This is a genomic window from Cellvibrio sp. BR (genome assembly GCF_000263355.1).
In the GTDB taxonomy this organism is placed as follows: Bacteria; Pseudomonadota; Gammaproteobacteria; order Pseudomonadales; family Cellvibrionaceae; genus Cellvibrio.
The window spans coordinates 346,029-576,714 of record NZ_JH668200.1 but is presented as its reverse complement, the minus strand read 5'-3'; the positions used below and the strand labels follow the sequence as shown (position 1 = coordinate 576,714).

General features: G+C 50.0%; 200 protein-coding genes and 1 pseudogene. 110 read left to right on the top strand and 91 right to left on the bottom strand.

Features of this window, described 5'->3' with window-relative positions:
• Nucleotides 1-34: 34 nt before the first annotated feature.
• Nucleotides 35-772, top strand: a complete 738-nt coding sequence (locus O59_RS02395; RefSeq protein ID WP_007639140.1) for a hypothetical protein — start codon at nt 35-37, stop codon at nt 770-772.
• 79 nt (nt 773-851) lie between these two features.
• Here the strand turns inward: O59_RS02395 and O59_RS02390 are convergent, their stop codons facing one another.
• The 7 genes from O59_RS02390 to leuA all read right to left on the bottom strand — a co-directional run bounded on the left by O59_RS02390 (nt 852) and on the right by leuA (nt 10,066).
• Nucleotides 852-1,925, bottom strand: coding sequence for an efflux RND transporter periplasmic adaptor subunit (locus O59_RS02390; RefSeq protein WP_007639139.1), 1,074 nt, complete (start codon nt 1,923-1,925; stop codon nt 852-854).
• A gap of 67 nt (nt 1,926-1,992) precedes the next feature.
• A complete protein-coding gene (locus O59_RS02385) occupies nt 1,993-3,258 on the bottom strand; it encodes an ABC transporter permease (RefSeq protein WP_007639138.1) in 1,266 nt (421 codons plus the stop codon).
• A gap of 10 nt (nt 3,259-3,268) precedes the next feature.
• Complete coding sequence (locus tag O59_RS02380; RefSeq protein ID WP_007639137.1) at nt 3,269-4,507, bottom strand: ABC transporter permease; 1,239 nt, start codon at nt 4,505-4,507, stop codon at nt 3,269-3,271.
• A 5-nt stretch (nt 4,508-4,512) separates the two neighbouring features.
• Nucleotides 4,513-5,238 carry an ABC transporter ATP-binding protein gene (locus tag O59_RS02375; protein WP_007639136.1) on the bottom strand — a complete coding sequence of 242 codons (726 nt, stop codon included), beginning with the start codon at nt 5,236-5,238 and terminating at the stop codon, nt 4,513-4,515.
• 197 nt (nt 5,239-5,435) lie between these two features.
• Nucleotides 5,436-6,698: an ABC transporter permease gene (locus O59_RS02370; RefSeq protein WP_007639130.1), complete on the bottom strand. Its 1,263-nt coding sequence runs from the start codon at nt 6,696-6,698 to the stop codon at nt 5,436-5,438.
• Nucleotides 6,699-6,712: 14 nt separating this feature from the next.
• Nucleotides 6,713-7,963 carry an ABC transporter permease gene (locus O59_RS02365; RefSeq protein WP_007639128.1) on the bottom strand — a complete coding sequence of 417 codons (1,251 nt, stop codon included), beginning with the start codon at nt 7,961-7,963 and terminating at the stop codon, nt 6,713-6,715.
• 435 nt (nt 7,964-8,398) lie between these two features.
• Nucleotides 8,399-10,066: a 2-isopropylmalate synthase gene (gene leuA / locus O59_RS02360; protein WP_007639125.1), complete on the bottom strand. Its 1,668-nt coding sequence runs from the start codon at nt 10,064-10,066 to the stop codon at nt 8,399-8,401.
• 297 nt (nt 10,067-10,363) lie between these two features.
• On the opposite strand from leuA, the gene O59_RS02355 reads away from it, so the two are divergent.
• Nucleotides 10,364-10,828 carry an Lrp/AsnC family transcriptional regulator gene (locus tag O59_RS02355; RefSeq protein ID WP_040391367.1) on the top strand — a complete coding sequence of 155 codons (465 nt, stop codon included), beginning with the start codon at nt 10,364-10,366 and terminating at the stop codon, nt 10,826-10,828.
• A gap of 58 nt (nt 10,829-10,886) precedes the next feature.
• Here O59_RS02355 and O59_RS02350 read toward each other — a convergent pair whose 3' ends face one another.
• From O59_RS02350 to O59_RS02320, 7 genes are all read right to left on the bottom strand, one after another.
• On the bottom strand, nt 10,887-12,515 hold the full coding sequence (locus O59_RS02350; protein ID WP_232283022.1) for a glycoside hydrolase 43 family protein: 1,629 nt from the start codon (nt 12,513-12,515) through the stop codon (nt 10,887-10,889).
• Between the two features lie 387 nt (nt 12,516-12,902).
• The gene (locus O59_RS20825; RefSeq protein ID WP_007639120.1) at nt 12,903-14,231 is read right to left on the bottom strand and encodes a CAP domain-containing protein; all 1,329 of its coding nucleotides are present in this window, start codon (nt 14,229-14,231) and stop codon (nt 12,903-12,905) included.
• A gap of 115 nt (nt 14,232-14,346) precedes the next feature.
• Complete coding sequence (locus O59_RS02340) at nt 14,347-14,793, bottom strand: nuclear transport factor 2 family protein (protein WP_007639118.1); 447 nt, start codon at nt 14,791-14,793, stop codon at nt 14,347-14,349.
• A 5-nt stretch (nt 14,794-14,798) separates the two neighbouring features.
• Nucleotides 14,799-15,239, bottom strand: coding sequence for a cyanase (cynS, locus tag O59_RS02335; protein WP_040391059.1), 441 nt, complete (start codon nt 15,237-15,239; stop codon nt 14,799-14,801).
• Between the two features lie 10 nt (nt 15,240-15,249).
• Nucleotides 15,250-16,134, bottom strand: a complete 885-nt coding sequence (locus tag O59_RS02330; RefSeq protein WP_007639114.1) for an ABC transporter ATP-binding protein — start codon at nt 16,132-16,134, stop codon at nt 15,250-15,252.
• A gap of 4 nt (nt 16,135-16,138) precedes the next feature.
• Entirely contained in the window at nt 16,139-16,966 is an 828-nt protein-coding gene (gene ntrB, locus O59_RS02325) for a nitrate ABC transporter permease (RefSeq protein ID WP_007639112.1), read from the bottom strand.
• A 2-nt stretch (nt 16,967-16,968) separates the two neighbouring features.
• Complete coding sequence (locus tag O59_RS02320; protein WP_007639111.1) at nt 16,969-18,408, bottom strand: CmpA/NrtA family ABC transporter substrate-binding protein; 1,440 nt, start codon at nt 18,406-18,408, stop codon at nt 16,969-16,971.
• A gap of 290 nt (nt 18,409-18,698) precedes the next feature.
• On the opposite strand from O59_RS02320, the gene O59_RS02315 reads away from it, so the two are divergent.
• On the top strand, nt 18,699-20,261 hold the full coding sequence (locus tag O59_RS02315) for a sigma-54-dependent Fis family transcriptional regulator (RefSeq protein WP_007639110.1): 1,563 nt from the start codon (nt 18,699-18,701) through the stop codon (nt 20,259-20,261).
• Between the two features lie 34 nt (nt 20,262-20,295).
• On the opposite strand, the gene O59_RS21770 is transcribed toward O59_RS02315, so the two are convergent.
• The 5 genes from O59_RS21770 to dnaA all read right to left on the bottom strand — a co-directional run bounded on the left by O59_RS21770 (nt 20,296) and on the right by dnaA (nt 27,051).
• Entirely contained in the window at nt 20,296-20,457 is a 162-nt protein-coding gene (locus O59_RS21770; protein ID WP_007639109.1) for a hypothetical protein, read from the bottom strand.
• Between the two features lie 186 nt (nt 20,458-20,643).
• Complete coding sequence (gyrB, locus tag O59_RS02310; RefSeq protein ID WP_040391058.1) at nt 20,644-23,064, bottom strand: DNA topoisomerase (ATP-hydrolyzing) subunit B; 2,421 nt, start codon at nt 23,062-23,064, stop codon at nt 20,644-20,646.
• Between the two features lie 50 nt (nt 23,065-23,114).
• Nucleotides 23,115-24,239: a DNA replication/repair protein RecF gene (recF, locus tag O59_RS02305; RefSeq protein ID WP_007639107.1), complete on the bottom strand. Its 1,125-nt coding sequence runs from the start codon at nt 24,237-24,239 to the stop codon at nt 23,115-23,117.
• Nucleotides 24,240-24,275: 36 nt separating this feature from the next.
• On the bottom strand, nt 24,276-25,379 hold the full coding sequence (gene dnaN, locus O59_RS02300) for a DNA polymerase III subunit beta (RefSeq protein WP_007639106.1): 1,104 nt from the start codon (nt 25,377-25,379) through the stop codon (nt 24,276-24,278).
• Between the two features lie 88 nt (nt 25,380-25,467).
• Nucleotides 25,468-27,051 (bottom strand): chromosomal replication initiator protein DnaA, encoded by a 1,584-nt coding sequence (dnaA, locus tag O59_RS02295; RefSeq protein WP_007639100.1) that lies wholly within the window; start codon nt 27,049-27,051, stop codon nt 25,468-25,470.
• Between the two features lie 494 nt (nt 27,052-27,545).
• On the opposite strand from dnaA, the gene rpmH reads away from it, so the two are divergent.
• From rpmH to mnmE, 5 genes are all read left to right on the top strand, one after another.
• Complete coding sequence (rpmH, locus tag O59_RS21275; RefSeq protein ID WP_081489620.1) at nt 27,546-27,683, top strand: 50S ribosomal protein L34; 138 nt, start codon at nt 27,546-27,548, stop codon at nt 27,681-27,683.
• Nucleotides 27,684-27,789: 106 nt separating this feature from the next.
• On the top strand, nt 27,790-28,284 hold the full coding sequence (rnpA, locus tag O59_RS02290; protein WP_007639095.1) for a ribonuclease P protein component: 495 nt from the start codon (nt 27,790-27,792) through the stop codon (nt 28,282-28,284).
• Nucleotides 28,262-28,564 carry a membrane protein insertion efficiency factor YidD gene (yidD, locus tag O59_RS21270; protein WP_369727931.1) on the top strand — a complete coding sequence of 101 codons (303 nt, stop codon included), beginning with the start codon at nt 28,262-28,264 and terminating at the stop codon, nt 28,562-28,564. The genes rnpA and yidD overlap by 23 nt, the downstream gene beginning before the upstream one ends.
• 1 nt (nt 28,565) lies before the next feature.
• A complete protein-coding gene (gene yidC, locus O59_RS02285) occupies nt 28,566-30,227 on the top strand; it encodes a membrane protein insertase YidC (protein ID WP_007639093.1) in 1,662 nt (553 codons plus the stop codon).
• A gap of 8 nt (nt 30,228-30,235) precedes the next feature.
• Nucleotides 30,236-31,597 carry a tRNA uridine-5-carboxymethylaminomethyl(34) synthesis GTPase MnmE gene (gene mnmE, locus O59_RS02280; RefSeq protein ID WP_007639091.1) on the top strand — a complete coding sequence of 454 codons (1,362 nt, stop codon included), beginning with the start codon at nt 30,236-30,238 and terminating at the stop codon, nt 31,595-31,597.
• Between the two features lie 23 nt (nt 31,598-31,620).
• Here mnmE and O59_RS02275 read toward each other — a convergent pair whose 3' ends face one another.
• Nucleotides 31,621-31,812 carry a DUF6435 family protein gene (locus tag O59_RS02275; RefSeq protein ID WP_040391055.1) on the bottom strand — a complete coding sequence of 64 codons (192 nt, stop codon included), beginning with the start codon at nt 31,810-31,812 and terminating at the stop codon, nt 31,621-31,623.
• An 826-nt stretch (nt 31,813-32,638) separates the two neighbouring features.
• Here O59_RS02275 and mnmG point away from each other — a divergent pair.
• The 23 genes from mnmG (at nt 32,639) to O59_RS02160 (ending at nt 58,142) form a co-directional block, all read left to right on the top strand.
• On the top strand, nt 32,639-34,549 hold the full coding sequence (gene mnmG / locus O59_RS02270) for a tRNA uridine-5-carboxymethylaminomethyl(34) synthesis enzyme MnmG (RefSeq protein ID WP_007639080.1): 1,911 nt from the start codon (nt 32,639-32,641) through the stop codon (nt 34,547-34,549).
• A gap of 70 nt (nt 34,550-34,619) precedes the next feature.
• On the top strand, nt 34,620-35,279 hold the full coding sequence (gene rsmG / locus O59_RS02265) for a 16S rRNA (guanine(527)-N(7))-methyltransferase RsmG (protein ID WP_007639079.1): 660 nt from the start codon (nt 34,620-34,622) through the stop codon (nt 35,277-35,279).
• Nucleotides 35,280-35,315: 36 nt separating this feature from the next.
• Entirely contained in the window at nt 35,316-36,116 is an 801-nt protein-coding gene (locus tag O59_RS02260) for a ParA family protein (RefSeq protein WP_007639078.1), read from the top strand.
• 26 nt (nt 36,117-36,142) lie between these two features.
• A complete protein-coding gene (locus O59_RS02255; protein WP_007639077.1) occupies nt 36,143-37,054 on the top strand; it encodes a ParB/RepB/Spo0J family partition protein in 912 nt (303 codons plus the stop codon).
• A 295-nt stretch (nt 37,055-37,349) separates the two neighbouring features.
• Nucleotides 37,350-37,748 (top strand): ATP synthase subunit I, encoded by a 399-nt coding sequence (locus O59_RS02250; protein WP_157152437.1) that lies wholly within the window; start codon nt 37,350-37,352, stop codon nt 37,746-37,748.
• Nucleotides 37,749-37,787: 39 nt separating this feature from the next.
• Nucleotides 37,788-38,696, top strand: a complete 909-nt coding sequence (gene atpB / locus O59_RS02245; protein WP_007639074.1) for a F0F1 ATP synthase subunit A — start codon at nt 37,788-37,790, stop codon at nt 38,694-38,696.
• Between the two features lie 74 nt (nt 38,697-38,770).
• Nucleotides 38,771-39,007, top strand: a complete 237-nt coding sequence (atpE, locus tag O59_RS02240; RefSeq protein ID WP_007639073.1) for a F0F1 ATP synthase subunit C — start codon at nt 38,771-38,773, stop codon at nt 39,005-39,007.
• Nucleotides 39,008-39,055: 48 nt separating this feature from the next.
• A complete protein-coding gene (locus O59_RS02235) occupies nt 39,056-39,526 on the top strand; it encodes a F0F1 ATP synthase subunit B (protein WP_040391052.1) in 471 nt (156 codons plus the stop codon).
• Between the two features lie 11 nt (nt 39,527-39,537).
• A complete protein-coding gene (locus tag O59_RS02230; RefSeq protein ID WP_007639068.1) occupies nt 39,538-40,074 on the top strand; it encodes a F0F1 ATP synthase subunit delta in 537 nt (178 codons plus the stop codon).
• A gap of 23 nt (nt 40,075-40,097) precedes the next feature.
• Nucleotides 40,098-41,642 (top strand): F0F1 ATP synthase subunit alpha, encoded by a 1,545-nt coding sequence (gene atpA / locus O59_RS02225; protein ID WP_007639064.1) that lies wholly within the window; start codon nt 40,098-40,100, stop codon nt 41,640-41,642.
• A gap of 74 nt (nt 41,643-41,716) precedes the next feature.
• On the top strand, nt 41,717-42,580 hold the full coding sequence (atpG, locus tag O59_RS02220) for a F0F1 ATP synthase subunit gamma (RefSeq protein WP_007639062.1): 864 nt from the start codon (nt 41,717-41,719) through the stop codon (nt 42,578-42,580).
• 104 nt (nt 42,581-42,684) lie between these two features.
• Complete coding sequence (gene atpD, locus O59_RS02215; RefSeq protein ID WP_007639060.1) at nt 42,685-44,064, top strand: F0F1 ATP synthase subunit beta; 1,380 nt, start codon at nt 42,685-42,687, stop codon at nt 44,062-44,064.
• A 78-nt stretch (nt 44,065-44,142) separates the two neighbouring features.
• Nucleotides 44,143-44,568 carry a F0F1 ATP synthase subunit epsilon gene (locus tag O59_RS02210; protein WP_007639058.1) on the top strand — a complete coding sequence of 142 codons (426 nt, stop codon included), beginning with the start codon at nt 44,143-44,145 and terminating at the stop codon, nt 44,566-44,568.
• 105 nt (nt 44,569-44,673) lie between these two features.
• Nucleotides 44,674-46,032 (top strand): bifunctional UDP-N-acetylglucosamine diphosphorylase/glucosamine-1-phosphate N-acetyltransferase GlmU, encoded by a 1,359-nt coding sequence (gene glmU / locus O59_RS02205; RefSeq protein ID WP_007639056.1) that lies wholly within the window; start codon nt 44,674-44,676, stop codon nt 46,030-46,032.
• A gap of 78 nt (nt 46,033-46,110) precedes the next feature.
• A complete protein-coding gene (locus tag O59_RS02200; protein ID WP_040391050.1) occupies nt 46,111-47,526 on the top strand; it encodes an ATP-binding protein in 1,416 nt (471 codons plus the stop codon).
• Nucleotides 47,527-47,556: 30 nt separating this feature from the next.
• The gene (locus O59_RS02195; protein ID WP_007639054.1) at nt 47,557-48,240 is read left to right on the top strand and encodes a response regulator; all 684 of its coding nucleotides are present in this window, start codon (nt 47,557-47,559) and stop codon (nt 48,238-48,240) included.
• A 129-nt stretch (nt 48,241-48,369) separates the two neighbouring features.
• Nucleotides 48,370-48,873, top strand: coding sequence for a hypothetical protein (locus O59_RS02190; protein ID WP_007639053.1), 504 nt, complete (start codon nt 48,370-48,372; stop codon nt 48,871-48,873).
• A gap of 88 nt (nt 48,874-48,961) precedes the next feature.
• Entirely contained in the window at nt 48,962-49,984 is a 1,023-nt protein-coding gene (locus tag O59_RS02185) for a DUF4405 domain-containing protein (protein WP_007639052.1), read from the top strand.
• A gap of 188 nt (nt 49,985-50,172) precedes the next feature.
• Nucleotides 50,173-52,221 carry a glycoside hydrolase family 9 protein gene (locus tag O59_RS02180; RefSeq protein ID WP_007639051.1) on the top strand — a complete coding sequence of 683 codons (2,049 nt, stop codon included), beginning with the start codon at nt 50,173-50,175 and terminating at the stop codon, nt 52,219-52,221.
• A 197-nt stretch (nt 52,222-52,418) separates the two neighbouring features.
• Complete coding sequence (locus O59_RS02175; RefSeq protein WP_157152436.1) at nt 52,419-53,066, top strand: hypothetical protein; 648 nt, start codon at nt 52,419-52,421, stop codon at nt 53,064-53,066.
• A 65-nt stretch (nt 53,067-53,131) separates the two neighbouring features.
• A complete protein-coding gene (locus O59_RS02170; protein ID WP_007639049.1) occupies nt 53,132-53,899 on the top strand; it encodes a DeoR/GlpR family DNA-binding transcription regulator in 768 nt (255 codons plus the stop codon).
• Between the two features lie 37 nt (nt 53,900-53,936).
• A complete protein-coding gene (glmS, locus tag O59_RS02165; RefSeq protein WP_007639048.1) occupies nt 53,937-55,769 on the top strand; it encodes a glutamine--fructose-6-phosphate transaminase (isomerizing) in 1,833 nt (610 codons plus the stop codon).
• A 402-nt stretch (nt 55,770-56,171) separates the two neighbouring features.
• Entirely contained in the window at nt 56,172-58,142 is a 1,971-nt protein-coding gene (locus O59_RS02160) for a glycoside hydrolase family 11 protein (RefSeq protein WP_007639046.1), read from the top strand.
• A 71-nt stretch (nt 58,143-58,213) separates the two neighbouring features.
• On the opposite strand, the gene O59_RS02155 is transcribed toward O59_RS02160, so the two are convergent.
• Nucleotides 58,214-58,756, bottom strand: coding sequence for a hypothetical protein (locus O59_RS02155; protein WP_007639045.1), 543 nt, complete (start codon nt 58,754-58,756; stop codon nt 58,214-58,216).
• A gap of 173 nt (nt 58,757-58,929) precedes the next feature.
• Here O59_RS02155 and O59_RS02150 point away from each other — a divergent pair, with 173 nt between their 5' ends.
• Both O59_RS02150 and chrA read left to right on the top strand, forming a co-directional pair.
• Nucleotides 58,930-59,703: a sulfite exporter TauE/SafE family protein gene (locus tag O59_RS02150; protein ID WP_040391047.1), complete on the top strand. Its 774-nt coding sequence runs from the start codon at nt 58,930-58,932 to the stop codon at nt 59,701-59,703.
• Nucleotides 59,704-59,753: 50 nt separating this feature from the next.
• Entirely contained in the window at nt 59,754-61,100 is a 1,347-nt protein-coding gene (chrA, locus tag O59_RS02145) for a chromate efflux transporter (protein WP_007639043.1), read from the top strand.
• A 16-nt stretch (nt 61,101-61,116) separates the two neighbouring features.
• Here chrA and O59_RS02140 read toward each other — a convergent pair whose 3' ends face one another.
• Entirely contained in the window at nt 61,117-62,451 is a 1,335-nt protein-coding gene (locus tag O59_RS02140; protein WP_007639042.1) for a multidrug effflux MFS transporter, read from the bottom strand.
• 180 nt (nt 62,452-62,631) lie between these two features.
• Here O59_RS02140 and O59_RS02135 point away from each other — a divergent pair, with 180 nt between their 5' ends.
• Genes O59_RS02135 through O59_RS02125 form a run of 3 tightly spaced genes read left to right on the top strand, consistent with a single transcriptional unit; the run spans nt 62,632 to nt 66,324 of the window.
• Nucleotides 62,632-64,479, top strand: a complete 1,848-nt coding sequence (locus O59_RS02135) for a serine hydrolase (protein ID WP_007639041.1) — start codon at nt 62,632-62,634, stop codon at nt 64,477-64,479.
• Between the two features lie 4 nt (nt 64,480-64,483).
• On the top strand, nt 64,484-65,578 hold the full coding sequence (locus O59_RS02130) for a sensor histidine kinase (RefSeq protein WP_007639039.1): 1,095 nt from the start codon (nt 64,484-64,486) through the stop codon (nt 65,576-65,578).
• On the top strand, nt 65,575-66,324 hold the full coding sequence (locus tag O59_RS02125; RefSeq protein ID WP_007639038.1) for a LytTR family DNA-binding domain-containing protein: 750 nt from the start codon (nt 65,575-65,577) through the stop codon (nt 66,322-66,324). Before O59_RS02130 ends, O59_RS02125 begins: the two co-directional genes overlap by 4 nt.
• 4 nt (nt 66,325-66,328) lie before the next feature.
• Here the strand turns inward: O59_RS02125 and O59_RS02120 are convergent, their stop codons facing one another.
• Nucleotides 66,329-67,261, bottom strand: coding sequence for a LysR family transcriptional regulator (locus tag O59_RS02120; RefSeq protein WP_040391043.1), 933 nt, complete (start codon nt 67,259-67,261; stop codon nt 66,329-66,331).
• 116 nt (nt 67,262-67,377) lie between these two features.
• Here O59_RS02120 and O59_RS02115 point away from each other — a divergent pair, with 116 nt between their 5' ends.
• Nucleotides 67,378-67,812: a PACE efflux transporter gene (locus O59_RS02115; RefSeq protein ID WP_007639036.1), complete on the top strand. Its 435-nt coding sequence runs from the start codon at nt 67,378-67,380 to the stop codon at nt 67,810-67,812.
• A gap of 252 nt (nt 67,813-68,064) precedes the next feature.
• Here O59_RS02115 and O59_RS02110 read toward each other — a convergent pair whose 3' ends face one another.
• On the bottom strand, nt 68,065-69,036 hold the full coding sequence (locus O59_RS02110) for an NAD(P)-dependent alcohol dehydrogenase (protein WP_007639035.1): 972 nt from the start codon (nt 69,034-69,036) through the stop codon (nt 68,065-68,067).
• A gap of 74 nt (nt 69,037-69,110) precedes the next feature.
• Entirely contained in the window at nt 69,111-70,265 is a 1,155-nt protein-coding gene (locus O59_RS02105; protein WP_007639034.1) for a PA0069 family radical SAM protein, read from the bottom strand.
• A 174-nt stretch (nt 70,266-70,439) separates the two neighbouring features.
• Here O59_RS02105 and O59_RS02100 point away from each other — a divergent pair, with 174 nt between their 5' ends.
• The 3 genes from O59_RS02100 (at nt 70,440) to O59_RS02090 (ending at nt 73,836) form a co-directional block, all read left to right on the top strand.
• Nucleotides 70,440-71,861 (top strand): lipoprotein, encoded by a 1,422-nt coding sequence (locus tag O59_RS02100; protein WP_007639032.1) that lies wholly within the window; start codon nt 70,440-70,442, stop codon nt 71,859-71,861.
• An 84-nt stretch (nt 71,862-71,945) separates the two neighbouring features.
• The gene (locus O59_RS20820) at nt 71,946-72,752 is read left to right on the top strand and encodes a hypothetical protein (RefSeq protein ID WP_007639029.1); all 807 of its coding nucleotides are present in this window, start codon (nt 71,946-71,948) and stop codon (nt 72,750-72,752) included.
• Entirely contained in the window at nt 72,709-73,836 is a 1,128-nt protein-coding gene (locus O59_RS02090) for a hypothetical protein (protein ID WP_198284735.1), read from the top strand. The genes O59_RS20820 and O59_RS02090 overlap by 44 nt, the downstream gene beginning before the upstream one ends.
• Before the next feature lie 54 nt (nt 73,837-73,890).
• On the opposite strand, the gene O59_RS02085 is transcribed toward O59_RS02090, so the two are convergent.
• Genes O59_RS02085 through O59_RS02070 form a run of 4 tightly spaced genes read right to left on the bottom strand, consistent with a single transcriptional unit; the run spans nt 73,891 to nt 77,118 of the window.
• Nucleotides 73,891-75,123: an alginate export family protein gene (locus O59_RS02085; protein WP_007639027.1), complete on the bottom strand. Its 1,233-nt coding sequence runs from the start codon at nt 75,121-75,123 to the stop codon at nt 73,891-73,893.
• An 18-nt stretch (nt 75,124-75,141) separates the two neighbouring features.
• Complete coding sequence (locus tag O59_RS02080; RefSeq protein ID WP_007639026.1) at nt 75,142-75,795, bottom strand: leucine-rich repeat domain-containing protein; 654 nt, start codon at nt 75,793-75,795, stop codon at nt 75,142-75,144.
• Between the two features lie 34 nt (nt 75,796-75,829).
• Nucleotides 75,830-76,567, bottom strand: coding sequence for an anti-sigma factor domain-containing protein (locus O59_RS20815; RefSeq protein ID WP_007639025.1), 738 nt, complete (start codon nt 76,565-76,567; stop codon nt 75,830-75,832).
• Nucleotides 76,534-77,118, bottom strand: coding sequence for an RNA polymerase sigma factor (locus tag O59_RS02070; RefSeq protein WP_007639024.1), 585 nt, complete (start codon nt 77,116-77,118; stop codon nt 76,534-76,536). Before O59_RS02070 ends, O59_RS20815 begins: the two co-directional genes overlap by 34 nt.
• A 331-nt stretch (nt 77,119-77,449) precedes the next feature.
• Between O59_RS02070 and O59_RS02065 the strand changes: the two genes are divergently transcribed.
• Both O59_RS02065 and O59_RS02060 read left to right on the top strand, forming a co-directional pair.
• Nucleotides 77,450-78,646, top strand: a complete 1,197-nt coding sequence (locus O59_RS02065; RefSeq protein ID WP_007639022.1) for a carbohydrate-binding protein — start codon at nt 77,450-77,452, stop codon at nt 78,644-78,646.
• A 72-nt stretch (nt 78,647-78,718) separates the two neighbouring features.
• A complete protein-coding gene (locus tag O59_RS02060) occupies nt 78,719-79,822 on the top strand; it encodes a family 16 glycosylhydrolase (protein WP_007639021.1) in 1,104 nt (367 codons plus the stop codon).
• On the opposite strand, the gene O59_RS02055 is transcribed toward O59_RS02060, so the two are convergent.
• The 5 genes and pseudogenes from O59_RS02055 to O59_RS02035 form a co-directional block, all read right to left on the bottom strand.
• A complete protein-coding gene (locus tag O59_RS02055; RefSeq protein ID WP_007639020.1) occupies nt 79,778-80,473 on the bottom strand; it encodes an SDR family oxidoreductase in 696 nt (231 codons plus the stop codon). The two genes, O59_RS02060 and O59_RS02055, sit on opposite strands and share 45 nt — an antisense overlap.
• A 70-nt stretch (nt 80,474-80,543) precedes the next feature.
• The gene (lpxL, locus tag O59_RS02050) at nt 80,544-81,500 is read right to left on the bottom strand and encodes an LpxL/LpxP family Kdo(2)-lipid IV(A) lauroyl/palmitoleoyl acyltransferase (protein WP_157152435.1); all 957 of its coding nucleotides are present in this window, start codon (nt 81,498-81,500) and stop codon (nt 80,544-80,546) included.
• 75 nt (nt 81,501-81,575) lie between these two features.
• Nucleotides 81,576-82,742 (bottom strand): AraC family transcriptional regulator, encoded by a 1,167-nt coding sequence (locus tag O59_RS02045; RefSeq protein ID WP_007639016.1) that lies wholly within the window; start codon nt 82,740-82,742, stop codon nt 81,576-81,578.
• 45 nt (nt 82,743-82,787) lie between these two features.
• Complete coding sequence (locus O59_RS02040; RefSeq protein ID WP_007639014.1) at nt 82,788-84,119, bottom strand: hypothetical protein; 1,332 nt, start codon at nt 84,117-84,119, stop codon at nt 82,788-82,790.
• 40 nt (nt 84,120-84,159) lie between these two features.
• A pseudogene (locus tag O59_RS02035) lies at nt 84,160-84,487 on the bottom strand (YnfA family protein).
• A gap of 125 nt (nt 84,488-84,612) precedes the next feature.
• Between O59_RS02035 and modA the strand changes: the two are divergent.
• The 3 genes from modA to modC are packed head-to-tail and all read left to right on the top strand — an operon-like array spanning nt 84,613 to nt 87,137.
• Entirely contained in the window at nt 84,613-85,392 is a 780-nt protein-coding gene (gene modA, locus O59_RS02030; RefSeq protein ID WP_040391038.1) for a molybdate ABC transporter substrate-binding protein, read from the top strand.
• On the top strand, nt 85,382-86,062 hold the full coding sequence (gene modB, locus O59_RS02025) for a molybdate ABC transporter permease subunit (RefSeq protein WP_007639011.1): 681 nt from the start codon (nt 85,382-85,384) through the stop codon (nt 86,060-86,062). Before modA ends, modB begins: the two co-directional genes overlap by 11 nt.
• A 1-nt stretch (nt 86,063) precedes the next feature.
• Nucleotides 86,064-87,137: a molybdenum ABC transporter ATP-binding protein gene (gene modC, locus O59_RS02020; protein ID WP_007639010.1), complete on the top strand. Its 1,074-nt coding sequence runs from the start codon at nt 86,064-86,066 to the stop codon at nt 87,135-87,137.
• A gap of 24 nt (nt 87,138-87,161) precedes the next feature.
• Here the strand turns inward: modC and O59_RS02015 are convergent, their stop codons facing one another.
• The gene (locus O59_RS02015) at nt 87,162-88,247 is read right to left on the bottom strand and encodes an ArsO family NAD(P)H-dependent flavin-containing monooxygenase (protein WP_007639008.1); all 1,086 of its coding nucleotides are present in this window, start codon (nt 88,245-88,247) and stop codon (nt 87,162-87,164) included.
• Nucleotides 88,248-88,347: 100 nt separating this feature from the next.
• Between O59_RS02015 and O59_RS02010 the strand changes: the two genes are divergently transcribed.
• The 5 genes from O59_RS02010 to O59_RS01990 all read left to right on the top strand — a co-directional run bounded on the left by O59_RS02010 (nt 88,348) and on the right by O59_RS01990 (nt 92,850).
• Nucleotides 88,348-88,692 carry a metalloregulator ArsR/SmtB family transcription factor gene (locus O59_RS02010; RefSeq protein ID WP_007639007.1) on the top strand — a complete coding sequence of 115 codons (345 nt, stop codon included), beginning with the start codon at nt 88,348-88,350 and terminating at the stop codon, nt 88,690-88,692.
• Nucleotides 88,693-88,731: 39 nt separating this feature from the next.
• Entirely contained in the window at nt 88,732-89,739 is a 1,008-nt protein-coding gene (locus tag O59_RS02005; RefSeq protein WP_007639006.1) for an ArsJ-associated glyceraldehyde-3-phosphate dehydrogenase, read from the top strand.
• A gap of 78 nt (nt 89,740-89,817) precedes the next feature.
• Nucleotides 89,818-91,038, top strand: a complete 1,221-nt coding sequence (gene arsJ / locus O59_RS02000) for an organoarsenical effux MFS transporter ArsJ (RefSeq protein WP_007639005.1) — start codon at nt 89,818-89,820, stop codon at nt 91,036-91,038.
• A gap of 31 nt (nt 91,039-91,069) precedes the next feature.
• Nucleotides 91,070-91,525, top strand: coding sequence for a potassium channel family protein (locus tag O59_RS01995; protein ID WP_007639004.1), 456 nt, complete (start codon nt 91,070-91,072; stop codon nt 91,523-91,525).
• Nucleotides 91,526-91,575: 50 nt separating this feature from the next.
• Entirely contained in the window at nt 91,576-92,850 is a 1,275-nt protein-coding gene (locus O59_RS01990) for a hypothetical protein (RefSeq protein WP_007638998.1), read from the top strand.
• Nucleotides 92,851-93,214: 364 nt separating this feature from the next.
• Here O59_RS01990 and O59_RS20810 read toward each other — a convergent pair whose 3' ends face one another.
• From O59_RS20810 to O59_RS01965, 5 genes are all read right to left on the bottom strand, one after another.
• Nucleotides 93,215-93,598: a GreA/GreB family elongation factor gene (locus O59_RS20810; protein ID WP_050976927.1), complete on the bottom strand. Its 384-nt coding sequence runs from the start codon at nt 93,596-93,598 to the stop codon at nt 93,215-93,217.
• Between the two features lie 289 nt (nt 93,599-93,887).
• Nucleotides 93,888-97,157: a hypothetical protein gene (locus O59_RS01980; protein ID WP_007638991.1), complete on the bottom strand. Its 3,270-nt coding sequence runs from the start codon at nt 97,155-97,157 to the stop codon at nt 93,888-93,890.
• A gap of 56 nt (nt 97,158-97,213) precedes the next feature.
• Complete coding sequence (locus tag O59_RS01975; protein ID WP_007638990.1) at nt 97,214-97,885, bottom strand: RES family NAD+ phosphorylase; 672 nt, start codon at nt 97,883-97,885, stop codon at nt 97,214-97,216.
• On the bottom strand, nt 97,885-98,295 hold the full coding sequence (locus tag O59_RS01970) for an MbcA/ParS/Xre antitoxin family protein (RefSeq protein WP_007638989.1): 411 nt from the start codon (nt 98,293-98,295) through the stop codon (nt 97,885-97,887). The genes O59_RS01975 and O59_RS01970 overlap by 1 nt, the downstream gene beginning before the upstream one ends.
• Before the next feature lie 92 nt (nt 98,296-98,387).
• Nucleotides 98,388-100,907 carry a cation-translocating P-type ATPase gene (locus O59_RS01965; protein WP_040391037.1) on the bottom strand — a complete coding sequence of 840 codons (2,520 nt, stop codon included), beginning with the start codon at nt 100,905-100,907 and terminating at the stop codon, nt 98,388-98,390.
• A 50-nt stretch (nt 100,908-100,957) separates the two neighbouring features.
• On the opposite strand from O59_RS01965, the gene O59_RS01960 reads away from it, so the two are divergent.
• From O59_RS01960 to O59_RS01935, 6 genes are all read left to right on the top strand, one after another.
• Nucleotides 100,958-101,425, top strand: coding sequence for a hypothetical protein (locus O59_RS01960; RefSeq protein WP_007638986.1), 468 nt, complete (start codon nt 100,958-100,960; stop codon nt 101,423-101,425).
• An 80-nt stretch (nt 101,426-101,505) separates the two neighbouring features.
• Entirely contained in the window at nt 101,506-102,768 is a 1,263-nt protein-coding gene (locus tag O59_RS01955) for a TolC family protein (RefSeq protein ID WP_007638985.1), read from the top strand.
• Complete coding sequence (locus tag O59_RS01950) at nt 102,765-104,018, top strand: efflux RND transporter periplasmic adaptor subunit (protein WP_007638984.1); 1,254 nt, start codon at nt 102,765-102,767, stop codon at nt 104,016-104,018. The genes O59_RS01955 and O59_RS01950 overlap by 4 nt, the downstream gene beginning before the upstream one ends.
• 11 nt (nt 104,019-104,029) lie before the next feature.
• On the top strand, nt 104,030-107,170 hold the full coding sequence (locus tag O59_RS01945) for an efflux RND transporter permease subunit (RefSeq protein ID WP_007638983.1): 3,141 nt from the start codon (nt 104,030-104,032) through the stop codon (nt 107,168-107,170).
• An 84-nt stretch (nt 107,171-107,254) separates the two neighbouring features.
• Nucleotides 107,255-108,379, top strand: a complete 1,125-nt coding sequence (locus tag O59_RS01940; RefSeq protein ID WP_007638982.1) for an N-acetylmuramidase family protein — start codon at nt 107,255-107,257, stop codon at nt 108,377-108,379.
• Nucleotides 108,380-108,988 (top strand): hypothetical protein, encoded by a 609-nt coding sequence (locus tag O59_RS01935; RefSeq protein ID WP_007638980.1) that lies wholly within the window; start codon nt 108,380-108,382, stop codon nt 108,986-108,988.
• 87 nt (nt 108,989-109,075) lie between these two features.
• On the opposite strand, the gene O59_RS21265 is transcribed toward O59_RS01935, so the two are convergent.
• On the bottom strand, nt 109,076-111,628 hold the full coding sequence (locus O59_RS21265) for an EAL domain-containing protein (RefSeq protein ID WP_007638978.1): 2,553 nt from the start codon (nt 111,626-111,628) through the stop codon (nt 109,076-109,078).
• A gap of 257 nt (nt 111,629-111,885) precedes the next feature.
• On the opposite strand from O59_RS21265, the gene O59_RS01925 reads away from it, so the two are divergent.
• Nucleotides 111,886-112,506, top strand: a complete 621-nt coding sequence (locus O59_RS01925) for a cation transporter (RefSeq protein ID WP_007638973.1) — start codon at nt 111,886-111,888, stop codon at nt 112,504-112,506.
• Between the two features lie 309 nt (nt 112,507-112,815).
• Nucleotides 112,816-114,216 (top strand): glycoside hydrolase family 5 protein, encoded by a 1,401-nt coding sequence (locus O59_RS01920; protein WP_050976926.1) that lies wholly within the window; start codon nt 112,816-112,818, stop codon nt 114,214-114,216.
• Between the two features lie 205 nt (nt 114,217-114,421).
• On the opposite strand, the gene O59_RS01915 is transcribed toward O59_RS01920, so the two are convergent.
• Together O59_RS01915 and O59_RS01910 are read right to left on the bottom strand one after the other, a co-directional pair.
• The gene (locus O59_RS01915; RefSeq protein ID WP_007638971.1) at nt 114,422-115,504 is read right to left on the bottom strand and encodes an SGNH/GDSL hydrolase family protein; all 1,083 of its coding nucleotides are present in this window, start codon (nt 115,502-115,504) and stop codon (nt 114,422-114,424) included.
• 131 nt (nt 115,505-115,635) lie between these two features.
• A complete protein-coding gene (locus tag O59_RS01910) occupies nt 115,636-117,054 on the bottom strand; it encodes an alpha-amylase family protein (RefSeq protein WP_007638970.1) in 1,419 nt (472 codons plus the stop codon).
• 485 nt (nt 117,055-117,539) lie between these two features.
• Between O59_RS01910 and O59_RS01905 the strand changes: the two genes are divergently transcribed.
• Nucleotides 117,540-118,217, top strand: coding sequence for a YkgJ family cysteine cluster protein (locus O59_RS01905; protein ID WP_040391035.1), 678 nt, complete (start codon nt 117,540-117,542; stop codon nt 118,215-118,217).
• Between the two features lie 138 nt (nt 118,218-118,355).
• On the opposite strand, the gene O59_RS01900 is transcribed toward O59_RS01905, so the two are convergent.
• Entirely contained in the window at nt 118,356-119,867 is a 1,512-nt protein-coding gene (locus tag O59_RS01900; RefSeq protein WP_007638967.1) for a methyl-accepting chemotaxis protein, read from the bottom strand.
• Nucleotides 119,868-120,208: 341 nt separating this feature from the next.
• On the opposite strand from O59_RS01900, the gene O59_RS01895 reads away from it, so the two are divergent.
• From O59_RS01895 to O59_RS01885, 3 genes are all read left to right on the top strand, one after another.
• Complete coding sequence (locus tag O59_RS01895; RefSeq protein ID WP_040391034.1) at nt 120,209-120,610, top strand: hypothetical protein; 402 nt, start codon at nt 120,209-120,211, stop codon at nt 120,608-120,610.
• Between the two features lie 96 nt (nt 120,611-120,706).
• A complete protein-coding gene (locus O59_RS01890) occupies nt 120,707-120,979 on the top strand; it encodes a hypothetical protein (RefSeq protein WP_007638963.1) in 273 nt (90 codons plus the stop codon).
• A gap of 77 nt (nt 120,980-121,056) precedes the next feature.
• Complete coding sequence (locus O59_RS01885) at nt 121,057-121,383, top strand: Imm50 family immunity protein (RefSeq protein WP_040391032.1); 327 nt, start codon at nt 121,057-121,059, stop codon at nt 121,381-121,383.
• A 135-nt stretch (nt 121,384-121,518) separates the two neighbouring features.
• Here the strand turns inward: O59_RS01885 and O59_RS01880 are convergent, their stop codons facing one another.
• The 8 genes from O59_RS01880 to O59_RS01845 all read right to left on the bottom strand — a co-directional run bounded on the left by O59_RS01880 (nt 121,519) and on the right by O59_RS01845 (nt 137,018).
• Nucleotides 121,519-123,276, bottom strand: a complete 1,758-nt coding sequence (locus O59_RS01880) for a pectate lyase (RefSeq protein ID WP_007638960.1) — start codon at nt 123,274-123,276, stop codon at nt 121,519-121,521.
• A 297-nt stretch (nt 123,277-123,573) separates the two neighbouring features.
• Complete coding sequence (locus O59_RS01875) at nt 123,574-127,254, bottom strand: thrombospondin type 3 repeat-containing protein (protein ID WP_007638957.1); 3,681 nt, start codon at nt 127,252-127,254, stop codon at nt 123,574-123,576.
• Between the two features lie 171 nt (nt 127,255-127,425).
• Nucleotides 127,426-127,980 carry a gluconate 2-dehydrogenase subunit 3 family protein gene (locus tag O59_RS01870; RefSeq protein ID WP_007638955.1) on the bottom strand — a complete coding sequence of 185 codons (555 nt, stop codon included), beginning with the start codon at nt 127,978-127,980 and terminating at the stop codon, nt 127,426-127,428.
• A complete protein-coding gene (locus O59_RS01865; RefSeq protein WP_007638953.1) occupies nt 127,977-129,665 on the bottom strand; it encodes a GMC oxidoreductase in 1,689 nt (562 codons plus the stop codon). Before O59_RS01865 ends, O59_RS01870 begins: the two co-directional genes overlap by 4 nt.
• 20 nt (nt 129,666-129,685) lie before the next feature.
• A complete protein-coding gene (locus tag O59_RS01860) occupies nt 129,686-130,594 on the bottom strand; it encodes a hydroxypyruvate isomerase family protein (RefSeq protein ID WP_007638951.1) in 909 nt (302 codons plus the stop codon).
• 137 nt (nt 130,595-130,731) lie between these two features.
• Nucleotides 130,732-133,665: an EAL domain-containing protein gene (locus tag O59_RS21910; RefSeq protein WP_007638950.1), complete on the bottom strand. Its 2,934-nt coding sequence runs from the start codon at nt 133,663-133,665 to the stop codon at nt 130,732-130,734.
• Nucleotides 133,666-133,769: 104 nt separating this feature from the next.
• Complete coding sequence (locus O59_RS01850; RefSeq protein WP_007638949.1) at nt 133,770-134,855, bottom strand: PepSY domain-containing protein; 1,086 nt, start codon at nt 134,853-134,855, stop codon at nt 133,770-133,772.
• Nucleotides 134,856-134,915: 60 nt separating this feature from the next.
• Nucleotides 134,916-137,018 (bottom strand): TonB-dependent receptor, encoded by a 2,103-nt coding sequence (locus tag O59_RS01845; RefSeq protein ID WP_007638948.1) that lies wholly within the window; start codon nt 137,016-137,018, stop codon nt 134,916-134,918.
• A 171-nt stretch (nt 137,019-137,189) separates the two neighbouring features.
• Between O59_RS01845 and O59_RS01840 the strand changes: the two genes are divergently transcribed.
• Complete coding sequence (locus O59_RS01840) at nt 137,190-137,693, top strand: methylated-DNA--[protein]-cysteine S-methyltransferase (protein WP_007638947.1); 504 nt, start codon at nt 137,190-137,192, stop codon at nt 137,691-137,693.
• 140 nt (nt 137,694-137,833) lie between these two features.
• Here the strand turns inward: O59_RS01840 and O59_RS01835 are convergent, their stop codons facing one another.
• From O59_RS01835 to O59_RS01820, 4 genes are all read right to left on the bottom strand, one after another.
• Entirely contained in the window at nt 137,834-138,688 is an 855-nt protein-coding gene (locus O59_RS01835; RefSeq protein WP_007638946.1) for a DUF4824 family protein, read from the bottom strand.
• Entirely contained in the window at nt 138,685-139,785 is a 1,101-nt protein-coding gene (locus O59_RS01830) for a DUF2157 domain-containing protein (protein WP_040391031.1), read from the bottom strand. The genes O59_RS01835 and O59_RS01830 overlap by 4 nt, the downstream gene beginning before the upstream one ends.
• Before the next feature lie 240 nt (nt 139,786-140,025).
• Nucleotides 140,026-140,835 (bottom strand): Cof-type HAD-IIB family hydrolase, encoded by an 810-nt coding sequence (locus O59_RS01825; protein ID WP_040391030.1) that lies wholly within the window; start codon nt 140,833-140,835, stop codon nt 140,026-140,028.
• 95 nt (nt 140,836-140,930) lie between these two features.
• Entirely contained in the window at nt 140,931-142,412 is a 1,482-nt protein-coding gene (locus tag O59_RS01820) for a tryptophan halogenase family protein (RefSeq protein WP_040391028.1), read from the bottom strand.
• Between the two features lie 259 nt (nt 142,413-142,671).
• Here O59_RS01820 and O59_RS22270 point away from each other — a divergent pair, with 259 nt between their 5' ends.
• From O59_RS22270 to O59_RS01810, 3 genes are all read left to right on the top strand, one after another.
• Nucleotides 142,672-142,824, top strand: coding sequence for a helix-turn-helix transcriptional regulator (locus O59_RS22270; protein WP_081489616.1), 153 nt, complete (start codon nt 142,672-142,674; stop codon nt 142,822-142,824).
• A 330-nt stretch (nt 142,825-143,154) separates the two neighbouring features.
• Complete coding sequence (locus O59_RS01815) at nt 143,155-143,937, top strand: lysozyme (protein ID WP_304411999.1); 783 nt, start codon at nt 143,155-143,157, stop codon at nt 143,935-143,937.
• A gap of 5 nt (nt 143,938-143,942) precedes the next feature.
• Nucleotides 143,943-144,410, top strand: coding sequence for a lysozyme inhibitor LprI family protein (locus O59_RS01810; RefSeq protein ID WP_007638936.1), 468 nt, complete (start codon nt 143,943-143,945; stop codon nt 144,408-144,410).
• Nucleotides 144,411-144,602: 192 nt separating this feature from the next.
• On the opposite strand, the gene O59_RS01805 is transcribed toward O59_RS01810, so the two are convergent.
• Together O59_RS01805 and O59_RS01800 are read right to left on the bottom strand one after the other, a co-directional pair.
• Nucleotides 144,603-146,591: a DUF2075 domain-containing protein gene (locus O59_RS01805; protein WP_007638935.1), complete on the bottom strand. Its 1,989-nt coding sequence runs from the start codon at nt 146,589-146,591 to the stop codon at nt 144,603-144,605.
• Nucleotides 146,584-146,814 carry a helix-turn-helix domain-containing protein gene (locus tag O59_RS01800; protein ID WP_007638934.1) on the bottom strand — a complete coding sequence of 77 codons (231 nt, stop codon included), beginning with the start codon at nt 146,812-146,814 and terminating at the stop codon, nt 146,584-146,586. Before O59_RS01800 ends, O59_RS01805 begins: the two co-directional genes overlap by 8 nt.
• 96 nt (nt 146,815-146,910) lie before the next feature.
• On the opposite strand from O59_RS01800, the gene O59_RS01795 reads away from it, so the two are divergent.
• The 5 genes from O59_RS01795 (at nt 146,911) to O59_RS01780 (ending at nt 149,661) form a co-directional block, all read left to right on the top strand.
• Entirely contained in the window at nt 146,911-147,120 is a 210-nt protein-coding gene (locus tag O59_RS01795) for a hypothetical protein (RefSeq protein WP_007638933.1), read from the top strand.
• Between the two features lie 600 nt (nt 147,121-147,720).
• A complete protein-coding gene (locus tag O59_RS01790) occupies nt 147,721-147,951 on the top strand; it encodes a helix-turn-helix transcriptional regulator (RefSeq protein ID WP_007638925.1) in 231 nt (76 codons plus the stop codon).
• Nucleotides 147,952-148,027: 76 nt separating this feature from the next.
• Nucleotides 148,028-148,180: a hypothetical protein gene (locus O59_RS21650; RefSeq protein WP_007638923.1), complete on the top strand. Its 153-nt coding sequence runs from the start codon at nt 148,028-148,030 to the stop codon at nt 148,178-148,180.
• The gene (locus O59_RS21645) at nt 148,170-148,640 is read left to right on the top strand and encodes a hypothetical protein (protein ID WP_040391027.1); all 471 of its coding nucleotides are present in this window, start codon (nt 148,170-148,172) and stop codon (nt 148,638-148,640) included. Before O59_RS21650 ends, O59_RS21645 begins: the two co-directional genes overlap by 11 nt.
• Nucleotides 148,621-149,661 (top strand): YhcG family protein, encoded by a 1,041-nt coding sequence (locus tag O59_RS01780; RefSeq protein ID WP_007638921.1) that lies wholly within the window; start codon nt 148,621-148,623, stop codon nt 149,659-149,661. The genes O59_RS21645 and O59_RS01780 overlap by 20 nt, the downstream gene beginning before the upstream one ends.
• 88 nt (nt 149,662-149,749) lie before the next feature.
• Here the strand turns inward: O59_RS01780 and O59_RS01775 are convergent, their stop codons facing one another.
• The 5 genes from O59_RS01775 to O59_RS01755 all read right to left on the bottom strand — a co-directional run bounded on the left by O59_RS01775 (nt 149,750) and on the right by O59_RS01755 (nt 152,978).
• A complete protein-coding gene (locus O59_RS01775) occupies nt 149,750-150,367 on the bottom strand; it encodes a PEP-CTERM sorting domain-containing protein (RefSeq protein WP_007638914.1) in 618 nt (205 codons plus the stop codon).
• 146 nt (nt 150,368-150,513) lie between these two features.
• On the bottom strand, nt 150,514-151,419 hold the full coding sequence (locus tag O59_RS01770; RefSeq protein ID WP_007638912.1) for an NAD(P)/FAD-dependent oxidoreductase: 906 nt from the start codon (nt 151,417-151,419) through the stop codon (nt 150,514-150,516).
• A 3-nt stretch (nt 151,420-151,422) separates the two neighbouring features.
• Complete coding sequence (locus O59_RS01765) at nt 151,423-151,893, bottom strand: Rrf2 family transcriptional regulator (protein WP_040391026.1); 471 nt, start codon at nt 151,891-151,893, stop codon at nt 151,423-151,425.
• A 128-nt stretch (nt 151,894-152,021) separates the two neighbouring features.
• Entirely contained in the window at nt 152,022-152,558 is a 537-nt protein-coding gene (locus O59_RS01760; protein WP_007638905.1) for an SRPBCC family protein, read from the bottom strand.
• Nucleotides 152,559-152,627: 69 nt separating this feature from the next.
• Nucleotides 152,628-152,978, bottom strand: coding sequence for a helix-turn-helix transcriptional regulator (locus O59_RS01755; protein WP_007638904.1), 351 nt, complete (start codon nt 152,976-152,978; stop codon nt 152,628-152,630).
• A 201-nt stretch (nt 152,979-153,179) separates the two neighbouring features.
• Between O59_RS01755 and O59_RS01750 the strand changes: the two genes are divergently transcribed.
• The 5 genes from O59_RS01750 to O59_RS01730 all read left to right on the top strand — a co-directional run bounded on the left by O59_RS01750 (nt 153,180) and on the right by O59_RS01730 (nt 159,914).
• Nucleotides 153,180-154,196, top strand: a complete 1,017-nt coding sequence (locus O59_RS01750; RefSeq protein ID WP_232283021.1) for an alpha/beta hydrolase — start codon at nt 153,180-153,182, stop codon at nt 154,194-154,196.
• A 388-nt stretch (nt 154,197-154,584) separates the two neighbouring features.
• A complete protein-coding gene (gene recQ / locus O59_RS01745; protein WP_007638898.1) occupies nt 154,585-156,390 on the top strand; it encodes a DNA helicase RecQ in 1,806 nt (601 codons plus the stop codon).
• Between the two features lie 18 nt (nt 156,391-156,408).
• A complete protein-coding gene (locus O59_RS01740) occupies nt 156,409-157,446 on the top strand; it encodes a metal-dependent hydrolase (protein ID WP_007638897.1) in 1,038 nt (345 codons plus the stop codon).
• 59 nt (nt 157,447-157,505) lie between these two features.
• The gene (locus O59_RS01735) at nt 157,506-159,143 is read left to right on the top strand and encodes a histidine kinase N-terminal 7TM domain-containing protein (RefSeq protein ID WP_007638896.1); all 1,638 of its coding nucleotides are present in this window, start codon (nt 157,506-157,508) and stop codon (nt 159,141-159,143) included.
• A 75-nt stretch (nt 159,144-159,218) separates the two neighbouring features.
• Nucleotides 159,219-159,914 carry a hypothetical protein gene (locus O59_RS01730; protein ID WP_040391024.1) on the top strand — a complete coding sequence of 232 codons (696 nt, stop codon included), beginning with the start codon at nt 159,219-159,221 and terminating at the stop codon, nt 159,912-159,914.
• 77 nt (nt 159,915-159,991) lie between these two features.
• Here the strand turns inward: O59_RS01730 and O59_RS01725 are convergent, their stop codons facing one another.
• Together O59_RS01725 and O59_RS01720 are read right to left on the bottom strand one after the other, a co-directional pair.
• The gene (locus O59_RS01725) at nt 159,992-160,852 is read right to left on the bottom strand and encodes a PA4780 family RIO1-like protein kinase (RefSeq protein WP_007638893.1); all 861 of its coding nucleotides are present in this window, start codon (nt 160,850-160,852) and stop codon (nt 159,992-159,994) included.
• Between the two features lie 161 nt (nt 160,853-161,013).
• On the bottom strand, nt 161,014-162,987 hold the full coding sequence (locus O59_RS01720) for a S9 family peptidase (protein WP_007638888.1): 1,974 nt from the start codon (nt 162,985-162,987) through the stop codon (nt 161,014-161,016).
• A 307-nt stretch (nt 162,988-163,294) separates the two neighbouring features.
• On the opposite strand from O59_RS01720, the gene O59_RS01715 reads away from it, so the two are divergent.
• The 8 genes from O59_RS01715 to O59_RS01680 all read left to right on the top strand — a co-directional run bounded on the left by O59_RS01715 (nt 163,295) and on the right by O59_RS01680 (nt 171,129).
• Nucleotides 163,295-163,603: a PepSY domain-containing protein gene (locus O59_RS01715; RefSeq protein ID WP_007638887.1), complete on the top strand. Its 309-nt coding sequence runs from the start codon at nt 163,295-163,297 to the stop codon at nt 163,601-163,603.
• Between the two features lie 34 nt (nt 163,604-163,637).
• Nucleotides 163,638-163,946 (top strand): PepSY domain-containing protein, encoded by a 309-nt coding sequence (locus O59_RS01710; protein WP_007638886.1) that lies wholly within the window; start codon nt 163,638-163,640, stop codon nt 163,944-163,946.
• Entirely contained in the window at nt 163,946-164,614 is a 669-nt protein-coding gene (locus O59_RS01705; protein WP_007638885.1) for a response regulator transcription factor, read from the top strand. The genes O59_RS01710 and O59_RS01705 overlap by 1 nt, the downstream gene beginning before the upstream one ends.
• Nucleotides 164,611-165,969, top strand: coding sequence for a sensor histidine kinase (locus O59_RS01700; RefSeq protein ID WP_007638884.1), 1,359 nt, complete (start codon nt 164,611-164,613; stop codon nt 165,967-165,969). The genes O59_RS01705 and O59_RS01700 overlap by 4 nt, the downstream gene beginning before the upstream one ends.
• Before the next feature lie 54 nt (nt 165,970-166,023).
• The gene (locus tag O59_RS01695; protein ID WP_007638882.1) at nt 166,024-167,838 is read left to right on the top strand and encodes an ABC transporter ATP-binding protein/permease; all 1,815 of its coding nucleotides are present in this window, start codon (nt 166,024-166,026) and stop codon (nt 167,836-167,838) included.
• A 292-nt stretch (nt 167,839-168,130) separates the two neighbouring features.
• Nucleotides 168,131-170,329, top strand: coding sequence for an ATP-binding protein (locus tag O59_RS01690; protein WP_007638874.1), 2,199 nt, complete (start codon nt 168,131-168,133; stop codon nt 170,327-170,329).
• Entirely contained in the window at nt 170,307-170,669 is a 363-nt protein-coding gene (locus tag O59_RS01685) for a response regulator (RefSeq protein WP_040391023.1), read from the top strand. Before O59_RS01690 ends, O59_RS01685 begins: the two co-directional genes overlap by 23 nt.
• Nucleotides 170,670-170,679: 10 nt before the next feature.
• Nucleotides 170,680-171,129 carry a chemotaxis protein CheX gene (locus O59_RS01680; RefSeq protein ID WP_007638872.1) on the top strand — a complete coding sequence of 150 codons (450 nt, stop codon included), beginning with the start codon at nt 170,680-170,682 and terminating at the stop codon, nt 171,127-171,129.
• A gap of 17 nt (nt 171,130-171,146) precedes the next feature.
• Here O59_RS01680 and O59_RS01675 read toward each other — a convergent pair whose 3' ends face one another.
• The 4 genes from O59_RS01675 to O59_RS01660 all read right to left on the bottom strand — a co-directional run bounded on the left by O59_RS01675 (nt 171,147) and on the right by O59_RS01660 (nt 174,090).
• A complete protein-coding gene (locus O59_RS01675; RefSeq protein ID WP_007638869.1) occupies nt 171,147-171,971 on the bottom strand; it encodes an MBL fold metallo-hydrolase in 825 nt (274 codons plus the stop codon).
• A gap of 137 nt (nt 171,972-172,108) precedes the next feature.
• Nucleotides 172,109-172,333, bottom strand: a complete 225-nt coding sequence (locus O59_RS01670) for a VF530 family DNA-binding protein (RefSeq protein ID WP_040391328.1) — start codon at nt 172,331-172,333, stop codon at nt 172,109-172,111.
• A 9-nt stretch (nt 172,334-172,342) separates the two neighbouring features.
• Nucleotides 172,343-173,542, bottom strand: coding sequence for a Bcr/CflA family multidrug efflux MFS transporter (locus O59_RS01665; RefSeq protein WP_007638865.1), 1,200 nt, complete (start codon nt 173,540-173,542; stop codon nt 172,343-172,345).
• Nucleotides 173,543-173,661: 119 nt separating this feature from the next.
• Nucleotides 173,662-174,090, bottom strand: coding sequence for a hypothetical protein (locus tag O59_RS01660; RefSeq protein WP_007638862.1), 429 nt, complete (start codon nt 174,088-174,090; stop codon nt 173,662-173,664).
• Between the two features lie 262 nt (nt 174,091-174,352).
• Here O59_RS01660 and O59_RS01655 point away from each other — a divergent pair, with 262 nt between their 5' ends.
• Nucleotides 174,353-174,562, top strand: a complete 210-nt coding sequence (locus O59_RS01655; protein WP_007638858.1) for a cold-shock protein — start codon at nt 174,353-174,355, stop codon at nt 174,560-174,562.
• A 201-nt stretch (nt 174,563-174,763) separates the two neighbouring features.
• Complete coding sequence (locus tag O59_RS01650; RefSeq protein WP_007638857.1) at nt 174,764-176,524, top strand: ABC transporter transmembrane domain-containing protein; 1,761 nt, start codon at nt 174,764-174,766, stop codon at nt 176,522-176,524.
• Nucleotides 176,525-176,638: 114 nt separating this feature from the next.
• Here the strand turns inward: O59_RS01650 and O59_RS01645 are convergent, their stop codons facing one another.
• From O59_RS01645 to O59_RS01625, 5 genes are all read right to left on the bottom strand, one after another.
• A complete protein-coding gene (locus O59_RS01645; RefSeq protein ID WP_007638856.1) occupies nt 176,639-177,832 on the bottom strand; it encodes a lytic polysaccharide monooxygenase in 1,194 nt (397 codons plus the stop codon).
• A gap of 329 nt (nt 177,833-178,161) precedes the next feature.
• Nucleotides 178,162-179,445 carry a phosphate regulon sensor histidine kinase PhoR gene (phoR, locus tag O59_RS01640; RefSeq protein WP_007638854.1) on the bottom strand — a complete coding sequence of 428 codons (1,284 nt, stop codon included), beginning with the start codon at nt 179,443-179,445 and terminating at the stop codon, nt 178,162-178,164.
• 147 nt (nt 179,446-179,592) lie between these two features.
• Nucleotides 179,593-180,291 (bottom strand): phosphate regulon transcriptional regulator PhoB, encoded by a 699-nt coding sequence (gene phoB, locus O59_RS01635; RefSeq protein WP_007638853.1) that lies wholly within the window; start codon nt 180,289-180,291, stop codon nt 179,593-179,595.
• A 130-nt stretch (nt 180,292-180,421) separates the two neighbouring features.
• Nucleotides 180,422-181,288: a 4-hydroxybenzoate octaprenyltransferase gene (gene ubiA / locus O59_RS01630; RefSeq protein ID WP_040391326.1), complete on the bottom strand. Its 867-nt coding sequence runs from the start codon at nt 181,286-181,288 to the stop codon at nt 180,422-180,424.
• Between the two features lie 164 nt (nt 181,289-181,452).
• The gene (locus O59_RS01625; RefSeq protein WP_007638851.1) at nt 181,453-182,043 is read right to left on the bottom strand and encodes a chorismate lyase; all 591 of its coding nucleotides are present in this window, start codon (nt 182,041-182,043) and stop codon (nt 181,453-181,455) included.
• Between the two features lie 141 nt (nt 182,044-182,184).
• Between O59_RS01625 and O59_RS01620 the strand changes: the two genes are divergently transcribed.
• Together O59_RS01620 and O59_RS01615 are read left to right on the top strand one after the other, a co-directional pair.
• Nucleotides 182,185-182,460, top strand: a complete 276-nt coding sequence (locus tag O59_RS01620; protein ID WP_007638849.1) for an HU family DNA-binding protein — start codon at nt 182,185-182,187, stop codon at nt 182,458-182,460.
• Between the two features lie 84 nt (nt 182,461-182,544).
• A complete protein-coding gene (locus O59_RS01615) occupies nt 182,545-183,846 on the top strand; it encodes a dicarboxylate/amino acid:cation symporter (RefSeq protein WP_007638840.1) in 1,302 nt (433 codons plus the stop codon).
• Here the strand turns inward: O59_RS01615 and O59_RS01610 are convergent.
• Both O59_RS01610 and O59_RS01605 read right to left on the bottom strand, forming a co-directional pair.
• Nucleotides 183,843-184,547, bottom strand: coding sequence for a hypothetical protein (locus tag O59_RS01610; RefSeq protein ID WP_007638838.1), 705 nt, complete (start codon nt 184,545-184,547; stop codon nt 183,843-183,845). The genes O59_RS01615 and O59_RS01610 overlap by 4 nt on opposite strands.
• Nucleotides 184,548-184,719: 172 nt before the next feature.
• On the bottom strand, nt 184,720-185,391 hold the full coding sequence (locus tag O59_RS01605) for a hypothetical protein (protein WP_050976925.1): 672 nt from the start codon (nt 185,389-185,391) through the stop codon (nt 184,720-184,722).
• A 217-nt stretch (nt 185,392-185,608) separates the two neighbouring features.
• Between O59_RS01605 and hisB the strand changes: the two genes are divergently transcribed.
• The 4 genes from hisB (at nt 185,609) to hisF (ending at nt 188,519) form a co-directional block, all read left to right on the top strand.
• Nucleotides 185,609-186,238, top strand: coding sequence for an imidazoleglycerol-phosphate dehydratase HisB (gene hisB / locus O59_RS01600; protein ID WP_050976955.1), 630 nt, complete (start codon nt 185,609-185,611; stop codon nt 186,236-186,238).
• A 3-nt stretch (nt 186,239-186,241) separates the two neighbouring features.
• Nucleotides 186,242-186,910, top strand: coding sequence for an imidazole glycerol phosphate synthase subunit HisH (gene hisH, locus O59_RS01595; RefSeq protein WP_007638835.1), 669 nt, complete (start codon nt 186,242-186,244; stop codon nt 186,908-186,910).
• Nucleotides 186,911-186,999: 89 nt separating this feature from the next.
• Nucleotides 187,000-187,731 carry a 1-(5-phosphoribosyl)-5-[(5-phosphoribosylamino)methylideneamino]imidazole-4-carboxamide isomerase gene (gene hisA / locus O59_RS01590; RefSeq protein ID WP_007638834.1) on the top strand — a complete coding sequence of 244 codons (732 nt, stop codon included), beginning with the start codon at nt 187,000-187,002 and terminating at the stop codon, nt 187,729-187,731.
• Nucleotides 187,732-187,745: 14 nt separating this feature from the next.
• Nucleotides 187,746-188,519, top strand: coding sequence for an imidazole glycerol phosphate synthase subunit HisF (gene hisF, locus O59_RS01585; protein WP_007638833.1), 774 nt, complete (start codon nt 187,746-187,748; stop codon nt 188,517-188,519).
• A gap of 82 nt (nt 188,520-188,601) precedes the next feature.
• Here hisF and O59_RS01580 read toward each other — a convergent pair whose 3' ends face one another.
• The 5 genes from O59_RS01580 to gpmI form a co-directional block, all read right to left on the bottom strand.
• Nucleotides 188,602-188,826 (bottom strand): DUF6316 family protein, encoded by a 225-nt coding sequence (locus tag O59_RS01580; protein ID WP_040391022.1) that lies wholly within the window; start codon nt 188,824-188,826, stop codon nt 188,602-188,604.
• 168 nt (nt 188,827-188,994) lie between these two features.
• Complete coding sequence (locus O59_RS01575; protein ID WP_040391021.1) at nt 188,995-189,879, bottom strand: divergent polysaccharide deacetylase family protein; 885 nt, start codon at nt 189,877-189,879, stop codon at nt 188,995-188,997.
• Nucleotides 189,880-189,884: 5 nt separating this feature from the next.
• Complete coding sequence (locus tag O59_RS01570) at nt 189,885-191,297, bottom strand: S41 family peptidase (protein WP_007638829.1); 1,413 nt, start codon at nt 191,295-191,297, stop codon at nt 189,885-189,887.
• A 140-nt stretch (nt 191,298-191,437) separates the two neighbouring features.
• On the bottom strand, nt 191,438-192,619 hold the full coding sequence (locus O59_RS01565; protein WP_232283020.1) for a murein hydrolase activator EnvC: 1,182 nt from the start codon (nt 192,617-192,619) through the stop codon (nt 191,438-191,440).
• A 70-nt stretch (nt 192,620-192,689) separates the two neighbouring features.
• Nucleotides 192,690-194,234 carry a 2,3-bisphosphoglycerate-independent phosphoglycerate mutase gene (gene gpmI / locus O59_RS01560; protein ID WP_007638824.1) on the bottom strand — a complete coding sequence of 515 codons (1,545 nt, stop codon included), beginning with the start codon at nt 194,232-194,234 and terminating at the stop codon, nt 192,690-192,692.
• A gap of 358 nt (nt 194,235-194,592) precedes the next feature.
• On the opposite strand from gpmI, the gene O59_RS01555 reads away from it, so the two are divergent.
• From O59_RS01555 to O59_RS01540, 4 genes are all read left to right on the top strand, one after another.
• Nucleotides 194,593-195,006 carry a rhodanese-like domain-containing protein gene (locus O59_RS01555; protein WP_007638822.1) on the top strand — a complete coding sequence of 138 codons (414 nt, stop codon included), beginning with the start codon at nt 194,593-194,595 and terminating at the stop codon, nt 195,004-195,006.
• Nucleotides 195,007-195,055: 49 nt separating this feature from the next.
• Complete coding sequence (grxC, locus tag O59_RS01550) at nt 195,056-195,313, top strand: glutaredoxin 3 (RefSeq protein ID WP_040391020.1); 258 nt, start codon at nt 195,056-195,058, stop codon at nt 195,311-195,313.
• Nucleotides 195,314-195,370: 57 nt separating this feature from the next.
• On the top strand, nt 195,371-195,889 hold the full coding sequence (gene secB, locus O59_RS01545; RefSeq protein WP_007638819.1) for a protein-export chaperone SecB: 519 nt from the start codon (nt 195,371-195,373) through the stop codon (nt 195,887-195,889).
• A gap of 189 nt (nt 195,890-196,078) precedes the next feature.
• Nucleotides 196,079-197,584, top strand: a complete 1,506-nt coding sequence (locus O59_RS01540) for a Ppx/GppA phosphatase family protein (protein WP_007638816.1) — start codon at nt 196,079-196,081, stop codon at nt 197,582-197,584.
• A gap of 28 nt (nt 197,585-197,612) precedes the next feature.
• On the opposite strand, the gene O59_RS01535 is transcribed toward O59_RS01540, so the two are convergent.
• Nucleotides 197,613-199,316 (bottom strand): family 43 glycosylhydrolase, encoded by a 1,704-nt coding sequence (locus O59_RS01535; protein WP_007638815.1) that lies wholly within the window; start codon nt 199,314-199,316, stop codon nt 197,613-197,615.
• On the opposite strand from O59_RS01535, the gene O59_RS22160 reads away from it, so the two are divergent.
• Nucleotides 199,315-199,449, top strand: coding sequence for a hypothetical protein (locus tag O59_RS22160; RefSeq protein ID WP_255321693.1), 135 nt, complete (start codon nt 199,315-199,317; stop codon nt 199,447-199,449). The genes O59_RS01535 and O59_RS22160 overlap by 2 nt on opposite strands.
• Here the strand turns inward: O59_RS22160 and O59_RS01530 are convergent.
• Nucleotides 199,446-200,465: a LacI family DNA-binding transcriptional regulator gene (locus O59_RS01530; protein WP_007638808.1), complete on the bottom strand. Its 1,020-nt coding sequence runs from the start codon at nt 200,463-200,465 to the stop codon at nt 199,446-199,448. The genes O59_RS22160 and O59_RS01530 overlap by 4 nt on opposite strands.
• Before the next feature lie 147 nt (nt 200,466-200,612).
• On the opposite strand from O59_RS01530, the gene O59_RS01525 reads away from it, so the two are divergent.
• From O59_RS01525 to O59_RS01510, 4 genes are all read left to right on the top strand, one after another.
• The gene (locus O59_RS01525) at nt 200,613-202,277 is read left to right on the top strand and encodes a carboxylesterase/lipase family protein (RefSeq protein WP_050976924.1); all 1,665 of its coding nucleotides are present in this window, start codon (nt 200,613-200,615) and stop codon (nt 202,275-202,277) included.
• A 120-nt stretch (nt 202,278-202,397) separates the two neighbouring features.
• Entirely contained in the window at nt 202,398-203,033 is a 636-nt protein-coding gene (locus O59_RS01520) for a putative glycoside hydrolase (RefSeq protein WP_007638804.1), read from the top strand.
• Between the two features lie 230 nt (nt 203,034-203,263).
• On the top strand, nt 203,264-203,791 hold the full coding sequence (locus tag O59_RS01515; RefSeq protein ID WP_007638802.1) for a sigma-70 family RNA polymerase sigma factor: 528 nt from the start codon (nt 203,264-203,266) through the stop codon (nt 203,789-203,791).
• Between the two features lie 24 nt (nt 203,792-203,815).
• Nucleotides 203,816-204,838 (top strand): FecR domain-containing protein, encoded by a 1,023-nt coding sequence (locus tag O59_RS01510; RefSeq protein WP_007638800.1) that lies wholly within the window; start codon nt 203,816-203,818, stop codon nt 204,836-204,838.
• Here O59_RS01510 and O59_RS20805 read toward each other — a convergent pair.
• The gene (locus tag O59_RS20805; RefSeq protein WP_050976923.1) at nt 204,835-205,770 is read right to left on the bottom strand and encodes a hypothetical protein; all 936 of its coding nucleotides are present in this window, start codon (nt 205,768-205,770) and stop codon (nt 204,835-204,837) included. The two genes, O59_RS01510 and O59_RS20805, sit on opposite strands and share 4 nt — an antisense overlap.
• Nucleotides 205,771-206,039: 269 nt before the next feature.
• Here O59_RS20805 and O59_RS01500 point away from each other — a divergent pair, with 269 nt between their 5' ends.
• The 6 genes from O59_RS01500 to O59_RS01475 all read left to right on the top strand — a co-directional run bounded on the left by O59_RS01500 (nt 206,040) and on the right by O59_RS01475 (nt 221,090).
• Nucleotides 206,040-208,595, top strand: coding sequence for a family 49 glycosyl hydrolase (locus O59_RS01500; protein ID WP_007638796.1), 2,556 nt, complete (start codon nt 206,040-206,042; stop codon nt 208,593-208,595).
• A gap of 208 nt (nt 208,596-208,803) precedes the next feature.
• A complete protein-coding gene (locus O59_RS01495) occupies nt 208,804-211,029 on the top strand; it encodes a family 49 glycosyl hydrolase (protein ID WP_157152433.1) in 2,226 nt (741 codons plus the stop codon).
• An 81-nt stretch (nt 211,030-211,110) separates the two neighbouring features.
• Entirely contained in the window at nt 211,111-213,690 is a 2,580-nt protein-coding gene (locus tag O59_RS01490; protein WP_007638789.1) for a hypothetical protein, read from the top strand.
• A gap of 113 nt (nt 213,691-213,803) precedes the next feature.
• Nucleotides 213,804-216,851, top strand: a complete 3,048-nt coding sequence (locus O59_RS01485) for a TonB-dependent receptor (RefSeq protein ID WP_007638787.1) — start codon at nt 213,804-213,806, stop codon at nt 216,849-216,851.
• A 257-nt stretch (nt 216,852-217,108) separates the two neighbouring features.
• Complete coding sequence (locus O59_RS01480; RefSeq protein ID WP_040391019.1) at nt 217,109-219,916, top strand: TonB-dependent receptor; 2,808 nt, start codon at nt 217,109-217,111, stop codon at nt 219,914-219,916.
• 61 nt (nt 219,917-219,977) lie between these two features.
• Nucleotides 219,978-221,090: a SusF/SusE family outer membrane protein gene (locus tag O59_RS01475; protein WP_040391018.1), complete on the top strand. Its 1,113-nt coding sequence runs from the start codon at nt 219,978-219,980 to the stop codon at nt 221,088-221,090.
• Between the two features lie 104 nt (nt 221,091-221,194).
• Here the strand turns inward: O59_RS01475 and O59_RS01470 are convergent, their stop codons facing one another.
• The 7 genes from O59_RS01470 to O59_RS01440 form a co-directional block, all read right to left on the bottom strand.
• Nucleotides 221,195-221,779, bottom strand: coding sequence for a YceI family protein (locus O59_RS01470; protein WP_007638776.1), 585 nt, complete (start codon nt 221,777-221,779; stop codon nt 221,195-221,197).
• A gap of 74 nt (nt 221,780-221,853) precedes the next feature.
• A complete protein-coding gene (locus tag O59_RS01465; protein WP_007638774.1) occupies nt 221,854-222,402 on the bottom strand; it encodes a cytochrome b in 549 nt (182 codons plus the stop codon).
• 246 nt (nt 222,403-222,648) lie between these two features.
• On the bottom strand, nt 222,649-223,038 hold the full coding sequence (locus O59_RS01460) for an acyl-CoA thioesterase (protein WP_007638773.1): 390 nt from the start codon (nt 223,036-223,038) through the stop codon (nt 222,649-222,651).
• 109 nt (nt 223,039-223,147) lie between these two features.
• Nucleotides 223,148-225,301: a hypothetical protein gene (locus O59_RS01455; protein ID WP_040391017.1), complete on the bottom strand. Its 2,154-nt coding sequence runs from the start codon at nt 225,299-225,301 to the stop codon at nt 223,148-223,150.
• Between the two features lie 129 nt (nt 225,302-225,430).
• A complete protein-coding gene (locus O59_RS01450) occupies nt 225,431-226,804 on the bottom strand; it encodes a TRAP transporter large permease subunit (RefSeq protein WP_007638770.1) in 1,374 nt (457 codons plus the stop codon).
• Nucleotides 226,798-227,367, bottom strand: a complete 570-nt coding sequence (locus tag O59_RS01445; protein WP_007638768.1) for a TRAP transporter small permease subunit — start codon at nt 227,365-227,367, stop codon at nt 226,798-226,800. The genes O59_RS01450 and O59_RS01445 overlap by 7 nt, the downstream gene beginning before the upstream one ends.
• A gap of 122 nt (nt 227,368-227,489) precedes the next feature.
• Nucleotides 227,490-228,761 (bottom strand): M48 family metalloprotease, encoded by a 1,272-nt coding sequence (locus tag O59_RS01440; RefSeq protein WP_007638767.1) that lies wholly within the window; start codon nt 228,759-228,761, stop codon nt 227,490-227,492.
• Between the two features lie 77 nt (nt 228,762-228,838).
• On the opposite strand from O59_RS01440, the gene O59_RS01435 reads away from it, so the two are divergent.
• The 3 genes from O59_RS01435 (at nt 228,839) to O59_RS20800 (ending at nt 230,660) form a co-directional block, all read left to right on the top strand.
• Nucleotides 228,839-229,327: a DUF4265 domain-containing protein gene (locus O59_RS01435; RefSeq protein WP_007638766.1), complete on the top strand. Its 489-nt coding sequence runs from the start codon at nt 228,839-228,841 to the stop codon at nt 229,325-229,327.
• A gap of 26 nt (nt 229,328-229,353) precedes the next feature.
• On the top strand, nt 229,354-230,130 hold the full coding sequence (gene yaaA, locus O59_RS01430; protein WP_007638765.1) for a peroxide stress protein YaaA: 777 nt from the start codon (nt 229,354-229,356) through the stop codon (nt 230,128-230,130).
• Between the two features lie 152 nt (nt 230,131-230,282).
• Nucleotides 230,283-230,660 carry a TfoX/Sxy family protein gene (locus O59_RS20800; protein ID WP_007638764.1) on the top strand — a complete coding sequence of 126 codons (378 nt, stop codon included), beginning with the start codon at nt 230,283-230,285 and terminating at the stop codon, nt 230,658-230,660.
• The last annotated feature ends 26 nt before the right edge of the window (nt 230,661-230,686 follow it).

The following is a 230,686-nucleotide window of genomic DNA, read 5'->3' as shown; positions in this document are numbered from 1 at the left end:
TTCCATAGAAGATAACCTTAAAAGGAGCGACCCTATGCAACTCACTGGCTATATTCCCGCCGTCATTTTATTACTAAGTACCGGTTTACTCAGCGCCTGTGGGAGCGACATAAAACTACCACCGGTAGACCCCAATTCAAAAGCCTTGAGCATCGACTTTAACGATACCAATACCGATTGGAAATCGGGTTTTGCGGATTACCCTTTGGGTCAGGAAACGTTTTATGAGCTTGATGCAGGCTCTACCACCCTGCCCGCCAGTTTGGCGACAAACCGCAAGGGTTATAAGTTGAGTGGCAATAATCACAGTGATGATTTATTTATGTTCATCACCAAAAAATTCGAAGGGCTTGAGCCTAATACTCGCTATGAATTTCAATTCAAAGTCCGTTTTGGCACCAACGCGCAAAAAAATTGCATGGGTGTGGGCGGTGCGCCGGGTGAAAGTGTGTGGATAAAGGCAGGTGCGAGTAAAACCGAACCACTGGCCGTAAATAACGGTGCTGGTGATTTGTTAATGAATATCGACAAAGGCAACCAAGCCGTGGGTGGCAGCGATGCCATAGTGCTGGGAGATTTTGCCAACAGCCGCGAGTGTGGTGACAGCAACACCGACTATATGCGCAAAACCTTGCGCAGCGAACCAGGCGCCTTTTCCGGTGTAACCGCAGAGGATGGCAGCGTTTGGATTTTACTCGGCACCGATTCAGGCTTTGAGTCAACCACGACCATTTATTTTATGACCCTGGATGTGATTGCTACCAAGCGCTAAGTGGTAATAGGGTTTCATAAAAAATCCCGATCAGAAAATCTGCTCGGGATTTTTTATGGATATTGATCTATGAACAGAGTTAGCGATGTTTGATCTTATCGCCTTCTTTTAAGCCTTCCAGAATTTCAATGTTAATACCGTCGGAGATGCCGGTTTTAACTTCGCGTTTCTCAAATTTTTGCGGGCCGGTTTCGATTTCAACAAATTGGGCTTTCTCTTCCACAATTAAATTGCCTTCGTTGATTGCCAATATGCCTTCTTTTTTCTCCAATACAATATCGGCATTCGCACTGTAGTTGGAGCGCAGGAATAATTTTTCACTCAGTTTTACGGCGGCGCGGATTTGGAATTTAATCGTGCCCTGGTCGGTTACACCCTTGGGTGAAATATATTCCAATACGGCGGTGAAGGGTTCGCCTTCAAGCGCACCGACATCCAGAACCAACTCCATGCCTTCGCGGATTTTGCCCACTTCAGATTCATCCACCATGCCTTCAAAAATCATGTCGTTCATGTCAGCAAGAGTGGCAATAGTAGTACCCGCACCGAAGGAGCTGGTCTCTACAATAAATGCACCTTCTTTAAAGGGCAGATCCAGAATCATACCGGTGACGGTAGCGGGAATCATGTTGGAAACCTTATCGGATTTTTTAGTGGCACCGGATTTCATCAGCAGCAAATTATTTTCCGCGGCGGTCACTGCCTCACGCTGCAAATCATAGTTCAACATGAATTTGTTAAATTCAGAGGTAGAAATTAATTTATCCGCAAATAGTTTTTTCTGCCGTTGAAATTCGTCAGTAGCATTTTGTAAATTGATTTTTGCTGTTTCTAATTGCGATTCAGCTTGGTTCAACATCACCATATTGGGTGCCAGAGTAATTTTGGCAATGATATCGCCTTTGTTTACATTCTGACCGGCAACCACATACAACTTTTCTACGACACCGGAAACCTGGGATTTAATTTCCACTTCGCGCCGCGGAATCACCTTACCCACTGCCACCGTCTTTTTCACAATCGTGGTTTTAAATACTTCGTCCGATTGATAAACCACAGGTTTTTCCTGGGATTTGTTGTAGAGGAATACTGCAGTGCCAATAAACACTACCGCGATTAAACCTAATACGGCAAACCAGATAAACTTTTTCATGACGTCCTTCTTGCGATTGCTAAAAAATGGTGGATGTAAAATTAATTAAAACAGTGTGGTGAATAACTTACTCGTCTTGCAGCGCGACAATCGGATTCACAGTTGCTGCTTTTGCGGCAGGCATCAGTGAAGCCAGGAACCCTGAAAAAATTAATACTGCTACGGCGCTCAGGGCGGTATTAAAATCCACCTCCGGGTTGCGGAACATGCCGGCACTACCGCCATTGGCTTCCATCAGCATACTGATACCTTCCAATAAAAGTACGCCCATTACCAAGCCGAAATACCCGGCAATGGCGGTGATAAAAACTGACTCTTGTACAATCATGCCAATAATGGATGCCGGTGTTGCGCCGAGTGCTTTGCGCAAACCAATTTCACGGGTGCGCTCTTTCACTACAATCAACATAATATTACCCACACCAATTGCACCGGCCATAATGGTGCCAATCGCTACAATCCAACTGAACACATTAATACCAGTGAACAAACCGTAAATTTTGTCGAATTCATTTTGCAAATTAAAACTGCCCAATACACCCATATCATTTGGATCAACTTTATTGCGCGCGTACAAATATTTTTTTACATCCGCTTCTGCGACAGCGGCATGTATACCTGCTGGAGGAATTACCACAAAACTGCCCACCCAATCCGCTTGGTTAAAGGCGTAGCGCAGCGTGTCATTGGGAATATAAACCTTTTCTTCTTCAGCACTGTTGGGATTAGTCGAGCTGGATTTATAAACGCCCACTACCTGAAAACTAATACCCGCCAAGGTAATATCCGCACCAACTGCATTTTCCCCCTGCTTAAACAAAATCTCTTTTACGCGAGTGCCGATGATTGCCACCTTGCGGCGCTTGTTATCATCTATTTCATTGATATAACGGCCTTCCACAATTTTTTGTTGGTGGATATTCGCCATGCCCGCATGGGTACCTTGAATGGGAAAGCTGCCATTATTTTTTTTGTATACCGTGTAGGCTGGTGAGCCATCCCAAATTCCCACGCTATTTTGCGCATAAATTCTGTCTACACTAGGCACATTATTTTTAATCGCTTCGACGTCATCTACTTTCAAACGGATTTGCCGGCCAACCGGTAAACCTTGATAAGCCAGTTGTGTTGGGCTTTGCGACCAGATCCACACTGCATTGGGAATTTCTTTAAAATCTTCCACCACCCCATTTTCCAAGGCTTTACCGGCGCCGAGCAAAACAGTGAGCATAAAAATGCCCCAGAACACACCAAATGCCGTAAGTGTGGTACGCATTTTATGCTGATTAAGGGTGAGGAAAATTTCCTGCCACTTTTCGGTATCTATTAACATAAAGTGGCCCTTAATCAGCGCGCATGGCTTCAATAGGTGCGATACGTGCTGCTTTTAAAGCAGGGACTAAACCTGCTAAGGCACCAACCAACACCAATAAAATAATGGCGGTAATCGCCACCTGAAAATTCACTTCCGGGTTTTGGAAGAAAGGTAAATTTGCCCCCGCTGAACGCAAACCAAAAGACACTAATTCCAATAGACCCACACCCAAAACCAAACCTGCATAACCGGCGATTGCCGTTACCAAAATCGATTCCATTAACAAGGTAGTGACAATGCCAAAAGGTGTTGCGCCCAGCGCTTTGCGAATACCAATTTCACGGGTGCGCTCCTTCACGGTAATAATCATGATATTGCTCACCCCGACTATACCGGCCATTAATGTTCCCAATCCGACAAACCAAATGAATGCATTAATTGCCAAAAATAATCCGTTCACCATTTTTGCCGGCTCAGCCATATTGAACGAACGGATTGCACGTTTGTCTTCCGGTGAAACCTGATGGCGTTGCCTTAATAATTGCATGACACTTTCTTCAAATTTAAAACCGTCAACCCCTGCTTGGGGGCGCAACCAAATGGAGCCAATTTTATCGCTGGTACCAAACAGTTTTTGAAAAGTAGTTTGTGGTATGTACACCCGCTCAGAATCCTGCCCGCGATTACCCTTGTCGTAAAACACTCCCACCACTTTCATCACTACACCGTTAACGCGAATATCTTTACCCACCGGGTCTATATCTTTACCAAATAATCTTTCGCTCACCACGGTGCCAATGACCGCAATTTTGCGCATCTGTTGATCGTCGAGCGGGTTAATTTTTCGACCAAAATTAAATGGCACCGATTCTTTTATTTTGAAAAAATCATCGGGCACACCGTGCACTCCAAAAGAACCATTTTTCTTTTCATAAATGATTGAGATTCCACCGCGCTGGCTCTCCGCTGCAGCAATACGTACTCCGGGGATTTTTTGTTGAATCGCCGCAATATCTTCCGTTGTTAACTCAATTTGACGTCCGACGCCCCTGCCGTTGTGGGCGATCGACGTTGTGCCGGTATAGACCACAATAAAATCCAGCACGTCAGAACCAAAACCATCGTAAACACCGTTCTGCATTCCACGCCCGGCACCGAGCAATAGAATCAACATGAAAATACCCCAGAACACCCCAAAGGCAGTCAACAGGGTGCGCAATTTATTCTGGCGCAGGGTGTAGAGGATTTCTTGTAAGCCATCAAACATGGTGTTTACCCTAGAATCTCTTCTTCATCCTGATCATCCGCCGTTATTAGTGGCGCATGATGGTGTTTGCCCGAAACAATCAAACCGTCTTTTAAAATAATCTGCCGTTGAGTTTGATCAGCAATATCCTGTTCGTGGGTAACAATCACAATGGTATTGCCCAACTGATGAACTTCTTTTATCAGCGCCATTACTTCCTGGGTCGTTTGGCTATCCAATGCACCAGTGGGTTCATCGGCGAGAATCACTTTAGGTTTAGTCACCAAGGCACGGGCAATCGCCACGCGCTGTTTTTGCCCACCGGATAGTTCATTAGGCATATGGGTAGCGCGATTACTCAAGCCCACCATTTCCAAATATTGTGCCGCACGGTAGTTCCGCTCTTTGCGGCTGACACCCTGGTAATAAAGTGGCAGCGCAACATTTTCTGTAGCATTTTTAAACGGCAATAAATTGAACGATTGAAATACAAAACCCAACAATTCATTGCGCAGTTTTGCCGCTGTTTTTTCTTTGAGGTTTTTGATTTCACGGCCGGCGAGAAAATAATCGCCCTGATCGTGGCTATCCAAAATGCCGAGAATATTCAGCAGCGTCGATTTACCGGAACCGGAGGAACCCATAATCGAAACCAATTCACCTTCACGGATATGCAGGTCGATGCCCTTTAATACATGCAGCGGTTGCTCGCCGGAGTGATAGTACTTATGGATGTTATGGAGTTTGATCATGTTAAATTCCTTGGCGGTTTGCTCGTTGGCTGCGCAGGCAGCTTATTCACTTTTCAAGGGCTAGCCGTATTTTTTAACCGCGCTTAACACTTTTATGACCAGTGTCAGCTAAGCGCGATTGTGAAGTGTCACCATTAGTGACTTATTGTTAACTTTGATGCATTAGCAGCAGCTTTGGATTCACTGCACTAACAATTTTATTCATCTTGCAAAGCAGTAATGGGATTCACACTCGCCGCATTACGTGCTGGTAATAAGGCTGCCACCACGCCGGTAATCACCAGCACCGCAAGCGCCATGATTGCAATTTGAATATCAATAAACGGTGACGCAAAAATGCCATCGCCCTGCCCCAAGCCAACCAGCAAAGCGCGAATACCTTCCAATAAAAATACTCCCGCAACCAAACCGGTGTAACCGGCAAGTACGGTAATCACCAGCGATTCATGCACAATCATCAAGCTTATGTTCAAGGGCGTTGCCCCCATGGCTTTGCGCAACCCAATTTCGCGCGTGCGCTCTTTTACCACCACCAACATAATATTGCCGACACCAATTACCCCGGCGATGATGGTGCCAATCGCCACCATCCAACTAAAGCCGATTACTCCGGTTACCAAACCACGATTTTGCTGATAGACCTGCTCCATATTAAAACCGCCGATCACACCGGAATCATCCGGGTGAATGCGATTGCGTTGGTAGAGCAATTGTTTGACATCGCGTTCGGCATCAAAGGCGCTGTAACCTTGTGCCGGAGTAAAAAATAACATTTGAAATGCGTCGACTTGATTAAACGCGTAGCGCAGCGTTTGATTGGGTAAAATTATTTTACTGTTAGCTTGCTGCGCACCATCTCCCGGTTCGGTGGATTTATAAATTCCCACCACCACAAATTGCACACCGTTTACTTTAATCGCCTCACCAATAGGGTTAGTACCATCTTTAAATAAAACTTCCTGCACGCGGGTGCCTATTACCGCCACCTTGCGTTTCTCGCGCTCGTCCAGCGCGTTAATGTAGCGACCTTCCGTCACTTTCAAAAATTCAAACGGCTCCCAACCGGGGTGGCTGCCATTAACCGAAAACGAACCGCTCTCTTTGCCATAAACCACATACTGCGCGGCACCCCAGGCGCCGAGATTATTCTTTCCATCCACCATTTCTACGCTGGCAATTTTTTGGCGAATGGCTTCTACATCGGCTTCGGTAAATTTCACACTGCGGCCTTTACCCAGGCCTTCAAAGGCGAGCTGGGTAGTATTGGATGGCCAAAAAATTACTACATTTTTTGCATCGCCAAAAATGCCTTCAATTTTGCTGCCAAAGCCCGTGCCAAAACCGAGCAGAATAACCAACATAAAAATTCCCCAAAAAACACCAAAGGCCGTTAAGCCAGTGCGCAGTTTTTGTTTTTTGAGGCTGTTGATAATTTCTTGCCATTTATCCCAATCAAACATATTTTGCTCCTTCCCTACTCGGCTTTCATTGCTTCAACCGGCATGATGCGCGCAGCGCGCAATGCGGGCATTAATCCGGCAAAAACCCCGGAGAGAATCAGCAATAACAATGCGCTAATGGCGATACCCAAATCGATTTCCGGTTGTTGAAAAAAAGGCAGTTCTACTTTTAATGCGGTTAATAGTGCCGAGACGCCTTCCAAAATTCCCACGCCCAATACCAAACCGCTGTAACCCGCCACGCTGGTCACCAATACCGATTCAAACAACAGGCTCCCCACAATGGAACTGGGTTTAGCGCCCAGTGCTTTGCGAATACCAATTTCGCGGGTGCGCTCTTTCACCGTGATAATCATGATATTGCTTACCCCCACAATGCCCGCGAGCAAAGTGCCAATGCCCACCAACCAGATAAACATATTCAAGCCGGTAAACATGGCGTTGATGTCTTCCGCTTCGCGCGCTTTGTTGCTCACTTCAATTGCACGCACATCGTCGGGGGCAATTTTGTGGCGCTGTTTTAACAGCGCGAGAATATCTTCTTCCAGTTTGATGCCATCGACACCGGGTTTGGGTCGCACAGTAATTAACGCTACTTCTTGACCACCGCCAAAGGATTTTTTAAATGCGGTCACCGGCATATACAACCGTTCCGACATTCGCCCCTGATTGCCCTTGTCGTAAAACAAACCAATCACTTTGAAAGAAATGCCGTTAATTAGTATTTCTTTGCCCATGGCTTCGGCGTGGGTGGTAAATAATCGTTCGCTCACGCGTGTACCTATTACCACCACTTTGCGGTTGTCATCTTGATCCAACGGATTCAAACGGCGGCCATCATCAAAGCGCACTTTTTCTTTGATATTAAAATATTGATCAGCCACACCCAGCACCCCAAAGCTGCCGGACTTATTGCCGTACATCACTGAAATATCAGAATTAATAAAAGAGCCGAGCGGATTTTCGCTGGAGAGATAACCCACACCGGGAATTTGTTGGCGAATTGCTGCCATATCACTGTCGGTCAACGCAATTTGACGGCCAACCGGTAGACCCAAATAAGGTACAGAGGTGGTACTGGGGAAAATCCAAATCGAATCGGAAACGTCGTTGCTCCAACCATCGGCGAACGCGTTTTGCATACCGCGCCCGGAGCCGAGCAACAGGATCAACATTAAAATGCCCCAAAACACACCGAAGGCGGTAAGCGCAGTACGGAGTTTATTTTGGCGCAGGGTAAATAGAATTTCTTGCAAGCTGTCCATGGCGATTTCCTAATCGTGCGGTAGCAGTAGCTGGATAAGTGCTTTGACGCACCCATCTCCTTTTTGGATTCACTTCCCACTGTTTTTATTAATAAGGCGCCCAAATTAACACAGACTGGTGTACTTGGATATTTGTTCAACCCGCGTGCTTAGCACTTTCATCTATAAAAATGCAGTTGCAAATTGACAAAAAAGAGCCCCTGCAGCAGCACCTGCCGGGAACCCAATAACCAGCCGCGCCCCGGGGTGCTGCACACGGCTGGCTATCAAGTGCGGAGAGAAAACCAAATTCAGGTTGGGGGATAGAATTTGGTTGACTCGATAGTTGGATGATGATTGAACTGATTTGGATTCAAAAAGAGTGAATAAAAAAGCGCAGCCCCTTTGAGTTATCTTAGGAAGCTGCGCTTTTTAGATTGGATAAAACGGTATTACTTAGCTAATTGCCCCACTGCGATTCACACCATTAATCAACGCTTTTATAGCCGAGGTAATAATGTTGCGATCTTGCCCTACACCGTAAACCGGTTTGCCATTTTTCACTTTGATTTCCACGTAAGTCACCGCGGCCACATCAGAACCTTCACCGACGGAATGTTCGGAATAATCAATCACGCTCACTTCCGCATCGATAAATTGACTGATTGCGTGGGCGGCGGCATCGATGGGGCCGTTACCGCTGCCGCTGATTTGCACGGTTTTGTCCTGATGTTGGGCGTGGATGACTATATCAACCTGATGCGTGTCATCCTGCTCACTAAACTTACTCGATTGATAAGTGATAGGCGAATTTACCGCAAAATATTCGTCGTTAAAAATCCGTGCGATGTCAGTCGCTTTAACTTCTTTCCCGGTGCTGTCGCTAACTTTTTGTACCACACCGCTAAATTCAATTTGCAAACGACGCGGCAATTGCAAACCGGCTTCCTGTTGCAACAGGAAACTCACACCGCCTTTACCGGACTGCGCGTTTACCCGCACTACCGCATCGTAACTGCGATTCAAATCGGCCGGGTCAATTGGCAAATAAGGTACCTCCCAGAGTGCGTCTTTTTTCTGCACTGCAAAACCTTTTTTGATCGCGTCCTGATGCGAACCAGAAAAAGCGGTAAATACCAATTCGCCGGCATAGGGGTGACGCGGATGCACCGGCAATTGCGTGCACTCTTCATGCAATTTACGCACGCGATCTATGTCAGAAAAATCCAACCCTGGGCTAACACCCTGCGAATACAAATTCATCGCCAAGGTAACCAAACACACATTACCGGTGCGCTCGCCGTTGCCAAACAAACAACCTTCAACACGATCTGCACCCGCCATCACTGCCAATTCTGCCGCAGCCACTGCGGTGCCACGATCATTGTGCGGATGCACGCTGATAACAATAGAATCGCGGCGATTGATATTACGGTGAATCCACTCGATTTGATCGGCATAGGTATTCGGTGTGTTCATCTCCACCGTTGCGGGCAAATTCAAAATCAATTTCTTTTGCGGGGATGGATTCCAAATTTCTACCACCGCATCGCACACGTCTTTTACCAATTCGATTTCAGTCGATGAAAACACTTCCGGCGAGTATTGGAAAGTCCAATCCACTTCCGGTGCTTTCGCGGTTAATTCTTTGCACCATTTAGTACCTTGAATCGCGATATTTTTTACACCTGCTTCATCGGTGTTGTACACAATTTTACGGAACGCTGGTGCGAGTGGATTGTACATATGCAAAATCGCACGCTTGGCGCCGCGCAAACTTTCCACGGTTTTTTCGATCAAGTCGTAACGCGCTTGCACCAATACTTCGATGGTAACGTCATCGGGAATTAAATTTTCTTCGATCAATTGGCGAGTGAAGTTGTAATCAATTTCGCTGGCCGAAGGAAAACCGATTTCGATTTCTTTAAAACCAATCGCGACCAATTCTTTGAACATACGCATTTTGGTGGCAACGGACATAGGGTCGATCAGTGCTTGATTGCCATCGCGCAGGTCAGTGCTCATCCAAATGGGCGGTTTTTCAATGTGATTATTCGGCCATTGGCGGTCGGGCAAGGAAACACCGACAAAACGCTGGTATTTGCTGGATGGATTGGCAAGCATGGTTGACTCCGTGATGTCGCAAAAAGGTATATCGTAAAAAATAGAGGTTGATGGAAAGCCCGGTCCGGTCACAACAGCTGGGGATAACAGCGCTGGATTCCTGGAAGTGCGGTCACACAGGTAGGAACCCCATTCCGGCGCGGGTAGCGCACGGCTTTTATCAACATGTGCCCAGTATAGGCAGATGAGCTTGGCAGATGATTGCGAAGCTTGTGTTAATATCAATAATTGAACAATATTATTGCTATAAAATTCAATTTATTGAAATTTAATTTCCATCATATGGAGTTTATCGCTATGGAACTCGACCGTTACGACCGTTTGATCCTTGAGGCGCTGCAACAAAATGGGCGCATTTCCAACCAAGAATTGGCAGACAGTATCAGCCTGTCGCCCTCCCCTTGCCTGCGCCGCGTGCGCGCACTTGAGGAAGCGGGGCTGATCGATGGTTATGTCGCGCTACTCAATGCACGCAAACTCGGGCTGACATTGGTGTCATTCATCCAGATCAGCATGGATAAACACACCCCGGACAGGTTTGATTCCTTTGAAAAAACGGTAGAAGCCTACCCCGAAGTGTTGGAATGCCACTTGATCACCGGGCAGTCGGCGGATTACCTGTTAAAGGTCATAGTGAAGGATATGGATGCTTATCAACAATTCCTGCTGCAAAAACTCACCCGCATCGAAGGGGTGAGCGGGGTGCATTCGTCGTTTGTGCTGAAATCGCCCATTGATAAAACGGCGTTGCCAGTGGGATGAACACTTGAGGTTTTGATGTGTTTGAAAAAAGCATCCATCCACACTTATAAAACGGCAATTACTCCAAACGCATAAAATCAAAATCTACACTGCCGCCGGTTTGCTCTGTGGCGAAGTTAAACAGGGCAAACCTATAGCCCATAAAATGATCCAGTGAATATTTCATCTGCAGGGTGTTGCCGATAGGTTTCCACTCAATGCCGTCAAGGCTGTAAGCGAAAGTTGCCGTGTCTTTCAAGTCGCGGAAATCCGTATAGGTTTTTAAATGAATTTTTGATTCAGTGAGCGGAACTCGTTCAATCACATCCCACTGATCTTTTTCACCGCTCGCCATCACAATGAATAAACCTTCTTTGGTTTTTTCAACGCCTATAAATCCATAGGCAGATTGCAAAGCACCAATACCAGCGTAATCGCCTGATTTCATGTTGCTGGCATCAATGAATGTATGCGCAGTTGAAACAGGGCCAAACGTGCGTTGGGTTAGGGTATTTTGCGTTTCAACAAAACTTTTATCCAAACGCAAATTGGTTAAACGTAAAAATCCTTTGCGATCGGTAAGCGACCAGCCTTCGGCAACTGGATTGTGATTCCATTGCCACGCCATTTTGAGCGGCTGATTGGCAGCATAATAAAATTCATCCGATTCAATAATATTATTGAATCCTTGATGTGTAACTTGAATCGGTAACTCATCAGGCACCTTGCCGTTTACACCAAATATCGGCCAACCGTCTTTCCAATGCACAGGAACCAAATAAGGAATTCGCCCTACTGCACCACGGTCACGAAATAAAAATGCATACCATTTTCCATCGGGTGTATCAATTAATCCACCTTGGGCGATGCCCTTGTCCGTTAATGCGACCCTGCCTTCATAGCTTCCCAGCAAAGTATCCGAGCGATAAATTAATTGTGTACGCATTTTATTCGCGGGCCAGGAAATTAAATTTAAGTAATATTTTCCGTTTACTTTTAACATCTGCGAACCTTCGGAAGGAACCCAGAATTTATCGCCTGCAACACGTGACGCTTTTGGGATCAATACACGATTAACGCCGTCTTTTTTTATTGCCGTAGCATCAGCGGTTAGCTCGACGATAAAAATATCGTCATTGCCATAAATCATAAATACACGGCCATCATCAAAAAATAATGATGAATCATGAAACAAGGCATCGATTTCGACTCGTTGCCAATCGCCAGTTTCAATATTGTCCGTTGAAAAAATATAGGTTTTTTTGGTGGTATTGGAAAAACTACTGACGTAATAACGCCCATTGTGATAACGCAAGCTACTCGCCCAAGTTCCTTCACCATAGGCTTCTTTGCCATTATTCAAACTGGATTTTTCATCGCTTGATAAAATTGGATAGGCATAACGCACCATTTCCCAATTTACCAAATCCTTTGATTTCATAATCGGCAAACCGGGATTCATATGCATGGTGGTGCTACTCATATAATAAGTGTCGCCCACGCGCATCACAGCTGGGTCAGGCACATCTGCCCAGATCACAGGATTATGAGCAAACGGTTTTTTGATCTCCGCCGTTTGGCAGCCCATCAACACACTCAACACCAATAGCAAACCCGTGAGTATAAAAACGGCAGGCAAAACCTTCCGCTTGGGCAGTGAGCTGTGAAACTCCATAGAGTCGTTTTGGAAATGAGTGAGTTCTTGCACCTTGCTGATCCTTTCTTTTGTTTGGTTTATGTGACGAATCGGTGGTCTATCCTCAGTGATTTCCTGCTACTAAGCAATTCATCACAAGGTCTTTACTCATTCTTTACTTTTCGCTTAAAACTTGTTCAAAATGCACATATAAACCATCATAAGTGCAAATCGCACATTGTTTAATGATAGGGGTTCACCATGTCAGCACTTGCACAAAAAATACCAAAAGAAATTACCGCGTAATTGTGTGAAGTTAGCGCTAAGGAAGTAGCTTTTAAACAACGGGATAAAGCCGACGTATTTCGATTTACGCGTGACGCATTTATGGTAAATGGGGAATTACCCTTACTAGCGGGATAAGTTCTATCCCGCAGTAGAATTCATGATTTTAAAGTTTTAGGGAATAACAACACTAAGATCATTTCCCGACTTAACCACATCCAGTTTTTGGTTTTGATTGGCTACCTGCACCGAATAATAAACTGGTGCTCCTAATGCATCGCCGGTGATACTCAATTCATAATTGCCATTGGTAAGTGGGATTGAATAGGCGCCGGAATTAAATACGGGATAGGATTTTCCATTGGTGGTAATCGTTATACCACTTAACCCTTCACCCACATCATAAAATTCGTTGTTATTTTTATCGTCGTAAATAACACCCGTTAAAAAATAGCTTGAACCGGAACGCGCAAAGTTTTGCGTGAGCATGGACGATAAATAATTGCGCCCATCCTGCATAAAATAACCTTGCAGTTGTCCAACACCCAACTCACGGAAATTGGCGTTAAGAATATTCACGCGATGCACCGGTGATTTAAATAATCCTTCGTGTTGTGAAATCGCGTAGCTGGTTAAATTGATTGTACTTCCAGTCGTTCCGCCCCAGGCGATATTTTCCCCACTCGTCCAATTGCCGGTAAATGTATAACCTGCTGCCTGCATCCGTTCATGGGGTGTTGAATTATTTTCACCTGTATGGGAAAAAATATCGGCATCCAACATCCATTGCGAATGTACGCGTGAAGATTCAATCAACAACAAATTATGGGCAAGCGGTGGTTTGGGTGTGTTGGTAATTTGAGTGCCGGTGATGCCATCGTTTAAACCGATTCCCAGACGGGTCGCTTCCAAATCAGGATTAGCGCGAGCGCGATTTATTAACTCAACGACTAATACCTCCTGCGCAGTTGGCTGTTTGGCTAAATCAATTGTACTCGGTGTTGCACTGACTTCACTGCTCGCAATACTTTCCTGATTTCCGTTGAGTGCGGTCACCACAAAATAATAGGTTTCGCCGTTGCGCAGGTTGGTAATAATACGCGGCGACGTTGCATCATCTACCCGGGTTCCATCAGCAAAACTGGCAATATTGTTAATCAGAATATTGGTTTCGGATGCGTAGTAAATTCGATAGCCAGTTGCACCGGCAACGGCGTTCCAGGTTAGCGTGACCGACGCGGTGCCAGGGATGGCAGAAATATTTTGTGGCGCAGCGAGTGAACTATTTGAGGAATTAGCCCCGCTGCTCAGCGCGGAAGAAATGCTACTTGCGCTAGTGCTGGATACAGGGTTAGCGGAAGATGGGCTCGCGGGCGCCGATGGATTTGAGTTTCCGGATGAACCCCCACCTCCGCCACCACAGGACACTAAACCACCACCGCACACTAAAAGGCAGAGTGCAAAAATGGAAAGGGATCTTCTAAAAAATAATGTAGTGTTCATAGCGCTTTAACCAATCTTGCCAATAACAGTTTTGATACTAGCAAGATTGGTTAGCACCAACCGAGACTCCAACCACAAGTCAAGGTTTGCACCGATGGTACATAACAACCTTTGGTTATAAGATCTTTCTTTCCTCTGCACTAATCTTCACATCGTTAATACTCGCAAAACGTCGCTGCATTAATCCATTTTCAGCGAACTCCCAATTTTCATTACCATAAGAACGAAACCATTGCCCTTCGGCATCGTGCCATTCATATTCAAAACGCACCGCAATGCGATTTTCAGTGAATGCCCACAATTCTTTTTTCAGGCGATAATCCAGCTCTTTGTTCCACTTCGCTTGCAAGAATTTAACGATAGATTCACGCCCGGAAAAAAATTGATCGCGGTTACGCCACTCACTGTCCGGCGTGTAAGCCATAGCAACACGTTCGGGGTCGCGGCTATTCCAGGCATCTTCTGCCGCTTGTACTTTTTTTAGCGCCGTTTCTGCCGTGAAGGGAGGAAACGGCGGCCGGGGTACAACGGCTGTTAAATCCACAGCGGATTGCACATTCATAATGATTACCAGGCTTTGTAGGGCAGGAATTTGCCATTGAGATTGATGATCACCCGATCACCTTTCGGATTTTCTTCTTTGCCAATTTCCATGGAAAAATCAATCGCACTCATAATGCCGTCACCAAATTTCTCGTGAATGATTTCTTTAATCGTTGGGCCATATACGCCGATCATTTCATACAAACGATAAATCAACGGATCTTGCGGAACATTCGGTTCCCAACTTTTACTGGGGCATTGCATCAATGCAATTTTGGCAGCTTCCGGTAAATCGAACACTTTGCACAGCGCTTCCGCTTTATCCGCCGGCGCGCTGTTCATACCCAAACAGACCGAGGTGGTCCACACCGGCGACATGCCAATGCTCTCTGCAACACCTTCCCACGTCAGGTTCATTTTTTGTTTTGCGATAACAATGGCTTCTACAACGTCTTGCTTTTTCATAGTGGTTTCCTCAGGCATTAACAAGTTGCTTAACAGGTGTCGATTGCTCGACTGATGGCTGGTCTAGCGGGTTTACACTGATTGGGAATTCGTCACTCGCAGAATTTTTAGTAAATATTTTTGAGCGCTTCACTAAAAACTCCACCAGATGATTGCGAATGGTGTAATAACCGGGGTGATGAATTATTTCGGCGCGTTTACGCGGCTTGGGCAAATCCACCACCACCGATTCTGCAATCACCGCGCCCGGCCCATTGCTCATTAATAAAATTCGATCCGATAATAAAATGGCTTCATCGATATCGTGGGTAATCATAAAAACCGTTTGGCGAGTTTCGCTGCAGATATTCACTAGCTCGTCTTGAATCACGCCGCGAGTTAATGCATCCAGGGCGCCAAAGGGTTCGTCGAGTAATAATAATTTTGGTTGGGTAGCAAAGGCGCGAGCGATGGAAACTCGCTGGCGCATACCGCCGGATAATTGCGCGGGTTTGCGCTGTTCAACTCCTTGTAAACCCACCATCGCTAAATAGCGCAGACTGTGAGTGCGAACTACTTCTTTACTCCATTGTGGCCAGCGAGCGCGCACACCAAACATCACATTGTCGAGCGCACTTAACCAAGGCAATAGCGAATAATTTTGAAACACCACCCCGCGCTCCAAACTCGGGCCGCTGACTTCACGGCCATCCATAATTACTACGCCTTCAGTGGGCACATCCAAACCGGCGAGGGTATTCATGATGGTCGATTTGCCGCAGCCCGAATGGCCAATAATGCAAACGAACTCGCCTTTCTCAATCGTAAAATTGGCTTGCTCAAATACCGTGAGTGTTTCTTGCTTTGATACAAAACGTTTCGCCAGTTGTTGAACTTGTAAAAAAGATTGGCTCATTCCACTACTCCTCGTATTGGACCAATTTGGTAGCGGCAGTGAGTGCCATATCCAACAACATGCCCACCAGGCCAATCATCAGGATGGAAAAAATCACACTGGTTAAATCCAGGTTATTCCATTCATTCCACACGTAGTAACCAATCCCGGTGCCACCAACCAACATTTCGGCAGCGACAATGACCAACCAGGCGATGCCGATAGAAATGCGCATGCCGGTTAAAATAGTCGGCGCCGCTGCCGGTAAAATAACGGTGAACGCCGTGCGTAACGGTGATAGCTCATGAGTGCGTGCAACATTGATCCAATCTTCACGTACATTCGCTACACCAAATGCGGTGTTCAATAACATCGGCCAAATGGAGCAAATAAAAATCACAAAAATTGCCGAGGTTTCTGAATCCTTAATAATGAACAGCGCAAGTGGCATCCACGCCAGTGGTGAGATGGGGCGCAACACTTGGATATAAGGATTTAATGCGCGGTACATGAGCGGCGACATGCCGATTAAAAATCCCACTGGCAATGCAATAATTGTTGCGAGAAAAAATCCGCTCAGTACGCGATATAGCGAATAGCCGAGTTGAATACCTATGCCTTTATCGTTGGGGCCCGCATCGTAAAAAGGATTGCGCAGTTCTTCCCACGCACGCACTAACACTGCCGAGGGTGGCGGCACGCGCGCTTCTTGTTCCGCACCGCCCATGAGCAATTCATATTCCGATTGCGCTTCACTGGCCGCTGGTGCTTGTGAGGAAAACTCCCACAGGCCCAGCACCAACACCAGAAAACTCAGCGACACCAGCAGCGCACGCAGGTTAAGTGAACTCATATTTAACCCCTGCGAATTGGAAAACTATTGATGTATTCATCGGGCTTGGTGTAATCAAATTCTTTGCCCATGATGAAATAGTTTTTGTTGGTGCTGGTGGGAACGGCATAACCCAACTCTTTCATAACCTTTTCACAATCGGTTGCGAGATAAACCTGACGCGCGATGGTCTGGTAGTCCACCGCGCCTTTGATATAACCCCAGCGCTTCATTTGGCTGAGAATCCATACCGCCATGGAGTGCCAGGGGAAAGGATCAAAGTCGATGCGGTCGGGCACATTTTTCACCTCGCCCAAACCATCGGCGTAGCGGCCCAGCAGCACCTGTTCAATAACCTGCACGGGTTGGTTGAGATAATTGGCGGGGGCAATCGCAGCGGCAATTTCCTTTCGATTTTCTGCCTTTGAGGAATAGTGCGTCGCTTCCACAATCGACTTGAGCAGCGCGCCATAGGTGTTGGGATTGGTCAGCGCAAATTCCTGGCTGCAGGCAAAAGCACAACAGGGGTGGCCATCCCAAATATCTTTGGTGAGGGTGTGGATAAAACCGACTTTTTCCCATACCGCCCGCTGGTTAAAAGGGTCAGGCGAGAGGTAACCATCGAGGTTACCGGCGCGCAAGTTCGCGACCATTTCCGGCGGCGGTACTACGCGGATCTGCACATCCTGATCCGGATCTAAACCGTGTTCGGCAAGGTAATAGCGCAGCAAAAAATTGTGCATGGAAAATTCAAAAGGCACGCCAAATTTAAACCCCTTCCACTGCTTGGGATCGCGTTTATCCTTGTGATCTACATGCAACACAATCGCCTGACCGTTGATATTTTCCACCGCCGGCATAATGAAATTTTTGGCGGTTGAGCCGATACCCAAACTCATCGCCAGCGGCATGGGCGTCAACATATGCGAGGCATCGTATTCACCGGCGAGGGATTTATCGCGCGCCACGGCCCAGCCCGCGGTTTTAATGACCTCCACCTCCAAGCCGTGTTTGGCGTAAAAGCCCATGGGCTGCGCCATGATGATCGGCGTTGCACAGGTGATAGGCACAAAACCAACATTGAGTTTTTTCTTTTCCAGCGGACCGCCCGCTTCTTGCGCCGCCGCTTTAATCGCCGCCATGGGCAGTACCGAGGAGAGTGCGGCGGCGAGGGTGCCGCCACCTACCGCACGAATAAAACGACGGCGGCCATGATCATCCTGATTAAACACCGCGCGCACTATGGCGTTTTCAATAACACGATCCATCACCGCTTCGCTGGAACCTAAATTCCCATCCGCCGATATGGAATCCACCCGGGCGTATTGCTCTGCCTGTTGTTCCAAAGCCTGTGAATAGGCACGGTTATCTGCCCCCAAGCGACAGGTATCGCAATGGCAACCACGCTGGTGAATCAATGAGGTTTCGCTGCTGTATGCATCACCCAAACTTTTATCGCTCATAACGCCCCCTTTGTATGCATGCACGCACCAACACTTGGCGACGCGCTGAATCAATGAAAAATCCGGAACTTGCGTTGACTTGCTACAAGGCTTATTGCGAGCCCCGTGCCAACCTCTTAATTTTTCGTAATTAACTGATTTTTAAGGGGATTTTTTATTATTACGGGTAACGATAACAACGAAAAATCGTGACTCACGAAATTTCGTTCAGCTTGGCACGATTTTTCGTTGTATTAGCTGGTGTGTATTCACTCAACCACCACCTACCGCATCCAGCAAGGGGATCCTCTGTGAGCAACCTGCCCTGCCCAGTCCATCACTCCGCCGCGCAGCATCAATCCACTCCTGCTATGTCGGCGATTACTCAGGTATTCCAACAATTTGAACAGCAAAACCAACTGATCCTGAATGCGGCGGGTGAAGGTATTTATGGTGTGGACGCGCAGGGGCGCGCCACCTTCGTCAACCCGGCGGCGGAGCGGATTCTAGGCTGGAAGGCGGAGGAACTGATTGGTAACAATATTCACTTGGCGATTCATCATAGCCATAACGATGGCTCGGATTACTGCGTGCAGGACTGCCCGATTTTTGCGGCGTTTCACGATGGCACGGTGCGGCGTGTGGATGATGAAGTGTTTTGGTGTCGCGACGGCCATCCGGTACCGGTGGAGTACACCAGTACGCCGATTTTTGATCAGGGTAAACGGGTGGGTGCAGTGGTTATTTTTCGCGATGTATCGGAGCGTAAAAGCGCGCAGGCAAAATTGCATTCCACCATGGAAGAGCTGCGTTTGGCGCTGGAACAAGTTGGCCAGCTGAAACACAAACTGGAACTTGAAAATGCCTATCTGCAACAGGAAATCAGCGAGGGTTTTAGCTCCCATCATATTGTGGGTAAAAGCCCCGCCGTGCAGCAGATCAATCACCAGATTCAGTTGGTCGCACCCACGGTAGCCACGGTCTTGATTACCGGAGAATCAGGCACGGGCAAGGAATTGATCGCGCGCGCTATTCACCGTGCCAGTGAGCGCAATCAGCGCCCGTTGATTCGGGTTAATTGTGCAGCTATTCCACCGGAATTATTTGAAAGCGAATTTTTTGGCCATGTGCGCGGTGCATTTTCCGGCGCCGTGAGCGCGCGTATGGGCCGCTTTGAAGTTGCCGATGGCGGCACACTATTTCTTGATGAGGTCGGCGAATTACCACTGGCGTTACAGGGAAAATTATTGCGCGTATTGCAGGACGGTGAATTCGAACGGGTGGGCGAATCCATCACCCGCAAGGTGGATGTACGGGTAATAACGGCCACTAATCGCGATTTAAAACAGCGTGTTGAACAGGGTTTATTCCGCGAGGATTTGTATTTTCGCCTGAATGTTTTTCCCATCCGCTCGGCACCGCTGCGCGAACGATTGGAGGATATACCGCTGCTGGTCGCGCATTTTTTACAGGCCACCTGCCAGCGGTTTCACAAAACAGCGCTTAAAATTTCCCTCGCCCAAATCCAGCGCCTGCAGGCCTATCACTGGCCAGGTAATATCCGCGAGTTGGAAAACCGCATCGAACGGCAGGTAATTCTCAGCCAGGGCGATAAATTAGTACTGGATGACCTCCCGCAATACCAACAAGCCAGCCAACTGCCACTTCAATCAGAGAGCGAGACACTGACCGAACAGGATTGTCGCCAGATGCAATACCAGGCAACGCTGGATGCGTTAGTGCGCACAGGCGGGAAAATTTATGGCGTGGATGGTGCGGCGCAATTACTGGGTATCAAACCCACTACCCTTGCCTCGCGCTTGAAAAAATTAGGGATAAACCGGCAACAGCTATTGGCTGCGTACCCGCAATAAAAAAGGGGCTAATTAGCCCCTTTTTTAATTCGTTTTAGCCATGTTTTTTATGCGCACGGCGGTCGCCCTGGCGGCGATCCCTGGGGATGTCCTGCGGGATGCCTTTATGCTGTTGGCGACGATCATGGCTCTGACGTTCTTCCAGAGCATCTTCAATTTGCGTTAGCAGTACCTTAGGTGTCTTTACTTCTGTCATCGTTAAATCCGTCTCACTAAGCAGTTAATTCAAGGTTGGATCGCTGTTATTACGACTTCTGTATTATTGTAGACCAGCTTGAAATTCATTTTTGGGATTATAGAAGTTTTCTTATTTCATTTTTTAATAAGAAAAGCCGAATCCTTGCGAATTCGGTCCTCTAATAAACTTAAAATGTTATACTGGTTATATATCCAGATTAGCCACAGCCAATGCGTTGGTTTCGATAAACTCACGGCGTGGTTCCACGTTATCACCCATCAGGCAGGTGAAGATCTGGTCAGCGGCAATCGCGTCCTGGATGGTCACACGCAGCATGCGACGGGTTTCCGGGTTCATGGTGGTATCCCACAATTGCTCCGGGTTCATCTCACCCAGACCTTTATAGCGCTGGATGTTGTAGCCTTTGCGTGACTCTTTCATCAGCCATTCCAGGCCTTCAGCAAACTTGAACAGCGGTTGTTTACGCTCACCACGCTGGATATAAGCGCCCTCTTCGATCAGGCTCTCCAGTTTTTCACCCAGTGAAACAATAGACGCATATTCACCTGAGGCAAAGAAGTCGTGGTTAAACGGATAAGGAGTAGCTATACCATGGGCAGTGATTTCTACCTGTGGCATAAACAGGTGGCGCTCGGTATCTTCACGCACGGTGATGATATAGCGCTGGCTGCCGGCACGGGCATCGATACTGAAATGGGCGGCCATTTGGTCGCACCACTGCTGCATATGGCCTTGGTCAGCCAGATGTTCAGGGCGAACAGAGGGTAAGTAGATCATCTTTTCCAGCACATCGGCGGGGTAGAGGCGCGACAGTCGATCGATAGTCGCCATCACTTTGCGGTATTCATACACCAACTTCTCCAAGGCTTCCCCGGCAATCGGTGGCGCGCTTGGGTTGACGTAGAGACTCGCATCTTCCAGTGCAGCCTGAGTCAGGAACTCGGTCATCGCTGCTTCATCTTTCAGATACTGTTCTTGCTTGCCTTTGGCGATTTTGTACAGTGGTGGTTGGGCGATATAGATATGACCACGCTCGATTAACTCGCGCATTTGGCGGAAGAAGAAGGTCAATAACAGGGTGCGGATGTGCGAACCGTCCACGTCAGCATCCGTCATGATAATGATGCTGTGGTAGCGCAGTTTTTCCGGGTTGTAATCGTCTTTACCAATACCACAACCGAGCGCGGTAATCAGAGTGCCTACTTCCGCACTGGATAACATCTTGTCAAAACGGGCTTTTTCCACGTTAAGGATCTTACCCTTGAGTGGCAGGATTGCTTGAGTCTTACGCGCGCGGCCTTGTTTAGCTGAACCGCCTGCAGAGTCACCCTCTACTAGGTAGAGTTCGGAAAGCGCTGGATCTTTTTCCTGGCAATCTGCCAGCTTGCCGGGCAGACCGGCGATATCGAGTGCGCCTTTGCGGCGGGTCATCTCACGGGCTTTACGCGCGGCTTCACGGGCGCGCGCAGCATCGATCATCTTGCCCACAATGGACTTGGCTTCTTGCGGGTTTTCCAGCAGGTAAGCGCCGAAGTGCTCGTTCATCTCTTGTTCTACAGCAGTTTTCACTTCTGAGGAGACGAGTTTGTCTTTGGTTTGACTGGAGAATTTAGGATCGGGCACTTTTACCGAGATAATCGCAGTCAGGCCTTCACGAGCATCATCACCGGTAGTGGCCACTTTAGCGTTTTTGGCAATGCCTTCTTTCTCGATATAGGTATTCAAACCACGGGTAAGCGCGGCACGGAAACCCGCTAAGTGAGTACCACCGTCGCGCTGCGGGATATTATTGGTGTAGCAGAACAGGTTTTCCTGGAAAGAATCGTTCCACTGCAGCGCCACTTCTACGCCAATACCATCGTCACGTTTAAGTGAAACGAAGTGCACCATCTTATTAATGGTGGTTTTGTTCTTATTCAGATGGTCTACAAACGCACGCAAACCACCTTCGTATTGGTAGATCTCTTCCTTACCGCTGCGCTCGTCTTTCAGCACAATGCGCACACCTGAGTTCAGGAATGAGAGCTCGCGCAGGCGTTTGGCCAGCAATTCAAAGTGGAATTCGATATTGGTAAAAGTTTCAGCGGAAGGTTTAAAGTGAATTTCAGTGCCAGTAGTCGCTGAATCACCCACTACTTTCAATGCTTCATCGGGTACACCATGGCGATAAATCTGCTCATGGATTTTACCGCCACGGCGAATAGTCAGCTTTAACCATTCAGAGAGAGCGTTAACTACCGATACACCCACACCATGTAAACCACCAGAAACCTTATAGGTGTTGTCGTCAAATTTACCGCCCGCATGGAGCACGGTCATAATTACTTCGGCAGCAGAGACCCCCTCTTCATGCATTTCGGTAGGGATACCGCGACCATTGTCAGAGACAGAGACAGTTTCGTCAGGGTGAATAATGACACGTACTTCATCACAGTGACCGGCAAGCGCCTCATCGATAGAGTTATCCACGACTTCAAACACCATATGATGCAAGCCTGAACCATCATCAGTGTCACCAATGTACATCCCTGGGCGCTTACGCACCGCATCCAGGCCCTTGAGGACCTTAATACTGGACGAGTCGTAAACATTCTCTTCTGACATAGCATTTCTCCGCTTTTTTGTTCAGTAGCGATCAGCAACAGGCTGATGACTTATTCATTCAATCCAGAAACCAGAACTTCACTGATTTCTTTTACCCTTCCCTGTTCCACGTGGAACATTTTAGGGATTAGGTTTTCTATATCACGCCAACTGGATAAAAGTGCTTCCTGTTCAACACCAGTGATAAAAATCTGGGTTTGCATCGCATGAAGCCAATGCACCAACAGTTTGCGATGTTTTTCATCCAACTCAGCCGGTAAATCATCCACGAGATAAATAGACTTACGCCCTGTCATACGGCTAAACACATAACCTTGGGCGATCTTTAATGCACAGACCAGTAACTTTTGTTGGCCACGAGATAGCAATTCAGCTGCGTCTTGACCATTCACCGTTATTTTTAAATCTGCCCTGTGGCTTCCCATCTGGGTATAACCCAGACGTTGATCCCGTTCAAAACCCTCGGCGAGTATGTCTCTATAGTCTCGCTCTTTATCCCAGCCGCGATAATAACTGAGCTTGATGCCCTCCACCTTAACAAACTCCCGCAGCAGCTCGGAAAGGTTAGAGTCAAACTCCGCCATGCAGGCAGTACGTAACTCATGTATTTTTTCAGTGAGAATCACTAATTCCTGATCCCAACTGGCTAATTCAAAGCGGTCTATTCTATCACGCCGCAACAGGCTATTGCGGTGTTTGAGGCAACGTTGAATAGCCTTCCATGCAGGGTAGAATTGAGGTTCCACGTGGAACACCAACCAATCGATAAACTGCCGACGAACCTTGGGGCTGCCTTCCAATAATAAAAAAGTATCGGAATTAATAACTTGAACAGGCAGATAAGCCGCAAGGTCAGCTGCAGAGGAAACAATCACCCCATTGGCTTTGAAGCTAGCTTCACCATCCATTGAGCGGGTAATACCAATGGGTACCTCTGAATGGTCATCGGTATGTACACGACCAAACACGGTAAAAGCTTGTTGTTGATGGCGGATTAGCGGTTTGTGTTTATGGCTACGGAAGGATCGACCTAAAGCCAAAAGGTTTATAGCTTCCAGAATACTGGTTTTACCCGAGCCGTTTTCACCAAAGATGAGATTCACCTGCGCCGAGGGAAGGATATCAACCCCTTCAAGATTGCGCAGGTTTTGAATAAAAAGACGTTTGAGGGTCATATGACCGGCAGGAATGGCTTATACCAATGGCCTCTCTTAGAGGCGCATTGGCATAACAACATAGAGAGAGTCGCTGTTTTCCGGCTCTTCCAGCAATGCACTGGAGTTAGCATCCGACAGAGTAATTTTCACATTTTCATTACTGATCACATTGGTCACATCTTGCAAGTAGCTCACATTGAAGCCTACTTCCAGAGAATCACCGGTGTAATCCACAGTCACTTGCTCTTCTGCTTCTTCCTGCTCGGGGTTATTGGCGACTATGGTCAAGCTGCCATCAGACAATAGCAAACGCACACCACGGTATTTTTCATTGGATAAAATCGCGGTGCGAGCAAAGGCTTGTTTCAATTCCAGGCGCGAACCTATCACCACTTTGTTACCACCGCGCGGCAATACGCGCTCATATTCGGGGAATTTGCCATCCACCAGTTTAGAGGTGAAGGTATAGTCCATCGAGGTCACACGGATATGATTGGCGCTGAGTACGACTTCAACTTGGGCAGAAGAGTCATCGAGCAATCGGGATAATTCCAGTACGCCTTTGCGCGGCAAAATAGCCTGCACAACTTCATTGGCATTAACCGCTACTGCACGTGTACACATGGCCATACGATGACCATCTGTAGCGACAACACGCAGTTGATCCTGACGTACTTCCCACAACATACCATTCAAGTAGTAGCGAACATCTTGCTGGGCCATGGCAAATGCAGTGCGTTCGATCAAGCGTTTTACTTCTTGTTGTGCACAGCTGAAACGCAGATTACCGGGTGCATCTTCCACATTCGGGAAATCACCAGCTGGCAAGGTCGACAAGGTGAAACGGCTACGGCCGGATTTCACCAGAATACGGTTATCTTCCAGGGTAAATTCGATATTGCTGCCATCCGGCAAGGAACGACAAATATCTACTAGCTTGCGCGCCGGTACGGTGATCTCACCGGATTGGCCTGCTTGCTCTAGGGTGATGCGGCCTACAATTTCCACTTCCAAATCCGTACCGGTCAACGACAATTGATCGCCATTTAATTGAATCAATACGTTCGACAATACCGGCAGCGTTTGACGACGCTCCACCACACCAGCTACCAGTTGTAAGGGTTTCAGCAAGGCTTCGCGAGATACGGCAAATTTCATGTGATGGTCTCTTTGGTAATCTTCCGGGACTTATTTAGGTTTTATCTCAGTGTGCAACAAAGAACGTAATTATCTTTTAACTATAAAATCAGGTAGTTAGAGAGCGTAACAAGTTTTTCATATCCTCGCGGATATCTGCTGTCTCTTCCTGCAATTCTTTAATTTTTCGACAAGCGTGCAAAACAGTTGTGTGGTCGCGACCACCAAAGGCTTCGCCTATTTCCGGCAAACTGTGGTTGGTCAACTCTTTCGCTAAGGCCATAGCCACCTGACGCGGACGCGCCACTGAACGACTGCGACGCTTGGAAATCATATCGTTCATTTTGATTTTGTAGTATTCACATACAACCCGCTGGATATTGTCGATACCGACTTGTTTATCCTGCAGGGCTAACAGATCTTTCAGGGCTTCACGCACCAGCTCAACATCAATTGCCCGACCGGTAAAATTGGCGCTGGCAATCACCCGCTTGAGTGCACCTTCCAAATCACGGACATTGGCACGGATACGTTGAGCGATAAAGAACGCCGCTTCATGGGGCAGGTCTATATTCACCTGCTCCGCCTTTTTCATCAAAATGGCAACCCGGGTTTCCAGTTCGGGTGGCTCTACTGCCACGGTTAAACCCCAACCGAAGCGCGACTTGAGCCGCTCCTCAAGACCATTAATTTCTTTGGGGAAGCGGTCACAGGTGAGGATAATCTGACGACCACCTTCGAGCAATGAATTAAAGGTGTGAAAGAATTCTTCTTGTGAACGCTCTTTACCAGCGAAAAATTGGATGTCATCAATTAACAGCGCATCCATGGAACGATAGTAGCGTTTGAAATCATTGATCGCATTCAGTTGCAGCGCTTTAACCATATCAGCCACAAAACGTTCGGAATGCAGGTAAACCACTTTAGCGTTGGGGTTCTTGGCAACCATGGCATTGCCCACGGCTTGCATCAAGTGAGTTTTCCCCAAGCCCACACCACCATAAATAAACAAAGGGTTGTAAGCGCCGCCTGGGTTTTCTGCCACTTGTCGTGCGGCGGCCAGACCCAACTGGTTGGACTTGCCTTCCACAAAGGTCGCAAAAGTTGAACCGGCATTTAAATAATTACTGTGTTTAAGCCCACCCTCTACTTCTATATCGGCTGCAGCGCGGCCAAGGGTATCGCGGCTGGGAATATCAACTTGCGGCTCTTCGACAACAACCGCCGCGTTAACTTCATAATCACTACTTTTAGCAACAAAGTTTGCAGATTTTGGCGAAGATGAATAGGTAGAAACTGCTCGAGGTTCATCATTAGCCGGAACAAAAGATAAATTATCAGTCACCGATGACCCTTGGGTGACAAATGCCGCAGACGCGGCGGCTGGAGTCTGGCGCTCAAAACGATTGCTCGCCACGGGTGGCGCCTGAAATCCGGCGGCAGGACGCGGAGCAACACCAACCGCTACTTGTAGATTGGCATCCTGATGGTAGTGCCCGGCCAGCTCGCGAATACGGTTAAGAAATTTATCTGCAACCCAATCGCAAATAAAACGATTGGGCGCTAACAAGCGCAACTCGGAAGGTGCTGCTGATTCATCAATCTGCAGTGGCCGAATCCAGGTATTGAATTGCTGCGATGGCAACTCATCCTGCAAGCTGGCGGCACATAGTTTCCAAATCGACTGCAGCAAAACAAAAACTCCCGAAACGCGACAAGCGTTAGTTGATTATTAAAAGAGAGGTAAACGGCAACAAGACGGCCAGTAGCTTCCACAGGGGAAACCCGCCGAACAATGACAAACCCAAGTGATAAATGAAACGGCTGGCGAACAATTTATACAAGGGGTAGCAAGTCTACTCTCGCCCCCTGAAGTTATCCACAGTAAAAGCCAAAATAAATTCAATAGATTGAAACTTAGCCATTAAAATTCAACCAGTTACACAACAAAAAGAAAGCGAGGGGAAATCATTTAAAATCCTTTAAAACCACAAAAACTGTGGATAAACCTGTGTACAAACCATGAATAAAATGAGGACAACGAGGTACAAGGTGTATATAAGAAGAATTGGTGGCTTTTGTAGATTATTTGCACAAAATTATTTGCTTTAGCGATTGGCTTTCATTAAAATCCCGCCTCTTTTCGCACACCGTGTGAATTAACTCAGGATTTTTAACAGGTTTATCATGAAAAGAACTTTCCAACCCAGCAATCTGAAGCGTGTTCGCAATCACGGTTTCCGTGCTCGTATGGCTACTAAAAGTGGTCGTGCTGTTTTAGCTCGTCGTCGCGCCAAAGGCCGTGCTGAGCTGACTCGCGTTTAATTACGCCGCTTTTTGGTTCACTAGCAGTTTGTTGAAATTCGTTATTGGCAGATGTGGGATAAAGGTAGTCGATGACGGTCATTCCTAGACTATTTTTAGCGCATATATGCCAGCCGAAATAGAATTTCAACAGCCTGCTAGCTCGAATCACTCCCGAGACAACTTCTGTTTTGGTAAATCCCTTCGTTTACTTTGCGCCGCTGATTTTAAACCCGTTTTTGATAATGCCCCGCTGCGTGCCTCCCACCAGAATTTTCTGATTCTTGCCCGTTTCAACCAGCTACCCAACGGCCGACTCGGCTTGGTGATGGCGAAAAAACATATTCGCCATGCAGTGGAACGCAATCGCATCAAGCGCTTGGTACGTGAAAACTTTCGCCTGCAACAACAGGCGTTTGTTGGTGTGGATATGATAGTCCTGTCGCGCAATGGCTTGGATAAATTGTCGAATAGCGAATTTACCCAACAACTTAATCAACAATGGCAGCGAATTTTCAAAAAAATGCGCCATCATCGGTTAACATCGCAAGCGCAAACTTCACCGGCAACGAAGGTGGAGCCACAGCAGGTAAACGCAGATGTTAAAACGATTGATCACTAAGCTAAATCAGGGTCTGGTATACATAGCCGTGAAGCTACTCCACGGCTATCGCTACTTGCTTAGCCCCTGGATCGGTAATCAATGCCGGTTTTACCCGAGCTGCTCCCATTACTCGGAAGAGGCAATAATCAAGCACGGATTTTTAACAGGGACTTATCTAACCCTGCGTCGCCTACTAAAATGCCACCCCTGGCATGCAGGCGGCCTGGATCCGGTGCCCGAGGTTAACAAAACCTGTTGTTCTTCTACCCATTCACACACTACTGATGGCAGTCATTAAGATGGATTGGCAAAAAAACCTATTAATAGCGGCAATTCTCGCTACTTTATTGATGTTGGTTATCCGCTGGAACGAATTCCAGGAACAGCTTCCTGCACCGGTAGCCGTTGCATCACAAAATTCTTCTCCTGCGGCAACACCAACAGGTGCCGTACCTTCAGCGACCAGCGAAATCCCTGTCGCTGCAGGTGATGTGAGTGAGGCTAAAAAAGTTGAGTTGGCGACAGCGAAACTCATCAGCGTAAAAACCGACAGCTTTGATCTGGTGATTAACCCCTTGGGTGGCGATATCACACAACTGGCCCTGCCACGCCATTTTTTGAAACTGGATACACCGGACCAACCTTTTGTCCTGCTCGACAATCGTGACAACCATACCTATCTGGCACAAAGCGGTTTGATCGGCCTGAACGGTACCGATACTGCCCAAGGTCGCCCACTGTTTAGCTCTGAACAGCAAGAATACCAACTGGCAGAAGGGCAAGATCAACTACAAGTTGATTTGGTGTTACAACAAGGCGAGGTAAAAATCACCAAGCGCTTTACCTTTACCCGCGGTGATTATTTGATCAAAGTGGATTATCTGATCGATAACCAAAGCACCAATACCTGGTCAGCCCAGCTCTACGGTCAAATCAAGCGCGACAGTCAAAACTTTGTCAAAGTCAGCGCGCTGGAAATGAACCCCTACCTGGGCGCGGCTATCACCACTGCCGATGAGAAATACAAAAAAGTCACCTTTGACGATATGACCGAAAAAGAAGAGAAGGTCAGTGTTCAAGGTGGTTGGGTCGCTATGGTGCAACATTATTTTGTCAGCGCGTGGATTCCGGATGCCACCAGTACCAATAGCTACCATTTGCGTAAATTGGGTAATACCGATCTTTATTTGATGGGTTTCACCGGCAAAGTTAACGAAGTCGCACCAGGTAGCCAAGGTGTTATCAGTGCCAACTTCTATGCCGGCCCCAAAGATACTGAACGTTTGGAGCAAATCTCCCCTTACCTCGACCTGACCGTAGACTACGGCTGGCTGTGGTGGGTAGCAAAACCGCTGTTTTGGGTATTGAAGTTTATCCACAACCTGGTAGGTAACTGGGGCTTGGCAATTATCGGCCTGACTCTCTGTGTCAAACTGCTGTTCTTCAAACTTTCTGCAACCAGCTATAAATCTATGGCGAAAATGCGTAAGTTAGCGCCGAAAATGGCAGAAATGAAAGAGCGCTATGGCGATGACCGCCAGAAGTTCTCGCAAGAAATGATGAAAATGTACAAAACCGAAAAGGTGAATCCCTTTGGTGGCTGTCTGCCACTGCTAATCCAAATGCCGGTATTTCTTGCACTTTATTATGTATTGATGGAATCGGTGGAGCTACGCCACTCACCCTTCTTCGGCTGGATTCTGGATCTGTCAGTAAAAGACCCGTACTTTGTACTGCCGATTATTTACGGCATCACCATGTACTTTATGCAGAAACTGAACCCGCAACCGACTGACCCCATGCAGGCGCGCATTATGCAAATGTTGCCCTTGGTATTTACCTTTATGTTCCTCTGGTTCCCGGCCGGTCTCGTACTTTACTGGGTGACTAACAATAGCCTGTCAATTTTGCAGCAGTACATCATCACCAAACAAATCGACGCAGAACCTTCTCACAAGTAAGCCGCACTATGATCATTTCCGACACCATCGCCGCCATAGCCACCGCCACTGGCCGTGGTGGTGTCGGCATAGTCCGCGTCTCCGGCCCAAAAGCCAAACAAGTCGCCGAACAACTTCTCACTGTTTCGCTCCAGCCGCGCCACGCCCATTATTGCGATTTCACCAGCCACCAAGGTGAGGTACTCGATCAGGGCATAGCGTTATTTTTCCCCGGCCCCAACTCCTTTACCGGTGAAGATGTACTTGAACTTCAGGGTCATGGCGGCCCGGTAATTCTGGATTTACTGCTACGCGAAATCACCCAGTTGGGTATCCGCCTCGCACGCCCCGGAGAGTTTTCCGAACGCGCCTTTTTAAATGACAAACTCGACCTCGCACAAGCCGAAGCTATTGCCGATTTAATCGACGCCACTACTGAACAGGCGGCGCGCAACGCCCTGCACTCACTGCAAGGTGCCTTCTCCAAACGCATCAACGAGTTGGTGGAAGCACTGATTCACTTGCGGATTTACGTGGAGGCTTCAATCGACTTCCCCGAAGAAGAAATCGACTTTTTAAGCGATGGCAAGGTGGCACGGGATCTGGAAGGCATCATCGGCAAATTAGCCAGTGTATTTAAAGAGGCAAAACAAGGTGCGTTAGTGCGCGATGGTATGCGTGTGGTTATCGCCGGTCGCCCCAACGCGGGTAAATCCAGCCTGCTCAATGCGCTTAGCGGACGTGAATCCGCCATTGTCACCAGTATTGAAGGCACCACCCGCGATGTGCTGCGCGAGCATATCCATATTGATGGCATGCCACTGCATATCATCGACACTGCAGGCTTGCGCGAAAGTCCGGATGAGGTCGAACAAATAGGCATCCAGCGCGCCTGGCAGGAAATCCAACAGGCCGATCGAGTCCTGTTATTGATCGACAGCCGTGAAACCACGCTGACCAATCCCCATCAGATCTGGCCGGAATTTGTCGATCAACTGCCAGATCCGAGCAAAATAACCTTGGTGCGCAACAAAATTGATTTGAGTGGTGAAGCCGCTGGCTTATTTGAAACTGATGCTGCTGCTTATATAGGTATTAGCGCTGCCACGGGTGCAGGTGTAGATTCACTGAAACACCATTTGAAAAATATTATGGGTTTTAGCGACAGCGGCGAAAGTGGTTTTACTGCCCGCCGCCGCCATTTAGATGCTTTGGCGCGCGCTGAGAATTTTCTCGCCTCGGGCAAAGCCCAATTACAAGGCTACGCTGCCGGTGAACTGCTCGCGGAAGATCTGCGTCAGGCACAAAATGCGCTGGGAGAAATCACTGGTGAATTTACCCCTGATGACCTCTTGGGGCGCATTTTTAGCAGTTTTTGTATCGGCAAATAACTCATCACCCTCTATCCCCCTTCTCAAGAGGCGCTTGAATTAAGCGCCTCTTTCTCCAGCAATTCTATTTTTACTGCTACAGCTTCCGCCTCTTCTGTTAATTCAGAGTAGCGACGTATATCGCCATTGCGCTGGGCTTGCATAGCTGCCTCCAATAAAACCAGATATTGCTTCCTAAGGGTCTTGAGTGGATTGGGCTTCAAAAAACCAAACATGGCTACTCCGCATCGGTGATAGGTTTGGGATAGTGTCCTGACTTGTACCTTAAAAGCCGATACCGGGATCACTGGTGCAACAATAATAAAAACTGACTAAAAGCCGCAAACCTTCCAGTAAAAGACACCTTTATTCAAGCTTATCATCATGTTTTTCCACACGCTTACACAGCTTATCCACAGTTGAATCGAGTTTTATCGTCTAAATGTTTGTTTTTAATACTATTTCGATTACTCAAACAAGCCTGTGTGTACAAACCTGTGAGTCATGGCGACAAAAGCTGGGCAGGTTTTTGGGGATAAGTGGTAATTTTCCGGATGAGTGTATAACCAAGGCTTTTATATCCAGCTTTCGAGCAGCTTAGAACCAGCTTGCGCGATGTTTTTCCAGTCCCTTATCATTCAATTAACCTATTGAAAAACAATAACTATTTTGCCTTATCCACAGAAATATCGCGCTACATATATAACTACATCTTTTAAATACCTAAATAACAATACATATATTCATTTCATAAAATATTTTCCTTTGTTGTAACGCGAGCTGTTTTTTTGAATAAGTATCTGCTCGGATGAAGTTCAGAGTTTTCTCTGAGACACGCCGGACTTTTTCCTACAGGCGAAGCGTCCATGGGGGCTTGTCTTCCACATCCCTGTCTTAGAGGAAACTCCAAATTTTCTCTTCAACTAACGTGGTGCTAAAAAAGCATTGATTAATCCCTGTACAAGTTTTGTGCAAACCGCTGACAAGCCCTATAATGTCGCCCCTTTTGTCCCTCGCCTGTCTAAGGTATTAGTACGCAGCCCGGCTGCAAGGTAGTAAGCGATGATTTTCCCGGATCGTTTTGATGTAATTGTGATCGGCGGCGGCCATGCCGGTACTGAAGCCTGTCTGGCGGCAGCGCGCATGGGCTGTAAAACCTTATTGCTCTCGCACAACATCGAAACCCTCGGCCAAATGTCTTGTAACCCAGCGATTGGCGGGATTGGCAAAAGCCATCTGGTAAAAGAAATTGATGCCATGGGTGGTGCTATGGCACTCGCAACCGACAAAGGTGGTATTCAATTCCGCGTACTTAATGCGCGCAAAGGCCCCGCTGTGCGCGCAACTCGCGCTCAGGCCGACCGAATCCTCTACAAAGCCGCGATCCGTGAAACCTTGGAAAACCAGGAGAACCTGTGGATTTTCCAGCAAGCTGCGGATGACTTGATCGTGGAAAACGATCAAGTGCGCGGTGTGGTTACGCAGATGGGCCTGAAATTTATGGCCAACCAGGTTGTGTTAACTGCCGGTACTTTCCTCGGTGGTTTGATTCATATTGGTATGCAAAATTATTCCGGCGGTCGCGCCGGTGATCCGCCGTCGATTGCACTGTCAAAACGCCTGCGCGAATTGCCGCTACGCGTGGATCGTTTAAAAACCGGTACGCCGCCGCGCGTTGATGCAAGAACGGTCAATTTGAGTGTCCTGGAAAAACAATACGGCGATGAACCGCGTCCGGTGATGTCGGTGATGGGCAACCGCGCCATGCAACCGCGTCAAATTTGTTGTTACATAACCCACACCAATGAAAAAACCCACGATGTGATTCGTCGCAACCTCGATCGCTCACCCATGTATTCGGGTGTGATTGAAGGCATCGGCCCGCGCTACTGCCCGTCGATCGAAGATAAAATTCACCGCTTCGCGGATAAGGATTCGCACCAGGTATTTATCGAGCCGGAAGGTTTGACTACCCACGAGCTTTACCCGAACGGAATTTCCACCAGCTTGCCGTTTGATGTGCAGTTGGAAATCGTGCGCTCGATGAAAGGTTTTGAGAACGCACATATCCTGCGTCCGGGTTACGCGATTGAATACGATTATTTTAATCCACAAGATTTGCAGCACAGTCTGGAAACCAAAGTGATCGGCGGTTTATTTTTCGCTGGCCAGATCAACGGCACCACCGGTTACGAAGAAGCGGGTGCGCAAGGTCTACTCGCCGGAATAAACGCGGCGCTGCGCGCGCAAGAAAAAGCGGCATGGTGCCCGACCCGCGATCAAGCTTATGTTGGTGTATTGGTTGACGACTTGATTACCCTCGGTACCAAAGAACCCTACCGTATGTTTACTAGCCGCGCCGAATATCGGTTATTGCTGCGTGAAGACAATGCCGATTTGCGCCTCACCGAAAAAGCACGCGAATTTGGTTTGATCGGCGATGCCCAGTGGAAAATTTTCTGCGATAAGCGCGAGCAGATTGCACTTGAACAAGAGCGTCTGCGTTCCACCTGGATTCAAGCTGGCTCCGCTGAAGCAGAAGTAGTTGAGCAAAAAATCCAAACTAAATTAACGCGCGAATACAGTTTGATGGATTTGCTGCGTCGCCCGGAATTGAGCTACAGCGATATCGCCTCACTCAAGGGTGAAGCTATCGCCAATGAAGCGGCGGCCGAACAAGTTGAGATTGAAGCAAAATATTCCGGCTACATTGAACGTCAGCAAGAAGATGTGGATCGTTTGCGCGCCTATGAAAATACCATTATCCCCGATGACTTTGATTATTCAGTGGTAGATGGTTTGTCCAATGAGGTCAAACAAAAATTGACCGCTGCGCGGCCGCAAACCCTGGCGCGAGCGGCGCGCATTTCCGGTATTACCCCGGCAGCGATTTCGCTGGTGCTGATTTATTTGAAAAAACGCGGTGTGTTAAAACGCCTGCAGGAAGATGCACCTGAACAACAGGCGTCTTAATTTTTAAAAATTGATGGGTATTGCTTGCGCTCCATCAATCCTACAAAACAAATTTTTTAAAGAGTGACGAGTGACTGATTTAAACGCTGAATTACGCGCGCAATTGTTGCGCGGCGCTATTGAAATGTCGGTGGCGCTCAACGAAACACAAATTGAAAAATTATTGGCCTACGTACGCGAATTTGAAAAGTGGAACAAAGCCTATAATCTTTCAGCGGTGCGCGATATTCGTCAAATGGTGGCGCGTCATTTGTTGGATAGTTTAAGTGTAGTTCCTTGGTTTACCGCCAATAAAAAATTTTCCGCTGCGCGGGTAATTGATGTTGGCACCGGTGGCGGCCTGCCGGGAATTCCATTGGCGATTATGTTTCCGGAACAACAATTTACCCTGCTCGATAGCAATGGTAAAAAAACCCGCTTTTTATTCCATGTAAAAACCTTGCTTGGTTTAAGCAATGTCAGTGTGGAAAATCGCCGCGTGGAAGAATTTAAACCCGAGCAAAAATTCGATGTGGTGATTAGTCGCGCCTTTGCCAGTTTGCAAGATATGACCGATGGTTGCACACACCTGCTAGCCGATAAGGGATTTTTTTTGGCGATGAAAGGCCTGTTTCCACAAGATGAGTTGGCGCCCATCGCCGATAAAATTGCATTAATCGAAAGTGTCAAACTGTTGGTTGCTGAAACAGATGGCGAACGCCATTTGTTAGTATTGCAACCGCAACAATAAAAATTGCCAACCACGCTGTGGTTATAGGATTTTCACTTGACCAAGATATACGCCATTGCCAATCAAAAAGGTGGAGTTGGTAAAACGACCACCTGTGTGAATTTAGCTGCATCACTGGTAGCAACCAAAAAGCGTGTCTTGCTGGTGGATCTCGACCCACAGGGCAATGCCACTATGGGCAGTGGTGTCAATAAAAACGAAGTGGAATTATCCATTTACGATGTACTGACCGAGCGCGAGTCGATTAATAACTGTTTGGTTTTATCCGAGAGCGGTAAGTATCAGGTGTTACCTGCCAACGGCGATTTAACGGCGGCCGAAGTAGAAATGTTAGCGCTCGACAACAAAGAGCGCCGTTTGCAAAATGCATTGAACCAGGTGCGTGAACAATTTGATTACATACTGATCGACTGCCCGCCTTCGCTCAATATGCTTACCCTCAACGCCTTGACCGCCTGCGACGGCGTCATTATTGCCATGCAATGTGAATACTATGCGCTGGAAGGTTTGTCCGCGCTGGTGGGCACCATCAATCAAATTCAAAAACTGCTCAACCCGAATTTAAAAATCGAAGGTTTGCTGCGCACCATGTATGATCCGCGCAATAGTTTGACCAACGATGTATCGGCGCAGTTGCAGCAGCATTTTGGCGATCGTTTGTATCGCACTTGCATTCCACGCAATGTGCGTTTGGCGGAGGCGCCCAGTTTTGGTATGCCAGTATTGGCGTTTGATCGTCAGTCCAAAGGCGCAATTGCGTATTTGGCATTGGCGGGTGAAATTTTGCGGCGCAATGAAAGTAGCGAAAAAACGGCTGCTGCCGCAGAAACTATTTAATAAAATTTTTAACAAGGCGAAAGCAGATGTCGACTAAACGCAAAGGATTAGGAAAAGGTTTGGATGCACTTTTGAGTGCAGGTTTGGGTGTTACCTCACCCGCGCCGGAAATGCCACTTGATCCTGCCGATGTGGATAGCAAACTCGATTACCGCGACGGCAAACTTGCCCATTTACCGGTTGAATTAATTCAGCGCGGTAAATATCAACCGCGCCGCGATATGCACACCGAAGCTCTGGAAGAGTTGGCGGAATCAATTAAAGCCCAGGGTGTGATGCAGCCGATTGTGGTGCGTCCGATTGGTGAAGGTCGCTACGAAATTATCGCCGGTGAGCGTCGCTGGCGTGCGACCCAGATCGCCGGTTTGGATAAAATCCCTGCGGTAATTCGCGATGTGCCCGATGAAGCCGCGATTGCTATGGCGTTGATCGAAAACATCCAGCGCGAAAATCTCAATCCGATCGAAGAAGCGGTTGCGCTGAAACGTTTGCAAGATGAGTTTGAATTGACCCACGCGGAAGTTGCGCAAGCGGTGGGTAAATCGCGCACCACCATCACCAACTTGTTACGTCTGATTGCGTTGAGTGAAGAGGTCAAAACCCTGCTTGAACATGGCGACCTGGAAATGGGCCATGCGCGTGCACTGCTGACACTTGATGATGAAACCCAACGAGCTATTGCACGCCAAATTGTGGCTAAAGGTTTATCGGTACGGCAGACGGAAGCGTTGGTACGTTTGCATCAGGAGGGGAAAAACCCTGACAAAGTAAAACCGGAAGTAGTGGTATCGGCCGATATTCGCCGATTGCAAGATCAGCTTTCAGACACTTTGGGCGCGGGAGTAGAGATCCAACACGGTGCCAAAGGCAAAGGTAAGCTGGTGATTAGCTATAACTCGCTTGACGAATTGGATGGAATTCTCGGGCATATTAAATAAATTCAGTTTTTTACCCGTCGTGTCGGCACCTGTCGCCAAGGTGCCCTTTCCCAATATCTAGTTATGAATTCCAATCTGAAACACTACTTGCAGTTATCGATAAATCGATCAGTAAATTTACAACAAATTTACTAGTCAGTTTTTACCTTTGGTGCTAGCACGAAGGTTGCTGCTGGGGTGCTTAATCACTATAATGCGCCACGTTTGGGCGCACGAAGCATCGATTTGTTACTAATGGTAATAAACGATTCTTTGTGACAGAATGCCGCCGCAAAAAACGGAGGGCTATAAAACCATGTCGCGTTATCTCAAAGGGCGTGACGCTGCTCTTCGAACAATAGCAATCCAGCTGGTGGTTAGTGTGATGATCGGCTTGGCTGGTCTGGCGATCAATAATCCAATCGCGATCGCTTTGTTCACTGGTGGAATTATTTGTGTGATAGCCAATTTATGGCTGGCACTAGTGGCGTTTCGTCCCCCATTGGGCGCGCCAACCCAAAAAATCCTGGCGGCTTTTTACGTCGGTGAGTTGGGAAAGTTTGTTATCACAGCCTTATTATTTTTGCTCGCGTTCAAGCAGATTGCGTTGCTAAAACACGCTCCTTACGCCGCAACTATGATTCTGGCTTATGTGTTGGTTCAGGCAATTGCCTGGCTATATCCACTAGTTCGCAGCGCCGCTGGCCGCAGTTAGTGTGAACCGATTTCAACTTTGGTCATTTGGAACTTAACGATGTCATCCGCCGAACACGCAGAAGCAATCACGTCCTCAGAATATATCAAACACCACCTTACCAATCTGACCTATGGCAAATTGCCTGACGGTACCTGGGGTTTTGCCCACAGTGGTGATGAAGCAGCACAAATGGGTTTCTGGGCAGTCAATGTCGATACCATGGGTTGGTCTCTGGTACTTGGCATTGTATTTTTCCTGTTGTTTCGCAGTGTGGCGAAAAAAGCGACTAGCGATGTACCAAGTGGTTTCCAAAACGGTATAGAAGCGGTTGTTGAGTTTGTTGATAACAGCGTAAAAGGCATGTTTCCTTATAAAAGCGCTGTTGTTGGTCCCTTGGCGTTAACTATTCTGGTGTGGGTATTCTTTATGAATGCCATGGACTTGATTGCGATCGACTTACTGCCAAAAACTGCAGAGTTGTTTGGTGTTCATGTATTAGGCGCAGATCCTCATTCGGTATTCTTCAAGGTTGTACCATCAACTGATCCCAACATTACTTTGGGTATGGCCGCTACCGTCTTCCTCCTGATTCTTTTCTTCAGTATTCGTGAAAAAGGCATTTTAGGTTTTGCTAAAGAGCTGACTTTACACCCTTTCAGCAGCAGTAACTTTATTGTGCAAACCCTGCTGATTCCGGTAAATCTGGTGCTCGAATTATCTAACCTTATTGCTAAGCCAATATCGCTCGGTCTGCGTTTGTTTGGCAACCTTTACGCCGGTGAAGTAATTTTTATCCTGATTGCAATTATGATCGGCGTAAATTTGGTTCTGGGTGTATTTGGTATGTCACTGCAGATTGTCTGGGCATTGTTCCACATCCTGATCATCGCCTTGCAAGCCTTTATCTTTATGGTACTAACCATTGTATATATGAGCATGGCGTTCCAAACGGATGAGCAACACTAGTTTTAATATTTATTGTTTTTTTGGTTTTTGTTTTTCGTTTTTTATTTTTATCAACTTAAGTAGGAGAAAACACTGTGACTGAAGCAACAGCTTTGATTTATTTGGCAGGTGCACTGGTAATCGGTTTGGGCGCAATCGGCGCTGCAATCGGTGTAGCACTCTTGGGTGGCAAATTTTTGGAAGGCGCTGCACGTCAACCAGAATTACTGCCAATGTTGCGTACCCAGTTCTTCGTAGTGATGGGTCTGGTGGATGCGGTTCCAATGATTGGTGTTGGTATCGGCATGTACATTTTGTTTGCTGTTGTTTAAGTACTGCTCGCCAACAACATTTAATCCCTTTAACAAAGGCATTCAACTGTGAACCTTAATGCAACTTTCATCGGTCAGATAGTGGCGTTTGCCATTTTCATTTACCTGACACAACGCTTTGTGTGGCCACCCATTGTTGCGGCAATGGCAGAGCGCACCAAGCGTATCGCTGATGGGCTCCAGGCTGCAGATAAAGCCGAAAAAGATCTCGAATTGGCCAAAAAGAAAGTGGTTGAGCAACTGACTTCTGCCAAGAAAGAAGCTGCTGCCATTATCGATCAAGCTAACAAGCGCGCTATCGAAGTTGTTGAAGAAGCAAAAGAGAAAGCGCGCGTAGAAGCTGAGCGTATCAAGGCCTCTGCCCAAGCGGAAATTGAACAGGCAACAGCACGCGCGAAAGAAGAATTGCGCAGCAAAGTAGTTGTTCTTGCTCTGGCGGGTGCGGAAAAAATTCTTGAATCTTCTATCGATCAAAATGCTCACAACGAGTTGGTTAATAAACTCGCTGCAGAGCTCTAAGAGAGGTAGACATGGCTGAACTAACCACCTTGGCTAGGCCTTACGCCAAAGCAGCATTTGAATACGCCATCGCTGCGAATAAATTGCAGTCATGGTTTGAAGCTCTGGAAGTTTCAGCCGCCGTTGCAGAACAGGATCAGGTTAAAAAAGCCTTGGCTGTTTCTGGTCTTTCTGCGGCGCAAAAAGCTTCCGTTTTTGTACAAGTGTGTGGTGATCACCTGGATCAGAATCAACAGAATTTCATCCACACCCTTGCGAGCAATAAACGTTTGGCACTCTTGCCGTTTGTGAAAGAGCTGTTTGCCAAAATGAAAGCCCAGCAAGAAAAAACCATCGATGTTGAGGTAACCGCAGCGTTTGAGTTGCCGGTTGACTTGATAAACAAATTGGCTCAAGCACTGAGTGCCAAATTGGATCGTAAAGTCAGTGTTCAGGGTTCGGTAGATAAGAGCCTGCTGGGTGGTGTTGTTATCCACACCGGCGACATGGTGATTGACGGTTCAGTCCGTGGGCGCTTGGCTAAACTCGCCGAAGCAATGAAATCCTAATCTTTGGGGTTGAGGAACAGAGCATGCAGCAACTGAATCCTTCTGAAATCAGTGAAATCATCAAGCAGCGTATTGCTGGTCTTGAGTTTTCAACAGAAGCTCAAAACGAAGGTACTGTCGTTTCCGTAACTGACGGTATTATTCGCATTCATGGTCTCGCCGATGTTATGTACGGTGAGATGATCGAATTTGAAGGCGGAATTTACGGGATGGCACTGAACCTAGAGCGCGACTCTGTTGGTGCAGTAATTCTCGGCGATTACCGCGGTGTGGCCGAAGGCCAGAAATGTAAGTGTACCGGTCGTATTCTGGAAGTGCCTGTTGGTCCGGAACTGCTGGGTCGCGTAGTAGACGCGCTGGGCAATCCCATCGACGGTAAAGGTCCGCTGAACACCAAAATGACTGATGCGGTTGAAAAAATTGCACCGGGCGTAATTTGGCGTAAGTCAGTTGACCAACCAGTACAAATCGGTTTGAAAGCGATCGATGCCATGGTGCCTATCGGCCGCGGCCAGCGCGAGCTGATCATCGGTGACCGTCAAATCGGTAAAACCGCCATTGCGGTTGATGCGATCATCAACCAAAAAGGTTCTGGTATTAAGTGTATTTATGTGGCGATTGGCCAAAAAGCCTCTTCGGTAGCCAGCGTAGTACGCAAGCTGGAAGAGAACGGCGCGATGGATCACACCATTGTGATTGCAGCGACTGCTTCTGACCCAGCGTCCATGCAATTCCTGGCCGCATTTGCCGGCTGTACCATGGGTGAATACTTCCGTGATCGCGGTCAAGACGCACTGATCATTTATGATGACTTGACCAAGCAAGCTTGGGCTTACCGTCAAATCTCCCTGTTGTTACGTCGTCCACCGGGCCGTGAAGCCTATCCTGGCGACGTGTTCTATCTGCACTCCCGTCTGCTCGAGCGCGCCTCTCGTGTAAGCGAAGCTTATGTTGAGAAATTCACCAAGGGTGAAGTGACAGGCAAAACCGGTTCCTTGACTGCATTGCCGATCATCGAAACTCAAGCGGGTGACGTGTCTGCATTCGTTCCAACCAACGTGATCTCTATTACCGACGGACAGATTTTCCTTGAATCGTCCATGTTCAACTCGGGCATTCGCCCGGCGATGAACGCCGGTATTTCGGTATCGCGTGTGGGTGGTGCGGCACAAACTAAAGTGGTTAAGAAGCTCTCTGGTGGTATCCGTACCGCGTTGGCACAATACCGCGAATTGGCTGCCTTCTCGCAATTTGCTTCTGATTTGGACGAAGCGACCAAATCACAATTGGAACACGGTCAACGTGTGACTGAATTGATGAAGCAAAAGCAATTTGCGCCGATGAGTGTTGGCCAAATGGCTTTGGTACTTTACGCGGCTAACGAAGGTCATCTCAAAGATATCGACGTGAGCAAGGTGCTTGATTTTGAAGCGGCACTCTTGTCGTTTGCTAGCTCGGAATACGCTGACACCATGGCGCAGATTGATGCCACCGGTGATTGGAATGGCGAGCTCGAAGGCAAATTCAAAGAGCTGATCACCAAGCTGAAAGCAAGCCGCACCTGGTAATTTGGCGGCCATAAAATCGATTCCTATCGGTTTTATGGCTCAGCGTCTTAGGCCGTTAACCTGAGTTCGAGAGTATGGCAAGCACTAAAGAAATTCGGACGCAAATTTCGAGCGTCAAAAGCACGCAGAAAATTACCAGCGCGATGGAAATGGTCGCCGCCAGTAAAATGCGTCGTGCGCAAGAGCGTATGCAGTTGGGCAAGCCTTACGCCAACCGTATTCGCGAAGTAGTCGGGCATTTGGCTAACGCTAATCCCGAATACAAACACCTGTTTATGAAAGAGCGCGAAGTCAAACGCGTGGGTTACATTCTGGTGTCCAGTGATCGTGGTCTCTGTGGTGGCTTAAACACTAACCTGTTTAAAGCAGCCATCCGTGATATGAAAGGCTGGAACGATCAGAAAATCGCTATTGATCTGTGTCTTGTCGGCGCCAAAGCGGCACAATTTTTCAGAAGTTTCGGTGGCAATGTTGTTGCTTCCACCCGTGATATCGGCGAAGCCCCGACGGTTTCCGATCTGATCGGTAGTGTGAAGGTGATGCTCGATGCTTTTGAACAAGGCAAGATCGACAAGCTGTATATGGTGAGTAACGATTTCGTGAATACCATGACCCAGTCGCCTAAAGTTCGCCAATTGTTGCCTTTGGTTGCCGAAGAAAATACCAAGTTGAAACATCACTGGGATTATATCTACGAGCCAGATGCCGAGTTCCTGTTAAAGGGTTTGTTGACTCGTTTTATCGAATCACAAGTTTATCAAGCAGTGGTTGAGAACGCCGCCTGTGAACAAGCCGCGCGTATGATTGCAATGAAAAGCGCAACCGACAACGCCGGTGAATTGATTGATAGCTTGAAACTGATTTACAACAAAGCGCGTCAAGCAGCGATTACCCAGGAACTGTCTGAAATTGTGGGTGGTGCGGCAGCGGTTCAATAAGCTGCCCCGTCCAGACAGGCTAACGATTTTTTGTATTTAAACCTTCAGCCCCTTGAGTTTTATCAAAAGGGATCTGGAATTTCTGGAACAAAGAGGAACCGGAAATGAGTAGCGGACGTATCGTTCAGATTATCGGCGCCGTTATCGATGTGGAATTCCCACGCGATGCAGTGCCTAAAGTTTATGATGCACTGGTTATCACCGATGGCAACCTGACCCTCGAAGTGCAACAGCAATTAGGCGACGGCGTCGTGCGCACTATTGCTCTTGGTTCCTCCGAAGGTTTGCGTCGCGGTTTGGTTGTTACCAATACCAACGAACCGATCAAAGTACCCGTAGGTAAAGAAACCCTCGGTCGTATTATGGATGTTCTGGGTAATCCTATCGACGAGTGCGGCCCTATCGGCGAACAAGAGCGTATGCAAATTCACCGCGCTGCGCCCAAGTACGAAGAACTGGCTGCTTCTGAAGAGTTGCTCGAAACTGGTATCAAAGTAATCGACTTGGTGTGCCCTTTCGCCAAAGGCGGTAAGGTCGGTCTGTTCGGTGGTGCCGGTGTAGGTAAAACCGTAAACATGATGGAACTCATCAACAACATCGCTAAAGAACACAGCGGTTTGTCGGTGTTTGCCGGTGTAGGTGAGCGTACCCGTGAAGGGAACGACTTCTACCACGAGATGAAAGACTCTAACGTAGTCGACAAAGTAGCCATGGTATACGGCCAGATGAACGAGCCGCCCGGCAACCGTTTGCGCGTAGCCTTGACTGGTTTGACCATGGCGGAAAAATTCCGCGATGAAGGTAAAGACGTTCTGTTGTTCGTCGACAATATCTACCGCTACACCCTGGCCGGTACCGAAGTATCTGCACTGCTCGGCCGTATGCCGTCAGCGGTAGGTTACCAGCCAACATTGGCGGAAGAGATGGGCGTTCTGCAAGAGCGTATTACCTCTACCAAAATTGGCTCGATCACCTCTGTACAAGCAGTATACGTACCTGCGGATGACTTGACCGACCCGTCGCCAGCAACCACCTTTGCGCACTTGGATTCAACGGTAGTACTGAGCCGTGATATTGCTGCAAAAGGTATTTACCCGGCGATCGACCCATTGGATTCCACTTCACGTCAGTTGGACCCAATGATCATTGGTCAGGATCACTACAACGTGGCGCGCGGTGTACAAACCGTATTGCAACGTTACAAAGAGCTGAAAGATATTATTGCGATTCTGGGTATGGATGAATTGTCAGAAGAAGACAAACAAACCGTATCCCGTGCACGTAAAATCGAGCGCTTCCTGTCACAACCTTTCCACGTAGCAGAAGTATTTACCGGTTCACCAGGCAAATACGTTCCACTGAAAGAAACCATTCGTGGTTTCAAAGGTTTGTTGGCAGGTGATTACGACCACTTGCCAGAACAAGCTTTCTACATGGTTGGTTCTATTGACGAAGCTGTAGAAAAAGCAGGCAAACTCAAGTAATCCCTCACCCCGCGCCCGGCGCGGGGTTTGTGTGCTGTTCTGTTTAAGTGCAGTTTATTCAAGTGAAGAGACACTAGTATGGCCATGACTATTCAATGCGATATCGTCAGTGCTGAGCGTGAAATTTTCTCCGGTATTGTGGAGATGGTAATTGCCACCGGTACTCTGGGTGACATAGGTATTGCCTATGGCCACGCGCCCTTGTTGACCGGTATCAATCCTGGCCCAGTGCGTCTTATTAAACAAGGCGGCGCCGAAGAAGTGTTTTTTGTATCCGGCGGCTATTTGGAGGTTCAGCCCTATCATGTAACTGTGCTGGCAGACACTGCTTTGCGCGCCGATGATATGGATGAAGCTGCCGCTCTGGAAGCACAACAATTGGCACAACATCAGCTGTCGGAACAATCCAAAGAGATTGACTTCCAACGTGCTGCCGCCCAATTGGCAGAAGCTGCTGCTCAATTGCGCACCTTGCAAGCGATCAAAAGAAAAGCAGGCAAGTAAGCAGTTGATGAGTTTTACAAAAAGGCGACTTTCGAGTCGCCTTTTTTATTAGAATCTTTCCCTCCCTACAGACTCGATTGGTTATTCACGCTAAAGGACTCCACCATGCTCGATATTCTCGTTCTCGCTGCCGGTAAAGGTACCCGCATGCGCTCCAATTTACCCAAAGTGTTGCACCCGATTGGCGGCAAAGCCTTGGTGCAACATGTGGTTGATACCGCGCGTCAGGTGGGCGGCGAGCAAATTCTGATTATCGTTGGCCACGGTGCGGAAAAAGTCGAAGAAAAAATGGCAGCGCCCGATGTGAAATTTGTCCTGCAAGCCCAGCAACTCGGCACTGGCCACGCGGTACAACAAGCACTGCCCCACCTTAGAAATGATGCAACCGTATTAATCCTCTACGGCGATGTGCCGCTGACACGCGCGGAAACCCTGCAAAAATTAATCGCCGGTGTGGACGAAACCCAAATGGGTTTGCTCACCGTGAATATGCAAGATCCAACCGGCTACGGTCGAATTGTGCGCGATAATTCCGGCGCAGTGATTGCGATTGTCGAGCACAAAGATGCGAGCGACGCGCAGAAAAAAATCGCCGAGATCAATACCGGCATCATGGCCGTCAAAGCAGTGCATTTACAAAAATGGTTACCGCAATTAAAAAACAATAATGCCCAGGGCGAGTTTTATCTGACTGACATTATTGCGATGGCCAAAGCCGATGGTGTTGCGATCCATGTTGAGCAACCCAACGCCGTTGAAGAAGTTGAGGGTATTAACAATCGTCAGCAACAAGCGGCGCTTGAACGTTTTTATCAACAACAAAAAGCGAATGAATTAATGGTGGCGGGTGTCACCTTACTCGATCCATCGCGCATTGATATTCGCGGCAACCTAACCGCAGGCCGCGATGTGGTTATCGATGTGAATTGTGTATTTGAAGGCGATGTTGTCTTGGGTGATGGTGTAGTCATTGAGCCCAACTGCGTGATTATCAATAGCAAAATTGGTGCTGGAACCCATATCAAAGCCTTCAGCCATATTGAAGAAGCGGTGATGGCAGCCAACTGCGATATCGGCCCTTACGCGCGTTTGCGCCCGGGCACTGATCTGGCCGATGAAGTTAAAATTGGCAACTTTGTCGAGACTAAAAAAGCCGTGATCGCCAAGGGCAGTAAAGTGAATCACCTGAGTTATATTGGCGATGCCAAGGTCGGCAGTAAGGTGAATGTGGGTGCTGGAACTATCACCTGTAATTACGACGGCGTGAATAAATTTAAAACCGAAATTGGCGACAACGCGTTTATCGGTTCCAATTCGGCATTGGTCGCACCGGTAAAAATTGGCGCAGATGCTACCGTAGGTGCAGGGTCAATTATCACCAAAGATGTTGAAGCTGCAGAACTGGCAATTGCACGCAGCAAGCAGCGCAATATTCAGGGTTGGGAACGTCCAACAAAAAAATAAATCAAAAGATGAAAAATGAAACGAGGCCAAGTGCCTCGTTTTTTATGGAATCTATCTCGTGTTTTTATGGAGAGCCGCATGCACATGAGAGTAAGTACCAAACTTTGGCTGGCATTTGTCGGCACCATAGCGCTATGTGTATTGGCGCTTTATCTGTTGCTGCATAACAGTTTGCGCCAAGGATTTTTGGATTACACCTCAAAGCAATCTGTGCAACGGTTAGAAATATTGCGCAGTGCACTTTCAAATGTTTATCGCGAAGAAGGTTCCTTTGATGCATTTGAGGCCAATCCATCGCGCTGGCTCAATTTAAAAGAAATTATTTTTGCAGAAAGCGATTCCCTGTTTGATGGCCTGCCGCCAGCGCAACGCGCTGGGGAAAATGCGCCACGCGCCTATTACCGTGAGTTTGTCAGCAGTATCAGTTTGCATGACGCGGATAAAAAATTATTGCTGGGTGTTAACAAACCCAACCAAACATTGGATTGGATTCCAGTGACCAATGCAAACCAGCTGGTTGGTTTTATCGGCTTTGTAAAACCCACTGTTGTGAGTAGGCAGCAAGACCAAAATTTTATCCAGCACCAGTTTAAAATCTTCAGCATTATCAGTTTATTTGTGTTGGTGATTGCGACGATTGTTGCAACCTTACTGGCGCGACGAATCAGCCAGCCGTTGACTACCCTCGCTCAAAAAGCCCATGCATTGGCGTCTGGCGATTATTCGCAAACAATTCCGGTTGCTAGCCAGGATGAAATCGGCCAACTCTGCAATAGTTTTAATCAGCTCAGTGAAGCGCTGGCGGCAAACCAACAATCGCGTGCACTTTGGGTTGCCGATATTTCCCATGAAATGCGCACACCGCTCTCCGTATTGAAAGTACAAATTGAAGCCATGCAAGATGGTATTAGACCTGCCAATCATGAAAATCTGGCGTTGCTGTATGACAAGGTTTTGGGCTTGAGCAATTTGATCGATGATTTATTTGAACTGTCGTTGTCTGGCGTGGGCGCACTTAGCTACAACAAAAAAACTATTTCTTTCGCACCTTTGGTCAAAACCTGCGTTAAACATTTTCAAGTGAAAGCGCAAGCGGTGGATTTAACGTTAAAAGACAATATCGATGTAACTCAGGACTACTCAATAGTCGCTGATAGCGACCGACTGCAACAGTTATTCAGCAACTTGTTGGAAAACTCCATACGCTACACCGATGCGGGCGGTGAGATCCAAGTGGACATCAGCACCAGCGATACGAAAGTTTTCATCACTATTGATGACAGTGCGCCCGGCGTGGCACCTGAGCAATATGACAAAATTTTTGAGCGACTTTTCCGGTTGGAAAATTCACGCAGTCGCGCAACGGGCGGCGCGGGCTTGGGATTGGCGATTTGTAGAAATATCGTCAATGCACACCAAGGCAAAATAACAGCGGGCACCTCGGTTTTGGGTGGATTGCAAATTTGCATCGAGTTACCCAAAGCACAACAATAAATATCCATCGCGTTTATTAAGGACATAAAGATGCAACCATCACCACTGATTTGTTTGGTTGAAGATGAAATCGATTTGGCAAAGTTAATGGCGGAATACCTCAACGCCAGCAACTTCCAGACGATTGTATTTAATCGCGGCGATGAAGCGCATCGCTGGTTGCAGCAAAACGAACCGGCATTAATTTTGTTGGATTTGATGTTGCCCGGTATGGATGGTTTGGAAATTTGTAAGCATCAGCGCCAACACTCGGCGGTGCCCATTATTATGATGACCGCCAAAGTTGAAGAAATTGACCGGTTATTAGGGCTTGAATTGGGTGCGGACGATTATGTGTGCAAACCATTTAGTGCACGTGAAGTAGTAGCGCGTGTTAAAGCGGTATTGCGCCGCAGCTTTCACACGCCACAAGAATCTGCTGCAACAGCGCCAGTTGTTATTGATGAGCAGAGCATGAGCCTGCGAGTTTTCAATCAAGTTGTTGAATTGACAAACGTGGAATTTCAATTATTTTCCCTGCTCTATTCCCAACCCGGCAGAATCTTTTCCCGCCAATATATCCTCGACAATATCTATCAGGACTACCGCGTAGTGGGTGATCGCACGGTAGATGGACATATCAAAAAATTGCGCAAAAAACTCAACGATGCCAACGATCAGGTTGAGTTGATCCGCTCAGTTTATGGCGCTGGATACAAATACGAAGCACCTTAGCCGGGCAAACCAGCGCACTGTTCCCCCCCCCCCGCAAAAGACACAATTCATTCACAATTCACGCATTTTGCTTCCTCATTTGAGGTCTAGATTGGCACCTGTAGACCACAACCACAGAGGAACAATGTCATGAAAAAGTTAATTATCGCCGGTTTGATTGTTGGCAGTATCGCCTGTGCAACGTTTGTTTTCGCAAAAGACTGGAGCGGCGCGGCCAACTGGAATAGCAATAGCGGTTGGACATCTGGCCATCAGCGTTTTGTAGCGGAATTAAATCTGGATACTGAACGTGCCGAAAAGATGTCGGCTATCCTCGACTCATACCGCGAAATACCCAAGCTGTACTTCACCAACCAAAGCGACAAAATTCCGGAATTTCTTGCGCAAAAAGAAGCGGAATTAGCCGCGCTCTTAACGCCGGAAGAATTGGCGCAATTCAAACAGTCATTTGCTGAATGGGCCAAAACTAAAAAATTCGGCTTTATGTCGTTTTCATATAGCCAACCACAATCACACCAGCAAGCTCCCACATCACCCCTGCCTGAAACCTTGCGGCAGGAAATCCGCAAGACCTTTGATAATGAATTGCTGCAACTGCGCCAGCAATTGCAGCAACAAACATTAAACGCGTGATCCAATAAAGCGCTCAAGGAAAAACCGTCATAGCAATGACGACTATGACGGGATCCAGAGCTTCAACAATAATACTCGTGAGAAAAAAATGAATTTGCGCACTATTTCTACCATTACCCTATCGGTCGCCTTTGCCGTATTGCTGATTACTGGCGTACTTTTGTACGCAACACCTTACAATTATTTTGTCGGCTCACTGCATATCTGGGGCGCGGTGCTATTTCTGGTTTGCATTGTGTTGCACATTAAACACAATGCAAAAACCTACAAAAACCATATGCAAAAGCGGCCAGGTAAATGGTCAATGGGTTTGGCGATTGCAGGCATAATCCCGTTGGTGATGGGGCTGACTTTTAATTTGCCGCCGGTCTCATCGGTTGCGACCTTTGGTTACAACCTGAAAAAATCTGCTGAGCAGGATAAACGCGAATACACACTCATCGATTTAAGTGCGGATGCCAATTCGCCAAAGTTGCATGTGTTTTTTAAAGCCGGCATTGAGTATCACTCTGCACCGCAAGAGTTGTTTTTAAGTTTGACTTACACCAGCACGCCGCAAATTGTGGTGTGGATGGAAACGCTGGAAGGCAAATATATCGATACGCTGTACATCACTGGCAAAACTTCCGATTCCAGTTATCGTTCAAAAGATCCGGCGATTGATGTGGTGCGCCGCCCGGAGGCCTTGCCCTACTGGAGCCATAAACGCGGCATTCAATCGGTTGATGGACTTTACACCCCTGACCAACACAATTCGGATTTGGACGGCATCGCCGCTGCAACACCGAAGGTGGATTATCAAGTCACTTTGTCGGCACCGCGTATGGGGCGCTACAAATTGATGGTTGAGGTTAATCGCACCTATGATTTTAATGACTACTACAGCAAAACCCGTTTTCCGGACGATGCGATTTATTCGGGTACAGGCTCTTCGGGACAACCTTCCCTGATTTATGAAGCGATTATCGATTCGCAACAACCGGGGCAGCATTTATTTAATCTGGTTGGCCACGGCCATCATTCCGGTAGGGATGGTTCGCTCTATACCGAATTGGATAATGTCACCACCGCCAAACAGATTCTGGAATTTATCGTGGCGAATGTGGAATAAGAACAATCAAATAGTGTGTGGACGACGACAAAAAACGAGGCCAAGTGCCTCGTTTTTTATGAGTCAAAACGCTGTGGATTAGATCAATTAGAGAAACGTAAAGATTTACCAAGACGCCAACAAATTGATGAGTGTAACCGGTTAAGAGATTAATATCGCACCAAATCAATAATAAACACGAGCGATATATGAAAACTCCCAAAGTATTACTTACCTTTTTATTAAGTGGATTAATGACTGCCTGTGGTGGTGGCGGCGGAGGCGGTGGATCAACCCCGGCATCCACGCCTGCCTCCTCGGTCGCACCTGCCAGCAGTGTTGCACCCTCGTCTGTTGCGGTTTCTTCCCTCCCTGCCTCATCAACCCCAATCGCCAGTTCAGTTACATCGAGCGCCGCCAGTTCGGTTGCCAGCGGTGCACCGGCGATTAGCGCCTTTATCGTGGTCGATCAATTCGGTTATCTGCCCGATGCGAAAAAAATCGCGGTTATTCGCGACCCACAAACTGGCTACGATGCCGCCCTCAGCTTTACCCCTGGCGCAACTTATCAATTGCTGAATCTGGATACGAACGCGGTGGTATTGAGTGGTGCCGCCGTTTCGTGGAAATCCGGTGCTACTTTTGAGGCGGCAGGCGATAAAGCCTGGTGGTTTGATTTTTCCAGCGTAACCACACCCGGTAATTACGCAGTGGTTGATGTTGAAAGAAACGTACGCTCACCCGGTTTTAAAATCGCGGCCGATATATACCAGCCGGTGCTCAAACACGCCATGCGCAGCTTCTTTTACCAGCGCGCCGGTTTTGCCAAACAAGAACCTTTTGCCGAAGCCGCTTGGGTAGATGGCGCCAGCCATATAGGTACCGGTCAGGATAAAAACGCGCGCCTGTTTAGCGACAAAAATAACGCCGCGACTGAAAAAGACTTATCCGGCGGTTGGTACGACGCGGGCGATTACAACAAATATACCAATTGGCACGCCTATTATCTGGTCGCTCTGCTCCATGCCTATGCGGAAAATCCCACAGTCTGGGGCGACGATTACAACATCCCTGAGTCCGGTAACGGCATCCCCGATATTATCGACGAGATTGTATGGGGCTTCGATTGGCTCAAGAAAATGCAGAATAACGATGGCTCTGTATTGTCGATTCTCGGCCTTGCGCATGCCAGTCCGCCCTCTGCCGCCACTGGCCCCAGTTACTACGGCCCGGCGAGTACTTCTGCCACCCTCACCAGCGCCGGTGCGTTTGCATTGGGCAGTAAGATTCTGGCAACTCTGGGCAACGCTGATTTGACTACTTACGCAGCTGACCTGAAAACCCGCGCCGAAAATGCCTGGACTTGGTCGGTTGCCAACCCGAATGTTGTTTTCCGCAATAACGAGGGTGCATCGGCGGGTTTGGGCGCGGGTCAACAAGAAGTTGATGATGCAGGTCGTGCGACGAAAAAACGCACGGCGGCAATTTACCTATTTGCTGCGACAGGTTCATCAACCTACCGCGACCATGTAGATGCCAATGCGACGAATGCAACCAGTTGGGTGGATGTGTGGAGTGAACCCGAGTTAACCGCCTGGCTTTATTACGCCAGTTTGCCCGATGCAACCAGTAATATCGCCACCACCATAAAAAGCCAGTATCAAACGGCACTCAATGCCAACCATAACTGGCCAGCTGTACGTAATGCGGATGATCCCTATCGCGCCTTTATTGGCACCAGCAACTTTACTTGGGGCAGCAATCGCACTATCTCGCGCAAAGGGCTGACCTTTCATAACTTGATCGATTACAACATTAGTGGGACAGACGTTGCGGAGGTGCGCAACGCTGCGCTTGGTTATCTCAATTACATCCACGGTGTTAACCCGCAAGCGATGGTCTACCTGTCCAACATGTACAGCCTGAGTGTGCACAGTTCGGTTAACGAGTTTTACCACTCCTGGTTTACCGATGGCAGCGCACTCTGGGATCGTGTTGGAACCTCTACTTACGGCCCGGCGCCCGGTTTTCTGGTTGGCGGCCCCAACCCCTCTTACGACTGGGATGGCAACTGCACCTCAAATAGCCCGAATAGCGGTTGTGGTGCCGCCGCGCCCAATCCACCCAAAGGCCAACCGGCGATGAAAGCCTATCTGGACTTCAACACCAGTTGGCCACTCAATTCATGGCAGATAACCGAGAACCATAACGACTATCAGGTCGCTTATATCCGCTTGTTGTCCAAGTTTGTGGATTAACACTGAGTCGAAAAGAGCCGGCTCGGGTGGCGAGCCGGTACATCTTGGCAAGGGGATCTTTGTCTGCTCAGACGCGATGCTTGAAATCGGATTTTTGTGAGGTTGAATCCAAAACGGTTGAAGTTACGTCTAGGTTGCGAACGCCTTAACTTCGGACATGGACAAATCCTATGCAAAACTTTCGTTTTAAGATCTTCATGACTAGTCTCGCTATCGCAAGTGCTTTTAGTCCCGCGATAGCCAGTGCCACGGAGGGCACCCGGCATATAACAATGCAGCAGGATGTCACTCATGCCAGACTAATTCGCTTAAACCTACCAGCGGGCGATGTGTTGGTCACAGGTATCTCGGGCAACGTAATAACAACGGAGGTTTCGGCAAGTTGCAAGGATGGGCCGAATGAAAAGCGCCTAGCGTGTTATGAATTACTTGCGAAATTGGAATGGAAGCAAAAAATTGGCAACACATCCACATTTACCCTGTCACCCACAGGCATCAATAACTACGACCATTCAACGCTAAAAATTAAAATTGGCGTTCCAATGGATAAAAAACTTGAGGCCAATCTCAGCGTCGGTTTACTCAGTATTATCGACACCAGCGGTTGTTTAACAGCCGATGTTAATGCTGGTGAAATCCATATTGCCGTAAGCGAATCGCAATTGGCGTCGGCGAAAATTGGTGCCAATGTGGGCGATGTGGAGATGACCACCGCGGAGGGTGAAAGAATTGCAGGAAAACGCTCCTTACTGGTGGGCGCGAGCTTGAATTGGAAACACGGAACCGGCGATTGTCATACCGAAGCTGGCGTTGTAGCAGGTAAAGTGAGTTTGGTCCTTAAATAAACCTTGCCAATAAGTTTCGAAAGGCTAGAATAACTTTCATATCGAAACTTATTGGTCAGCTAAAAATGACAAAACGTAACACCCAGCAGCGCCGTCGGGCGATCATTGATCTGCTCAACAGCAGTGGCGAGGTCAGTGTTGAAGCCTTGGCGGAGCAGTTTGCAACCTCGGAAGTCACCATTCGCAAGGATTTAGCTGCCTTGGAATCCAATGGTTTACTGTTACGTCGTTACGGTGGCGCAGTGCCGGTGCCGCAAGAATTGATGAGCGATCCAATCGAAAAAGTTTCGGTTCGTAAGCAATCCATCGCCAAAGCCGCCGCGCAACTGATCCGCGACCACAACCGCATCCTCCTCGATAGCGGTAGTTCCACCACCTCCGCCCTCCTGCCCGAGTTATCCCACAAGCAGGGGCTGGTGGTGATGACCAACTCCCTCAGTATCGCCAATGCCCTGCGCGAACTGGAAAACGAACCCACCATTTTGATGACCGGCGGCACCTGGGATCCAAAATCCGAAGGTTTCCAGGGCCAACTCGCCGAGCAGATTTTGCGCTCTTACAACTTCGACCAATTTTTTATCGGCGCTGACGGTTTGGATCTGGAGCGCGGCACAACCACCTTCAATGAACTTTACAGCCTTAGCCGGGTGATGGCCGAAGTCGCGCGCGAAGTAATTGTGATGGCCGAGTCTGACAAGATCGGGCGCAAAATCCACAATCTGGAATTGCCCTGGTCGGTGATAAAAGTATTGGTGACTGACGATGGTATTGACGCAAAAGACAAACAGAAAATTGAACAACAGGGTGTGCAAGTGATTTGCGCATCGGCATAAATTATTTTTACTACTACTAAAGCTTAAGGAGTTAATTATGTGTGGAATTGTCGGCGCAGTAGCGCAACGTGATGTAGTGGATATTCTGGTGGAAGGATTGCGTCGCCTTGAGTATCGCGGTTATGACTCCGCCGGTGTGGCCGTGGTAAACAGCAGTGGCGAATTACAGCGCCTGCGTCGTCTGGGAAAAGTAAAAGAATTATCCGATGCGGTACACAGCAGCCCAACACCGGGCGGTACTGGTATCGCGCACACCCGTTGGGCCACACACGGCGAACCGAGTGAGCGCAACGCGCACCCACACGTTTCCAAAGAACACATCGCCGTAGTGCACAACGGCATTATTGAAAACCACGCTTCGCTGCGCAGTTTGTTGCAAGAAGAAGGTTATGTTTTTACGTCCGATACCGATACCGAAGTGATCGCGCACTTGGTGCAAAAAGAATTAAAAAATTCCGAGAGTTTATTAGCCGCGGTGCAAAAAACCGTAAAACAATTGCATGGCGCCTATGGCACGGTTTTGATGGACAAAAACGACGCATCGCGTTTAGTGGTTGCCCGCTCCGGAAGCCCCTTAGTGATTGGTTTAGGCATCGGTGAAAACTTTATCGCGTCCGATCAACTAGCACTCTTGCCGGTGACTCGCCGCTTTATCTTTTTGGAGGAAGGCGATGTAGCGGAAATCACCCGCACCACGATTAAGATTTTTGATAAAGACGGCCAAGCGGTAGAGCGTCAAATTCACGAATCAACCGCCAGTTACGATGCCGGCGATAAAGGCCAATACCGTCACTTTATGCTCAAGGAAATTTACGAACAGCCTAACGCCGTGATGAATACACTCGAAGGTCGTTTGAGTAATGAATCAGTAATGGATGAAACCTTTGGCAACGGCGCGGCTGAATTATTTAAAAAAGTAAAACACATTCAAATCGTCGCCTGCGGCACCAGCTATCACTCGGCGATGGTTGCACGCTATTGGTTGGAAACTTTTTCCGGTATTTCTTGTAATGTCGAAATCGCCAGCGAATTTCGCTACCGTAAATCCTTTGTACAACCTAACAGCATGGTTGTCACCATCAGCCAGTCCGGTGAAACCGCAGACACGCTTGCCGCTTTGCGCTTGGCAAAAGAACTCGGTTATTTAGGCAGCTTGAGTATTTGCAACGTGGCCGGTTCATCACTGGTACGCGAATCGGATTTAGCGTTTATGACGCGTGCCGGTGCCGAAATTGGTGTGGCATCCACTAAAGCTTTCACCACCCAATTGGTTGGCTTGGCGATGCTGGTATTAGCCATTGGCAAATACAACGGCCTCTCTGCCGAACAACAAAAAGAAATGGTCAGCGCGTTAAAAAATCTCCCTGCAAAATTGGAAGAGTCATTAGCGCTCGCCCCAAAAATTGAAGCCCTCGCCGAAGAGTTTGCCGATAAACATCACGCGCTCTTTTTAGGCCGTGGCGATCAATATCCCATCGCAATGGAAGGCGCGCTAAAATTAAAAGAAATTTCCTACATTCATGCCGAAGCCTACGCGGCTGGCGAATTAAAACACGGCCCATTGGCATTGATCGACGCCCATATGCCAATCATCGTGGTAGCACCCAATAACGACTTGTTGGAAAAATTAAAATCCAACGTGGAAGAAGTGCGCGCACGCGGCGGCATCTTGTATGTGTTTGCGGATGAAGATGCAAAATTTGAATCCGATGCCACCATGCGTGTCATCAACGTACCGCATATCCATCCTTGGCTAGCACCGATTCTTTATACATTGCCGCTGCAATTATTAAGTTATTACGTGGCGATTATTAAGGGAACCGATGTGGATCAGCCGAGGAATTTGGCGAAGTCGGTAACCGTAGAATAAAAATTTTGTCGGGAAGTATCCCTGTGTTACTTCCCGACAATAAATAAACCCAATACAAAACCTCCACATCTATTTACACGTAAAAACTTTTTCATATTTTTTGATAAAAAAATCCGCATTCAATTTCATTAAAAAATAATAAAAAATTTCGTTTTAAGATGAGCGCGGCGACAAAAAAAATCTGAATAGGGTTACATCGACAATCTACATAAGGTTTATTTGACAATAACATCTTGCAGTCGTATACAAGTGCACTTCGGAATCACCTCGTCAATCTAAACAATAACAACAAGGCAGTATGACGACCGAAAAAATGCCTGTTCACAAGGAGCAGGGTCGGTCCTCAACGCCCTCGATCTTTTTAGTGGTATTGGTTGAGCGGCATTATTCTGGAGTTTAATAATGAAATTTCCTCTCATCGGTAAAAGCACCTTGGCGGCGCTTTTCTGCAGCGCTCTATTGGGTGTAAACAACACCCAGGCACAAACCCTGACCAATAATGCGACGGGCACCCACAACGGTTTTTACTACACCTTTTGGAAGGATTCCGGCGATGCGTCCATGGGTTTGCAAGCGGGTGGCCGTTATACGTCCCAGTGGTCCAATGGCACCAATAACTGGGTGGGTGGCAAAGGCTGGAACCCGGGTGGCCCCAAAGTGGTGAACTACTCGGGTAGTTACAATGTGGATAATTCGCAAAATTCTTACCTGGCACTTTACGGTTGGACGCGCAGCCCCCTGATCGAATATTACGTGATTGAAAGTTACGGTTCTTACAACCCGGCGAGCTGTTCGGGTGGCACAGATTACGGCAGCTTTCAAAGTGATGGCGCTACCTACAATGTGCGTCGCTGCCAGCGGGTACAGCAACCGTCTATCGACGGTACACAAACCTTTTATCAATACTTCAGTGTGCGCAGCCCGAAAAAAGGCTTTGGCCAAATCTCCGGTACCATCACTACTGCTAACCATTTTAATTTTTGGGCGAGTAAAGGCCTGAATTTAGGCAATCACGACTACATGGTGCTCGCGACCGAGGGTTATCAAAGTCGCGGCAGTTCCGACATTACCGTGAGTGAAGGCACGGGCGGTACTACCAGCAGTTCTGTTCCGTCTAACGGTAGCGGCAGCTCCAGCTCGGTCAGTGCCAATACCGAAGGTGTGCTGGTGCGCGCACGGGGTGTTGCCGGTGGCGAGCATATTAATTTGCGTATTGGCGGCAGCACTGTGGCGAGTTGGAATCTCACCACCAGCTTCCAGGATCTGAATTACACCGGCACTGCCTCAGGTGATATCCAGGTGCAGTTTGATAACGACGGCGGCAGCCGCGATGTGGTGGTGGATTACATCCGCGTCAACGGCGAAACCCGGCAGGCGGAAGATATGAGTTACAACACCGCCTTTTATACCAATGGTTCCTGTGGCGGCGGTGGCAACTCGGAATTGATGCACTGCAACGGCGCGATTGGTTTTGGTTACACCTACGATTGTTTCAGCGGCAACTGCAGCGGTGGCAGTACGGGCGGCGGCACTAACAGCAGCGTCGCCAGTAGTGCGGGCAGCACAGCCAGTTGCGCCGGTTATGTCGGCATTACGTTTGATGACGGCCCCGGCGCCAACACCACTACTCTGGTTAACATGCTCAAACAAAATAATCTCACGCCAGTGACCTGGTTTGTGCAGGGCAATTATGTAGCGGCCAATAGCAACCTGATGTCGCAACTGCTGAGCGTGGGTGAGGTACAAAACCACAGCTATACCCATCCACACCTGATCAATCTGGGCTATCAGCAAATTTATGACGAGCTGAACCGCACCAATCAGGCCATCCAAAATGCGGGCGCACCCAAACCCACCCTATTCCGTCCGCCTTACGGGGAAGTGAATGCCAACGTCAATCAGGCTGCCCAAGCGCTCGGGTTGCGGGTGATTACCTGGAATGTGGATTCACAGGATTGGAACGGCGCCAGTGCAACAGCCATCGCCAATGCCGCCAACCAATTGCAAAATGGTCAGGTGATCCTGATGCACGATGCCAACTACAACAATACCAACGCCGCTATCGCGCAAATTGCGTCCAACTTACGCGCCAAGGGTTTATGCCCCGGCCGCATTGACGCCGCCACCGGTCGCGCCGTTGCACCTGCCGGTGCAGTAGCGAGCAGCAGTCGTAGCAGTAGCAGCACACCCATTGTTGCCAGCAGTAGTAGTGTCGCCACTGGCAACGCCTGCCAGTGCAATTGGTGGGGCACGCGCTACCCTTTGTGCACTAACACCGCCAGTGGTTGGGGTTGGGAGAACAACACTAGCTGCATCACCACCAGCACTTGTAATAGCCAGGGTGCTGGCGGTGGGGGAGTGGTTTGTAATTAATATTGAGCAGTAGTTTTTAAAGGGAAAAGGCCAAAAGAGAATTTCTTTTTTGGCCTTTTTTAGTGTTGCAGTTAAGGATTCATTCTTTTCAGGCTATTGCCATTCCATTTCCAGTTCATGGTTTGATACTGCTCTGCGCTATCCTTAATAGTGGCGCCGAGAGTTTTGGTTTTTGAATTTATATCGAACTTGGGATAATTCCCGACAAAAATATATTTTTGCTGTGTTGGATCAAAAACCCAATAATCCAGATAAAGATTTGGTGTACCGAAAGAAGTGGTAACCGCCAAATCGGGATTGCTATCAAAATTAATGTCTGGAAATAATACATACCCAATATCGCCAGCCAGAATGCTAATGTCTGGGCTAACTACTAGTGTCTGATTTCCATGCGACGACACTACTGTCAATGCCTTAATTAGCTTTTCATCGCTCCCCAGATCTTCTGTAACTATTTTAATTTTCACCAGACCATGTGCGTTTTGATGAATGCATTCCTTCAAATCCTCATACGAAAACCCACATTCTGTTGTTGGTGCTGGGTCACTAATATGGTGTTGGGCGTTGCAGGCATTAAAAATAAATACCAATCCTAAGATAATAATTTTTTGCATTCCTAGCCTCTTATATGAAGATCAATTTCTACAGATTAAAACAATATCTAATCATAATTAAGATTATCTCACCAGATTCTGTCTGGTTACTGCGTCAGCATTATATCTTTACGAGTTAATTTCACCTGATCTGTTTTATTATAGTTGCACCTGTATATCATTGGATTCTCCCCATGAACGACCTAACCCTCCTGCAACTTTCATTAGTCCTGCTGATTTTCGTGTGGAGCGGTTTTGTGCGCACCGGTTTGGGCTTTGGCGGGGCGATGATGTCCTTGCCGTTGTTGCTGTTGGTGGATAACCGGCCGCTGGTGTATTTGCCGATTATTGCGGTGCACTTGTTAATTTTTTCTACGCTCACCGTGTGGCAGAACAATCGCAAGCGCGCCTTGGCGGAGGAAAAAAAGCCCTCCACGGTGGATTGGGTTTATCTGAAAAAATCGCTGAAGATTATGATTATCCCCAAGCTTATTGGGGTGGCCGGGTTGTTAACCATTCCGGCGCAGATTATGAGTGCGATTATTTTTGTCATTATCTCGGTCTATTCCATCACTTATATTTTGAATAAACCCTTTAAAAGTTCGCATCCGGTGAGTGATGGAATTTTTCTATCGCTCGGTGCTTATATTAGTGGTACGTCTTTGATTGGTGCACCATTGATTATGACGGTGTACATGGTGCATGTGGCGCGGGAAAAATTGCGCGATACCTTGTTTGTGCTCTGGTTTATTTTGGTGAGCATCAAAATGGTGGCGTTTCTTATTGCCGGGGTGGATCTGCAATTGCAGGCGCATTTGTGGTTATTGCCGGCGACTGCCATTGGACACTATTTTGGCTTGAAGTTTCACCAGCGGTTAGTCAGTGCGGATCCGGTTGTATTTTATCGCGTGATAGGCACGGCCTTGTTGTTGGTCAGTGGTGCAGGTTTGGTGTCGGTTTATTGGTAAGATTCGGGTTATAAAATTCGTCCAACATTTGTTTTCGGTGTTTATTCAACATGACTGATTCCCATGAGAAAAATAGCTTACCTGCCCCAGTCAGTTTTTGGTCGGCGTTTTTATTTTGGCTGAAACTGGGCTTTATCAGTTTTGGTGGCCCGGCCGGGCAAATTGCGATTATGCATCAGGAGTTGGTAGAGCGGCGGCGCTGGATCAGTGAAAAACGTTTTTTACATGCACTCAATTACTGCATGTTATTGCCCGGCCCCGAGGCGCAGCAGTTAGCGACTTATTTGGGTTGGTTAATGCACCGCACCTGGGGTGGTTTAGTGGCGGGTTTGTTATTTATTTTGCCGTCGCTGGTGTTATTGATTGTGTTGTCCTGGGTGTATATCGCCTATGGCGATGTGGCTTGGGTGGCGGGGATTTTTTACGGCATCAAACCGGCGGTAACCGCGATTGTGTTTCAGGCGGCTTATCGCATTGGCAAACGCGTATTAAATAATCATTGGTTGTGGGCGATTGCGGCGCTGGCGTTTATTGCGATTTTTGCATTGAAAATTCCCTTCCCTTACATAGTGATCGGCGCCGGAGTTTTGGGTTACATAGGTGGGCGCTGGCGACCCAATTTATTTCAATCCGTCGGTCACAATACTGCACAAAAAAATTACGGCCCTGCCCTGATTGATGACCATACGCCCACGCCTGCGCATGCATTATTTCGCTGGTCGCGTTTGACCGGCATTGTGCTTGTGGGTGCAGCGCTCTGGTTAATTCCTATGGCACTGCTCTGGTCAGTTTATGGATGGCAGCACCAGTTCACCCAAATGGCCTGGTTTTTTACCAAAGCGGCGCTGCTCACCTTTGGTGGTGCCTATGCGGTGTTGCCCTATGTGTACCAAGGTGCGGTGACCCATTATTCCTGGCTCACGCCCACTCAAATGATTGATGGTTTGGCGCTGGGTGAAACCACGCCCGGGCCGTTAATTATGGTGGTGGCTTTTGTCGCGTTTGTGGGTGCCTATGTGCAGCAGGCCTTGGGTGCTGATTTGCAATTTGTAGCGGGCGCAACGGCCGCTATTATCGTTACCTGGTTTACGTTTTTGCCGTCGTTTATTTTTATTTTTGCGGGGGCTCCGCTGATTGAAACCACCCATCAAAATATAAAATTCACCGCACCGCTGACGGCCATTACTGCAGCAGTGGTTGGGGTGATTGTTAACCTGGCATTATTTTTCGCCTATCACATTATCTGGCCAGAGGGTTTTAGCGGCGAGCTGGATTGGCTATCGGCCGTGATTGCGCTGCTGGCGGCGGTGGCATTGTTTCGTTTTAATATCAGCGTGATGAGGGTGATCGGTGCCTGTGCGCTGATTGGTCTGCTGGTACACACCCTGATGTTATAAATCAGGGTGTATTTTTTTAATCGGTGTGTTTCGCAGAATATCTTTTACTGCCGCCATCGGCCCAGAGTGTTGCCAGCAAACCCAGTGTCGGCACAATAATAAAACCCAGGGTTACGGGCATGACAGATTGGTTGTAAGCCTGACCTATGTAAGTGCCCAAACCCATGGAAATAAGCGATGAGCTAGCGCCTATCACCGCCGCCGCTATGCCGGCCACATGCCCCATGGGTTCCATAGCAATCGCATTTAAATTGCCAAACACCAAACCAAAACTAAAAAATAAAATGCTGGCGTAAATCACAAACATCCACAGTGCGGGTGTTATAAAAAACTGCAGTAATAAAAATAAAACTGAGCTGGCGATAATCACATATATCGCGCGGCGGCTAATAAAGTGCATGCCCAGGCGCTCGACAAAACGCGAATTAAAAAAGGATGCAAAACCCAGCACCAATGCCAAACCGCCAAAATACACGGTAAACAGTTTTCCGGTGCCGTAGAGCTCCTGCAGAATTTGTTGCGACGAATTGATGTAACCCAAAAAGCAGCCAAAAAATAAACCCATCGCCAGAGTGTAACCAGCGGTGAGGCGATTGCTGATCACGGTTTTAAAACCATCGCTAATTGCGTTAACACTGAACGCAATGCGTTTTTCACGCGGCAGGGTTTCTTCCAAACGGAAAAAAATTAACGCGATGACCCCCGCTGCAAAAATCAGGTAAAACACAAAAATCGCGCGCCAGTCGGCGACCAACATAATGGCCTGCCCGATGCTCGGCGCCAGTGCGGGTACGGTGATAAAAATCATCATCACCACCGACATAATTTTTGCCATTTGGCGCCCGGCAAATTTGTCGCGCACAATGGAAATGGCGCAAATGTAAGGGCCGGAAACCCCCAACCCCTGCACAAAACGGCCGAGCAGTAATGCGGTTAAATCCTGCGCAAAAATGCACAGCACTGTGCCGAGCAAAAATAAACCTAAGCCCGCATAGAGAATTTTTTTGCGCCCCAAGGCATCGGACAATGGCCCGCTTACCAATTGCCCCAGCGCCAAACCGGCAAATAACAGACTGATTAACAACTGCGCCTGATTGGGGTGCGCCATAACAATGTCGGCGCGAATCATATCGAAGGCGGGCAAGACCGCATCAATCGCGAGTGCCGTCATGGACATCATCAGCGCGACCAACACAATAAATTCACCGGTAGGTGACGGCGCGGGTAGATGTGTGGCTTGCTGGCTGGGGGAGTGAGTGACGGGTTCGGTGGAATTCATGGGGAAATCAGTCGCTTTAGATAAAAATGGAAATAAATAAGAAAAATATGACTGCTGGCGCAGCTTGGGCATCTTACTACTCCTGACTTGCTACCGCACCGCTTATCCTTCCTCTACCCCGCTCGGCACCTTTTGCCCTTTGGTCTTGGAGCAAAAGCGAAAATAGCTCCACCAATCAAAAGGAGGGATTTTATGAAACACACCCCGGTCATCCGTTGTTTAGCGTTATGTTGTTATCTCAGCTGTCTTTTTATGAGCAGCTTTCAATCGGCGCTGGCGCAACCAACCGCAGGTGATGATAAGCCTGCACCGCAAAATCTTGCGGAGCTGCAAGCGGCGGTGGAAAAAATTCGTGTCGATACCCAGACGCCTGCCATAGGTATCGCACTGGTAACCCGCGATGGTCCGCAATGGGTTGCCGGGTTGGGCTTGGCGTCGTTGGAGCAACAAACACCTGCCGATGAAAACACCCTGTTCCGTATAGGCTCCATTAGCAAAATGTTTGTGGCTATCGCGGTGCTCAAATTGGTGGAGGAAGGTCGACTGAATTTGGATGACAAACTGCAGGATCTTGCGCCGGATATCGCCTTTGAAAATCCCTGGGAGCAGACGCACCCGGTGCGCCTGGTGCACCTGCTGGAACACACCACCGGCTGGGATGATATGAGCCTCGCGGAATACGCCTACGCCGCTGCATCCGACGCTATGAGTTTAAAAGCGGGGCTGGATTATCGCCCGGCCTCCCGCACATCGCGCTGGGTTCCCGGCACACGTATGGCCTATTGCAATATCGGGCCCGCCGTTGCCGCTTATATTGTGGAAAAAGTTACCGGCAAAAAATTTGAAGAATATATTCAGGAGCAGGTGTTTGCTCCGCTGCAAATGGATTCCACCAGTTTCTATTATTCAAAGATTTATGAAGAGCGCGGCGCCAGCCTCTATGTGAATGGCAAACCGCAAGATTACTGGAATATCATCACCCGCCCAGCGGGTTCGGTAAATTCTTCGGCGAGCGACATGGCGAATTTTTTACAGCTGCTGATTAAGCGCGGCGAGTTCGCCCAACAGCAAATAATATCGCCCGCCTCTATTACACGCATGGAAGTAGCACAAACTACGCTGGGTTCGGCGGCGGGTATTACCTCGGGTTATGGTTTGCACAACTACACCAGCGGTCACGAAAATTATCAGCTCACATTTCGCGGTCACAACGGCGGCATGCCCGGCGCCTTGGCAGAACTGGCCTATGTGCCTGAATTAAACGCCGGCTATGTGTTTATGATTAATACCAGCAATCACCAAGCGATGAGCGATATTTCAAAACTGCTGCGCGAATTTTTATTGCAAGACAGAAGCCCGCCGAATGTTTCTCCGGTGCCGCTGCCTGAATCTTTTGCTGGTTTATCCGGTTATTATCTGCCGATCAATTACCGCAGCGAATTCGCACGCATGTTTAGCGATATTCAGGGCGTGATGAAATTTACCACGAGCGAATATACGTTTAAGCGAGAGCCTTTGTTGGGTGGCTGGAAAAGTAGTGACTACGCTCGTACCAGTGACGACAAGGTGTTAATTGATGTCTGGACTGGTTTGCCCAGTATCGCGATTGTGCAAGACCCATTGGCAGGGCAAGTGGTGCAAGTCAGCAGTGATTTATTTAAACCGATTTCAGCGCTGCGCGCTTACGGTGTATTGGCAATAAATAGTTTGCTCCTGCTGGTGAGCGCGCTAAGTCTGCTGTGTTTTCCGGTGTGGGCATTGCGCCGCCGGATTAAACATTTGCCAATGGATGCCAGTGTAAGGGTGCGCGGCTGGCCGTTAATGACCAGTGTCATTTTGTTCGCGGTGATTTTAGTACCGTCCGTGGGTGGCTCCATGGAAACTCTGGGGCGTATGTCAGTTGTTTCGCTGACGATAACGCTCGGCAGTATTCTCTATGCACTCGCGGCGCTGGTATCGCTGCTGGTGCTATGGCGATCTTACGGTCAGGTACACAGCCGGTGGATTTATGGTTACGCCTGCCTGCATACCGGTTTGCATTTGTATATGCTGGGCCAACTCGCCGTTTACGGTCTTATCGGTATAAGAACCTGGGTCTGATTTGATGAGTTTTTATTTTTTTCCGCGCGATAAATTATTTTGGATTTATCACTGCTCAGTATTAACCGTACTGAGCCTGTTGCAACTTGTCGGATTTATTCTCTGGCGCGAGCAAGTATGGTTCAACATTGTGGGTGGCTTGCTCTGGTTGCCGTTGTTCACCCTGGCGGTGCTCTGTTACCGAAAACTGTATAAAAAGTTTAATTGGCAATCGTTAAGCATCCTTAAAACAATTCCGTTAGTCATGGGCTATGGTGCCGTTTCGGGATTCGCCGTGGCGATTGTTATGTTGGGTATATTGATCCCCCTATTTTGGGACCCACTGGTTAATGCACTGTCATCGGTGGATGCAACGCAAAACATGCGGCACCACATCGCCAACATGGTGGTGAGCAACGGGTTTATCACCCAGTTGGTTATTTGCGCCTGGATCTCCATGTATATCAGTGTCACCAGCAACAAACGTATCAAAGAGACAGAGCTAATAAACCTGCGCCTGCAGAACAGTCTGCGCGAGGCGCAATTGAGCAGCCTCGCCAACCAACTCAATCCGCATTTTTTATTTAATGCGATGAATAATATTCGTTTTCTGATTCACGAAAATCCTGAGCGCGCTGACCGCATGATTACCGAACTGTCGCAAATGCTGCGCTACTCATTGGAAACCAGCAAAAAAGATAAAGTATTGTTGAGCGAAGAAATTGCAATGATTGAACGCTACATCGACATTGTAAAAATCCAGCTTGAGGAGCGGCTGCAATTTTCCATGGCAATTGCACAGGAGCTGTACCAATATCCGGTGCCGCCAATGATGTTTCAAATGCTGGTGGAAAATGCCATCAAACATGGCTTGGATAATTTACGCCAAGGCGGCCGCTTGCGTATTACCGGCAACGAAGAAACAAATCACATTCGCTTTGATATAACCAACGATATTGCCGCTAGCAATAATAATTTTCCGCCGGGCACAGGCATCGGACTGGTTAACATCGAGCAGCGGCTAAAACTGCTTTATGGTGATCAAGCGTCGCTTAACCTTGCCAGCAGCGCCAGCGAATTCAGTGTGCTTGTGCGCATCCCCAAAGAGGCCCAGCTATGAAAGCGATTGTGGTAGAGGACTCGCGTTTGGCGCGTGAAGGTTTGATTAATATGTTGCGCAGTTTTGCTGAGCTACAAGTGGTTGGTGAAGCGGATCATCCTGCCAGCGCGTTGAAGTTAATTCAGGAACTAAAACCCGAGGTTATTTTTCTCGATATTCATATGCCCGGCGAAAGCGGTTTTGATCTGTTGGAAAAACTCGACTATATGCCGCGCATAATTTTTACTACCGCTTATTCGGAATATGCCATCCGCTCGTTTGATTATCACGCGGTGGATTACCTGCTAAAACCTATTAGTCAGGAGCGCCTTGCACTTGCCATTCATAAACTGACTGCCGGTGTTAATTATGACAATGGCAATTACGACAGTAGCAATCACCAAAGTGTCGGCAATGACAGCAAACCACCGCTGGATATCAACAGCCAGATTTTTATCAAGGATGGAGAAAAATGCCATTTGGTCGCGCTGAGTTCCATTCGCTATTTTGAAAGCTGCAAAAACTACGTGCGGTTATTTTTTAATGAACACAATGCCTTTATTAAAAAATCACTTAACCAAGTTGAAGAGCGCTTGCCCACAAAATATTTTTTCCGCGTCAATCGCCAATACATTGTTAATTTACAAGCAATCGCTTCGATTGAAGAAAGTATTGGCGATGGCTATGAAATTACCATGGACGACGGCAAACAAATCGAGATCTCCCGCCGCAACGCCCAGGAATTAAAAGAGTTGCTCAGTTTTTAATAGGTCAGTGATTGCCGGATTGGCGCTTGCGATATTGCTCCGCCATCAAACTCACAAACCGCTGCGCGCCCAAACCTAGTGGTCGCTCCCGCGACCAGACCAGATCAATCCACAGCTCCTCGCCATTGGTGAAGTTTTCAATGGGCAATTCCACCAGCATGCGGCCATTGAGATAGGGTTGCACACAAGCGCGTGGCAGCCAGGCCCATCCCAGTTCCGCCAGTACCAGCTGTAGCGCTACTTCGGGCTGATCGACCCGCCAGTAATGTTCGGATGCGATACAGAATTTATCGCTGGCGGATGGCTTATCGGCCTGGCTGCGGCTACCCACCATCACCTGCCGCACCGGGCGCAATTGATTGTCGTTGATGGTGCCTGCGGCAGAAACTTCCTGTAGCAGGGGATGGGTGCGGGCGATAACCGCGACCAGCGTTTCGCGGCCCACTTCCTGAAAGTTTTCGCGCCCATCGGCCGCCGGGCGCTCAAACACCAGCGCGAGTTGCGCGCTGCCCGTGTGCAGTAATTGCAGCGCGTCGGTCTGTGGGGCGGTGATGATCTGGGTCTCCAGCAGCGGATATTCTTGCGCGAGTATTCGCAGCGGTTCAACCCAGGGCGTGGCCTGCAACTCCGGTGCAATCACCAGCGTCAAGCGCGCCTCCAAACCCTGACTTAATTCCAGCGCCTGGGTATTCAGCTGCTGCAACTGGCTGATCAACAAGCGCGCTTGCGGTTCCAATGCGCGCGCCAGCGCCGTAGGTTTGGGTTCACGCCCGCGGCGATCAAACAACTCCAGCGCCAGCTCCGCCTCCAAATTCGCAATCGCCATACTTACCGCCGAAGGTACTCGCCCCAACTGACGCGCGGCGGCAGAGAAAGAACCGCTATCCAGCACGGCCAAAAACACGCTGATCGTCTCGGAATTAAATGCCCCATTCATCGCCATTACGCCTTTATCTGTCAGTAAAACTGATAGTAGCTAACTTTTTCTATCATCACAAAGCATAGAAACTAGCTGCGTTGTGTTGAGTAACAGATAACAACCTAGAGGTAGATATGCAGGGCATAAAACGGCGAGTGGTTTACGTCGGCTTGTACGAATTGGTGGCGATTATGCTTTCAGCCCTATTGCTGGAGTGGATAACCGGTGCTGGCGCCGCGCACTCGGTGGGTATTGCAGTGGCGGCCTCGGCCGTGGCGATGGTGTGGAACCTGGTGTTTAACTACGGCTTTGAACGCTGGGAACAGCGGCGCGCAAACCACGGCCGCAGTATTGGCATACGCCTGCTACATGCGCTGGGCTTTGAAGGTGGCTTGGTGATTTTTCTTGTCCCGATCATCGCACTCTGGCTGGACGTCAGTTTGCTGGAAGCGCTGCTCATGGACTTGGGTTTATTAGCGTTTTTCCTGGTATACACCTTTGTCTTTAACTGGGTGTTTGATGGGGTATTTGGTTTGCCGGTTCGCCAGCAGACCAACTGTTGTGCCTAGGGTATCGTGTCGGCACATACTGATTTTTAAACATCGGCAATAAACGGCGACTAGTTCGCTCGAAAAATAATTCCCGCCAGGCGCGATAAACAGTGCTGCGACAAATACCATTTCACCACCCAGTGCCCAATCCGAGCACTTACTTAAGACACCCCATGAAGGTGGCCCCGGTGTCGTTGCACTGCCGCAGTTGATGTTTACCTTTCCCCAAGGGCGTGATTAATTCAGCCCTTGACGCCTGCCCTGTGGTTATCAGCCGATGTTGATAACCACACTGCCCTGTTTATGACCGCCATCCACATAGGCATGGGCCTCGGCAATCTGCGCCAATGGGTAAGTGCGATCAATCACCGGTTGCAAGATACCCGCATCGGCCAGCGCCGCCAGTTCTGCCAGATCGCTGGCGCGTTCGGCGCAGGGCCCGGCGATCACCCGTTCGCGCTCCCAGAGTGGTAAATAGAGCGATTGCAACATTTGCGGCAGGGTCGCACTGACTGCGAGCAACCTGCCACCGGGTGCCAGTGCACGGCAACTTTCGGCCCAGGGCGCATTGCCCTGGGTATCCATAATCACGTCATAGCGCTCGCCACTGCGGGTGAAGTCTTCGCGCTGGTAATCCACTACCTCGTCCGCACCCAAGCGGCGTACCAGGTCGCGTTTGCTGTCGCTGCAGACCGCCGTGATGCGCGCGCCGTAGTGGCGGGCGAGCTGCAGGGCGGCGCAACCCACTGCGCCACTGGCACCATTAATCAGGATGCTTTCACCCGCCTGCAGCTGGCCGCGGCGCAAAAAATCCAGGGTGGTGGTGCCACCAAACACCAGGGTCGCAGCCTGGTTAAAATCCAGCTGCACCGGTTTATGGGCGATGGCGCCATTGGCATCCAAACAGACATATTCGGCATGGGCGCCCATGGTCAGACCGGTGAGGGCGATAATCGCATCACCTGAGTTAAAACGACTGACCTCACTGCCTACCGCCACCACAGTACCCGCCAGATCAACGCCAAGAATGGGTCGGCGCGGCGCGCGCATACCAAATACCAGCAGCGAGATCAGTCCAAACCCGAGTGGCATCCGCAGGCTGCGCAGGCGCACATCGGCGGAATTGACACAGCTGGCGTGGACTTTCACCAAGAGTTGGTTGGCCTTGGGCCGGGGCTGTTCCACCTCGGCCAACTGTACAACGCCGGGGGCACCATAGCGGGTATAAACGGCGGCTTTCATTGCATATTCCAGGTAGAGGCTATGGCGCGAGTATAGGTCGCCGGACTGGCGCTAAATGTAACTAACTGTAGGCGCTAGCCAAATATATCCAACTGCCCGGTACCGGTTTTGGCGGCAGGCGGAATGCTCAGCGGTTTGCGAAACTGGCTGCAATCCAGCTGCACAAAACGCCCGCTTTTGTTCAGGCCATAGCGTTTGAGTGCCTTGGCAAAACGCTGGCGGATCATATCTGCCCACAGCCCTTCGCCGCGCATACGGGTGGCGAAGTTGGCGTCGTAATCCTTGCCGCCGCGCATATCGCGAATGCGATTCATCACCCGCTGCGCCCGTTCGGGGAAGTGGGTTTGCAGCCATTGCTGGAACAGCGGGTTTACCTCCCAGGGTAGGCGTAGCACGGTGTAGCCAGCGGCGGTTGCGCCCGCACTGGCTGCCGCTTGCATCACCTTTTCCAGCTCCTGTTCAGTGATAAACGGAATCACCGGCGCCACACTCACCAGTACCGGAATGCCCGCCTGCGCCAGTTTTTCAATGGTTTGTAAACGCCGTGTGGGCGATGCGGCGCGCGGTTCAAGGGTGCGCGCAATGTGGTGATCAAGCGTAGTGATGGTGACCGCGGCGGCAATCAGGTTGTTGTCGGCCATAGGTTTGAGCAAATCCAGATCCCGCTCAATCAGTGCTGATTTGGTGATTATCCCCACCGGATGCCGGCATTCATCTAATACCTCCAGACACTGGCGGGTGATGCGCAACGCCCGTTCCACCGGCTGATATGCATCGGTATTAATGCCCAGCGCAATCGGGCTGGCCTGATACTGGTGATGGGCGAGTTCGCGGCGCAGCAATTCCGGCGCGTTGGTTTTGGCGTAGAGCCGGGTCTCAAAATCCAGCCCCGGCGACAGCCCTAAATAGGCGTGGGTGGGGCGCGCAAAACAGTAGACACAACCGTGTTCGCAGCCGCGATAGGGGTTAAGCGACACACTAAACGGCAAATCCGGCGACTGGTTGCGGCTGAGAATCGTCTTGGCGAGTTCGGCTGTGACACTGGTGTTGAGCGCGGGGTTGATATCGGTATCGTCGCTGTAAGCGGCCCAGCCGTCATCGACGGTTTCAATCAGTTGGGTTTCAAAGCGCCCCGCCATATTGCTCACCGCGCCCCGCCCTTTAATCGCCTGCAAGGGTTTTTCGATCCAGGGGGCGGGGTCGCTAAACTCCGGATAATCGTTGGTCATGGCCGCACCTCAAATACTGTATAAATAAACAGTAATCTTGAGCGCGAATTGGCGCTTTGGCAAGCCTTGGCGATTCGTTAGTCGCCTTTGATTTAACAAAAATGATTTCCCCTGCAACCTTTTCAAGCATTGCCCGTAAGTTCCTCCGACAACCAAATCCCAGGAGGAATTACCATGAACCCGCTTACTCGCACATCTTATCGCGCCTTGTTAATCGCGCTTTCCTGCACTGCCCTACTCAGCGCCTGTGGTGGCGGAGGCGGTAGCGGTGGAGGTGGTGGCTATTCATCCACGCCCGGCAGCACGGCCTACTCCAGTGTGGTCGCCAGTTCCATCGCACCCAGTAGTACACCGGCCAGTTCGGTCGCGCCCAGCAGTACGCCTTTATCCAGCGAACCTGCATCCAGTGCGCCGGCTTCAAGCTCGGTAGTATCCAGTTCAGCGTCATCCAGCTCGGTGGCACCGGCATTGGTACCGCCCGTGGTATTAATCGATAGCCAGCTCAATAGTGCCGATGGCGATTATTTTGTCGCAAGCGGTGAGGTGTTGGTGGGCATGCCCGAGGATTCCGGCAACACCAGTTTTGTCGCGCAGCTACAAAATCGCACTGGTTTTAGCCTCTACACCTTTGCCAATGACACCGCCGGCGTGTCCAACTGCAGCGGTACTTGCCTGGCCAATTGGCCGCCACTGTTAGCCAACCCGGGCGATCAAGCCAGCGCACCCTATTCGATTATTGAGCGCAGCATGGGCACCGCGGGCCCGGCATTGCAGTGGGCCTACCAAGGCCAACCCTTGTACTTTTTTATTGGTGATACCAATGCGGGTGAAACCACTGGCAAAGCCATCCCCAACTGGTTGCTTGCACGGCCAATGCCTACCCGGATTGTTGCCAACGCCACCCTCGGTAGTCATCTTGCGGCAGCGGGCAGTGTGAAATTGGCAGTGCCGGTTGACGGCGTTGAACAAACCAGCACCGCCGAGCGCAACGGGTTTACGCTCTATACCTTCGATAATGACACCGCTGGTGTCAGCAATTGTTCCGGTACCTGCCTCACCAATTGGCCAGCGTTAATGGCTCACGCCGGTGCCGTTGCCACCGCACCCTACAGTTTGGTGCAGCGCGCCAGCGGCGAAATGCAGTGGGCACTGAACGGCATGCCGCTCTACTTTTTTGCGGGCGATACCCAAGCCGGTCAAACCAATGGTGAAGCAATCGGCAATAACTGGTTTGTGGCGCGCACGCCTCCCGTTGCAGTGAATAATCACCCCACCAAAAACCGCTTGCTGGTTGCTCACGGCAATATCATCACTGCAGCTGGTGCGGCAGATAATTCCCGCCTCGATTTCACCCTCTACACCTTTGACGACGATACCCCCGGTGTCACTACCTGCTTTGGCGCTTGCCTCGCTGCCTGGCCTGCACTTTATGCACCGGCGGATGCACAAGCCTTTGGCGATTTCACCGTGATCACGCGCGATGAAACTTCCAAACAATGGGCTTACAAGGGTTTACCGCTCTACTTCTTTGTCGGCGATAACGCACCCGGTGATGTCACCGGCGAATACACCGATTGGACTATCGCGCGGCCATAAAAAATCGGGCACTGCAAATTTTGCAGTGCCCGTTTTGCTTTTTAGGCTACGACGCAATTAATAAAAAGAGGAGCAGACAAGATCATGAAATTATTATTTTTTGCACTGGCAATCGCGGTGTTAACCGCCTGCGGCGCTGGTTCCGGGGAAGGGTTAAATGAACAGGGGCTGCCCAGCACCAGTAGCAGCGGAAGTAGCAGTAGCGCAGCTGATGATGGGGTTACGCTGGCACAATTACAGCAAACCATTTTTGGTGCGATTTGCACCAACTGCCATACCGGCGCTAATGCCCCGCGCGGTTTGCGTTTGGATTCGGAGGAAAATTCCTACGCATTTTTAGTCAATCGCAGCGCTGATGAAATCCCCACCCTGATGCGTGTTAATCCCGGCAACCCAGATGACAGTTATTTAGTAAAAAAATTGGAAGGTGCTGCCGATATTGTTGGCGCGCGTATGCCACTGGGTGGGCCCTTTTTATCGCAAACACAAATTGATCAAGTGCGCAGCTGGATCGCCAATGGCGCCCCGCGGGTTGGCAGCGGTGCCGCCACTACCAAAGTAGCGCGCGCCAGTACCCAAAAAACCAATAACCAAATCACCGTGGAATTACTGTTTAGCCGTGCGCTGCAATTTGAATCCATTGCGCCGGAGAGCATTTCTATTTTTTATCACACGCTGAGCGAACGTCAGGCGGTGGAAGATTTTTCGCTGCTGCTTAACGATCAAACACTTTATCTAACCCTTAACAATATTCCTGCACAGGCGCTTCAGGTGGAAGTAATTATTCACGACCGCGAATTGCAGCAACTGCTCGATCACCAGTATCAAGTCGTCGATGGTGATGCCGATGAAATTCAGGGTGGAGGTTATCGCTATGTTTATGCACTGTAAAAAAATTATCGCTGCAGGTGCCGCGCTGTTGTTGTGCCTGTTGGCAAATACAGCCGCTGCAGAACCCTATCTGGCGGTGAAAAATAATGTGCAATGTTCCGCCTGCCATACCAACCCGGCGGGTGGTGGTGCACGCACAACCTATGGCGCCTGGTATGGTACGCATCAGCTACCGCAAACGGCGGGCAGCCTGAATTTATTTGATGCGGGAAAGTTGGGTGAAACACTGCGTATCGGCGCAGACCTGCGCACTAACTATTACCAATCAGATCGCGATGAAGGTGAAGACGCGCGCGGTTTTGAAACCCAATCCGGCCAGCTCTATGTGGTATTGCAACCCAAAGACTCGCGCTTTGCTCTCTACATCGATGAACAAATTGCTCCCGGCGGTGCGTTGAATCGCGAAGCATTTATTCTCACCAAATTAAACGGCCAGCACTTTTTAAAAGCGGGCCGCATTATGTTGCCCTATGGAATTCGATTGGAGGACGACAGCGCTTTTATCCGTCAGGCCAGCGGTTTCAATTTTGATACCGGCGATAACGGTGTGGAACTGGGTTTGCAGTACACCAAAACCCTGTTTAATTTTGCCATTAGCAATGGCAGCAGCGGGCTCAACAATGACGATAAAAATTTGCAGTTTTTATCGCGTGCGGAATACCTGGGTAGCAATTGGCGGATTGGTGCAACCGCGTTATATAACGATGCCGAAGCCGGTGCGCGCACCCAAGCGAATGTGTTTGGTGGATTTGTCTGGCAAGGTTTTGTGTTTCTCGCCGAGGCAGATTTAATTAAAGACGAATCTATTGAAAACATTCCCGGCGAATATCAACAGCAGCGTGTGGGTTTGCTGGAAGTGAACCGCGAAATCAGCAAGGGTTATAACGTCAAACTCACCACCGAGTTTTTAGATCCGGACACCAATATCGATGAAAACCACCGCGTGCGGCACTCATTGTTATTGGAGTACACACCCTTTGCCAACTTGCAAATTCGCGGCGGCCTGCGCCAAGGCGATGACATTCCCCAGCGCGCTACAGGGAATTATCTGGATATGTTTGCGCAGTTGCATTTTTATTATTGATGGAAATAGTTAGAGCTGGATTCCTGCGCACGCAGGTATCCAGTTTTAAACTAATTACAAATTAAACGCGTAATCCAAATAGACTTTGCGCACTGAACCTGAACCAGTTTCAGGTTCAAAATTGGCGAGGCGCAGTGAAATGCTGTGTTTGCGGTTGGGTTTGTAGACAAAATCCAAATCCAATTCGCGGCCGATGTTATTGCCCGCCACATCATCTTTAAAAAAGTGATAGGAGGTTTCTACCCGCAGGGGTGAGGCGCGCCATAATAAGCCGAGTGAAAAATTGCGCACGCCGCTATTGGGCGTGTTGCCTATTTCATCGGCCCAGCCTTCAAAATCGTGATTGGAACCCAACGGGGTAATAAACGCCGCGCCATTATTTGCACCGAGAATTTCGTAACGCGTGCTCAATTCCCAGCTGTTAAACCCGAAGCCGAGATCGAGCAAATAATAAGGCAAGTTTTCCGCATTGAGTTCAAAGCGATTTTGTTGCGCGGCTTCAATTTGCACGCGGTATTTTATGCGGCGGGCTTTGTAGTTAAGGTTGTAGCTCACACCAACCGTATTATTGGATGCGCTGGGCATGTCCCGGTTGTCGATGCGGTAGGCATAACCTACCACGCGGGTGTAGTCCCACTCATTCCATTCGAGCCGGGTGAGATGGCTATGGTGTTGGTGATCGCCAAAAAACGCGCTGTCTGGTGAGCTATTGCCGTTGCCGTTGCCGTTGCCGTTGCCGTTGCCGTAATCGTGTTCGGGTTGCGAATTTTTTCCATCAGCATCCTCACCAAAAATGCGGTTGGCATTGGCGATATAGCTGTAGGTAAAGTTTGAATTGCTGGCGAGTTTAAATTTGCCCAGTAGTGCATCAAAGGTTTGTTCGTTTTGCCAAAAACCATTGCCGCCAATAAAACGTTGGTTGTCAAAATTAATACGCTGGCGACCGAGATGAATTGCGGCAGCGTCCAGGTTTAGTGATAAAAAAACCTGATTAAGATCGATGCCATCGGGGTCGGGAATTAAGGGCTGGTTATTAAAGCGCGCACCGTCGCTGTGATCATTTTTAAAGGCGGTGCTGACCGCGTCCACTTCCACCATTGAATGGAAAATATCACTCCACTCTGATGCCACCGAACCACGCAATAATAGGGATGCTGCTTGGCCGGAATTGTCAGCATCGACATGGGCGTAACGCGCGCGGCTGCCCCACTCCCATTCATGTTCACCGCTTGCCACTGCACAGGGCGCTACACTGATTGCCAGTAAACTTGCTGCTAATAATCTCACGCTGTTACCTGCCTTTTATTATTGCCAGTCTTCCGCATTGCCATCGTGTAAAAACGTCACGCCAGTGAGTTTATCCATTTCTTCATAGAGTGGGTCGGGCATGGGGTTTTGTCGTGCGTCCATATATTTCAGTGCAGGCAAGTGATAAATATCCACATGCTCTACTGCATTATTAAACATGTAAATTTTTTCCAGCGCGGGTAAATCCCGATAGGTGAACTGCAGCAATTTATTGTCGTTAATTTTTAGCAGTTTGAGTGTGGGTAGCGCGTTTAAGTCCAGCGCTGTCATTTTATTGCCAAAAATATATAACTCTTCCAGCGCTGGTAATTCGCCCAGGGTTACTTGGGTAATTTTATTTTTAGCGAGGTTGATATGGCGCAGCAGCGGCAATTTTTCCAGCGTTGCATCGGTCAGCTGGTTGTTGTAGAGCGATAATTTTTGCAGCTGGGTAAATTGTTCGATGCCAGCAAGTGAGGTGATTTTTTTGGAGTGGCATTCAATCGCAGTAATATCGGCAAGGTTTTGCCAATTTTTTTTTGCCGCCAATGCCGCGACGCAATTTTTAAAGTTGGCGTCTGTTAACGGCAAATCCAGCGCGTGACTACACGCGCTGGAGAAGGTGAATAACAAAGCTAACAATAGTTTCCGGGTCATGCGTTTTTTAGACATAGCAGCGCGCCGCAGGCAGGGAAGATAGGGCGCATTATATGGCCTTATCCACCTGCGCGAGGAGAACACAGACACCTTTTGCCAGCACGATTTCACTCGGCTCATCCAGCGGTGAACCGCCTACATCCTCTTCCGTCAGAATCAGGTGCGAGGCGTCTTTAATCAAACGCCAATGGGCGACGGATAAGGGCAGCTGTTGGATATCGGTTTGCGCAAATACCCCGAGCGGCCGGATTTGCCCATCGCGTTTGGAAATCGCCCAGAGTTGCAGGTTTTTATCCTCCGCAATTTCCACGGCCTCCCATTTCAACCACAGCTGCGCGCCGCCGGTGGCGGTGAGTACGGTCAGCTGCGCCGCGCCCGTTTCATTAGTCAGCACCGCGACATAATCGGCATTGGGTTGCTGCATGAATTGTTGCAGCGGGTCGCGGGCGATTAACAGCCAGAGGCATACCGCGAGCATGACACTCGCAAAACCGGAGATACTCGGCCAGAGCCAGCTAAAACGCGGTGCTGTGCGCACCGGTGTTGGCTGCTGTAAGCGCGCTTCAATAGCGCGCCAGACTTCCGGTTCGGGGGTGATGCCCGTCTCGTGATCGCTCAGGCTCATGAGTTCTTCTTCCCAAAAGCTGACGTGGGTTTGCAAGGCGCTATCGTCGCGCAGGCGCGCTTCAAACTGCTGACGTTCAGCCCCGCGTAACACCCCCGAGACATAATCAAACGCGAGCAGTTTGTCGTCTAACGGTGAGTGTGGTGTTTTGCTTCCAGACATAGTTTTAACCTTTCGGCGCCGCGATGGAGCCAGGATTTAACGGTGTTGCTATTGGTGGCGAACTGTTCCGCAATCTGCTCGCGGGTATAGCCATACAAATAGGCTAGCTCAATACTGTGTTTGATCTTGTCGCCCAGGGTGGTCAGGCACTGGTGCAGGTGAAAGCGCAATTGACCCGCTGCGGCACTGGTTTCCGGTTCATCGCCACCGGGCAGTTCGTTCAAATCCTCATGCCAGTGATCCAGTTTGCGGTTGATACGCACTTCCTTATCCAGCCGATCCAGGGCCCGGTAGCGCACGATACTGGCCATCCAGGTCAGTGGTCGCGCGAGCTGCGGCCGGTAACTGGAAGCGTTGTTCCAAATTTGCAAAAACGCCTCCTGTAATACCTCATTGCCCAGTTCCCGCGACTGCAAAATGCGTTGGGCGACGGCGTTCAAATAGGGGCTGACCCGCTCAAACAACTGCTTGAGCGCGGCCTGGTCGCGCAGGGCGCAGCGGGCGATGAGGTTGATGAGCTCCTCGTCCTGATGTGGGGTGGTGTCAGTCATGCGGGATTGCATCCTCAATTATTGTGCTTAATCCCAACTACGGGTTTGCGGCGGAAAAGTTGCAGCTAACTTAATACAATTTATCGTCATACCTGCGAACGCAGGTATCCAGCTCCCCTGCAAACTACCTTATGGATCCCCCGCGTGCGTGGGCATGACCTTAAATACTTATCACCACTTCAGGTTTTCTGCGCAAACTGATGCACGGGAGTGCCTTTTTTTAGCAAAGATGAGGCTGTGGTAGGTCGGGTGAAAGTTTACTGCCACGTCGGTTACTCACCCTCAGCGTTACTCATTATGCCTCTAATAATTAACGATAAAGGTACTCGCTATGTTCAATATCAATCGCTATACCGGCGTGCTCTTTGCGCTCGCCACCCTGATCGGCGTTAGCATTACCAGCGCCGCCACTGCCAAGCCTTACAAGGCGGCGGAAATCTACTCCAAGCAAACCTACAAATACGGCCGCTATGAGATGCGCATGCGCGTCGCCAAAGGCAGCGGGGTATTGTCTACTTTTTTCACCTACAAAAACGGTTCCGAGCAGCCGGGCACTTTTTGGGAAGAGATCGATATCGAGATCTTCGGCAAAAACAACGCTACCCAGTGGCAGAGCAATGTGATTATTGGCACCAATCGCCCCACCACCAAAACCGAAGGGGTACACACCATGCCCTATTCGCTGGGCGATGGTTACAACACCTATGTGCTGGAGTGGACCCCCAGTTACATCGCCTGGTTTGTCAACGGCACCCAAGTGCGCCGCATCAACGGCGGCCAGTTTGTGACCAGCCTGACCAGCCCGCAAGACCTGCGTTTTAACCTTTGGGCGGCCAATATTGCCGAGTGGGTCGGCCCCTGGAACGACAGTATTTTGCCGGTGTACCAGTTTGTGAATTACATCGAATACAAACCCTGGAATGCCTCTACCAACAGTTTTGGCACAGGTTGGCGCGACGACTTCAACAGTTTCGATACCAACCGCTGGAACAAAGCCAACTGGACTTTTGGCGAAAACCTGGCGGATTTTGACCCCAATAACGTCGTCGTTAAAAACGGCATTTTGGTATTGGCCCTGACCCGCGAAGGCCAGACCGGTTATACCGGTACACCGCCGGCCGATGGCGGCACTGGCGGTGGAAGTGGCAGCAGTAGCAGCGCCCCCGCTACCTCTATCACTATTCAGGCGGAAAACTTTAACGAAGTCGGCGGCAGTGTGACTGTATCGGGCGGCACCGTGGGTTATATCGATGCCGGTGAATGGTTCAAATACAACAATGTGAATATCCCGCAAACCGGGACTTACAAGGTTGAATACCGTGTCGCCTCGGCGCTCACCACCGCGCAGTTCACGCTGGATCGCAACGGCGTAGGCTTAGGCACCATTAGCGTGCCCAATACCGGCGGTTGGGGTACTTATCAAACCATCTCCCACAATATTTACCTGACCGCCGGGGTACAGAGTTTGGCGATTTACGCCAACAGCGGTGGGTTTAATATCGATTGGCTCAAGCTTACTAAAATCTAGGTTTTCTCCCCTCGGGGTTGGCGTGCCGCTGCTGGTTGCCAACCCCTTTTTTGTCTTGATGAGGATTGTGTTATGCGTCGTTTCTTCCGGGTATTGCTGGTCGCCAGTGTGGTGATGATGGCGAACCTTGCCAGCGCCAAAGCGTACAAAGGTGCGGAAATCTACTCCAATGACAGCGTTTTGTATGGCCGTTTTGAAATACGTATGCAGGTGGCGAAGGGGAGCGGGATTTTATCCACCTTCTTTACCTACAAAAATGGCTCGGAAGTGGGTAATACCTTTTGGGAGGAAATCGACATTGAGGTCTTTGGCAAAAACAACGCCACCGAGTGGCAGAGCAATATTATTCTGGGCAGCTCGCGCCCCACGCTTCATGTTGAGCAGGTGCACAGCCTGACGCAATCGCTGGGCGATGCCTATCACACCTATGTGCTGGAGTGGACGCCGGATTATGTCGCCTGGTTTCTGGACGGGGTGGAAGTGCGCCGCATTACTGGCACCAGCACCGTGACCAGCCTGACCAATGCGCAAAGCCTGCGTTTTAACCTCTGGTCGTCGGAATCGGCGGAGTGGGTTGGCCCCTGGGACCCCAGCATTCTGCCGGTATACCAATTTATTAATTACATCGATTACCAAGCCTACAACGCCACCACCAAAACCTTTGAAGGCGGTTGGCGCGACGACTTTAACAGCTTTGATAGCAGCCGCTGGGGCAAGGCGAACTGGAGTTTTGATACCAACCGGGTGGATTTTGCACCGGAAAATGTGGTGGTGAAAGACGGCATTCTGGTGCTGGCGATGACCACCGACGCGGCGCTGGGTTTCAGCGGTACACCGCCAGCGGATAACCATGTGGTCAGCAGCTCCAGTGCACCTGCCAGCAGTAGTTCCGTTGCAAGCAGCAGTCTTGCCCAGAGCAGTGTGGCGCAAAGCAGCAGTTCGGAAACGAGTGCCGTACAGAGCAGCGAAGCTGCCAGTTCAACGGCGCTGTCATCGTCATCGGTTGCCGCAATCAGTTCGGCTGCCGCCAGTTCCAACGCGGCGACGGGCAGTAATTCTGGTAGTGGAGGCGGCGGTGCGATGCATGGCCTGTGGTTGGCCATGCTCGCCGGGTTGTTGCTGCTGCGGTTATTAATCCAGATAGGCCGGGCGCGGCGCATTCATATTGCGCTTTAAGTTCAGCGTCATTTCATCCGCTAATACTTCCTCTTCACCCGCCTCCAAACCCTCGAAGGTGCGCTGCACTATCAGCGCCGCGGGGGTTTTGGGCGCATCAATTTTGGCCGTCATGTCGGTATCCACATAACCCATATGCAGCGCCATCACCTGGGTATTCTGCCCGCGCAATTCCAGGCGCAAGCTGTTGGTCAGCGCCCAGGCGGCCGATTTACTCGCCGAATAAGGTGAAAACTCCACCGGCGCGTACCAACTCACCAGCGACAACACATTGATAATCGCCCCGCCGCCATGACCGGCGAGCAGCGGCGCAAAGGCTTTGCACAGGCGCAGGGGGCCGTAAAAATTGGTGTCAAAGTGCTCGGCGCAACTGGCCTCGCTGTTATTGGCGAGAAAGCTGCCAAAACGGGCGACACCGGCATTGTTGATCAACAGGGTGACATCGGGGCATTGTGCGGCGATGCGCGCGACATCATCGTCGCTCGTGACATCCAGCTTGAGTTTGATGACCCCGTCGAGTGGGATAGAGTGCGGGTCGCGGGCGGTGGCGTACACCTTGCGGGCACCGCGCGCCAGGGCGGCGCGGGCAAATTCCAATCCAATACCGCGATTGGCTCCGGTGATTAATACAACTGCATCTTTGATGTTCATCGTCTAATTCCTTAACGTTGGTTTGATGGTAACCGGCTCGATTGTAGCGGGCTTGACTGCGCCCGCCGCCTTAGAGTTTAGGGCGCGAGCCGCGCTTTTTCTTGGGTGGATAAAAACTGGCTTCGCCCTCGGGGCGGGTTTTGAAGCGGCGATGTACCCACAGGTACTGCTCCGGCGCCTGACGAATTGCCTGTTCCAAAATTAGGTTGATACGTGTGGCGTCCGCAATATCGTCGCCACTGGGATAATTTTCCAATGCTGGCTGAATTTCCAACCGATAGCGACCACCGGGTTCACGGAAACAAAAAAATGGAATCACCGCGCACCCGGAAAGTTTGGCAATACGCGATGTCGCCACCACTGTCGCGGCCGGTACCCCGAAAAATGGCACAAATACACTGTGGTTGCGGCCATAGTCCTGATCCGGCGCATACCAAACAATCCGCCCTTGACGCAGGCTCTTGATTAACTGGCGGGTGTCATCGCGATTGATGGCCGAGCCATTTACCCGCGAGCGCGCCTTGGCTATGGCGTAGGCCATCAAGGGGTTAGGGTCGGCGCGATAGAGCACATCGGCATCTATGTGGTAGGCCATAATGCGGCCGCTGATATCAATGGTGGTCAAGTGACTGCCGCACAACAGCACGCCCTTGCCTTGCGCCTGTGCCTCGGCAATGTGCTCCAACCCGCTAATCTCATAACGATTGCGCATTTTGTCCGCCTGGCCCCAGAGCCCAATCGCGGTCTCGGTAATACTCAGCCCGGTAGCCACCAACGTACCGCGCACCATTTTGGCTTGTGCTGCTGCATCCAGCTCTGGAAAACAAAGTGCAATATTGATTTCCGCATAGCGTCGGCGCGACTTGGCCAGGTAGTAAAACAATAGCCCCAAGCCACGGCCAATAAACTGGTTCGCCTGAACCGGCAACTGGGCAATTAGCCAGAAAAAGCCCAACACCAACCAGGTTGGCCAGAAGCGTGGCAGCAAAAAACGGCGGTTCAAGGGGGGCAACTGTGACTTGTCCAAGTGGTATTTCTCTCTTGCGATGGGGTGCGGCGGCCGATTATAACAACCTCAACCTGCAGCGTCCCCTGCAGGTGATTATTCGGCGCCCTCTGCCGGAGCTTGGGGCACTCCTCCCTGCTTGCGAAATTCCGCCGCAGAGACTCCGGTATAGCGTTTAAAAAAGCGATGGAAAGACGACTTACTGTTAAAACCCGACTCGAGCAAAATATCCAGAATATTCAAATGAGCAAACGCTGGATCAAGCAGCATTTGTTTAGCGCGCTCTACCCGATAACCATTCACAAATTCAAAAAAATTGGTGTTGAATTCACTATTGATAATGCTCGATACCTCGCGGTAGTGAATGCCCACCTGCCGCGCAAAATCTTCAATGGTTAAATTCTGGGTTAAATAAAGTTCTTGTGTTTCCATGGTGGTGCGAATACGCGCAATCGCCTCCGGCGAGGGTGCCGCAATCACTTGTGGCTCTTTGGTGCCGGGCGATTCCCGTGTCAGCAGCAACTCGTGGGCGTAGAGCAAGCTATATACAAAAAGTGCGTTCACCAACAAAAAGGTAATGTAATTATCGAAGATGCCAAAACTATCGGCGATCGCAAAACTCACGCTCTGCCCGAGTAGATGCACGATGAGTGACCACAACCAATTGAGCGCAAAACCCAAAGTGAGCAACAACAACCAATAAGGCCCCTGCAAACTCAGACTCGAATAAAATTCTTTCAGTTGTTGTTTGTAGCGATAAATTTCCAGCACGGCGGCAAAGGCATAAGCGACCGGTAAAAACTTCAGGTAATGCCATAAATAATTGGCAAGCTGGGCAGAAAATTCATTGTGTGCATTAGGCAAAAAACGCAAACGGTCGCTATCCAACTCGCCCCACAATACCAAGCCCACTACCGCCACTAAATTCAATAAATGCAGTGCATCTTTTGCGCGCAGTGAAAAATTCGCCCGCGTAATTGCCACCACATACAAATACAAAAACACACTTTTACCCACCAAGGTTGTCACCAACCCGAGCGCCAGCGTTATTTTGGCCAGCTCACTGTGCGAGTGAATATAGTCATTCCACAACACCATATTGCACAGCGCACTGGCACCCACGCACACAAAAAACCCCGACAACAACTGCGACGCCACCGCTTTTTGTTTGGACAGCAGCCACTGGAAAATCACCAGCAGCACACACACCGCCAGGGTGAGTACGAGGATTAAATCGTGAATATTAAAAATCGGTGTTTTCATAAGCTCTTTAATGCTTCTTAATGTGGTGATACTGAAACAGCAGGATCAATAAAAATAAACCTGCTGTCTGTGGGCACTATTATTACCCAAACCGTTAACAGTAACTGATCGCTGCTGCTGGTCAATCGCAAACGGCTTACTGGGGTATGGACTGAGCAAGCGGGTTGCAGTTGGTGAGCTGTTGTTCATTTGTTCAACACTAAATAATAACCCGCGCCGAAATGCTTCCAAATTTTTACTGCGAGCAGCATAGTTTCCATAGTCAGGCGAAGCGATACCCACCAGAATTTGGCCAACCGGGTTATAGGGGTTGAATAAATAATGTACTTTATTTTTTGGCACAGATTCTTGTCGTAATTGTTGGGTGTACTCGGTGAAAGCTACTTCAAATTCATTAACAGGGACATCCAAATTGTCCAATGCCGATTTTACCCTGGCTGCTAACTGATTTACCGTATCCTGCTTTTTATGCGTTAGGTTAATCACCAACTTCTCGGAAACTTTGGTTAGCCGTTGGTCAAATTGAGCTTGATAAACTGTATGTCCATATTTCCATTCACCTATCAAGCAGCGATACATGGACAGCTCATCGTCAGTAAAGGGTTGGTGCATGCTGGCGTCTAGGGGCATTTTTCCATCGTGAAGTAAAAAATAATTAGTCCATAAAAAATTATTTTTAATTGCTACCGAAGCAATCATTTTTCCAATCAGGGTATCGCTATCTTTTAAAACACCGCGCCAAAACCGCAGGTCGCGATCCAATAACTTGCTTAAATACCCATTATCATTTGGGGTGATGTTGGCAAATGCGCTAATAAAAATGATGCGCTGTGCCTTCATCACCTCGGCATATTTTGGCAATGGCAAACGAATATCCAATGCAGATAATTCCAGCCAACCACTATGCGCAATTAATTGCCGGTAGCGATCATTAACCCAGGGTTGATTGTTCTGCCATTCATCAATAAGTGTTTTATTTTTTTCAATGGCATTAATGCAATCCTGCGTAACCTCGCTGCACAGATTAACCAGTTCAGCAAACTCCGCGGGTAAATTTTCCTGAACAAGGTAACTCGCTTGAGGGAACTCCAAGTTCTCCTCCGATGAAGACGAGATAACCTGCTGTGACCATTCAACCCGTTCAAGTCCAATTGCTTTAGGGTCTTCAGTTTCAGCGACATCAAACCCCAATAAAAACAAATAGCCGTTGTCAGCAACCGCCGCGCGATTGTTCCATGCCTGTTCAAACTCCACCACCGTTGCAGAAGGTGGTTTATCGCGTAAGTTAATTATCACTACAGCGACGACATAGACGATTAGCAGTGAAAAAATAACCACTAAAAATTTGGCTAATATGTTTAGCGATTTTCCTAGCATGATTGTCCCATATTAATAGTCATGAACTACAAACTTGCCATTACTGCCCGCGCCAGCCCCACACAATAATCGCCATGCCCACCAAGGCGACACTGGCCCCCCGCCCAATCGTAAACCGAGAGTTTTACTCCATCCACATAACGCAGCCACAGCAGCGCGGTTGCCACATAAACACCGCCATAAGCGGCATAGACCCGGCCACTGGCAGCGGGGTGCAAGCTGAGCAACCACACAAACAGTGCGAGGCTCGCGGCGGCGGGAATTAACAATAAAATCGAACCGCCTTTGCGCAGCCACAGGTAAGGCAAAAAGCAGCCGATAATTTCCGCGAGCGCAGTGGCGACAAATAACAGCGAGGTTTTGAGCATGGAGAAGCGCCTTGTTGGCAAGCCGGGGGTGGGATGTTAAAGCAGTTGGGCGCATTTAATAAGTTGCTGTGCGTCCATGCAGGCTAATAAACTCACTTCATTCACCTTTCTATGGAACGCCGTTTATGTCCCGAGTGCGATTGTTGTTAGTGTTGCTGCTGGCCTGGGCACCGCTTGCCCAAGCCGAAAAAGTCACCATCGCCGCCGCCGCTGATTTGAAATTTGCGCTGGATGAACTCCTGGTCGAGTTCAAACAAACTCATCCCAAGGATGAGGTTGAAGTGATTTATGGCTCCTCTGGTAAGTTTTATACTCAGATCCAACAAGGTGCACCCTTTGATGTGTATTTCTCCGCCGACATCGAATTCCCGCGGCGCCTGGCAAAAGCCGGTTTTGCGGCGTCCGAGGTCAAGCCTCATGCCTTTGGCCGTATTGTGCTCTGGAGTGCTACCCAAGATGCCAGCCAAATGAATCTCGCCAGCCTGACCGATCCCGCCATTAAACGCATCGCCATCGCCAACCCCAAGGTCGCGCCCTACGGCATGCGTGCGGTGGAAGCCCTGAAGCAGAGCGGCTTGTGGGACAAGGTGGAACCCAAACTGGTGTACGGCGAAAACATCGCCCACACCGCGCAATTTGTGCAAAGCGGTAACGCGCAGGTAGGCATTATCGCCCTCGCGCTGGCGCTCAACCCGGAGCTGGCGCGCAAGGGCGGTTACTGGCTGATTCCCGACGAACTACACGCGCCGTTGGAGCAGGGTTTTATCATCACCAAACGCGCAGAAAAGAATGAGCTGGCGCAACAGTTTGCGGATTACATGGAAAGCAAACCCGCGCGCGACGTGATGACCCGCTATGGGTTTGTATTGCCGAACGCGCCAGCTGGAGAAGTAGATGCTCACTGACGGCGACCTGCAAGCCCTGTGGCTCACGGTGCGGCTCGCCGCCATAGTCACGTTTATCCTGCTGTTAATCGGCACGCCCATCGCCTGGTGGTTGGCGCGCACCAAATGTTGGTGGAAGGGGCCAATCGGCGCGATTGTCGCCTTGCCGCTGGTATTACCGCCCTCGGTATTGGGCTTTTATTTGCTGTTGGCGATGGGCCCCAGCGGGCCGGTGGGGCAGTTGACCGAAGCGCTCAATATCGCGCCCCTGGCCTTTACCTTTTGGGGGCTGGTGTTGGCCTCGGTGTTTTATTCCCTGCCATTTATGGTGCAGCCGCTGCAAACCGCGTTTGAGGCAATTGGCGAGCGCCCGCTGGAAGTGGCGGCGACTTTACGTGCATCGCCGTTCGATGCCTTTTTTACTGTCGCTGTGCCCTTGGCGAAACCGGGTTTTATCACTGCCTCCATCCTCACCTTTGCCCATACCGTTGGCGAATTTGGGGTAGTGCTGATGATTGGCGGCAATATTCCCGGCGTGACGCGCGTGGCCTCAGTGCAGATTTACGACTACGTGGAAGCGCTAAATTACAGCCAAGCGCACCGGCTGGCGCTGGTGCTGCTGGTGTTTTCCTTTGTGGTATTGCTGGCGATTTATGCGGGTCGCCGTTTCCGCCCTGTAAGAGGCGTGTGAGATGAGTGACCTGGACATTCAAGCGCGCTTTCAACTCGCATGGCCGGGCTTTGCGCTGGATGTGGATCTGGAATTGCCCGGGCGCGGCGTTACCGCATTGTTTGGCGTATCCGGCTCCGGTAAAACCACATTGTTGCGCTGTATCGCCGGGCTGGAGCGCGCGCCGCAGGGCCGGTTGGTGGTGGATGGCGACATCTGGCAAAGCGACCAACAATGGCTGCCGACCCACAAGCGCCCGCTGGGTTATGTGTTTCAGGAGGCGAGCCTTTTTAGTCATCTCTCGGTGCAAGACAACCTTCACTATGGCTTGCGGCGCAGTCGCCGTTCCAGTCACACCAGTCTGGACCAGGCCATCGAACTACTGGGTATCGGCCACCTGTTAACCCGCAACCCGGATTTACTTTCCGGCGGCGAACGCCAGCGGGTCGCCATCGCCCGCGCCCTGGCGGTCAGCCCCCGTTTGCTGCTGATGGATGAACCCCTCGCCGCGCTCGACCTGCAGCGCAAACGCGAAATTTTCCCCTACCTTGAGCGCCTGCACCGCGAGTTGGACATGCCGGTGCTCTACGTCACCCATTCGCCCGAAGAGCTGACGCGGCTGGCGGATCATTTGGTGGTGATGGAAAACGGTCGCGCCATCGCCAGCGGTAATTTGGGCGAAACCCTTTCACGGCTCGATTTGCCGATCCAATTAGGTGAAGACGCGGGGGTGATTATCGAGGCGACTATCGGCGCTGTGGATAACGAATGGCACCTGGCGCGGGTGGATTTTGCCGGTGGCAGCCTCTGGGCAAAAGATCAGGGTCTAGCGCCAGGCACCTCAGTGCGGGTACGGGTACTCGCGCGCGACGTCAGCTTGGCGGCACAGCAAACTGCCAGCAGTATCCAAAACCAAATGCCCGGCCAGATCGATGCCATAGGCGAGGATGAACACCCCGGTTTGGCACTGGTGCGCGTGCGTATCGGCGACACCATCTTGCTCGCCCGCCTGACCAAACGCGCCATAGCGACACTCGATGTCGACCCGGGTAAAACCTTTTGGGTGCAGATAAAATCGGTCGCGCTGTTGCAGTGAGTGCTGCTCACTCATTGTCGTCACTCAAGCGCTGTCCAAATACTGGATTATCTCCTCGGCTGTAGCGCGGGCACTGCGCCCGACACCAATCAAGGTGGCGGAGGCCAAACCTGTCCACTCGCCATAGCCTAACAGCCACAGGCGCGGTTCCTGCAATGAGCGAGTGCCTGCAAGGTCTACTTTTCCATCGGGATTAATCACGCCCAGTGATTGCAAGTGCGCGAGCGCCGGGCGGAATCCCGTACACCAGATCACCGCATCAACGGCGGACCCAGTGCCATCGGCCCAGACGACACCATTGGCGGTAAAGCGGGTAAACGGTCGAACCGCGTGTAATGCACCCCGCTCCCGCGCCTCTTTCACCGGCGGCACCATTACCACATCGCCCAAACCACCCACTGGCTGCTCTATTTCCCGCCCTTCCTGAGCTGCCTTCCAGCGATCAGTGGCGCGCTGGAAGAGCACCCGCCCGTCCACATCATCGGGCAAAAAAATCGGCTCGCTGGTTGTGACCCAGGTACAGTCAGCGACGCGCGATACCTCGGCGAGAATTTGCGCGCCCGAATTCCCTCCGCCCACCACCAGCACTTTCTGCCCCGCAAAAGGCGCGGGCGATTGGTAGTGTGCCGAGTGAAGTTGCGCTCCCTGAAACAGATCAGCGCCGGGGTAAGCGGGAATAAACGGATTGCGCCAGGTACCGGTCGCGCTGATAACAACCCGGGCGCGCCACTGCTGGCGCTCGCTCACCACCTCCAGCCGGTCGCCAAGGTTATTAACGGCGGATACCCACACCGGGCGCTGCACCGGAAATTCATAACGACTTTCATAGTGGCGCAGGTAATCCACCACCTGATCGCGGCTGGGGTAAGTCTCGCCAGTGGGCGGCATTTGCCAACCCGAGAGTGAACTCCAGGTCGATGGCGAAAACAGTCGCAGGCTGTCCCAGCCATGAAGCCAAGCCCCACCGGGCGTTTGCTCGGCATCCAGCATCACAAAGGAATACTTGCTGCGGCGCAGATAATAAGCGACCGACAAAGCCGCCTGCCCGCCGCCGATGATGACTATGTCCGTTGAATCTGTGTCGGTTGAATCCATGACCGGTGTATCCATGCTGCCGCTCCGATAAAAGTTGATTCAGTAAATATTCTGCTTGCCAATATATATGCACAACCATATATTCGTACAACCATATATACGGCTAGTTTGATCTATGTCTGAATTTACTCCCGATTCCCTGTGTAAAACCCTCGCTGATCCAACCCGCGCGCGCATTGCGTTGCTGGTCGCACGCGAAAAAGAGCTGTGTGTCTGCGAACTCACCTGCGCGCTCGATGAAATCCAACCCAAAATTTCCCGCCATTTGGCACTGTTGCGTGAATCCGGTTTATTGGCGGATCGTCGCCAAGGTCAGTGGGTGTATTACCGTTTGCACCCGGAATTGCCAGATTGGGTAGCAACAATTTTAAGCACCATGCTCGCTGCTAATCAGGAGTGGCTGCAGAAAAATCATCAGCGGTTGTGTGCAATGGAAGATCGGCCGAACCGCTGCTGTTAAACAATCATCATCAAAATAAATATTTTTGCGAGAAAGAACATGAAAAAAATCAAAATCGGCATCAATGGTTTCGGTCGCATTGGTCGTTTGGCATTGCGCGCGAGTTGGCATTGGCCGGAGTTTGAATTTGTACAAATTAATGATCCGGCAGGCGATGCCGCTACTTTTGCGCATTTATTAAAATTCGATTCGGTGCAAGGCCAATGGACGCCAGAAACGGGTGCGGATGAGAATGCCATTTATATTGATGGCAAACCCATCAAATTTACGCGCAATAAAACCATCGCCGAAACCGATTGGCGCGGTTGCGATCTGGTTATTGAAGCCAGCGGCAAAATGCGTGAAGTAAAGTTACTGCAAGCTTATTTGGATCAAGGTGTAAAACGTGTAGTGGTGAGTGCACCGGTCAAAGAGCCGGGTGTATTAAATATAGTGATGGGGGTGAATCATGATTTGTTTGATCCCGCTACACATCGCATAGTCACCGCTGCGTCTTGCACCACTAACTGTTTGGCACCGGTGGTAAAAGTGATTCATGAACAACTCGGGATTAAACACGGCGCCATCACCACCATTCACGATCTAACCAATACCCAATCCATTTTGGATCAGCCGCATAAAGATCTGCGCCGCGCGCGTGCATCCCATTCCAATTTAATTCCCACCAGTACCGGTTCCGCGACTGCCATTGCGGAAATATTTCCGGAGCTGCGCGGTAAATTAAATGGTCATGCGGTGCGGGTGCCACTCGCTACCGGATCGCTGACTGACTGTGTATTTGAAGTGGAGCGCAATACTTCAGTTGATGAAGTGAACGCACTGTTAAAAACGGCGAGTGAAACCTATTTAAAAGATATTTTGGGTTATGAAACACGCCCGCTGGTATCCAGCGATTTTTGTGGCAACCCGCTGTCATCGATTGTGGATGCGCTCTCCACGATGGTGGTGAATGACACACTGGTGAAAATTTATGCCTGGTATGACAACGAGTGGGGTTATGCCAATCGCACGGCGGAGTTGGCAAAATTGGTTGGTTTGGAAAATTAACTTTATCGTTTGCAATGAGATCGCGTGTTGGGCATCGCTGCGCTCAGCACCAACCTACAGAGCACCTTGTGAGCTAGCATGAATCAATCATCGGCCATAAAACAATACGCGCTTGTCACCGGCAATTACTGGGCGTTTACGCTTACCGATGGCGCGCTGCGCATGTTGGTGGTGTTGCACTTTCATCAACTCGGTTACAGCCCGCTGCAAATTGCGGCGCTGTTTTTGTTTTATGAAATTTTTGGTGTAGTCACTAATTTAGTGGGTGGTTATTTAGGCGCGCGTATTGGTTTGAATCGCACAATGAATATTGGTTTGGCGTTGCAGGTGATGGCGCTGGCGTTACTCGCGGTGCCCAGTCAGTGGCTAACGGTGCCCTTGGTGATGGGCGCGCAGGCGCTGTCGGGCATTGCGAAAGATCTCAATAAAATGAGCGCTAAAAGTGCGATCAAACAATTGGTGCCGGGCGATCAGCAGGGTGCGTTATTTAAATGGATCGCACTGCTTACCGGATCTAAAAACGCCCTGAAAGGTGTAGGTTTTTTTCTGGGTGGCGCACTCTTGGCCGCGGTGGGTTTTAACACAGCGGTCAGTTTAATGGCAGCTGTGCTGGCATTGGTTTGGTTAATGAGTGTCATTTTGCTGCAACAGGATCTAGGCAAAGCGAAAAACAAACCGAAATTTAATGAGCTTTTTTCCAAAAGTCGCGCGATCAATATTTTATCCGCCGCGCGGTTGTTTTTATTTGGCGCACGGGATGTTTGGTTTGTGGTTGCCCTGCCGGTTTTTTTAAGTAGTCAATTGCAATGGGATTTTTGGCAGACCGGCGGTTTTCTTGCCAGCTGGGTGATAGGCTACGGCATAGTGCAATCCATCGCGCCAATGGTGTTGCGCACGAAAACTGGCGCTGCACCCGGTGGCGGTGCTGCATTGCTCTGGGCGATTTTACTGGCATTGGTCACTGCACTTTTGGCATTGGCACTGACCAATGCCGAGCTGATGAATATGCCTGTTGCGACAGTGTTAATCAGCGGTTTGATTCTGTTTGGCATTGTGTTTGCGATTAACTCATCGCTGCACTCCTATTTAATTGTCAGCTACGCTAAAGACGATGGCGTTTCGCTCGATGTCGGTTTTTACTACATGGCCAATGCGCTCGGGCGCTTGCTGGGAACCCTGCTCTCGGGTTGGGTTTATCAAGCCGCAGGATTAACCGCTTGTCTGTGGGTCTCTGCTGCTTTTTTATTGCTGGTGAGCTGCATCTCGGTATTTTTACCCAAAAACCACCATCACCACTAACTGCCTAGGGGCGGTACAAAAAAGGTTAGCTATGTTGCTCTCGATTCTATTGATACTGCTATTAGTGGTGATTTGTGTGCTTATTCATTTTGAAGCACTCAATTTATTAACCAATGCAATTCCCAAAATAAAAGCGTCGCCGCGCCTGAGTATTCTGCTCGGTATTTTGGGTTGTTTTGGCGCGCACTTATTGGAGATAACAATTTTTGCGGGTGGATTTTATTTTTTTATCCAGCAGGAAACACTCGGCAGTTTGCTGGGTGGCGATATTCAAGGCCACGGTCTGTTTGGTACACCCAGCACCGGGTTTATCGATAGCCTGTATTTTTCACTGACCTGTTACACCTCGCTGGGTTTTGGCGATTTGGCGCCCACGGGATGGCTGCGTTTTTTGGCAGGGGTTGAAGCGCTCACCGGTTTGTTGCTGATTGCCTGGACCGCTTCATTTATGTATTTGGAAATGCAAAAACATTGGAAAGTGAAGTAGTTTAAAAAGCGTTTTCTATTTCTGGTGCGGATTAATCAGTGAGATAAATCATGAGCGATAAAAAAACCTGCAGCACCAATTGTGAATCCGCCGCCGAGTTATTAAATCGCGCTTGTTATTGTAAAACCCTGAAGCGCGATGAGCTGCTGGCGAGCTTGCAAGCGCAAGCATTGCCGACTGAAGTGCTGCAACATCACCAACAATTATTTTCCCACACCGCCGTGTTTATCTCCCCCGCGCAATGGCAGCAGCTGCAATTGCTAGTGCAGACAATTATGCGCGTGACTGCCTTGCGTGCGTATCAACAAGCGGTATTAAGCCATGCACCTGCTATCGCACAAAAGCCCACACCTGTCTCTGGTGTATTTATGGGTTTTGATTTCCATTTGAATGAGACCGGGCCGCAGATTATTGAAATCAATACCAACGCTGGTGGTGGTTTTTTAAATGCGGTATTACTCAGTGCACAAACCGCCTGCTGCAATGCGGCGGGAAAATACCCGCAACTTTTACAACCGCAAGTGGAAGCGGAATTTGTGGCCATGTTTAAACGCGAGTGGCAATTAGCGCGCGGCGATCAAGCATTGCGCTCTATCGCGCTGGTGGATGAAAACCCCAGTGCACAATTTTTGTATCCGGAATTTTTGTTAGCGCAAGCGGTGTTTGAACGCGCAGGCATTAAAACCCTGATTGTCGACCCGCAACAATTAACATGGGTTGATGGCGAATTGTTTTATCAACAACAAGTGATTGATCTGGTTTACAACCGCCTTACCGATTTTTTACTCGCACAGCCAAGCAACCTGGTTTTGCGCAACGCCTATGAGCACAATGCCACAGTGCTTACCCCCAATCCCCATCACCACGCGCTCTATGCTGACAAACGCAATTTAGTCTTGCTCAGCGATGAAACAATACTCAACGAATTCGGTGCAGACCCTGAGGATATAAAAACCCTGCTCGCGGGAATTCCCCGCACCCAATTAGTCAGCGCCGATAATGCTGAACACTTGTGGCAGGAACGCAAACACTTGTTTTTTAAACCAGCGACCGGGTATGGCAGCAAAGCGGCTTATCGAGGCGACAAAATTACCAAACGCGTATGGGAGGAAATTTTGCAGGGCGATTATGTTGCGCAATTGCAGGTGCCGCCCAGCGAGCGTGGCATTCTGGTGGACGAAGAAAAAACCGCATTAAAAATGGATATTCGCGCCTATGTGTATGAAGGAAAAATCCAATTGCTCGCCGCGCGTTTATATCAGGGTCAAACCACCAATTTCCGCACCCAAGGCGGCGGTTTTGCACCGGTGTTTGTAGCGGGATAAAGGCGTTATCAATGGTGAGAAAGGCGCACTCAGTAGCGAGTGCGCAAAATGGCTGCACGGGTTTAGCTGTAGTCTTAACTAGCGTTACAACGACAGACTAAAATCATTAACTACTCAGTATAGATTTGTTGGCACGCTTATCTTTTTTATCGCGTCGTTTATCTTTCAATGATTTTTGCGGTTCTTTTTTTACTTTCTCTTTTGACATGCTGTGTACTCCTGATCAGTAGTACTTCTGCGCCTATTGCCGCTGAATTATTTGCAGAAGATTGCGCTTAGCTATTTCGCTGAAGCATTACTTACAGCGAGCGGCAGTGTGCAACATGCATAAGTAATTACCCCTCTCGTTGCTGATAAAAAACTATTAATATTCAATACGAATAACGCGGAATATCGCCATTCGACCGAATATTTTTATATCAATCACATCACCCGGCCTGCGGCCAATCAGTTGTCGCCCCAAAGGTGAGAAACAGGAGATAAAACCCTTCTCAGGATTACTGTCCCGTGGATTAGTTAACACCAGTGTGATGATTTCTTTTTCCTGCACATCAAACACTGTGACTTTATGCCCGATAGCAATCCGCCGCGTGTGTGCGCCCATGCCCGCAGCACTTTGTTCCAGCGTGGTAAACAGCGTTAATAATTCGACCGCGTTTAAATTCATGCTCCAAGGGAGATGCAAATAGTGTTGACGAGCACAATCGCTCAGCCGTTTTTTCAAACGATTGAAGTATTGGGTGGACAATTTATTTCTCCAGCACAATAAAATAACAACTCAAAACATAAAAAATGTTTTAAGTGAATTTAATCAAATGGAAATAGAAAAACAGACGAGCGCAATAACCGCTCGATTAGAGGGGAAAGGCGAGAGAAACTCTTTTAAGGATGAAACGCAGTAAAGAAAACATAATTTCAGTAACAAAAATAAATTCGACAAGGCCAATCATAGCCCCGATAAAATTTAAGTCAACCAAGACGTGTGATAATCCAGTGTTTCCAGCTTAATTGTCGCCACAGCGTGGCGACAATCTGATTTATTTCTCACCAATGTGTGTATCGGGCTCCTGATTTTCATCGCTGTAATCAGAGATAATTCTTTCGGCTTGGCGTTCGTAGCTATCCGCTATTCCTTTGAGGATTACTGAAAAGCGATAGTAACCTTCATTTTCAGCAGATTCGGCTTTTTGGTGAAATTGTTCTGCTAATTCTTTTTCTGGTTTCCCGGTTGGGTCCACCATGTGGGCACCTCGCGAGTTTAAAGCGCCCGTGGCGTAACCGTTGCGCATTTCTTCCATTTCTTTACTATTTAGCTCGCTTGCTATGTCACGATGAATCCACAGACCAGATTCATCCTTTGGCGCATTTATAAGAACGTTACCAATAGTCATCATAGCCACTTCAAAATGGCCAGATCTTCGACATTCCTCTTTAACTTTGATAATCCAGTTCTTGAACAGCTTAGGATTAAAGTTACCGTCTTTAGTTGTACCCGGTGGGGTATGCCATTGATAGAGTAAATCCCAAGCATTTTTAGCAATTGCCCTTTTATCCTCGGATATTTCTCCACTATTGAAATCATCATTTTTTGAGCGATAAACAAGTTGAATTAATTCGCAGAAAAAATTGGGGTCACCGGCAAGTTTGTATTCAAGTAAAGTAGGTTTTGCTCCACTATAACCGTCCAGTAATGGTAAATAAGCCCATTCAACTCGAAATAAATCTGTTTCATCAATTGATGGGTCTAGCTGTAAGTGTTTTATTAGCTCAATAATATTATATTGAGATAAAGTGTTTTCTGGCTCATTTGAATTAATAGCAGCCATTAATGCGCGAATACAAACATTGTTACTTATCGGCTTTTTTTCATAAACCAATTTGCTAATGCAATTTAGGGCAGTGCGTGGCCGCCCGTATTGAATCAATTTTTCGACGGCATAATCTAGACCATCATTTGTGTCGTAACTATTAGCAGATGTTCTGATCCAATATTCGTTTTCAGCACCTTGTAACCACTTGTGCGCTCTTTGCCATGCGTTTTTCTCAAATGGTAGATATGACAGGAACTCACTCAGCTGTTCTTTTGTCCAATCAGCTTTAGAAAGATTGTCTGCCCATTCCCAACCATGAATATAGCGGCGTCGCCATAAATATGAAGCTATAAATTTATTATATTTTTGCTCATCTAAGCCAAGATAAGTAGGTAATAATTTTTTATCTATATCATTATCGGCAATGAATCCTAATGCGCTCCCAACTGATTCAGGCGATGAGACAACGCCGATGAAATCAATGACTCCTTTCAGACCTAGTTCAGACAGCAAATTTTTTATTGCCTGCTGCCGTTTTTCATCCAGTTTTTCTCTCTGAACATCCCAGTTACCTTTTTCTTCATAAAGGTCGTAGTCTCCACTCGAAAATAGATATTGGTATAGATTTAGTGGATCGCTTGGCTGTACCTTTTTAGCAATGTCTTCAATTTGCACTAGTGATTTATCGGAGAGAGCCCAATCAGCATCAGAAAACTTTCTATGTTTTTTAGTGAATAAAGTTAACTTATCCCAAAGCAAGCGTTTATTTCTATCTGATTCTTTTTGTATTTCATCTGAAGACAGAAATTTAATAAAAGTATCAAAAGCTAGCTGAGGAAGATGGCCCAAGTGATTTATTAACTCTAATAAATAATCAAAGTTTCCTTGAGCCTCTTTAACAATAAGATCTGCATGAAAAGAAGCTTGTTCCCAATAATCTTTGCGAGATATGGCCGTTTCCACAGTATCTATAATTATTTTTCGCCACTTAGGCTTGTGAGATCCTGTAGATGTTTGATGTTGACCTGGCAACAACTTCAACAACAATTTCCATCCGACATTAGGTGTTTCCGACACAATTGTTTGTACTGCAACTTTTCGTTTCTCTATGTTTGCTAAGGTTTGAGGTAGCCAAGGCAGTAAAATAGTAACAATCGAGTTGGCTGGTCTATTTGACCATCTGCCACCTGGATCGCGGGCAGCCAATTCAGCGAGAATGCAGCACACCCTTACAAGGTATTGCTCTTCCCAAGCTAAACCTTCCAATGCCCATAGGAGGCCTGTCATATAGTTACTGCCTGTGAGGCCGTTACCTTCTTGAGCAAAAATTGAATCGAACACGCAGGGTGTTTGCAAAAGGGCGTTATCAATCTGCCTCAGAAATTCGGTTGGTGCCGCTTCTGCCAAATCAGGAAGAAAATTATTAATGGATGCCCATTGTTGCCATGGAGCTTCACTAAGTAGTTCTCTCACTATCAACAATGCGGTAGTCTCTACGTTACCTAAAGAGCATTTTGTAAATTGTTTCGATTGATTTCCAATTAAAGCAAGACCTTCCGCAATGCCTTGACGAATAACGCCAGAATATTTGAAGACCTTTCCATAAGCGTTTGCAGCATAACGCTGGTCTTCGGGTAACTCAAAAGCGGGATTTTGTTCCTTTAAAACTTCGATAGCGATGGTTTTAAATTTTTCTATATCAGCATCCAGAATTTGAGAACCTAAGATTCCCAACAGCTCCTCTTTTTGGGTAACAGTCCAAATGCCATTTTTCAACTTTAAAGGAGAATTTGGTTGATGAAGAATATCTCGTGCTTTTGATAGCCAGTCTTCATAGCTGATGTTGAGTAGGCTGGATAATTTATTCGTATCGTTTGGATTGCTCTCGTCCCAAGACCCTAGCAGGCATACCAATGCAAGATTCATTGCCTCTGGATGAGCTTTCCACGCAACTCCTAACCTTGGTACAGATTTTTGTTGACTAGTTTTTAGTTGAGAAATTGTTGCTTCGATTGCTGTTAGGCACATTTTCGCAGTGTAATGATCGGGATTGAAGTTTTCTTTTAATTGCTGGTAGGGATGTATATAGTTCCGAAAATTTCTTAGTTCATGATTAAAATTCTTTACATCTAGTCTTATATATCCAAGCTCATGAGAAACATCTATGAATTGAGCTAAAGACCAATCTGCAAAAGGTTTTACTTTATTATTTTCTTTATTTTTTGGTGCAATAGCTGATTTATTAAACTGTGAAGGATGCTTTTGAGCTATTCCCAGTAATAGTCCTTCTAGTAATGAGCCACATAGCATGATGGCTGCCAAAGGAGAGTTATCAATACATTTCTTAGCTTCAACGTATCTACTCTTCAGAACAACTTGAAGATTTGAATCTATTAATTCGCTTGGGAAGCTTATTATTTCGCTCAATTGTTCGTCATCGAAAGTCTGCGTGATTGGCAGACTAGTAATAACTGTATTGTTCTCTTTGTCCGTCATATCAAATCTCGTTATTCAAAGGAAACGAAAGAATAATTCATGTACTTTTTTATAAGCTAAAAAATAGTTTCCACCGCCAAAACATGGCTTATCGAATCCCCATCCCAATAAAACTGATAATGCCCCGCTTGAATCGCTGGTGGTGTTAAGGCTTTTGGTCGTAAAGCAGCAATACATTCACCACCGGCATGGCGAACCGATTGATACAGGATTCCCATTTCGTTTTGCGCTTTTAGTTGTCGGCCTATGGCTTGGGCATAAACAAAACTGTCAGGGTTGTGTACTTGCGGATCAGCGCGAACATCTACCAATGGTGTATGCACTTCGCAGCTGTAGCAGCGCATGGTGAGCATTTGCGGTGGCTCATTAGTCGCTTGTAAAAATCGTGTGCGGCTGAAGCGCGATTCGGCAAGCGCCGTTTCCAAATTCAAACCGGCGTAGTAGATGCCGAAGCGGCCATCGGTAAAACGACTGGGAATTCCGGTGTGGGTGAAGGCGGCCATAATCGCGGTGGTGCCTGGGCCGGTCACGCGGTCTTCGGGGGCGACCAAAGCAATGTTGCCTGTTTGGTCTTGCAGGCGATCATTGGTCAGGCTTTCGAGTGCATAGGCCGCTTCCAGCTCAGTGGGATCGAGCAGGTTTTCAAACAGGGCGATGGGCGGGAAGTGACTGGGTATCAGGCGATAGCTATTGCTGTGAACTTCCTTGTAGTGCATGGCTGCTGTCATCAAACATAAACCTCACCGCGCCAGCCATCCAGATAGCGGCGGACATCCACCAAATCCACTACTCGCCCACCCAACATGCGCTGCAATGCCGAGGCACCGCCAAAATCGCGGTTGGGTTTGCGCACCCAGTTTTGCCATTGGGCTGGATCAGCAAACAAGAGCTGCACAGCTTTGTAGATTCCGGCGAGGTAAGACAAACGCTCAAGCGTGTCTCTGCCCAGTTTAATGGGTTCACCGGTCGCGAGTTTTTGTCGCCAATTGTGCAAAGTGGTGCGGGTGCCTAGGCCGGCAAGGGTGCAGCGCTGTTCATCGGTCAGGCTCCATTCTTCGGTAATACCAAAGAATAGTTTCACTGCCACGCGGCTCATCTGGGCGTCATCAACAGCGGGAAGTGGGTGTACGGCATTCATGCTGATTAACTCCGGTTTTACATCCTGTTATTAATGTTATGTTCAAAAGTGAACATATTCAATAAAAAAATATGATATTTGAACGGTTTTACTTAGGCTGATTTCTTTCTAAACCACACCAGCTTAACCCCCTCCAGCAGCAGCAAACTCACCACACCCAGTGCGATACACACCAAAAACTCATTCCAGTGGAAGCTGCCGAAACTGAACAATTGTTGTGCGGGCGGCCAGCCCACGGCGATGGCGAGAGTGAGGCTGACGGCGCTGAGCAGAATCCACAGTGAGCGATTGGGGCGGGTAAAGGCGCTGATAAGGGAGGCGCGGAAGCTGCGGTTGATCAGGATCAGGCCCATGTTGAACAGCACCAGTGCGCCAAATACCAGGGCGCGCAGGTCGTCTTCCGGCATATTCAGGCTGGCGCCGCCGAACAGGAGGGCGGCGAGTAAACCCAGGGTGACAGTGCCCTGGATTATCGCCCAGCCAATGCGCTCGCCCACCAACAGCGGCGTTTGCGGGTCGCGCGGTGGGCGGTTCATTACGTCTTCCTCTTCCTGCTCGGCCTCAAATACCACCGAGCAGGCCGGGTCTATCACCATTTCCAGAAAGGCGATGTGAATCGGCGTGAGCATCATTGGCAGCCCCATGAGTAGCGGCAGTATGGCGAGGCCGGCGATGGGGATGTGTACCGCCACGATAAATTCGATGGCTTTGCGCAGGTTGTCGTAAATGCGGCGGCCGAGGCGGATGGTTTTGACTATGGAGCCGAAGTCGTCGTCCAGCAGCACTATAGAGGAGGCTTCGCGCGCGACATCGGTGCCGCGCCCGCCCATGGCTATGCCGATGTGCGCAACTTTAATGGCGGGCGCATCGTTCACGCCATCACCGGTCATGGCGACGATCTCGCCGTTGGCTTTCAGGCTTTGCACCAGCCGCAATTTTTGCTGGGGGCGGATGCGCGCAAAAATCGAAACGCTTTTAACCCGCTCGGCCAGTTCCGCATCGCTCAGCTGCTCCAACTGGTCGCCCACCAAGACCTCGCTGGGTGGCAACCCGGCTTGCAGGGCGATGGCGCTGGCGGTGGTGGCGTAGTCGCCGGTAATCATAATCACCCGGATGCCGGCGGATTGGCATTCGGCCACCGCAGCGGGTACTGACTCGCGCAGCGGGTCGGCAAAGGCCAGCAGCCCAAGGTAGCGAAACTGCAATTCGCGCGGTGATTCGGGCAGCTCGCCCGCCGGTACAGCGGCTTGGGCGACGGCCAATACCCGCATTCCCTCGCAGGCCAGTGCATTGGCTTGCGCGGTCAGCGGCACGAGTTGTTCGGGGCTTAAGTGACAGAGTTGGGCGATAGCTTCCAGTGCGCCCTTGCTATAGGCATGCAGGTTGGTGTCGCCGGGGTGCTGCAGGATATTGGTGGTGGCAAATAAATCCGGGCGCAAGCCATAGGCGCGCAGCAGGGTGGCACCTTGTAAGCGGGTCAGTTCGGCGTGGCTCTGCGCCAGCCGGTGTACTGCCACATCCATCGGGTCGCTCGGCACCAGCGGGCAGGCGAGCAAGGCGGCGTCCAACAGGGTTTTGCCGCTATCGTCCAGCGGTTGTTGCGCGGCGGCGTACCAGTTGTGGCTTGCGCCCACCAGCGCCATCAGGGTCATGCGGTTTTGGGTGAGGGTGCCGGTTTTGTCGGTGCAGAGCACGGTGGTGGCACCCAGAGTTTCAATGCTCGCGGCGCGGCGCGTCAGTACCCGCGCCTGGGAAATACGCCAGGCGCCCATGGCCATAAATACCGCCATCACCAGTGGGAACTCCTCCGGCAGCAGCGACATACCAATCGCAATGCCGCTTAAAATCGCCTCTAGCCAGGAGTCGCGCAGCAGGCCATAAAGCACTACCACCACCAGAGCGGCGAGCGCGCCGATCAGCGCAAAGTCGCGCACTAACCAGCGCAGTTGCTGCTGCAGGTGCGCTTGCTCGGTGTCGATACTGCGCAGCGCCGTGCCTATATGCCCCATTTCAGTATTGAAGCCAATGGCGGTGACTTCCGCGATACCCGTGCCGCGCACCACCAGGGTTCCGGCATAGAGGCGCTGGTTGTCGGCAATCGCCTCGACCGCTGTATTTGGGGCTTGGGCGATTTTACCTACCGCGACCGATTCGCCGGTCAGCAGCGACTCATCTACCAGCAGCTCTTGCGCGCTGAGCAGGCGCGCATCTGCCGCCACCCTGTCGCCCTCGTTCACCACCAGTAAATCGCCGCGTACTACTTGGGTGCCGGCGATGGTCAACCGCTCGCCGCTGCGAATCACCAGCGCACGCGGGCTGGCCAGGTCGCGCAAACTCTCCAGCACCCGCTCGCTGCGCGACTCCTGCACGAGGGTGATGCTCACCGAAATCGAGGCAAATACCAGCAGCAACAGCGCCTCGGTGGTATCGCCCAGTAGCCAGTAGATAAGCCCGCCGCCGAGTAGCAGCGCAAACATAGGCTCGCGCAGCACATCCAGGAAAATGCGCAGCAGGTTGCGGCTATTGGCTTTGGGTAGCTGGTTGGGGCCTTCGCTTTGCAGGCGCTGCGCCGCCTGTTCGTGGCTTAGTCCCTGGCGATCATCCGGGTTCATCGCGCGCACTCCATTGGGTTGGTTATTAACTAACCATAGTTGGCTATGGGATGGGCGTCTATGATGTAGATCAGGTAGCAACCAAAGGTTTGCCCATTGCACCGGCCCCCGTTATGCTTGCCCCACTTATCGATTGGTTCTACTTCATGCCCACACTTTCACCTCATGTTGCCTTTTTGGCGTTTGCCCTCTGGTTGCTCAGCAACTGGGCGGGGGCGCATGGGCATTATTGTTTTGATGGGCAGGAGCCACCGATTTCGGTGCATATGCATTTGGATGGCCATGAGGTGCATGACCATCACCCCGAAGAAGTGCATCAGGACGCGGATATAGAACTGGGCAAATCGGTATTAGCCAAGTTGAGCAAAATCGATTTGGGCTTGGTTTTGCTCGCTGCCCTGGCGCTGGTGTTGTTGGTACTGCCCCGCGCTGGTTTTGCCAGCATTTATCGACCGTTTTATCCTCCCTCTTCCCTCTATTGGCGACCTTTACTGCGCGCGCCGCCGGTTTCTGTCTGAGTGTTTGATCTTATTGGGCGCATCTGACTGCGCCTTGATAAAACCTCTGTGCCCCTAAGGCACATCAGACAGGATCTACCATGAACAAATTTTCATTTGCGCTGCCTTTGTTGGTCAGTGCTTTGGCATGCCCTGCATTGGCGGACGGCATTAGCCTGCAAGATGCGCTCAGCGCCAGCTTGCAACACAACCCGCAATTGGCGGGTTATCAATTTCGCCGCGCCGCCTTGGCCGGTGAACAGACTACCGCCGCATTGCGGCCGGAAATGCGTTTGCACAGCGAGCTGGAAAACGTCGCCGGTTCAGGCGATTTTTCCGGTGCCGATGGCGCCGAGCTGACGCTCTCGTTTGCCTCGATCATTGAGCTGGGTGACCAGCGCGACGCGCGCCTCGGTGTCGTCACCGCACGTCAACAACAACTGGCGACTGAGCAGCGGGTGGCGGTATTGGATCTGGTCGCGGCGGTGAATTACCGTTTTATCGCCCTGATTGCGGCGCAAGAGCAAGAGCAAGTGCAAAAGCAGGCGCAGCAACTTGCCCAGTCATTAGTGACCAGCTTAAGCAAACGTGTCCAAGCCGGTCGTGCACCACAGGAGGAGTTACTGCGCGCCCGTGCCGCGCAGGCCAAAGCGGCGCTGGATGTCGATCGAGCCCGCCAGAAAATCCAACTGGAAGCACTAAAACTCAGCGCTTACTGGGCGGATAGCACACCGGATTTCACCCGCGCCCAAGGTGATTTGTTTGCACTTACTAACGCTGTGCCCCTTGCCGATTGGCAAACTCGCCTCGCGCAAAACCCGGATTTGCTCTTGCTCGCCGAGGAAACACGCCTGCGCGCCGCCGAGTTGCGCAAAGCGGAAGCCGAGGGACAAATGACCTTGGGATGGAGCGCCGGAGTGCGGCAATTGCAGGCGACTGACGATACTGCGCTGGTCGCGGGCATCAATATTCCACTCGCCAGCGGCAAACGCGCGAGCGGCGCGATCAGTAAAGCGCGCGCCGAGCAAGATGCCGCCACATTCGCTGCCGATAGCGCCAAAGTCCAACTTGAAGCCCGCTTAAACCAAACTTACAGCGCCCATACCCAAGCGCTTGCCGAGCTGCACAGCCTGCGCGACCAAATCCTGCCGTTGCTGCAAGACGCCAACCGCGCTACCGCCGCCGCTTTCGACCAGGGGCGCTACAGCTCACTCGAACTGGCACTCGCCCAGCGCGAATTGCTTGAAGCCCGCGCCGCCTTGATCGACGCCGCCCTGCGCGCCCATGAAACCCGCATTGAACTGGAGCGTTTGACTGCGTCCGCTCCCGTGCAATCCACCCAATCAGGGGAGACAACCCAATGAATTCTTTTATCAAAACCCTGTTATTAATTGCGAGCCTCGGCTTGTCTGCAAACCTGTTGGCATCGGGCGATCACGACCATGGCCACGATGAACATGACGAACACCATGAAGAGGAGCCGCAAAAGGGCGCCCATAACGGTCGCTTGCTGGAAGACGGCGACTTTGTGGTCGAGCTGGCGATATTTGAAAAAGATGTACCGCCCGAATACCGCGCTTGGGCAAGTGTGGATGGCAAATCCCTGACGCCCAGCGACTGGAAATTGGAAGTGCAACTCACCCGCTTGGGCGATGAAGTAAATACATTTGCGTTCAAGGCCGAACAGGATTTTCTGCGCGGCCAGGGTGTGGTGGAAGAACCCCACTCCTTTGATGTAAAAGTCACCGCAACCTACCAAAACCAACAGCACCAGTGGACTTATCCCTCCTACGAAGGGCGTGTCACCATGGCCGACGAAGTCGCGGCGGCCTCGGGTTTAACCACGGCAATTGCGGGAGAGGGCGTGTTGCAGGAGCGCATCAAACTTTACGGCACCATAGTCGCCGACCCGCTGCGCGTGAGTCACATTCAAGCGCGTTACCCCGGTTTGATCCGCTCGGTAAAACCCACCATTGGCGCGCGCGTAAAAGCGGGCGATGTATTGGCGACAGTTGAATCCAACGAGAGCCTGCGCGAATACCCACTGCTGGCGCCGATTGATGGTGTGGTAGTCGAACGCCATTCCAATCCAGGTGAATTCACCGCTGATCGCGTGTTATTTACCTTGCTCGATGAGCGCGTATTAGAGCTACATTTGCAGGCGTTCCCGACCGGTGCCAGCAAAATCAAAACCGGCCAAGCCATCACCATCTATGCCAATGGTCAGCATGCGCAGACCCTGACTGCCCGAACAAAAGTGGAGTACATAACGCCACGCCACGGCGAAACACCGACGCTGGAAGTCCATGCACCGGTGGATAACAGCGCGGGCAATTGGGTGCCCAACCAAGCGGTAGAGGGCTGGGTTGATATCGCCCAAACGCCGGTGCCGTTAATGGTCGATAACCGCGCCCTGCAATCCTTCCGCGATTGGCAGGTGGTGTTTATTCAAATCGACAACACTTATGAGATTCGCCCGCTCGAACTCGGGCGCACCGACGGCCAATTCACTGAAGTGCTCAATGGCCTAAAGGTTGGTGATAGCTACGTGGTGGAGAACTCCTTTTTGCTCAAGGCTGATCTGGAGAAATCTGGCGCCTCACACGATCACTAAGGGGCGGCATCATGATTGAAACGATTTTACGCGCAGCGATTAATCGCCGCTGGCTGGTGATGCTCGCGGTGTTCGCACTGATTATTCTCGGCCTGTGGAATTACCAGCGGCTGCCGATTGATGCGGTGCCCGATATCACCAACGTGCAGGTGCAAATCAATACCGAAGCGCCCGGTTACTCGCCGCTGGAAACCGAACAGCGCATCACTTATCCGGTGGAAACTGCGCTCGCGGGTTTGCCAAAGCTTAACTACACACGCTCGATTTCGCGCTACGGTTTATCGCAAGTGACCGTGGTGTTTGATGAAGGCACGGATATTTATTTTGCGCGCAATTTAATTAACGAACGCCTCGGTCAAATTAAAAGTGCATTACCCGTTGGGATAGAACCGGTGATGGGTCCCATCGCCACCGGTCTCGGCGAAATTTTTATGTACACCGTGGAAATAGATGATCCAGAAAAATTTGATGCATCAGCCCTGAGCGACTCAGCTGGGCTGAGTAATGAAAGTTATCTGCGCGAATTGCAGGACTGGGTAATCCGCCCGCAATTAATGCAAGTCAAAGGCGTGGTAGAAATTAACGCGATTGGCGGTTACACGCGGCAATATCACATCACGCCCGAGCCAACTAAATTGATGCAGTTTGGACTGACCATGGAGGATCTGGTCGTCGCACTGAAAAACAATAACGACAATCGCGGTGCCGGTTATCTGGAGCGCAGCGGCCAACAATTATTGGTGCGCACACCGGGGCAATTAACCAGCATTGCAGATATCGAAAATTTGATTGTCAGCAACCCCAAAGGCGTCGCCGTGCGCATTGGCGATCTCGCGCAAGTGGCGATTGGCAAAGAATTGCGCACCGGTGCGGCAACCCAAAACGGGCGTGAAACTGTGCTTGGCACTGCCCTGATGTTAAAAGGCGAAAACTCACGCACTGTCGCGCGCGCATTGTCGATTAAATTGGAAGAGATTAATCGCTCATTGCCGGAAGGTGTTCGTGCAGTCGCGGTTTATGACCGCACGCAACTGGTCGATAAAACCATCAGCACCGTACAAAAAAATCTGCTTGAAGGTGCGCTGTTGGTAATTGCCGTTTTATTTTTATTGCTCGGCAATATGCGCGCTGCATTAATTACGGCGGCGGTAATTCCCATCACCATGTTGATGACGATTACCGGTATGGTGGAAGCGGGTGTGTCTGCCAACCTGATGAGTTTGGGCGCGTTGGATTTTGGTTTAATTGTGGACGGCGCCGTGATTATTGTAGAGAACTGCATTCGCCGGTTGGGCGAAGCACAACGAAACGGCAACCTTGAATTAAAAGAGCGCTTGCAACTCGCCTATGAAGCCACCAGCGAAGTGATTCGCCCGAGTTTATTTGGTGTGGGTATTATCACACTGGTGTACTTGCCGATTTTTACGCTCACCGGCGTGGAAGGGAAAATGTTTCACCCTATGGCCATTACCGTAGTCATTGCCTTAACCGCCGCGTTAATTCTATCACTCACTTTTGTGCCAGCTGCAATTGCATTAATCATGAACGGAAAAATTTCCGAACATGAAAATCGTTTTATGCAAACGGCAAAAAAACTGTATAAACCATTATTACTGGGCGCCTTTAGACAACGCAGTCTGGTATTGGGCGGTTCAGTTGTGTTGGTGATATTTAGCATTTGGCTTTCCACACGTTTAGGTTCGGAATTTATTCCGCAATTGGATGAAGGCGATATAGCACTGCATGCACTGCGCATTCCCGGCACCGGTTTGGATCAAGCCGTGGGAATGCAAACATTGCTCGAAGCGCGCATCAAACAATTTCCGGAAGTGGATAAAGTCTTTGCCAAAATCGGCACCGCCGATATCGCCACTGACCCTATGCCGCCCTCGGTCGCCGATAACTATGTAATTTTTAAACCACGCAGCGAATGGCCCGACTCAAATCGCGAAAAAGCAGATTTAGTGGCAGCGATTGAAACTGCCGTACGCGAATTGCCCGGCAATAATTACGAATTCACCCAACCGATCCAGATGCGTTTTAACGAGCTTATCTCTGGTGTACGTTCGGATTTAGGTATCAAAGTGATTGGCGATGATTTGGAGCAACTGCAAACATCTGCAGCGGAAATTTTGGAAGTGCTGGAAAAAATTCCCGGTGCAGCCGATGCACGCATGGAACAGGTGACTGGCTTGCCCGTATTAACCGTCACACCAAAACGCGACCAACTCGCTGCCTATGGATTATCAGTTAATGAATTGCAAGATTTAGTCGCCACTGCAATTGCCGGTGAAAGCGCAGGATTAATTTACGAAGGCGACCGCCGTTTTGAATTGGTTGTGCGTCTACCGGAAAAACTGCGCAATGATTTATCGGCATTGGAACGCTTACCTGTTCCGATAAAAGCCGAACCGGGTTTTGTGCCGCTCAATGAAGTCGCCAGCATAGAACTCGCACCCGCACCCAACCAGGTCAGCCGCGAAAATGGCAAACGTTTAGTCGTCGTCACCGCCAATGTGCGCGGGCGCGATTTGGGTTCGTTTGTGAGCGAAGTGCAAACACGCATCGCCAGCGAGGTAAAATTACCGGCCGGTTATTGGTTGGATTACGGCGGCACCTTTGAGCAATTAGAATCCGCAAGCAAACGTTTAGCCATAGTCGTACCGCTCACGTTATTAATGGTCATCGCATTATTAGTAATGGCTTTTGGTTCGATCAAAGACGCACTGATTATTTTCACCGGCGTCCCACTCGCACTCACCGGCGGTGTGCTCGCACTCTGGCTGCGCGACATGCCCATGTCCATGTCCGCCGGTGTCGGCTTTATTGCACTCTCCGGCATAGCAGTCTTAAATGGTTTGGTAATGCTCGCATTTATCCGCCAGCTTTATCTTGAACATGGCGATTTAATGGAAGCAATAATCCAAGGAGCACTCACACGATTGCGTCCCGTATTAATGACCGCATTAGTTGCCAGTTTGGGCTTTGTGCCTATGGCATTTAACGTGGGAATCGGTGCGGAAGTGCAGCGGCCATTAGCGACGGTGGTTATAGGCGGGATTATTTCATCGACGCTGCTAACGTTGTTAGTATTGCCGGTGTTGTATGGAATGGTTCACAGGAATAAGAAAAACTATTCTGCCACCCAATAAACAATTTCTCTACTTGGTGGAAATCAGTAATCTAAGAATCTGAATATTTTTTAATTAGACACATCACCTATAGGAATAATACCCATGGATAGAAACACAATTACCAACCTAATTGGCGGCGCTGTCGGTGCAGGCCCCAAAGCATCTAACAACCCTAAGGATGTTAAGATTATCGAATATTTGTTTAACATCGTCGCAATAGCAACACCGACACCTCCTCCCGAAAGTGGCATTTGCAACCAAAATCTAATTTCAAAAATAAAACGCTTTCAGTCTCAAGAATTGAAATTTACAACCCCAGACGGTCGAATAGACCCTGCAGGAAAAACACTAAAAACATTGGTCGCAAAAGCTCAACTTAAACGCCCTATGCGGACAGATTTAAACAGTGCTTCTCGACCCTATCGTTTTGGTGGAGCTTGGTGTGGAGGTAATTTTTCTGGTGAACTTTCCTACTTAATGTCTTTTCTAGGGTTTAATGCTACACCGTCAACAGGAAAAAGTTCTGCCGGGCAAGCTCATAGAACCATTGTGGATAGCTACCTCAAACTAAGCGGACAAAGTGCTACACCTCAAGAGAGCCAAATTAGAAAAACCGTCACAAGCACAGTCAATTCAAAATCCCGATTAACAGCCAATGATTACCAAGCTGCTGCATTAGCATTAGGGAGTGGAATATCTGCTGCGATTGTTCAAGCTTTTGCAGAAGTTGAATCCGGCGGACGCAGCGGTTTTGGCCCATCTGGTTTACCAGTAATTGCCTTTGAAGGACATATTTTTCGGAAATATACGGGGAAAAAATATGATTCAACACATCCCAATTTATCATATAAATACGTGAAAAAAGCTGGGGCAGAATGGAAAGAAAATAACAAAGATCAAAAGACCGCATGGAAAACCCTTAATGCCGCTATGGAGCTCGATGCAGTAGCAGCAGCGAAAGCCTCGTCTTGGGGAATGTTTCAGGTAATGGGATTTAATTACAGCACCTGTGGTTTTGACTCGGTAAATAGTTTTATTGCAGCAATGAAAGCGGGTGAGCAGGGTCAATTAAAAGCTTTTATTTCATTTTGCAAGGCTGTTCCTGGAATGGTAGAGGCTATTAAAAACAAAAACTTTGTTAAAATGGCCACTTTATATAATGGAGCAGACTATGGAGACTACGACATTCGTATTAGCAAAGCCTATAAAAAGCACGGAGGATCTTGAGTGATTAAATATATGAAATTACTTCCAATCATCACCATCGCACTGGCATCCATGACAAATGCTTGTGCACAATCGATAACCTTTGAATCAGGCGTGTATGAAAATTTGTTGCTGGCTGTTAATTCAGACGGTGCTGTAACAGGATACTATCGAGAAGCTCAAGGCGAAGGGGTCGTTAAAAACTGTGCTTTTACATTTAGAGGCGAAGCACGTGCCGATGTAGCAACTATTTTAGTTGGGGCAGATGAATCTTTTCCTGGGGAAATTCGAGCAGAAACTGATGGCATCAATTTAAAAATTGCAAAAGGCCGTGAACTTCCTGGTTGTGGTCTCGTATTAATGCCTGAGATAGCTGACGGATTGAGTTATGACTTGATTACCAAAGTATCCTGGAATGAATTACGAACCATAATAAGTGAAAAATCCTATTTTTATTCTGAGCCAAAAGTGGGTAAACAATTAAAATCATATCTCGTTAAAGGAGATGTGGTAGGTGTTGTTACGAAAGAAGGGGACTGGCTGCAAATTGATTATTATTCAGATAGCGGAAAGATGTCTCGTCGATGGATTAATAGCAAGGAAACAACAAGTCTTCTTTCAACTCAATAGTCCGCTTATGAGGGTGCCCCTTGAACGGCACTCTCTATTCAAACTACGTGTGGAATTGGATTGAGATCCACCCGTCGCTAGCAATTTTTATTTCAGGCTAGCAACCGGCGGATAAACAACCGTACTCGCCGCTTGTTCTTTCATAAAACTCACAAAATCTTCCGGCGAAATTGGTTTACTAAAATAGTAGCCTTGGGATTGATCGCAGTTATGATCACGCAAAAACGCTTCTTGCTCTTTGGTTTCTACACCTTCTGCAATGACCGTTAAACTCAAGGTTCTACCCATGGCGATAATCGCTTCGGTAATGGCGCGGTCTTCGCGGTTTTGGGGAATATCGCGGATAAAAGAGCTGTCCACTTTTAATGTATCAATAGGGAAGCGTTTTATTTGCGCGAGCGATGAATAACCCACACCAAAATCATCAATTGCCAAGCGCACACCCAATGTTTTGATTGCGGTGAGAATGCGGATTGCGCGCTCTGCATCCTGCATCACCATACCTTCGGTAATTTCCATTTCCAGCAACGCTGGCTGCATGCCTGATTCACTTAATGCATCTGCAACATCCTGAATTAAATGTTCATCAAAAAACTGCCGCACGGATAAATTCACGGCCATGCACAGCGGTGGTAAACCTTGTTTTTGCCAGGCAACGTTTTGTGCGCAGGCAGTTTTTAATACCCAGCGCCCAATTAAGACAATCAAACCGGTTTCTTCGGCGAGGGGGATAAATTGTGCTGGTGAGATAACGCCAAGCTCAGGATGTTGCCAGCGAACTAACGCTTCAACTCCGGCAATTTCGCCAGTTTGTAAATTGCGTTTCGCTTGGTAGTGCAAGAAAAATTCATTGCGTTCTAACGCCATGCGCAAATTATTTTCCAGCACCAAGCGCTCCAGTGAGCGGGCTTCTATATCGGGAGAATAAAATTGGTAATTGTTTTTGCCTTCTTCTTTCGCGCGATACATGGCGATGTCGGCATTTTTCATCAGGGTTTGTTCGTCTCTTCCATCATCCGGATAAATACAAATGCCGATGCTGGCTGTCACGCGACACTCCTGGCCATTGATATAGATGGGTTCGAGCGATGCAGATAAAATTTTCTGTGCAACGGTGGCTATTTGCTCGGTGTTTTCTGGCTCAGGCAACATAACGACAAATTCGTCGCCACCGAGGCGACCCACCACGTCACTGGCGCGCAAGCATTGCTTCAGGCGTGCAGCCATTTCGCAGAGTAAATAATCACCCGCTTCATGGCCGAGGGTATCATTAATATTTTTGAATCTATCCAAATCAATAAAAAAAACAGCGAGTTTGCGGTGATAGCGATGCGCAGAATCAATCGCTAAATTTAATATCTGGCTAAACATAAAACGATTGGGCAGCGAGGTTAAACTATCGTGCGTCGCTAAAAAGTGAATGTGTTGTTCTGAACGTTTGCGATCGCTAATGTCGCGCCCAATGCCGCGGTAGCCACGAAAATGTCCTTCTTCATCAAAGGCGGGCAGCCCAGTCAAACTAATAAAATACGTTTTACCGTTATCCGCCACGCGGCGCAGTTCCAAATCGCGAAACGGCTTGCGCTCGGCCACCAGGTCGTCGTATTCAATCCAGGATTCGGATAGGAGTGCAGTGCCAGCTAAGTCCTTTAAACTTTTGCCGAGAACTTCATCGCGTGTATAGCTGGATTTGTTGTTCGGGTCTTCGATATCAATAAATTGCAAATCGGCATCTTGCTCCCAATACCAATCAGACGATAATTCGATCAGGCTGCGAAACCGTGCTTCACTTTCACGCAGTGCGCGCTCGGCGCGGCGGCGTAAGGTGATGTCGCGGCCAATACCCACCAGCGCGACGGTTTCGTCTTTATCGTTGCGCACGGGCAGCTTGGTGGTCAGAAACCAGCGCATATTGCCGGTCTCTTTATTGACGGCCAGCTCCTCCCGGTTAACTAATCCTTCACTGGTGCGAACGATGGTTTGTTCATCATCAAAAAAATTCTGCGCCATCGCTTGAGGAAAAAAATCAAAATCATCTTTGCCAATCAAGTTCTCCGGCGTGGTGCCCATGCCTCTGGCAACCGCCTCATTCGCTAACAAAAATTTGCTGTTGAGGTCTTTGATAAAAATACTGTCGGGCACCGCATCGACCAACGTGCGCATCAAGTTGCGCTCTTGCTCAAGGGTAGCACTGATTGCGCTCAGCTCGGCCGTGCGCTGGGCTACACGTTTTTCCAATTCAGCGTTCAAGTCGCGCGCATTGAATTCCGCTTGTTTAATTTGGGTAATATCGCGGGTAATACCGATAATGCCAATAATTTTTCCTTCATCGTCACGCAGTGGAACCTTGCTTGTGGAATGCCAGCGCAATTCACCGGTTTTGAAATCGGTCAGCTGTTCTTCGCGCCCCATTAGCGGTTGCCCTGAACGCATCACCCATTGATCATCTTCGCGATAGGCTTGTGCGGCGTTGAGGGGGTTGAGGTCGAAATCGGTTTTTCCCAGGATATCCTCTGCAGATTTTGCCCCGGTCATATTTACCAATGCCAAATTGGCATAGACAAAACGGCCTTGCTCATCCTTGGCATAGATGAGATCGAGCATATTATCGCCCAGTGTGCGGAGTAGATGACGTTCCATAGGAAATACTTGTATTGGTGGTGAAGGTTCTGCTTAATACATAGAGATATCAGGTTTTAGTATAAGTAGCGATCAGTGTTTGCATGAAAAATAAAATCAGGGAGCGAAACCAGGTTGTCTCTGTCAGCTTATTGACAGATCAATTCTCCATCTTGTGGACTAGTGTTCTATTAATAATTTATTGGCGATTACCCTTAGATTTTTTTTATAAGGAATCTTAAATTGAAACGTTCCATTGGAATATAGAGGAGTTAACCATGGGCGCCCACTGCTGTAACCACGATCACGAATCACCCATCAAACCCGACCCTAAATACCGGCGTATTTTGTGGATTGCGTTAATCGTTAATGCGTCTATGTTTGCGATAGAAATATTTTTCAGTTTGCGCTCGGGGTCTGTTGCGTTGTTGGCGGATGCTATCGATTTTTTTGGCGATGCGGCCAACTACGGTATTAGTATTTGGGTGCTGGCGATGAGTGTGCAGGCGCGCGCAACAGCGGCGCTATTGAAAGCGGCGTCCATGGCGTTGTTCGGGATTGGTATTTTGATTCATGCTGCATGGAATTTGATTACCGGCGTATTGCCTGATGCGCAAACCATGAGTTTGGTTGGCTTGCTGGCACTGGCGGCGAATGTAGGGGTTGCGATCCTGCTTTACGCTTACCGCAATGGCGACAGCAATATGCGCAGTGTGTGGTTGTGTACCCGCAACGATGCGCTGGGCAATATCGCGGTAATTATTGCGGCTATCGGAGTATTTGGTACTGGCACTGCGTGGCCGGATTTAATTGTGGCAGTGATTATGGCTTCACTGGCATTGACGGCGGCCTGGCAGGTAATCAAACAGGCCCGGCGCGAGCTGGCGCGTGAGGGGTAATTTTATATATAAAAATAATTCCATGTTTCAAAATGAAACATCGGTTGACTGCGATTCCTTTCCGTAACTTGAGCTGTTTCCAAAGCACTCATTAAGTCCTATTTGTAATATTTGTATGGTCTTTTAGTCAAACTTACCCTTAGTATTTCTGCGACCGTTCAGCGCGGTCGTTGTCGGTAGTGTTGCGCGATTTTTGTGTGCAACTGGCTGCTGGCATCTCTCACCCTGGCTTAGGCCCCGGGCTTCCGGGGAGATGTATCACCTGCAGTAGTGTCGGGCATTAAAAAACTCCAAAAGGAAATAATAAAGATGAAATCCTTTTTCTCATCCATCCTCGTTTTACTCGCGTTTTGTATTTCGCCCTTTTCCAGCGCCCAAAGTTGCGGCAGTGGCGGCGGTGCGACTGTGTGTTTAACCGCGACCGGTAGCACCAGTAATATTGGTTTGAGCTGGACGGTCAGTGGCAGTATCAGCAGTGTGCAGATTTATCGCGATACCGATAGCAATCCCAGCGGGCGCAGCCGCATTGCCACGGTAAATGCGTCTACCAGAAGTTATACCGACTCAACCGCCGTGGCAGGAACGCCCTACTGGTATTGGATTAAATTTAATGCCAATGGCGCAAGCTATAACTCCAACGCGGCGAGTGCTACACGCACCGCTTCCACGGCGGCGATGCGCAACCTCACCAGTGTGCAACTCGCAGCCTTGATGGGCGCCGGTTGGAATTTGGGGAATTCGCTGGAGGCGATTGGCAGTGAAACCGCATGGGGCAACCCGGCTACCACGCAAGCGATGATTAATGCGGTAAAAGCGGCCGGTTTTAAAACCATTCGTATTCCCGTGTCCTGGACCCAGTATTCCGATGCGAATTACAACATCAGCAGCAGTTGGATGGCGCGGGTAAAACAAGTGGTGGATTATTCAAAAAGTGCAGGCCTCTATGTGATTATTAATATCCATTGGGACGGCGGTTGGATGCAGCCTAAATACGCCAATCAAACCGATGTGAATAATCGCATCACTAAATTGTGGACGCAGATCGCCAATCAATTTAAAAACTATGATGATTATTTATTATTTGCCGGCACTAACGAGGTAATGGTGGATGGCGATTACGGTACGCCAACCGTTGAATACTACACAGTGCAAAATAGTTTTAACCAAACCTTTGTCAATGCGGTGCGTGCTACGGGCGGCAATAATGCGGTGCGTCATTTGGTGGTGCAGGGTTTTAATACCAATATCGATCACGCAATTAGTTTTGCCACTATTCCGAGCGATTCCGCTAACAAACGTTTGATGATGGAAGTACATTTTTACGACCCATACAATTTCACCCTGAATGAAAATAGTTCCATCTGGCAGTGGGGTAAAAATGCCACCAATTCGGCGAACGTAGAAACCTGGGCCAATGAAGCGCATGTGGATAATCAATTCCAGCGCATGAAAACCAAATTTGTCGATAACGGTGTGGCGGTTATTCTCGGTGAGTTCGGGGCTATTTCACGCACTAATATTCCAGCGGCAGAAAGTTATCGTGTTTACTGGAACCAGTACATTACCCGCGCGGCTTATACCCGTGGTTTGGTACCTATCTATTGGGATAATGGCTACACCGCCAACGGTGGTATGGGTTTATTTGATCGCTACACTGGCAATCAGGTTTATCCCACTATTATCAGTACGATTGTTAATGCGGCGAAATAATTTTTTAATTTCTCCCCGCCTCCTTTTTACCAAGGTAGGAGCTTGACTCCCCTCTGTGGTAAAGAGGGGCTAGGGGAGATTAACGTTATCCACAAAAATAAAACCCGGCTTCGCAATGGAGCCGGGTTTTATATTTTTACATTCGCAGGTTTGACGACGCTGAATATTTTCTGCAGTGCAAGTGGAACGTTTTATCGATTGATTGTTACCAGTTCAAATCGGTTTTTAAATGCTGCACCAGTGTTTTGCCCATACGTTGGTTGGTAATTTTATTCGGGTGCCAATCGCAACCCAAACCATCGGCAGATTCAATTTTTCCCAAATCCACTAGCTTTACACCGCTGGATACCAAAGAACCTAAAATAATTTTTTGCGATTCCCGTTGCGCGCCGCCGAGCATGGGGCTGACAATTAAATACACCGGTTTGTTGGCGAAATCCGTTTGCACCATGGCGATTAATGTTTTCATATTTGCGCGATAGTCATCACTCACCGAGCCTTCCCAATAATCGTTGGTGCCCAGGTTAATTAATATCGCATCGGGCTGATAAGCAGTTGCATCCCAGCGGCTATTGCTATCGTCAGCAAGCGTGCGTTGGTAGCGCACTAACATGCTGGGGTTCACCGGGGTTTTTTCTCCGTAAGAGCGCCATACACCAATGCCGGACCAGGCGATTGCGTGTAAGTCGGCGCCCAGTTCATTGGCGGCCAGCGCGGCATAGGTTAATTGTTGATTGCTGGTGCGCATGTCATAACTGCAATGTTGATCAGCGCCCTCTACCCCGTAACCAGCGGTAATGGAATCGCCAATCACCAACAAGCGTTTTGTGGCGGCCGCAGGCGCAGGTAATAATTTTCCATCAACAATCGGGTCGCTCAACAGTGCAGTAACCAGCGCAAAGGATTCGGTTAAGCGCGTCAGGCGAATAGTGTGTTCGCCCTTGGTTAAACCACTGGCCAGGGTATAGGTTGCCTCACCACTTTTTACCCATAAATCCTGAAGGGTACCGTCCACCGCTACTTGAAAGCGAACATCGCCATTGCTGGCCAGCATCATTTTTGCCTCAGTACCGGTGAAACGAAATTCAATGGCGGAGCCCGGCCAGGTAAATTGCGCCTTGCCTTGGGTGCTGGTATCAAACCGGCCAATCATGCGCAGTTGTTCGCCGCTAAAACTGGTTGATGCCGTGGTACTGCTGAAATTGCTTGCGGTGTGATTAGGAGCTGCTTGATGGTTGCACGCTGAAAGCGCAACCAGTGATGACAGGAGTAACAGAAATTTCCACATAGATGCCTCTGCGATAGTGATGATGAATAGTCAAATTATTATCGGAGAGGATTATTACCGCTAGGTGGAAATAGTTAAACCACCCAAGTGAAAGGAAGGGTAAGTGTGCATGTCCCTATGCAGTGAAAACATTATTCCGGTAACCACATGCGCGCATCGCGTGCGGGTAAGGCAAAGGTGTAATTGCTGCTGCTGATATAGACCAAATTGCCGTTGGTCAGTACATCGCGGTAGTTGCGATACCACTTGAAGCGGCTGTTGGTATTCACGCTAAAGTTTTGTTGGCTGCCGCATTTATTAATGCCCACCACACCTTCTTCACCGCGACGGAATAAAATCGCGCAGCTGTTATGGGCCAATACTTCCATGCCCTGCCCTTGCACCTTGTTGTGGAATTTCAGCATGGCGGCAATGTGCGGCGCTTTATAGGCGTTAACCCAGCGATTGCTGTCGGTGCCAGTGGTATCGCTAAAAATTAATGGTTTACCACCATCGCGCCCCATGATGTAGGCATAGGCTAATTTTTCGTCCGTTGCATCCATAATCCAGCTGCGGAAACCGCCGTTAAGTGGAATGTCGTGGTTGATGGTAAAGGTCACCGCGCGGAATTGATCAATGGCTTGGCCTACCGCTTGCGGGTTCACCAATGAACTCATGCTGCCGCCGAATCCAAACGCATTGCGAATGCTGTGGAACAGTGGGAAGTCATAGGCTTTATGATCAGTATCGCGTAGGTACGGGCTGAGGAAACGGTCGTTATCCAAATTACCTGCACCGCCGCCAGTAATAATTTCACCAAATACATACATGTTGGTTTTAATGGTGGAGGTAAAAATTTGGTTCAAGTGGTAAGCGGTCATGTGTTTGGCCGCGTCCACGCGGAAGCCTTTTACGCCCATGGTTTTGAGCGCGGTTAAATAATTGCGCTGTTGGGTCACTACCCAGCTATTGGGGTTCATATCTGGCAAACCGGTGTCGCCGCTGCCACCACACAAACGCCAATTTTGTACTTGCCACACATCGTTGTAATCGCTAATGCAATTGGCGGGATTAAAATCGTAACCACCAAATAAACCCTGGGTTAAATCGCCAAATAATTTTTGATTATTCCAGTAAGTGATGTTGGAGTTATAAGTACTAATCGCGGCGGAGCCGGGGAAATCGGTAGCGCCATTGCGTTCATTCGCCATGTGGTTCAAAACGATATCCGCATAGACTGCAACGCCTTGGGCGTTGAGTGCGTTCACCATGGTTTGGAAGCTTTGTTTATTGCCGCGCGCATGGTCGATCACGCGAATATCCTGTGGTTGGTACCGTTGCCACCAGGCGGAATTGGCCGAATTGGATTTTAACGGCGGTGCGACTAATACCGCTTTGTAGCCGAGGTTTTTAATTTCCGTGGCCTTGGCGGAAACATCGCTATAGTTCCAGTCAAACGCATGTAAAATGGCATCGGCGCTGGCGTGTTGCACACTGGCAATACTCGCCAGGGCGAGGGTAAAGGTTAACGACGCTTTGGAAATCAATTGGGTTAAAAAACGGTTTTTCACAGTAGTGTCTCCCCTGCTCCGGGCGTGAGGTAAATATTGGCGCAACGGTAGCAGTTGTAGTGAGTTATTAGATGTTATGGTTATTCTGTTTGTTACGGCAGCACGAATCCCGCAAGCAAATGGGCCTGCAAAAAACAGTGCGTGAGAATGGATGAAATCATCCGCGTAAATCGCATTTCACAGTGTGGGTTGCACGGCTGCGGTAGCGACAAAAATGGTTGTGACCTGAGCTCTATCCAGAGTTATTGTTATTTCACTAGAGCGCCGCACAGACAGCAGGCAATTGCGGCAAATGGTGAGTGCCTAATAACGAGTGCACAGGCATAGTTAAAGCCATTTATTAATAATTGAACAGACTGTTGCATACGTATTCAATTTGCGTGTTTATAACTCTTTTGCAAATCGGGGCGATGATTGCGCTAACAGTTTTTATTTCCCAGAGATGCTTATCCACTAAAAAGTTTTATCAGCGAGTTATTTTATTAATGAATGATTTTTTTCAACAGACGGCGCAGGCAGAGTTTCAAAAAGCCAGCCAACAATTGCCCGGGGCCAAACAATTTCAAACGGCACTCACCCAATCGTTCAAACGCTACGATAATCTCATCGCCAAAACTATTACTGAATCGCCAACAAAACCGGCCTGCCAAGCAGGCTGTGCGTTTTGTTGTTATTACAAAGTGGAAGTGCGCGCCCATGAAATGTTGAACATCAAGGATTACCTGCATAAACAGCTGAGCGCTGAAAATATTCAGCAAATAATACAAGAGGCTGATCGAAACGCTGCAGTGATTCGTAGCATCACTCCTGAGCAGCATCTCACCACCAATTTAAAATGCCCGCTGTTGCACAATAATCAATGCAGTGTTTATCCGGTGCGCCCCTATCGCTGCCGTAATTTTCACGCGACCGATGCAAAAGCCTGTGAACAATCCTTTGCCGATCCGGCGAATATGGATATAACAACCGGCATGATTGAAACTGTGGCGCTCGCGGCCGATGCGCATTCGCAAGGTTTTGAAGCGGCGATTGAACAGAAAGGCTTGGATGCGCGAATTTATGATTTTAATACGGCGCTGTTAGAAGTACTGGCCGATGAGAGTTGTTTAAAACGTTATTTGCGCGGCAAAAAAACATTTCAAACCGCTTTGGAAGTTAGTTAAATTAAGGTTTAAAAATATTGCCCACTGGCGCAAATCGCCAGTGGGCAAGTTCTGCAATATTCATCTCTCGTCATACCTGCGAACGTGGGTATCCATAACAATCAACAGCGTGGATTAGCTGCGCTGGTCTGCGATTCCCTAGGCAACTTTAAAGAAAGACATCAACTGTTGCAGGTGCAGCGATTGGTCGTTGGTTTGTTCTGCCGTTGCTGCCAACTCCTCCGCCGCTGCCGCGTTTTGTTGGGTCGCGCGATTAATTTGCAACATCGCCGAATTGACTTCCGACAACCCACTCGACTGCTCCAGCGAACTGGCTGAAATTTCCTGTACTAAATCCGAGGTTTTGGTAATCGCCGGTACCATATCAATTAACAGTTCACCGGCGCGCTCGGCCAGGCGCACATTACCTGCGGTTAATTCATCAATTTCCTGCGCCGCAATCCGGCTGCGTTCTGCCAATTTGCGCACCTCACTTGCTACCACGGCAAAACCGCGCCCGTGTTCACCCGCGCGCCCTGCTTCAATCGCGGCGTTTAAGGCCAACAAATTAGTTTGGTAGGCGATGTCATCAATAATCGCCACCTTCTCGGCAATTAAACGCATGGCATCAACTGTTTTGGATACGGTGGTGCCGCCTTCCGCTGCTTGTTGCGCCGCTTTGGCAGCAATGCTGTCGGTGATTTGCGCGTTGTCGGCATTTTGTTTTACCGAGCTGGAAATTTGTTCCAGCGACGCTGAAATTTCTTCCACGCTACTCGCCTGTTCAGTCGTCGCTTGACTCAAACTTTGTGTGGTTGCCGATACTTGGGTGGAAGCGTTAGTGAGCGCATCGGAGGTATTGAGAATATCGGTCACTGTCTGCGACAGGCGCACCATGGATTCATTCATCGCGTTCAGCAATTGGCCGAACTCATCGCGCCGGTCGCTGTGGCTGCGAAAAGTTAAATTACCCTCCGCGAGCTGGCGCACTGCATGGGCGGCAATTTGCAGTGGTGTGGTAATGCTGCGGAACAGCGCGATGGATAAGCCAATCGCTAGCAGCACTCCGATTGCGGCAGTTATCAACATAGTGAGTGAAGTGCTTTCAAAATTTTCCACCGCCGCTTGCTGTTTGCTCGCGAGGATCTGCTCCAGTCGCTCCTGCATTAAATCCAGTTCATTGCGCATAGCTTCAAAGTCATTCGCCGCTTTACCCGTACTGAGTTCCAACGCGCGCCGCCGGGATTCGGCATCAGGTTGCTGCACCATCGCCACTACCTGATCGGTACTCGCCTCCCAGGTATCGCGCAGGCCGGTGTAGGAGTTGCGTAATTCAGTCAGTTTGCTGTCCTCTATCAAACTAAAAAACTGATCCACCCGCTCGCGCGCCTGTTGTTTATTCTCGGCATGCTCGCCCAACAGCGTCTTAAATTGTTCACTCGCCGGGTCGGTGGCAATCAGCGTGCGTTCCGCCACCAGCGCCTGTTGCAAATCCCGGTCGGCGGAATAGAGATTGCTGGTGCCCGGCACATAATTATTCAAAATCAACTTGGTTGTTGCATGCTCGGTATGAAAGGCATAAGCGACAAACACCAACAGCGCCAAAAACGTCAGCGTCACCAGCGCAAACCCGCCCCCCAAGCGTTTGGGAACCGAAATATTCACCAACATAACCTTCTCCTTCTTATTAATTAACCCCATGGGCTAGTAATTAACCTTAGACCGGATTTGCAAGTTGTTCCAATCCCAACCGCAGCCACTGGTCATTGTTCGCTGCTGCCTGACGAACAAAATGCTCTGGTCGAATAAACCTATAGCCTATATATTCAAAGCCTTACCCAAACGCTTGGAACAGTAACGCGCACCGGCTCACTGAAAAATACGCATGCGCAATTTGTCATGCTAGAGAAAGATGTAATTTGCTGTTATTTCGTTTATCACCCAAGGGGTTGAGAATGGAGGTTTCGAATACGTGAAGAGAGGGTGGTATGTGAATGTTAAGAGGGAATAGAATGAAACTTATAACCGTGTTGGCAATTTTAATCGTTTCAATCGAGTCATTTGCTTGGCAAGAAGAACATTATGACTGGAATAGCCTAACTTTTACGTCGTATCTTACAGAATTAAAGCAAACTGCAAGCTTGAAAGTTGGTCTTTCAAAATCAGCAGAAAATAATAAATTTCTTGTTGCCAAAATTGAGGTAACGGTTGGCGAGAATAAACTGGAAATACCGCCTGAAGTATTGAAAAAATATACACGCATTGACCCTCTCAGCTTTTCTATATCAGCGAGTAAAGAAGCCGAGGAAAATAGTATAACTATTTACTTTATATATAACGGAGAAAATCGTGGCTCTGTATCTTTTCAGAATTATAAATACAGCTTACATTCAACCACCGAAAACTTACGTTAGATCGCGCTAAGTCGCGGATTTTTGGTTTTTCTGCGCAAAAGTATTCCAAAAAAGTATAACTTACAATCTGCCTGTGAGCACAGAGTTGAAGGTCATATGCGAAATTTTGTAATTTTTATCGAAGGTGAAAATTTTAATTTTGAAATCGATGGAAAATGGCGACCTGTAGGATTTTTTGCGTCTCGTCGTATAGAAGCTGAGACGGTGGAGCAGGCGTCAAGTGCAGCATTAACGCAATTGCTTTCGGAGCCAGAGGTTGATGGCAAAGCACTGCCTGGCCATACAGTGATCGTGAAAATGGTTCACGAAATGCCTTTAGCTCACAAAAATGAATATCATGGTTTTACATTTTTTCCAATGGAAGAATAGCTTTACTAAAGCGATTAAAGCTCGTTCTGCCTCACTCAATTGGACAGAATTTATCATTGCATTGGCATCTGGAATGTATGAATGAATATAAGCAGAAAATAATTGAGTATTTCGGCTATTGGCCCGCATTCTGTGACGGTCATATATTGTCATGCAATAAAGACGAAAATAACCTGACGCTAAACATTGACTATATTGATTCAGGCAAATCATTGCGTGCTGAGGTGGAAATCACTTTTCATAGTATTTTTGATGTAAATATCGAAAAATTTATAAATAATAGTGTCATCCACTCCTTGACTATTCTAAGCGGAAATAATCATTGGGTAACTATTGATCCTTGCTTTGGTTTCTGTGGTAGCTTTAAATGTCGCGGTATTGAAACAAAACTAGTAAAAACATAACAAGTGACTGTGGTAAAAAATCAATACCTACAACGCAAATTTAGTTAGCTTATTACTCACAGTTACCCCGCATCAAAAAACAAAAAACCGATCCTTATGAGATCGGTTTTTTGTTTTTAGCGCGCTAAAAAATAATTAGCGTTTGTAAGAGCACTTGTTGGGGTTGCCCAGTGGATCTGAACCAAATGCTGAAACGGTGCAGGCGATGGAGCCGGGTACCGAGACTTTCTTCAGTACCCAGTTGCCTTTGCGACCAAAAGCTACCCAGCCGTCGCCGGAGGTAACGGAGCAAGTGCCGCCCAGATCAGCGCATTTGGAGAAGCCACTTGGGTAATCACCTGTGCCACCTAATACCGGTGCACCGCTAGCTGCTGATGAGCTGGAGCTGCTGGTGCCACCAATAGTTACCGATGCGGCGTTTGAGTTGGTGACTACGCCGTTGGTGGTGTTTTTGATCCAGTAATAGTAAGTACCTGCACTGGCGGTGCTGTCGGTATAGCTGCGTGCTGCAGAGGTCAGTGTGGCAATACGTACGCGACCAGCAGGGTCTGAGTCGGTATCGCGATACACCTCTTGTGACGCGGTAGTGAGGTTGCTGGTTGACCAACTCAGGTTAACGCTGGTGCCTGAAACGCTGGTTGAGAGATTGATAGAACCCGATGCGGCGGCGCTGCTGGAGCTGCTCGCTGTGCTGGATGGTGTTGACGACGACACCGATGAGGTGGTGCCGCCACTGCATGCACTGGCGGTCAACTGCGCGCCGTTTTTACCCACACCGGCGTATTGGGCGATTTTGTCTTTTACGCACTGGGGGGTAACGGGCGAATAGCTGTAGGGAATGCTAATCGGGAAGGGGGCGGTAGTGGTCCAGTTGGTGGCGTCGATGGTGCCGCCGCTGGTCCAGGTGATGTTGTAAGTCGCAAAATCACCGGGGTTGCGGATGTTGTTGTTGCGCAAATCCCACTTGCCGCAGTTGCTGCTATCAAAACGGCAGGTCACGGGGTTTACCGCGTTTTGGAACCAGTTGCTCTCGATCAACGCATAGCCATTTTGGCGTACGTTAATGCCCGAACTGGTGATGCCGTCATAGAGGTTGTTGTACATGTGCGTCCAACCACCGCGCTGCAGCGGCAGGCGCGCGCCGACGTTGCGATAGATGTTGTGGTGGAAGGTGATTTTGCGACCGCCGCCGATATCGGTGCTGCTGGAACCATCCAGCCCGACTTTTTTACTGTCGCGGATAATGTTGTAGGACACCGTAATGTTTTGCGATTCCTTTTTAATATCAATCGCACTTTCAAAGGTCAGGTCGCCATCCGGTGAACCTTTACACTCGTTGTTAACCGCAAATAATTCGTTGTGATCGATCCACACGTTTACGCCGCTGTCGATACGAATCATATCGGCATCGTTGGATGCACCGGCGAGTGCGCCAATTTTCATATTGCGCACAATCACATTGCTGGATTTATTTACCACTATGCCGAAGTTTGCGGAGGAGCCGTTGGCGCCTTGGATGGTAATACCACGGGTGAATTCTTTAATTTCCACTTTGCGGTAGGCCTCACTCCAGCGCGGGTTGGGGCAATTGCCTGAGGAGTCCACAGTGTGGTCGCGAATCATTTGATTGATCAGCGAATCCTCATTACCGGTGTAAGTGATGATGACCGGGTAGTCACCGTCTTTTGCATTTTCAATAATCTGCTGGATTTGGGTGTGGGTGGAGGCGTTAAAAGACTGGGCGCCAGACACATTGCCGCCATCGGTAGTGGAAAAACCGCCGGTAGCAGCCGCCAACACTGAGCCGCTGGCGAGTAAACCCAGGGTGCTGACCAGTAGCTTGCGGGTAAAATTGACACGGCGTTGAGCGGTGCCAGAAGTGATATTTTTCATAGTTACAATCTCGTCTTAGTTATTGAAATAAAGAGGACGGATTGACCGAGATGCCATTCTGCAATCTGAGGAAAGTACAACGGTTCCAGTAAAGATACGCAGTTTTATTGTTATTGTTTGCCCGTGGACAGCGATCTACAACAGGACTTCAGAAACACTTGAGCGGGAGGCTGAATTTACGCCTGCGCTACTGGCTTGGCAATATCTGCCGGGGAAACAAAACGGATATATATGAGAAAAATGCGAGTTGCGTTACAAACCAGCACGCTGGGTGTGGTTTGTAACGCCAACAGCTTTTTAGCGGTTGATTTGACGCTGGCGCGAATAACCAGCCAGCAACAGCAGCATCACCAATAGCAGAAGTGTAGTGCTACCGCCGCCCCCGCCTCCACTACCGCCGCCGGTGTTTGCCGGTGGAGCGGGTTTATCGATGTTGGTGAGGGTGGCGCTTTCCAGGGTCGCGTAGCCATCGCCGGTACTCCCCAGATTTTTCAGATAAGTCACCTGGTAGCTTGACTCATAACCGTCTTCATCAACCTCCGTCATTGCCAAGGTGACAGAATCGTAAGTTTTGCCTTTCCAGCTGCGCGTGGCGGTTTCAATTAACCGGATGGTACGCGTAAAACGGACGGTTTCTACCTGTGTAGGGTTGGTCGACTCGCTCACCTGAACACTGGGATTATTGTTGATGGTTTGCCCTAATTTCATCGATTGGGGAATCAACAGCCAGTTGGTGTAATTGAGTATCAGGTTCGCATTGAAATCGTAAGGGAAGCTTGCCGATTTAATGTAAATACCATCGCTGCGACGTTCAAGCGTGGAGTTATAACCGCCATCGCGGGTCATTAAAAACTGGTTGGCGGTTGTTGATTTACGAACCCGGGTGGTACTGCGATAGCCATTAATATCGGTATAGGTGTAGTCCAAATCGCCCACCAGATAGTAGTCAAACAAGTCTATTTGTGGATGGGTATCGGCTACTTCGGGCCTATAACCGGAATGGATTTCCATGGCATTAGTAGCGCCATCTCCATCCTGATCCAATTGGCCATCGCCGACATTGGTATCGCTCATAAAGCTATATTTCGCTTCTTCCACGCCTTTGATGCCGTCGCCATCGACGTCATCGTCACAGGCATCACCGATCCAGTCCCAATCCAGATCCCGTTGCTGGGTATTGGCTACTAGCGGGCAGTTGTCCCAGCTATCGGCGATCCCATCACTATCGGTGTCGACCGGGCGATTATCGGTTGGGTCGCAGGCATCGCCGACATAATCATTATCGACATCTTTTTGATCCGGGTTGGCGATAATGGGACAGTTATCGCGTACATCGCCGTAGCCATCGCCATCTGTGTCAAGATTGTAGGGGTCGTTGTCGCACTCATCGCCGAGCCCGTCGCCATCGCTATCGCCTTGCCACCAGTTTGCGTTCTTAGGGCAGTTATCCAAGGCATCGCTAACGTCATCGCCATCGGTATCTTTATCGATCAACAAATTATCGATACTGAAACGAATCTCTCCGTCGCTGCTCGAAAAGTAGTTTGCGACCACCCGGAAGGTAATAGTGTGCACGCCCTCGGCGACGTTAAAATGCACACGAGTCCAATCGTTGTAATAACTGTAATGTGTGCTGATTAGGTTGTTGTCGATCCAGATTTCCAATTGGTAAGAGTGGGAGTTATTGCCGTGATTTTTAACCATCACCGAGCCGAGGCTCTCGCTAAACAATGCGGTAAAGCTCACTTCACTGGTTTGGTTAGTGTTAAAGAATAGACCTGAACGTAGCGCAAAACCCTTGCCATCAACCCCTTGAGGTTGAATTGTCCAAGGTGTGTTGCTAGTTGCCGGCGTGTAAAAACCAGCTGGCCAACCATTATCAAAATCAGCGGTATAAACGCCGAGCGGTGATGGTAAGGACGTGGCACTTGCGGGATCAGAACCCAGCATGTGCTCTACCCGATTTGAATAACCATCGTTATCAAGATCGCCATCAGCGTCCGAGGCATTTTTTGGGTTTAACCCAAAAGAGACTTCAAACTCATCACTCAAGCCATCGTTGTCATCGTCACTATCGCAAGCATCGCCGCGTTTATCCAGATCGTTGTCGTCTTGATCCCCATTAGATTCGGCAGAACAGTTATCCGCCAGGTCGTGTACCGAGTCGCCATCGGTATCCGGTAAGTTTGTAAGGTCGTAAGCCTGTATTTGAGGGCCGGCCAGCGTCTGTTTGATCAACACCAGGCGATTGTTGAGATTGAATAATTTCAGGCTCTGAGCATCGCCCAAGTACAAGTTAGACGCCAATTCAAAATTGCCCTGCCAGAATTGCAGATCAGTTTGGCTGGTGGACACGGTAATAAGTTGTTCACCAATCCAGACTCCTGAGCTAATTTCATTGGACAGTGCGTCTGTAACACCAAGGGTTTGGGTATCGATAATTTGCCCCATGCCGTTGAGCATGCGCGAACTGTCCTCATTGAGGATCAGGGGATAGCGGGGACTTAATGTTTCGCCGTGGTACGGAGAGTCGCCTTTATCGGTCAGTTTGCCCGTGCTGAGGTCAACTTTGCGCCAAGCGAGATCACGCGGGAAATGATGATCGGTATGGAAATAAATTCTTTCACTGACCGCGTCCCACAGGTAGGCGTCTGCGATTTCAGCCCATTCCTCTGAGTAAACCAGAGTGCCATTCACGTCATAAGTGTAATGAGTACCCCAGGCACCTGATAAATCGGCGGCAAAAACAAAATTTCCGACCGCCAATAAACCTTGCACCGCATAGGGCATATTGGCAAACAGCGTCTCCGTCGGTTGTTCTTGGGTCAGATCGAAGTAGTTGATTCTTCCGTCGGGGTAACCCAGATAAAGCCGCTGGTGAGCGCTGGAATGAGTGACCCAGGAGGGGGGTGATCGCAATGCCCAACTGGAAAGATATTTATCTTCACTGACCGACCAGCGAAAGAGGCTCAGGCTTTCGCGATCCACCAAAAAGAGATTGTCTTGCGCATCCGAGACAATAAATTCGGGTGTATACGCAAAACCATTTGGATCAACCGACTCAACTTGAGCAGACAAACCGAATGACGATAGATCTACTGGAGCGACACTGAAGCCTGAATCATTTACCGCAAAAGCAAAAACCTGCTGCTCCCGCGCGCTCAAAAAATTGGCGGTTTGTGTTAAATCGACGCTGCCCAAGCCTACATGGCTGGAGTTAAACAGAGTTAACTGGGTGCCGCGCAGTGCAACCGGGTTATCGCCGATAAAGGTCAGCGCTTCCACGCTTCCGCTCAAGCTTCCCGCATAGCTCATGTCACCCGCAAAAAAAATCAAACCAGATCGATCATAAACTTTGGTATGGGACTGGTTGAGGTAAATCCCGGCGGCACCGTTGTAGTTCCAGTTGTGGTTACTGTAAGTAAAATCTTTGATTTTTCCATCAGAGTCCAACTGGTATTTCTGCATTAATCCGGACCAGCTGGCCTCGCTGCGCGCGAAAATAGCGTTATTTGCCGCCGAACCGAGCTGAATTTTGTTGGAGTAATAAGACCCAATGGACGAAGTCTCTATCAAGCTATTATTGAGAGTGTTAATCGCCAAGCTATTGCCGTCCTGATCAAAAGCATAAAGCTTGTCTCCAACCAAAGTTAGATTCACGACATTATTACTTGCATTGCGGATGAAGGTGCTGTCGCCGGTGCTGAGACTTATCGCGCGTATCTCGCGCTGAAATGCAACGTAGGCGGTCGTTCCGCTGATAGCAAAGGCAGTGGGTGTTTTACTCAGGCTGAGATCTGCCTCCTGACTTTGACTGGCCATGTTGTAAATAGCGATTTTGTTAGGTGTGGAAAACAAAAAATACACCTTGTCCCCCAGCACTTCAGTCTCAACATGCAAAGCACTGGCAAAACTGGCGGATAACAGGCATGACAGGAATACTACCGATCTGGCAATTCCTTTTAGAAACAAGCGCATAGAATGCTCCATCACAAAAAGATCGTGGATTGGGTGGTAGGGGGGTTAGGGAACTAGGTCAGGAAATAATTACGATTGTAATTTTTCGCGCCAGTCTAGCGGGAAAAACCGCCCCGCTCAATTGCTGAGCGGGGCATTGAACAAAAAAGACTATATGGGAATAAAGGAGTTTTACCGTGTCGCCCACGCGCGATCACCCGGTTTGTAGGCGAGTGCGCCGTCGTAGCGGCCGGGGATGGGCATGTGGCGCAGCACTTGGGTGCCGCCGACTTCCGAGGTGAAGAAGCCGAACAGGGTGAGCTGCTTGATCATGGTGAAGTAGTGAACACCGCCGCCAGCGACCGTCGTGCGCGCTTCCTGGTCGAGTTGGCTGATAAACGCGGTGCGCTCTGCCGGTTGCAGGGCCATAAAGCCGCGGCCATAGGTTTTGTTGCACTGGGCTTCCAGGCTGAGTAAGCCTTTGTGGAAGATGGCGCGCTCATCCAGGGTGTAACAGTCGGTCACATACACACTCATAAATTGGCCGACTTTGGCATCTTTGGCGCCCGGGGTTTCGGTGCGCGGCAGGATGGTTTCGGCAATTTCATCCAGCAGTGCAATGTTTTCTGCTGAAAACTTGGCGGGTGCGGACGCCGTGGTGGCGCAGCCACCGAGCAGTGCGGTGCTGCCAATCATGGCAGTGCCGGTGGCAGCGGTAATCAGGGCTAGGAGTTCGCGGCGATTCATTTCAGGTTCCCCTTTTTCAATTCTTTGACGGCATAGTCTGCCGCGCGGGCGGTGAGTGCCATGTAAGTCAGCGATGGGTTGACGCAGGAGGCGGAGGTCATGGCGGCACCGTCGGTGACGAATACGTTGGGCGCATCCCACACCTGATTAAAGCCATTGAGCACCGAGGTTTTGGGGTCGCGACCCATGCGCGCGGTACCCATTTCATGGATGCCCATGCCCGGAGCATAGCCCCAGTCGCTACCTTTAACGTTCTTGAGGCCAGCGGCTTCGAGCATATCTACGGCGTCCTGCAGCATGTCTTTGCGCATCGCCAGTTCGTTGTCACGCAGCTCTACGTCCATCGCCAGTACCGGCAGGCCCCATTTGTCTTTGACGTTGCGGTCGAGGTAAATGCGGTTGTCGTGATGCGGCAGTATTTCACCAAAGGCGGTCATGCCAACTGTCCAGGCGCCGGGTTCGGCCAGGGCATTTTTTAAACCGGCACCTATGCCTAATTCGGCGACGTTGCGATCCCAGCCCTCGCGACTGGCAGAGCCCTGGTAGCCAAAGCCGCGCAGGTAATTGCGCTTCTCATCGCCCAGATTGCGGAAGCGCGGGATATAAAAACCGGCGGGGCGGCGGCCGTAGTAATACTTGTCCTCAAAGCCTTCCACCACGCCGCTGGCACCCACGCGGAAGTGGTGATCCATCACATTGTGACCCAACTCGCCGCTGCTGCTGCCCAAACCGCCGGGCCAGATGTCAGTGGCGGAGTTCATCAGAATCCAGGTGGAGTTAAAACTGGAGGCGTTGAGGAAAATCACATTGGCGGTGAATTCGTAGGTTTGGTTGGTTTCGGCATCGATCACTTCTACCCCGCGTGCGCGCTTTTTGTTCTTGTCGTACAGCACCTGGCTCACGATGGAAAAGGGGCGCAGGGTGAGGTTGCCGGTTTTCATCGCCGCTGGCAGGGTGGATGACTGGGTACTGAAATAGGCGCCAAAGGGGCAGCCGAGCCAGCACTTGTTGCGGTATTGGCAGTTGACCCGACCCTGTTCCGGCTTGGGCTGGGTGATGTTGGCGGTGCGGCTATTGATCATCACCCGTTTGCCGCCATAGGCTTTTTTGATGCGTGCGGCGACGTCTTTTTCCACGATATTCAGTTCGATGGGCGGTAAAAACTGGCCGTCGGGCAATTGTTCCAAGCCTTCGTTGGTACCGGAGATACCGGCATAGCGCTCGACGTAATCGTACCAGGGGGCCATGTCTTCATAGCGGATCGGCCAGTCAACAGCCACGCCTTCACGCAGGTTAGCTTCAAAATCCTGCTTGCTGTAACGGTAGCTTTGGCGGCCCCATAACAGCGAGCGACCACCCACGTGATAGCCGCGGTACCAGTCAAAGCGCTTTTTCTCCACATAGGGGTTTTCCTGCTCGTTCGCCCACATGCCCTGGGTTTCTTCGTTGAGCACAAAGTCGCGCTGCAGTACCGGGTGTTTGTCTTTCATTTCCTGAGTCGGGCGACCGCGATGTTCATAGTCCCAGGTTTCTTTGGTGGCGTTTACATAGTCTTTGATGTGTTCAATATTGCGCCCGCGCTCCAGGAGCAGCACTTTCAGGCCTTTTTCGGTGAGTTCTTTAGCGGCCCAGCCGCCGCTGATGCCGGAGCCAACCACAATGGCATCAAAATGTTGTGTAGACATGGATATACCTCTTATTAGGATCAGACGTCGCAGATGCGAATGGCGGCCTGCAGCGATTCAATTTTTTCGGCGGTGGTAGCGCGGTTAGGCATAAATTCCTGTGCCACATAGCCTTTGAAACCGGTGGCTTGAATAGCGCGCACTATGGCCGGGTAGTACAGCTCCTGGGTATCGTCGATCTCGTTGCGTCCCGGCACACCCGCGGTGTGGTAGTGACCAAAGTATTGGTGATGATTCTGGATAGTGCGAATGATGTCGCCTTCGCTGATTTGCATATGGTAGATGTCGTACAGCAGCTTGAAATTGGGCGAGTCCAGACGCTTGCACAGCTCTATGCCCCAGGCGGAGTTATCGGCGAAATAATCCGGGTGGTTCACCTTGCTATTGAACAGTTCCATTTGCAGGACCACGCCGCGTTTTTCGGCTTGTGCGAGGATTTTTTTCAGGCCCTTGGTCGCGTGTTTTAGCCCCTCTTCCGGGTCCCTGCCGCGTTTGTTGCCGCTGAAACAGATCAGGTTTTTATAGCCCGCATCGGCCACCAGATCGATGTGTTCGCGGTAGCGTTCAATCAGCGGTTGATGAAAGCGGCTATCGCCCCAGCCATCTTCCAGATTCAGCTCGGCGCCATTGCACATGGACGAATCCACACCGTGCTGTTTGAGGATATGCCACTCTTTGGGCCCGATCAGATCGATCGCACTAAAGCCCAGGCGTTTGACTACCAGGCAGAGTTCTTCAAGGGTGAGGAAATCGAAAGTCCAGCGCGCGACCGAGTGGCGAATATTGCCTTTCAGCGCCGTAGAACCGGTGGTGGATGAGGACGGTTTGGGTGATGTAGATTCTGCCCCCAGTGCCGCAAGGCTGGATAGCCCCAATGCACCGGCAACAGCGCCGCGCAACAGGGCGCGGCGGTCTTCGGAATGGCTCATGGTTGTTGTGACCTTATCTTGTTATTAAGTATTGCCCCGGCTGCTCTCCACAGCCGTTGTCAGAGGTTAGCTTGCTCTATAGGGCTTAGCCACGAGGTCAACGGATCTTTACAAGTTTTTGGATAAGTTCGCGCTGCTTATAACGGAAAGTCAGCAGCCGCCACCGGTTTGCCAAAATAATAGCCTTGATAGTGCACACAACCTTCGCTTTCCAACCAGTCGCGCTGGGTTTGGGTCTCTACCCCTTCGGCGATGACGCGCAGCTCCATACTCTGGGCGAGGCGAATAATCATGCGTGCGATGGCGGCGTCGTTGCTGTCGGTCAAGATGTCGTTGACAAAGGATTTATCGATTTTTAATTCGCTGATAGGCAGGCGCTTCAGGTAGGAGAGCGAGGAATAGCCGGTGCCAAAATCGTCCAGCGAAAACTTGATGCCGTGATTTTTCAGCTCGTCCATTTTGGCGATGATGTCCTGCTGGTTGTGCACCAGCATGCTCTCGGTCAACTCCAGTTTCAGGTAGCGTGGGTTGGCGCCGGTGCGCTGCAAGGTGCTTAACAGCTGCATCACAAACTGTTGCTGCTGGAACTGGCGCGCGCTGACGTTGATCGCAATCACCAACCGGGCAGTGGTCGGGTTTTGGCTCCAGCGCACCAGCTGCTGACAGGCTTCTTCCACAATCCAGTTGCCGAGCGGCAAAATCAACCCCGACTCTTCGGCGATGGGGATAAACTCCAGCGGCGACACCATGCCGCGCTGGGGGTGGAACCAGCGGATCAGCGCCTCCGCACCCACTATGGCGCCGGTGTGATCCACCTGCGGCTGGTAAAACAGTTGGAACTGCTGTAGTTGCAGCGCCTCGCGGATTTCATGTTGCAGGGCAAAGCGCTGGGCGGTGTGCTCCTGCATTTCCGGGTCGAAGAAGCGCCAGGTATTTCGCCCGGCAGCCTTGGCGTGGTACATGGCCTGATCGGCCTGTTTTAACAGTTCATCGATATGCACCAAGCGGTCGCCAAACAGCGAAATGCCAATGCTGGGGGTGCTGAAATAATCCTGCCCTTCCAGCATGTAGTGCGCATTCAGGCTCTCCAGAATGGTCTCGGCAATTTGCTGGGCGATGGCTGCGGCGTGATCGTGGTTGGAATCCAAGTCCTCCAGCACCACCAAAAATTCATCGCCCCCGAGGCGCGCGACTGTGTCCTGTGCGCGCACGGCCATGCGCAGGCGGTTGGCCACGGCGACCAACAGTAAATCGCCAATATGGTGGCCGCGGTTATCGTTGAGGGTTTTGAAATCGTCCAAATCGATGAACAGCAATGCCCCCAGGGTATTTTTGCGCTCGCTGGCGGCAATGGCGTGTTCCAGCCGATCCTGTAGCAGGCGGCGATTGGGCAGTTGGGTGAGTGGGTCAAAAAACGCCAGGTTGTTAATGCGCGCCTCGTTTTCCTTGCGCTCGGTAATGTCGGTGAGCGTGGAAACGTAGTGGGTGATTTGGTCACAGCCATTTTTTACGGCGGTGATGGTGAGCCACTCGGGGTAAATTTCCCCGCTGCGGCGGCGGTTCCAAATCTCCCCTTTCCAGCTGCCTTCGGTGGAGATGGTCTGCCACATATGCGCGTAGAACTCGGGTTCGTGGTGCCCGGAATTGAGCAAGCGCGGGTTTTGCCCTATCACCTCTTCCGCGCTGTAGCCGGTCACTTCGCTAAAGGCTTTATTGACGCGCAGAATCACCCCGCCTGGGTCGGTAATCATCATGCCTTCGCGCGCTTCAAAGGCGGTGGCGGCCACGCGCAATTCCTCTTCCGCCAGCCGGCGCTCGGTGATATCGCGGCTGATCATCACAAAGTGTTTGTGCGCTCCGGGCGATACCGCCTTGCAGGCAGCGGAGAGTTCAAATTCATGGCGGCCATCGGCCAGTTGCAGGCTGTAGTATTTGCCGCTGGCAAAGCCCTGTTGGCTCGCCTCCTCCATGGTGCTGTAAATGAGCGCGCTAATTCTGGCGGGCACTACATCATCTATTTTTTTGCCGAGAAAAGCGTCCGGTTGCACCAGGAGTAATTCCGGGCGATGGGTGTGGAAATTGTGGATAACGCCATCGGCACTGATTTCAAATAACAAATCGGGAATGGCATCCAGCGTCGCCTGTAATTGCGCGCGCGCATTCAGCAGTTCGCGGGTCTGCTCCTCCACCGCCGTTTGTAAATTGATCTTGCGGCGCTGCAGTTTGGCCATCAAAAAAGTCTGGTAGCCGAGCAGCCCGCTCAGTACCAGCGCCAGCATAATTTCGCTGGTCAGGCGCCACCAATTCACCCAGCCGCTAATGGGCGCCATACTCAGGGTCCACTCGCCGTTGGGTACATCAAAGGATTTATGCACCGGGTCGTGCAAATGCTCCGGCGCATTCACGGCGATGACTTCCTGGTTGTTATCAAAGGGGTTGGTGCGCCAGAGTTTATAGGCCATGCCTTGGGAGTTGAGCTGTTGGATATTGGCGGTTTCCAGCAGGCGATTCACGCGAATAATCACATTGCCAAAGCCCCAAAACCGGCTGCTGCCCTGTTCGTCCACCATAATCGGCAAGCGCGCCACCACGCCGGTGCCGCCCTGCACCAAATTCACCGGGCCGGTCAGGGTCATTTGGCCGGAATCGCGTGCGCGCAGGGCCTCTTTATTTTGGGCGGAATCCGCCAGCTGGTTAAAACCGACGGATTTTTCATTGCCCTCCAGCGGGTACACCTGGGAGATCACCCCATTGGGCGAGAGGCTAATGTGCGACACGCTGTCGTAGTAGGGCAGCATGTCCCGCGCTACGGCTTCAAAGGCGGTGGTCTGCCCCTGGCTCAAACGCACCAGGGTCGCCATGGAGTAATTCAGGGTAAGGGCTTGGCGCAGGCTATCGCGCAGTAAAAAGGCATGGTTTTGCGCAATATTTTCCATATCGGCGCGCAGGTTGTGGCGATGATTCTGCTCAAGGTTCCAGACCACCTGTGTTGAAAGTGCAAGGCAGAGTAGAAATACAATCGACGCCAACAAGCGCGGGCGGCGATAGAGCAGCGGGAAGGAATCAGCCATAAATAACCTGAGGAACTAATGAGATCCCCGTCACTATAGCACTCGCTGCCCAAAGCATCGGCCAACTGGCTTCTATGATGTCTGGCGCAGGGCGGGTTTGGTGCTCAATGGTGCCGGCGCAGAAAGCTCCAGCCGCCGGTCAGGCTCAACCAAAACAGCGTAATACCGCCAACCAATATCAGTAGGCGATAAAACGGGTGCATACCGTAACCCGAATGCAGAGGGTAATTCTGGTTGATGAGCCGCTGTGGCCAGTCGACCTGATCCGCGCGGGCACTGAGGGTAACAATGCCGCTGGGCAGCTCAATTTTGACCGAGGTACGCCCGTTGGGGTGCCACTCATCCGGCAGGCGATAGCGAACACTCATCGCCGCCATACCGGGCGCGGGCAGGCGGATGTAAGTTGGCCAACCATCGGCAACTTGCTGTTGTGCCTGCAGCAATAACTGCCCGGCAGTGGCGCTGGCAGCAGCGGGGATTGGCTGGGGCAATTGGCTGGAGGGCGGCGGCACCAGCAGCGGTTTGGTCAATTTTTGCCACAGCATAATGCTGCCGGTTAACAGAATAATCAGTAGCACCGGCGTCACCAGAGTACCGGCATGGCGGTGGTAGTGCATGAGGTAGGACAGTTTGATCTGGCGCGGAAACACCCAGCGCCAGCGAAAGCTGCGTTTGGTGGGCCACCACAATATCACCCCGCTGATGGCCAAAAATAACCCCAGCACACCACTGGCGAACAGCACTGCTTCACCCACCACGCCGGCAAACAGTTCGGTGTGCAGGTGCCTAAAAAACGCCAGTGTCTGCAGTAGCCACAGATTCTCCTCATAGGCTTGCAGTGAGTCGAGCGCAAGTAATTGCACACTGCGATCGGCATCGCGCGTCAGAGCCCAGTAGGGTTCTTCGGTATTGGGCGCCTTGATCAAATAACCGCTGTTATCCCCTTTAATCCGCTCGGCAATGGCATCCAACTGCAGCGCCATTTGGGCGACGCCGTAATCGGCGGGCAAGTCGGCTCTGGGGGTGATGAGCTGTTTAATCAGCGCCTGTTTGTACACCAGCAAACTGCCACTGAACGCGGCCAGCAACAAAAACACCAGCGCGCCCAGGCCCAACCAGCGATGCCAGCGCAGCAGTAAACGGTCGCGCGCTTTATGCACCCGGCGCGGGCGGGCATTAGCGGCGGTCATTGGTGATGACCATGGGCAATGCCCCGGTAGCCTGTCGATATCAGCATAGTGGTTGGTGTATTAGAAGCTGCGTTGATAGCCCAGATTAATGCTCCGCCCCACACCGGTGAAGTTGCGGATATCGTTCGGGCTGCTCTGCGAATAGTAGGTGAAATAGTATTCGTCGGTGAGGTTTTGCAGCGCGAGGCTGATCACCCCGTCAAACGCGGCGATAGTCGCACTCGCATCCAGTGTGGTGTAGCCCTCAAACTCATTGATAACGGCGCCAGTGCTGTTTTTCACTTCGCGATCCAACAGGTGATTCACCTGCAAGCGTGTATCAACACTGCCCGACCAGGTGCGATCCCAGCTTAGGTTGACGCGGTCGGGGGAGATATTGGTGCCGCCCAGATCGGAATCCACCCGGCCATCTTTGTTGGAATCGTAGCGGCCGGTGGCTTGGGCGTAGCGCAGGCTAAGCAAGTCCACATCGGTGGCGGCCCAGGCGGTGCTGAATTCAATACCGTCGATGGCGGTTTTTTCGCGCTCCACCGTGTAAATACCGTCGGCATCGCGCTGCAACCGCTCGCCAAAATCCGAGTCCGAGGTGTAGTAACTGATTTGGGCGCTAAGGTCGCCGGTCTTAAATTCCACGCCAAATTCGGTACTTTCGGTCAGCACCGGTTTTAAATCCAGAAAGGTTTCTACACTCAGGTTCGGCTGGTTAATACCGCGCAGCACCCGGCCCACATCGGGCATGGCAAAGGCTTCTGCATAGTTGGCAAATACCCGCCAGGCGCTGGTGATTTGGTAGGTGCCGCCGTAGTTGTACAGGGTCTCGGAAAACTCCGGCGCACCACCCTCTACAAAACGGCTGCCGTAAGAGGCAAGTGTGGTGAAGTCATCCACTTCCAGTTTGGATTTTTCATAGCGCACCCCGGTGGTCAGGGTCAGCTTGTCGACACCGGTAAACTCGCCCTGCAAATAGGGCGCGTAGTTCTGGTATTTACTCGGCGGCACCCAGGCGCGGCCGGTCTGGATCAACTCCTGCCAGGTTTCGTCCTGCAGTACATCCACCCCGTAAACCAGATTCACTGGCAAATTGGCGACCTGGTCTTTCACCAGGGTCAGTTTCATGCCGAGTTTTTCCGAGTTGTTTTGCGATTGGTCGATCAGGTTGGGGCCGTAGGCCGGGTCCTGAAAGGTCGCCAGCGGCACGGCTTCGGCGCCATAGGTAGCGGCAAAATCCTGGCTAAAGCCCTGAACCCGCAGCTTTTGCCCCAGGAAATCCTCATGGGTGTAATTGAGGCTGATGGCGGTGACCTTGTTGCTCGCACCCTCGCCGGTAATATCGCCTTTGACCGCGCTGCTGGGGATGCCCTCAGACACATCCCCTGTCACCGATACCCAATTGTTTTGGTTTTCGATCTCGTAGCGGTTCACCATCAGTTCAATGCGCTGCTGGTCCCAGTCGTAACCGGTTTTGACAAAACCGTTCACCGATTGTGAATCCATAGTGTCGCCCTGGGTGTTGTCGGCGCCGATAATCTGCCCCTTGCCGTCGTATGCCATACCCATATCGCGCAGGCTGATACTGGCAATCACATCGGCATTCCCCACGCGGTTGGACAGGCTGTAGCTCACCCCGTAATCCGCGCTCTCGCCCAGGTCTTCGCTTTGGAAACCGGTATTCACCCGGATGCTCTGCTCCAGCTTGGCCGCCGGTTTTTTGGTAATCAGGTTGATAATGCCACCCGCCGCGCCCACCCCGTGAATGGCGTTAGCGCCGTGCAGCACCTCCACTCGCTCAATCACGTTGGGGTCGATGGTATTGCCCTCGCGCCCGCCATCGCGCAGCGGATTGGATTGTGGTACCCCATCAATCATATACAGCGGCTTGCGTCCGCGCAGGGTTTCACCGGCGTTGGTCATCTTTTGGCGACTGGGCGAAAAACCGGGAATCAGGTTGCCTAACACCGTGGACAAATCATCCTGAATTGACAGCTGCTGCTCCAGCTCGGCGGCATTAATCACCGTTACTGTATTAGGGATGGTACTCAGCGGGCGCTCGGTGCGGCTGGCACTGACAAAGACTTCTTCAACGCCATTATCGGCACTGGCAACACCCGGCAGCAGAGCACTACAGGTCAACAACAAACTGGCAGGACGCACAAAACGATACATGGGGAGTTCCTATAACAGACAGCACCACAGGCGCAGGGGGAAGTTATTAGGAATTCTAGCAATAATGAGAATCTCTATCAATGGCGGATATTTCAACGCTTTATCCCAAGCTCTTGCTGCATAAATTGCCTGTGTTATGTTGCCCGCTCAAAAATCATCAGGCTTCACCTTATGCCAAATAACCACACCATCATCCCTTCCCCCGTTGGCCAATTAACCCTGATTGCCAGTGACCAAGGCCTTGCGGCAGTGTTGTGGGAAAATGAAGATCCAAAACGTGTCGGTATTGAAAAAGGCCAACGGTGCGATGACTTCCCGCTGCTGGTCGCAACCGCCCAACAACTGGGTGAATATTTTGCGGGAACACGAAAAGTATTTGCGCTGCCGCTGGATTTTCACGGCACCGAATTTCAGCAGCAGGTCTGGCACGCGTTGCTCACTATTCCCTATGGGCAAACCCGCAGTTACCTGCAAATCGCGCAGCAAATTGGCAATGAAAAATCCGTGCGTGCCGTGGGCGCTGCCAACGGGAAAAATCCCATCTCCATTATCGCCCCCTGCCATCGCGTGATTGGCTCTTCCGGCAAACTCACCGGTTTTGCGGGTGGGTTAGAGGCCAAAGCGTTTTTATTGCAGCTGGAATCACCCGCCCAACAAGCGGATTTGTGGGAATAGTGCGCTTCGCCCTTGGTCACCCTGGCCGGCTCCACGGCACGCGCGAGTTAATCGTTTCCGATACTCGCTACCTAATCGCCCAAGCGCTGGTGATCCCGTATTTCGCAAGGCTTAATGCGGGTCCTATAAAACATAGGCTGTTATTGCAAATTACTTATCCAGGGCTCATGCAAGCGGCCATAGTTGACCAGCGCGGAAAATTTCACAGTGGGGCGCATATTGTTATCGCTAGGGAAATCTGTGGCGAGGCGATTGGGGATGTAGAGTGATTCCACCGCCAAATTATCGACAATCACTTCAGTGGTGCGCTTCTCATTGTTATCGCAGCGATAATATCCCGCGCGCAGTTCAGCGGGCACAATAATCAGTTGTCCGCTGTTGGCAGATTGCCGCTCGCGTTGCACTGCTTCCAACAGTTCGCGCTCGGCGGCGGCATCGATCAAAAACAAACGCGAGTTAGTAGTTTGCGCAGCGGTGAAAAATTCAGTGGCGTCTTTGCGTTTCTCCGCTAATTCTTTTTCTGCCAGTTCGCCATTGGCGGTAGCCGTTAAACCCATGATTAACTGGTGATACTGCTCTACTTGCGCTACATAGTCGGTATAACTTTTGCCATTAAATTCCAGCAATACCCAGCCGGATTGTTTTTGATGCAAGCGCGTTTTTTGTGTGCAAGCGTGAAACTGAAAACTCGCAAAATGTGCAGCGCTTAATTGCAAACTGCGATCATGTTGCCAGCGCCAGTGATTCAGCTCGATGTTGATTGGTTCGGTATTGGGTGTCGCCCAGCGCAAACTCACACGTGCACTGGAGTCCTCTTTGCTAAAGCCGTAGTTATAGGGCAGTTGTAATTCCCGCTCGCTCAGTTCTAACTGCGCGATTACCGCAGAACGGTTTATATACACCTTGCCCAATATAAATGCATTTACCAACAGAATGCAGCCAACCGCAAACCAAACCAATTTTTTGCTCGTGAATCTAGTGGCGATAGTTTTCATGATTGACCTCCTGTCCCTGGTATTGTTTGTTGCGCTACGGTTTGTTGTTGCAGTTTGCGCAGGCGATTAAACACCATCAGCGCCAAAATAGCGGTCAGCCCGATCACCAAAAAGAATAGATATTTAGGCAGCCAATCCCACCACCAATCAAAAAATTTGGTATATAAAAACAGCGCAAAAAACACATTGCCCGCCAGCATTAAATTAGCGGCGCCGGTACGCAAGCCGTAAAGCACTAGCAGAGCACTCGCCACAAAACCAACAATTTGATAGCAACCTTCAATCACATTGGGCGACCAGGGCAAATAACTACTGCCCGCCCAATTGGCTAAAATCAACAGCGCGATAAAAAATACCACCACCGATAACAATTGATAAATCGCGGCAAACCCGTGGTAGCGTGTTTGATTAATCCACTGTGGCAGCGCAAAGAAAAAGAGTGCAGGTAAGAAAAAATGTTCGGGGTTTTCGCCCACGTAAATCCAGTAACTACCCATCCAGGTGCCAAACTTGGCGCCGATAAAAATAAAACTGCAAATTATTGCCGCCGCCAATAACAAACGCACTTGCAATAAATAGGCGAGCAAAAATCCGTAGAGCGCAAATACCGCAAAGGCATTGGGCGATGGTGTGACATTAAAAATGCTACCGAGCATCACAATGTTTAACATCCAACTCGCAAACGACACTAACCCCGCCAACTTGGCGTAATAACCCGAGGCATCAAACTGCCGTACCCAATAAGCGCCCGCCAAACTCAACAGCGGCGCCGCAATTAAAATCACCACCTGGGTTGCGGTGGCGAAATAACCCCAGTATTGATAGAACAGAAAAAACAAACTCGCCGCCAAAGCCGCCGCGCCGAGAAAGGAAACTATTTGCATACCCAGCGACAAATGCCGCGCACCGTCACTCAGGTCCACATCCTGCGCCTGTTGCAACTCGCGTAATAAATTATCGTGATAGCGCAGAATATTCCCGGCATCTTCCTCCGGCAGTTGTAACAAGCCCTGCGCGCTCAGTAGGCTCTGCTCCGCACGAAATGCACGCACCTGATCAGCACGGGCCTGTGCCTGGGTTTTGGTTAGGTTGGTCATAACTGTCCTTTTGGCTGAATAGACAAATACTTGTAAGGTGAAAAACAGTCTAACGATATTCAATACAATAAACAGCGGCGTACGCAAGAATGATCTATTGGTTGGAACAATTGGAACAATAATCCGGTGTGCAATTTGAAGCGGCGAATTTTGAGGGTGACGAAACCTACAAGGAATTCATCAACAGCGATGAATTCCTGCATTGGATGACTCACAAATCCATCTGAACATCAGTGCTCTTTACAACACGTTTGCCAACAAAAAGCGCGCCACACCGTCATCATGGTTGCGCGCTGCAGCTTGCGCAGAGGGAAATAATTGCTTGAGCTTGTCACTCGCATTCGCCATCACTACCGGGTGAGTTACTGCCCGGAACAGTTCCACATCATTAAAACCATCACCAAAGGCCATGCTGTTAGCGAGCGGTAATTGCAAATGTTCCGCCAGGGTTTTTAATGCATCGCCTTTGGATATATTGTTTGGCATAGCCTCCAGGTAATACTCATCCGAAAAGGTTAAATGAATCGGCACGGGCAGTGCCGTGAGTATTTGTGCTTTCAGTTGTTGCAGCAGCGCGTTCTCGCCGTAAAACAAAATCTTTAACGCCGGTGTGGCCAGCATTTCCTGCAATGGAATTTGGCGATAAAAAAATTGCGATTGCCTATGCGCATCCAACATGGATTCGCAGGGCGCATTCACCAACCACTCGCGATCCGTATACATATTCAAATGCACACCGCACGCTTCACCCAGCGGCAGCAAGGTTTCATTGATTGTCAGTGGCAAACAGGCGCGCTGGATTAACTCGCCCGCGCCGTTATGAATCATCGCACCGTTACAAGTAATCGCCGCAATACCGCCACCCAATTGTTTCAAGTAAGCGCGGATATCCATAAAGTGCCGCCCGGTGGCGATGACCAGGTGATGACCACATTCGCGCAATTCATTCAGCGTGCGAATCGTCAGCGGCGACAGCTCGTGGTGCTCATTGAGCAGGGTGCCATCCATGTCGAAGACAAAAGTGTTACAGTTTTTTTGGTTTGCAAGCATGCAGGATTTCCAAATAACAATTTATATGCCCCGTAGCTTGACCTACACCTCACCGGGATTTGGTTTTTTACGTTCATCCGGGTGAGGTTGGTTAATCACTTCACGGCACAATAGGATTTTAAAAAATCTGCATGTGACGGGATTTTTTCGAGGGTTTTTGCAATTTTCGATTTCATAGACATAAGTCCGGCAACAATTTGCTCATCACTTATGACATGTGGGAAATGACTATATCCTTGTGGCGTTATGCGCTGTCCTATCATCACCTGTAGCCAGGAAGTTACACCAAAAACTTCATTTGTCTCATGGTGCACATGGCCGGTTTGTTTGAATAATTCAATTCTTTCCGCAAGCGAATCAGGAATAGTCATATCCCGGCAGTCGCGCCAATAGGGAGTGTCATCGCGCTCTGTCGCTTTGTAATGCAATATAATGAAATCGCGCACATTTTCATACTCAGCATGCGACATCTTATTATAGCGACGAATCAAATGCTCATTGCATCCTTCAAATGGAAATAGCTGTAGTAGTCTGCTCACGCCTATTTGGATCAAATGTATGCTGGTTGACTCCAGTGGCTCCACAAATCCACCCGCCAAACCTATAGCAACACAATTTTTGACCCAGGCTTGCTTGCGGCGCCCAGTGTTAAATTTAAGCAGGCGCAGCTCTGCACGAATATCGCCATCCAGATTCTCTAACAAGGTATTTCTGGCGGCTTCATCAGAAATATATGCACTGGAGTAAACATGTCCCGTGCCTTGGCGATGTTGCAACGGAATTTTCCACTGCCAACCACTATCGTGGGCAATAGCACGTGTATAAGGTGGAATATCACCGGAAAATTCTGTCTGTAACGCTACGGCGCTATCATTGCGCAGCCAATGTCCCCACTTCTCATAACCGGCCTTTAATGTCTCTTCAATCAGTAAGCCACGGAACCCTGTGCAATCGATAAATAAATCGCCTTCAATACAAGCACCTGACTCCAGCACGACAGATTCAATAAAACCGCTATCGGCATGTTGCTTAACCTGAACAATTTTTCCTTCAACACGACGCACACCTTTTTCTTCACTCAGTCTGCGTAAAAATTTCGCGTAAAGACTTGCATCAAAATGATAGGCGTAATTGAGCTTTGGATTTTCAGTGATTGAAAATTTATGTGCTTTAGCGGCTTGTAACTCAAAGCATGTATCCTCAAGTTCACCTTCATAACCGCGCGCTTTGGCGGCCAGCCAGTAATGGTAAAAATCACCAATCCACGAGGCTTTTCCGAATGAGCCAAACGGGTGGATATACCTGTCCCCTTTGCGCGCCCAGTTTTCAAAAGAAATACCCAGCTTGATACTACCCAGGGTCGCACTTAAAAATTCCTGCTCATCAATGCCATGAATTTTGTGGAAAGAACAGATGGTCGGAAATGTCGCTTCACCTACACCCACAGTGCCTATTTCAGCAGATTCAATCAATGTGATATCGAGCAAGGTACCGAGTTGGCGCGACAACGCAACAGCCGTACACCAGCCTGATGTTCCACCACCAGCAATTACCACCTTTTTTATTTTTTGAGACATATCCACCCCTGGGATTAAATTATATTAATTGCGTAGCAGCCAACAGGTATTGGCTTTGCAGGCCGGTTTTACCTTGGGTGGATTGATGGGGCAATCAAAAGGCCATAGATTTCAACTATGCCTAAATGGGGTAGTGAGATGAGTGATTACAGAATGGACTATTATGCTAAAAGCCTTATGTTTTCTGGTGTGGCGGGCGATTGGCCGGTTGATGGCGTCACGCAATTAATAACTCTTCAGGTAATTTACCCAGCAACAAATCTCCCGCTATGAAAATGGCGAAAACAAACTCAGCGCCTCCCAACTTTACTTCCTCTCCCAATCTTTAGGCGTGCCCATCGCTGAAATTACTGGATTCTTTTTTGGAATAGCCAATTCGCCGCTAACAACCCAAAGATGGCGCAGGCCTTAATCGGTTTGCCACGTTGGCGGGATCACAATTTCAGGGGGGCTTTAGCGTTACATAGTTAGGATACAAACCCGAGTCTGCTTAGACTTAACTGAAAACAGAAATTTAGATGACATTAAATGTGATCTGAATAACGCAAATTAGAAGACATCAAGGCAATGCAGTGAAGATATATAGACGAAAAGAGGAAATCTGATAACAATGCGTTCGCTCATTTCAAGAAATAATTATTTTATAATTAATTCCACCTTTTCATAAAATTCTCCATTAGGTATAAACTGATTTCGCGCAATTGCAACTTGGAATTTTTAATTAACGAAAGGACACACTTTTATGTTGGCAAGATTAAATCAATCAGTTGAGCAAGGCGGTTTCAATATTCGAAACGACGTACTACTTGTTCAAAAGCTCCTAAATAAGCATACTATTCCCGGAGCGTTTGGCGTTCTTAGGGAAGATGGTATTGTCGGCATAAAAACAATCACCAGAATTGAACTGTTTCAAAAGCATATTGTGAAAATGATTAGGGCAGATGGACGAATTGACCCTAACGGAAAAAGCTTTAAACTACTTCGTGAATTAAAAGCTAACACTTCGCAAGTTGATTTGAGATTAACAAAAATATTAACTCTTAGCTCAAGAGGTGTAAGCTTGCTCAAATCTATTGAGGATTTAGCGCTCAAACCTTATGACGATCAAACAGGTAAAGACATCACCGAGTGGGTAAAAGGTGCAACCATTGGTTATGGTCATTTAATTGCTGGTTCAGATTGGGATAAGTACAAAAATGGTATTTCAGAAGCAGCTGCATCGTCACTTTTCAGTTCGGATTTGAGGCCGTTTATCCAAACAGTTAAAAACAAAGTTACCACTTCACTCAAACAAAATGAGTTTGATGCTCTTGTGATTCTTGCTTTCAATATTGGCGTTTTCAACTTTTCTACTTCTTCCGTGCTGAAGCTAATAAACGCCCCTGAAGCGAAAACATCTTATGAAAACTTAGAGGCGGCTTGGAAAGCTTGGAATAAATCCCAAGGAAAAGAGATTCGTGGATTGAAAAATCGACGTCAAGCAGAATGGGACATTTACAGTAAAAATATTTACAAACAATGGTGATCGTAATGATAAGTACAAAATATTTCAAAAACCCAACTTTATCATTTATAAAATATATCGTAATTGTATTCGCACTGTTTAGTAGTTTTGTTAACGCTATTGATAATCCTGATGCACCAGATCTGGTCTCAGAATTCGAGGTCAGAGAAAAACCGTTAATTGAGTCAGCAGAAAATTCAGCGGGATATCGCCCAGGTTTGGTTGCCTATACAGATTATCTGGAATTTTTAGATAAAGAACTCAATGTAATATACAAAACTCTCAAAGCAAAATTGCCTATAGATAAACAGCAGCAATTAAAGCAGTCACAAATTGCTTGGTTAAAATACCGGGATCTGGAATTTGCACTAATCGAAAGTACATGGACAAAAGCCGATTTTGGAACTTCATCCAGTATTACTCGCGGTCAATTTAAAGCAGCCATAGTCCGCAATCGAATAATTCAACTAATGCACTACACAAGAACTTTCTAACGTGACAGAAAGGCTGCATGGAGTCTAAGAAAATACTAAGCTTTTGATGCCGATCTTAAAACTCTCAAAAGACTAACTCTGTATTTCCTTAGACTCCCTACGGATTACAAATGCAATAAGTTTAGTTATATGTAGGGTGCGCTCGCATAGTAGCGCACCTTAATGCATTTAACTTACGGCGAATTTCGCTTTTTAACTAAGTTCTGTTAACCCGCACTTCTGTAAATACAGATATGTCTTATCGTAAAAATCAGGCGATCGTGTTTTATCTCCTGCGTCTCCTAGTGGGACATAAATAACCATACCTTGTCGTGCACGGGTCAGTAGTACGCGATAGGAATTTTCAACATGACGCTTATCGGCATCAATATTTATATTAGTCCATTTGGTTCCTATAAAGCTCCAATGCTCAAAATTTTCCCCATTGTGTCTATAGTCAGCATCCCAGCCCACTACACACCAATCTAACTCTAATCCTTGAACAACAAATTCAGTTCCAACATCTTCCAAGAAATGACACGAGCGAATATCTTCATAAGCGTTTAAAAACCAATGTTTTGGTTCGATTTTATTGTTAACAAATATACTGTCTGGTTTTAATCGTTTTGCACCTGATGACGCTATCAGGCCGCGACTCTCCATGCCTTTAGTCTTACTTCTCACCCATGATTTGGCTTTAGATAAATCGCGAGTTATGAATAAGGGGTATTTCTCTGCTATATGTTGATATTCTGTTTTAGCTTTGTATGATTGATTGTGGATAAGATGGTGAACAAAGTGGGAAAGCCGTTCTGCACGAAACGATCGCATTGAGGTGGAAAGATGTAAACAATGCTCACTGTATGAATGTGTTTTTTCTAATAATTTAATGTCCACATCACTGCCTGCATATTCTTTTTGCTGCAACTTTTCTGAATAGTAAATAGTCCAATTTTTGAAATCTTTATTAAGCGCAGAGAACCATCCATTTAGTCCAGCTTCACCATTATTGATTTCTTGTCCTCCGCCAATAAGCGCAATAATTACACACCAGTCTTTGTGTCGATCCATCACACTAATTAAAAACTCAGGTTCTGATTGGTTGAAATCCCCTTGATTACGCCTTTTTTGCATAAAGTCGGATGCTTTTTGCCGATTCCATGCACGTTGTGCTTCATCAAAGATAACAACCCGCTCGATAGGTGCTCGGGTTTTATCCTTTAGCGCTTCGTCTCTAAAATGATGAATATTTTGAATAAAACTTGCTGTTTCGCGACGTGCATCTGATATCGATCGCTGTTTGTCGGTATTGGAAATTTTTTGAGATTCATTTCTGTCTCTAGCTAAGGCTTCACGCAAAACATCGACTAAAGGTCCATTGCCCGAAAGAAAAACTGCATGTTCTTCATCTTTTGGATTGTTATGTGTTGTTGCTATCTGTAATCCGACAAGAGTTTTTCCTGCACCGGGAACGCCAGTTACAAAACAAATTGTTTTTTGTTTTAACAAGCGAGAGTTATGAATAATTTCATTCAGGCGGCCTGCGGTTTCGGCTAAATTTACAGCATCTGCATCAGAGCGAGCGATATCCTTTACATCATGGTTATTATAGAGAGCTTGTGCCGCTTCAATAATTGTAGGTGTTGGCTTGTATTGAGATGTAAACCAATCGAGGGGATTTAATTGGCGCTCATAAGCATAAGTTAGTAGGCATGAATTAATAATAGTCCCAAGGCTACTACTATTAGCTTTAACTGTTTCAGTTACCTCTGAATCATTTTTCTCTAGAGAAAAACTGATTGATGGTGCTTTCGTGGAGACTAAGATGGGAATAATTTTTCGATTATGGCTTGCCTCGTGAAAACAACTTAAATCGACAGCATATCCTTGAGTTTGTCGTAAATCGACAGATTTGTACTGAGATTCACCGACTTTAAACTCGAGAACAAAAATAATGCCGCCAGTTATTAAAACAGCATCGGCTCGTTTTCCCATTCTCGGTATGAGTAACTCAAAACAGATAAAAGCGTCACTTAATTCTTTGAGTTGATTTTGCAAAATTTCAATCTGTGCTTTCCATGCCCCAGTTTGTTGATAAACCAAATCTTGAGTGTGAAATCGAGCCAGCTCACCAATAATTGAGTCTGATGCGGTTGTTAGAAACTCGCTTAATGTTGCCGAGTAATAAGCACGATTAGACATAATCGGTCTCACTAAATTTCAGCAATTCTGCTGGTTCCACTTTGAGTGCTGCGGCCAAACGCTCAATATTTATTAGGCTGACATTACGCAAGCCGCGCTCAATCCCACTGATATAGGTTCTATCGAGTTCGGCGAGCTGCCCGAGTTGTTCCTGACTAATGCCCTGCTCTGAGCGAATTGTTTTTATTCGGCGACCAAATGCTTTGAGTATCGACCTATCCATGAGGGATTTCCGGGTAGACAAAAGAGGTCATATGGTGGTATTGATGTGACTCATAGGTCTACGGACGATAAGTCACATTTGCATAAGAGGTGGAGTATGTATGGCGATAAGAAATTAATGACTCAGGAAGTATATTTAGCTGCTGTTAATACCTGCTTGATGAATAAGTATTTAATAAGCCTGCTTGATACTGGGTACTCAGATAATGAGTGGTTAAGCAGATTTGGCGATCTCGACGTTGAAGAGGCTGTTGAGATATATGCAGAAAAATATGATTTGCAAAGAACGGATGAAGGGTTTTATTGAAAGTGTTGATTGGCGATCATTTTCCTGACGCCACGAAAATGATCGGTTTGGTTTGAAAAACCTTTGATTTGTTCAGTTTGACTGAGCAAATCCACCAAAAGTTAAACCAACCTGATTTTTACCCAATCTAAAACCCCGACTGCTTCGTAAACTCAATCTCCTCCGGCGTAAATTCCCGCTCAGGGATCTTATTGTGATGCGGGTTTGTGATCTTACTTTTCAATATTTATTAATCGTTTATCGATAAATAAATATTGTATATTGGTGTTTTGTGAGTGTTCTTTAGGCTCCAACGCCATATTTCCAAGGAGCTTGATATAAATGTTCAACAGCATGAGCGGATTGCTCGTATTAAAAAAGTCAGCGGTTATTTACATATGCGTCTGATCGGGATGCGTTATTGGTTATGGGTTTTATGTGGCTAGCTTGATTGTGAATTGGTTTTACAGCGCAATCAAAAGTTCGCCAGTTATGGTTCCAGTTAATCTCGATTTTATTGGAGCCTTGATGTTTTTTGGCTTGATGTATGTGTTGCTCTGGGCGCTGGAAATTGGTTGCGATCTTAATGAAGAATCTGAACTCACTATATAGGGAGGTTGTATGCCAATTATTGTGAATTTGAATGTAGTGCTCGCCCAGCGCAAAATGCGTTTGAATACCTTGGCGGAGTTGGTGGACATTACACCGCAAAATTTGTCGGTGCTCAAAACCGGAAAAGCCAAGGCGATTCTTTTTGATACGCTGGAAAAAATCTGCGAGATGTTGGAGTGTCAGCCGGGGGATATTCTGGCGTTTAGTAAAGAGCCAGAGGCGGTAATCACAACCGACTGATTGAATTCAAAATTGTTGCGATTTACACAAACAGAAACGGCTTCTGGTTTCCAAATCGGACAGGAGAAAAAACGACATGGACAATAAACAGGTAGAAGATATGCAATCCCAATTTGATGCCTTCGATTTGAGGGCTGTCCGCGCAGGGCATATTCGACTTAAGAAGCAATTGAATGACTTAGAGGTGGAAATGGCTGGTTATCTATTGGAGTTGGGTTATGAAAGCTAACAATCCAATTATAAAGTCGATTATGGATCTCATCTCATACATTGATTTTTTAATTGTATCCGTGATTAAAAATTATCGAGATATTTTTAAGGCAGGCGTATTTCTCTGTGGATTAGCTGTGGCTGGGTTATCACAACCTTTTGTGGATCTCATAAAAATGGATTATGAGACCAGAAAGCTGGCTTTTGCCATAGAGGCGCAAGAAGGTATACCGTTTGAGAAGGTGAGCTGTGAAACCATGACTGAACAAAAGTCGGAATGCTTGCAAGCAAAATATGAGCATGAAAGTAACTTTACCATTATTAAAATGGGAGCGAATTTAATCGCATTCTTTGGCGTAGTGGGTTATGCGCTCGTTGTTATTTCATTGGTGGGATTTTTGGCCAATTCAAAAGACGAGTATAAAAAGAAGCGCGACCAAAAACCTTCATGGAGGAAACGTGAAAATCGTACCGGATGATCTGTTATTTCGCCAAATTAGCCTGCTCATTCAGCAGGCGCGCCAGCAGCTCCAACGCAGCGTCAATACTGCCATGGTGCAAACTTATTGGCAGATTGGCCAGCTTATAGTCGAGCACGAGCAGCAAGGCGAAAGCCGTGCGGCTTATGGAAAGCAGCAGTTAGAACAGCTTTCTACCCGCTTGAGCAATGAGTTCGGCAAAGGGTTTGATGTAACCAACCTGCGCAATATGCGCCGTTTTTATGAGGCGTTCCCGATTCGAGAGACGGTGTCTCTCGAATTGAGCTGGTCACACTACAACCAGCTCGCCCGCGTTGAAAACCTTCAGGCTCGTGATTGGTATTTGCGTGAGGCCATTCAGCAAACCTGGAGTGTACGGGCGCTTGAGCGTCAAATAGCCACGCTTTATTACGAGCGCTTGTTATCCAGTCAAGAAAAAGCTCCAGTGGAAGCAGAGGCCAAAGTCAAGACGCAAGCCTTGGCCGATAATCCAAAAGATTACTTGCGCGATCCTTATATTCTGGATTTTCTAAGCCTGGATTCGCGCATATACCAAGAGGCTGATTTAGAGCAAGGCATTATCAACAACCTACAGCAGTTTTTGTTGGAATTAGGCAAGGGCTTTGCGTTTGTCGAGCGCCAACAGCGCATTCATACTGATGATGGCGACTATTACATAGATCTCGTTTTTTACAATTACCTACTGAAGTGTTTTGTTTTGGTGGATTTAAAATTGAATAAACTCAGTCATCAAGATGTTGGGCAAATGGATATGTATGTGCGCCTTTATGAAGAGCAAAAACGCGGGCCAGAAGATAACCCCACCATCGGTTTGATTCTATGCAGCCAACACAACCAAACGGTTGCGCAATATTCAGTGTTAAAAGACAGCCAGCAATTGTTTGCGTCCAAATACTTAACTCTACTGCCGAGTGAAGAAGAATTAAAGCGCGAGTTAGAGCGCGAACGGCAGTTAATTGAAGGACAAATTGGAGAAATGCGAGCCAAATATGATGTTTGATTTTGGTTGCACCAATTACGTAGCGATGCAATTTACACCAACAAAAACGGCTCCCGAAGGAGCCGTTTTTGGTCAATCTGTGTTTGGTTTATTTGCGCGCGTTACGACGGGCAAAACCTAAACCGATCAAACCTAAACCGAACAGCGCAAGAGTGCCTGGCGCTGGAACTTCGGTTTTGCTCAGGGAGACGTTGTCGAGCATGATGCCGATGTTGTCGCCGCCAGCGTGGTTAAACACGATGGAGTTAGCAGTGTTGCTGCTCACGGTGAAGCTGCGGGTGACGGTTTGCCATGGCGCGGTGGGGCTCAGGGTGAATGATTCACTCAGGAATCCCCCCAGGGCCAGGGTGAAGCTGTCCGCAGATCCGCCACGTTGGTTGCCGGAAATGTCGAAGCTCAGGTTGTAAGTACCTGCGGCAAGTGACAACAGCGAGCTGGTCAGTATGCCGGCATTACCACTTGAACCGTCCAGATCCACACATTTGCCGCTACCGCCCGCACAGGTGATGCCCCAGCCGTTGGTATTGGCGACGACATCAACGCTACCGCCGGATACACTCCAGTTGCTGAACGTGTTGTAGTTGAGGGTGGAAGTGCCTGCTGCACCCGCTTCTGCGTCAAAGTTGTCCTGAAAAATGATGCCTGCGTTGGCGCCAACACTGAAAAGTGCGGCTGCGCCAAGGCTGATGAGTTGTTTGATTTTCATAACATATTCCTGATGTAAGTTATTGTGACAGGTATGTATAGCAATTTTGACGCCATAGTCGCAAGTAATTGATTCCTATCAGTTCATTGAATTTGGCAAAATCACAAATGCATAATTACCCGACACTTTTCGCTGTCAATCCGGTTTTACCCCGGCAAGCCTTCAAAAATCAGCGAGCGATGGATGGCAAAACCCGCTTGCGCGCCATCGCCAATGGCAAAGGTCACGCTGCCCATCGCCCGGCCTAAATCGCCGCAGGCAAATACACCGGGGATTGAGGTTTGTTTGAAATCGTCGGTTTTCACATAAAACCCTACCGGGCTTTCAGCCAGTTCGCAGCCTAACTCCTGCGCGATGGGGCTGGCGGGTTTGGTGAGTGAAGCGACAAACAACCCCGCCAATTCCACCAACCGGCCGTTGGCGAGTTTCACCACGGCGGCCTGCTCGCCGGTAATTTCGGTCACGGCTTCGGTTTCCAGGCGCACATGGCGTGCGGCCAGTTGTTTTAGCTGGAGTTCATCCGGCGTAAAACAATTGTTGGTGAACAGCGTGGTTGGGCCCCAATCGGGAATTAATAACGCCTGGTGCAGCGAGGCTTCGCTCACCGCGAGTACGCCGAGTGGGCCCTGGTTGAGTTCGTAGCCGTGGCAGTAGGGGCAGTGAAAAACGGTTTTGCCCCAGCGGTCTTGCAGCCCGGTGATGGCGGGTAAGTGATCGCTTACACCGGTGGCGAGCAGCAGGCGTTTGGCGCTCAGGGTTTGCTGGTCGCGGGTGGTGACCTGGAATAAATCGCCGACTTTTTCCGCGCGCTCCACGGTGCCTTCTATCCAGCTGAGGTTGGGGTAAAGCAGCAGTTGGGCTTTGGCTTCGCTGGCGATCAGGGCGGGGGATTTGCCGTCCTGCCCCAACACGCCGTGGGAATGAGCGGCAAAACGGTTGCGGCGGATGCCGGCATCAATCACCGCCACTTGGCGTCGCCCGCGCGCCAGTTGTAAGGCACCAGCCATACCGGCATAGCTGCCGCCAATCACAATCACATCAAATGTTTGCATGGTTTACTCCTCGGGAAAAATGGCGTGTTCATGGCTACCGGAGAAGCCACGGGCTTGCATGCGTTGGTGGAAATCCTCGCTCAGCTGCGCGAGGGTGACGTTGCGGAAATGGTTGAGCAGCAGGGTTTCAGCTTCTACAAAGGCGTGGTTGAGGGCGTTATTCACTGCCGCTTCTACCAAACAGCCCGGCGCTTCGGTGCGATTACCCATGGCGAGCAAAGTGGGTTCGTCGAGCGCGAGGTAAATGTCGTGCAGGGTGATGGTGTCCAGCGCGCGGCAAATCTGCCAGCCACCGCCGTGACCTTTGGCGGAACAAACCAGCTGGTGTTCGCGCAAACCGGCGAGCACACGGCGGATAACCACGGGGTTAGTTTTCATCATATTGGCCAGCGCTTCCGAGGTCATGGGCACATTGGTCTCGGCCATATGCAGCAGTACATGGAGCACGCCGGAGAGGCGGGAGTCGCGTTTCATATTTTTCTCCATCAGGCTTGGGTTTCACGTAATTCAAGTTGTTACGTGAAAGGTAGCGCAGATGGAATCATCACGCAACTATTAATGTTGCGTGATGTGGAGTTGGCAGAACCAACCCTGGATTTTTATCAGCCCGCCAAACGCGCGGCGTATTCCTGCTCAAGTTGGGTATGCACTTTCCAGAAACCGGGCGGGGTTTTGCCATTGAGCACATCGCGCAAAATATTGAGATGGGTATGCCAGCCACCGGCGACACTCAGGCGTTCGTCCGGGTTGGTGAGGCGGCGATGGGTGACGGTCAGTTTGACCTGATCCTGCTCTGGCGCCAGCTCAAAACTCACCTCCGATTCCACCTCCGAACCGGCATTCCAAATGTAGCTCAGCAAGCGCAGCGGTTCGCAGGCGGTGACTTTGCCGAGCATGGGCACATCGCCCGCGCAGCTGCTGTATTTGGGCGGCGGAATATCGTGTTCGGGTGAGAGTTCGGAATTGCGGAAGGTGTGCTCTACCTTGCCGCCGATTTGTTGCTCCACGTTACCCGCCGCCAGCCAGGTGGCGCGTTTGTCGGAATCGGTCAGGTATTGCCAGACCCGTTCAATCGGGCCGGGCAGCAGGCGTTCAATGTGCAGGGTATCTGGGGCGGTCAATACACCGTAGTCGTTCATCTCAATCTCCTTTGGCCGAAGCCTGTTGGTGGACAATGAAGGGTCTGACTCGGCGAGTATCGACCCGGTTTATTCGGTTGGATTTTTCGCTTGATCATCCGCCACTAGCGCGGCTGTCAATGCATCCAGCCGTTGGTTCCAGAACTGCTCGTAGTGGCGCAGCCATTCGATACCGCCGTGCAGGGGGCGGGTATCCAACGCACAGGTGTGGTTGCGCCCCTGCACGCTGCGCACTACCAACCCCGCGCCTTCCAATACTTTGATGTGTTTGGAAACCGCCGCGAGTGTCATCTCAAAGGGTGCTGCCAGCTCGCTAATACCGCAGGGCGATTGCGCCAGCCGCGCCACCATCGCCCGCCGCGTTGGGTCGGCAAGGGCATGAAAGACAGCATCGAGTTGATCGTTCTGATTGTTTACCATGTGGTTAAGTATTCTCCTGAATAAATCCATTGTCAACCATTTGGTTAAATATAATTCTTTTGTGAGTCAGCAGTCGAGCGTTATAAAACGTAAAGCGTGGTAAAGGGCTAGTTGCAGTGACGCTTATCACTATCGTCCCTGCCTTGCGCCATCTATGCTTGGCCGTGGTAAATCTGACAATAACAATGCAAAGAGGTGTTTATGCTGAAGCTTGGTAAATTAATGGCGATGGTATTTTTGGGCTGCTGTGCACTGGTTGCGCAGGCGGATGAGGCGGTAAAAATCCACAAGGCGATTCAGTTTGCCGCGCCCGACAACTTCCCGCTCACGCTGGATATTTACGTGCCGCAGACGGGTAAAAAATCCTACCCGGTGCTGGTGATTTACCACGGCGGCGGTTGGCTGGTGAATAACAACTCGATCATGCACGACATGGCGACCAAGGTGGCGCGCGACGGCGACATGGTGGTAGCCAATATGAACTATCGCCTGCTGGGCGATCAGAACAACACGGTCACCATGAACCAGATTATCGAGGACGTATTCGGCGGCCTGCTCTGGGTGAAGGAGAATATTGGCCAATACAGCGGCGACCCTACCCGGGTGGCGATTACCGGCGACAGTGCCGGCGGCCATTTGACCACTATGATTCTCACCCGTGGCCGCCAGTTGGAGAGCGATGGTTACGCGGGTGCGAGTTTGGGTTTCAAGCCTAGCTATTTACCCGCAGGCAAAACCGCCGAACAAGTCGCGCAGGAGGATGGCCTGAAAGTGCAGGCGGCCGTGGTCAGTTATGGTGCATTTGATCTCTACGCGGCGGCAAAAGGCGGTTTTGAATCACCCGGCAACATGTTTTGGAAGTTTGGCAATGCGGAGCCGCGCGGCCTGTTTGGTAAAGACATTAACGTGAACGACAACCCCGAGCATTACCAAGCGGTGTCGCCCATTTATTTTGTGCCCAAGGCCAGTGAATACCCACTGCCACCACAATTTGTGCACGTGGGCAGCCTGGACAAAACCACGCCACCCGCCGCGGCGCAGCACTATGTGGACTTACTGAAAGCGGGCAAACAACCGGTGGAGTACAAGGTTTACCCCAACAAAACCCACGCCTATTTGGATAATGGCTGTAACTGGGCGGGCAGTTGTTTTGATAAAGATGCGCTCTGGCCAATGGAGGACATCATCAACTTCCTGCAAAAGACGCTCAAACCTTAAGCCTTTACACGCGGACGGGCAGCAATTTTTCAGCAATGGTTCAGTTTTTGCTGCCTAGTCTTGTATGACATGTCCGCTGGAGGGATTAATCGTGAAAAAGTCGGTATCGGTATTGGCAGGTTTGTTAGTGATGTGGGGCTTGGTGATGGTGGTAGTGCCGGAGCGCACCCCGCCATCCAAACCGAACGCGGTAAACGCGGTGTTTTAAACATTTCGTTATCGTCCTCTGATGAGTCATTTTTCCCTGCCGGTTAATGCAGGGGTGTTTTGCCCCTGCGTGCACGATCTTTCACGCGATAATGATGGCTATATTCATCATTTTGCTGAAAAATCGCCCCTTTGATGCATATATCCATCATTTTGATCAAAGGTTTGTAATCCCTTCGCAATGAAAACACCTCTCGCAATTTTAAATTCCACCTTTGGCTATCATGAATTTCGCGGCCCGCAAGCGGCGGTGATTGATGCGTTAGTCGCGGGTGAGGATGTGTTAGTACTTATGCCCACCGGTGGCGGTAAATCCCTGTGCTACCAAATTCCAGCGCTGGTGCGTGAAGGTGTGGGCATCGTGGTATCACCGCTGATCGCATTGATGCAGGATCAAGTCAGTGCGCTGCGCGAATTGGGTGTGCGTGCCGGGTTTTTAAATTCGTCGCTTTCACCGCAAGAAATGTGGCAAACCGAATTGGCGCTGCAGCGCGGTGAGCTGGACATGCTTTACGTTGCGCCCGAGCGCTTAATTCAGCCGCGCACATTGGAATTATTTCACCAGATAAAAATTTCCCTGTTTGCGATTGATGAAGCTCACTGTGTATCGCAATGGGGTCACGATTTCCGTTCCGATTATTTAAAGCTGGAACTATTGCACCGCGAATTTCCGCAGGTGCCGCGCATTGCATTAACGGCAACCGCCGATGTGCGTACCCGCGATGAAATTATCGCGCGCTTGCAATTGGAAAATGCGCAGCAATTTATCAACGGTTTTGATCGCCCGAATATTCAATATCGCATTGCGCAAAAAAATAATCCCAAAATCCAACTCATGCGTTTTTTGCGTGAAGAACAAGCGGGCAACTCGGGCATTGTGTATTGCCTGTCGCGCAATAAAGTCGAACAAATTGCTGAATGGTTGAGCAGTGAAAAATTTACCGCACTACCCTATCATGCCGGTTTACCTGCCAATGTGCGGCAAAAAAATCAGGAGCGGTTTTTACGCGAAGACAACATCATTATGGTGGCGACTATCGCGTTTGGTATGGGCATCGATAAACCCGATGTGCGTTTTGTCGCGCATCTGGATCTGCCCAAAAGTATTGAAGCCTATTATCAGGAAACCGGCCGCGCGGGGCGCGATGGTGAACCGGCAACCACTTTATTGTTGTACGGTTTGGAAGACGTAGTAAAACTGCGGCAGATGATGGCGCAAAGTGAAGGCAGTGAAGAATTTAAACGCAATGAACAACAGCGTTTAAATGCGATGTTGGGCCTGTGTGAAATTACCAGTTGTCGCCGCCAGAGTTTGCTGCGCTATTTTGGCGATACGCTTGCACAGCCCTGCGGTAATTGCGATTGCTGTATCACCCCACCACAAACCTGGGATGCCACCGAGGCAGTGCAGATGGCGCTCTCCTGTGTGTATCGCACCGGCCAGCGGTTTGGTGCAGGGCATGTAATCGACGTATTGCGCGGCAGCAACAATGAAAAAATATTGTCGTTTGATCATCACAAATTAACCACCTACGGCATTGGCAAACATTTAAGTGCGGATGAATGGAAAGCGATTTTTCGTCAGCTGGTCGCGCGTGGTTTGTTGGACGTCAATAGCGATGGTTTTGGCGGTTTGGTATTAAATGAAAGCTGCCGGGCATTTTTGCGTGGCGACGAAAAAATCAGTTTGCGCCGCGATATTAAAGCAGCAAACAGCTCGCCGCGTCGCGCCAACCTCGGTCAGGGGATTGAAGCAGAGGATCAGGGTTTGTGGAATGCCCTGCGCTCCTGCCGCAAACGCCTCGCCGAAGAACAGGGCGTACCGCCCTACGTGATTTTTCACGATGCGACTCTGCGCGAAATGTTGGAGTTCCGCCCGCTTACAGCAGAACAATTGCGCAGCATTACTGGTGTGGGTGAAAGTAAATTGAAACGTTTTGGTGAAGAGTTTTTAGCGGTGATTCGCGAAGCTGAATATCACGAATAATGATGTAGCAGGAATACTATGGACTCTTTATCGCAAATTGCCTTGGGCGCTGCCGTGGGTGTCGCCGTGATGGGACGCAAGACGGTGCTGTGGAAAGCGGCGCTGATGGGTGCTGTTGTGGGCACCTTGCCGGATCTGGATGTGCTGATCAGTCACGGCGATCCCATTCGCGATATGACCTTGCATCGCACTGAAAGTCACGCGTTATTTTACCTCACGTTAGTGGCACCCTTGTTTGCATGGTTCATCGCCACCATCGCGCGTGAAAAACATTTATTTAAACACTGGTGGCTCGCGGTGTGGTTGGTGTTAGTCACCCATCCGCTGCTAGATACCATGACCATTTATGGCACTCAACTGGCACTGCCGTTTAGCGATTATCCGTTTGGTATCGGCAGTGTATTTATTATCGATCCGCTCTATACCTTGCCGCTATTGATCGGTACCGTTATCGCACTGGCGCGCAAAAAATTTACCGGCTTGCGGTGGAATAATATCGGCCTGGCGCTGAGTAGTGGCTATTTATTTTGGGGTTTGGCGATGCAATTTTATGTCGGCACCCTGGCTGACAAAGCTATCGCTGTGCAAGGCTTGGCGGTGGAAAAACGGTTGGTAATTGCATCGCCTTTTAACAGTTTGTTATGGCGGATTGTGGCTATTACACCGGAAGGTTACGCCGAGGGTTTTTATTCACTGCTGGATAACAACACACAGATTAATTTTGTGGAGTATCCGCGCGGTAATGATTTGTACCGTCAACTTGGCGAAAGTTGGGAAGCAGAGCGCCTTGCCTGGTTTAGTCACGGCTATTTTAAAGTGTTTGAAAATAACGGCGTTATTAGTATCGCCGATTTACGCATGGGCCTTGAACCCTATTACACCTTTACCTTTGCGGTGGCCGAGCGGAGCAATTCGCAACCTAATGCACCGCTGGATTTTATTACACCGCAACAAGCTGCCCCCAACATCAATAGCGAACAGAGTTTGCAATGGCTTCCGCAGCGCTTGCTGGGTAATACCAATCAGCCATTAATAGAATTTTTAAACAAACCTTAAGTGGTATTTATTACGCTCACATAGTCACGCGATACAATGATGGTATCCCCAGAGGTAGCATGAATTTACTGTTGGATCGCACATTCAACCTGAGCTTTCCGGTTATTTTTACCCTGGGCATTTGCGCGGGCGTGAGTTGGCTCGCACACTGGGTGAGCCGGCAACGCACATTTCCGGGCCGTTTCAGTTTTGTATTAATTCACCTTGCCAGCCTGTGGTGGCTGTTCGCGGCCGCGCTGGAAATGGCGGTGTTGCAACCCAACCATAAAATATTTTGGGCGGCCATGGCCTGGCCCGGCATAGTGGCAGCACCGACCTTTTGGGCGATTTTTTTATGGCAGTACGTTAACAGTATTCATCGCCCACTGGCGCGCTGGAAATTAGCGGTACTGATGTTAATGCCACTGTGTTGTTGGTTGCTGGCTCTTACCAATCCTGTGCACCAATTGTTTTATGGTGCAGCTACCGCGCCTATTAATAATTCCCCCGGTGCAGCTATTCGCTATGCACACGGCCCACTGTTTTATGCGGCGGCGGTGTATGTGTATTTATTTATGTTGTTTTGTATTGCGGTAGTTATTCAGGCTGCGGTGCGCAGCCGCGGTTTGTATCGCCGTCATTATTTGGCGTTTGTATTGGTCACGGCAGTACCTTGGGCAGCAAATATCAGTTACGTAGTGTTTGGTAAAACCATTTTTGGTTTCGATCCCACACCCTTTAGTTTTGCGTTTACGCTTGCGGCATTTGCCTGGTTAATTGTGGGCGTGCGTTTGTTTGATGTGCTGCCCGTTGCACGGCATTTATTGCTGGATGCGCTGCTCGACCCGGTACTCGTGATAGATACGCAGCAGCGGGTGATAGAGGCGAATCCGGCGGCGCTGGCCTTGGCGAATTCACCTACTGCATGGCAAGGGTGCGCGCTAGAAGAGTGGCCAGTGATAGGCCGGGATTTACAACAATTACTCGCGCTCCATATCAACCAACAAGAGCCGCAACTGCTTACTCTTGCGGACGGCGAACGCTTTTACGAATTGCGCGCGAGTGCGATAACCCGTGCGACCCGCGACGGCCCTTTAGTGCTCGGCAAAATGCTCTACCTGCGCGATGTTACCCAGCGCTATTTGAGTGAATTAAAACTGTCCGAAGCCTTGGCGCTGAGTGAGCAGCGCTTAAAAACTATCACCAACTTACATGAATTATTACGCGAGCAAGCGCTGCGCGATCCACTCACCGGTTTATACAATCGCCGTTATCTGGATGAATTTTTTGCGCTGGAAATCGCCCGTGCGCGCCGTCATTCCCGCCCTATGGTGTTGGCACTCATTGATTTGGATCACTTCAAACAACTCAACGATGATCACGGTCATTTAATTGGCGATGATGTGCTTAAATCCGTCGCATTATTTTTGGTGGAAAATGTGCGCGCGTCCGATGTGCTCTTTCGCATTGGTGGTGAGGAGTTTTTAGTGATATTGCCCGATGTCGATGCGCAGGCAGCGTTTACCCGGCTCAATAAACTCTGCAGCGCGTTTGCGGCAGTACCGATGGACACGCGCAAAGGCGGACTGTCTCTGACTTTTTCAGCGGGCCTCGCGCTCTGGCCAGAGCAGGGCGACACACTGGATGAATTAATTCTGCATGCCGACGCGGCGCTCTACCGCGCAAAAGCGGCAGGGCGCAATTGTGTTCACCAATAAGGTGCACGGGTAGATTGACGAACTGCCTATTTAATGATTAATTGGCGCGTCAATCAAATAACCAGGAGCAAGGAAATGACAGACGCTAATCCCTATCAAACCCCGCAAAGTAATTTGCACGAGCAACAACCGGTGCATTATCAAATCAATCCCAACTGGGATATTGGCGATGTATTCAAAGAAGCCTGGCAGTTAACCAGCGGTTACAAGGCAACCCTCTGGGGTGCAATGCTGATTTACATTGCAATTTCTATCGCGGTATCGCTGCCGTTTGAATTTATCGGCAAAGATTCGCTGGTAATAATGTTCATCTCACAAATTGTGATTGGTTTGGTGACCTACCCGCTTTACGCCGGTATCACCATGCTCGGTATTAAGCGCAGTGTAGGCGCGGCCACCAACGCATTTATGGTGTTTGATTATTATTCAAAAATTATCCCCATCTTTTTGTTGTATGTGGCGATGGTGATTTTAATTTTAATCGGCTTGGTACTGCTGGTTATCCCCGGTATTTATTTAGCGGTTGCTTACTCCATGGCGATTCCACTGCTGGTGGAAAAAAACATGGGTATTTGGGAAGCACTGGAAACCTCGCGTAAAACCATTCACAAATGCTGGTTTAGAGTTTTCGGCTTGTACTTAGTGGTGTTGGTTGTGGTAATTCTGGCGATGCTGCCTTTGGGTATTGGTTTGATCTGGGCGGTGCCTTTGGTCAATCTGGTGATGGGTGTGGTGTATCGCAACCTGTTTAGCGTGGGTGAAAACGTTTAAGCTAATTTGATTCCGGCAGCAGCGGGTATCGCAGACCCCCGAACAGATTGTTGTTCGGGGGTTTTTATTTTGTGGAGTTAAAACTCGCCATCGCGCGCCATGCGCTCGCGCTCTTTGCGATCTTCCTCTTCTTCTTTCGCGTGTTCGATAATGCGCATCATGGTGGCGATATCGGCGTCGACGTTGCTCTCGGCAAATTCGCCGGTGAGTTTTACATTGGGGTGCAGGTTGCCGTGTTCGAACAAATCCCAAATTTCTTCGGCGTAGTGAGTGACTAATAAATCCGGTGCGTATTGGCCAAAGTAGTCGCGCATATTGTTTACATCGCGGGTGAGCATGGCTTTGGCGTTGTTGTTACCGGCCGCGTTAACAGCCTGCGGCAGGTCGATGACCACCGGGCCTTCGTAATCCACCAACACGTTAAATTCGGACAAGTCACCGTGAACCAGTCCGGCGCAGAGCATGCGCACAATTTCCATCATCATGCGCGCGTGGTAGTCGCGCGCCGTCTCCGGGTCAAAGGCGACAGCGTCCAGGCGCGGTGCGGGGTCGCCTTCTTCATCGACTACCAACTCCATTACCAGCACACCTTCCAAAAACCAGTAGGGTGTGGGGACACGCACACCGGCTTCGGCCAGGCGATAAAGTGCGTCCACCTCGGCGTTCAGCCAGGCCTCTTCCGCTTCTTTTTGGCCGTAACGGGTGCCTTTGGCCATGGCGCGCGCGCGGCGCGAATTGCGCACGGTGCGGCCTTCCTGATATTGCACCGCTTGTTTAAAACTGCGTTTATTGGCTTCTTTGTAGACTTTGGCACAGCGGACTTCGTTATTGGCGCGCACCACAAACACTTGCGCTTCTTTGCCGCTCATTAATTGGTAGTAAACCTCGTCGATCAGGCCGTCATCGACCAGAGGTTGTAAGCGTTTTGGTATCTTCATTGATGCTCGGAATTGGGGAGAATGTGGCTGCATAATACCACTCATCCCCCCGAACCGGAAAAATGGCGGTGTTAATACTGCTTGCATAAGCGATAAAAAACGCCGCCTTGCAGGCTGCAGGGCGGCGTTTTTTTATCGGACTGACGTGAGCGGAGGAAAAGTTAGATTTTCAAATGGGTCTGCAAAAACTTTTCCATGGCTTCAAAGGTTTGTTGGCGATGGGGCAGGTAATCCAGATTGTGAGTGCCCTCCTCCAATTCGATGTATTCATGTACCTTGCCATTTTTTTCCAGGGCGCGCGCCATAATGCGGCTCTGCTCTACGGGTACGATTACGTCATCGTCGCCGTGAATTAATAGAATCGGGATTTTGACTTTTTCGGCCATGCGTACCGGTGAGGTTTCTTTGAGCTGTTTTTTGTCCTCGCCGAATTGTTTGCGCGCAGTATTTTTGTTGGTGAAATAGCGGAAATTATTGCTCATTTTCACCAGGTCAGACATACCGGCAAAACTGATCGCACACTGGAACAAGTCGGGGGTTTTAGTCGCACCCATGAGTGCGGCATAACCGCCGTAGCTGGCGCCCACGATGCAGACTTTTTTCGGGTCGGCAATTTTTTCATCGACCAGGTATTTCACCGCATCTTCCAAATCGTCTTGCATTTCAAGGCCCATGCCACCCACCGCTTGCATCATAAAATCGTGGCCGTAACCCGAGGAGCCGCGGAAGTTGGGTTGGAATACCACGTAACCGCGGTTGGCCATAAAGGTGGAGAACATGTCGAAGCTTTTACCGTCCTCGCTCATGGGGCCGCCGTGGGGCAGGATGATGGTGGCGGTGGGTTTGTTGGCAAAGGTTTTGGGCAGCGATAAAAAGCCTTCCAGTTCCAAACCATCGCGCGCTTTGTAGCGGCGCATTTCTTTTTCGATCAGCACGTCCTCGGTTAAATCCGGGTAAGCTGCCGCCAGAGGTGACAGGGTTTTAGCGTCGCGGTCGCCGTACAGATAAGTGCCGGGGTTGGTGGCGTTAGTGGTGTAGAGCACGTATTTGCGCGCATCTTCACTCATATTCACTATGTAATTGTTGGTGTCCGGCAGGGCTTTATCCAAACCGCCCTGAAATGCCTGGAATTCTTTGTTCCAGAACACACTGCGTGAATTGCCATCGTTGTAATACAGGCCCACCACTTCTTTGTGAGCGCGAGAATAAATTAGGCGACCGCTTATATCGTATTTCTCATGGCTGAACATCAATTCGCGCGGGTAACCGGGTTTGGACAAGTCGGTTTTAAACAGTGCCTGACGTCCTTCATGATCGGCAAAAATATAGAGCTCATTCGGATTGTTGCCAAAACCGGCAATGTAAATTGAGGGTTCGTCGAATACGACGTATTCCCAGGCCACGACCCATTTATCGGTGGCTTGATCGAGAATCTTGTAGGTGACTTTGCGTTTTTTATCGTCGTAGTGCTCGCCAATACGCACATTGCCTTGGCGATCGGCGTACCAGGAGCGCACGCTGCCCGAGTGTTTTTTCACGCGGGTCAAGCGGCCGGTATAGACGTTGGCTTTGTACACGGTTTGATGATGCGCCATTTCGCGGTCCACGCTGATTAGTACGTGCTCCGGGTCATCGGGCAGGTAGCTGATCACATTGTCTTGAAATTGGCTCACGTGGTTGTAGGGCGCATCTTCATCCGGTTTAACCAGAGTGATCATTTTGCCCTGCTTTTTGGCATCGGTTGCCAGCAGGCGGGTCTGCGAATACTTCACGCCGTTGGGTGCGCGGCTGTCAAAGCGCAAGCTCATCAATAACCGATCGTTATTGGCCCAGCTGACCCAGTTAAATTTAAATTCTTTGTTATCGGTTTTGGCGGGATAAATAGTTTTACCGCTGGCCAATTCCACCACCATCACTACGGTATCGCCGCCAAAATTTTTCAGCGCCAATAAGTGAGTACCATCAGGTGATAGCTCAATATCTTCAATCATCGCATCGTTGTAAAACACTTCCAGCGGCAGGGGTTGATGACTGGTTGTGGCGGCGTGTAATTGCGTCGGGATGAGGCAGCAAGTGAGCAGTGCCAGCAAGGTGCTAGCACGCAAACATGCCGCAAGGCAGGTGCGCAGAGACATACTTGAATCCTTGGTGTGATTATTGGAATCGCGCGCAGACCCAGTGCTTGTGCCGGGTTCCCTGAGCGCTCTGACTCTGTGCGGTTCCTGATAACAAGTGTGTACTACGGCGTCAGCGCAGTATCTATAAGTCGCATTTGTCAGTCAATTACACCCACAGCTTGCGCATTAAATATTTATGCCGGGCTAAATTAAGGTTCATTTAAGCGAGCTTCCCTATTCTGAACTGGTCGACACAGGCTTAGGCCACCATTTTTCAGTTATCGCTGATGACGTTTACCAACCACTTATGAATAGGAACACCACCATGACTTTTATTAAACATACTCTCGTTTTTGCTGCCTTACTTTCTGCTACAGCACTGGTACAGGCAAAAGATGTCAGCCTTGATGAAGCCATTAAATTGCGCGATGCTGGCAGCATTCAAGCCTTCGATAAACTCAACGCCCTTGCGCTTGCCCAACACCCCGGCGGTGTGCTGCAGGATACGGAATTGGAAAACCAATGGGGCCGCTATGTGTATCAAATCGAACTGCGCGATGCGCAGGGCCTTGAGTGGGATATAGAGCTGGATGCCAACACCGGTGAGATTCTCAAAAACCAACAAGACGATTAATCCTTAATTGTCGCAAACTTTTGCAAGGTAACCCATGCGCCCCTTATTTCGCTTGCTCTGTTATATCCCGCTGCTCGCACTCACCCTGAGTGTCAATGCGGATGACCTGAGCCAGGACGAAGCCCTGCGCTTGCGCGAGCTGGGGCGCATTATCCCGCTGGAAAATTTACTCGCGCTGGTACAGGCGCGTCATCCCGCCTCCCGCTTGTTGGAAGTTGAGTTGGAGGAGGATGACGATATTTATGTCTATGACGTGGAATTAATTACCACCGAAGGTGTGGTGCGCGAGTTGGAAATCGATGCCAGCACCGGCCAATTATTAAAAGACGAGGAGGATGACTAATGCGCATTCTTATCGTGGAAGACAATGTCGCCCTCGCCGACGAATTAACGGCGGATTTAAAACGCGCCGGTTACGCGGTGGATTGGCTCGCCGATGGCCGCGATGCGGCGTATCAAGGCGCAACTGAACCCTATGATTTAATTGTGTTGGATTTGGGCTTGCCGGGAAAATCCGGCCTCGATGTATTGCGCGAATGGCGCGCGGCGCAAATGCAGCGCCCGGTATTAATTCTCACTGCCCGCGATCACTGGGCGGAGCGTATAGAAGGTTTAAAAGCCGGCGCCGACGATTACCTCACCAAACCGTTTCACCCGGAAGAATTACAGCTGCGTATTCAAGCACTGTTGCGCCGCAGCCACGGTCAGGTGAATCAAACACACTTAACTGCCGCCGGTTTGCAATTGGATGAAGCCCTGCAACAAGTCAGCAAAAATGGCGCAACCTTTGAACTCACTGCCGCTGAATTTAGTTTGCTGCGCTATTTAATGTTGAACGTGGGCAAAATAATTTCCAAAGCGCAATTGCACGATCATTTATACGATGGTGAAAGTGAGCGCGATTCCAACGTAATTGAAGTGCATATCAATCACCTGCGCGGCAAACTCGGCAAAACCGCAATAGAAACACGGCGCGGCCAGGGCTATCGCCTGGTGGAACAATCAGCGTGAGAAAATTGTCGCCCTTAAAACCCGCCTTCAATTCCATTCAACAGCGGCTGAGTGTGGGGTTGATCGGGGTATTAATTTTAGTGGGTTTGCTGCTCGCGCAACTCAGCCTCTGGGTCTTTGACCAAGGTTTGCGCCGCTATTTCAGCACCCAATTGCAAACCCAAAGTGAAACCCTGTTGGCTGCCCTGGTGCGTGGTACTAATGGCATAGAGTTAGATCAACAGCGTATCGGTGCCGCTTATCAGCGCCCTTTTTCCGGGTATTATTTTTTAATCGATTTTGATGGTAAACAGTGGCGCTCGCGCTCGCTGTGGGATCATCAATTGCCGCTGCTTACGCAGCGCGGTTTGCAGCGCGCATTGCATGACGGCCCTGAAGCGCAGCAATTATTAGTCTATCGCGCGCAATTTCGTCGCTTTGGTAAAACCATCGTCATTCAAGTCGCGCAGGATTACACGCCCATGCTCGATAATTTTCGTCGCATGCAATTCATGGGTGGCGGGTTGGGTTTGGCGGCATTGATCCTGTTGGTATTATTGCAGCGCTATTTAGTGGCGCGCTCATTGCGCCCGCTGGAGGACTTGCGTGCACAAATCGCGCAATTGCAACAGGGGCAGCGCAGCACGCTCGAAACTGCAGTGCCCAGCGAATTAAAACCCTTGGTTGAGCAATTAAATCGCCTGAGCCAACACACAGAGGATCGCCTTAAACGCTCGCGCAATGCGCTCGGCAATTTAGGCCACGCTTTAAAAACGCCGCTGGCGATTTTGTTCAGCCTCGCCAATCGCAGCGAACTAAATAATCAGCCGCAACTGCGCGATAATTTGCGCAGCCAACTACAGCAAATGCAAGAGCGCATCAGCCGCGAATTGGCGCGCGCGCGGCTCGCCGGCGAAGCCCTGCCCGGCGCGCACTTTCACTGCGCGGCCGAATTACCGGATTTAATTTCAACTCTGCAATTAATTCATCGCCGCGATTTGCAGGTTCACTGGTCGGCGCCGGCGGATTTACGCCTGCCCTGGGATCGCGAGGACATTCTGGAACTATTGGGCAACTTGCTCGACAACGCCTGTAAATGGGCGCGCCAGCAAGTGCAAGTAAACATTCGCCATAATCCGGTGGCACAACATTTTGAATTAGTTATCGAGGACGACGGCCCCGGTATCGCGGCCGCCGAACGCGAACAGGTATTGAGCCGCGGCACCCGTATTGATGAACAAGTGCAGGGCCATGGCTTGGGGCTTGGCATAGTGCGCGATATTGTCGAGCACTGCGGCGGTGTCTTGCAGCTGCAACAGAGTTCACTCGGCGGCCTCGCGGTTGTTATACACTTACCGGCAACCAACGCCGGTTAGCCTTTGTTGCGCTAAGGGCGTTCTTTTTTTGTTTCAGCCCTAAAGACTCATGTTATGCGCGGTATGCACTCCTCGGGTTTATCGGCCCACCCCAATCAACAACCCCGCCCTGAAAATGCCAAGGTGAATTTACGCCAGAGCATGGCGTATTTGCTTCCCTATTTGTGGGATTTCAAAGGGCGAGTCATTCTTGCCATTCTCGCCCTGCTCGCCGCCAAAGGCGCAACCCTGGTGATGCCCTGGGCGCTAAAACATATTATTGATGGGGTGGATGCCAGCCTCGCGTCGCCGTTAATCTTCCCCGCGTTTTTTATCCTGTTTTACGGCGCGCTGCGTTTTGGCAGCGTGTTTTTTGGCGAGGTGCGCGACGCGCTGTTTAGCCGTGTTACCGAACACGCCATGCGTAAAATCGGTTTGCGGGTATTTAACCATTTGCATTCGCTGGAGCTGGCGTTTCATTTGGATCGCGCTACTGGCGGCATTAGCCGCGATATTGAACGCGGCACCAACGGCATCAGTTTTTTGATGCGCTTTTTAATGTTCAACATAGTGCCCACGCTGTTTGAAATTCTAATGGTCGCAATTATTTTTGCCGCGGCATTTTCCATTTGGTATGCGGTGATTACCTTGGTCGCCGTAGCCATCTATGTGGTATTCACTATTTACACCACCGAATGGCGCAACAAATTTGTACGCGAAGCAAATCAGGCAGATTCCTCCACCAGTACCCGCGCAATTGATTCGCTGCTCAATTACGAAACCGTCAAATATTTTAACAACGAGCAGTACGAAGCTGACACTTACGACAAATTCCTCGCCAACTGGGAGACAGCTAAACTAAAAAATCGCATGTCCTTGTTGGCGCTCAACTCGGGGCAGGCATTAATTATTGCACTGGCCATGACCGCGATGATGTGGATGGCGGCAGACAGTGTCATCAAAAAAGAAATGACCCTTGGTGATTTGGCGATGATTAACGCCTACATGATCCAGCTATTTATCCCGCTCAATTTTTTAGGTTTTGTCTACCGGGAAATTCGTCGCTCGCTCACCGATTTGGAAAATATGCTCGCGCTGTTAAAGCGCGATGCAACCATTAAAGACGCGGTGGATGCCAAACCTTTGGCAATTGCCAAGGGTGAGATCCACTGGCAGGGGGTAGATTTTGGTTATCACGCCGAGCGTCCGATTTTGCAGCAATTTAATTTGCATATTCCGGCGGGCAGTAAAGTGGCGATTGTGGGTTCCTCGGGGGCGGGCAAAAGTACACTCGCGCGCTTGCTCTATCGCTTTTACGATATTCACGCGGGCAGCATTCAAATCGATGGGCAGGATATTCGCACTGTCTCGCTCGCAAGTTTACGGCGCGCCATCGCCATAGTGCCGCAGGACACGGTGTTATTTAACACCACTATTCGCGAGAACATTGCTTACGGCAACCCGCAGGCGAGCGACGAACAAATTGCGCGCGCAATAAAAATGGCGCACCTGGATAACTTTATTAACAGTTTGCCCGAAGGCGATAAAACCCTGGTAGGCGAGCGCGGATTAAAAGTATCCGGCGGGGAAAAACAGCGTATTGCTATAGCACGCGTATTGTTAAAAGGCGCACCGATTTTAATTTTTGATGAAGCCACCAGCGCCCTGGATTCCCATTCCGAAAACGCAATCCTGGAGGCGATGCGCGCTGTTGCCACCGGTCATACTACCTTGGTCATTGCTCATCGGTTATCCACCGTGGTGGACGCCGATCAAATTGTGGTGATGGACAAAGGGCAAGTTGTTGAACAGGGGACTCACAACCAACTGCTGGAGTTGCAGGGACGTTACACGCAGATGTGGGCGCTGCAGCTACAAGAAGAGAAGTAACACCGTACCGCTAATCACAAAAAAGATCCAAAGCTGTGCGCACCGACTCCGGCGTGCACCAGCTCCTGTGCAACTGTTTAACAAACTACGCCGCATTTTTTATTTTATTGAGTGTTTTCAGCACCAAAATAATCCATTTCCGCCGCCGATGAACTGTTTCATTAACTTGGCACAGCTTTCGCTATAGCCCGATCACTATGCGCAATGGCGCCGGGAGCAGTGACGGGCAGCAGTGGATCGCCCGGCAGCAACCCTGTTGCTGCAATTTATTTTGGTCATAAGGGCGTGACGCATGTCGACTTCAGTTCAATTCAATTACGGTAAATACCGCGGTATTTTAATTTCGGTTGCGCTTTTTTTATTGCTCGACGCTTCGGTATTACTGCTCAACTTTTATGTCTCTTTTGAAATTGCCGACGACGCCGTGGGTGTAAACCTTGCAGGCCGTCAGCGCATGTTGTCGCAGCGCATGGCAAAAACCCTGTTTGTATTGGATAGCTCACGCGGCGATCCCGCTGCCTTCCAAACTGCCTATGAAGAGCTGCTATTCAGTAAAACGTTGTTTGATGAAACACTGCAAGCCTTTGTGCAGGGCGGTAGCGTGCGCGGCGGCGCCGGTAAAGAAACAGTAACCCTTGAGGCAGTAAGCAATCGCGCCGGACGCGATGCACTGCACAATACCGCGCAGCTCTGGCGCCCTTACAAATCCGCGGTGGATAATTTTGTCACCAACGCAGCCGTTAATCTCGGACAACCATTAACAACAGATACTGAAAACGCCTTAAGCGCCGCTGTTGCAATGGCACGCCTGCACAACTTGTCGATATTGGCTTCCATGAACGACCTTACCTTGAGTCTTGAGCAAGTCGCCGCTTCCAAAGCCAAGCGCTTGCGGTTAATTCAAACCATTGGTATCAGCTTAGCGGTAATGAACTTCTTGTTTATTTTGTTGCACTTTGTTCGCCAATTGCGCGATAGCGATGCCGTGATCGAAAAAGCGCGACGCGAAACCACCGAAATTCTGGAGACGGTAAATGAAGGCCTATTCCTGATCGACCACAATTTAATGATTGGCGAACAGCACTCGGCCAAGTTGACCGAGGTATTGGGCAATCAGCCCTTTGCAGGAAAATCATTTCTGACCCTGCTCGAAAACATGATCAGCGAAAAAGATGCCGAAACGGCGCGTGGTTTTATCGAATTGTTATTTGATAAAAAAATCAAAGAAAAACTCATTGGCGATTTGAATCCATTGAATTTGGTGGAGGTAAACATTGCCCAGGTTAACGGCGGCTTTCTCACCAAACATTTGCAGTTCAGCTTTGCGCGTGCGTATCAGGAGCGGGAAATCTCTCATGTGCTGGTGACGGTGCAGGATGTATCCGAGCAGGTGAAGCTTGCGCGCGAATTGAGCGAGAGCCGCAAACACAATGAATCGCAACTGGAAATGATTACCGGCTTATTGCATACCCATCCCGAGCTGCTGAAGGAATTTATTGATAACAGCTTTCAATGTTTCAATCGCATTAATGGCATTTTGCGCCAACCGGCCAAAACCGCGCAGGCCGTGCGTGAAAAAGCGGTCACTATTTTTCGCGAAATTCACAATTTCAAAGGTGAGGCGGCCTCGCTCAAACTCGCATTTTTTGAAAATGCCGCACACAGCATGGAAGACACTCTGGCGCAACTGCGCAGCAAATCGGACATTAGCGGCAATGATTATCTCGGCCTTGCTGTGCAGCTGGAAAACTTAATCAGTTACACGCAACAAGTGCAGCAACTTACCGAAAAGCTGGGGCAATTTTCGCTGGTCAGCAATAACGCACCGCGTACAGCATCTAATCAAACCATCACCGGCAGCCGTCGTAGCGATGGGTGGGATCACCTAAACGATTTTGTACAAAATATGGCGCTGCGCAATGGCAAACAAGTGCGTCTGGTGGCCAGTGGTTTGAGCGAAATTAGTATGGCGCCGGAGTGCGAGCAGCAGCTTAAAGAAATTTGTATTCAGTTATTGCGCAATGCGGTGGTGCACGGCATAGAAACACCGCGCGAGCGCGAGCTGAGCGAAAAACCAACGCTGGGACGAATTGATCTGCGCCTTGCCAAACTATCGGACGCCGAAATGGAGTTAACTATTAGCGATGATGGTAAGGGGTTGGATTATGCCGCCATCCGCGAAAAAGCCATGGCGACGGGCAAGTGGTCGGAACAGGAAATTGAATCCTGGAGCAATAAACAATTGCTCGGATTGATTTTTCAAGCGGGGTTTAGCACGACCAATGAAGTAACAAAAGACGCCGGACGCGGCATAGGAATGGAAGCAGTGATGCAACATGTAATTACCCAGCGCGGAAAAATTAATGTGGCCAGTCGCGCCGGTGAATTTTGTCGTTTTGTTATTAGCTTACCTATTATTCCGCCTGTAAATGAACAAACCATATCACCTGTTTCCCAAGGATCTGCCTATGCTGTCACTGATGATTGTTGATGACTCCAACATTATTCGTCGCAAAATTGAACGCTGTAATGACAGTGATCAATTTAATGTAGTGGCGTCGGCTGCAAATGGTTTACAAGCCTTGGAATTATTCAAACAAACACGCCCGCAATTAGTCACCATGGATTTAACCATGCCGGAGATGGACGGTATCGCTTGTATTCAGCAACTGATTGCGCTTGACCCGGCAGTGCGGATTTTGGTGGTTTCTGCACTGTCGGATAAAGCCACGGGTATTGATGCACTAAAAAAAGGGGCGCGCGGATTTTTATGCAAACCCTTTACGGAAGAACAGCTGCTGGATGCATTGAACGAGTTAACCCTGGATTAAGGATCAATAAATGTCTGAACAAACCATACAAGTATTTATCGATGGTGTTGTGCGCTACTTCCATCACACCAACGATAAAGAAGTAAGAGTCGGTACACCCTATCTGGTCGAAAATAATAATCCTGCTGCTTATGATATTACCGGCATTATTGGCATTTCCGGCCCTTACCGTGGTTGTGTGTATTTCACCGCGCCGCGTATTTTATTAAAACACTTGCTGCTCAGTATCGGTGAATCCGATACCAGTAACGAACATATTTTTGATCTGGTGGGGGAGGTGGCCAATACGATTTCGGGAAATGCGCGCAGCACCTTTGGCCATGAATTTATGATCTCGGTGCCGGTAATGATTGAAGGCGCGCCCAATCATATTCATTTGCCTGCACAACTGCGCTCCTATGTAATTCCAGTGTATTGGAAGTCCTATCACGCAGCGGTGGTTATTTGTTTGGAACAATAACGTTTTTGTGTACTAAACTATTTTTTATAACCCGCTTTCTGCGCATCAAAATGGTGTTGATTCATTAAATCAATACCACAAGAAAGGTTGCTAATCCAATCCAGAAAACGCTGCACCATGGCGCGCCCCACAAATGGGCTGCCATGCTGCGGCACCATCATTTCCACATCCATGTCGCGAATCATATTCGCCCACAAGCGGCAGGCTTTATTGCTTGCCATATAGCGTTGGTGAAAACCGAGCATATGGGGAATGTGTGCATCAAAATCGATTACTGGTTGCTCGGCATGCTCCTCAATAAGCGAAGCGCCCATATCGCCACTGAATAAAATTTTACTGACCGGATCATAAAAATGAAAATTGCCCACGGAATGTAAAAAGTGGGCAGGCAACACAATTATTTCACCGCGACCAAATTCAATCGCGCCGCCTCTATCGGGCATGGCGATAATACGTTCATCCAAGTTTTGGCTTAACTGCTGGGTAATATATTGCGAGGCCAGATGCGGCAAAAAACGTGACCAGAGTTTGGAGGTGACAACCTGACATTGGGTATACATCATCCAGCGCGGTAGCGAGGCAATAATATCCGGATCTTGATGTGAGGCAAAAATGTAATCCAACTGATGGGTTTTAACCCGTTTGCCCAATTCAATATTGAGTGGTGTATAGGTGAGGTCGCCGCCGGGATCAATGAGTGCGGCGCGGTTATTGTCGATAATTAAAAATTGATTGGCTTGAATACCCTCACCCACCACCAGATCAGAAAACTGGATACATTGATGGCCATCTTTGTGGTAGAGAAAATGGGCTTTGTCGCGCGGAATGATTGCCTGATTCATGCCAGTTGTGTCCTGAATGCAAAGGGCACAGCATAAGGGCTTCATTGTCCACCGAGTTGATGCGAGTCAAACACCGCCACAATAATTGCTGGTTGTTGTTAAAATATTTGGCCATCAAAAAATAATCGCCAGGAAAATCAGCCGTCAGAAAAAGCGGTAGCCAAATAAAGTTGTTCGACTTTTTCGCGCGCCCAAGGTGTTTTGCGCAAAAATTTCAAACTGGATTTCACACTCGGATCACTTTGAAAGCAGCGAATGCTGATTAATTGCCCCAGCTCTTGCCAACCATAATGTTCAACAAGACGGGTAACGATGGTTTCCAAGGTCAACCCGTGCAGTGGGTTATTTTTTTGATCCTGCATGATATTCACTCACAGTGCGCCCGGCACAGGTTGTTTATCCACAAACCAATACCAGAGTTGACAGAGGGCAACTGCGCCGACACCGCTGAGCATCAGCAGCGCAAAAGGCATGGCAGTTCCCGTATAAAAATAAGCAAGTAATGGCCCGGCAAAGGCACCGCTGCCAAACCGTAAAGTTCCGGTAACCGCAGTCGCCGTACCGCTGTGATGCGGGAACTTCATCAATACAATTGCATCAGCATTAGTGGACATCAGCGTCAAGGCCCCCATCAGTGGCGCTATGCTCAGCACTGTCCATAACAGGCCCAGCTGCAAATAATTCACGAGAAATAAAACAAAGGCGCTAATTAGCGCAATCGCTAAACCACAGCGTAACATCCGCAGCGAGCCAACCCGCGTAACCAGGCGGCTATTAATAAAATTCGCGAGGATTAAACAAATCACGTTGGCACCAAAGAGCAGGCTAAAGGTTTGTTCACTCACGCCAAAATAATTAATGTATACAAACGATACGGCAGTGATAAAACAAAAAAACGCAAACGACCCGAACATCATACTCAGAATCATCGGCCGCGCCTGGCGATTGGAAAATACAATTTTATAACCGCTAAAAAATCCTGCGGGTGCATTGTCATTACTAGCAATTGGCTGGCTAATCTCAGGCAGCCACTTCCACACCAGTGCAAAAATCATCGCTCCGTAAAGCGCTAACACAATAAAAATACTGCGCCATTCACTGAACCATAAAATCACACTACCAATGCCCGGTGCGAGCAGCGGGGCGAGCATCATCATCATGGATAAATAGGACATGCCCTTGGCGGTGTGTTCCTGATACAACTGCCGCACCAAGCCCGGCACTACCACGGTGGCGGCCGCGCCACAAAATGCCTGGCTTGCGCGCAAGAGTAAAAATATCTGCGCATCTTGTACTAACGCCAGCGCAATACTGCTGAGGGTAAAACCGGTTAAGCCAAAAATCGCCAGTGGCCGCCGTCCGAGGGAATCTGCAAGTGGCCCAAACAACAGCATGCCCGCACCATAGGCGGCGAGAAAAATACTCAGCGACTGTTGTACTGTACCAATGTGTGTGTGTAAGTCGGTGGCGATATTGGGCATAGCCGGTAAATACATATCCACTGCCAGTGGTGTGGTGGCAATAACGGCAGCGAGCAGTACTATTAAATAAGGATGCGATTGACGAGTCATGACAGAGGATGTAGCCGCAAGTGAGGCGAGAAAGTAATAACATCCTAGTCTGTGCGCAGAACAATAAAGAGCCCGTCTATTAAAACAGATTCAACGAATTTTTAGATGGATAGACCCGCCTATTCACAATTTTTCCGCAGTTTAGTGATGGCGTCAGGGTAGTGTGTTTGTAATAAGGCCAGCTGTTCAGCGCCTAAATATTTTTGTGCGAACTCCCAGGGTTCAACACCGTTGTTCCAATCGCAATGCACTACAGCGAGAGTGGCCAGATTCTGCGCCACCGACGTTTTTAAATAAGGGCGATAATTTTTTTCCTGTGCCAAGTGCGCAAAACTATCCAGTGCAGTTACGTAAAACGCAGTATCGCGTGAGAAAGAAACGCGATGAATTCCTGCTTGCTCCATAATGGCTTTGACATAAACAGGTTTTAACGGTGCGGCCGTGGTGGGCCAATCCGCCAGAGTAAAATCATTGGTCTGGGCCAGCGCGCTGGTGCAAAGTGCGCTGGCGGAAAGCCCTAAAAATACTCTTTTCAACCATACCAACATACTAAAATCCTCCAGGGAAAATGCGCTGCACAGTATAACCTTCTCGGGTTATGCCCATGAGTTGCACAGTGAAAGTTAAATGATTGACTTTGCCTCAAAGGCGTGTAGACTTGGATTCAGCTTGAAAGTACGTCTAATATTTATGCACCACATTTCGAAGTTCCAGTAATAGAATTTTGGCCTGTTTACATAAGTAATTCCCACATTTCCAGCACAATCGCCCCTCGGGGTAATCCTTACTTTTGTATTAATAGGTAACACTATGTCTAAAACTACTACTGGCACTGTAAAATGGTTCAACGAAGCTAAAGGTTTCGGTTTCATCGAACAAGAATCTGGTCCAGATGTTTTCGCTCACTTCAGCGCCATTTCAGGTTCAGGCTTCAAAACCCTGGCTGAAGGCCAAAAAGTTAGCTTCACTGTGACCCAAGGCCAAAAAGGCCCACAGGCTGAAAACATCACCGCTATCTAATTCCTTGCGGATTTAGAAGTGTGATTAAAAAGGCGAGATGAAAATCTCGCCTTTTTTATTGCCCGTCATTTTGTTATTTCCCCGCCCTGTTTTACTTCTGACCCGGCCTGACAAAGGTCACCACTCACGCACGTTTGCTTGTATTTAACCTGCGCTCCCCAATCTCCTGCTGATCTACCACTTCCCCCTTCTGGAATAGCTATGCCCACTGCCCTGACCCGACGCCGGATTTTGGTCGACCTGCTCGCGCCTTATAAAACCCGTATTGCCGCAGCGCTATTAGCGCTGGTGATTGCCGCTGGCTCTGTTTTGCTGATTGGGCAAGGGCTTAAACAGGTAATCGACAAAGGTTTTGTGGCGGGCAGTGCGGAGTTGCTCAATGTGGCGCTGTTAGGTTTATTGGCGGTGATTTTATTGATGTCGGTGGCGACTTACGCACGTTTTTACTTGGTGTCCTGGCTGGGTGAACGCATTACCGCGGACTTGCGCCGCCGGGTATTTGCGCATTTGTTGACGCTATCCCCTGTATTTTTTGAGCAAAACCGTACTGGCGATGTGCTTTCGCGCCTGACCAACGATACTACCCAGTTGGAGACAGTGATTGGCTCCAGCGTTTCTATGGCGTTGCGCAATGCGTTGCTGCTGCTGGGTGGTTTGGTGATGCTGGCGGTGACCAGCTTGAAATTAATGGCGCTGGTATTGGTCGCGATTCCCTTTGTATTGGTGCCGATTATCGCCTTTGGCCGTCGGGTGCGAACTTTGGCGCGGGCCAGCCAGGATTCAGTCGCCCATGTCGGCGCCTATACCGATGAGGTAATTCACGAAATTCGCACCGTGCAATCCTATGGCCATGAAGCGGCAGCCGGTGCGGTATTCAATCAGCGAGTGGAGGCGACTTTTGCGACGGGAATCAAGCGTGTACAGCAGCGCGCGCTATTGGTGGCTGCAGTTATCACCCTGGTGTTTAGTGCCGTCGCATTGATCCTATGGGTGGGCGGCCACGATGTGTTGGCAGGCCGAATTAGCGCGGGCGAACTGTCGGCGTTTATCTTTTACGCCGTGTTGGTCGCCAGTGCGATGGGCACTATTTCGGAAGTGATTGGTGAGTTACAGCGCGCAGCGGGTGCGACCGAGCGCTTGGTGGAACTGCTGGCGACACCTTCCAGCTTGCCGCTGCGCGTCGACCCTTTGCCGTTACCCGAGCCTGCCGCCGGTTTGGTAGAGCTGCGCGCGGTGCATTTTGCCTATCCGTCGCGGCCGGATACACAGGTCTTTGCGGGGTTTGATTTACGCGTAAATCCCGGTGAAAAAGTCGCCTTGGTTGGCCCTTCGGGCGCCGGTAAAACCACGGTTTTTCAGTTGTTGCAGCGTTTTTATGACCCGCTGGGCGGCAGTGTATTACTCGATGGCGTCGACCTGAAAGACACTGACCTACAGGCAGTGCGCGCGCGCATCGCCCTGGTGCCGCAGGATCCGGTGATCTTTGCCACCAGCGTGCGTGACAATGTGCGCTATGCGCGGCCCGAGGCGAGCGACGAACAGGTTATCGCGGCCTGCGAGGCGGCATTCGCCATGGAGTTTATTCAGCAGTTACCCGAGGGGCTGGATACCGATTTGGGCGAGCGCGGTGCACGCTTATCCGGCGGGCAAAAACAGCGTATTGCTATCGCCCGGGCGATTCTTGCGGATCGCCCGATCTTATTGCTGGACGAAGCCACCAGCGCGCTGGATTCCAATAGCGAACAGGCCGTGCAACAGGCGCTGGAGCGACTGATGCAAAACCGCACCACGATTATGATTGCCCATCGCCTTTCCACGGTGGTGAATGCGGATCGCATTGTGGTGTTGCAACAGGGCCGGATTGTGGCGACAGGGACTCATACGGAATTGATGGACAAGAGTGAGCTGTACCAGCAATTGGCCCGTTTGCAATTTCAGCCTGAACCCTCTCGCGACACCTGAGTTACACGAATCAGACAGGCATAAAAAACGGCCACTGCGCAGGCAGTGGCCGTTTTTATTGGATGGGTGCCGGAACCGACTTGCAGGGCAGATCCGGCACTCAAGATTGCGCCATTATTGGCAGCTGCGCACCAGTGACCAGGCGTTGGTCCAGGCCCAGCCAGTACCCGGTGCGTAGGGGCCTCCCACGGTGCACCAGCCAGCCACGGTGCAGCTGTACTCGCTACCACCGTTTTGTACCAAGGCTCCTGCAGCATAGGTCGCGCCGTTGACATAGGCGGGTGAGCTACAGTTGCCGGTAGCGGCCGAAGATGAAGACGCTACCGCACTGCTCACGCTGGACGACGAGCTGGCAAGGATGCTCGATGCCACCGAGGATGAAGCTACACCACCTACACAGGCACCCAGATCTAACCAATAGCTGTATTGGCCGCTGTTGCTTGCAGGATTGTTATTTTGCGTCCAGTAGTTGGCCTGGTAGCGTTTGCCGTTGTGTTGCACTTGGGTCGGTGCGGTATAAGCAATGCTCGGGTTCCAAATGCCCAGACCTTCACAGGTATTGTTGGAGATGCTGGAGGCGACGGAGCTAGAGCTCAATGACGCTACCGATGAGTTGTAAACCGACGAGGCGCTGCTGCTGGCCGGTGGGTTAGAACCGTTGCCGTAGTCGATATCGATACATTGATAAAAGCCTTCCGCCGCATCGCGCAGCCAGTCGCGCTGCCAAATGCTGTACACAATATGACGGCCGGTACGCGGTGGCAGTTGTACCCGATGGGTAGATACGGCTTGTTGATCTTCCGGGCCCGAATCGTGAATCAATTCCAGATCGCTCCAGCGCAACGGCTGGCTGTGATCGTAACCTTCACGGGTGATGTAGTAGCGGAAATAGGTGGTTTTGTGCGCCGCGGTATTAGTCCACACAAAGTTCAGTGGACCAGCAGTCACGCTGGTGGCTGGCCAGTCGGTGCGGGCGAGGTCCATGCCAAACAGGTTGGCGCGGTTGGCGCTACACAGGCGGCCATCGGGAATAAAGAACTCATGGTTGTCGCGCACACCGCCCACCGCCACTTCTTGCGGGGTGTACAAGCCGCCGTTACCTGCTGCTTTGGCCGCGATACACGCGGGGTGACTGGGGTTTTCAATACCGTTTTCCTTACATTGAATCACCCGACTTTTGGGTGATGACACGTAGCCGTGGGCGCTGGCTTCGGTAACGGCAAACAAAGAACTGAGGCTGATGATTAAGGCTGATACGCCACAACTTTTCAGGTTGAGGCGTGAGTGCCATTTATTGATCTTGTTCACTCTGGATCTCCTGCTGGAAGTAAAAAAGGTATAACCGGTGCCACTTGAGCGGCGCGGTAATGTTCAGTGCATTCATATCCAACAACCGGGGTGCGGATATTTTGCAGCAGCAATGAGTCTAAAATGACAACGTTGTATTTGGCGAGTCCGACTTTCGGGTTGAGCGGTAGGAGTTTGCGTAGCGCGTTCGAGTTTTGGCAATAATTCGGATTAATTTCGCCAAAAAAGCCTTTGAATTACAGGGTGTGAAAAAATTGTGATGCTGGTCTCACCCTCAAAAGGATGAGACTCCGGTAGTAAATAAGCCTGATGTGCGAATGTCGGTGTAACTATTGCGGCAGTGCAAAAACACAAATAAACATACTGCCCTTGCCTAGTTCACTGGTAATTTTTAATTCGGCGTAATGGCGCATTAGCACGTGTTTCACAATCGCCAAACCCAAACCGGTGCCGCCGGTGCCGCTGTTGCGGCTGGCATCCACACGGTAAAAACGCTCGGTCAGGCGCGGAATATGTTGGGCATCAATGCCAGGGCCGTTATCGCTTACCGAAACATAAAAATGTTTCTCGTCCTGCCATAACAGCATGTTGATGCGCCCTTCGGGCTGGGTGTATTTAATGGCGTTAATTACCAGATTGGAAAAGGCGCTGTGCAATTCTTTTTCGTTGCCCTGCAACAATAGCGGGCGCGTGGTGTTGTTGCACACCAGCGTGAGCTGTTGGTTTTTATCCTTGCTTAATACTTCCGCTTCGCTTTTCACAATAGTGAGCAGCTGCTCAATATTAATGGGCTTGTAATTGTGACCCGCCTCAGTGGTTTCGAGTTTGGAAAGCACCAGTAAATCGTTAATCAGCAGCGACATACGCTTGGCTTGCTGCAACATTTGCTGCAGTGGTTTATTCCAGCTCGGGGTGGTGTTGTTATCGGCGAGGGTTTCCACATAGCCGTTTATCACCGTGAGCGGTGTGCGCAATTCGTGGGAGACGTTGGCGATAAAATCCTGACGCATTTTTTCCAAGTTGTGCAGTTGGGTCACATCACGCACCACAATCAATCGCTCCATTTTGCCAAACGGGGTGATTTGGAATTGCAGGTGTTTGGAGGGAAAACGCGGCGAGGGAATTTCCAGCGGCTCGCCGTAATTGCCCTCTTCAAAATAGGCGACAAATTTGGGGTGACGCACAAAATTGATGACCGATTGCCCCTGGTCTTTGGTATTCAACCCAAGCATGCGATGGGCGGCGGGGTTCCAGAAATCCAGATGGCCGCGCGCGTCCAGAATGACCAGCCCGTCTTTGAGTGCCGAGCTGATTTCCTGGATGCGTTTGATCACCGCTTGCAGGTTGTCTTTTTCAATGCGTTGATCGCGCTGCAGTTGGTAGATGTTGTCGAACACCTGCCCCCAGATGCCACTGGCCTCCGGCGGGTGTTCGCTCTCGCGTTTGAGCAGCCACTGGTTCAAGCGGCGCATCTGCCAGAGCATCCACACAATGTAAATGCCACAGCCGAGTAGCATCCACAGCGCGTAGTTGTCGCTGAAAAAACCAATCAGGCTGCAGGTGGCGAGAATAATCAGAATGCGCTGGAGTTCAGCGCTGAAACCTTTTAACAAGGGGGCCTCTCAGTTTCGATCCGTATTCGGCAGCGGGCAAGCCTGCGCGACACGCCGTGAACCCATCCATGGGGGCTAATCGTCGACATCCTGTCTCCGATTGTCGCTCAGGCTTGCCCGCTGCCGAATACTTGCAGCTTAGTGATATCAGGCTTCGATTCGTGTCGAAAAACGATAGCCGGTACCGCGTACGGTTTGGATCAGGTCTTCGTGACCGTCGATGGTCAGAGCTTTGCGCAGGCGGCGGATATGCACATCGACCGTGCGCTCCTCCACATACACATTGCCGCCCCAGACATGATCCAGCAATTGGCTGCGAGTATAGGCTCTTTCCTGGTGGGTGAGAAAAAACTCCAGCAGGCGATATTCAGTGGGGCCCATATCGACTGACTGATCGTGGATGGTGACGCGGTGGCTGGCGGGGTCCAAACACAGACCCTGTACGGTGATGGGGGCGGCGGAAATCTGTGGGTCGGCACGGCGCAATACTGCTTTCAAGCGGGCGACCAATTCACGCGGTGAAAAAGGTTTGGTGATGTAATCGTCGGCGCCAACTTCCAGCCCCTGGATTTTGTTGTCTTCCTCACCTTTGGCGGTGAGCATGATGATGGGAGTATTAGCGGTAACTTCGTCGCGCTTCAAGCGGCGCGCGAGTTCAATACCGCTGGTACCGGGCATCATCCAATCGAGCAGTATCAGGTCGGGTTTTTCGTCGATAATCAGGCCGTGGGCATCCTGCGCATTACTGGCTTCCAGCACTTGGTACTCGGCCATCTCCAGTGCCACACGCAACATATCGCGAATAGCGGATTCATCGTCGACGATAAGAATTTTGCGACCAGTCATAATCTTCTGCCTAATAAAACTACGGTAGGCTTCACGTTTCATGAAGCTATTGTTGCAGCTTATTTAATAAGCTCAGTGTTACATATTTATGACAAGTCAGAAAATTGTAGCTGCGTGCAGTCGCGTGGGCTTAGCGCCAGTAATAATCCATAGCTAAACCGGCAAATACCGCCACACCCACCCAGTTGTTATTTAAAAAGGCTTTGAAGCAGGCTTCGCGCGCGCGAAAGCGAATCAGCCATTGTTGATAGGCAAACAAACCACCCGCCACCGTCAAGCCCAGATAATAGAACAGCCCCAGCTCAAAGCGATTACCCACCAGAATCAGCGCATAGAGCGCCAGGATTTGCAGGATGCCGGTCATCAACCGATCCTGTTCGCCAAACAAGATGGCGGTGGATTTCACGCCGATTTTAAGGTCGTCCTCGCGATCCACCATGGCATAAAAGGTGTCATAAGCCACCGTCCAGAGCACCACGGCGAGGTAAATCAGCCAAATGTTTTCGTGTAGCGAACCGGCCTCGGCCGCATAGGCCATGGGGATTCCCCAGGCAAACGCGGCACCCAATACTACCTGCGGCAAGTGGGTGTGACGTTTCATAAAAGGGTAGCAGAAGGCGAGCAACAGACCGCCGACGGAGAGTTTGATGGTAAGCGGGTTGGTCATCAGCACCAAGGCAAAGGCGATCACGCATAGGCCAATGAATAAAAATATCGCCTCGCGACTGGAAACTGCGCCGGTGGCGAGTGGGCGATCTTTGGTGCGGGCTACGCTGCCGTCGATTTTGCGGTCGGCAAAGTCATTGATTACGCAGCCAGCCGCGCGCATCACAATCACACCCAGAGTAAAAATCACCAGATTTTTCACGCTGGGTATGCCTTTGGCTGCCAGCCACAGGCTCCAGAGGGTGGGCCAGAGCAGCAGCAATGTGCCTATGGGGCGATCCATGCGCATCAAGCGCCAGTAGAGCGGCAGTGTTTGCTGGAGTTTGCCCATAAACCCGCTAGTTCCGGCCTTTTTTGCCGCTGTTGTACGCGGTTTTGGCGTATCTGTAGTTGCCGTTTTTGGGCTGGCGGCTTTGGTGCCAGCTGCTTTTGCAGTGGCAGGTTTAGCGGAGCGGCGGGGCGTTTTAGGGGTTGTCATAAGCCGATATTCAAATGTTATTGATTATTGATCGATGGTTTATCCTGCAACAACTGAGCGCAGAGCGCGGGTAAAAACACCTCACTCACCAGCAGCGGTTTCCCATCCAATGCAAACACCGAGCGACGTCCCCAGAGTGAGTTCTGGCGGGCGATACTGGCGGGCACATAGCCATCATCGGCGCTAAAGGCGGCTACTGCAATGGGGCTGCGCCGCAAGTGCGGCTGACTAAACAAAAAGGCGCCGAGTGGACGATTGTGCTGTTTGCGTAGGTGGCGCAATTTACCGCTAAGGCTGTACAACGGCAGTACACTGCGCGCAAATACCCATGGCTGGTTGCGACCACACAGAATTACCTCGCGGATTAATGCGCGCGCTGGCCGCGGCATGGCGAGTGCTTGTTGTTCTTCACGGCTGGGGAGGGCGAGATATTGACGTAGAACCTCCAAGTGAAACTGGCCTTGGCTGAGCGCAATCAAACGGGCGGTGAGTGAGCCGCTATCATCCAGCCAAGCGCATAAGGCGCGCGGTGGACGGCTTTGGGGCGGCAGCTGTCGGCGTGGGCGCCAGCGGAAACTGCGGTGGGTGGAAGCTATCGCACTGGGCAAAACTATCTCCTCTGCCTGCTGTGAGCGGGCGCAGTTTATCAGCTTGATTCAGCGCGCGGTGGTGAAAAAGCGCCGTCAAGCCTGCCGCAACCGCCTGCAAGCAGGTAAACTCGCGGCTTGATACCCTAAAGGAGAAGCATTATGCATAAGACCGATATAGTTGTTGCCCTGGCCAATACGACTGACCTGGGCGTAAATAAAGCGGATTTGGTGGTCTCGGCGTTTATTGAGCAGATCACCAATGCCTTGGCGCGCGGTGAGTCGGTAGCGCTGCTGGGTTTTGGCAGTTTTAATGTGAGCGAGCGCGCCGCGCGTGAAGGCCGCAATCCGCAGACGGGTGCCACTATCCAAATCGCCGCCAGCAAAACCGTCACCTTTAAAGCGGGCAAAGCGTTGAAAGACGCCGTTAACGAATAATTTTTTCCCTGTTCATCCCCTCTGCGGCGGTTCGCTGCCGCAGTCATCTACCCTCGATACCCAATAATTCCAAGAGGTTTTCCTATGTCACTGACTAACAAGATTCTGCTCGGCATGCTGCTGGGCATTATAGTTGGGGTAGTGTTTAACCTGATTTTAGGGGTGGATGAAGCGAATAAGGTTCCAGCAACGCAACTGGGGCAATGGTTGCAGACGGTTGTAATCAATGGCCTGTTGGATGCGATTGGCCAGGTATTTGTTGCCTCACTCAAGTTATTGGTTGTTCCGCTGGTATTTGTCTCGCTGGTCTGCGGTGCGGCTTCGCTGGGCGGGCACAGCCGTATGGGTGCACTGGCGACCAAAACCATGGCGCTCTATTTGTTGACTACTGCGCTCGCGATTGCATTGGCGATGGGCGTGGCGGTAATAGTCCAGCCCGGTGGTGATGTGGATATGGCTTTGGCCAGCAACTACGCGGCACCTGAAGCCCCCTCGATTAAAGAGACCTTTGTCAGTATTTTCCCCAGCAACCCGATTCAAGCCATGGCTGAAGGCAATATGCTGCAAGTCATTGTGTTTTCGATTCTGTTTGGTGTGGCCATAGCGCGCACCGGCGGGACTATTGGCAGCAACATGAGCACCTTCTTTGAGAACCTCAATGAGGTGGTGTTAAAGATGGTGATGTTGTTGATGCAGTTGGCACCCTATGGCGTGTTTTGCCTGTTGGTCAAACTGTTTGCCTCGCTGGGTTTTGGTGCCATTCTTGATCTCGCCAAGTATTTTTTTACGGTGTTATTTGTATTGCTGCTGCACGGTTTGGGCGTCTACGGCCTGCTGCTGAAAACCCTGAGCGGCTTAGGCCCGCTGATTTTCCTGCGCAAAATGTGGAAGGTGATGGTATTTGGTTTCAGTACTGCCTCCAGTAATGCCACCCTCCCGGTGACCATGCGCACGGTGGAGCACGATTTGGGGGTGGACAACAAAGTGGCCAGCTTTTCGGTACCTCTGGGCGCCACTATTAACATGGATGGAACCGCCATCATGCAGGGTGTGGCCACGGTGTTTATCGCCCAGGCCTACAACATCGATATTGGTCTGATGGGTTATCTAATGGTGATACTCACTGCCACCCTCGCCTCGGTCGGCACCGCCGGTGTGCCCGGCGTTGGTCTGGTGACTCTGGCGATGGTATTGCAATCGGTGGGGTTGCCGGTGGAAGGCATTGCGTTGATTATCGGCGTGGATCGCTTTTTGGATATGGTGCGCACCGCCGTGAATATTACCGGCGATGCGGTTGTTTCAGTAATTGTCGCCAAAAGTGAAGGCATGCTTGACGAGACACGCTTTAACGATATGACCCTTAACGCCGAAACCGACCCTGTCTAGTGGCGGGTGGCGGTTTCGTCGTCATCCAGATCAAACTCCACGCTGATGGAAAGATCCTCCACCAGACAGGGCCAGCGCTCCAGTTCCTGTTGCCAGCCCTTCACTTTGTGAGTAAGCACATAGTCTTCGATGTGCTCGCCCGTAAACCCCTGTTCATCCAGAAGCAATTCGGCTGAAAAGAGCACCGCCTGATCCAATTCATTGGCAAAGGGCTCGCCAATTAATTCATGGGCAATCACATTGGCGAGAGTCATATCCATCGGCGCTAGCGGAATGCCACTTTTTGCCATAAAGCGATCATTCACTTCCTCCAGCAAACGATGCGCAAGGTAAGCTTCGTCAAGCAGCGCCTGCAGTTGGCTATGCGGATCCACAATTGACGGTGGCGATAAAAAGTAATCACTGGCGATTTTCAGCAGTGGCTTAACATCCTCGTAGATGCCCGCTTCCTGCGCCATGGTGCGGATCGCATCGATAAAATCGGGCACGTGTTTGATGTAGCGCACCACAAAATCGGCGAGCTTTTTGGTGGCCTTATCGGCCGGTAATTTAATGGCGTTATGCAGGTGCCCTTTGCGGCACTCCACAAATTCGAGCAATTTGCCTGACGCGGAATCCTGCTCCTGCGCTTGGCGAATCAGCTGGCGAATGGGATTCAAGGGGTCATTCATGGTGCCCGTGTACTGGTTATAGGTGATCACATTTATTGTCCTTCGCGGCGCCTACTTCAACGAGTGGCGATTTAAAAGTAAACCATGGCAGTACAAACGCAAGTGAGTCTTAATAACGTCTTTTTATAAGAATTGGCAGAACTGCGTAAATTCACCTGAATACCCTTGGGGTATTCAGGTTAGTGCTTGTTTTATATAGAAATTAAAATGCACCCGAGAGTTTCAGGCGCAGGCTATTGTCGATGTCGCCACTAAAATATTGTTGGAATTGCAGGCTCAAATCCAGGCGGCCAAGGGTTTGACCTATACCTATTACCCCGTAGAGCCCGCCGTCTATTTCGATATCCTCGGAGTAACAATCGCTGCAATTACTGATGCTGCGCTCCGAGGCCAGGATACCGCTGATGCCACCGCGGACGGTCACAAAGGTCATATTGTCCTGTCCAAAACGGTATTTGGGGCCGTATTCGGCAAATAGCATAAACGCGTTGGCGTCTGACTCTTCGTAATCTACATCGTCGCCCCAATAGTCCTCTACATACTGGCCAAAGGCTGCGTTATCGCGGTAGAAAAGGACGTTAATGCCCAGCGACAGGGTATTTTCGCTGTTGCTGGAATAATATTCCGCTGCGCCACCTACGGCTGTGGCGGTGTCTTCAATGCCCTGCGATGCAGCGGCTTCTTCGTCAAACCTGACATGATCAACATGCCCCGACCAGCTCCAGCCGGTGTAGCTGGCGTTAGCCGGAGTATTGGGGGTGCTATTGGGTGCAGCAAGCGCGGTACAACTGGCGCCCAACAGGGCCAGGGTTACGAGAGTGTTGCGGCTCAGCAGGTTTTTTATGCGTGATGAGTTCATCAGGTAAGGTTTCATAGTGATAATCCATTCAGGGTGAAGCGATTTAGGGTGAGAAAAACAGGGTAGCTGTAAAACCAGCACTTGTCCGCTGGGGACTTGATAAGAATTTTGGGTGCTGGAAACTGTATGCCCACTTAACAATCGCGCTTATAGCGCAGCTTTCCGTGAATTTAGCGGCCCGAGTCTATATAATTCGCGCATCTTTTCAGCCTGCTCCCTGCCGAGTGTATTTATGACCGATTTAACCCATTGCACTGACCCTACTGCACCCAACCAACGGGTTGCCAGTGTGGCGCGCAATACCCTGGAAACCAAAATCAACGTCAGCCTCAACCTCGATGGCGCCGGTAAAGGCGTGTTTAACACCGGCGTGCCCTTTCTTGAGCATATGATGGATCAGATCGCCCGCCATGGCATGATCGACCTGGACGTCACCTGCGACGGCGACACCCATATCGACGATCACCACTCAGTGGAAGACATTGGCATCACCATTGGTCAGGCCGTTGCCAAAGCCGTGGGCGATAAAAAAGGCATCCGCCGCTACGGCCACGCCTATGTGCCGCTGGATGAGGCTTTGTCGCGCGTAGTGATCGATTTCTCCGGTCGCCCCGGTCTGGTGATGCACATCCCCTTTACCCAAAAGCGTATTGGCCAGTTTGATGTAGAGCTGTTCTGGGAGTTTTTCCAGGGCTTTGTCAACCACGCCGGCGTTACCCTGCATGTGGACAACCTGCGCGGCCACAATGCCCATCACCAGATAGAAACCGTGTTCAAAGCCTTCGGCCGCGCCCTGCGTATGGCGCTTGAGCTTGATCCGCGTATGGAAGGCATTATGCCGTCCACCAAAGGTAGTCTCTGATTTATGACCCAGGCAGTGAACAAAGAAAAGCAGACTGTCGCCGTTATTGATTACGGCATGGGCAACCTGCACTCAGTGGCCAGCGCCCTGAGTCACGTCGCGCCCGAACAAGAAGTAGTCGTGACCTCCGATCCCGCTGTGGTAGCGGCGGCTGATCGCGTGGTCTTTCCCGGTGTGGGCGCGATTCGCGACTGCATGGCGGAAATCAAACGCCTCGGCTTCGACCAGTTGCTGCGCGAGCAAATCGCCACCGGCAAACCGGTGCTGGGCATTTGTGTCGGTATGCAGGCATTAATGGATCACAGCGAAGAAAACGGCGGTGTCGATTGCATCGGTATCTTGCGCGGAAAAGTGCGCTTTTTCGGCGAAAACCATACAGATAGCACAGGTGCCCATTTAAAAGTACCGCATATGGGTTGGAATCAGGTGCAGCACAATGATCACCCGCTCTGGGTCGGCATCGAACAGGATAGCCGTTTCTACTTTGTACACAGTTTCTATATTTTGGCCGACGATACCCGCCAAGTCGCTGCAACTTGCGCTTATGGCCTGCCCTTCCACGCGGCGTTGGCACAGGACAATTTGTTTGCGGTGCAATTCCACCCAGAGAAAAGCCATACGGCGGGATTGCAGTTACTGAAGAATTTTTTACACTGGGACGGCAAGGCGTAGGTCGGGCAGCAATGCCCAACATTGTCATTACCGCCACCCACGTTGGGCATGACTGCCTACCCTACTTTCTGTTTAATCGAGATTGATCAATGTTAATTATCCCCGCAATTGATTTAAAAGACGGCCAATGTGTGCGTTTGCGCCAGGGTTTGATGGATGATTCCACTGTGTTCTCCGACGATCCCGTCGCGATGGCGGCACAATGGGTGCAACAAGGCTGTCGCCGCTTGCACTTGGTCGACCTGAACGGCGCCTTTGAAGGCAAGCCCGTCAATGGCGGTGTGGTTACTGCTATCGCCAAAGCCTACCCGAACCTGCCGATCCAGATCGGCGGCGGTATCCGCAGCGCGGAAACGATTGAGTATTATCTGAATGCGGGGGTGCAGTACGTGATTATTGGCACCAAGGCGGTCAAAGAACCGCAGTTTGTGACTGATATGTGCAAGCAATTTCCCGGTCACATCATCGTCGGCCTTGATGCCAAAGACGGCTGGGTTGCCACTGACGGTTGGGCGGAAGTATCCAATGTGCAGGCTTCGGAACTGGCCAAGCGTTTTGAGCAGGATGGGGTGAGCAGTATTGTTTACACCGACATTGCCCGCGACGGCATGATGCAAGGCGTAAATGTGCAGGCGACTGTCGCTATGGCGCAGGCTTCCAGCATCCCGATTATCGCCTCCGGTGGCGTCACCAATATGGACGATATCATCGCGCTGAAAGCCGAGTCCCATAAGGGCATCTGCGGCGCCATCACCGGCCGTGCGATTTACGAAGGCACATTGACTATGGCGGAAGCGCAGGCCTACTGCGACGCTAATTAATTCCGGAACTGTTTATGGCACTCGCAAAACGCATTATTCCTTGCTTGGACGTCGACAATGGTCGCGTGGTGAAAGGTGTGCAATTTCTGGATATCCGCGATGCGGGTGATCCGGTGGAAATTGCCAAACGCTACAACCAGGAAGGTGCAGATGAGATTACCTTTCTTGATATCACCGCCACCCATGAAGGCCGCGCGACCACCGTACATACGGTAGAAAAGATCGCCAGCGAAGTGTTTATCCCGCTCACGGTGGGCGGTGGTATTCGCACGGTGGAGGATATCCGCATCATGCTTAATGCGGGTGCAGATAAAGTGAGTATCAACTCAGCAGCAGTGTTTAACCCCGACTTTGTAAAAGCGGCCTCTGACCGTTTTGGTGCCCAGTGCATTGTAGTGGCGATTGATGCCAAAAAAGTCAGCGCTGACGGCGAGACACCGCGCTGGGAGATTTTTACCCATGGTGGCCGTAAACCTACGGGCATCGACGCAGTGGAGTGGGCAGCCAAAATGGCCGCCTATGGTGCGGGCGAGATTTTGCTTACCAGCATGGATGGCGATGGCACCAAAAAGGGTTATGACCTGGGTGTGACGCGCGCGATTAGCGATGCGGTGCCGGTGCCGGTGATCGCTTCGGGCGGCGTGGGCAATTTGCAGCATTTGGTGGATGGTGTGACTCAGGGCCGTGCCGATGCGGTGCTGGCGGCGAGCATTTTTCACTTCCGCGAATACACCTTGCAGCAAGCGAAAGAGTATATGCGTGAGCGGGGTATAGAGGTGCGTCTGTAAAAGCTTTTGGTTGAAAATGAAACGAGACATGCAAAAACGGGCGCCCAATGGCGCCCGTTTTTGTCAGCGGCCTAGAACGAATCTAGGCCGCGCGGTACTGCTTTAGTACATCGGATACCTTTGGTTCGGATGCCTGAATAAATTCAATAAACTCTCCAACACCTACTTCGGCATCAGCGTGGCTATCAAACGGGCCTATATCCACGCCTTCGCGGGTGGTGTAGTACCAGTAGCCATCTTTCTGTATGTATCTGCCGTGACGGGAAGGGACGCTGCCCTGTTCGCCTGCTCTATTTGCTGTAGCCATATTGATTCCTCGCTGCGCTGCCACTCTGAATATTCCCTGTTGCGGACTGATCATTAATCGCCCAGCATGATTATAGACAGCAACGAAAGCAGATCGCTAGATTTAGTTGGTCTGCCACAATGCTATTTTTAGATCATTCTGGATTTAACCAGCTTGGCGTTTAATTCATCAATTTTCCCACACTGGCGGTGTGTAGTCAAAAGGGTTGATGGGCATCCAGGTTTCCGGCCAGAGGCTCATGGGCGGTGCGAGACAATAATTGCCCGCGCCTCCCTTTAATCCACCCGGGATGGTATCGGCCATTAATTGCGATGCCTTAACCAAGTGGACTTGATAGCGCGCCAATAGTTCCGGTAGTTGTTCCAATACGCGCAGTGTCTCTGGATAAGGGTGGCCGATCGCGATGACTGAGCCTTGTTGCTGTGCTTTTTCCAGTGCTAACAACAACTGTTGGTAAATGACCTGCTGGTCTTTTTTATCATCCAAAAATACGTCGCGCCGACGGCTTGGCAAACCGATTTCTTGTGCCTGAATCAGCGCCTGGGTCTGGGCGCTGGTGCGACTATCGACAAAATAGAGCTGTTGTTGTTTTAACTCCGCCATCAACCAGCCCATAGGTTCGGCCTCTTCTGTGAGTTGGCTGCCCATATGGTTATTCACGCCTTTGACATGGGGTACATTGGCGAGATTCTGGCGCAATACGGCGATGAATTCGGTTTTTGCCATGCCGCTGCGCAAGCCGCCGCGCCCTAGAGGATAATCATGATGATTGCTCATGGGCGCGTGCAGCATGACTTCTTTACCCTGTTGATGGGCGTAGTGCGCCAGCTCGCGTCCGTGGGGGGTAAAGGGTAAAACCGCAACGGTGATAGCGCCGGGCAGGTTCAAGGTGCGCTGACCGAGGCGCAGGTTGTAACCCAGGTCATCGATAATGATTGCCAGCTGGGCGTGTTGATTGGCAGCGGGGGCGCTGCTGGCGCTGTCAATCGACGCCAGGCAACTCAAGAGGATAAATAGCCAGCGGCAGTGGAATCTTGCCTTCGGCGTGCACATGGAGGTTATTGGTCTTGAACGGGTTCGTCGAGACTGGGTTGCAGCACTATGTCCGGTGCAATTTCCGGTTGGGTTTCCGTGCTCTTGGCCAAGGGCGAACTTTGCAGAAAAATATTCAAGCCTTTGAGCAGATTCAACGCCTCATGCAGCTGGTTGTCTTCCTGTAGCAGCTCGGCACTGGTGATGCGGCGGTTGGCCCGCTCTTTACTGGTACTCTCTTTGCCGCCTTTGCCGTTGCCCAAATGGCGCGCCAAATCCGCTTCGGTCACACCGCTGTTCTGGGCGATTGCGGCAACTTGCACGCGTTCTACTTCTACATCCGGTTCAATGCCTTGCGCCTGAATCGAGCGGCCATTGGGGGTGTAATAGAGTGCGGTTGTGAGTTTTACAGCGCGGTCATTGCTGATGGGGATGACCGATTGCACCGAGCCTTTGCCAAAGCTGCGGGTGCCCATAATGATGGCGCGTTTGTGATCCTGCAGGGCGCCGGCGACGATTTCCGAGGCGGAGGCGGAGCCGTCATTGATTAGCACTACCAAGGGTAGGCCGCCGGTAATATCACCGGCTTCGGCGTTATAGCTGATATTGCTGTTATCGAGCCGACCCTGGGTGTAAACCACCTGGCCGCCATCAAGGAATGCATCCACCACTTCGACCGACGCCTGCAATACCCCACCGGGGTTGTTGCGTAAATCGAGGATAATTCCCTTGGTGTCCTGATTTTTCTTCAGCTGATCCTGAATTTTTTTGCCCATTTCTTTGCCGGTATCCAGCTGGAATTGAGCGATGCGAATGTAGAAGTAATCCTGCTCCAACAAGCGGGTGCGCACGCTTTGCACTTTGATAATGTCGCGCAGCAAATCGAAATCGATAGGTTGATCGACACCATCGCGCATCACGGTGATTTTAATCGGGCTGTTTTTAGGGCCGCGCATCAGATTGACCGCTTTGTTTAAATCCATGCCCTTGACGGGTTTATCGTCGATACGCACCACTATGTCACCCGCCAAAATACCGGCTTTGGCGGAGGGGCTATCGTCGATGGGGGTAACTACTTTGACATAGCCATCATCCAGGCTCACTTCCAGACCGACACCGCCGAACTCGCCAGAGGTGTTGGCTTGCAGATCGGCAAAGGCTTCTTTATCCAGATAAGCGGAATGCGGGTCTAACTCAGCAATCATGCCTTTGATGGCGTATTCCAGCAGCTGTGCATCGCTGATGTCATCGACATAACCACTGCGGACATGGTCATAGACACGGGTGAAAGTGCGCAGCTCTTCCAGCGGCAACAGCCCGGTGGTTGTATTAGCGGTGGATTTTTCATCCGCCAGCGCCAGTGCCGGTAACAATGCCAGCAGGCTGATAAGGGTCGAGCGGAGGTTACCGTGGAACTGGGAAAAAGCCGCGCAAAACATGAGGTCTCCGATGGCTGGATAAGCCAAAATCTATCCTGAATCGGGGGCGCACACTAAGCCAAATCGGCTTGGAATGACAGCCACCCGCAAAAAAATAACCGCTATACACAATAAGTCGCTGCACTGAATATAAAGTGCTGCTAGCCGCGTGCGAGCCAGCCGCCCGGGTCTATGGGGCGCCCCTGGTGGCGAATTTCAAAATACAAACCGGTGCTGGCTTGGCCACCCGAGTTGCCAACACTGGCAATAGCTTCACCGGCGCGCACCGGTTCGCCCGCCTTTTTGAGCAGGCTTTGATTGTGGGCATAAAGGCTCAGGTAGCCTTCGCCGTGATCCACAATCACCAGCAGCCCGTGCCCGCCAAAATAATCGGCAAAAACCACGCGCCCATGATGGACTGCAATTACCTGATTGCCCATAGGCGCGGCAATATAAGATCCGCTCCAGTTAATTTGCCCGGCAATGCGCGCGCTGCCAAAGCGATGGATCAACCTGCCCTGGGTTGGCCAGGGCAAGCGGCCTTTGCGCAGTGAAAACTTTTCACTACCCGCAGGCAACGGTACATAGGCTGGTGAATTGATGGCACCACTGCTGGCAACACGCTCGCTCACTCGCTCCAACAAAGCCTGCAGACGGCGGCGATCCTCACTTAGCTGTTTGAGCTGTTGGTTTTTGTCTTTGAATTGATGGTTAACTTTCGCCAGCGCTTTTTGGCGTTCACTCTGATGGCTTTTCAGCTGTTGGCGCTGTTCATCCAACTGTGCTTGCATCGCACCCAGTTCAAGGGTTTTTTTTTCTATCTCCGGTGTTAGTGCATCGATGCGGGCGATAGTTTCCATAAAACCCTGCATTTTCTGGGTATGCGCCTCCATAAAATAACTGTGGTATTTCATGATGCGCGACAGCTGATCGGGCGACTCCTGATTGAGCAGTACTTTCACCTCACTCTGTTCGCCCAGTTTATGCGCGGCGCGCATCTGCTCAGCAATTTCACCCTGCTGCCTTTTTTTGGCCTGCTCCAGCTGGCTGCGCTCATTTTTGAGCTGATTCAATTCGTTGTTTTGCTGTTTGAGTTCTTTGTTGATCTCATTGGCTTTTTGCTGGAGTTTGTTAATTTCCTGTTCCGATTTTTGCAGATCTTTTTGCAAGCTGGAGCGTGTCCCCTGCACCTGTTGCAGCTCTTTTTGCAGTGCTTCTATCTCTTTCTGCAGCTTGGCCATTTCGGCTTTTTCATCGGCATAACTGCTGGCGGACAACACCAGCACAGCGCACCACAGGCTGTTGAGTGCGAGAGTTTTGGCGAATACAAAAAATCGACTCATGGTAGTCATATCAATAGGGGTGAAAAATAAAGCGGCTGGTGCAGTACACCAGCCGCTTTGTACTTGCTGGTTACGCTAGGGTAATCAGGTTGCGTCCGGTCATTTCTTTCGGTTGCGGCAGGCCCATCAAGTGCAGCATGGTGGGTGCTACATCCGCCAGCGAACCGCCGGGGGCGATGGTGCCTTTGCGGTGGCTGTGGAAAATAAAGGGCACGGGCAAGGTAGAGTGTTGGGTGTGCGGTTGGCCGGTTTCTTCGTCGAACATCTCTTCCACATTGCCGTGGTCAGCGGTGATTAACGCCTCGCCGCCCACCTTGTCCACCGCTTCCAATACACGGCCAAGGCAGATATCAACCGCCTCTACCGCTTTGGTCGCCGCTTCCATAATGCCGGAGTGGCCGACCATATCGCAGTTGGCGTAGTTGCAGATAATCGCGTCGTATTTGCCCGACTCAATGGCTTCGACCAATTTGTCGGTCACAATTGGCGCGTTCATTTCCGGTTGCAAGTCGTAGGTAGCCACTTGGGGCGATGGCACCAGAATACGGTCTTCACCTTCGTAGACCACTTCATTGCCGCTGTTGAAGAAGAAAGTTACGTGGGCGTATTTTTCGGTTTCGGCGATGCGCAATTGGGTTTTGCCCAGCTGTGCAATGTAATCGCCAAATGAATTGGTCAGATCTTCCGGCGGGAAGGCGATAGGTGCTTTGATGCTAGAGGCGTATTCCGTGGTTTGTACAAAGTGCGCAATGTTTGGGTGCAGCTCGCGTTCAAAACCGGTGAAGTCTTCGCTGATCAGGGCGTTGGTGATTTCGCGTGCGCGATCGGGGCGGAAGTTCATAAAAATCACTGAGTCGCCATCGTTAATAGTGGCGACTTCTTCGTCCTCGCCGCAGATTACCGTGGCTTTTACAAATTCGTCGTTTTCGCCGCGCTCGTAAGCGGCTTTCAAGCCGTCCACGGCGGTGAGTGCATCAAATTCGGCATCGCCCGTTACCATGACATCGTAAGCGGCTTTAACGCGATCCCAGCGGTTGTCTCGGTCGAGCGCAAAATAACGGCCGACAATAGACGCCACACGTCCAGCGCCCAATTCCTTAAACAAATCTTGCGCGCGCTGCAGGGATTTTTCGGCGCTGCGCGGTGCCGTATCGCGACCATCCAAAAAGGCGTGCAGGTAGACTTCTTTTGCACCGCGACCGACGGCCATTTTCATCATAGCGTAGATGTGGTCTTCATGGCTGTGTACACCCCCCTCAGAGAGCAGGCCGAGGATGTGCACGGCTTTGCCGGCGGCGATGGCGCTATCGATGGCGGTTACATAGACCGGATTAGTGAAGAAGTCGCCATCGCTGATGGCCTTATTGATGCGGGTAAAGTTTTGGTAAACCACGCGGCCCGCGCCGAGGGTCATGTGGCCCACTTCGCTATTGCCCATTTGCCCTTCCGGCAGGCCCACGGCCATACCTGAGGTTTCAATCAGGCTTTTGGGGTTATTGGCCCAGAGTTTGTCAAACACGGGTTTGTGTGCCGCGGCGATGGCGTTGTACTTGGTTTTTTCGGAGTAGCCATAACCATCGAGAATCAACAACACTATAGGTTTTTTTGCGCTCATAAATCGGTTCCAGGGTCGGATGAACATGAATCGGGACAACTCGATAGCGCCTCAGGTGCACTATCGTTGAATGGGGTTCGCAGGCCAGCGACTCGCTGCAGCGATAATGGTTCGTATTCTAGCGGGTTGGGCGCGCTAACTCTATGTAAAAACTCGCTATCTGCCGCTTACAATCCCGCTATGGCGCGCAGAACGCTTTGCGTTGAAGCCCGCACGCGCCGGTTAATCGCGGTGTTCAATCGTGTATACTTCCGCGCCTTGTTGACGCCCGCGCCAAAACGGTGTGCAAGGTGTATTGAAAACTCCTTGGTGTGTCCCCACTTAGCGGAACAGACCAACCAAAAGAAGGCAAAGTGCTGTGGACTTTATTGTATTTGTTACCCAAGAATGGCTGTTGGTCACCACCCTGATTGTGCTGATTTACATCTACGTATGGCGCGATCGCATTAAAAGCGGTCGCCCGGTATCACCCCACGAAGTGACGCGTTTGGTCAATGAGGGCAACGCCGTATTGGTAGACCTGCGCGACAGTGCTGAATTCAAGGCGGGCCATATAGTCGGGGCGATTAACGTGCCCTACGCCAAGCTCACCAAAGAATCGACTGAAGTGGCGAGCTACAAAGAAAAAACCATCATCCTGATCGACAAACTCGGCCAACACGCCGGTGCCGTCGGCCGCTTTCTCGGCAAAGAAGGGTTTGATGTGCGCCGTTTAGGCGGCGGTATTGCCGAATGGCAAGCGCAGAATTTACCGCTGGTAAAGGGCAAGTAATAACCTGCCCAAGAGTGTTTTGACCCACCCCAAATTAGTTGGAGTTTTTATGGCCCGCGTGACTATGTACACCACCGCTGTCTGCCCTTACTGCGTTAATGCCAAAAAATTATTGGCGCAAAAAGGTGTAGCGGTTGAGGAAATTCGCGTGGACACCCAACCGCATTTACGCCAGGAAATGATGGATAAAAGCGGTCAGCGCACTGTGCCGCAAATCTGGATTGGCGAACATCATGTCGGCGGTTTTACCGATCTGTGGGCGCTGGATAAAGCGGGCAAACTGGATGCATTGTTGGCGCAAGGCTGATTCAGCGCTGCATTGTTTATCATTAGGATTTTTTAATACCACCAAGTCGAGTTTATTATGTCTGAAAATAATCAACAAACTGCAGCAGCAGAAGGCGCCAAAGGCCCGGTATTCGCGATTCAACGTATTTATTTGAAAGATATTTCGTTTGAAACGCCGATGGGCCCGGAAGCTTTTACCAAAGCCTACAAACCCAATATCCAACAGGATTTAAATATCCAGGCCAACCCGATTGAAGAGGGTTTGTTTGAAGTAGTGCTGTTGCTCACTATCACTGCACGCTTGGAAGATCGCGCCGTGTTTTTGGTGGAAGTCAAACAAGCCGGTTTGTTTGCCATTTCCGGTATTGAAGGCCCTGCGGTAACGCAATTGATTAACACCGCCTGCCCACAAATTTTGTTCCCCTACGCGCGTGAAGCGGTAGACGGCATTCTCGGTCGTGGCAGTTTCCCACCCTTAATGTTGCCACCGATTAATTTTGATGCGGTGTTTGTGCAAGCGATTACGGCAGCGCAGCAACAAGCACAGCAACAAGCACAGCAAGCAAAACCGGAAGCGTCTGAAGCGCTGAACTAATTCGCCGGTATGTTTTGTAACAAAGGCAATCACTGCGGTGATTGCCTTTTTTATTGGCTAATTTTTTTGCTCGCTGTTGCGCATGGGTGTGTGATGGCTGGGCATGTGCGTCAGATGATTGTACTCTGTCCACGGTTTTCTCCCTCGTAGCCCATAATCAATCCAGTTGCTGATAAACGGAAATGCGCCATGTTTAATTTATCTTCCCGCCCCGAGGCTGCTGCCAGCCATATCGCCGCGCTGGATTTAGGTTCCAACAGTTTTCATATGATTGTGGCGCGTTGGGACAATGGCCAGCTCACGCTGCTCGACCGTTTGCGCGAGCCGGTGCGCTTGGGTTTTGGTTTGCAGGCCGATGGCAGTTTGAGCAAAGACGCGCGCGAGCGTGCACTGGCGTGTTTGGAACGTTTTGGCGAATGCCTGCGCGCTTACCCTTCGCGCAGTGTGCGTATTGTGGGCACTAAAACCTTGCGCAGTGTTAATGACGGCGGTGAATTTCTGGCGGCCGCCGAAGCGCGGCTTGGGCATCCGGTGGAAATTATTTCGGGCGATGAAGAAGCGCGCTTGATTTATTTGGGGGTGGCGCATTGCATTGCACCGGATAAAGGCAATCGTATTGTGATGGATATAGGCGGTGGCAGTACGGAAGTTATTTTGGGCGAAGGTATGACGCCGTCGCTCAAAGAAAGTTTGAGCATGGGCTGTGTTGCCATCACCAAACAATTTTTTCACGATGGTAAGGTGAGCGAAAAATCCATCACCAAAGCGCTGATCGCCTGCTTGCAAGAATTACAGCCAGTAAAAGATGAATTTATCGAACGCGGTTGGCAACAGGTGCTGGGCGCTTCGGGCAGTATTAAAGCGGTTGCGAAAGTCTGTGAAGCCAATGGCTGGAGCGATGGCGCTATCACCGCTGTGTCGCTCGATAAAATTATTGCGCGCTATTTGGATGAGGGAAAATTGGATATCGATATGCCCGGTTTATCCGATGATCGCAAACCGGTTTTTTTAGGCGGTGCGATTGTATTGCGCGCATTGTTTGAAGCGCTGCAATTAAAAACCATGATCGCAGCCGATTGGGCGCTGCGCGAAGGTTTGTTGTTTGATCAAAAAGGCCGCCTGGAAAATCACGATATACGTCAGGCCAGTGTGGATGCACTGGCGCTGCGTTTTCACGTGAATATGGAAAAAGCGACGGCGGTGGAAAACACCGCGCTGCAATTGTTGGCGCAGGTGGCGCAAACCTGGCAATTAACCGCGAATGATGCGAGCAAATTATTGGGTTGGGCCGCGCGTTTGTATCAAGTCGGTTTGGATATTGCGCACAACGATTATCACAAACACTCGGCCTATATTGTGCAACACGTCGACCTCGCCGGTTGTTCGCGCGCAGAGCAAGCCCAGCTTTCCGCGTTGGTACTGGCGCATCGCAAACGCTTTCCCGCCAAAAATTTCCCGCTCGATAATATCGATTTAGTGCGCCTGGCGATTTTGTTGCGCCTGGCGGCAATTTTTCACCGCGGCCGCATTAAAGACGGTTTACCTGTTATTGCACTGACAGCGGAAGGCAAAAAAATAAAATTATCACTGCCGCAGCAGTGGCTGCAAAACCACCCGCTGACCCAGGCCGATCTGGAAACCGAACAGCGCCATTTAGGCGATGTCGGTTACCAGTTGGACGTTGTCAGCGGGTAAACCCCTGCTAGGGCAACGCCCGGTAGATCTAGGGCAAGGCCCGATAAACAAAATTGCGGAATTTCACCTTGCCAGTGCCCGCGGCGTAAAGCGCCGGGCGCAGGCTCATAAAGCCGTAAGCGACGTTGTGGTGAAAGCCGGAGACCTCCATTTGTGTATCGTACTTGCGCCAGGTTTTGCCTTGGTCGGTACTGTAGTGAATGGTCAGTATGTGGCGATTATTGGTCACGCGCAGGCGGAATTTATTGCCGTCCGGGCGGGCGCTGTAACGCTGATCCATACCGTAGCGATGCAACCAGAAACCCTTGGGCGCAATGCCGACACCGGCGTAGAGCTTGTCGTTGTAGAACACCATTGCACCCGCGACTGCACCTTCTTCCAATTCCAGATCCACCTCAAACTGATAGGCCTGATTGCCCTGCACAAAGGTCATGGGCGATGAGTTGCTGGGCGAAGTGCCTTTGGGGCTGAGTTCCAGATAGGGCCCCTGGGCATCGCGACCATAGTGTAAGCGTTGGTTTTCGCTTCGGTCGCCGCGATAAAAACTCCACTGCAGGCCAAATTTATTGCTGCTGAAATCGTCCGACAGCGGGCTGCCGTGTTTGCTCGCCTTGCCGCCTTTGGGTTTGGGAATGGGTTCACCCACATCAAAGCCTTTGGAGCGGAACCAGCCGTCATCCGTCCATTCGATGGGTTCGAGCAGGGTTTGGCGGCCAAGGGTGTGGAAGCCGTTTTCATAGCCGTGGTACATCATGTACCAGTCGCCGGGGGTTGGGCCTTCCACCAAGGTGGCGTGGCCGCGCGACCACCATTTTTCCGCCGCGGATTCGGTGCGAATAATGGGGTTGTTGGGTGAGTTCTCCCAGGGGCCGTGTACCGATTTGGCACGCGCCGCAATCACCATATGGCCGGTTGGCGGGCCAGCGGTGCCGCCCACCGCGGTGACCATGTAGAAGTAGTCACCGTGTTTCAGCATTTTTGGCCCTTCCTGGGCGTAGCTTTCCACGTCCCACTCCTCCGGGTATTTCCAGCCGTCGTAGGTGTGTTTCATCTCGCCTACCAGGCTCAGGCCATCATCGGCCAATTGCACATAATCGCCGTGAGAGAAAAACAAATAGCGCTTGCCGTCTTCACCCACCAAATGCCCGGGGTCGATACGGTCGGGGTATTTGCGCTGCTGTTTGGCGTCGCGCGGGTTAAGGTCGATGGGTTCCGACCAGGGGCCGCGGATATCATCGGCCCAGACCACATAGTTAGAGTTGTGGCCGGGTAATTTGGCGGGGATGTACACATAGTAGCGGCCGTTATGTTTAGTCAGCTCCGGCGCCCAAATACTGCCGATATAGTGGGTCAGTGCCGGGCCAATCGGCTGCCAGTTGACCAGATCCTGGGAGTGCCAAATGGTCAGCGCGGGGTAACTTTCAAAGGTGGAGAACACCATGTAGTAGTCGTCGCCATCTTTGAGAATACTGGGGTCGGGCCGGTCACCGGCGACAATCGGGTTGAGGTAAGTGCCATCACCCAAATCGCCCTGGCGCTGGCCTTCGTAGGTGGTTGCCCAGGTTTGGCAGTGGCGCAAAAAGCCGTTGCCCAAGTAGTCGACACAGTCGGCGCTCCCGGTATTCGCGTCCGCCTGGGGTTTGGTTTGTGGCGGCGTACAGCCAGCGGCGGCCAGCGCAAGTGCGCCCCAGGCCAGCAGCCGTGGTAGCTGGCGCAGTGATAGTGGTTGCATGTCTCTTCCTCTGTTGAATCGTTTGGTTTTATTGATTCATTTTGTTGTTGTGGTTGATGTGATTGCCGAGAAAACTATTTGCACCAATTTGCACTCAAGAGCTGCACCCGCCGCCTGTTACCGGGATGGTTAATCCATATTGCGCGGCACCAGCCGCATGCTGGCGATATGCCGTGCCGGTTGACCCTCGCCGCTGATCAATTGCGCCATTTCGCTAAACGCCTGTTCGATCATAAAGGCATAGTCCTGACGCACCGAGCACACTGGGTTACGTAAAAAATCGAGCATGCTGTGATCGTCAAAGGTCGCCAGCACCATGTTTTCCGGCGCGCCGCCCAAGCGCTGTTTCAGGGCTTGCATCGCGCCTTCAAATAGCGGGATGGATGAACACACCAGTACCTTGGGCAGTGGTTGGCCACTGTCGATCAGCTCAGCCATGGCTTGCTCGCCCTCGTGGAAATCATTGTGCGGAACCTGTACTTCGCGGCGCTGGCTGGCGCTCAGGCCCAAGTCATCCAACGCGGCATTCAAACCGACAAGGCGCTGGCTAATGGAGGGCATACCGCTGTTGCCCGCAAACAATAAAAAGTCCGGCTGCAAATCGCCGCGCTGTACACAAAAAGCGTGCAGGCGCTGCGCCAGTTGGTAGCCGCTTTGCCGGTTGTCCGTCACCACCACCGCGTAATCGTTGCCGCCAAAGTCGCGGTCCAGCAATACCAGCCGCTGTTTCAATTGCGCTGCTGCCAGCGCTGGCATATTTGCATTGGCGGGTACCAGGAACAGGCCATCCACATTGCGCTCGCGGAATTGTTTGATCAGCTCCTGCTGGGTGTCCGGGTTGTCGTAACAGCAGGAAATCCATAGCTGTAAACCCGCTTTACGGCAGCGAATTTCCAACAACTCCGCCAATTGGGCAAAAAAGTGGTTGGATAATCGCGGAATAATCAATGCCAGTGCATCGCTGCGTTGCAACCGCAAACTGCGTGCTACATGGTTGATTTCATAACCATGCAGCTCCGTATATTCGCGCACCCGCGCCTCGGTTTTGGCGCTGATACGATACTGTCGTGCCTTGCCCAGCAGCACCAAACGCACCGTCGTAATGGACAGCCCCAGCTCATCGGCGATTGCCTCAATTGTCTTGGCCATGCGTTCCCAAATCCTCAGTTATTATTAAATTAGCCTTTGCTAACTCGAATTTGCAAGTAATAAATGACAAATATCGCAACTTGTATTCAAAACTACCCTATGCTAGTTTTTTGCGCTAATTCGAATAAGCCATAGGCGATGACCCAGATGAACAATAACAAGACCCCGCAGCCAATACACGTCAAGAATGCTCAAGAAAACAGCTCTGTGATTGATCGCCGCCAATTGCTCAAGGCCGGGGCTTTAGGTTCGCTGCTACTGGCAGGCAGCGCCAGCCGCGTCTATGGCGCCAGCGATGAATACCCCATCGCCACTACCCGCAGCGGCAAAATTCGCGGCAACAGCCAGCAGGGCATCAAGGTGTTTCGTGGTATTCCCTACGGCGGTGATACCGCCAAAACCCGCTTTGCCCCCGCGTCACCCGAGTTGCCCTGGGAGGGAGTGCGCGACGCGCTGGACTACGGCGCCGCTGCTCCCCAGCGCGGCAACGAGGAGGCGATGTCGGAAGATTGCCTGTTCCTGAATGTCTGGACCCCCGCCCTGCGCGACGGCAAGCGGCGCCCAATCCTGTTTTACATTCACGGTGGCGGTTACGACACCGGTTCCGGCGCCAGCGGTTTGTACGATGGCACCAATCTCTGCCTGCGCGGCGACGTGGTAGTCATCACCGTCAACCATCGCCTCAACGCCTTTGGTTATTGGTATTTGGCGCAATTGGAGGAACGCGGGCTGGGCAGCCGTGAATTTGCCGCCTCGGGCAATGTCGGCCAGCTGGATTTGATTCAGGCGCTGCAGTGGGTCAAGCAACATGCAGCTGAGTTCGGGGGCGATGCCAACAACATCACCCTGTTTGGCCAATCGGGCGGCGGCGCTAAAATCGCCAGTTTGATGGCAACTCCCGCCGCTGCGGGTTTATTTCACCGCGCCTTTACCATGAGTGGCCAGCAAGTGACGGCCGCTGGCCCGCGCGCTGCCACCCAGCGTGCACAGCTATTGTTGGACACACTCAAGCTATCGCCCGGTCAATTGGCCCGACTGAAAACCTTGCCGATGGAGGACATAATCGCCGCAACGCAGGACACCAAAGACCCGTCGCGCATTGAAAATAATCGCCTCTACTTTGGCCCGGTATTGGACAACCATGTGCTGCACCAACACCCCTTTTACCCGCAAGCGCCCGCGCAATCGCGCCATATCCCCATGGTGATTGGCAATACCAAAGATGAAACCCGCGCCTTTCTCGGCGGCGATCCCAAAAACCACAACCTGACCTGGCAGGAACTGCCCGTAAGGTTGGAACTCAGCCAATATTCCGATGTAAACCCGCGGGTGGTAATCGACACCTATCGCCAGCTTTACCCTCACTACACGCCCTCGCAGGTATTTTTTGCTGCCACTACCGCCGGCCGCTCCTGGCCCGGTGCAATACAAGAAGCCGAAGCCCGCGCACGTCAGGGCGCACCGGCCTATGTGTACCAATTCGACTGGGGTTCACCGCTCGACGACGGCAAATGGGGTGCGTTTCACTCAATCGATATCGCCATGGTATTCGATACCATCCATCACCCACAGGCGCGCACCGGTCAATCGCCTGCCGCGCAAAAAGTGGCCGATCAACTGAGCGAGGCGCTGATCGCCTTCGCCAACACCGGCAACCCTAGCCACAAAGGCATCCCGCGCTGGAAGCCCTACAGTTTGGAAAAGCGCGAAACCTTGGTGATCAACGAAACCTCGGAATTGGTCAACGACCCGCGCGGCGGCGAGCGAAAACTCTACGCGCAAGTACCTTTTGTACAGCGGGGGACTTTTTAAGTGAGGGGTTTTCTTATAGTCAATTGACATATTTGCCGGTTGGATAAATATTATGCACAGCTGTTAAGGCTTCTTTAACAGCGGCTTGCCCACATAATAATTTCTAACGAGGTCTCAAACATGCAATACCCCACTATCCTGAAATCCTTGCTGGCGTTGTCCGGCCTTGTTCTGCTGTCTTTAGCTACTCAGGCACAAGAACTGAACCCCAACTACTTTTATCTCATCAAAGGTGAGCTGATTAGCCGTAGCATTTCACTCGGCGACCCCACCAATTGGAGCACCGGCATAACAGGGCGGGAGGGCAAATCGGCAGGTGGCAAAGTCGAGGTGGCGCCCACCAGTTTTAAAGGTGAAGGTGATGCGATTCAAATCACCTGGGCACCGCGCAAAAAAATGCAGGGTAATTTTGCGCTTTACGGCAACCCGATTGATTTATCCAAATTCAAAGACTCCGCCTCACTCACCATCGATATGCGGGTGGATGTAAAACCCGATAAAAACGTCAACATCGGCCTGGACTGCGGCTACCCCTGCCGCGCGGATTTACCCATCAATAAACTGATTAAATCCATGCCCAAAGGCGAATGGTTCAGCATGCCGCTGCCACTCAATTGCTTCAAAAGCGACAACTTCGATTTAAGCAAAATCAACGGCCCGTTCACTATCGCCACCGACGGCAAATTTACGGTGAGTATCACCAATATCCGTTTGGAAAAATTGCCCGAGGGTGAGAAGGGGTGTGTGGAGGAGTAAACACCTTCCAGAGTATTTCCACCAGCTAAAAGTTTTATCACTCGGGGGGAGCGGATTTGCCGCTCCCCCACGTCCTATTGGCAGACAGGTTGATATGTCTGCGTAAATCAACCGGTTCAGCCCTCTGCGTTGCTAGCTACACTGGAGTGACGGGCTGCATAGAATAATCATGCGCAGCAGGTTCAAGGGGTGAGTTGCTTTGTTCAGTTCTGATCGGGCAGGCGTGGCAGTTGGGCAGCCATAACCACAGCCAGCAACGGCTGTTAGTGGATGTATACCGCCAGTATCGGCGGGAGCTGTGTGCTTACATAACCGGCAAGTTTGGCGTGGATGCCAGTGATGCCGAAGATATAGTGCAGTCTGCTTTTGCAAATTTTGCGGAGCTGGAGGGTGCGCCGCTGGTTGAAAATCCGCGTGCGTTTCTGTATCGCGCCTGCAGCAACATCGCCATAGATCAAAAACGCCACGGCAAGGTGCGGCAGGGTTATAGCGAGACGGTGTTGCATACCGAGGAAGAGGCGAGCGATGCCACAGGGCCGGAGCGCACAAATGAATCGCGTCAGCGATTGGGAATTCTGGCCCAGGTGATGTGGGCTATGCCCGGGCGGCGACGCCAGTTATTAATGATGAGCCGGTTTGATGGCTTGTCCTATGCGGAAATTGCCCGGCAGGTGGGCTTATCTGAAACCGTGGTGCGTAAACATATCGCCAAAGCGATAGATGATTGTCATAAGGCCCTAAAAGCATGTGGCGAATAGCATGGAACGACAAGAAGTGAATCTATGAAGCCAAATAAATCACCGCAAATTGACAGCGCTATCCAGGCGCAGGCGCGCGACTGGTTGGTGTTGTTAAATTCTGGCGCCGTGAGCGAGCAGCAGCGCGAAGCGTTTGGGCGCTGGATGGCGGTATCGGAAGCTCACGAGCAGGCGTTTATCGAGTATGAACAAACCTGGCAGCAACTGGGGCAATTGGCACCGGGTACGCGTGCAGAATTGCGCAATTCCGTGGCCGATTTACCCGCTGCAGGCTGGCGCGCGCAATGGAATCAGTGGTTGCAATGGAGTGGTCGCTCCTGGCAGGCCGCTGCGTTGGCCAGTGTATTACTGCTCGGGGTGTGGGTGGTGTTGGATGGGCGCGAGGCAAATCCCGTTATCAGTCATTACCAAACTGCGGTGGCACAGCTGCAAACCATCACCTTGCCCGATGGCAGCCAGCTTACCCTGGCCGCCAAAACACGCATCAATGCTTGGCAAACGGAGGGTGAGCGCCATGTGGAATTGCTTGCCGGACAGGCGTTTTTTGATATCGCCAAAAATCCACAACAACCGTTTTACGTCAGTGTGGGTGGCACTCGCGTTCAGGTTGTGGGTACCCGTTTTGATGTGAATAAATTCAACGGACAAGTGCGCGTGAGTGTGGAAGAGGGCATTGTCAGTGTGAGCGCGCTGGCGCTGGATACGGACAGCGCAACACCGGCGGTGGTATTAACCGCGGGCAATACGGTGACCCAATTGGCAGATGGTGTTTTATCGGCGGTTGGCACTATAGACCCTACCGCTGCCGCGCTCTGGCGCAGCGGGCGGCTGGTGTACAACAACGCCACCTTGGTCGAAGTTATTAGCGAGGTTAATCGCTATTACGATGGCGAAATTATTGTGCATGACGCGCTCAAAAATGAACGCATTACTATGGCACTGACAACGGCGGAGGTAAATCAATTGCCCGCTGTGCTCGCACAAATCCTGCCAATTCGCGTGCAGCATGCCGCGGACAAACGTGTGTATTTATTTCCTGCACACTAATTCGTCCTGTCATCCAGTTGTTTTTGTTTGTCGCTGTGGTCGGGATGGGGTGGGTTGCTGTCCTCACTGAAGGCTTGATACCAATCGGGATTGTTTTCTACCAATGCCCGTGCATTTACGCCATCAATATCCAGATAAAAAACACGCCTCGGTGCTGCCTCCAGTTGGCGCAGTGCTTCAACAATTCGTTGGTGGCTGTAAAAATAGCGATCAAATTCGCCTGTTTTCTGCAGTTGGCGTAAACCGCGCTCAATTCGTTCGGCGAGTGAGTGATTGCCAGCGCCCACATAAAAATACAAATCCGCGTGATAGACCAACAAAATATTTTTTTCTACGGTCAGTGTCGGGTCGTTAAGAATATTCAATTCGTGCCATGCCTCAACCACCCCGCGCGGGTAATAGTCAAAGCGTTCGGCTTTTAACATTTTTACCAATAGATTGGCATCCATGGCGGTGGCAACCTTCAGGCCATTGCTGCGCAAAATATGGGTGTCTGGCCAGTGCGCACCTTGTCCTGCAACAAGTTGTTGTAAATCCTCAAGGCTTTCAATTTGATCGAAACGCGTTTGATCCTGTTTGCGGATAATAAAAACCCGCATGCCTAGCAGGCCTTTAAACAGTGGAATTCTAATCGGCATGAGTGCTTGGTTACGGTTTTTATCGGCCATTGACCATGCCACACTGTTGGGCAGGTTATTGAGATTGGCGAGCATGCGCGCTTGATACTGATTGGATTCAACATGACGCAGATGAATAATTTCGTCCGCCCGCTGGCTGGCGGTTAAGGCTTTCTGCAATAGATCGGCACAGTAATTTCCCGAGAACTCGGAGCGAGTGGATAGCGCGGTAATAGTTATCACGGTCTCGGCCGATGCCAGTGGTAGCAGCAAGGCAAGACTCAAATGCAACAATAAGGCGGGTCGCGAGCGCATAAATGATCCACAGCATAGAGGTGTTATTTTAAAAAATCCTCTTTGGTATAAATGAGACGAACCAAAATAAAAATCCGCTCCACTCTGTGAATTATTTTTATCGCAATTTTTTATCGTTATGTGTTAACGCTGCCCCTTGGTCAATTGGATTATTTCATGGTCAGGGGGGCGGATTTTATGCGTAACACGTCCTATTGATGAACAACTGCATTGCTGGATTTACAAAACATGCAGCAGTCATTCATTTCACAATAACAATAGGTAGTGTTATGAAATTTCTTGCCTCTAATAGACAATCCAGTCTGTTTGCATTGTCTGTATCACTTGTTGCCCTGTTTAATTTAACGGCGTGTGGCGGGAGTGGTGGTAGCACCAACCCATCGTCAGTTGCTCCATCCAGCGCAGCTCTTAGCTCAGTTTCCAGTGCCACTAACAATGTTAGTTCATCGCTCGTTATTGCCTCCTCTTCTTCTGCGGCTCAAGCATCCAGCGATGCCAATGTGATAGCTGCCGACCTGCATACCTGGTGGCACGACGAATATGAAATAAATGACAGCAGCGCGGTAGCGGATAACAAAGTTCGCCGCTCCGGCCTTTACGATGTGCGTGTCGCCACTGTGGCGGCGCCCACCGCGCTAAAAAATGCCTTTGTGTATATGAGTATTCCGCGCAGTGGTCGCAGCAAGGCAGGTTACACCCATGCCGATGGCGCCGAGTTTGCCGACATCGCTAATCTCTCCATGAGTTGGTCGTCGTTTTTATACACGGGTGATGTATGGGTAGAGGTGGATTTAAAAGATGGCGCCAGCATTAATAATCTGGATGAAATTATTATTCGCCCCACTTCACTCAATTTTGAAAAACAATTGGTTGATAACAATACCCTGCGGATTAAAGTGCCTTACCGCGCTGAGGGTTATCGATTTTCGGTGGAATTTGAAAGCCAACAATTTACCAGTTACAACGATCGCTCTGGTGATACCGGCAACCTGAGTTTAAATGACAGCGGTTATGCCATTCATCGCGAACCCAAAAATGCGCTGCTAATTTTTGCCCAGCCCAACTACACTGCCGAGACTCGCGCGGAATTGGTACCGGAGAGCGGCAATATTCAATACCCGGCGCAGGGGCTAGTGGATGCGGCCAGTTTGAATGCCGATATAATTTATTTTAAGCCCGGTATTTATCACATGGGCGCCAACAAGCACGCATTCCTACCCAACAATACCCGCTGGATTTATCTGGCGCCGGGCGCTTACGTTAAGGGTTCATTTCAATTTCGCAATGCCCAGGAAAATTACAAAGTCACCGGTTACGGTGTGCTATCGGGCGAGCAATATGTTTACGAAGCCGACATCAATAATAATTACCAACACCGTTTGGACAGCAGCAATAACTGTCATGAAACCTGCGTAAAAATGTTGCGTTTTGAATCGGCCAGTCGCCAACAGCAATTGCGGGTCCAGGGCATCACCATTAATGAACCGCCCTACCATTCATTTGTAGTTTACGGTAATGAAGACACCTTTGCCATGAAGGTCAGTGAATACCAGCAGGTGGGCAGTTGGTTCTGGCAGACCGATGGTTTGGAGTTTTACACCGGAAGCGAATTTAACAACGGTTTTTTCCATGCGAATGACGATGTTTTAAAGTTTTATCATTCCAACGTGGCGGTTGATAATGTGGTGGTATGGAAAAACGAAAACGGCCCCGTTATTCAATTCGGTTGGTGGCCGCGCCATATGAGTAATATCACGGCAAAAAATATCGATGTGATTCACAATCGCATGTATTGGAAAGATCAAAAACACAATACCTGTGTGATTAACTCCGCGAACAATTGGATCGCCAGTGGCGATACCTGGGATAAAACGGCGGACCTGAGCAAATACGTGCGCAATCTGATGTTTGAAAATATTCGGGTTGAAGGCATGGTGAATTGTGCGATGCGTTTTTATCCGCTGTCGAATTTTGAAGGCATTAATATTCACAATCTGGACATTGAGCGCTGGAATGAATTGCCCAATTATTCTCAGTACAGTTTGTTGCAGGCCATGGGTAATAGTGCAGGCACAAAAGTGAATATTACTCCGGGCAACGGTATTAATATTGTGAATTACACCGTGGCCGGCCAGCCGATAATTAAAACCGCCAACAGTAGCGACAATTGGAGTAAAGATAATATTGGCCGTATCGATTTTGATGCGACGCTGAATACTAGTTGGAGCGCGGTTGCCACGATTGATGCGGCCTGTACTGGCCAAACCATTACCACCAGTGAGTTTACCGATTTAACTATTAATCAAACTTTGGATATTACTGCCACGAGCAGCGCGGCGCTGCCGTTGGAGTATGCCATTAGCGGCGCAGCGTCTATAGCGCCTACTGCAACCGGCGCGACCATCACCGCTGCTGCGACGGGGGGTGAAGCTATAGTGCGTATTACCCAGGCGGGCGATAGCGAATTTTGTCCCAGTAGTTTTAGCGCCGTGATTAATGTGATTGATCCAACCATGGGGCCGGGCAATCACTGGATTGGTGCAAGTTGGAAAGCGTGGAGTCCCAGTCAACTGCCTATGAGTTGGAATGCGCAAGACAGTGTTTACGAATTGACAACCGACATTCCCGCTGGCGAGCAACAATTAAAATTCACCAACACCGATAACTGGAGTGGTGACGATTGGGGTAGTGCCACTGGTTTAAGTGGCACTGCAAGCCTGACCACGGGTGGTGGTGACAATGTGAGTTTTACCATTACCACGGCGGGCAATTATTTAATCCGCTTTGATCCCTACAATTTTACTTACTCTATCACTCCCCTGTGATCCGCTTTGCAGGCAGGTGTTTCGGCACCTGTCTGTTTTTTATTGTGGTAAATGTTGATGTTGTTGTGTTGATTTTCCTAATGATTTTTTCTTGTTTTTTGCTTTTAAAAAACGGGCGGGCGACTTGTTATAAGTGCAGCTTGTTAGTGTGATCAATTTATCTGTCGGCTGCCTCCTACTGAATAATATTAATAATGTGGAGTTTTCTATGTGTACAGCAAGTGCGAGCAATAAACGTAAATTATTCAAAACCCCCATAAAAATCATATTGGTTTTTTATGCCAATCTGCTATTTGCATTACCCTCGTCTGCCGGTGTTACGGCGGATACTGCCGGGCTTAAAACCTGGGTGCACGGCAATAATTACGAAATCAATGCCACCGGTCCGGTTGCCGATAACAAGGTACGCGCCTCCAGCTTTTATGAGGTGCGGGTGAGCCGTGTAGCCGACCCGGAAAATTATTTTGACTCCTTTACTTATATGTCAATCCCGCGCAGCGGCCGCGCTAAATGGCTCTACAGCGATGCGGATGGTGACTACGGAGTTGACGGTGCCGAGTTTGCTGATCAAGCTGATCTCAGCATGAGTTGGTCAAGTTTTTTATTTGGCGAGGATGTATGGGTTGAAGTATCTCTGCGCAACGGTGAGACTTTTTCATCGGTGAGTGATGTCACTATTCGTCCGACGGTATTAAATTTTGTTAAAGAAAAAATGGATGCTGATACCATTCGTATCAAAGTGCCATACAGCAGTAATGGGCGACGTTTTTCGGTGGAGTTTAATCACCAACTGTATACCGCTTATAACGATAAAACCCAAGGTGACAGCGGGAAATTGACCACAGTGGCGGCAGGCAATTATGAAGTACATACCGAGCCTAAAAATGCGTTATTGATTTTTGCCGAGCCCATTGCCCTGCCGGATTATCTAACGCCCGACCTGAGCGCGGCGCAAACTGATGGCGTGGTCTATGAACACCCGCCAGGTGAAATTGTGAATTTAAATGAGGTGGCGGCCGATATTATTTATTTCCCACCCGGCATCTATTACATGCGCTGGGACTACCATGCAAAACTACCAGCACGGGTGAAGTGGTTACATCTGGCTCCCGGTGCTTACATAAAAGGGGCCTTTCAATTTACCGACAGTGTGCAAGAGGAATATAAAGTTACCGGCTATGGGGTTATCTCCGGTGAAAAATATGTGTATGAGGCTGATACCAAAAATGACTATAAACGCCGCTTGCAACACAATTCCAATTGCCACGGCGACTGCGTAAAAATGTTGCAGTTTGAAGCCTCCGGTGAACAGCAGTATTTGTATATGCGCGGCATCACTCTCAATGAACCGCCCTACCATTCATTTGTGGTTTACCCCAAACCTGGCAATAGCGAAGAGACAGACCTTGAAGCCTTTTCCATGCGCGTCAAAAATTATAAACAAGTGGGCAGCTGGTATTGGCAAACCGACGGTATGGAGTTGTATAGCAACAGTTATATGAAAAACAGTTTCTTTCACGCCAATGACGATGTGATCAAACTCTATCACTCCAATTTGGATATAGATAACACAGTGATTTGGAAAGGTGAAAATGGCCCGGTTATTCAGTGGGGTTGGAAGCCGCGCAGTTTTGAAAATGTGTCGGTAACCAATACCTATGTGATTCACAACCGCATGGGCTGGAATGACAAAAAATACAATACCTGTGTATTTAATGCCTCGCGCCATTGGGCAAGTGATTCCATGGAGTCGGGTGACATTACTAAAACCATTAAAAATATCAGCTTCGATAATTTTATCGTGGAGGGTAAAACGAATTGTGGTATTCGTATTTACGCTATGGCCAATACCGAAAATATTCATTTTAACAATGTGAGTATTGATGGCTGGAATGAGCTGGATGCCACTGGCACAGTCAGTGAATTTTTTCCTATGACCAATAGCGCCGACATTCCAGTAGCGATTGGCAATGAGTTAATTAATAGCCGCGGGATAAAATTGGAAAACTTTAAAGTGGCGGGCGAATATATATCCCGCGCGGCCAATAACTGGAATTCACTACAGCTAGGAAAATTAAATTTTGATGGCGCCCTGTGGGATAACTGGAATGCCTGGGTGAGTGCGGACATGTCCAGCAGTTACAGCAATATCTGGCTGGCCGGTGGTTTTACCAATTGGTCGCTAGTGCCCATGAGTTTTCAACAGGGCAATTTTAATATCACGCTGCCCTTATCTACCGGCAGTCATCAATTAAAATTTGCCAATAGCAGTAATTGGTCGGCGATTGATTGGGGTAATACGAGCGGGTTGCAAGGCCAGGCGACACAGAGCACCGGCGGTTTAGCCAATCTGAGTTTTACGATTAACCATGCGGGTGACTATACCATTCGTTTTAATCCCGACACTGGCAATTATTATATTTATAAACTCTAGCCGAAAATAATTACCAGTGTCCGTGCGCGGGCACTGGTACAAGGCAATGGCAAATTAAAATACAAAAACAAAGAGGTTGTTATGAAAAAAACAAAATCCCTGGCGCTGCTTGGCTGTGCAGTGGGGCTGGGTAGTTTACTGGCTGGCTGTAATAATGAATCTGCACCGCGCTCGCTGGCAATTGCGCAGGTGCAAAGCCAGCAAGTCACTTACCCCGCTTATACGCTGGAAGCGGGTGCTCAGGCGCATAGGCTAAAAGTGTCGGCGACTACGGCGGCGCAGCGGGAATTTACCCTCTTTAGTTCTCAGCCCCAGCGCGATGATAAACCACAAAAACGCGTGGTAACGGAGCAAGCGAATAAACCCCGTGTAGTATCCGGCAGCGTGGTATTTGATAGTCTATTTGCATTGTCGATGGATGATTTACAGCAGGCGAGTGTCAGCGCTATTAAAGACGGTAGCTACAACGATGGTAAGGCCATTCCCTGCGAGTGTTTTGAAACGGGTGAAAAATGGAATTATGTGTGGACGCGGGATTTAGCTTACGCCGCCGATTTATCGCTCGCGTATTTTGATCCGCAGCGGGTAAAAAATTCTATGGAATTTAAAACCAGTGCATTTCGTGCGGGTGCAACCATGCCCGATTCACTGCCAAACAATTCGCTGCAAATAATTCAGGACACAGGTTCGGGCGGCAGTTGGCCAGTGAGCACCGATCGTGTGACTTGGGCAATTGCGGCAGAGACCTTATTGAACAGTTTGCACGGTAGTGCGCGCCGTGAATTTGAAACACTGGCCTATCGCGCATTAATTGGCACAGTGGAGGCGGACCGCCTCGCTAGTTTTGATTTGCAGCAGGGGCTTTACGGTGGCGAGCAATCCTATTTAGATTGGCGCACCCAAACCTACGCGCCCTGGATTGTCGATAACCTCGCACAAATGTCAGCCACCAAAGCGCTGTCTACCAATGTTGCACACTATCAAGCACTCCGCTTGGCGGCGCGGTTGGCGCAGGCCAAGGGCGATGCTGTCAACGCACAAAAATACACCGAGTGGGCAGCGGCGCTACAACAGCAGATCAACAAAAAATTCTGGATTGCAGAAAAAGGTTTATTTGCCAGTGTGACCGCTGCGGCAGAAGCGCAAGTGCCCGCGCATAAATTTGATATGTTGGGCAATGCCTTGGCTATTTTGCACGGTGTCGCGAGTGCAGAGCAGGCGCAGCAGGTGATGGCAAATTACCCCCATGCACCCTTTGGTGTGCCGGTTTATTACCCACATCAACCCGAGGTTTATGTTTACCACAATCGCGCGCTCTGGCCATTTGTCACAGCCTACTCACTGCGCGCGGCGGCAGTGGTTAATAATTACCGCGCGGCCGACAATGCCATTCATTCGCTGGTGCGTGGCACCGCATTGAATTTGTCCAACATGGAAAATTTGGAATGGCTCACCGCCAAGCCTTGGTTTGACGATGGCCCGGCAATTAATTCGCGCCGTCAGCTCTGGTCGATCGGCGCCTACTTAAATATGGTGAGTGAAACCTTTTTTGGTTTTCATGGGCGCGCAAATGGTTTTGTGATTGACCCCTTCCTCACCGCCGGTGCGCGGCAACTTTTGGGTGATGGCAACCGCGCGCGGTTGGAGAATTTTATTTATCAAGGTAAATCACTCGCCATCGAATTACATTTGCCAGAGGCGACCAATGGTGAAGGTTATTACCCGGTGGCCAGCGTTACGCTTAATGGCAAACCGGTCAGCGGTGAAATTGCGGCGCAACAATTAGACCGTGACAGCAACCTGATTGAAGTGAGTTTTGCGCCGCTAACGACCAATGACCAGAACATCACCATGGCGCCGGTGGTTGATCCACTCAGCCATAATTCGCCGTTGGTATTTTCACCCCAGGCGCCGGAGCAGGTGCTGGTGGATGTGGTGCAGGGAAAATTTTCGCTGCGTTTTAATCACCACAGCGCGGATCTGCCAGCGGTGTACAACATTTATCGCAATGGCGAATTGGTCGGCAACCATATTGCCGCCCATAGCTGGAACGACAACAGCCCTGCCGACCTCAGCGTGCGTCAGTGTTTTACCGTGGAAGCTGTGTTTGTGGATTCCAGTCATCGCTCACACCACTCCGCACCGGTGTGTTATGAGCAGCAGGCGAGCCAGTTAATTGCGGTGACGGATAAACGTGTGCAGGCCAATATGGCGGTTACTGCGGCCGATGCTTACTATGCCGAACCCACCCTGCGCGATTGGGGCAAACCGCAAGACACCTTGCGTGTCAATAATATTGTGGTGGAAAAACCCGGTATCTATGCGCTGCAGATTATTTATAACAATCGCCAGCACACGATTGATTCGGGTGTGACTAATGCCGTGAAACAGCTAGTAGTTGTTAATGCTCGCGGTGACGCCGTGGTGAGTGGTGTGATTCAAATGCCCAACGTGGAGGATCGCGCCGGGCAATATCCTCTACGCAGTTCAACGGCGCTGCAATTGCGTTTGGATGCGGGAGAATATGCATTCAGCGTGCATGACTTTTTTAACATGAGTTACCTCGCCTCTAATCAAACCTATGTGGGCAGCGGTGGTTTGGCGGGGCCGATAAATCGCGCCAGTATTGCTGCGTTTAAATTGACGCGCATTGGCGACTAGTCATCAGCTCGGGGAATGCCAATTTCTCTGGCTATACTCTGTAAATCAAATACCGTCCTTTATCCGGGCGGTATTTGTGCTGATGTGATTGCACAAGAACTGAGGCATACATAATGGTTTGTTGGCGCGATAAAAACCGGGCGCGGCGGTTATTAGCTGCAATTTTTTGCAGTGCATTAGGCTGCAGCGCGTCGCCATTTTTAGTTGCACAAATTCCACAAACCACTCATTCAGCTGACAATAATCCTACGGATCATTCGCTAGCGACAACCATTCATTTTTTATTGCCAGCGCAACCACTGGGTGATGCGCTGTTGCAATTTTCCCGACAATCCGGCGTTGCAATTTACAGCTCTGCGGCTTTATTGCGCAATTTGCAGGCACCTGCCATTTCCGGGCAATTAACTGTGTCACAGGCATTAAGCCAACTGCTGCGCGACAGCGGTTTGGATTTTATAGTGCTGGGTAATAATGCGGTGATGATTGTGACAAAACCCGCTGTCCCTGCCCGACCCGACAACCCGCCACTGGGCAGTGTTCCCGCCATTGAAGAAGTGCGGGTGTCCGGCATGCGCTGGAGTTTGCAACATGCATTACAAAAAAAACGCCACAGCAACTTTGTTAACGATGTTATCGCTTCCGAAAGCCTGGGAAAATTTCCAGACAATAATGTGGTGGAATCGCTCCAGCGTATGACCGGTGTTGCCATTACTCGCGCACGCGCCGGTGACGGACAATTTATTACCGTGCGTGGTATGGGCCAACAATTTAATCGCGTTACTTTAAACGGTATAGAACTGGCTACCGATAATATTGGCCGCGAATTCAGTTTTGATGTTTTCCCTGCAGAATTAATTGCTGAGGCCCAGGTTATTAAATCGCCCTTGGCCAGCCAGCATGAAGGCGCAATAGGGGCAACTATCGATATGCGCACTCCGCGCCCGCTGGATGGCAGTGACACACTGGCCACCTTGGCATTGGGCAGCGGTTATGACGAATTATCCAGAGACTGGGGCGAAAAAATATCCGCTGCTTATAGCAATAGTTTTATGGACGAACGCCTGGGCCTAATGCTGGGCTTCTCCCATTCGCGACGCAACTGGCGTTCCGATATGGCGCAATCCCTGGGATTTGGTTTTGATGAATTTGATATAAATCAGGATGGCTCTATCAATGAGAGTACGGAAACTGGATTCCAGCGTCCGGGATTCCTCGCTTATCCGGTCAAATGGGGCGAGCGTCGCCGCACAGGTATTATTGGCACAGTTGAGTATCGGCCAGCGGAGAATTTTTCATCCAGTTTCGATTTTTTTGTGGGAGACTTTAAAACACCGGAGCAGGCCAGTTACCAAACAAATAATTTTTATTATCCGTTCCGCCCCGGCTCTGTCACGGTTGATAACAATAAAACGATTACCCACTTTGTCATTGACGATTATTTTGTAGAGGTCGCCGCTGACCCTAAAAATCGTCGTGTGCAAACTGAATTGTTTCGCTGGCAAGGCGAGTGGCGTGCGCGCGACAATTTAACACTCAGCACCACACTCGGTTACTCATCGGCAAACCGGCCAGAAGGTGGAGATACCCAATTTTGGGTGGCGGGTGTTCCTGGTGCTCGGGTTGAATACTGGGCGCGCACGCCGGTACCCGAAGTCAGAATTACACTCAGCGATGGACGCGATATTTCACAATTACGTGGCGAGGAATTACAAGTCGGTTTTATGGAGACTAAGGGGGATGACATCACCGACGATTCATATTCCCTGGAGCTGGATGCTAATTATTTAATTCAAGGTGAGCTGTTAACCTCTATCGATACGGGTATCGATTTACAACAGCGAATCAAAAATCGCCGCTCCTATAACACCAAAAATCGATGTGCTTATTGCGAACACCCATTTAGTTTTGGCGATCTGGGCCTTAACCCTACCGATAACTTTATTATCCCTGATTTTCTAGCAACACAATCGGGCAGTATTCCTCGACACTGGCCAATATTAAATGTGGATAAAGTATTTAGTGCGTTGCAAGCCGCAGAGGGGCGCCTGATCAACCCACGCGAAGGACAACCATACGAACAAGGCTATAGCGACAATGTGCGCGCTTTTTTCAACCCGACAGGATCGAGTTTGATAGAAGAAAATGTCAAAGCCCTATTTGCCCAATTTAATTTCAGTCAAGAGCCTTCTGATACTCACTTGGGCTGGCGCGCTAATCTGGGGATACGTTTGGTAAATACAGATACCATCGCCAGCGGTGCTGTGAATGAAGTTATTCGAAAACAGTTAATTGAAAATAGTAATAACTATGAATTGATCCGCAGCGACATTATTTTACCCGCAGAGGTAAAAACATCGAGCCAGGCGCTATTACCCTCCGCCAATTTAGCCATTGAACTGACAGCTGATTCGGTTCTTCGTTTTGCCTTGGCGCGTACCCTGGCGCGTCCCTCGCTGGCACAGCTGGGCATGGAAACCACTTATGAAGTCAACGATGGCGAGCAGCGCCTGAGTCGCTTGGGCAACCCCTATTTAAAGCCGGTTATGGCTACCCAGTTTGATATCTCCAGTGAATGGTATATATCCCCACAAAGTGCATTGACCTTTTCAATATTTGCCAAAGACATTGAGGGTTTTGTTGCTAACCGGGTTACCACAGAAAAAATTTTGGGCGAAGATTTTCAGGTAACCCAACCCATTAATAACGACCGGGCAATTGTTGTGGGCAGTGAATTTTCACTGCAAAAACTCTGGCAAAACGGTATGGGAATCCAACTTAATCAAACCTTTACCCATAGTGATGTCGCACAAGGGAACAGCTCATTGGTCGCGGATTATGGTTTGGAGAATCTATCCAAGTATTCCTACAACCTAGTTGCGCTCTATGAAAAATACGGTCTATCACTACGCCTTGCATTAAATCATCGCGCTGATTATTTACAGGCGACTACAGGCCAGGCGAGTCGCCCGGAAATAGTGGATGATTACCGGCAAGTGGATTTCAGTGCGAGTTATCAGCTCACGGATACTATGGCCATTTATTGTGAGGGCATTAACCTGCTGGCGGAGCCGCGGTTTGTCTATTCCGAATTTACTAATCGTCTGATCGAATACGAGGAGACCGGGCGTCGTTATTATTTGGGTGTACGTTTTTCGATTTAATGTTGTTACTTCCTGATTTTTCTTTTCTGCTAATTAACCTCTCCATTATTACCCTTGCCTGCACGTGCGGATAAAAAAATAAATAGCGCAGCGCTTTCCTAAATTTCAATTTTTTTTCCGCGAGAGGGAGCGGATTTTCGGGTGTTTGCCGTCCTATTGGTACAGCCAGTCTGCCGGGAGCAGGTTTGGCTTTTGTGCGGCGCTTGCTGCTGTCCATAAAACAAAATGCATAACAAATAACGAGGTTAGATAAGCCAATGGCCCATAACAAGGTATTACCCCCACGCCCCTATTTTTCAATGACACTACTCAGTGCCGCGATTGTCGCTGCGATGAGTTCAACTGTTTATGCACAGAGCAACAATAATCCAATAAGCAACAGCCAAGTAAACAACAGCCAGATAGATGAACTGGAAGATGTGGTGGTTTACGGCATCCGCAATAGTTTAAAAACCTCGGCCGATTTTAAAAAGAATTCTGCGGTAGTGGTGGATTCAATTACCGCTGAAGATATAGGTAAATTTCCCGATGCGAATGTCGCTGACTCATTGCAGCGTGTTACCGGTATTCAAATTTCGCGGGATCGCGGTGGTGAGGGACGTTTTGTATCGGTGCGCGGTTTGGGCAGCCAATTTAATATGACCTTGTTAAACGGCAGAACCTTGGCAACGGATAACTCCGGACGCGATTTTAGTTTTGACGTAATGCCCTCGGAGGCAATTTCCGGTGCAGATATTTATAAAGCCTCCATGGCATCGCTACAGGAAGGCAGTATCGGCGGTTTGATCAGTTTAAAAACGCTTAAACCGCTGGATAATCCAGGCTTGCACATCAAAGCATCCGCGGGCCAACTTTATGATGATGGTACGGAAAAATTCAGCGGCCAATATTCCGGCATTGTGTCCAACAGTTTTATGGACGATACACTCGGCGCCAGTTTTGGTTTGACCTATTCCAAGCGCCACTGGAAAGCCGATACCTATGAATCCTTTACCGAGCGTGCGATTAGTACGGCGGATGTAGATGTTGACGGCGATGGCAACAATGACGCGGTTAATGCTTGGGCGCCGGACATTATCACCATGCAACATAAATTTGGTGAGCGCGAACGTATTGGTGCAGTGGGTGCACTGCAATTTAAACCCGATGAGCGCATCGATACCACGCTCGATTTTTTCTATTCCAATTACAAAACTCCCGAGCGCTCTTATTCCTACAACATCAACTTTGGCACCGCGAGTGATTTCAGCTACAGCGCTTTACAACCCTGGAGCACCCCGGCGGAAGATGATGGTGTGCCGATTGATTATATCGCCACCGGTTTTAGTGCAGGCAAAGCCAACCTTGAAATTGGCAATGATACCCAGGAGCGCGAAACCGATACCTACATGATCGGTTGGAACACAATTTTCCAGGCGACCGATGCGCTGGAATTAACCATGGACCTGGCTTACTCCAAAGCTGAGCGCCCGAACAAAGGCGACAATATGTATACCGTCGCGGGCATAAATGAAGTTGCCTACGAGTGGCAAACCACCGCCAAAGGTGTGCCTATGCTCGATTGTATGACTCCCGATGGCCGCGCCTGTTGGGATATTAACAACGAGGATATTGCTGTTCACTTTATGGAATTAAAAGGTGAGCAGGTAATTGATGAAGCAGTGTCGTTTCGTTTTGACGGCGATTACGATTTTAATTTTATGGCGTTGGATTCCAAACTCGAATTTGGTGTGACCTATTCCACGCGCGAAAAAGATAAAGCCATTTATAAAACCGCCAATGGCTGCTCCTATTGCAGCAGTTTTGATCGCCGTGTGAGCCAGGTGGGCATAACGGCCGTGTTGCCTGACGCAGTGAATTACGATGCCGGTTTTGATACGGGTATCAGTTACTGGCCCGCATTAGACCCCTACGCATTATTTGCGGCGTTGCGTTCATTTGATCGCATTGAAGGTCAAGAGGGGCGTTTTGAAACACAAATTGCACCGCAGTTGCGCGAGCGTGAATCCACTGTTATTGAAGAGCAGGTTGCGGGTGGTTATTTGCAGGCGAATGTGAGTGGTGACCAGTGGAATGCCATTGCCGGTGTGCGCTGGGTACAAACTGATACTACGTCCAATGGACATATCCAGGATTTAAAAGAGCTGCAAAAAATTCCTGGCAGCTCCAACTATCAAGGTGTGTATGGCGATTCGATTGCGGTCAGTGAAGAAAATACTTACGACAATTTTTTGCCATCAATCAATATTAATTACGATCTGCAAGATAATTTAAAACTGCGCGCCTCTGCTTCGCAAACCATTACCCGCCCTACTATTTCGCAGCTCGGCCCGGATTTAAATTGGGAAATTAACAGCGGCACACCGCGTGTCAGTTTTGGCGGTAACCCCGCGTTGGAGCCCATCAAGTCAAATAATTATGACCTCTCACTGGAGTGGTACGGTGAAAACGGCAGCTCGGCTTCGGTCGCCGGTTATTACAAAGATATCAGCAATTTTATTTTCTGGGCGGGTGAAACCCTGGTGTACAACATTACCGTAACCGAAGAAGGTGCGCCGCCAATTACGGAGGACGTCGAGTTTGGTTCAGGCCGCCCATACAACGGCGACACCGCCACGCTCACGGGTGTGGAACTCGCCCTGCAACAATTATTTGATAACGGTTTTGGTGTGCAGTTTAACTATACCTGGGCTGATTCAACCTCTAATACCACGGTCGGCGATGTGACCATTAAAGGCGAGTTGGACGGTGTATCCACCAATACTTACAACCTGATGGGGTTTTATGAAACGGATTCCTACAGCGCACGCCTGAGTTATTCCTATCGCGATGCTTATGTTGCCGGTGCACGCAGTGGCAAGTGGGGCAATCCATTGTTGAACAATGATTATGCATCGCTGGATTTAAGTCTGTCCTATGACATTAACGACAATGTTGAAATTTATCTGGAAGCGCAAAACTTGCTGGAGGAATACAACCATCGTTATTACGGCGACTTTGCCGCAACTAAATACTACGAGCAGTACTCGCGCCGTTTTGAATTGGGTGCGCGTTTTAGTTTTTAAACGCGACGTCTACACCCGAGGCTTAACAATGAATACTACTAATAATTGGAACCCTATAATCATGAAAAAAAACATGCGCAAAATCTTGAGTGCAAAAAAATCCTGGTGGCTGGCGCTGCTTGCGGCCAGCAGTCTGATGTTGCTGGTTAGCTGTGGTGGTGGCTCGGGGCTTGGTTATAAAGAAACTGACCCGGTGGATCGCGCGCCGTATTTTTCGGTTGCGGGCAGTGCAGTAGAAAATGGCTCCAGTCTGGATGCGTCAAAATTAAAACCGATGAATATTGAGTTTTTTGACGATAAATCCTTGAAGTCCTATTACGTGAGTGTGGATAACGCGGTAGTGGCAGAAGGTGAGTTGAGTGGCGATCATGCCGTGGTAGAAGTGCCACTGGATGACTTTGCCGGCGGCCAAACCTATTCAGCCAAAGTGGTTGCTACCGATAGCGCAGGCGGTTCCACTATTGCGCATTTTACCTTGAACGTAAAAGCCTATTATGAGCAGCTCTCTCTGGTTGGCAGTGCAACCCCCGGCGGTTGGGATACCAATATGGCCAGCGCTATGACAGCAGATGAAAACAATCCGGCGATTTTTACCTGGTCAGGCCCATTAACTGCCGGTGAATTTAAAATTTCTACCCAGCAGATGGTCACCTGGGATGCCGGTTACGATTGGATTCATCCACTGAGTCAGGGACAATCATTAACCAGTATGGATTACGAAATTGTTGTCTCCGGCGGCATGGATAACAAGTGGGTGATTCCCGAAGGGGAAGCGGGCGACTATCGCATCACTATCAACCAAAAAGATAAAACCATTTTTATCGGCAAACCGCTGGCCGCTATTTATATTGTTGGCAGCGCCACACCGATTGGTTGGAATTTGGGTAATGCGATTGCCTTTGAGCGCGATGCCAGCGATCCGGCAGTATTTAGCCTGACAGTGGCTTTGGCGGCTGGCGAATTTAAATTTGCCTCGCAAACTGCATCCTGGGAAATTGGTGACTGGTTGTATGCACCAGGGGCAAATGCATCGCTGCCAACCGCAAGTGGCACCTTTGATTTGCGTGTTGCCGGAGCACCAGATAATAAATGGATGGTATCGACGGCAGAGGCTGGCACGTATCAGTTTACTATTGACCTGGATGCAGGTTCGATTGTTGCGGTTAAACAATAAGCTGCACGTCTTCTGAAAAAAACACATCAATAAAAAAAGAGGCCGCAGTGGCCTCTTTTTTTATTGCGCATTTAAGCGCACAAGGAAGAATAATTCGCGCCGAATTATTTTTTAATACCTTCCACATGCAATTCCAATTTCACAGTTTGTGATGCTGGGCCTAAATCCATTTTGATATTGAAATCTTTCATGTTGATTTCGGTTTCACCTTCAAAACCGGCGCGGTAGCCGCCCCATGGGTCTTTACCTTCGCCGACTTTATCCACTTCGATGGTGATGCTTTTGGTTACACCATTCAGGGTCAGGTCGCCGATGATGTCGAATTCGTCTTTGTCATCGCCATCCACTTTGATTTGTTTGCTGACAAAAGTGGCTTTGGGGAATTTTTCCACGTTGAGGAAATCCGGGCTGCGCAAGTGTTTGTCGCGCTCGGCGTGGTTGGAGTTAACACTGGTGGTGTCGATAGTGACATTGATAGTGCTGGCTTCGGGTTTGGCTGGGTCGTAGGTGAACTCGCCGGAGAAAGTGTCGAAGCGGCCAGTCAACCAGCTGTAGCCTAAATGCTTAACAGCAAAGTTGATGGAGGCGTGGGCGCCTTTGGCGTCAATTTCATAGGTGTCTGCCAAAGCGGGCAGGCTCATAACGCCAATGCTGGATACGGCGAGGGCAAGCAGGGATTTTTTTAACATAGTAAAACTCCTTTAGGGTTAAACGGTTGTCGAGCAATAGTTAATTAATGATCTAGTCACACAGTGTTGCAAAATTATTTTTTCACCGGCTTGAGCATGCGCACCAGTGTGCGGTCGCGTACTACAAAGTGATGTACCAGCGCGCCGGCGACGTGTAATACCACCAGTGCGATTATTCCCCAGGCCAGGTATTCATGCAGTTCACCTGCAAGGTCGACCTGGTCGGCGCGGAGTTCGGCAAGCGCGGGAAAGTAAATCCAATCAAATAAACTGGCGGGTTTGCCTTCCGCGGTGGTGATGAGGTAGCCGCTAATCAACACCACAAAAATCGCCAGATACAGGCCCCATTTGACCAGCTTGGCGGCCATGAGTTGCACCGGTTTATCGCCCAATGCGACGGGGGTGGGATTGAGCAGGCGCCAGGTGACGCGCGCCAGCATGAGCAGCAGCACAATCAAGCCGAGGCTGATGTGCAGTGCCGGGCCTTTGTGGTACCAGTCGTCGTAATAACCCAGCCCGGTCATGTAGATACCCAGGCCAAATAAAAACAAAATCAGCAGTGCGCTGAGCCAGTGGATAACAATTGAAATCAGGCCGTATCCGGCGGAAGAATCCTTGAGCATAGGTGCCTCTGGGGTGTGCTTTTATTCAAGATAACAGCAAGCCTTGCGAATTACAGCAGCACCTAGTCTAGCCCCGAAGTGCGACACTATCGCAATGGTGCTGTGTAAATCCCGCTTTACACTTAAAAGTGTTTTTATATCAAAGTGTTAGGGGAAATTCAGGCAATTGTGCAAAGACTGTAAAAGATCATTTGATCAGTTTTTTCGTTCTTTATGATTCAAATTTCGGGGGATTCAATCGGATTTTTACGTGCTTTTGAGCACTGGTCGCTTTTGCCCCTGCTCGTCAATGGCGACATAAACATACTCGCCCTGGGTGACCTGCAGTATGTTGTGGGTGAGGAAATCCTTGATCCAGACTTCCACTTTGACGCGGATGGAGGTGTTGCCTATGCGCAGGGTGCTGGTGTAACAGCTGATGATGGCGCCCACTGGCACCGGGCGCATAAATACCATGCTGCCCACTGCCACTGTGGCCACCCGCCCATGGGAGATTTCATTGGCGTGGATGGCGCCGGCGATATCCATCTGCGCCATCACCCAGCCGCCAAAAATATCGCCAAACGGGTTGGTATCGGCGGGCATGGTGATGGTTTGCAGGGTGAGTGTGCCGGTAGGGTTGGTGGCGGGTTGCATCCTGTGTCCTCGGATATTGATAAACAGATGGGGTGAGTATAGCGGTTGAATAAAAAACGGCCCCGGTGTGTGCCGGAGCCGTGCAGGTTGAACCCAAAGCCGGTTGGTGTTACGGCGTGATGGCGATAACACCGGGCACTGCCGTCCAGGTGTTGCCAAAGGCATCGGTCAGGGTGAGTTCCAACAAGTAGCCGCTGTCGCTGGTGGCTGGCAAGCTCAGCGTGCGGTTCAACTCGCCCACAAAGAAGAGCTGCATTTCCTCATCGTCACTGCTGCTATCGGCAGTGAAGGTGCCGTTAAAGGTTTGATGGGTGATGGTGCCATCAATACTTTTTACGCTGACTTGTCCGGTCATGGGGAATGCATCAAATCCGCCGTAGGCCATGATTGCCAATTCATCGGTGGCGGGGTTATAAGTGCCGGTGACGATTGGTTGGTGGAATTCCACTTCCAGCGTTTTCATCACCACTTGCTGGCCGTTGTCACTCTGCTCGTCGGCATCGAGGTTGCCGTCAATGCGCGTGAGTTGCATACCGTTATCCGGTTCACCGGATTGCGCCAGCAATGAGGCGAAATTAAATATTTCAAATTCGCCGCCGCAGGGTAAATTCAGGCGATAGGCACCTTGCGCGTCACTGTAGGCAAAATCAAAACCCCAAATAATTTCTTCATTGGGTGTCCCTGATGGCGTAGAACCGTATACCAGATTCCGTGTTACCGGTGCTCCGTTTTCATAGAACACGCTGCCGCTCACCTCACACAATTGTGGGCGAACCAATTCCAGTATTTGCACCGCGGTGTCATCGCAATTGCTGGAAAGGGTAATGGTTTTACTGACGTAACTGAATTCATCCTGATTGAAAAAAATCACCTCAGCTTGCAGGTCGGGGTTGATGCTGGATTGCGAAATACGCACGTGCGCTTTGCCATCGCTATCGGTGGTAAAAAATGTCGAGGCGAAATTAAAGTCGCTGTCATTGTCCATCACCAAACCGTTAATGCCCGCGAGTGATTGCCCTTCGGGATTTTTTATCTGGATCTGCGCGCAGTAATCAATGGGTTGGCTAAAGGCGAGAGGGTAATCCAGGTTCCACCACTCCCGTTGGAAAATGGAATTATCAACGAGGGCAATCAAATAAAAACTTGTGGTATCGCATTCAAACACACTTTGTGTTGCTGCAACTTGTTGGCCGCTGCTGGTAAATACCGTGCCGTGGCCGATGGAGTCCCACAAACCCGAGCTGGAATTGTATGTATAAAGCGGCACCTGAAAACCATCGCGCGCGCTGTCGGCATCACCCAGGCTTTCGAGTAATTTGCAGCTCTGTGCGGGAATTTGGTATTCAATCATCACCGGCTCTTGGGCCAAGGTTTTTTGCGCACCGCCCAACTTGGCTAATTTTTGTTGCCGGGCTTTGTGCATTGCTACCGCCAGCGTTTCATTGCTGTTGGTTTTGATATCGGCAAAATTAAAACCGACAGAGGCCAATTCATTGCCATCGGAATCAGCGTAGGCGCCGGGGAAAAATTCCGCATCGTCCGGATCATTGGGGTCAAAGGTGCGCACCGCAACTTCCAGTGAGCTGGTGTCATCGGGCAATAAGGACTGCGGAATATGAATCAGCAAACTGTTGCTCTGCTGCGCATCGTCGCCGCTGACTTGTACATTAAAACCAGCCAGTTCAATGCCGGTAACGGTGGTTGCATTGCCGGGCACAATGGTTTGCACTGGCACCGCTTGCAATTTGGCATCGAGGTTAATGACTTCAGTTGCATCCAACCGGCGCGCGTAACTGGTGTAACCGGGATAATTAATAGTGACAGCTAAACGGGTGGCATCTGCTGCGCTAAGGTCGGCATTAAAACGCAATTGTTCACTCAAGTTATAACTGCTGGCGATGGGGGTCGCCTGCGTCAGTGAATTGTCTTCGGCATCCAATAAATGCATTTCAATGCTGACCAGATCTGCATCCAACTCAATGCTATTGCCATTGGTGTCAAAACCGCTAATCGCCCCGTTTACTTTCACGCTCAGGGCGACGGCAGACGAGGAACTGGTTGAGCTTGAACTCAAGAGTGAACTGGATACGGCACTGCTGGATGAAACAGCGAGAGACGTTGTTGATGAATTAGCGACCGAACTCGCGGGTGTACTGCTCAGTGAGCTGGAACTGCGATTGGGTTTGTCGTCGCTGCCACCGCCACCGCAGGCGGCTAAACTGAGTGCGACAAGTGCTGCGCTAAAACGCATGAGCGTTAACATGGTAGTTCTCCTTGTAATGAAAAAAATCCTTGTTTAGCCGCATTTGCGACTAAACCAGAAAGAATGCCAGTGCAAAATAAAGTGGCAAATGGTCGCACAGCGCGCGGGTGGGAGTTGTTAAAAAATGTGTTACAACTGCGCCGGTAACCAGGTCACTAACCCCGGCCAGAGTGCCATGACGCAGAGCAACAATAATTGCAGGGCAATAAACGGAATAACGCCGCGATAAATCGCACTGGTGGCAATGTTGGCGGGTGCAACGCCACGCAAATAAAACAGCGCAAAACCAAAGGGCGGGGTGAGGAAAGAGGTTTGTAAATTCACCGCAATCATAATGCCGAGCCAAATGGGATCGACACCCATAGCGAGCAGTACCGGTGCCACAATCGGCACTACTACAAAAATAATTTCAATAAAGTCGAGAATAAAACCCAGCACAAACATCACCAACATTACCAGCAGCACGGCGGTAAAAACGCCACCGGGCAATTGGCTGAAAAAGCCGTGCACTAATTCTTCGCCGCCAAAACCGCGAAACACCAATGAAAATAATGACGCGCCAATGAGAATCATAAAAATCATTGCGCTGATTTTGATGGTGGATTGCGATACCTCGCGCAGGCGCTGGAAGCTCAATTGTTTTTTCGCCAGTGCCAGTAAACAGGCACCCAGTGCGCCCACACCGGCCGCTTCAGTGGGGGTGGCGGCGCCGATTAAAATCGAACCCAATACCAAACCGATTAATAACAATACCGGCAGCAAACTCAGTAACACCCGCAACAGGGAAACTTTCTCTTCCTGCGCATCAATGACCACGCGCGGAATAATCGTGGGACGCAGCCAGGCGGTGAAAAAAACGTAAAGGATGTAGAGCACCACCAGGGCGATGCCCGGTACTATGGCGGCGACAAATAAATCGCCCACCGAAATAGTTTTGGGGTTGAACACGCCCAGTTTTAGTTGCGCTTGTTGATAGGCACTGGAGAGCACATCGCCGAGTAATACCAGTGCGATGGAGGGCGGAATAATTTGCCCGAGGGTGCCGGTGGCGCAAATGGTGCCGCAGGCAAAACTGGGTGCGTAACCGCGTTTGAGCATGAGCGGCAGCGACATCAAACCCATAGTTACTACCGTCGCGCCGACTATGCCGGTGCTGGCGGCAAGCATCGCGCCCACCACAACGACTGAAATGCCCAAACCACCGGGCAAGCGGCCACAGGCTTTGGCCATATTTTCCAGCAGGTCTTCGGCGAGGCGGGATTTTTCCAACACCGTGCCCATAAATACAAACAGCGGCACGGCTACCAAGGTGTAGTTATTCATAATGCCGTAGAGGCGTGCGGGAAAACTTTTTAATAAATTCGGATCAAATATGCCGCCCACGATACCCAGCCCGGCAAATAGCAGCGCAACGCCGGCAAGGGTAAAAGCAACCGGGTAGCCAAACATTAAAAACACACAAATAGCTGCAAACATCAGCAGCGGAATTAATTCAATCAGCATGCTGGTTGCTCCCCGATCTTGTCCACATTGGTTGGAGCCATATTCATCAAAACCAACAAACTGCGCAGCAATTCAGCGATGGCTTGTAAGCCCACACTCACTGCCATGACTGGCAATAGGGTTTTTAATAAATACACGCCGCCGATACCGCCTGAGTCGGTGGAGCCTTCGTTAATTCGCCAACTTTCCTGCACAAATTCCAAACTGCCCCAGCCGATAAATATCATCACCGGCAAGGTGAACAATAAACTGCCTAAGACTTCCACCCAGGCGCGGGAGCGCGGCGACATTTTTTTATGCAGTATGTCCACGCGCACATGGCCATCGTTTTTTAAGGTGTAGGCCGCGCCCAGCATAAATACCGCCGCGTGCATATAAGTCACCGACTCCTGCAGGCCGATGGAGCCAATATCAAAGCCGTGGCGCAAGCCCACTACAATCGCGGTGACAATAACCATAATGCCGGTCAGCCATGCGGTAGTGGTGCCGGTAAATTCAGCGATGGAATCGAGCAGGCGGATAAACCAGGGGGATGTTGGCAGTGCGGGAGAGGAGATGGTCATGATGAAATTTGTTATCAGAATTGTGTGGCGGCGATTATACGCATTGCGCTTATAGTCGCCGCCATTTTTTATGGCCTAGCCTCCCTGCTATGGCCATGTTTTAGCGGTTGTTGCCGGTTGCATTACTGCAATTTGCCCAGTTGTCCCTTCGCTGCTTCGCCAATTTCCCCGCCGCCTTGCGCCGCTTGTTGGAAATATTGGGCAGCTTGGCTGCGGTTGCCTTTGGCGAGTGCAACTTCACCTAAATAATAGGTGGCAATTTGGGTGGGCAAATAGCGCTGGCTGGTGGTCAAATCTTTTTCTGCCATATCGTTTTTACCCAATTGTTTGTAGGCGATGCCACGGAACACATAGGGTTTGAAATATTGCGGGTTGGCTTGAATCGCGCGATCCAGAGCCACTACGGCTTCATTGTCTTTTTTCTGCTGCATTAACAGCTGGCCTTTCATCTCCCAAAATAAATTTTCTCTGGGTTGTTGGGCGATGGCTTGTTCAACGTAGTTTTGCGCATCGATGTATTTTTTCTCGCCCGCGAGTTTTTGTGCTTTTTGATAATTTTCGTAGGCTTTTTTGTCTTTGTTTACCTGCGCCATGGCGCGTTGGAATTGCGCCTTGTTGCGCACCCCGCCAGGGTATTGCGCGGCGTGTTTACGGTTGGCATCAACACGCGATTGTGACGGTGGGTGGCTGGCAAACAGGCCTTCGATAAAGCCGCTGTTGCGCCCTTCCGACAGCTTCACAAAAATCTCCTGCAGCTCTACCGCCGCTTGCGCGTCGTAACCGGCTTTGGCCATGTACTTCATGCCCACTTCATCCGACTCAAGCTCATGGCTGCGGCCGTATTTGGCTTGCCATGCCTGGGCACCTACGGCCATGGCGCCCATGCCGAGCACACCGTATTCCGGTTTTTTCTCGGCGATGGCAACACCGGCAATCAACACGCCTGCACCCATCAACACATTTTGGGTTTGCTGTTGCGCGCTGTGACGGGCGGCGGCATGCACAATTTCATGGCCCAGTACGGCGGCGAGTTGGGCTTCATCTTCCAGATAAACCAACAACCCGCGGTTGATCGCCAATTTGCCACCGGGCATCGCCCAGGCATTGGGTACATCGTTATTGAGCACCACAAATTCATAGGGCAGGTTGGGGCGGTCGCTCACCGCGGCCAATTTTTTGCCCACCTGTTGCACATAGGTCGTCAGCCCCGGGTCCACCACATATTGACCGCCTTGCGCCTGTTGGCCCGGCCCATAGTTCTGGGTGCCGGTGGCGATTTCCTGTTCGGGGGACATGATCGACAACTGGCTTTTACCAGTAACCGGATTAACCACACAGCCAGTCATCAGCAGGCTGAGGCTGGCGAGTACAAGTAATTGCGAGAACAGTTTCATAGTGGAACTCCTTGTGACAGAGGTGGGTATAATGCCACAACTAGTTTGACGGCAAGATTTTAATACAAGGTGAATACGTGTCGAAAAAATCCCTACAAGTGATAGAACTTTTTGCCGGCCTGGGTGCAGACGGCAAACCGATTGTCGAGCAGCTGCATGTGCGTGAATTGGAGGACGGCAATTTCCAGTTGGTGCAATCGCCCGCGTTTGCCAAGGGCCTGGCCAGTGGTGATGTAGTCAAAATGCTCAGCGACACCCGTGAATTTGACCTGGTACAGCGCAGTGGAAATCTGAGTATTCGTGTATTTAGCCGCAGCGATATTCAATCCATCGCCGATCAGCTCACCCCCGAGTTGGAAAAACTGGGCGGTGAACTGGATCGCGAAACACCGCGTATGCTGGTGTATTCCATCCACGTGAGCTGCGGCTTTAGCGCCATTGAAAATATTCTTAACGAATTTGTGGGGCGCGACGGCCAAAGCGCGTGGATGTACGGCAATGTCTACGACCCCACCGACGGCCAAACACCGCTCAATTGGTGGCTGGATCTGCTTAAACCCGAATAATCCTTTTGTGGTGATGTCCCCTATTTATGTTGCATGTAATTTCTCCCGCTAAAACCCTGGATTTTGACAGCCCATCGCCCACCGCTATTTATAGCCAACCGCAATTTCTGGAGCACTCGCAGCTGCTGATTAACGACCTGCGCGAGTTGCCGCCCGCGCAGGTGTCCAAGTTGATGTCCATCAGCGAAAAACTCGGGCAGCTCAACGCCCAGCGTTTTTTGGAGTGGCGGGCACCTTTTACCCCGGCCAATGCCAAACAGGCGGTGCTGGCGTTTAAAGGGGATGTTTACACCGGCATGGCAGCCGAAAATTACGGCGCCAACGACTTCGAATTTGCCCAGCAACATTTACGTATTCTCAGCGGCCTTTACGGCTTGCTGCGCCCGCTGGATTTAATCCAGCCCTACCGGCTGGAAATGGGTACCGGTTTTGCCAACCCGCGCGGCAAAAATCTCTATCACTTTTGGGGCGATATCATCACCGACCAGCTCAATGCCGAGTTGGAGCAACAGCGTGAGCGCGTGCTGGTCAACCTCGCCTCCACCGAATACTGGGGGGCGGTGAACCCTAAAAAGCTGCAGGCCGAGGTGATTACCCCGGTGTTTAAGGATCAAAAAAACGGCCAGTACAAAATCATCAGCTTCTTTGCCAAAAAAGCGCGCGGCATGATGAGTGCCTACATAGTGCAAAACCAGCTCACGGCGGCCGAGCAGCTGAAGGGGTTTGATAGCGCGGGATACCGCTACAACAAGGCCATGTCATCGTCCACCGAATGGGTGTTTACCCGTGCCGAGCTGGTTTAAGCCCGCCGCTGGTCGATTTGTAAGATTTTGTGTTGAGGCATTTTCTGACGTCAAAAATTGATCTATCCTCTGCCCATGCCAAAACTTGGATCTTGGCACCATCAAATCAATAACCCAATGCGCGCCCGCCGCGACAGGATAGGAAGTCACCCATGAGTCTGAGCAACCGCTATCTGGACCATGTTATTGCCCGCTTGTCGCGCGTGGCAGAGGTGGCTTATCGCCGTATTTTTAATGGTGCGGCGATCTATCACCACGGGGTTCAATTTGCGCTGATCGTGAATGATCGCCTCTATTTCCGCGCCGATGACTGCTCTCGCCCGCTCTACCAGCAACAGGCTATGCAGACCTTGCAGCCGCGTGGTGTAGCGCTGCAGTCCGATTTTTACCACCTGCCCGACCACCTGCTCGACGAGCCAAATGAACTGCGCCATTGGGTGCGTATTGCCGTTGACGCTTCAATCGCCACCTACTCCGCTGACGAAGATAGCAACATAGTTTCCCTGCTGCCGCGCCGCGTTCGCGCCTGATCGCGGGTCTACCCTAACTCCTTGCC

What these genes read in the sequence shown, in the direction of transcription:
- O59_RS02395 (WP_007639140.1), top strand. Translation starts at nt 35, where the DNA reads ATGCAACTCACTGGCTATATTCCCGCCGTCATTTTATTACTAAGTACC.
- O59_RS02390 (WP_007639139.1), bottom strand. Translation starts at nt 1,925, where the DNA reads ATGAAAAAGTTTATCTGGTTTGCCGTATTAGGTTTAATCGCGGTAGTG.
- O59_RS02385 (WP_007639138.1), bottom strand. Translation starts at nt 3,258, where the DNA reads ATGTTAATAGATACCGAAAAGTGGCAGGAAATTTTCCTCACCCTTAAT.
- O59_RS02380 (WP_007639137.1), bottom strand. Translation starts at nt 4,507, where the DNA reads ATGTTTGATGGCTTACAAGAAATCCTCTACACCCTGCGCCAGAATAAA.
- O59_RS02375 (WP_007639136.1), bottom strand. Translation starts at nt 5,238, where the DNA reads ATGATCAAACTCCATAACATCCATAAGTACTATCACTCCGGCGAGCAA.
- O59_RS02370 (WP_007639130.1), bottom strand. Translation starts at nt 6,698, where the DNA reads ATGTTTGATTGGGATAAATGGCAAGAAATTATCAACAGCCTCAAAAAA.
- O59_RS02365 (WP_007639128.1), bottom strand. Translation starts at nt 7,963, where the DNA reads ATGGACAGCTTGCAAGAAATTCTATTTACCCTGCGCCAAAATAAACTC.
- leuA (WP_007639125.1), bottom strand. Translation starts at nt 10,066, where the DNA reads ATGCTTGCCAATCCATCCAGCAAATACCAGCGTTTTGTCGGTGTTTCC.
- O59_RS02355 (WP_040391367.1), top strand. Translation starts at nt 10,364, where the DNA reads ATGGAACTCGACCGTTACGACCGTTTGATCCTTGAGGCGCTGCAACAA.
- O59_RS20825 (WP_007639120.1), bottom strand. Translation starts at nt 14,231, where the DNA reads ATGAACACTACATTATTTTTTAGAAGATCCCTTTCCATTTTTGCACTC.
- O59_RS02340 (WP_007639118.1), bottom strand. Translation starts at nt 14,793, where the DNA reads ATGAATGTGCAATCCGCTGTGGATTTAACAGCCGTTGTACCCCGGCCG.
- cynS (WP_040391059.1), bottom strand. Translation starts at nt 15,239, where the DNA reads ATGAAAAAGCAAGACGTTGTAGAAGCCATTGTTATCGCAAAACAAAAA.
- O59_RS02330 (WP_007639114.1), bottom strand. Translation starts at nt 16,134, where the DNA reads ATGAGCCAATCTTTTTTACAAGTTCAACAACTGGCGAAACGTTTTGTA.
- ntrB (WP_007639112.1), bottom strand. Translation starts at nt 16,966, where the DNA reads ATGAGTTCACTTAACCTGCGTGCGCTGCTGGTGTCGCTGAGTTTTCTG.
- O59_RS02320 (WP_007639111.1), bottom strand. Translation starts at nt 18,408, where the DNA reads ATGAGCGATAAAAGTTTGGGTGATGCATACAGCAGCGAAACCTCATTG.
- O59_RS21770 (WP_007639109.1), bottom strand. Translation starts at nt 20,457, where the DNA reads ATGACAGAAGTAAAGACACCTAAGGTACTGCTAACGCAAATTGAAGAT.
- gyrB (WP_040391058.1), bottom strand. Translation starts at nt 23,064, where the DNA reads ATGTCAGAAGAGAATGTTTACGACTCGTCCAGTATTAAGGTCCTCAAG.
- recF (WP_007639107.1), bottom strand. Translation starts at nt 24,239, where the DNA reads ATGACCCTCAAACGTCTTTTTATTCAAAACCTGCGCAATCTTGAAGGG.
- dnaN (WP_007639106.1), bottom strand. Translation starts at nt 25,379, where the DNA reads ATGAAATTTGCCGTATCTCGCGAAGCCTTGCTGAAACCCTTACAACTG.
- rpmH (WP_081489620.1), top strand. Translation starts at nt 27,546, where the DNA reads ATGAAAAGAACTTTCCAACCCAGCAATCTGAAGCGTGTTCGCAATCAC.
- rnpA (WP_007639095.1), top strand. Translation starts at nt 27,790, where the DNA reads ATGCCAGCCGAAATAGAATTTCAACAGCCTGCTAGCTCGAATCACTCC.
- yidD (WP_369727931.1), top strand. Translation starts at nt 28,262, where the DNA reads ATGTTAAAACGATTGATCACTAAGCTAAATCAGGGTCTGGTATACATA.
- yidC (WP_007639093.1), top strand. Translation starts at nt 28,566, where the DNA reads ATGGATTGGCAAAAAAACCTATTAATAGCGGCAATTCTCGCTACTTTA.
- mnmE (WP_007639091.1), top strand. Translation starts at nt 30,236, where the DNA reads ATGATCATTTCCGACACCATCGCCGCCATAGCCACCGCCACTGGCCGT.
- O59_RS02275 (WP_040391055.1), bottom strand. Translation starts at nt 31,812, where the DNA reads ATGTTTGGTTTTTTGAAGCCCAATCCACTCAAGACCCTTAGGAAGCAA.
- mnmG (WP_007639080.1), top strand. Translation starts at nt 32,639, where the DNA reads ATGATTTTCCCGGATCGTTTTGATGTAATTGTGATCGGCGGCGGCCAT.
- O59_RS02255 (WP_007639077.1), top strand. Translation starts at nt 36,143, where the DNA reads ATGTCGACTAAACGCAAAGGATTAGGAAAAGGTTTGGATGCACTTTTG.
- O59_RS02250 (WP_157152437.1), top strand. Translation starts at nt 37,350, where the DNA reads ATGTCGCGTTATCTCAAAGGGCGTGACGCTGCTCTTCGAACAATAGCA.
- atpB (WP_007639074.1), top strand. Translation starts at nt 37,788, where the DNA reads ATGTCATCCGCCGAACACGCAGAAGCAATCACGTCCTCAGAATATATC.
- O59_RS02230 (WP_007639068.1), top strand. Translation starts at nt 39,538, where the DNA reads ATGGCTGAACTAACCACCTTGGCTAGGCCTTACGCCAAAGCAGCATTT.
- atpA (WP_007639064.1), top strand. Translation starts at nt 40,098, where the DNA reads ATGCAGCAACTGAATCCTTCTGAAATCAGTGAAATCATCAAGCAGCGT.
- atpG (WP_007639062.1), top strand. Translation starts at nt 41,717, where the DNA reads ATGGCAAGCACTAAAGAAATTCGGACGCAAATTTCGAGCGTCAAAAGC.
- atpD (WP_007639060.1), top strand. Translation starts at nt 42,685, where the DNA reads ATGAGTAGCGGACGTATCGTTCAGATTATCGGCGCCGTTATCGATGTG.
- O59_RS02210 (WP_007639058.1), top strand. Translation starts at nt 44,143, where the DNA reads ATGGCCATGACTATTCAATGCGATATCGTCAGTGCTGAGCGTGAAATT.
- glmU (WP_007639056.1), top strand. Translation starts at nt 44,674, where the DNA reads ATGCTCGATATTCTCGTTCTCGCTGCCGGTAAAGGTACCCGCATGCGC.
- O59_RS02200 (WP_040391050.1), top strand. Translation starts at nt 46,111, where the DNA reads ATGCACATGAGAGTAAGTACCAAACTTTGGCTGGCATTTGTCGGCACC.
- O59_RS02195 (WP_007639054.1), top strand. Translation starts at nt 47,557, where the DNA reads ATGCAACCATCACCACTGATTTGTTTGGTTGAAGATGAAATCGATTTG.
- O59_RS02190 (WP_007639053.1), top strand. Translation starts at nt 48,370, where the DNA reads ATGAAAAAGTTAATTATCGCCGGTTTGATTGTTGGCAGTATCGCCTGT.
- O59_RS02185 (WP_007639052.1), top strand. Translation starts at nt 48,962, where the DNA reads ATGAATTTGCGCACTATTTCTACCATTACCCTATCGGTCGCCTTTGCC.
- O59_RS02180 (WP_007639051.1), top strand. Translation starts at nt 50,173, where the DNA reads ATGAAAACTCCCAAAGTATTACTTACCTTTTTATTAAGTGGATTAATG.
- O59_RS02175 (WP_157152436.1), top strand. Translation starts at nt 52,419, where the DNA reads ATGACTAGTCTCGCTATCGCAAGTGCTTTTAGTCCCGCGATAGCCAGT.
- O59_RS02170 (WP_007639049.1), top strand. Translation starts at nt 53,132, where the DNA reads ATGACAAAACGTAACACCCAGCAGCGCCGTCGGGCGATCATTGATCTG.
- glmS (WP_007639048.1), top strand. Translation starts at nt 53,937, where the DNA reads ATGTGTGGAATTGTCGGCGCAGTAGCGCAACGTGATGTAGTGGATATT.
- O59_RS02160 (WP_007639046.1), top strand. Translation starts at nt 56,172, where the DNA reads ATGAAATTTCCTCTCATCGGTAAAAGCACCTTGGCGGCGCTTTTCTGC.
- O59_RS02155 (WP_007639045.1), bottom strand. Translation starts at nt 58,756, where the DNA reads ATGCAAAAAATTATTATCTTAGGATTGGTATTTATTTTTAATGCCTGC.
- O59_RS02150 (WP_040391047.1), top strand. Translation starts at nt 58,930, where the DNA reads ATGAACGACCTAACCCTCCTGCAACTTTCATTAGTCCTGCTGATTTTC.
- chrA (WP_007639043.1), top strand. Translation starts at nt 59,754, where the DNA reads ATGACTGATTCCCATGAGAAAAATAGCTTACCTGCCCCAGTCAGTTTT.
- O59_RS02140 (WP_007639042.1), bottom strand. Translation starts at nt 62,451, where the DNA reads ATGCCCAAGCTGCGCCAGCAGTCATATTTTTCTTATTTATTTCCATTT.
- O59_RS02135 (WP_007639041.1), top strand. Translation starts at nt 62,632, where the DNA reads ATGAGCAGCTTTCAATCGGCGCTGGCGCAACCAACCGCAGGTGATGAT.
- O59_RS02130 (WP_007639039.1), top strand. Translation starts at nt 64,484, where the DNA reads ATGAGTTTTTATTTTTTTCCGCGCGATAAATTATTTTGGATTTATCAC.
- O59_RS02125 (WP_007639038.1), top strand. Translation starts at nt 65,575, where the DNA reads ATGAAAGCGATTGTGGTAGAGGACTCGCGTTTGGCGCGTGAAGGTTTG.
- O59_RS02120 (WP_040391043.1), bottom strand. Translation starts at nt 67,261, where the DNA reads ATGAATGGGGCATTTAATTCCGAGACGATCAGCGTGTTTTTGGCCGTG.
- O59_RS02115 (WP_007639036.1), top strand. Translation starts at nt 67,378, where the DNA reads ATGCAGGGCATAAAACGGCGAGTGGTTTACGTCGGCTTGTACGAATTG.
- O59_RS02110 (WP_007639035.1), bottom strand. Translation starts at nt 69,036, where the DNA reads ATGAAAGCCGCCGTTTATACCCGCTATGGTGCCCCCGGCGTTGTACAG.
- O59_RS02105 (WP_007639034.1), bottom strand. Translation starts at nt 70,265, where the DNA reads ATGACCAACGATTATCCGGAGTTTAGCGACCCCGCCCCCTGGATCGAA.
- O59_RS02100 (WP_007639032.1), top strand. Translation starts at nt 70,440, where the DNA reads ATGAACCCGCTTACTCGCACATCTTATCGCGCCTTGTTAATCGCGCTT.
- O59_RS20820 (WP_007639029.1), top strand. Translation starts at nt 71,946, where the DNA reads ATGAAATTATTATTTTTTGCACTGGCAATCGCGGTGTTAACCGCCTGC.
- O59_RS02090 (WP_198284735.1), top strand. Translation starts at nt 72,709, where the DNA reads ATGAAATTCAGGGTGGAGGTTATCGCTATGTTTATGCACTGTAAAAAA.
- O59_RS02080 (WP_007639026.1), bottom strand. Translation starts at nt 75,795, where the DNA reads ATGTCTAAAAAACGCATGACCCGGAAACTATTGTTAGCTTTGTTATTC.
- O59_RS20815 (WP_007639025.1), bottom strand. Translation starts at nt 76,567, where the DNA reads ATGTCTGGAAGCAAAACACCACACTCACCGTTAGACGACAAACTGCTC.
- O59_RS02070 (WP_007639024.1), bottom strand. Translation starts at nt 77,118, where the DNA reads ATGACTGACACCACCCCACATCAGGACGAGGAGCTCATCAACCTCATC.
- O59_RS02065 (WP_007639022.1), top strand. Translation starts at nt 77,450, where the DNA reads ATGTTCAATATCAATCGCTATACCGGCGTGCTCTTTGCGCTCGCCACC.
- O59_RS02060 (WP_007639021.1), top strand. Translation starts at nt 78,719, where the DNA reads ATGCGTCGTTTCTTCCGGGTATTGCTGGTCGCCAGTGTGGTGATGATG.
- O59_RS02055 (WP_007639020.1), bottom strand. Translation starts at nt 80,473, where the DNA reads ATGAACATCAAAGATGCAGTTGTATTAATCACCGGAGCCAATCGCGGT.
- O59_RS02045 (WP_007639016.1), bottom strand. Translation starts at nt 82,742, where the DNA reads ATGAAAACACCGATTTTTAATATTCACGATTTAATCCTCGTACTCACC.
- O59_RS02040 (WP_007639014.1), bottom strand. Translation starts at nt 84,119, where the DNA reads ATGCTAGGAAAATCGCTAAACATATTAGCCAAATTTTTAGTGGTTATT.
- modA (WP_040391038.1), top strand. Translation starts at nt 84,613, where the DNA reads ATGTCCCGAGTGCGATTGTTGTTAGTGTTGCTGCTGGCCTGGGCACCG.
- modB (WP_007639011.1), top strand. Translation starts at nt 85,382, where the DNA reads ATGCTCACTGACGGCGACCTGCAAGCCCTGTGGCTCACGGTGCGGCTC.
- modC (WP_007639010.1), top strand. Translation starts at nt 86,064, where the DNA reads ATGAGTGACCTGGACATTCAAGCGCGCTTTCAACTCGCATGGCCGGGC.
- O59_RS02015 (WP_007639008.1), bottom strand. Translation starts at nt 88,247, where the DNA reads ATGGATACACCGGTCATGGATTCAACCGACACAGATTCAACGGACATA.
- O59_RS02010 (WP_007639007.1), top strand. Translation starts at nt 88,348, where the DNA reads ATGTCTGAATTTACTCCCGATTCCCTGTGTAAAACCCTCGCTGATCCA.
- O59_RS02005 (WP_007639006.1), top strand. Translation starts at nt 88,732, where the DNA reads ATGAAAAAAATCAAAATCGGCATCAATGGTTTCGGTCGCATTGGTCGT.
- arsJ (WP_007639005.1), top strand. Translation starts at nt 89,818, where the DNA reads ATGAATCAATCATCGGCCATAAAACAATACGCGCTTGTCACCGGCAAT.
- O59_RS01995 (WP_007639004.1), top strand. Translation starts at nt 91,070, where the DNA reads ATGTTGCTCTCGATTCTATTGATACTGCTATTAGTGGTGATTTGTGTG.
- O59_RS01990 (WP_007638998.1), top strand. Translation starts at nt 91,576, where the DNA reads ATGAGCGATAAAAAAACCTGCAGCACCAATTGTGAATCCGCCGCCGAG.
- O59_RS01980 (WP_007638991.1), bottom strand. Translation starts at nt 97,157, where the DNA reads ATGACGGACAAAGAGAACAATACAGTTATTACTAGTCTGCCAATCACG.
- O59_RS01975 (WP_007638990.1), bottom strand. Translation starts at nt 97,885, where the DNA reads ATGACAGCAGCCATGCACTACAAGGAAGTTCACAGCAATAGCTATCGC.
- O59_RS01970 (WP_007638989.1), bottom strand. Translation starts at nt 98,295, where the DNA reads ATGAATGCCGTACACCCACTTCCCGCTGTTGATGACGCCCAGATGAGC.
- O59_RS01965 (WP_040391037.1), bottom strand. Translation starts at nt 100,907, where the DNA reads ATGAACCCGGATGATCGCCAGGGACTAAGCCACGAACAGGCGGCGCAG.
- O59_RS01960 (WP_007638986.1), top strand. Translation starts at nt 100,958, where the DNA reads ATGGGCGTCTATGATGTAGATCAGGTAGCAACCAAAGGTTTGCCCATT.
- O59_RS01955 (WP_007638985.1), top strand. Translation starts at nt 101,506, where the DNA reads ATGAACAAATTTTCATTTGCGCTGCCTTTGTTGGTCAGTGCTTTGGCA.
- O59_RS01950 (WP_007638984.1), top strand. Translation starts at nt 102,765, where the DNA reads ATGAATTCTTTTATCAAAACCCTGTTATTAATTGCGAGCCTCGGCTTG.
- O59_RS01945 (WP_007638983.1), top strand. Translation starts at nt 104,030, where the DNA reads ATGATTGAAACGATTTTACGCGCAGCGATTAATCGCCGCTGGCTGGTG.
- O59_RS01940 (WP_007638982.1), top strand. Translation starts at nt 107,255, where the DNA reads ATGGATAGAAACACAATTACCAACCTAATTGGCGGCGCTGTCGGTGCA.
- O59_RS21265 (WP_007638978.1), bottom strand. Translation starts at nt 111,628, where the DNA reads ATGGAACGTCATCTACTCCGCACACTGGGCGATAATATGCTCGATCTC.
- O59_RS01925 (WP_007638973.1), top strand. Translation starts at nt 111,886, where the DNA reads ATGGGCGCCCACTGCTGTAACCACGATCACGAATCACCCATCAAACCC.
- O59_RS01920 (WP_050976926.1), top strand. Translation starts at nt 112,816, where the DNA reads ATGAAATCCTTTTTCTCATCCATCCTCGTTTTACTCGCGTTTTGTATT.
- O59_RS01915 (WP_007638971.1), bottom strand. Translation starts at nt 115,504, where the DNA reads ATGTGGAAATTTCTGTTACTCCTGTCATCACTGGTTGCGCTTTCAGCG.
- O59_RS01905 (WP_040391035.1), top strand. Translation starts at nt 117,540, where the DNA reads ATGAATGATTTTTTTCAACAGACGGCGCAGGCAGAGTTTCAAAAAGCC.
- O59_RS01900 (WP_007638967.1), bottom strand. Translation starts at nt 119,867, where the DNA reads ATGTTGGTGAATATTTCGGTTCCCAAACGCTTGGGGGGCGGGTTTGCG.
- O59_RS01895 (WP_040391034.1), top strand. Translation starts at nt 120,209, where the DNA reads ATGAAACTTATAACCGTGTTGGCAATTTTAATCGTTTCAATCGAGTCA.
- O59_RS01890 (WP_007638963.1), top strand. Translation starts at nt 120,707, where the DNA reads ATGCGAAATTTTGTAATTTTTATCGAAGGTGAAAATTTTAATTTTGAA.
- O59_RS01885 (WP_040391032.1), top strand. Translation starts at nt 121,057, where the DNA reads ATGAATGAATATAAGCAGAAAATAATTGAGTATTTCGGCTATTGGCCC.
- O59_RS01880 (WP_007638960.1), bottom strand. Translation starts at nt 123,276, where the DNA reads ATGAAAAATATCACTTCTGGCACCGCTCAACGCCGTGTCAATTTTACC.
- O59_RS01875 (WP_007638957.1), bottom strand. Translation starts at nt 127,254, where the DNA reads ATGCGCTTGTTTCTAAAAGGAATTGCCAGATCGGTAGTATTCCTGTCA.
- O59_RS01870 (WP_007638955.1), bottom strand. Translation starts at nt 127,980, where the DNA reads ATGAATCGCCGCGAACTCCTAGCCCTGATTACCGCTGCCACCGGCACT.
- O59_RS01865 (WP_007638953.1), bottom strand. Translation starts at nt 129,665, where the DNA reads ATGTCTACACAACATTTTGATGCCATTGTGGTTGGCTCCGGCATCAGC.
- O59_RS01860 (WP_007638951.1), bottom strand. Translation starts at nt 130,594, where the DNA reads ATGAGCCATTCCGAAGACCGCCGCGCCCTGTTGCGCGGCGCTGTTGCC.
- O59_RS21910 (WP_007638950.1), bottom strand. Translation starts at nt 133,665, where the DNA reads ATGGCTGATTCCTTCCCGCTGCTCTATCGCCGCCCGCGCTTGTTGGCG.
- O59_RS01850 (WP_007638949.1), bottom strand. Translation starts at nt 134,855, where the DNA reads ATGACCGCCGCTAATGCCCGCCCGCGCCGGGTGCATAAAGCGCGCGAC.
- O59_RS01845 (WP_007638948.1), bottom strand. Translation starts at nt 137,018, where the DNA reads ATGTATCGTTTTGTGCGTCCTGCCAGTTTGTTGTTGACCTGTAGTGCT.
- O59_RS01840 (WP_007638947.1), top strand. Translation starts at nt 137,190, where the DNA reads ATGCCAAATAACCACACCATCATCCCTTCCCCCGTTGGCCAATTAACC.
- O59_RS01835 (WP_007638946.1), bottom strand. Translation starts at nt 138,688, where the DNA reads ATGAAAACTATCGCCACTAGATTCACGAGCAAAAAATTGGTTTGGTTT.
- O59_RS01830 (WP_040391031.1), bottom strand. Translation starts at nt 139,785, where the DNA reads ATGACCAACCTAACCAAAACCCAGGCACAGGCCCGTGCTGATCAGGTG.
- O59_RS01825 (WP_040391030.1), bottom strand. Translation starts at nt 140,835, where the DNA reads ATGCTTGCAAACCAAAAAAACTGTAACACTTTTGTCTTCGACATGGAT.
- O59_RS01820 (WP_040391028.1), bottom strand. Translation starts at nt 142,412, where the DNA reads ATGTCTCAAAAAATAAAAAAGGTGGTAATTGCTGGTGGTGGAACATCA.
- O59_RS01815 (WP_304411999.1), top strand. Translation starts at nt 143,155, where the DNA reads ATGTTGGCAAGATTAAATCAATCAGTTGAGCAAGGCGGTTTCAATATT.
- O59_RS01810 (WP_007638936.1), top strand. Translation starts at nt 143,943, where the DNA reads ATGATAAGTACAAAATATTTCAAAAACCCAACTTTATCATTTATAAAA.
- O59_RS01805 (WP_007638935.1), bottom strand. Translation starts at nt 146,591, where the DNA reads ATGTCTAATCGTGCTTATTACTCGGCAACATTAAGCGAGTTTCTAACA.
- O59_RS01800 (WP_007638934.1), bottom strand. Translation starts at nt 146,814, where the DNA reads ATGGATAGGTCGATACTCAAAGCATTTGGTCGCCGAATAAAAACAATT.
- O59_RS01795 (WP_007638933.1), top strand. Translation starts at nt 146,911, where the DNA reads ATGTATGGCGATAAGAAATTAATGACTCAGGAAGTATATTTAGCTGCT.
- O59_RS01790 (WP_007638925.1), top strand. Translation starts at nt 147,721, where the DNA reads ATGCCAATTATTGTGAATTTGAATGTAGTGCTCGCCCAGCGCAAAATG.
- O59_RS21650 (WP_007638923.1), top strand. Translation starts at nt 148,028, where the DNA reads ATGGACAATAAACAGGTAGAAGATATGCAATCCCAATTTGATGCCTTC.
- O59_RS21645 (WP_040391027.1), top strand. Translation starts at nt 148,170, where the DNA reads ATGAAAGCTAACAATCCAATTATAAAGTCGATTATGGATCTCATCTCA.
- O59_RS01775 (WP_007638914.1), bottom strand. Translation starts at nt 150,367, where the DNA reads ATGAAAATCAAACAACTCATCAGCCTTGGCGCAGCCGCACTTTTCAGT.
- O59_RS01770 (WP_007638912.1), bottom strand. Translation starts at nt 151,419, where the DNA reads ATGCAAACATTTGATGTGATTGTGATTGGCGGCAGCTATGCCGGTATG.
- O59_RS01765 (WP_040391026.1), bottom strand. Translation starts at nt 151,893, where the DNA reads ATGAAACGCGACTCCCGCCTCTCCGGCGTGCTCCATGTACTGCTGCAT.
- O59_RS01760 (WP_007638905.1), bottom strand. Translation starts at nt 152,558, where the DNA reads ATGAACGACTACGGTGTATTGACCGCCCCAGATACCCTGCACATTGAA.
- O59_RS01755 (WP_007638904.1), bottom strand. Translation starts at nt 152,978, where the DNA reads ATGGTAAACAATCAGAACGATCAACTCGATGCTGTCTTTCATGCCCTT.
- O59_RS01750 (WP_232283021.1), top strand. Translation starts at nt 153,180, where the DNA reads ATGCTGAAGCTTGGTAAATTAATGGCGATGGTATTTTTGGGCTGCTGT.
- recQ (WP_007638898.1), top strand. Translation starts at nt 154,585, where the DNA reads ATGAAAACACCTCTCGCAATTTTAAATTCCACCTTTGGCTATCATGAA.
- O59_RS01740 (WP_007638897.1), top strand. Translation starts at nt 156,409, where the DNA reads ATGGACTCTTTATCGCAAATTGCCTTGGGCGCTGCCGTGGGTGTCGCC.
- O59_RS01735 (WP_007638896.1), top strand. Translation starts at nt 157,506, where the DNA reads ATGAATTTACTGTTGGATCGCACATTCAACCTGAGCTTTCCGGTTATT.
- O59_RS01730 (WP_040391024.1), top strand. Translation starts at nt 159,219, where the DNA reads ATGACAGACGCTAATCCCTATCAAACCCCGCAAAGTAATTTGCACGAG.
- O59_RS01725 (WP_007638893.1), bottom strand. Translation starts at nt 160,852, where the DNA reads ATGAAGATACCAAAACGCTTACAACCTCTGGTCGATGACGGCCTGATC.
- O59_RS01720 (WP_007638888.1), bottom strand. Translation starts at nt 162,987, where the DNA reads ATGTCTCTGCGCACCTGCCTTGCGGCATGTTTGCGTGCTAGCACCTTG.
- O59_RS01715 (WP_007638887.1), top strand. Translation starts at nt 163,295, where the DNA reads ATGACTTTTATTAAACATACTCTCGTTTTTGCTGCCTTACTTTCTGCT.
- O59_RS01710 (WP_007638886.1), top strand. Translation starts at nt 163,638, where the DNA reads ATGCGCCCCTTATTTCGCTTGCTCTGTTATATCCCGCTGCTCGCACTC.
- O59_RS01705 (WP_007638885.1), top strand. Translation starts at nt 163,946, where the DNA reads ATGCGCATTCTTATCGTGGAAGACAATGTCGCCCTCGCCGACGAATTA.
- O59_RS01695 (WP_007638882.1), top strand. Translation starts at nt 166,024, where the DNA reads ATGCGCGGTATGCACTCCTCGGGTTTATCGGCCCACCCCAATCAACAA.
- O59_RS01690 (WP_007638874.1), top strand. Translation starts at nt 168,131, where the DNA reads ATGTCGACTTCAGTTCAATTCAATTACGGTAAATACCGCGGTATTTTA.
- O59_RS01685 (WP_040391023.1), top strand. Translation starts at nt 170,307, where the DNA reads ATGCTGTCACTGATGATTGTTGATGACTCCAACATTATTCGTCGCAAA.
- O59_RS01680 (WP_007638872.1), top strand. Translation starts at nt 170,680, where the DNA reads ATGTCTGAACAAACCATACAAGTATTTATCGATGGTGTTGTGCGCTAC.
- O59_RS01675 (WP_007638869.1), bottom strand. Translation starts at nt 171,971, where the DNA reads ATGAATCAGGCAATCATTCCGCGCGACAAAGCCCATTTTCTCTACCAC.
- O59_RS01670 (WP_040391328.1), bottom strand. Translation starts at nt 172,333, where the DNA reads ATGCAGGATCAAAAAAATAACCCACTGCACGGGTTGACCTTGGAAACC.
- O59_RS01665 (WP_007638865.1), bottom strand. Translation starts at nt 173,542, where the DNA reads ATGACTCGTCAATCGCATCCTTATTTAATAGTACTGCTCGCTGCCGTT.
- O59_RS01660 (WP_007638862.1), bottom strand. Translation starts at nt 174,090, where the DNA reads ATGTTGGTATGGTTGAAAAGAGTATTTTTAGGGCTTTCCGCCAGCGCA.
- O59_RS01655 (WP_007638858.1), top strand. Translation starts at nt 174,353, where the DNA reads ATGTCTAAAACTACTACTGGCACTGTAAAATGGTTCAACGAAGCTAAA.
- O59_RS01650 (WP_007638857.1), top strand. Translation starts at nt 174,764, where the DNA reads ATGCCCACTGCCCTGACCCGACGCCGGATTTTGGTCGACCTGCTCGCG.
- phoB (WP_007638853.1), bottom strand. Translation starts at nt 180,291, where the DNA reads ATGACTGGTCGCAAAATTCTTATCGTCGACGATGAATCCGCTATTCGC.
- ubiA (WP_040391326.1), bottom strand. Translation starts at nt 181,288, where the DNA reads ATGGGCAAACTCCAGCAAACACTGCCGCTCTACTGGCGCTTGATGCGC.
- O59_RS01620 (WP_007638849.1), top strand. Translation starts at nt 182,185, where the DNA reads ATGCATAAGACCGATATAGTTGTTGCCCTGGCCAATACGACTGACCTG.
- O59_RS01615 (WP_007638840.1), top strand. Translation starts at nt 182,545, where the DNA reads ATGTCACTGACTAACAAGATTCTGCTCGGCATGCTGCTGGGCATTATA.
- O59_RS01605 (WP_050976925.1), bottom strand. Translation starts at nt 185,391, where the DNA reads ATGAAACCTTACCTGATGAACTCATCACGCATAAAAAACCTGCTGAGC.
- hisB (WP_050976955.1), top strand. Translation starts at nt 185,609, where the DNA reads ATGACCGATTTAACCCATTGCACTGACCCTACTGCACCCAACCAACGG.
- hisH (WP_007638835.1), top strand. Translation starts at nt 186,242, where the DNA reads ATGACCCAGGCAGTGAACAAAGAAAAGCAGACTGTCGCCGTTATTGAT.
- hisA (WP_007638834.1), top strand. Translation starts at nt 187,000, where the DNA reads ATGTTAATTATCCCCGCAATTGATTTAAAAGACGGCCAATGTGTGCGT.
- hisF (WP_007638833.1), top strand. Translation starts at nt 187,746, where the DNA reads ATGGCACTCGCAAAACGCATTATTCCTTGCTTGGACGTCGACAATGGT.
- O59_RS01580 (WP_040391022.1), bottom strand. Translation starts at nt 188,826, where the DNA reads ATGGCTACAGCAAATAGAGCAGGCGAACAGGGCAGCGTCCCTTCCCGT.
- O59_RS01575 (WP_040391021.1), bottom strand. Translation starts at nt 189,879, where the DNA reads ATGTGCACGCCGAAGGCAAGATTCCACTGCCGCTGGCTATTTATCCTC.
- O59_RS01570 (WP_007638829.1), bottom strand. Translation starts at nt 191,297, where the DNA reads ATGTTTTGCGCGGCTTTTTCCCAGTTCCACGGTAACCTCCGCTCGACC.
- O59_RS01565 (WP_232283020.1), bottom strand. Translation starts at nt 192,619, where the DNA reads ATGAGTCGATTTTTTGTATTCGCCAAAACTCTCGCACTCAACAGCCTG.
- gpmI (WP_007638824.1), bottom strand. Translation starts at nt 194,234, where the DNA reads ATGAGCGCAAAAAAACCTATAGTGTTGTTGATTCTCGATGGTTATGGC.
- grxC (WP_040391020.1), top strand. Translation starts at nt 195,056, where the DNA reads ATGGCCCGCGTGACTATGTACACCACCGCTGTCTGCCCTTACTGCGTT.
- secB (WP_007638819.1), top strand. Translation starts at nt 195,371, where the DNA reads ATGTCTGAAAATAATCAACAAACTGCAGCAGCAGAAGGCGCCAAAGGC.
- O59_RS01540 (WP_007638816.1), top strand. Translation starts at nt 196,079, where the DNA reads ATGTTTAATTTATCTTCCCGCCCCGAGGCTGCTGCCAGCCATATCGCC.
- O59_RS22160 (WP_255321693.1), top strand. Translation starts at nt 199,315, where the DNA reads ATGTCTCTTCCTCTGTTGAATCGTTTGGTTTTATTGATTCATTTTGTT.
- O59_RS01535 (WP_007638815.1), bottom strand. Translation starts at nt 199,316, where the DNA reads ATGCAACCACTATCACTGCGCCAGCTACCACGGCTGCTGGCCTGGGGC.
- O59_RS01530 (WP_007638808.1), bottom strand. Translation starts at nt 200,465, where the DNA reads ATGGCCAAGACAATTGAGGCAATCGCCGATGAGCTGGGGCTGTCCATT.
- O59_RS01525 (WP_050976924.1), top strand. Translation starts at nt 200,613, where the DNA reads ATGAACAATAACAAGACCCCGCAGCCAATACACGTCAAGAATGCTCAA.
- O59_RS01520 (WP_007638804.1), top strand. Translation starts at nt 202,398, where the DNA reads ATGCAATACCCCACTATCCTGAAATCCTTGCTGGCGTTGTCCGGCCTT.
- O59_RS01510 (WP_007638800.1), top strand. Translation starts at nt 203,816, where the DNA reads ATGAAGCCAAATAAATCACCGCAAATTGACAGCGCTATCCAGGCGCAG.
- O59_RS20805 (WP_050976923.1), bottom strand. Translation starts at nt 205,770, where the DNA reads ATGCGCTCGCGACCCGCCTTATTGTTGCATTTGAGTCTTGCCTTGCTG.
- O59_RS01500 (WP_007638796.1), top strand. Translation starts at nt 206,040, where the DNA reads ATGAAATTTCTTGCCTCTAATAGACAATCCAGTCTGTTTGCATTGTCT.
- O59_RS01495 (WP_157152433.1), top strand. Translation starts at nt 208,804, where the DNA reads ATGTGTACAGCAAGTGCGAGCAATAAACGTAAATTATTCAAAACCCCC.
- O59_RS01490 (WP_007638789.1), top strand. Translation starts at nt 211,111, where the DNA reads ATGAAAAAAACAAAATCCCTGGCGCTGCTTGGCTGTGCAGTGGGGCTG.
- O59_RS01485 (WP_007638787.1), top strand. Translation starts at nt 213,804, where the DNA reads ATGGTTTGTTGGCGCGATAAAAACCGGGCGCGGCGGTTATTAGCTGCA.
- O59_RS01480 (WP_040391019.1), top strand. Translation starts at nt 217,109, where the DNA reads ATGGCCCATAACAAGGTATTACCCCCACGCCCCTATTTTTCAATGACA.
- O59_RS01475 (WP_040391018.1), top strand. Translation starts at nt 219,978, where the DNA reads ATGAAAAAAAACATGCGCAAAATCTTGAGTGCAAAAAAATCCTGGTGG.
- O59_RS01470 (WP_007638776.1), bottom strand. Translation starts at nt 221,779, where the DNA reads ATGTTAAAAAAATCCCTGCTTGCCCTCGCCGTATCCAGCATTGGCGTT.
- O59_RS01465 (WP_007638774.1), bottom strand. Translation starts at nt 222,402, where the DNA reads ATGCTCAAGGATTCTTCCGCCGGATACGGCCTGATTTCAATTGTTATC.
- O59_RS01460 (WP_007638773.1), bottom strand. Translation starts at nt 223,038, where the DNA reads ATGCAACCCGCCACCAACCCTACCGGCACACTCACCCTGCAAACCATC.
- O59_RS01455 (WP_040391017.1), bottom strand. Translation starts at nt 225,301, where the DNA reads ATGTTAACGCTCATGCGTTTTAGCGCAGCACTTGTCGCACTCAGTTTA.
- O59_RS01450 (WP_007638770.1), bottom strand. Translation starts at nt 226,804, where the DNA reads ATGCTGATTGAATTAATTCCGCTGCTGATGTTTGCAGCTATTTGTGTG.
- O59_RS01445 (WP_007638768.1), bottom strand. Translation starts at nt 227,367, where the DNA reads ATGACCATCTCCTCTCCCGCACTGCCAACATCCCCCTGGTTTATCCGC.
- O59_RS01440 (WP_007638767.1), bottom strand. Translation starts at nt 228,761, where the DNA reads ATGAAACTGTTCTCGCAATTACTTGTACTCGCCAGCCTCAGCCTGCTG.
- yaaA (WP_007638765.1), top strand. Translation starts at nt 229,354, where the DNA reads ATGTTGCATGTAATTTCTCCCGCTAAAACCCTGGATTTTGACAGCCCA.
- O59_RS20800 (WP_007638764.1), top strand. Translation starts at nt 230,283, where the DNA reads ATGAGTCTGAGCAACCGCTATCTGGACCATGTTATTGCCCGCTTGTCG.